Source organism: Pseudomonas sp. FW305-E2, from assembly GCF_058782925.1.
Window position 1 is genome coordinate 55,973 of record NZ_JBYSYE010000003.1, and the last position, 222,476, is coordinate 278,448.

Here is a 222,476-nt window from a genome sequence, read left to right on the forward strand (position 1 = left end):
TCAGGCGCTGGCCGTCACGAACGGCCGAAGCCACCATGCAGTAGCCGGCTTCGTCGGTGTGACCGGTTTTCAGGCCATCGACGGTCTTGTCGCGCCACAGCAGCAGGTTGCGGTTAGGCTGCTTGATGTTGTTCCAGAAAAACTCTTTCTGCGAGTAGATGGCGTAGTGGGCCGGGTCGACATTGATGATCGCACGGGCCAGGGTTGCCATGTCGTGCGCCGACGAGTAGTGCTCGGGGTTCGGCAGGCCGGTCGGGTTCATGAAGTGGCTGTTGGTCATGCCCAGGTCGGCAGCCGTCTTGTTCATCATGTCGGCAAAGGCGTCTTCGCTGCCGGCGATGTGCTCGGCCAAGGCGACCGAGGCGTCGTTACCGGACTGGATGATGATGCCGTGCAGCAGGTCGCTGACCGTGACCTGGCTGCCAACCTTGATGAACATGCGCGAACCGCCGGTACGCCATGCGTTTTCGCTGACAGTAACCGGGTCGCTTTCACCGATCTGGCCGCGGCGGATGTCCAGGGTGGCGATGTAGGCGGTCATCAGCTTGGTCAGGCTGGCTGGCGGCAGGCGCTCGTCACCGTTGTTCTCGACCAGCACGTTGCCGCTGGACGCGTCCATGAGTACGTAGGACTTGGCTGCCAGTTGGGGTGGCGCAGGCGTCATCTGCTCCGCCGCGAAGGCGGCAGGCGTGATCAGCAGCAGTACAGGCAGGCAAAGTCGTTTGGCAAGGTTGGTGATGTTCATCCGTCTCTCGAAAATCGCTAATGGTCTGAGATGTTCCCTGGGCAAGATCATGTGCCCAGCGCCAGTCAGTCTAGTTTTATGGCCGTTGGCCTGGCCCGCGGACGTGCGGCTTTATGTCGCTGCGGGCAAAAGCGGTCATTGTACATGGCCGCGACCGGCAATTCATGACAAAACCGATAGTTTGGTGTTGCCGTCTTCGCAGGCGCGCCCGCCCCCACAGTCAGTCTGCTGTGACCAGCTTTGCCTGCCCCAAGTTCGCCAGGCGAATGCTGTCCTGTGCTTGCTGGATCTCGCCCTGGCTGCCGATCGGCCCCAGGCGCACGCGGTGCAGGGTCTGCTGGTTACGCACGATCGAGCTGATGAACACGGGTGCATTGACCATGGTGCTGAGCTTGGCGCGCAGCAACTCGGCAGCGTCCGGGTTGGCGAACGCGCCTACCTGCAAGAAACTGCCACCGCTACCGCCAGGCACGTTATTGCCACCCACCTGCACCGGTACCACGGGCGCGGCGTGCTGCTGTGGCGGCGGGGTCCATTGCTCGACACGCCCGGTACTGGCCGGTATTGCCTGGGTCTGGGCCACTTGCGGCTCTTTCAGCACCATAGGTGGGGTCTGGCCACGCTGGGCCCACCACTGCTGCGGGTCGATGCCCTCGACGCGCACGTGCGCGGTACCGATCTCGGCATAACCGAGCTTTTTTGCCGCAGCATAGGACAAATCAATGATGCGGTCGGAATAGAACGGGCCACGGTCGTTGACCCGCAGGATCACGCTGCGGTTATTGGCGAGGTTGGTCACCTTGACGTAGGCCGGCAGAGGCAGGGTCTTGTGAGCCGCGCTCATGCCATACAGGTCGTACAGTTCGCCATTGGCGGTGTTCTGCCCATGGAACTTGGTGCCGTACCACGACGCCGTACCCTCGGCGCGGTAGTTGCGCGAGTCCTGCATCGGGTAGTAGGTCTTGCCAAGCACCGTGTACGGGTTGGCCTTGTAGTTACCGGTGTGCACGGTCGGGGTGGCATCGGGGATCTTGTTCACATCCACGTCCCACCACGGTGCGCCGTCCTTGTGCGCCCGGTTGATGTCCAGGCCCGGCTGGCTGCGCACGACGTTACCACTGCTTTTCGGGGCCGGGCGGTTGGAAGAGCAGCTGGCCAGCGCCACACCGACGGCGAGGCAGGTGAGCAGCTTGAAAGCGTTGCCAGAGATGATTGCGCGCATTACTTGACGCCCCGTACTTGAACCAGCTGTTCCGCAAGCTGATGTACCGCCATGGCATACATCACACTGCGGTTGTAGCGAGTGATCGCGTAGAAGTTCTTCAGGCCCATCCAGTACTCGGGGCCGCTCTCGCCCTCGAGACGGAAGGCGGTAACCGGCAGATCATCGCGCAGCGAATCATGAACCGACCAGCCAAGCGTACGCAACTCCCCTACCGTTTTCACCGGCTCGATGCCGGTGGTCAGCCCTTCGTCGGCGCGCATGCCTTCCACCCAGGCGCGGCTGACCACACCCTCGCCGGCCACCCAGCCGTGGCGCTTGAAGTAGCTGGCCACACTGCCGATGGCATCGTCAGGGTTGTTCCAGATATTGATGTGGCCGTCCCCGTCGAAGTCCACCGCGTAGTTGCGGAAGCTGCTTGGCATGAACTGCGGCAGCCCCATGGCGCCAGCGTACGAGCCCTTGAGCGTCAAGGGGTCGAGCTGCTCATCCCGGGCCAGCAGCAGGAACTCACGCAGCTCCTTGCGGAAGAACTCGGCCCGTGGCGGGTAGTCGAAGCCCAGCGTCGACAGGGCGTCGATCACCCGGTAGTTGCCGGTATTGCGGCCAAAAAAGGTTTCCACGCCAATGATTGCGACAATGTACTGCGCAGGTACGCCGTACTCCTGCTCGGCACGTGCCAACACAGCCTCGTGCTGACGCCAGAAATCCACACCGCGAGCGATACGTGCATCGGTGATGAACATCGGCCGATAGTCCTTCCACGGTTTGACCCGCTCGGCCGGGCGCGATATGGCGTCGAGGATCGACTGCTTGCGCTGTACCTCACGGAACACACCCATCAGTTGCTCAGGCGCAAAACCATAGTCGCGGCTCATTTCGCCAACGAACGCGGCTACCTGGGGCGAGCCGTCGTATTCGCCGGCATGGGCCAGCTGTACAGCGCCGAACAGGCCCACCGCACCGATCCAAGGCGCACAACGGGCAGCCCAGTTACGCACTGCTTGCATGAAATTGTTCACCTTATTCAAACCTGCGCGATCCATTTGCGGTGCGTATGGATCGACATCAAAACGCCAAACGCTGACAGCAGCGTCACCAACGATGTTCCGCCATAGCTGATGAAAGGTAGCGGCACGCCCACCACGGGCAGAAGGCCGCTTACCATTCCGATATTGACGAACACGTATACAAAAAAAGTCATGGTCAGGCTGCCCGCAAGCAGCTTGCCGAACAGGGTCTGCGCCTGGGCGGTGATCACCAGACCACGGCCGATCAGCAGCAGGTAGACAATCAGCAGCAGGCAGATGCCAACCAGGCCGAACTCCTCGCCGAGCACGGCGATGATGAAGTCGGTGTGGCTTTCCGGCAAAAAGTCCAGGTGCGACTGCGTGCCAAGCAGCCAGCCTTTGCCAAACACCCCGCCCGAGCCGATCGCCGCCTTGGACTGGATGATGTTCCAACCGGTGCCCAACGGGTCGCTTTCAGGGTCGAGGAAGGTCAATACCCGCTGCTTCTGGTAGTCGTGCATGACGAAGAACCACATGGCCACCGCGACGGGCACGGCTGCCGCCAGCACGCTGAGGATCCAGCGCCAGCGCAAGCCGCCCATGAACAGCACGAAGGCACCGGAGGCCAGGATCAGCAGCGCAGTCCCCAGGTCGGGCTGACGTACGATCAGCATGAACGGCACGCCGATCAGCACCAGGCTGATCGCCACGTGCTTCAAATGGGGCGGCAAGGTGCGCTTGGACAGGTACCAGGCGATGGTCGCCGGCATGATGATCTTCATGAATTCCGAGGGCTGGAAGCGGATCACCCCCGGAATGTTGATCCAGCGCGTGGCACCCATGGCGTTGTGGCCCATCACATCCACCACTACCAGCAACAGCACCCCGGCCAGGTAGGCCAGCGGCACCCAACGCGCCATGAAGCGCGGCTCCAGCTGGGCGATGACGAACATCGACACCAGACCGATGCCAAACGAGGTGGCTTGCTTGAGCAGCAGGTCCCAGTTCTTGCCACTGGCCGAATACAGTACGAACAGGCTGCCGGCCGCAAGGGTCAGCAGAATGATCAGCAAGGGGCCGTCGATATGAATGCGTTGCAGAAAGCTCGCACGCCGACGCATCACATCCTCGCTGGAGAGCATGCGATCGAAATTGTTCATCACAGGGCCGATTCCTGGGTAACGGTGGCGGGCGCGAACTCGGGTTTGAGCCGGCCGTTTTCGTCGAGCAGCCAGGCGTCCATGATCTGGCGAACCACCGGAGCGGCGACACCCGAGCCGGACTCACCGTTCTCGACCATCACCGAAACCACGATTTTCGGGGCTTCGGCTGGGGCAAACGCGACGAACAAGGCATGGTCGCGGTGGCGCTCCTGGAGTTTGTTGCGGTCATACTTCTCGCCCTGCTTGATCGCCACCACCTGGGCGGTGCCGCTCTTGCCGGCAATGCGGTACTGGGCACCGGCTGCTGCCTTGCGCGCGGTACCGCGGGCGTTGTGCATCACCTGTTCCATGCCATGGGTGACCTTGGCCCAGTCGGACTTGTCACGCAGCACGATGTCTTCCATGGGGTTGTCGTCCACCGGCGGCAGGCCTTCGATGGTCTTGGCCAGGTGTGGGCGGTTCCACACACCTTTGTTGGCGATCAGTGCAGTGGCCTGGGCCAGTTGCAGCGGCGTAGCCTGCATATAGCCCTGGCCGATGCCGAGAATCAGGGTTTCGCCAGGGAACCAGGCCTGGCGACGGGTGGCACGCTTCCATTCGCGCGACGGCATCAACCCGGCAGATTCCTCGAACATATCGAGGGAAACCCGCTGGCCGATACCGAACTTGTTCATGTAGCTGGACAACCGATCGATGCCCATCTTGTGCGCAAGGTCATAGAAGTAGGTGTCGTTCGAGCGCATGATGGCGGTGTCCAGGTCGACCCAGCCATCACCGGAACGGTTCCAGTTACGGTATTTATGGTCGTAGTTGGGCAACTGGTAGTAGCCAGGGTCGAACACCCTGCTGCTGGCATTCACGACGCCACTGTCCAGACCGGCAATAGCCACCGCCGGCTTGATGGTCGACCCCGGCGGGTACAGGCCACGCAGCACGCGGTTGAACAGCGGCCGATCGATCGAATCGCGCAATTCGGCATAGGCCTTGAAGCTGATGCCGGTGACGAACAGGTTGGGGTCGAAGCTAGGCTGACTCACCATCGCCAGTACCTCGCCGGTGCGCGGGTCGAGCGCAACCACTGCACCACGCCGGCCTCCCAGGGCGGCTTCAGCGGCCTCCTGCAGCTTGATGTCCAGGCTCAGCACAATGTCCTTGCCCGGCTTCGGGTCGGTGCGCTTGAGCACCCGCAGCACACGGCCACGGGCGTTGGTCTCGACTTCCTCGTAACCCACCTGACCGTGCAGGGCGGCCTCGTAGAAGCGCTCGATGCCGGTCTTGCCGATATGGTGGGTACCGCTGTAGTTCACCGGGTCGAGCGTTTTCAGCTCTTTCTCGTTGATCCGCCCTACATAACCCACCGAATGGGCAAAATGCGCACCCTGCGGGTAATGCCGCACCAGCTGGGCCACCACCTCGACACCCGGCAGGCGGAACTGGTTTACCGCCACGCGGGCAATCTGCTCTTCGTTGAGCTCGAACAGAATCGGCACCGGCTCGAATGGCCGGCGGCCTTGGCGCATGCGCTTCTCGAACAGGGCACGGTCGTCAGCGGTGAGCTCAAGCACTTCGACGATGGTATCCAGCACTTCCTGCCAGTTACCCGCACGTTCGCGGGTCATCGACAGGCTGAAGCTGGGCCGGTTGTCGGCAACGATCACCCCGTTGCGGTCGAAGATCAACCCGCGGGTCGGCGGGATCGGCTGCACATGCACCCGGTTGTTCTCCGACAGCGTGGAGTGGTAGTCGTACTGGATGATCTGCAGGTAGTACAGCCGTGCGATCAACACGCAGACAAGCAGCATGATCGCCACTGCGCCGACCACGACGCGGTTGCGCACCAGGCGGGCGTCTTTCTCGTGGTCCTTGAGACGGATCGGCTGCGACATCGGACTGCTTACAGGCTCATTTGTGGTAAGGGTGCCCGGACAACACGGTCCAGGCGCGGTAGATCTGCTCGCCGATGAGTATCCTTACCAACGGGTGCGGCAACGTCAGCGGCGACAGCGACCAACGTTGCTCGGCGCGCGCGCAAACCTCAGGCGCCAGGCCCTCCGGGCCGCCCACCATCAAATTCACCGTGCGCGCATCCAGGCGCCAGCGGTCCAGCTCGGTGGCCAGCTGCTCGGTACTCCAGGGCTTGCCATGGACCTCGAGGGTGACAATGCGTTCCCCAGGCTGCACCTTGCTCAGCATGGCTTCGCCCTCCTGACGGATCAGGCGGGCGACGTCGGCATTCTTGCCACGGGTATTCAGCGGGATTTCCACCAGCTCCAGCGACAGCTCGGCGGGCAGGCGCTTGGCATATTCATGCCAGCCTTCCTCGACCCACTTCGGCATGCGCGAGCCGACCGCAATCAGGCGCAGACGCACAGCGCTTTCCTTATTCGCGGTCTTTGAGCTTGTCGGAGTACTCGTGGGCATGGTCCGGGCTGTGGTGCTTGCCATCGGCGGCACGGCTTTGCTCGGCACCCTGCCACAGGCGCTCAAGGTCGTAGAACTGGCGGGCAGCGGCGGTCATCATGTGCACGATGACGTCGTTCAGGTCCAGCAGCACCCAGTCGCTGTCGCCCTTGCCTTCTTCACCCAGTGGCTGGGCGCCCTTGGCCTTGACGGCTTCACGGACCTTTTCGGCCATCGCGTTGATCTGGCGGTTGGAGGTACCGGTGGCAATGATCATGTAGTCGGTCAGGCTGTGCTTCTCGCGCACGTCGATGACCTGGATGTCCTGGGCCTTGACGTCTTCCAGCGCTGCCTTGGTCACTGCGACCAGTTCTTCGCCGTAAATTTTCTGCTTGGTCATATAAAACTCGTTCAACTCGTTGGATGAGGCGCCAGAGGCACCGTCAGTTGGGCGCACGATACAGTTCGTGCGCCTCGATATAGGCCAGTACGGCGTCCGGCACCAGGAACCTCACCGATTTGCCGCTGGCCAGCAGCTGTCGGATCTGTGTAGCCGACACCGCAAGCGGCGTCTGCCAGACGAACGAAATATTTCCCGCCGGGCCGGACATGGCGGTGGGATCGCTCTCCGAGCGCGCAGCCAACAGGTTGCGCAACTCGTCAGGGGGTTCTACGTCGGCATCCGGACGTTGCAGTACCAGGATGTGACAGTGTTGCAGCAATTCTTCCCAGCGATGCCAGGCGGGCAGACCACAAAAGGCATCCCAACCCAGCACCAGGAACAACTGGTCGTTGCCGGACAGTTCGGCGCGGATCGATTCCAGCGTATCGATGGTGTACGACGGCTTGTCACGTTCCAGCTCGCGGGCATCGACGCTCAGGCAAGCGACGCCCTGCACCGCTTCACGGACCATGGCCAGGCGATCCTGCGCGGCCACCTGTGGCGTGTCGCGGTGCGGCGGCCGGGCATTGGGCAACAGGCGTAGCTCATCCAGCCCCATGAACTCGGCCACTTCCAGCGCGCTGCGCAAGTGGCCGATATGCACGGGGTCGAAGGTACCACCTAGAATGCCGATACGCCGGACTGCCTGGGCCTTGCTCAACTCAGCAGGACCCCTGGCCGCGCAACTGGCCATCGCCGATCACCACGTACTTCTCGCAGGTCAGGCCTTCCAGACCGACAGGGCCGCGGGCATGCAGCTTGTCGGTGGAAATACCGATTTCCGCACCCAGGCCGTACTCGAAGCCATCGGCAAAGCAGGTCGGGGTGTTGAGCATGACCGACGCCGAATCGACCTCAGCCATGAACTGACGGGCTTCACCCTGGTGTTCGCTGATGATCGAGTCGGTGTGGTGCGAGCCATAGTGATTGATGTGCTCGATGGCCTGGTTCAGGCCGTCGACCACGCGAATCGACAGGATCGCATCGAGGTATTCCGTGTGCCAGTCGGCTTCGGTGGCCGGTTTGGCGCTGATGATAGCCTGGGTACGCTCGCAACCGCGCAGCTCCACGCCCTTCTCCACGAAGCGGCGGGCCATTTCTGGCAAAAAGCGCTCAGCCACTTGCTGGTCGACCAGCAGCGTTTCCATGGCACCGCAGATGCCGTAGCGGTAGGTCTTGGCGTTGAAAGCCACATTCCAGGCCTTGTCCAGGTCGGCATGCTGGCTGACATAGATGTGGCAGATGCCGTCCAGGTGCTTGATCACCGGCACGCGGGCATCGCGGCTGATGCGCTCGATCAGGCCACGGCCTCCGCGCGGTACGATGACATCGACGAATTCCGGCATGCTGATCAGCGCGCCCACGGCTTCGCGGTCGGTGGTTTCGACCACCTGCACCACCGCCGCCGGCAGGCCGGCTTCGGCCAGGCCACGCTGAATGCAGGTGGCAATGGCGCGGTTGGAGTGTATGGCTTCGGAACCGCCCCGCAGGATGGTTGCATTGCCCGACTTGAGGCACAGGCTGGCGGCATCAATGGTCACGTTCGGACGCGATTCATAGATGATCCCGATCACCCCCAGCGGGGTACGCATCTTGCCTACCTGAATGCCCGATGGACGGTAGCTCATGTCGCGGATGGCACCGACCGGGTCCGGCAGGCTGGCCACCTGGCGCAAGCCGGTGATCATGCCGTCGATACGCGCCGGGGTCAGTGCCAGACGGTCGAGCAGTGCGGGCTCCAGGCCACTGGCGCGGCCGGCGGCCAGGTCCAGTTCGTTGGCAGCGGCGAGTTCGGCACGGGCAGCGTCCAACGCGTCGGCGGCGGCTTGCAGGGCGCGGTTCTTCTGCGCGGTGCTGGCACGGCCAATCACCCGGGAAGCCTCACGGGCAGCGCGACCCAGGCGGGTCATATAGTCAAGAACGGACTCAGTCATGGGTTCGGTGTCTTGGCGAAGGGGAAATCGGCTGATTATAACTGCCGCGCAGGTGTACGCCCAGCGGCGGGTGGCGGATGGTAGAAAATGGATGGGTCAATGTGTAGGAAAGATGTAACCGGGGTTATCGAGATTTCCATCGCCTGTTGCGGCCCTTTCGCGGCCGCGCCCGCTCCCACAGGGATTTTACAAGGCCTGGACCTATGCACCACCAGTGGGAGCGGGCATGCCCGCGAAAGGGCCGGCATTGCCAACATCACCCTCCAATTCAGCCTCGATTAAGCCATTCATTGCTATCATCCCCGCCTCTCCAGCCACGAACTGCCCGCATGCCAGCCCTGCCCGACAGCTTTTTCGACCGCGACGCCCAGACCCTGGCCAAGGCCCTGCTGGGCAAGGTCATCCGTCACCGCCACGGCGACCTGTGGCTGGCCGCGCGGATCATCGAGACCGAGGCCTACTACCTTTCCGACAAAGGTAGCCACGCTTCGCTCGGCTACACCGAAAAACGCAAGGCGCTATTCCTGGATGGGGGGCATATCTACATGTACTACGCCCGCGGCGGCGACTCGCTGAACTTCAGCGCCCACGGGCCGGGCAACGCGGTGCTGATCAAGTCTGCCTATCCTTGGCAGGACATCCTCTCGGGGCCCGACAGCCTGGCGCAGATGCAACTGAACAACCCCGATGCAAGCGGCAATATCCGCCCGCAAGAGCGTCTGTGCGCCGGCCAGACCCTGCTTTGCCGGGCCCTGGGCCTGAAAGTGCCGCATTGGGACGCCCAGCGTTTCGACGCCGAACGCCTGTACGTCGAGGACTGCGGCAACGCCGTGCCCCGGGTGATCCAGGCCGCTCGCCTGGGCATTCCGCACGGGCGCGACGAGCACCTGCCGTACCGCTTCGTCGATGCCGGGTACGCCCGTTTCTGCACACGGAACCCGTTACGCCGCGGCCAAGTCGAAGGCCGTGATTTCTTCATTCTCGAACAAGGAAGCTGAACATGGGCCAATGGCTCGACAGCCTGACCGGCTGGCTCAGCGCCAACCCGCAGTGGCTTGGCCTGGCGATTTTCCTGGTGGCCTGCATCGAATGCCTGGCCATCGCCGGCATTATCGTGCCGGGCACCGTACTGCTGTTCGCCGTTGCGGTACTGGCCGGCAGTGGCACGTTCAGCCTGGGCGAAACGCTGCTCCTCGGCTTTCTCGGCGGCCTGCTGGGCGACGCCTTGTCTTACGCAGTGGGCAAGTACTTCCACCAGAACATTCGCCGGCTGCCGCTGCTACGTCACCATCCGGAATGGATCGGCAGCGCCGAAAGCTACTTCCAGCGTTATGGCATCGCCAGCCTGCTGGTAGGCCGTTTCATCGGCCCGCTGCGGCCGATGCTGCCAATGGTCGCCGGCATGTTCGACATGCCCCTGCCGCGCTTCATCGCCGTCAGCCTGCTGGCGGGTGCCGGCTGGTCGGTCGCCTACCTACTGCCCGGCTGGGCCACCGGCGCCGCCATGCGCCTGCCCCTGCCGGAAGGCTTCTGGCTGGACGCCGGGATCATCGCCGGCGCCCTCGCGGTGCTGATCGGCCTGAGCCTGAATACCAGCCTGCGTGACCAGCGCCACGGCACCCGGCTGGTTGCCGCGCTCAGCTTCATCACCCTGGCCGGTGTATTCCTCGGCTGGCCCTACCTCCATGAGTTCGACCAAGGCGTGATGACACTGGTCCAGGAGCATCGCAGCCAGGCCATCGACAGCACCGTGGTGCTGGTGACACGGCTAGGCGATTTCCGCACCCAGTTGTTCCTCGGCGGCCTGCTGACCGGCCTGCTGCTGCTTGCCCGTCAGTGGCGACACGCATTTTTCGCGGCGGGCGCGTTGATGGGCACGGCGATCGCCAACGGCACACTGAAATGGCTATTTGCCCGGGCCAGGCCGGAAGTACTGACCGACCCACTGACCAGCTACAGCATGCCCAGCGGGCACAGCTCGGCATCGTTCGCGTTCTTCCTGGTCATGGCCGTGCTGGCAGGGCGTGGCCAGCCACCACGGATGCGCCTGACCTGGGTGATGCTGGGGTGCATTCCGGCACTGGCGATTGCCCTGTCGAGGGTGTACCTGGGGGCGCACTGGCCAACCGATATCCTGGCTGGGGCCCTGCTGGCCTGTTGCGTATGCGCACTCAGCCTGACATTGGTGCAACGCCAGCAGACCCTGCCAGCCCTGCCGCTGCGGGTGTGGTGGCTGGTGTTGCCGGCATGCGTGGCGCTGCTGGCGTTCTTCGCCATGCATGCGTTGCCGCAGGCGTTGGTCAGGTATCAGTATTGATGTTGCCTGTGCCGGCCTATTCGCGGGTGAGCCCGCTCCTACACTGGGTATCGCGCTTGTTGTAGGAGAGGGTTTACCCGCGAATAGGCCGGCACAGGCAATGCAGAACCATCAGGCGAACAACTCACCCTGAATCCGCTCCAGCAGCTTCTGGATTTCCCCCAGCCGCTGCTGCGGCGAATCGAGGGTCAGCAGGTCCAGCTTGTCCTCTTCCATGAACGGCAACAGATACGCCAGCTGATTGGCCAGCGCCTGACGCCCGTCCACCGGGCGCGGCATGCCCAGCGCTTCGACCATGGGGTGCTCACCCAGGGCCACCAGCAGCGCCAATAGGTCGTCATCGGCTTCCAGCAATGGGCTGTCTGCCTGCTCCGGCAGCCATTGCACCTGGCCCACCAGCAGCTGGTCCTTCTGCACCTCGGAGCTTTCCAGATTGAAGCGCCGCACGCCCTCGACGCGAATGCCCAGCAAGCCGTTATCCTGCTGCACGAAGTCGCGGATCACCGCTTCACAGCCGATCGAGGCGACCACCGGCGGCGCCTTGCCGACTTGTTCGCCCTCAAGGATGCACACCACCCCAAATCCTTCGCCCTGCTTCATGCAGCGCCCGATCATGTCCAGGTAGCGCGCCTCGAAAATCTGCAAATCGAGAAAGCAGCCAGGAAACAGCACGGTATTGAGCGGAAACAGCGGTAGCGTCATCACAATTCCTCAAGCCACCAGGCTGACTGCCAGCGGCAGGAACACCGCTGTAGCCACTCCCATCAGGCTCATCGCCAGCGCGGCAAAGGCGCCGCATTCGTCACTTTCCTGCAGGGCCACCGAAGTGCCGACTGCGTGTGCGGTCACGCCCAGCGACATGCCGCGCGCCTCAGGGCTGTGCACGCCGAAGCGGCTCAGCAATGCCGGGCCGAAGATCGCCCCAATCACCCCGGTAATCAACACGAACACTGCCGCCAGGGCCGCCACGCCGCCAATCTGCTCAGCCACCAGCATGGCGATCGGCGAGGTGACGGACTTCGGCGCCATGGTCATCAGGATCATGTGCTCGGCACCGAACCACCAGCCCAGCACCAGGCAGCAGAGCGTGGCGAACAGGCCTCCGACTACCAGCGTAGTAAATGTAGGCCAGAACAGCTGACGGATACGCCGCAGGTTGAGGTAGAGCGGCACAGCCAGGGCCACCGTAGCGGGCCCCAGCAGGATGTTCATGATTTCGGTGCTTTTGCGGTATTCGCTGTAATCGATACCGCACAGCAGCAACACACCGATCACCAGCAGCATCGACACCAGTACAGGTTGCAGGAAGATCCAGCGGGTTTTCTCGTAGGCTGCCAGCACTACCTGATAGGCCCCCAGCGTGATGCCAATACCGAACAATGGGTGGTGAATGACCGCATCGAGTGCGCCCTGCCAGTCGAGCATCATGGCTGCTCCTCACGCTTGCCCTGGCGCTGGATGAGCTTTTGCATCAGCACACCGACGAACACCAGGGTCAACAGACAGGAGATCAGCAAGGCCCCGACAATCGCCCAGAAGTCGGCGGCAATGTCCTTGGCATATACCATCACCCCGACTGCCGGCGGTACCAGCAGCAGCGGGAGATAGCGCAGCAAGCTGCTGGCGGCCTCGTTCAGCGGCTTGCCGACCTCACCGCGAGCCATGAGAAAGAGCAGCAACAACAACAGGCCGATGATCGGCCCGGGCAAAAACGGCACAAACAGGTGATTGATCGCCGTCCCCAGCAGCTGGAACAGCACCAGCCAGGTCAAACCACGCAACAGCATAAGCATCTCCCTCGGGCATGGCCGCCATTATAAGCACGCACAGCTTCAGACCGATATTCGCCGAAAAGCGGGCAACTTGACTGAAACGGTTCGCCGTGCTGATCTTGTACTTTCGTACCAACTGACAACCCGGAGAGTCCGCGATGCCCCATGTACCGGTTACAGAGCTTTCGCAGTACGTTGGCAAGGAGCTGGGCCACTCGGAGTGGTTGAAGATCGACCAGCAGCGCATCAACCTGTTCGCCGAGGCGACCGGCGACTTCCAGTTCATCCATGTCGACCCTGAGAAGGCAGCAAAAACCCCGTTTGGCGGCACGATTGCCCATGGGTTCCTGACCTTGTCGCTGATCCCCAAGCTGATCGAGGACATCCTCGTTCTGCCGCAAGGGCTGAAGATGGTGGTGAACTACGGGCTGGACAGCGTGCGCTTCATTCAGCCGGTAAAGGTCGACAGCCGGGTTCGGCTGAAGGTAAAGCTGGGCGAGGTGACCGAGAAAAAACCGGGGCAGTGGCTACTCAAGGCGATTGCCACGCTGGAGATCGAGGGTGAAGAGAAGCCTGCTTATATAGCCGAGTCGCTGTCGCTCTGTTTTGTCTGATACATGCCCGGGGGCTGCAGTGCAGCCCCCGATCCACAAATCCCCCGCACTCGCGTAAACTGCCAGCCTTCGCGCAGCCTAGGGCTGCCCCTGTCGATTTATCAAAGGTGCCCGCCATGCCCTGGCTGCAAGTACGCCTGGCCATCAGCCCGGAACAAGCCGAAACCTATGAAGATGCGCTGCTTGAAGTAGGCGCCGTCTCGGTCACGTTCATGGATGCCGAAGATCAACCGATCTTCGAACCAGACCTCAACACCACTCCGCTGTGGTCGCACACTCACCTGCTGGCGCTGTTCGAGGCCGATGCCGACCCTGAACAGGTGTTCGCCCACCTGCGCCTGCTGACCGGCGCCGAGCTGCCCGAGCACCAGGCCGAGGTGATCGAGGACCAGGACTGGGAGCGCAGCTGGATGGACAACTTCCAGCCGATGCGCTTCGGCCGACGCCTGTGGATCGTGCCCAGCTGGCACGATGCCCCGGAAAAGGACGCCGTGAACCTGCTGCTCGACCCGGGCCTGGCCTTTGGCACCGGCACCCACCCCACCACGGCCCTGTGCCTGGAATGGCTCGACGGCCAGCAGCTTGAAGGCACCCAGGTGCTGGACTTTGGCTGCGGTTCGGGCATCCTGGCCATCGCTGCGCTGCTGCTGGGCGCCCGCGAAGCGGTAGGCACCGACATCGACGTGCAGGCCATCGAGGCTTCGCGCGACAACGCCCAACGCAACGGCATTGCCGACGAGAAACTGGCGCTGTACCTGCCCGAACACATGCCGGCGATGCAGGCCGACGTGCTGGTTGCCAACATCCTCGCCGGCCCGCTGGTGTCGCTGGCGCCACAGTTGTCCGGCCTGGTTCGCCCAGGTGGCCTGCTGGCGCTGTCTGGCATCCTCGCCGAGCAAGGTGAAGACGTGGCCGCCGCTTATGCCGCCGACTTTGAACTGGACCCGATCGTCGTGCGCGACGGCTGGGTGCGCATCAGTGGTCGGCGTCGCTAAGCGGGCCTAGAATACTTTTCTGCACAGCTCCCGGATTGCCGCATGACCGACAGTTTCGTCACCCAGTGCCCGCATTGCCAGACCAGCTTTCGCGTCACCCACCACCAGTTGGGCGTGGCGCGTGGCGTGGTGCGCTGCGGTCACTGCCTGCAGGTATTCAATGCCGCCAAGCAGCTGCTGGAGCAAAACCGCGCCGCTACCACCAGCGCCCCCGTGGTGCCGGCACCGGTACCTGCAGTGCCTGCCGCGCCGCTGGCCGAGCCGGCGCAAGAGCCCGCCGACAGCGTACGCGGCACCCCTCCTGACCAGGACTGGGCGCTGACTGCCCAGGCGCTGGACGAGCTCGACCTCGACAAGGAACTGGAGCGCCTGGAGCGTCGCGGCCAACCGGCCCCGGCCCACCCGGCCAGCAAGGATGAGAAGCTGCAGGCACGGCGCGATGAACTTCACCCGGACGAACACGCAGAAGACCTTTTCGGTACGGCTACCGATGAGCCCTACGCGCCGCAGGAACCGGCAGAGCCTACCCCGGTGCTACTGGAACCGGAACCTTTGGAGCTGGACCTGGAGCCTGCCCCCGGCGAGCGTACCGAGCCTACCCTGGGCAGCAACCTTGACCTGGACATCGATGGCGAGCCGCCTGTGCACCGAGCGGCCGAACGCGATGACCAGCCCGCATTCAGCGAACCGCTGCGCATCAGCGATGACGAAACCCCGGAAAAAGGCCTGAGCGCCCGCGACGACGAACCACTGGCGCTGCGCCTGTCGGCGCACGACGACGAGCCCGTCGAGCCACTGCCCGGAGAGCGCCTGGAACCAGGCTTTGCTGGCAAGCCCGAGCGCCCCTCGCGCAAGGAGCCGCTGGTCGATGTGGTCGATGACCCGCTGCAGCTAGGCTGGGAAAAACCCGCACCCAACTGGGGCAAGCGCCTGCTGTGGGGCTTTCTGACCCTGCTGGCTGCCGGCCTGCTGGCGTTCCAGTACGTGTGGTTCCATTTCGACGAAATGGCCCGACAGGACCAGTATCGGCCGATTTTCCAGCAAATCTGCCCGATGATCGGTTGCCAAGTGCCTACCCGCGTCGATATTGCACGCATCAAGAGCAGCAATCTGGTGGTGCGCAGCCATCCGGACTTCAAGGGCGCACTCATTGTCGACGCGATCATCTACAACCGCGCACCGTTCGCCCAGCCATTCCCATTGCTGGAGCTGCGCTTCGCCGATCTCAATGGCCAACTGATCGCCAGCCGTCGCTTCAAGCCCAGCGAGTACCTGTCGGGGGAACTGGCAGGGCGCGGCGAAATGCCCAGCCAGACGCCAATCCACATTGCCCTGGACATCCTCGACCCTGGGCCGAAGGCCGTGAATTACAGCCTGAGCTTCCGTTCGCCGGAGTAGGCGACAAGCGGCCAGCAGCAAACGACAAGACAAGAAGCCCCAACCGCGACCGCTTTTCGTCCTGTCGCTTGCTGCTTGAAGCGCAAAGGCATAAGCCGACAACTGTTCAGATTTTATCCAAATCCATCTTTATCCAGTCATCGAGAGCGGGTATCATGCCAACCCTTTTTCGAACTCCAAGATTCGGCCCCACAACAGGGATCACCTATGTCGGCGGTACGCATCGGCCAATACACACTACGTAACAACCTGATCCTCGCGCCCATGGCCGGGGTCACGGACCAGCCTTTCCGTACACTTTGCCAGCGCCTGGGCGCCGGCATGGTGGTGTCGGAAATGGTAAGCAGCGACATGAGCCTGTGGAACAGCCGCAAGTCGAGCCTGCGCCGCATCCATGAAGGTGATCCCGAGCCACGCTCGGTGCAGATCGCCGGCGGTGATGCGCAGATGATGGCAGCGGCGGCAAAGGCCAATGTCGAAGCGGGTGCCCAGATCATCGACATCAACATGGGCTGCCCGGCAAAAAAAGTCTGCAACAAAGCCGCAGGCTCTGCTTTATTGAGAGATGAAGCCTTGGTCAGCGAGATCCTCCACGCCGTGGTCAGCGCTGTGGACGTACCGGTGACCCTGAAAATCCGCACCGGCTGGGACCGGGCGAACAAGAACGGCCTGAACGTGGCGAAGATTGCCGAACAGGCTGGCATCCAGGCGCTGGCGGTGCATGGCCGCACACGTGCCGACCTGTACACCGGCGAAGCCGAATACGACACCATCGCTGCCATCAAGCAGGCGGTGTCAATCCCGGTTTTTGCCAACGGCGATATCACCTCGCCAGAAAAGGCCCGGGCGGTGCTGGAAACCACCGGGGTCGATGGCCTGTTGATTGGCCGGGCTGCCCAAGGGCGGCCATGGATCTTTCGCGAGATCGAGCATTACCTGCGCACTGGCGAACATCTGCCAGCGCCGCAACTGGACGAAGTGGAACGCATCCTGCTGGAGCATCTGGCCGCGCTGCATGCCTTCTATGGCGATGTGATGGGCGTACGTATCGCCCGCAAGCACGTTGGCTGGTACCTGGCAACACGACCCGGCGGCAAGGAGTTTCGCGCCCGGTTCAACGCTTTGGAAGACACACAAGCGCAGTGCGCCAACGTTCGCGCGTTTTTCAGCGAACGTCGACAGAGCCTTGAGACAGAGGACGGACAAGGGGTGGCCGCATGACGATGATGACCGAGAATTTTGTGAGTGGAACAACGCCCGTGAGCGACAACGCCAACCTGAAACAGCACCTCAACACGCCGAGCGAAGAGGGCCAGACCCTTCGCGACAGCGTCGAGAAGGCGCTGCACAACTACTTCGCCCACCTGGAAGGCGCGACCGTGACGGACGTGTACAACCTGGTGCTCTCCGAAGTCGAGGCGCCCCTGCTCGAAAGCGTGATGAACTACGTGAAGGGCAACCAGACCAAGGCCAGCGAGATGCTCGGGCTGAACCGAGGCACCCTGCGCAAGAAGCTCAAGCAGTACGACTTGTTGTAAGCCAGAATCCCATCCAGAAAAGGCGACTCCCTGAACAGAGGCGCCTTTTTTGCTGACTCCACCGCGTTATTGGAACCCGAAATGACCGACCAGACTACCCGCCTGCCAGTCCGCCGCGCCCTGATCAGCGTCTCCGACAAGACCGGTATCCTCGAATTCGCCCGTGAGCTGCAGCAGCTCGGTGTCGAGATCCTGTCCACCGGCGGCACCTACAAGCTGCTCAAGGACAACGGCGTAAACGCGGTGGAAGTGGCCGACTACACCGGCTTCGCCGAAATGATGGATGGCCGGGTCAAAACCCTGCACCCGAAAATCCACGGCGGTATCCTCGGCCGTCGTGGCACCGACGACGCCATCATGAACGAGCACGGCATCAAGCCGATCGACCTGGTTGCGGTCAACCTGTACCCGTTCGAAGCCACCATTTCCAAGCCTGGCTGTGACCTGCCGACCGCCATCGAGAACATCGACATCGGCGGCCCGACCATGGTCCGTTCGGCAGCCAAGAACCACAAGGACGTGGCCATCGTGGTCAACGCCAGCGACTACGCCGGCATCGTCGAAGGCCTCAAGGCCGGTGGCCTGACCTATGCCCAGCGCTTCGACCTGATGCTCAAGGCGTTCGAGCACACTGCCGCCTACGACGGCATGATCGCCAATTACATGGGCACCATCGACCAAGCCAAGGACACCCTGAGCACCGAGGCGCGCAGCGAATTCCCGCGCACCTTCAACAGCCAGTTCGTCAAGGCACAGGAAATGCGTTATGGCGAGAACCCGCACCAGAGCGCGGCGTTCTATGTAGAAGCCAAGAAAGGCGAAGCCAGCATTTCCACCGCTGTCCAGCTGCAAGGCAAGGAACTGTCATTCAACAACGTGGCCGACACTGACGCCGCACTGGAATGCGTAAAGAGCTTCGTCAAGCCGGCCTGCGTCATCGTCAAGCACGCCAACCCGTGCGGCGTGGCGGTAGTACCGGAAGACGAAGGCGGCATCCGCAAAGCCTACGACCTGGCCTACGCGACCGACACCGAATCGGCGTTCGGCGGCATCATCGCATTCAACCGTGAACTGGACGGCGAAACCGCCAAGGCCATTGTCGACCGCCAGTTCGTCGAAGTGATCATCGCCCCGAAAATCTCCCAGGCCGCCCGCGACGTGGTGGCTGCCAAACAGAACGTACGCCTGCTGGAGTGCGGCGAGTGGCCAGCCGAGCGCGCTGCCGGTTGGGACTTCAAGCGCGTCAACGGTGGCCTGCTGGTGCAAAGCCGCGATATCGGCATGATCACCGCCGATGACCTGAAGATCGTCACCAAGCGTGCCCCGACCGAGCAAGAGATCCACGACCTGGTATTCGCCTGGAAAGTGGCCAAGTTCGTCAAGTCCAACGCCATTGTCTACGCCAAGCAGCGCCAGACCATCGGCGTCGGCGCCGGCCAGATGAGCCGCGTCAACTCCGCCCGCATCGCTGCAATCAAGGCCGAGCACGCTGGCCTGCAGGTGCAGGGCGCGGTCATGGCGTCGGATGCATTCTTCCCGTTCCGTGACGGTATCGACAATGCAGCTAAAGTGGGTATCAGCGCCGTGATCCAGCCGGGTGGTTCGATGCGTGATGCTGAAGTCATCGCTGCTGCCGACGAGGCCGGCATCGCGATGGTCTTCACTGGCATGCGCCACTTCCGCCACTAATTACGCGGGTCCCGAGGCGAGTCGAGATCCTGTGGGAGCGGGCTTGTCCGCGAATACGATGGTGGATTCACCGCCGCATTCGCGGGCAAGCCCGCTCCCACAGCGTTCGGCGCAAGCCACGGGATCACTTGAATCGAGGTTTTGACATGAAAGTTTTGATCATCGGCAGCGGCGGCCGCGAGCACGCCCTGGCCTGGAAAGTCGCCCAGGACCCACGCGTCGAGAAAGTCTTCGTTGCACCGGGCAACGCCGGTACCGCCATTGAAGCCAAGTGCGAGAACGTCGCCATCGACGTGTGTGCCCTGGAGCAACTGGCCGACTTCGCCGAGAAAAACGTCGACCTGACCATCGTCGGCCCGGAAGCACCGCTGGTTATCGGCGTGGTCGACCTGTTCCGCAGCCGCGGCCTGGACTGCTTCGGCCCAACCAAGGGCGCGGCCCAGCTGGAAGGCTCCAAGGCCTTCACCAAGGATTTCCTGGCACGTCACAAGATCCCGACCGCCGACTACCAGAATTTCACCGAGATCGAGCCAGCGCTGGCCTATCTGCAGGAAAAAGGCGCGCCAATCGTGATCAAGGCCGATGGCCTGGCGGCCGGCAAGGGCGTGATCGTCGCCATGACGCTGGAAGAAGCCGAAGCCGCCGTGCGTGACATGCTGGCTGGCAACGCCTTCGGTGAAGCAGGTTCGCGTGTCGTGATCGAAGAGTTTCTCGACGGCGAAGAAGCCAGCTTCATTGTCATGGTCGACGGCCACAATGTGCTGCCCATGGCCACCAGCCAGGACCACAAGCGCGTCGGCGACCAGGATACCGGCCCGAACACGGGCGGCATGGGCGCCTACTCCCCTGCCCCGGTGGTTACCGCCGACGTGCACCAGCGCGTGATGGACCAGGTGATCTGGCCAACCGTGCGCGGCATGGCCGAGGAAGGCAACGTCTACACCGGCTTCCTCTACGCCGGCCTGATGATCGACAAGGCGGGCAACCCCAAGGTCATCGAGTTCAACTGCCGCTTCGGCGACCCGGAAACCCAGCCGGTCATGCTGCGCCTGGAGTCGAGCCTGGTACTGCTGGTGGAAGCTGCGTTCGCCAAGGCACTGGACAAGGTCGAAGCGCAGTGGGACCCGCGCCCGAGCCTGGGCGTGGTCCTGGCAGCGGGCGGTTACCCGGGCGACTACGCCAAGGGCGACGTGATCAACGGCCTGGACGCTGCCGCCAAGATCGAAGGCAAGGTATTCCATGCCGGTACTGCGCTCAAGGATGGCAAGGTAACCACCAACGGCGGGCGCGTGCTGTGTGCCACCGCCATGGGCAGCACCGTTGCCGACGCGCAGCAGCAGGCTTATCGCCTGGCCAAGGAAGTCAGCTGGAACGGCAGCTTCTACCGTTCCGACATCGGCTATCGGGCCATCGCCCGCGAGCGCGGTGAGCACCAGTAGTAAGTACTACCGGTATGCCGTAGCGGTTTCAGCCTGCGGCATCCGGCTCGTCGACAGGGCCCGGAATGGGCCTTGCCTTCGACTTGGCGCGCCGCGCATAGTGAGTACCCGGCACATCGGCCAAGAAGGGATTTCGTAGTGCGTCGGCTTCGGATTGCCTCAGCTCTGATCGTCAGCTTGCTGACCCTGCTCTGCATGATTCCGGCTGCGGCCGAACATGACGGAGGCTGGACCGTTCTGCTCGACGAACAGGCCAACCTGCAACTGAGCGATGTGCGCTCCGAGCGCTATCGCAACCAGTTCAGCCCACTGCCTCTCGCCGACCTTGATGCTGCCCCGGCTGGACAGGCCTTGTGGCTGCACTATCGTCTGGCACCAGGTGACCAGGAGCAGCTGCTGCGGGTATTTGCCCCGGACCTTTCTGGCCTGGACCTCTACGCCCTCGAAGGCGAACAACTTCTGCGTCAGCTGCACCACGGGCGCCAGGCCGGCAATGCCAGCCCGACCCTGCGTGGCAGCGACCATGTATTGCCCCTGCCCAACAGCAGGCAACCGCTGGACATCTACTTGCGCCTGGTCTCAGAGCACCAGCTGCGTCCGGCCATCAGCCTTGAGCCTGCGGCCGAGGCAGCCTCGGATCAACGCCAGCCGCTGCTGTTCGGCATGCTGTTCGGCGGCCTGATCATGCTGATCATGCACAACCTGATCCGCTTCCTCTACACCCGCTCCAGCACCACCCTGATCCTGGCGCTGTACCACGGCCTGATGCTGCTCAGCGGCCTGATCCTGTTGAACCTCAGCGGCCCTTGGTGGCATGTGTGGCACAGTGCGCAAACGCCTGCCGCCTATCTGACGCTGGTCCTGGCCGGCCTGTCCGGGTTGTACTTCACCCAACATTTCTTTTCGCCGTGCAATTCGCCACGGCTTAACCGCCTGCTGCAAGGTGAGATGCTGATTGTCGGGCTCAGTGGCCTGGTGCTGCTGTTCGTCGATACTCTGCCACTGAACCTGATGACCTACGCCCTGATGGCGCTGGGCAGCGTGAGCATGCTGCTGGTCAGCAGCTACCACTGGTTCAAGGGTTATGCACCCGGACGCCTGTTCAGCCTGGCCATGGTGGTGTTCAACCTCGGAGGCCTGGTACTGCTGCCAGCCCTGCTGGGTCTGACACGCACCTCGACACCCTGGCTGCTGTGTATCCTGCTGGGCCTGACCGTGGTCAGTGGCCTGCTGCTCAACCTGGCGGTCAGTGAACGGCTGCGGCGCATAAGCGAGGAGCGTTTCAGCGCCAGCCGTGCACTGGCCGCCAGCGATGCGGAAATCAACGCCAAAGCCGAGTTCCTGGCCAAGATCAGCCACGAAATCCGCACCCCGATGAACGGCGTGCTAGGCATGACTGAACTGCTGCTGGGCACACCGCTGTCGGTGAAGCAACGTGATTATGTGCAGACCATCCACAGCGCCGGCAACGAGCTGCTGACGCTGATCAACGAAATTCTGGACATTTCCAAGCTGGAATCCCGGCAAATCGAGCTGGATGATGTGCAGTTCGACCTTAACGCGCTGATCGAGGATTGCCTGAACATCTTCCGCGCCAAGGCCGAGCAACAGAACATCGAGCTGATCAGCTTCACCCAGCCACAAGTACCGCGGGTTATCAGCGGAGACCCGACGCGCCTGCGCCAGGCCTTGTCGAGCCTGCTGGAAAACGCCCTGAAAAATACCGACCAGGGCGAGATCCTGCTGGTGGTGGCGCTGGATCAACGCGGCGAGGTGCCACGCCTGCGTATCGCCGTGCAGGACAGCGGTGAACCGTTGCCCGCTGCCGACCGTGAAGCCTTGCTGCAGGCCGAGTTGCACAGCCACCACTTCCTTTCCAGCAACAAGCTGGGCGGCCACCTGGGGCTGGTCATCGCCAAACAGTTGATCGGTCTGATGCAGGGCGAGTTCGGCATCAAGAGCAACACCGGCATGGGCAACACCCTGTGGCTGACCTTGCCGCTGGACCCTTCACGCCTGGAACAGCCACCGGCGGACCTCGACAGCCCGCTGCGCGATGCCCGCGTGCTGGTAGTGGACGACAACGACACGTGCCGCAAGGTGCTTGTACAGCAGTGCAGCGCCTGGGGCATGAACGTCAGCGCGGTGCCGTCGGGCAAGGAGGCTCTGGCCCTTTTGCGCACCAAGGCGCACCTGCGCGACTACTTCGACGCGGTGCTGCTGGACCAGAACATGCCCGGCATGACCGGCATGCAGCTGGCCGCCAAGATCAAGGAAGACCCGAGCCTGAACCACGACATTCTGGTGGTGATGCTCACCGGCATCAGCAATGCGCCGAGCAAAGTCATCGCGCGCAACGCCGGGGTCAAGCGAATACTGGCCAAGCCGGTGGCCGGTTATACGTTGAAGACCACCCTGGCCGAGGAGCTGGCCCAGCGCGGCCGCGAACAGGCGATACCTGCCAGCCTGCCTGGCATCCCGCAGGCGCTGGACCTGCCACGTGACTTCCGCGTGCTGGTCGCCGAAGACAACAGCATCTCGACCAAGGTGATCCGCAGCATGCTCGGCAAGCTCAACCTCAAGCCCGATACCGCCTGCAATGGCGAAGAGGCCTTGCAGGCGATGAAAGCGCAGCATTATGACCTGGTGTTGATGGACTGCGAGATGCCGATACTGGACGGTTTCTCGGCCACCCAGCAGTTGCGGGCCTGGGAAGCTGACAACCAGCGCCAGCGCACGCCGGTGGTGGCACTGACAGCGCACATACTGGCCGAACACAAGGAGCGCGCGCGGCTGGCAGGCATGGACGGACACATGGCCAAGCCGGTGGAGTTGTCGCAGTTGCGCGAGCTGATTCAATACTGGGCCAATCACCGGGAAGCCAAGGTGGACCCGGCACATACGTCCTGACCGATACCCAATGCTCTTGCAGGAGCGGCCTCGCGACACAAGGCCGCGCCGGCATAAACCCAAGGAACACTGCTCATGCTCCATGAGTTGTTCAGCGTCTACCTGAAAATGCTCGTGCTCTACAGCCCGTTCTTCGTGCTGTCGTGTTTCATCAGCCTGACCCGCGGCCACTCCAGCAAGGAGCGCAAGCAACTGGCCTGGAAGGTCGCGTTCGCAGCCTTGGTCGCCAGCGTGATGCTGTACCTGTTCGGGCGCGCGATCTTCGGCATTTTCGGCATCACCGCCGATGCCTTCCGCATCGGTGCCGGCAGCGTGCTGTTCATTTCAGCCCTGGGCATGGCCCAGGGCAAGCCGGCGGTACAGGCCGACAACGTGCAGCAGGATGTGACCATCGTACCGCTGACCATTCCGCTGACCGTTGGCCCCGGTACCATCGGTGCCCTGTTGGTGATGGGGGTGAGCCAGCCGCACTGGGATGAAAAACTGCTGGCCATCGTCAGCATTGCCCTGGCCAGCTTTACCGTAGGGCTGGTGCTGTATCTATCGCACGGTATCGAGCGCCTGCTCGGTGACCAGGGTTTGCAAATCGTCAGCCGCCTGATGGGGCTATTCGTCTGTGCCCTGGCAGCACAGATCATCTTTACCGGGATTCGCGGTTACCTGCTGCCCTAGGGTGCAGAGCCTAAGCTGTCCAGGCCTACAACTGCAGCTCAAGGATCGCCTTGCCATTTTGTTTGTCGACACTGGCCTGGGCCCGCTTGCGGTAGTCTTCGCGGAATCCCTGCAAGTTGAAGTGGATCACTTCGACACGCATGTCCAGGAGTTTTACTTCACTGTTCAACTGCATGAACAGGAAGTCCTTGGAGGTCTTTTTCATCGACATTTCCATATGCACCAACACCATGTCGATGAAGCCGCTCGACTGCTGTGAGCAAGGCAGCAACTGAAAGCGCCCGACCGCTTTGGAGACTGCCCTGGATTCAAACGCGGTCAATGCCTGGCTGTCATTGCGCAGTGCCTGAAGCGACGACTGGGCAGATTGATAATGACCGGCGGAGCCTTTCTGACGAATCTGGGCAAGCGCCTGCTCGGCAAGGCTGGCCCTGTCCGGCCCCGGTCGAGTCGCCGTGGGCGCGAGCTTGCCATCAAAGCCCAGAAACGCAAGGTTACGCCAGTAGTTTCTGAACCAGTCCGGCTCCAGGCCTTCGTTGAAGTCCCCCCAGGCAACTTGCTGGGCAAACGCATTGGCCAGCAGGATGTCGTCACGGGCTTCGCGGCTAACACCTGGCAAGAATGACAGCAGGCTGCTGTGGACGAGTTTGCCACTGGCGGCACCTTGATTGAACTCACTCATCTTCGACTCCTGATGTTGTCGCACGTTTGACCTGGCTGCGGTACTGCAATTGCTTGACCTTGATAGCGTCATGCAAGCCCGTACTTATCGAACTGATCACTTTTTCATGGGTGAAATAATTGGCATCGAACTGCTGAGCGGCATGGGCACTCGCAAGATTCAGCGGCTGCCACAGCCAATCCATCCCCAGATGCTCTGTTGTGCTAAAGCCCAACTCGGTACTGATGACCCCTGAATCGGCCAGTATCAGGCGCAACTCCATACGTACATGGCTCATGCCTTTATCGTCCGGGGGCCGAACACATTCGGCCCATAACAACTGTTCTATGGCACCGTCGGGTTGGGCGGAATAGGCGTCGAGGCATGTGGCTACCGGCCCCTGCAGGGCGCTGGGCACACCTGCCAAGAGCTTGGCCCGCAACATGCTCCACGGTTCACAGGCCACTGCGGGTGCAGCAGGCACGGCGCCGGAATGCAAGGTCGCGACAGTGCAGCCGAAGTTACCCTGAATTCGCAGATACTCCTTGTGCCACTCAGCGTCCTGAAGGGCGTGACCCTTGCTAGCGGTCAGGTAGGCTGCCAGCTGAACATCCAACAGTGCTTCTGCTCGTGAAGCACTGACATTGTTGTCGATCAATACCAAGCTATTGCCGTTCAACCATAACGTGTAATTGGCGTGCATCAGTATGCCCTCCAGGCCCGTCGACGCCGTGTCGACAGGCCAACTTCATCGTCAGAGTTCCAGTGCCAGCAGGACCTGCAGGGCATTGTCGTCAAGTTTGGTTTCTACAATGGCGCGAACTTTGTCGTATTGGCGCTTATCGAAATTCAACACCGCACCACAAGCAAAGTTGGAAGTACCGTTGCTTTCCCACTTGACCAGCAGATAGTTGGCAGCCTTGTCAGGCTTGGCGTCGGTCTGGATCGCACTGACCAGCATCGCCACTTGGCCGCCGTCCGTTTGCTCGCACTTGGCAAGGCTCAGCCCGGTTCGGTCATCTTCGACCGACTTGCGGTCGAGCAACTCGACGTTTTTGGTGCTGGCGGCCAAGGCTGAAACAACCGTTTTGCCGAGATTGTCCAGGGCGGTTGCCACATCGCCAGTGAAAACGCCATATGCCGCCTGCAGGCCCTTGCCCAGCAAGTTGCTGACCTCAAGGCGCATATTGCGTTCAGTGACCTGCTGTACATCGACATTGGTCGGCGCCCAGCCCATCTTGGACATCAGGTAGATGTAGTGTTTGAACCAGAGTTGCGTTTCACGGATAGGGTCATGCTGCTTGTTGGCACCTTGCGTGGCCAGGGCATGACAAGCCTTTGCAGCATCGCGGTTTTGCTCACCCATCAGGTCGGGGAACACGAACAGATTCTTGTCCGGCAGAACCTGAAGCTGAAGCTTCTCTTTATCGGTCGTCATGGGAAAGGTCTCCAGGAAGGGTACGGTTGGAGCCAAATAGCTCCAGCCGCAAACCTACCTGTGACCTTTACCTCAATCTGCCACGAAGCAGTTCCTCATCTGCCCACGCTGCCGCCGCTTACGGCTTTGCGCCATACCAGCGCGGGGTATAGACCCAAACCCCACCCGCTGCGCGGTCGAAAGTGCAGGTAGTGGAAGACCCAACCAGCACCATGGTGCGCATGTCGACCATTTCTGGCAGCAGTTCGGCCAAGGTGACTACCTTCAGCGTCTGCCCCGGCCTACCGATGTCACGGCCAAGGACTACAGGCGTGTTCCCGTCACGGTGGCGGCGCACAACCTCCAGGGCGACACCGAGCTGGTGCGGCCTGGCCTTGGAGATCGGGTTGTAGAAGGCCAGCACCAGGTCGGCCTGGGCAGCCAGGTCCAGGCGCTTTTCAATGATCGACCAGGGCTTGAGGTTGTCCGACAGCGACATCACGCAGAAGTCATGCCCCAGCGGTGCACCTGCTTGGGCGGCGGTTGCCAGCGAGGCTGAAACCCCCGGCAAGATCTGCAGGTCAACGCGGTGCCAGGTGGGGTCGCTGGATTCGTGCAATGCTTCGAGCACCGCAGCGGCCATGGCGAAAACGCCCGGGTCACCTGACGACACCACCACCACCGAACGGCCTTGGGCCGCCAGTTCGAAGGCATGTCGGGCGCGTTGCATCTCTTCGCGGTTGTCGGTGCAGTGCAGCACCTGGTCGTCGCGGAACGGGCCAGCCATGCGCACGTAGGTTTCGTAACCGAGCACATCTTCGGCCTGCGCCAGTTCGGCCTTGACCGCCGGCACCATCAGTTCCGCCGCACCTGGGCCAAGGCCGATGACCGCCAGGCGACCGCGACGGCGGCCGACCTGCGCCACGTCGACCGGGGCAGGCGCCACCGCGACCACGACTTCTTCAAGCGCTATCAACTCGGCATCGGGCACCGCCGCAGCGACCATGCTGGCCACATCGCCAGAGCGGGGGGCGAAGCGCAAAGGGACACCCAGGGCCTGCGCAGCTTCGTGCAACGCGCTGTCGGCCATGGTTCGCTCGTCTGCCAGCACGCAGGCTACCGAGGGCTCGGCGATGCCGGCCTGCTGCAGTGCTGCGCGAATACTGTGCAGATTGCCACCTGCAACGCCCACGACCACCTGGCGCGGGTGGATCAGCAGCTCGTCGCGGTTGGCCGGGCGCGCCTGATGCCCCACATGGATGGTGCGCTGCGCCGCTTCGCTGGCGGGCAACTGCGCCAGCTGCAGCCACGGTGCGTTACCTTCGATACGCACGGACTCACCCGCCAGCAGGTCGGATACAAAGCGCTTGCCTTGCTCGATATCGGCCAATGCATAGCCCTGCGGCGGGTTCAGCAGGCAAGTACCGAAGCGCAGCTCGCCACTGGTGGTGATGGCCGCGGAAACGCCCAGCACATCAGCGATTTCCCGCGCCATCACGTTCACCCCACCGAGGCCTCCGAGCAACGGCACTACCGCGCTACCATCCTCGGCCACGGCCAGTACCGGCGGCTCGCTGCCCTTCTCGCTGAGCAGAGCGGCCAGGCTACGGATAACGATACCCGCGGCGCACAACGCAATGATCGGCGTGTCTTGCTGATACAACCCGCGCAGGGTATCGCCGAACGACACGTACGACTGGTCCGCACCCTCGACACGCCCCTCGAGGCCATGGATCGTGGCCTGCGGATAACAGGCCTGGATACGCTGCGCCGTCGTCAGGCTGCCCGGGCCGAGAATGACGATGGCCGGGGCCCTGTGCATGTTCAGCCCTGCCATTTTTCCCCCGGCACGATGATCAGCGAGAAGTACGGCGACGACTGCGGGTCGACCTGGTCCAGCGGCACGATCTTCTGGTTGGCCATGGTTGCCCGCTCCACATACAGCGCACGCCCATCCAGGCCCAGGTCGGCCAGCACTTCGCGCACCTTGGGGAAGTTACGCCCAAGTTTCATGATCACCGCTGCATCGGCGTCGGCCAGACGGCGCTTGAGCTCTTCAGCGGGCAACACGCCAGACAACACCGACAGGCTCTGGTTGCGGTACACCAGCGGCGCGCCCAGCACCGAAGCGCCACCGAGCATGGAGCAGACACCGGGAATCACTTCTGCCTCGTAGCGCTGCGCCAGGCGGTCATGCAAGTACATGTAGGAGCCATAGAAGAACGGGTCGCCTTCGCAAATCACCGCCACGTCGCGGCCGGCATCCAGGTGCTCGGCCACCTGTACGCTGGCTTCGTCGTAGAAGTCGCTGATCACTTGCTCATAGGACAGCGGCGCCGGCAGCACTTCGGTGGTGACCGGGTAGACCAGCGGCAGCAGGGTCTGCTCGGGCTGCAGGTGCGCCTCGATAATGCCGAAGGCATTGCCACGCTTGCCCTTGGCCACGAAGTAGCCGACCACCGGCGCCTCACGCAACAGGCGCAGGGCTTTGAGGGTAATCAGTTCAGGATCGCCAGGGCCCACGCCCAGGCCAAGCAGTCGTCCGCGCGGGCCCATCATTCCACCTCCGTGGCCAGGGCGTTGACCGCCGCGGCGGCCATCGCGCTGCCGCCCAGGCGGCCTTGCATGATCACGAACGGCACGCCACGGCTGTCGGCGGCGAGCATGGCCTTGGACTCGGCAGCGCCGACGAAACCGACCGGGAAACCGAGGATCAGCGCCGGCTTGGGCGCACCGGCGTCGAGCATTTCCAACAGGTAGAACAGCGCAGTCGGGGCATTGCCGATGACCACCACGCTGCCCTCCAGGTAAGGGCGCCACAGTTCCAGTGCTACGGCGGAGCGGGTGTTGCCGGCGTCTTTGGCCAGGCCCGGCACGCTGGGGTCACGCAGGGTGCAGATGACTTTGTTGTCAGCTGGCAAGCGGGCCCGGGTGATCCCTTCGGCCACCATGTGCGCATCGCAAAGGATCGGCGCGCCGTTGAGCAGCGCCTCACGCCCGGCCCGGCCGGCACCGTCTGAGAACTGCAGGCCATCGATGGCGTCGACCATGCCACAGGCGTGGATCACGCGCACGGCGAGCTTTTCAAGGTCTGCGGGGATCCGCTCGAGTCGGGCTTCCTCACGGATGATCCGGAAGGAGTTGCGATAGATCTCCTGACCATCGCGGATGTAGTCAATCATCAAGGTGCTCCGTCGGCAGGTCGAGCATGGCGCCTGCTTCATTCAAGGTAAGGTCGGTGGCGCGCAGGGCACCGAAACCCGGCTGGCGCGCATCACGCAGATACAAGTCGTAACGGCCCGGCGAACGGGCCAGCAAGGTGGCCGGGGCAACATGGGCCACAGCACAGGAACGGGGGCAGCCGGACAGGTGCACGCTGGCCGGCACGCCAGGGCCCAGCAGCGCGGCCAGGACAACGGCGTCAGCCTTGGTCTCGGCAAGGGCCTTGGCGCAGCCGCTGGCACCGGTGCAGGCGCTGATACGCGCCAGGGGTTCACGGTCGTGGCACAGCAACCCCAGCGCAGACAGTTCGGCCAGGGCCTGATCGATGTGCTGCGCTTGCAGGTTGGTCAGCACCAGGCTTTGCCAGGGGCTAAGGCGCATGCTGGCATCGCCCTTTTCACGGGCAATACGTGCAGCGCCACGCAGCATCGCGGGGGTCAGGCGGCCTTGCGGCGGGGCAACGCCAAGGGCAACACCCTGCGCCTGGGGCAACCTGCCCAACCACGAGGCGCGGTGCTGTTCACGCCGCCACGTGAGCACGGTGGCATCGCGGCGGATGTCCAGGCCGAGCCCAGCGACAAAATCAGCTGGCGGGTACACCTCAAGCAGCTGGCGCATGCGCGTCTGCGTCGGGGATGCCAGATCGAGGAAGCGCTCCAGCACGGCGCGCACCAGCATCAGGCCCTGCGCCAGTGGCACCGCACCGAGCGCCTGGCCCTCTGCCGGGCAACCTGCCAGGCCAAACGCCAGCCAGGTCTGCTGATCCAGGTGCAGGGGCGACAGCCACAGGTCATGAGGGTGCTCGAGCATCGCCAGGCGCTCGCCTGCATCCAGCTGCACAGCGAACTTGGCCGACAGCTGGTGAAAGCGCGGGGTGCCTTCCAACAGGTCGAGGATCTGCCCGGCCAGCGGCCTGGCGTCCAGCAGCATGAGCGGGTCATGCCCGGCCAGCGGGCTGAGCATCACGTTGCGCACATCGTCACCCGCGGCATCGCGTGGTCCCAGGCCGGCTGCGAGCAGTGCCTCGACCAAAGCGCGATGCTCGCTGCCAATGCCGCGAATCTGCAGGTTGCCACGGTTGGTGGCCTCGATCACGCCGCCAGCAAAACGCTCCGCCGCCGCCGCCACGGCTTCAGCCTGCTCGGCCAGCAGCAGGCCACCCGGCAGCTTGATGCGGCAGATACCGCCATCACGGGCACTGACAATGCGCCACAACCCCGGGCAGGCCGAGGGGCGGGGCGATACGTGGGGGGCATGGGCCTGCGTCAAAGGGGCATCCGGCAGTCTGTGAAAATGCGCTTGAGTGTAGAAGGCGCGGTATTATGCCTGCTTTGTCCGGCGGCATGAAAAGCCGGTGGTCGAGCATCCTCGGCGATTAAGTAGAAATTCAGGACCGCGTCGCCTTCTTCGCGGGCTCGCCCGCTTCCACAGGATCACTGCAGGCTGCACAGGCTGCCCTGTATCTGTAGGAGCGGGCTTGCCCGCGAAGGGGCGCGAAGCGGCCCCAAAAATGGCGGATCGAAATACATGACACCCTGGCTGACAGTAGTAGGCATCGGCGAAGACGGCTTCAGCGGCCTGGGCAAACAGGCCCGGCGCGCCCTGCTGGGCGCTGGGCGGGTCTTCGGCAGCCCACGCCAGCTGGCCTTGCTGCCACGTTGCGTGACCGCGGAACAGCTGGCCTGGCCCAGCCCGTTCTCGTTGGCCCCGGTGTTGAACCTGCGCGGCGAGCCGGTGTGCGTGCTGGCCAGCGGTGACCCTATGTTCTACGGCGTCGGTGCCAGCCTGGCGCGCCAGGTGCCTGCTGCAGAAATGCGCGTGCTGTCGATGCCCTCTTCCTGCGCCCTGGCCGCTGCCCGCCTGGGCTGGCCGCTGCAGGACCTGCAGGTGGTGTCGCTGGTGGCCCGCCCCCTGGCAGCGCTCAATGCCCACTTGCACAGCGGCATGCGCCTGCTGGTGCTGAGCAACGATGGCGACAGCCCGGCGGCAATTGCCGCGCAGCTGCGCGGGCAAGGCTTCGGCCCAAGCCGCCTGCAGGTGTTCGAGCACTTGGGGGGCGTGGACGAACGTGCACTGGCCGGCACCGCCCAGGACTGGCCGCACACCGGTATCGCGGCGCTCAACCTGGTCGCCGTCGAATGCCTGGCTACGCCCGATGCGCCCCGCCTGCACCGACTGGCCGGGCTGCCAGACGCCGCATACCGGCACGATGGCCAGTTGACCAAGCGCGATGTCCGCGCCATCACCCTGGCGCGCCTGGCACCGCAACCCGGCGAACTTTTGTGGGATGTCGGTGCGGGCTGCGGCTCGATCGGCATCGAATGGATGCGTGCCCACCCGGCATGCCGCGCGCTGGCCATCGAGGCCGACGAAGGCCGCCAGGGTTTGATCGAGCATAACCGCGATGCATTGGGTGTACCCGGTCTGCAACTGGTTCGCGGCAAAGCGCCAGCGGCGCTGCAAGGCCTGGAGCAACCGGATGCAATCTTCATCGGAGGCGGCGTTACCCGCGCAGGTGTACTGGACCTGTGCTGGGCAAGCCTGCGCCCCGGCGGCCGCCTGGTGGCCAACGCCGTCACCCTGCAAAGCGAACTGGCCCTGGCGCACTTTCGCGAACAGCACGGTGGTGAGCTGACCCGTATCCATGTCGCTCATGCCCAGCCCTTGGGTGCGTTCGACACCTGGCGCCAGGCGCTGCCGATCACCCTTCTGGAAGTACTGAAACCCGCCGATGCGTGAAGAAACCCGCGAACAGCCCGCGCCTCTGCGCAGCGGCCTTACCACCGGCAGCTGCGCCACCGCCACCAGCCTGGCAGCGGCCAAGCTGCTGCTCACCGGGCAGCGTGATGATGCGGTGGACATCACCCTACCCAAAGGCAAGGTCGTGCAGATGCGCCTGGAATTCTGCCGCCTGATCGGCGAGTGCGCCGAAGCCGGTACCCTCAAGGATGCGGGTGACGACCCGGACGTGACCCACGGTGCCCTGCTCTATAGCCAGGTGCGCCTGCTGGCGGAACCTGGCATTGGTTTTGTCGCTGGCAGCGGCGTGGGCACGGTGACACGCCCGGGGCTGGTGCTGGCGGTGGGTGAGCCGGCCATCAACCCGGTGCCTCGGCGCATGATCAGTGAACACCTGCAACGCCTGGCCGACGCGTGCGGCTACCTTGGCGGCTTCGAGGTCACGGTCAATGTGCAAGGTGGTGAGCAACTGGCCCTGAAAACCATGAACCCGCGCCTGGGCATCCTCGGCGGGCTGTCGATCCTCGGCACCAGCGGCATCGTCCGGCCGTTCTCTTGCGCGGCCTACATTGCCTCGATCCACCAAGGCATCGACGTGGCCCACACCAACGGCTACACGCACATAGCCGCGTGCACCGGCAATGCCAGCGAAGACACCATGCGCCGCGTCTACGGCCTGCCGGAAATCGCCCTGATCGAAATGGGCGATTTCGTCGGCGCGGTGCTCAAGCACCTGCGCAAGGTACCGGTGCCGCGCCTGACCCTGTGCGGCGGCTTCGGCAAGATCAGCAAACTGGCCGCCGGGCACATGGACCTGCACAGTCGTCACTCCAGCATCGATTTGCCGCAACTGGCAGGTTGGGCCGCAGACATTGGCGCTGACGAGGCGTTGCAGGCTGCCATCAGCGGCGCCAACACCAGCCAGCAAGCGCTCGCCCTGGCTCATGCGGCCGGCATTGCCCTGGGTGACGCGGTGTGTGCCCACGCCCTGGCCTTCGCCCGTAGCGTCGTGCCGGCGCAGGTGCACGTGGAGGTGTTCGCCATCGACCGCCAAGGCGGCATCGTCGGCCAGGCGGGTGTGCAATGACTGCGCGCATCCTGTTGCTGGGAGGGGTCACTGAAGCCCTGGCGATGGCCCGCCAACTCGGGCCTCGACATGTCTACAGCCTGGCCGGTATCGGCCGCGTGCCGCAGGGCTTGCAGTGCCAGGTGCGGGTCGGGGGCTATGGCGGTGTCGAGGGCTTGACCCGTTACCTGCGCGAGGCGGGTATCACCCTGCTGATCGACGCCACCCATCCCTATGCCGCGCAAATCAGCCGCAATGCCGCCAGCGCCGCACGCAACGCCGGCATCCCGTGCTGGGCCTTGCGTCGTCCCGCCTGGCAGGCGCAAGCAGGGGACGACTGGCGAGAAGTCGAGGATTGGGCAGGGTTGATCGAAGCACTGAAGCCGTTCCGCAGGCCACTGTTCACGCTAGGACGCGAGCCGCTGCAGCACCTGGACGAGATTCCGCCAGAGCAGTTCTGGACCTTGCGTGCGCTGGAGGCGTGCCCTGGCAACGAGCGCTGTGAAGTGATTGGCGCACGTGGGCCGTTCCATATCGAAGATGAACGGGCGTTGTTCCAGCGCCGCCACATCGATGTGCTGATCAGCAAGAACAGCGGCAGTGTGGCGACCGAGCCGAAGCTGGAGGTAGCACGGGAGCTTGGCGTGCCGGTGCTTGTCCTGAAACGTCCGACACTGCCGGAGGTGGACCGGACATTCGACTCACTGGCGGACCTGGCAACAGCGCTCGCCCTCTAGGCGCTGCCTTTTCGCGACACACAGGCACTCCTACAAAGATTTCAGACTTTTCTTCCAACTAACCCAGTGGCCCGTTGCCGCTCTGCTGCCTTAAACTCGACGCCCCTCCCCCGGAAGGTTTCACCCATATGGAAATGCAATGGTGGATCTGGCTGGTCTTCGGCATCGCGCTGATCCTGCTTGAACTGGTCCTCCCAACGTTCTTCATACTCTGGTTCGGCATCGGCGCCGTGCTGGTCTCGCTTATCTCGCTCGCCGCACCCAGCCTGCAACTGGACATGCAGGTCCTGCTGTGGGTACTGCTGTCGTCGGCCACCACTGTGCTGTGGTTCAAAGTGTTTCGGCGTAAGCAGCCGGATGTGCGCTGGACCGCCGACAGCGTGATCGGCGAAGTGGGCCTGCTGACCGCTCCCGTGTCGGAGTTCCAGAAAGGCCGCGTACGCTTCCAGAAGCCGATCCTCGGCAACGAAGAATGGACCTGCATCGCCGATGGCCAGATCGCTGCCGGCGAGCGGGTACGCCTGACCGCCATCGAGGGGAACACCGCCCGCGTTATCCGGGCCTGAATCCGCATTAAAAGGAATTTTGCAGCATGACCAGCCTCATCGTCGTCGGCGCCATTGCCCTGTTCGTCCTGATCACCGTGTTCAAGGGGGTACGCATCGTGCCCCAGGGCGAGGAATGGATCGTCGAGCGCCTGGGCCGCTACCACAGCACCCTCAAGCCGGGCCTGAACATTGTCATCCCCTACATGGACGTGGTCGCCTACCGCCTGCCGACCAAGGACATCATCCTCGATGTGCAGCAGCAGGAAATCATCACCAAGGACAACGCGGTAATCGTCGCCAACGCCCTGTGTTTCGCCAAGGTAGTCGACCCGCAGAAAGCCTCGTATGGCGTGCAGGACTTCTCGTTCGCCGTCACCAGCCTGACCATGACCTCGCTGCGCGCCATCGTCGGTGCAATGGACCTCGACGAGGCGCTGTCCAGCCGCGAGCAGATCAAGGCCCGTCTGCGCGATGCAATGTCCGAGCAGACCGAAGACTGGGGCGTGACCGTGCGCTCGGTGGAAATTCAAGACATCAAACCTTCGGAAAACATGCAGTTGGCCATGGAACGCCAGGCCGCAGCCGAGCGTGAGCGCAAGGCCGACGTCACCCGCGCCGAAGGGGCCAAACAGGCGGCGATCCTCGAAGCAGAGGCGCGCCTGCAGGCGGCCAGGCTGGATGCCGAGGCGCAGATCAGCCTGGCCGAGGCCTCGGCGCGGTCGATTTCGCTGGTGAAGGAAGCGGTGGGCAACGAGACCGTACCGGCGATGTACCTATTGGGCGAACGCTATGTGGGCGCGATGGAGAACCTGGCGGGCAGCAGCAATGCCAAGGTGGTGGTGTTGCCGGCTGACCTGCAAGAGACCGTGCGCGGGTTGATGGGCCGCAACAAGGTTTGAGAGTGTCGGGGGCGCTTTGCGCCCCTATCGCGACACAAGGCCGCTCCCACAGGGATCGCGCCAGCTTTTAGAAATTGAGCAAGACAGTTGCTCCCACAGGACAGCGCAGTATTCGAGGCTGACGCAATTCTGTGGGAGCGGCCTTGTGTCGCGATGGGCTGCACAGCAGCCCCCCCATTACCAGGCCACCTGCGTCACTTCACCGCACCCCGGCATTTTTACCTATACTCCGCCTTACAATAGCCACCACGATTCCTGACCGGATCTCTCCATGCCCCCACGTCGGCACATTGCCTGGATAGCCTGCCTTGCAGTGCTATTCAACTTGCTGGCCATGCCGCTGTCTTCTGCTGCGCCCAAGGGCCCGGCCGAGCAGCTGCTGTGGGGGGCTTTCTGTTCCAGCATGGCCAACAAGGCCAACGTCGACGTTCAGGCCCTGGCCAAGATCGACCTCGGCCCGCAAGGTGACGACAGCGCCGGCATGATGAACTGCTGGTGCTGTTCTGGTGCCGTGCCGTTGCTGGCCCTGCCCGGCTACCCGCCACAGTTGCACAACCCGCCGACACTGCTCAGCGGGCTGCTGCCGCCACCTGCCAAGTACACACCCACGCCCCGCCAGCTCTGGCCTGGGCTGAATCCTCGTGCCTCTCCGCTAGCCTGAGTTCATCACGCTGTCTGCCTGAACCAGAACGGAAACGGAGATTCACCATGCTCAAGCACGCCCTCGTCATGGCCGCCCTGCTGCTGCCTGGCGCCTTTGCCAATGCCCACGAATACAGCGTGGGTGACCTGCACATTGCTCACCCGTGGTCGCTGCAGTTGCCACCCAACGCGCCTAACGTCGCCGCGTATTTCGTGGTGCACAACAAAGGCCAGGCCGATGACCGCCTGCTCAGCGTCGACAGCCCCATCAGCGATGACGCGCAACTGCACGAGCATGCCATGAGCGCCACTGGCGCCATGAAGATGCAACAGGTGCCCAGTGTGGTAGTACCTGCCGGCAAGGACCTGACCTTTGCCCCTGGCGCCTACCACGTGATGCTGATGCAGCCCAAGGACCGTAGCCTGCTCAGCGACGGCAAACGCTTCCCGTTGACCCTGCACTTCGAGAAGGCCGGCGACATCACCGTCGAAGTGGCCGTGCAGAAGCAGGCGCCAGCGGACCAGCCGCAAGCCCACGAACACGCGCACTGATACCTGCTGACAGGCACGCGCCATGAGCCTGCCGCGCCACAGCATCGGCCGTACCACCCGCCCTGACCTCAGGCGCGCCGGTGGCGGATGGCTGAGCCTGTTCGCCATGTGGATGATCTTCATCGGCCCGCTGATTTCCCAGTCGATGCCGATGGACCACCACGCGGGCATGAACATGCCGATGGACATGCCGATGGCGGCTGCCCATCAGCACGGCGGCGACGCCCACCACGGTCACGGCGGCGATGGTCAGCTGCATGTGATGTGGGAAAAGTGCGGTTACTGCAGCCTGTTGTTCAACTGCCCGGCCCTGCCCCAGGCCCTCAGCCCGCTCAGCGCCGGCAGCATCGTCCCCACCAGCCACCTGCTTGCGCCAACGCACCAGGGCCATGCCCGGCAGGCTGTATTCCCTGGTGCGCGCAGCCGCGCCCCGCCTTCTTCGATCAACGTCTGAAACCACATTTTGCGCACGAAGCCAGGAGGCTTCGCGCTAACTCATGACTGATCGACTGGAATCATTATGTCCGGCTGCACCCCTGTTTTTGCCTTGTCCCTGCGTGGGACCATCGCCGCCCTGTGCGGTTCGCTGCTCGCACCCATGGCCCTGGCCGCCGACCCTGGCCATGAAGGCCATGTGCACGACGCACCCGAGCTGAGCCCGACGGTGATCACCGCCGTGGCCCCGAGTTCACCGCTGACCGTGGTCACCAACCCGAAAGACCCGCGCCAGCCAGTGCCGGCCAGCGACGGCGCCGACTACCTGAAGACCATCCCCGGCTTCTCGGCAATCCGTGCCGGCGGTACCAACGGCGACCCGGTACTGCGCGGCATGTTCGGCTCGCGCCTGAACATCCTCACCAACGGTGGCTTGATGCTTGGCGCCTGCCCCAATCGCATGGACGCGCCCACGTCCTATATTTCGCCAGAAACCTACGACCGCCTGACCGTGATCAAAGGCCCGCAGAGCGTCATCTGGGGCCCCGGCGGCTCGGCGGGCACCATCCTCTTCGAGCGCGAACCGGAGAAATTCGGCACCCTCGGCAGCCGCGTCAACGCAAGCCTGCTGGCCGGCTCCAACGGCCGCTTCGACAAGGTGCTGGATGCCGCGGCTGGCAACAGTCAGGCCTATGCCCGCTTCGTCGGTAACCAGTCACGTTCGGACGACTACCACGACGGCAACAACGACACCGTGCCGTCGCGCTGGGACAAGTGGAACGGCGATGTCGCCCTCGGCTGGACACCCGACCAGGACACCTTGCTGGAACTGACGGCCGGCAAGGGTGATGGCGAAGCCCGCTACGCCGGGCGCGGCATGGACGGCTCGCAGTTCAAGCGCGAAAGCCTGGGCCTGCGCTTTGAAAAGTCCAACCTCGGCGAGGTGCTCGACAAAGTCGAGGCGCAGGTCTACTACAACTACGCCGACCATGTGATGGACAACTACAGCCTGCGCACGCCGTCGGGTAGCGGCATGATGGGCATGCCGATGGTCAGCAACGTCGACCGCCGCACCATGGGTGCACGCATCAAGGCCACCTGGCGCTGGGCCGACGTGCAGCTGATCAGCGGCATCGACGCGCAAACCAACGAACATCGCAAGCGTGGCGGTATGGGTGTGGACGCACACAAGGGCCAGGCCTGGACCAAGGACGCCGACTTCCACAACTACGGCGCCTTCAGCGAACTGACCTGGTACGTCAGCGGCGAGGACCGCTTGATTACCGGCGCCCGTCTGGACCGCGCCTCGGCGCGCGACTTCCGCAAAACCAGCGCCACCGAAGGCGACACCCGTGCCGACACCTTGCCGAGTGGTTTCATCCGCTACGAGCACGACCTTGCAGCCATTCCAGCCACCACCTACATCGGCCTCGGCCACGCCCAGCGCTTCCCCGACTACTGGGAGCTGTTCTCACCCAAGCTGGCACCCGCCGGGGCAGCCAACGCCTTCGACGGCATCAAGCCAGAGAAAACCACCCAGCTCGACTTCGGCATCCAGTACCGCACCGAGCGCCTGGAGGCCTGGGCTTCGGGCTATGTCGGGCAGATTCGCGACTACATCCTGTTCGACTACCGCACCGGCATGATGGGCATGAGCACCTCGCAGGCGCAGAACATCGACGCCCGCATCATGGGTGGCGAACTGGGCGCCGCCTACCAGCTGACTGACAACTGGAAGGCCGACGCCACGCTTGCCTACGCTTGGGGCAAGAACAGCAGTGACGGCAAGGCGCTACCTCAAATGCCTCCCCTGGAAAGCCGCCTGGGCCTGACCTACAGCCGCGATGTGTGGAGCGTCGGCGCACTGTGGCGGCTGGTGGCGGCGCAAAACCGCATTGCCGAAAACCAAGGGAACGTCGTTGGCAAGGACTATGACAAGAGCGCCGGCTTCGGCGTGTTCTCCCTGAACGGCGCCTACAAGGTGAACAACAACCTCAAGCTCAGCGCAGGGGTCGACAACCTGTTCGACAAAACCTACGCCGAGCACTTGAACCTGGCCGGGAACGCCGGGTTCGGCTACCCGGCTACAGATCCACAGCCGGTCAACGAGCCAGGCAGGACCTTCTGGACCAAGGTCGATTTCAGCTTCTGACAACAACGGGCGCAGCTTCGGTTGCGCCTTTCAGCTGGTCAAAAAAGGAGGTTCCCATGAGAGGAACACGCGTCTCTTTCTATAACCTGGCCTGGCGTTGGCATTTTTATGCGGGGCTGTTCGTGGCCCCGTTCATGATCCTGTTGGCAATCACCGGGATCATCTACTTGTTCAAGCCCCAGCTCGACCCGCTGCTGTACCGCGAGCTGATGGTGGTCGAGGCCGGCCAGCACCGGCAGGGCGCAGACACGATGCTGGCTGAAGTGCGCCAAGCCTACCCAAAGGGCCACATCGCCCAGTACTTGCCGCCACTGAACGCCGCGCGCAGTGCGCAGTTCGTGGTGCATAACGGCGGGCGCGAACTGAACGTGTTCGTCGACCCATACAGCGGCAAGGTCCTCGGCGAACAGGACGGCAAGCAGAACCTGCAGGCCATCGCCCGCGCCCTGCATGGCGAGCTGATGATCGGCACGGTCGGTGACCGGCTGGTGGAACTGGCGGCGGGCTGGGGCATCGTGCTGGTGGTATCGGGCCTGTACCTGTGGTGGCCGCGCGGGCGCAGTGGCGCTGGCGTGCTTTGGCCGCGGCTGACGGCACGCGGCCGGCTGCTCTGGCGTGACCTGCACGCGGTAACCAGTTTCTGGGGTTCGGCCTTGCTGTTGTTGATGCTGATCAGCGGCATGACCTGGACCGGCTTGTGGGGCAAGCAGTACGCTGATTTGTGGAACCGCTTCCCGGCAGCCATGTGGAACGACGTGCCCAAGTCGGACCAGCAGGCGCGTGAGCTGAACAGCGCACACCGCCAGACCGTACCCTGGGCCATGGAAAACACGCCGATGCCACAGTCCGGTGCACACGCCGAGCACGGCGGGCACCACATGATGTCGGACCTGCCCGCAGCGCCCCAGGTGAGCGTGCAGCAAGTCGAAGACATTGCCACTTCGCGTCAGGTCGAGCCGGGCTACAGCATTACCCTGCCCACCACTGCCGACGGGGTGTTCACCATTGCCGTGTTCGCCGACGACCCGCGCAACGACGCCACCCTGCATGTCGACCAATACACCGGCAAGGTTCTGGCCGATGTGCGCTGGCAGGACTACAGCCCGGTTGCCCGCGCCACCGAGCTGGGCGTGATGCTGCACGAAGGCAAGATGTTCGGGGCGCTGAACCAGATCATCATCCTGCTGGTGTGCCTGATGATCCTGCTGGGTTCGATGAGCGGGCTGGTGATGTGGTGGAAGCGCCGGCCGGACGGCGGCCTGGGCGTACCGCCTTTGCGTCATGACCTGCCACGCTGGAAGGCGGCGGTGGCAGTGATGCTGGTGCTGGGGGTGATGTTCCCGCTGGTAGGGGTGTCGATGGTGGTGATGTGGGGGGTGGATAGTTTGGTGGTGAGGCGCCGCAGGGTCTTGGCCAGCGCTTGAGCCTTGTGTTGCCTGTGCTGGCCTCTTCGCGGGTAAACCCGCTCCTACAGGGGACCGCGTTGCCTTTGTAGGGGCGGGTTTACCCGCGAAGAGGCCGGTACAGGCCAAATGCTGAGCTGCAAATGGAGAGTCGATCTGTCGCGCCCCGAACTGGAACGCGCGTGTTAGCCTAGCCGGCTACCTCTGACAAGAAGACTGGCCTTTACAAGGGAATGCAGCCTATGACGCAAACCTCACCCATAGCGACAGATGAACCGCACCTGCAACGCAACCTGACCAACCGCCACATCCAGCTGATCGCCATCGGCGGCGCGATCGGTACCGGTCTGTTCATGGGCTCAGGCAAGACCATCAGCCTGGCCGGGCCATCGATCATCTTCGTCTACATGATTATCGGCTTCATGCTGTTCTTCGTCATGCGCGCCATGGGCGAACTGCTGCTGTCGAACCTGAACTACAAATCGTTCATCGACTTTTCCGCCGACCTGCTCGGCCCCTGGGCCGGCTACTTTACTGGCTGGACCTACTGGTTCTGCTGGGTGGTCACCGGCATTGCCGACGTGGTCGCCATCGCCGCCTACACGCAGTTCTGGTTCCCTGACTTGCCGCAGTGGATACCGGCGCTGACCTGCGTAGGGCTGCTGCTGTCGCTGAACCTGGTCACCGTAAAAATGTTCGGCGAAATGGAGTTCTGGTTCGCCCTGGTCAAGATCGTTGCCATCCTCGGTCTGGTCGCGACCGGCCTGTACATGGTCATCACCGGCTTCACCTCGCCCAGCGGGCGCACCGCCCAGCTGGCCAACCTGTGGAATGACGGCGGCATGTTCCCCCATGGCCTGATGGGCTTCTTCGCCGGTTTCCAGATCGCCGTGTTCGCCTTCGTCGGCATCGAGCTGGTGGGTACCACCGCCGCCGAAGCGAAGAACCCGGAACGCACCCTGCCGCGGGCGATCAATTCGATCCCGATCCGCATCATCGTGTTCTATGTGCTGGCGCTGATCGCGATCATGGCCGTGACCCCGTGGCGCGACGTGGTGCCAGGCAAGAGCCCATTCGTTGAGTTGTTCGTGCTGGCAGGCCTGCCGGCGGCAGCGAGCATCATCAACTTCGTGGTGCTGACCTCGGCGGCCTCCTCGGCCAACAGCGGCGTATTCTCCACCAGCCGCATGCTCTACGGCCTGTCGCAGGAAGGTGACGCGCCCAAGGCCTTTGAAAAACTGTCGAGCCGTTCGGTGCCGGCCAACGGCCTGTACTTCTCGTGCACCTGCCTGTTGCTCGGTGCGGTGCTGATCTACCTGGTGCCGAACGTGGTCGAGGCATTCACCCTGGTCACCACCGTGTCGGCGGTACTGTTCATGTTCGTGTGGACGCTGATTCTGCTGTCATACCTGAAGTACCGCAAAGACCGCGCGGCGCTGCACCAGGCATCGAACTACAAGATGCCGGGCGGGCGCTTCATGTGCTACGTGTGCCTGTCGTTCTTCGCTTTCATCCTGGTGTTGCTGAGCCTGGAAGCGGATACCCGTTCAGCGCTGGTGGTGACGCCGATCTGGTTTGTGGTGCTGGCGGTGACCTACCAGCTCGTACGCAGCAGGCGCCATCCCCGCACGGCCGTGCGTAACGGCTGATGGCCTCGGGGGCTGCGTCGCAGCCCTTTCGCGACACGAGGCCGCTCCCACGAAGGCACGGTGTACGCCGTCCGATGTGGGAGCAACTGTCTTGCTTAATTTCTAAAAGCTGGCGCCTGTGGGAGCGGCCTTGTGTCGCGATGGGCCGCACCGCGGCCCCAATCCTGTGCACACAATTCCATCAGGCACCAACCTGGATCCAACCAACGCCCCAACACCTCGCACAGCCCCTCTAAACCGTACCTTTTGCCACTAGGCACACCCCTTGCAACGCCCTCCCCGCTTGCCCAACACCATAAAAAACTCAGCGGAGAGAGCACATGAAGCGTCGCAGTCTGATCAAGGCCCTTACCCTCAGCGCATCGATTGCGGCGATGGGCCTGAGCTGGAGTATCCAGGCCGCCGAGACCATCAAGGTCGGTATCCTGCATTCGCTTTCCGGGACCATGGCCATTTCCGAGACATCGCTCAAGGACATGGCGCTGATGACCATCGAGCAGATCAACGCCAAGGGTGGCGTGAACGGCAAGATGCTGGAACCGGTGGTGGTCGACCCGGCGTCCAACTGGCCGCTGTTCGCTGAAAAGAGCCGCCAACTGCTGACCCAGGACAAAGTGGCCGTGGTGTTCGGCTGCTGGACCTCCGTGTCGCGCAAGTCCGTTCTGCCGGTGTTCGAAGAACTCAACGGCCTGCTGTTCTACCCGGTGCAGTATGAGGGCGAAGAGATGTCGCCGAACGTGTTCTACACGGGCGCCGCCCCGAACCAGCAGGCCATCCCGGCCGTGGAATACCTGATGAGCGAGGACGGCGGCAGCGCCAAGCGCTTCTTCCTGTTGGGCACCGATTACGTCTACCCGCGCACCACCAACAAGATCCTGCGCGCATTCCTGCACAGCAAAGGCGTGGCCGACAAGGACATCGAAGAGGTTTACACGCCCTTTGGCCACGCTGATTACCAGACCATTGTCGCCAGCATCAAAAAGTTCTCCGCCGGCGGCAAGACCGCTGTCATATCCACAGTCAACGGTGACTCCAACGTGCCGTTCTACAAGGAACTGGCCAACCAGGGCCTGAAGGCCACCGACGTGCCGGTGGTGGCCTTCTCGGTGGGCGAGGAGGAACTGCGCGGCATCGACACCAAACCGCTGGTGGGCCACCTGGCGGCATGGAACTACTTCGAATCGGTGGATAACCCGGTCAACCAGAAATTCGTCGCCGACTGGAAGGCCTACGCCAAGGCCAAGGGCCTGCCGGGTGCCGACAAGGCCGTGACCAACGACCCCATGGAAGCCACCTACGTGGGCATCCACATGTGGGCCCAGGCTGTCGAGAAAGCCAAGTCCACTGACGTTGACAAGGTCCGCGAAGCACTGGCCGGGCAGAGCTTCGAGGCGCCGTCGGGCTTCACCCTGACCATGGACAAGACCAACCACCACCTGCACAAGCCGGTGATGATCGGCGAGATTCAGGATGACGGCCAGTTCAGCGTGGTGTGGGAAACCGAGCAGCCGCTAAGGGCGCAGCCATGGAGCCCGTTCATTCCGGGCAATGACAAGCGGCCAGATTACGCCGTGAAAGGTAACTGAGTGCATGGGGCTGCTTTGCAGCCCATTCGCGGGTGAACCCGCTCCTACAAGGACCGCGCAGGTTTCAAACCTTGCACCATCTCTGTGTAGGAGCGGGTTTACCCGCGAAGAATCCAACACCGATTTTCAGGATTGCCCGCATGCTCAGACTCCTGCTCACCCTTCTCCTGCTAATGCCCCTGGCAACCCACGCCAGCGAGGGCGAATTCTTTCTCACCGCCAAGCCCGCCGAGCAAGGCCGCCTGCTCGAAGGTTGGGCAGCACAACCCGATGCTGCGCGCCTGCCGCTGCTGGAAAACCTGCGCCAAGGCCGCATCGCTGCCGACGACACCCGCAAGGTGCGCCTGAACAACCGCCTGCGCGGCCTGATCGACAACGCCCTGGCCAGCCATCAGTTGCTCAGCGACAACAGCGACACCCGCCTGGCCGCGGCCCAGCAATTACAGAAAAGCGCACAGCCCGCGCAAATGGCCTTCCTCGACCGGCGCTTCGCCGCCGAGCCGGACGCCGCTGTACAGGCCGCCCTCGGCCTGGCCCTTGCCAACCTGCAACTGGGCGCCAGCGAGCCAGCAGTGCGCCTGGCCGCCGTGCGCCTGCTGGGTGAAACCGGCGACCCGCTGGCCCGCACGCGCCTCGAAGCCCTGCTGCAGCCCGATGCGGAACGCGACCCGGGCGTGCGCACAGCCGCCGAAACGAGCCTGGCCCAGGTCAAGCGCAAACTGCTGGTAGGCGAACTGCTCGGCCAGGCCTTCAGCGGCCTGTCGCTGGGTTCGGTCCTGCTGCTGGCAGCGCTGGGCCTTGCGATCACCTTCGGCCTGCTTGGGGTGATCAACATGGCCCATGGCGAGATGTTGATGCTCGGCGCCTACAGCACCTACATGGTCCAGGTACTGCTGCAGCGCTTCGCCCCAGGCGCCATCGAGTTCTACCCGCTGATTGCCCTGCCGGTGGCGTTCGCCGTCAGTGCCGGGGTAGGCATGGCGCTGGAGCGCACGGTGATCCGCCACCTGTACGGCCGGCCACTGGAAACCCTGCTGGCCACCTGGGGCATCAGCCTGATCCTGATCCAGGCCATCCGCCTGCTGTTCGGCGCGCAGAACGTCGAGGTGAGCAACCCAGCCTGGCTGTCTGGCGGCATCCAGCTGCTGCCCAACCTGGTGCTGCCATACAACCGCCTGGTCATCATCGGCTTCGCCCTGGCCGTGGTGCTGCTCACCTGGCTGCTGCTCAACCGTACCCGGTTGGGCCTGAACGTGCGCGCAGTCACCCAGAACCGCAACATGGCCGCCTGCTGCGGCGTGTCCACCGGGCGCGTCGACATGCTCGCCTTTGGCCTTGGCTCGGGCATCGCCGGGCTCGGTGGCGTGGCCTTGAGCCAGGTGGGCAATGTCGGCCCGGACCTGGGCCAAAGCTACATCATCGATTCATTCCTGGTGGTGGTGCTCGGCGGCGTCGGGCAACTGGCCGGTAGCCTCTGGGCCGCGTTCGGCCTGGGCATCGCCAACAAGCTGCTGGAGCCGCAGATCGGTGCCGTACTCGGCAAGATCCTCATCCTTGCGTTGATCATTCTGTTCATCCAGAAACGCCCGCAAGGCCTGTTCGCCCTCAAGGGACGGGTAATCGACTGATGAACCAGCCACTGCTTGTCACTGCTACGCAAAAGGCCGGCCCACGCCTGACCCTTACCCTCGGTGCCGTCGTCGTCCTGCTGCTGGTGGCTTTGCCACTGTGCTCACTGCTGCCGGCAGACCATGCTCTACAGGTGTCGGCCTACACCCTGACCCTGGTCGGCAAGATTCTTTGTTACGCCATCGTCGCCTTGGCCCTGGACCTGGTCTGGGGCTATGCCGGGCTGCTGTCACTGGGCCATGGCTTGTTCTTCGCCCTGGGCGGCTATGCCATGGGCATGTACCTGATGCGGCAGGCCGCCGGCGACGGCCTGCCCGGGTTCATGACATTCCTGTCGTGGACCGAGCTGCCCTGGTACTGGGCTGGTACCCAGTATTTCGCCTGGGCCCTGTGCCTGGTGGTGCTGGCGCCCGGGCTGCTGGCGCTGGTGTTCGGCTGGTTCGCTTTCCGCTCGCGGATCAAAGGCGTGTACTTCTCGATCATGACCCAGGCCCTGACCTTTGCCGGCATGCTGCTGTTCTTCCGCAACGAAACCGGCTTCGGCGGCAACAACGGCTTCACCAGCTTCCGCACCATCCTCGGCTTCGACATTGCAGCCCAGGGCACCCGCGCGGTGTTGTTCCTGCTGACCGTGGGCCTGCTGCTGGCCAGCCTGTACCTGTGCTGGCGCCTGACCCGCAGCAAGTTCGGCCGCCTGCTCACCGCGGTGCGTGACGCTGAAAACCGCATGATGTTCTGTGGCTACGACCCGCGCGGCTTCAAGCTGCTGGTGTGGGTACTGAGCGCCGTGCTGTGCGGCCTGGCCGGTGCGCTGTACGTGCCGCAGGTAGGCATCATCAACCCCAGCGAGATGTCGCCGACCAACTCGATCGAAGCCGCCGTCTGGGTAGCCTTGGGCGGGCGCGGCACGCTGATCGGCCCGCTGCTCGGTGCCGGCCTGGTCAACGGTATGAAAAGCTGGTTCACCGTGGCCTTCCCCGAGTTCTGGCTGTTCTTCCTCGGCGCGTTGTTCATCCTCGTTACCCTGTACCTGCCCAAGGGCGTGGTCGGCCTGTTGAAGAAAAGGAGCCAGCCATGAGAGGCGTGCCCCCAGTCCACCCGGAGTTCATGCTGGAACCGGTATTCGACAACCTCGGCGCCGGGCGCGATGCCATCGGCCTGGGCCACAGCCGCAAGGCCGGCCTGGATACCCGCCACGGTACGGTGCTGAGCCTGGAAGACATCAGCGTCAGCTTCGATGGTTTCAAGGCGCTCAACGCGCTGAACCTGTACATCGGGGTGGGCGAGCTGCGCTGCATCATCGGCCCCAACGGCGCCGGCAAGACCACGATGATGGACGTAATCACCGGCAAGACCCGCCCCGACAGCGGCACGGCTTACTTCGGCGATACCCTCGACCTGACCCGCATGAGCGAATACCAGATCGCCCAGGCCGGCATTGGCCGCAAGTTCCAGAAGCCCACAGTGTTCGAAGCGCTGACCGTGTTCGAGAACCTGGAACTGGCGCTGAAGACCGACAAGTCGGTGTGGGCCAGCCTGGCCGCGCGCCTGAGCGGTGACCAGCGCCAGCGTATCGAGGACGTGCTGACCACCTTGCGCCTGCTGCCGCTGGCGCAGCGCCAGGCCGGCTTGCTGTCGCATGGGCAGAAGCAGTTTCTGGAGATCGGCATGCTGCTGGTGCAGGAGCCGCAACTGCTGCTGCTCGATGAACCGGTGGCCGGCATGACCGATGCCGAGACCGAATTTACCGCCGAGCTGTTCAAGGGCCTGGCTGGCAAGCATTCGCTGATGGTGGTGGAGCATGACATGGGCTTCGTCGGCAGCATTGCCGACCATGTGACCGTGCTGCACCAGGGGAGCGTGCTGGCGGAAGGCTCGCTGGAGCAGGTGCAGGCAGATGAGCGGGTGGTCGAGGTGTATCTGGGCCGGTGACCGGATTTGAAATTTTTGGCGCCTGTGCCGGCCTCTTCGCGGGTAAACCCGCTCCTACAGGGGGCGTAATGCCATGGGGCGGTTCCCGTCGTAGGAGCGGGCTTGCCCGCGAAAAGGCCGGCTTAGGCACAGCATCCCTTTCAGGAACTCTCACATGCTCAAGATCGACACCCTGCACCAGTACTACGGCGGCAGCCACATCCTGCGCGGCCTGTCCTTCGAAGCCAAGGTCGGCGAAGTGACCTGCCTGCTGGGCCGCAACGGCGTGGGCAAGACCACCTTGCTGCGCTGCCTGATGGGCCTGGTGCCCGCCCGCGACGGCAGCATCGAATGGGAAGGCAAGCCGATCACCGCGTTCAAACCACAGCAACGGGTGCAGGCCGGCATCGCCTACGTGCCCCAGGGCCGCGAGATCTTCCCGCGCCTGACCGTCGAGGAAAACCTGCTGATGGGCCTGTCGCGCTTCCCCGCCCGCGAAGCCCGCGAGGTCCCGGCCTTCATCTACGAGCTGTTCCCTGTGCTGGAGCAGATGAAACAACGCCGCGGTGGCGACCTGTCTGGCGGCCAGCAGCAACAGCTGGCCATCGGCCGCGCCCTGGCCAGCCGCCCACGCTTGCTGATTCTCGACGAGCCGACCGAAGGCATCCAGCCGTCGGTGATCAAGGAGATCGGCGCGGTCATCCGCCGCTTGGCCGAGCGTGGCGACATGGCAATTTTGCTGGTGGAGCAGTTCTACGACTTTGCCGAAGCGCTGGCTGACCAGTACCTGGTCATGGCCCGCGGCGAAATCATCCAGCGCGGCCGCGGCGAAAACATGCAAGCCGAAGGTGTACGCGGGCTGGTAACCATTTAATCTGCGAACAACGACTTTGCGAGACGCTGTCATGAGCTACGAAATTCGCGATGCCCGGCCCACCGATGTGCCGGGCATACTGGACATCTACAACGACGCGGTGCTCAACACCACAGCGATCTGGAACGAAACCCCAGTGGACCTCGGCAACCGCCAGGCCTGGTTTGAAGCGCGGGCGCAGCAGGGCTACCCGATTTTGGTAGCTACAGATGAGACGGGCGTGCTGGGGTATGCCTCGTTTGGCGACTGGCGGCCGTTCGAGGGCTTTCGCCTGACTGTGGAGCACTCGGTGTATGTCCGTGGCGACCAACGGGGCAAGGGAGTGGGGCCGGTGTTGATGGCCGCGCTGATCGAGCGTGCGAAGGGGTGCGGCAAGCATGTGATGGTGGCGGCCATCGAGAGTGGCAATGCGGCGTCGGTTCGCCTGCATGAGCGGCTGGGCTTCGTGGTGACCGGCCAGATGCCGCAGGTGGGGGTAAAGTTTGGCCGCTGGCTTGATCTGACCTTCATGCAACTGGTGCTGAACCCGGGCGCCGAACCGACCTGAAATACGGTCCATTGCGGGCGCAACCTTGGGTCGCGAACGGGCTGCAAAGCAGCCCTGGCAATTTTTCGGTGAAACAAAGATCTGGGGCTGCTGCACAGCCCATCGCGACACAAGGCCCCCCACAGATACCGGCAAGGCCTGATCGTCAAACAGCCAGTCCTCCGGCGTTCGCCCGGAAGGTTGAACCCGGGCGCCGGACCGACCTGAAATGCGGTCCATTGTGGGAGCGGCCTTGTGTCGCGAACGGGCTGCAAAGCAGCCCTGGCAATGTTGCGGTGGAGCAAAGATCTGGGGCTGCTGCACAGCCCATCGCGACACAAGGCCGCTCCCACAGATGCCGGCAAGGGAACCTACATCTGAATAAACCGGCCCAGCCGCTGCTTCAGCATGTTGTTCTCACTGCGCAACTGCTGCACCTCCTGCAGTAGCTCCAGCGCCAGCGCCACCCCTTCCCACTCCAGTTCCAGCTCCTGGTGCAGCTTCACCGCTCGTTTGGTCACCAGCGGCGCCTGATCGTCAAACAGCCAGTCCTCCGGCGTTCGCCCGGAAGGTTCGACAATGCCATGTTCGACGATTTCGATCACGCATTCAGCCGTGACATCGGCTTCCTGACACAGGGTACGCATGTCCAGTTGAACGATCAGGGTGCTGCTCATGATCACTTACTCCATTGTGTCCTCGGGTTGAACGCAGCTTTCTCGGAAAGCTTGGTCCAGAGTTCGCGGGCAGATTCGTCCGACGCAGGCGGCATCACCACCTTGAGCTGCGCATAAAGGTTGCCGCGCTCTCCCTGCTTGTTGACCAGGCCCTTGCCCGGTACACGCAGGCGCTGGCCGCTCTGGCTGTCAGGACGGATGGTCAGGTTGATCTTGCCATCCAGGGTCGGAACCGCCACCTTGGCGCCCAGGGCCGCCTCCCACGGTGCCAACGGCACAGTGATGATCAGGTCATGACCTTCGACATCGAACAGCGGGTGCGGTGCCATGCGGATGGTCAGGAACAGGTCACCGTTGGCCCCGCCACCGCCGCCCGGCGCACCCTGGCCCTTGAGGCGGATGCGCTCGCCGTCGGTCACCCCAGCCGGAATCCTCACGTTCAAGGTCTTGGTGGTGAAGCCGGTGCGCTGGCCCATGGCATTGGTTTGCGGCACCTGGAAGCTGATCTGCTTGGACTCCTTGCTCAGGGTCTCTTCAAGGAACACTGCCAGTTCAAGCTCCACGTCCTGCCCCCGCCTGCCGGCACTGCGTTGCTGCTGCCGGGCGCCACCGAAGGGGTTGCCACCCGCACTGCGCCCACCGAAGATCGAGCTGAAGAAGTCGGAGAAGTCGCCGCCTTCGAAGCCGCCGCCACCGCCACGGTTTTCCCAACCCGGTGGGGCCTGGAACGGCCGGCCATGCTGGCCGCCGTACTTGCGGATTTCGTCGAACTCGGCACGTTTCTGCGCGTCGCCCAGCACCTCATAGGCCTCGTTGGCCTCCTTGAATTTCTCCTCGGCGTCGCGCTCCTTACTGACATCGGGGTGATACTTGCGCGCCAGTTTGCGGTACGCGGCCTTGATCGCCTTTTCGTCCGCAGTGGGCTCTACGCCGAGTATCTTGTAATAGTCTTTGAAGTCCATTTGTGGATCACCAATGTGAATGTGCGTGTTGCAACTGAAGATAGGGGTCAAGCATAGCCTTTCAAGACCAACTTGGGTTTGCCTCAAGGCAGACGACTGGTCTTGATTCTGTAGCCAACTGGCATACACTGCGCGGCCGTTTTGCCTCCGGAAGCCCATTTCCCATGTCTGACGTATCCCCGGCCCGCGCCCTGGGCATCGACTTTGGCACCTCCAACTCCACGGTCGGTTGGCACCGGCCTGGCGTCGAGTCGCTGATTGCCCTGGAAGACGGCAAGATCACCTTGCCCTCGGTGGTGTTCTTCAATATCGAAGAGCGGCGCCCGGTGTATGGCCGCCTGGCGCTGCACGAGTACCTGGAAGGCTACGAAGGCCGCCTGATGCGCTCGCTGAAAAGCCTGCTGGGCTCGAAGCTGATCAAGCACGACACCAGCGTGCTGGGCAGCGCCCTGCCGTTCAAGGACCTGCTGGGCATGTTCATCGGCGAGCTCAAGAAGCGCGCTGAAGCGGCCGCTGGCCGTGAATTCGACCAGGTGGTGCTGGGCCGCCCGGTGTTCTTCGTCGACGAAGACCCGGCTGCCGACCAGGAGGCCGAGGACACCTTGGCCGAAGTGGCGCGCAAAATCGGCTTCAAGGACGTGTCGTTCCAGTACGAACCGATTGCCGCAGCCTTCGACTATGAGTCGAGCATCAGCCGCGAAGAGCTGGTGCTGATCGTCGACATCGGCGGTGGTACCTCGGACTTCACCCTGATCCGCCTGTCGCCCGAGCGCCATCGGGTCGCCGAGCGCCAAAGCGACATCCTCGCCACGGGCGGTGTGCACATTGGCGGTACCGACTTCGACAAGCAACTGAGCCTTCAGGGCGTGATGCCGTTGTTTGGCTACGGCAGCCGCATGAAGAGCGGTGCGCTGATGCCGACCAGCTACCACCTCAACCTGGCCACCTGGCACACCATCAACGCCTTGTATTCGCAGAAATCACAGTTGGCGCTGGGTAGCATGCGCTATGACATCGAGGACAGCTTCGGCATCGATCGCCTGTTCAAACTGATCGAGCAGCGCGCTGGGCACTGGCTGGCGATGGAAGTAGAAGCCAGCAAGATCGAGCTGACCGAGCATGACAGCCGCCACATCGACCTGCGCCGCGTCGAGCCCGAGCTGACTGCGGAACTGACCCGCGCGCTGTTCGAAGAGGCGATCGAAGGCCTGCTGGAGCGCGTGCGCGGTAGCGTGACCGAACTGCTGGCCAAGGCTGGGGTAAGCGAAGACCAGGTCGATACGGTGTTCTTCACCGGTGGTTCAAGCGGCATTCCGGCGCTGCGCAACAGTGTTTCGGCGATGCTGCCGAATGCGCGGCATGTGGAAGGCAACATCTTTGGCAGCATTGGTAGCGGGCTGGCCATCGAGGCGCGCAAGCGTTACGGCGCGGCCTGATTTGTCGTTTAGCTTGTAGCCGCGAACGGGCCGGGCCTGCTGGCCAATCTCCACCAGTCGTTCACCGTTGCTGCCGCTACCGTATTCGCGGGTAAACCCGCTCCTACGCACCGGTCGGGGGTGGACACACATCGGTGATTGGCCACAGGCCGTCGTAGGAGCGGGTTTACCCGCGAAAGGGCCGGTACAGGCCACTGCATGATCAGACCAGTTCCGCCCGCTTCAGCTCACTCTTCAGATAGGCATAGTAGATGGGCCCCGCCACGACACCGGGCAGCCCGAACGCCGCCTCGAATACCAACATCGCCAGCAGCAATTCCCACGCCTTGGCACTGATCTGCCCACCCACGATCCGCGCGTTGAGGAAGTACTCGACCTTGTGGATGACGATCAGGTAACCCAGCGCCGCCGCCGCCACCCAGATCGACAGCGACAGACCGACGATGGTGATCAAGGTGTTGGACATCAAGTTGCCGATCACCGGCAGCAAGCCCAGCAGGAAGGTCAGCACGATCAGCGTCTTGGTCAGCGGCAGGTGCACGTCGAACAGCGGCATCACCACGGCCAGGAAAATGCCGGTGAAGATCGTATTGAGCAGCGAGATCTTGATTTGCGCGAACACGATGTTGCGAAACGCCTTCACCAGCAGGCTAAGACGTTCGAACAGCGCCGCCGCCAAGGGCTTGCGCCGGGAGATATCGGGAATACGCTGCAAAGCGATGATGGCGCCGAGGATCATGCCTATGAGCATCGTCACGAACATGTGCGCCATGCCCTTGCCCACCAACTGCAAATCGCTCAGGTGGCTCTTGATCCAGTCACCGATGGCCACCTTGAACTCTGCGGCACTGGCAGGCAAGTAACCCTCGATGAAGGGTGGCAGCTGGCCGCGAGCACGCTCGACCAAAGCCATGAACTTGTCCAGCGAGGCGCCGGGGTTTTCCGCCTCGTGCAGCAGGAAGCTGAACGCACCGGCAATCAGCAGTGTCAGGGTGCTGACCACCAACGTGCCGAGCAGCGCCACGGCCAGCCAGCGCGCGCGTTGGCCAGCAAGCAGCGGTTGCAGGCGAGGGGTCAGCATGTTGACCAGTTCGAACACCAGCAGACCGGCCAGCAGGCTGGGCAGTAACTTCAGGGGCAAGGCCAGCAGCAGCCCAGCCATGACGATGATCAAGCTGGCCAGGGTGATCTGACGGGGGGTAAAGGTCATACAGCCTCGACGGCAGACAGCGGGAATGCCGCAGTCTGCCAGCCTTGGCGGCGCAGGCATAGGCGCAGGTCATTTCTTCTTCAGGCAATCGCTCATGAAGGCCTTGCGCTCATCCCCCTTGAGGGCTTTGGTGGTGGCGTCAGCATTGCAGGTCTTCATTTTGTCTTGCTGGGTTTGTGGCACATCCTTTTTCAGGCAGGTGCTCATGAACGCTTTGCGTTCATCGCCCTTGAGGGCCTTGGCGGTGGCGTCGGCGTTGCAGGTTTTCATCTTTTCCTGCTGCGCGGTATTGGCAGCGAAACCTTGGGCACTGAACAACACCGCCAGCGCCAGTAACGGAATTTGCAGCACTTTCATGGAGTGGTCTCCTTGGCTCCGCGCCCGATGCACGGGGGTCGAGCTGAGTGTAGCCAAGAATGTTCAGCGCCCCGCCCGCGCCTGCCGGCGGTACTGCTCAGGCGTACACCGGGCCTGACGCTGGAACATGGCGATGAACGCCGAAGCGCTGCTGTAGCCAAGGTCGAAGGCAATGGCCTGAATCGGCAGGCCGGCTTCCAGCGCTTCGATGGCTCGCAGAAAACGCAGGCGCAGGCGCCATTCGCCAAAGCTGATGCCCAGCTCGCGCAGAAACTGGCGGGCCAGGGTGCGTTCGCTGACGTGCACGCGGGCGGCCCAGTCGGCCAGCGGGCGGTTGTCCCCCGGCTCGGCGCTGAGCGCGTCGAGCACCTGGCGCAAGCCATCGCTGTGGCCAAACGGCAGGTAGCAGGCCAGGGTGGGCGCCAGCAGCAACTGGTCAAGCAGTACCTGTACCAGGCGCTGGTCACGCTCGTCCTCGGCCACCTTGAGATTGCGCCGGGCGAAGTCACCGAGGATGGCCTTGAGGATGTCACTGATCATCAGGCTGCACGGGTGCGATGGCAGCGCTGCGCACAGGCTGCGGTCGAGGTAGATAGAACGGTAGACGATGGCCTGGGGGTTGTAGCAGCCATGCTCGGTGTCGGGCGGCACCCAAACGGCGTAGTGCGGCGGCGACAGGAAGCGCTGGCCGGCCACATCCAGATGCATTACGCCGTGGGCGGTGTAGTTCAGTTGGCCCCAGCCGTGTTGGTGCACGGCGCTGTGGGTGTCGGCAACGAACTCGTCGTGGCGGAAGTACACCGAGGCCGGCAGTTGGGTGAACTGGGGGATATCAAGGTATTTGCGCGGCATGCTGTCTGCTTTGCAGGGTCGATTGTCTGGATAGAAGTATAGGCTTGTTAACAGACATTCGATAATACAGGCCTATCGAGGGCCTGCCTTGCAGGCCTTCGCGGGCTCGCCCGCTCCCACAGGATCTGCGCCAGCCTCCAGGCCTGTGTATCCCCATGGGAACGGGCAAGCCCGCGAGGGCGGCAAGGCAGCCCCAATCCAAGCCCCAATGAGTGACCCGCTACATGAATTACCTGTTCCCCCTCACCGCCATCCTCATCTGGGCCGGCAACACCGTGGTCACCAAGATGTCCGCCGGCGCCATCCACCCTGCGGAGATCGGTTTCTACCGCTGGTTGCTGGCCGCCTTGCTGTTCACGCCGTTCATGCTGCCCGCCGTGTGGCGCAACCGCGCAGCCATCCGCCCGCACCTGACCCAGGTGTTCGTGCTCGGCGTGCTGGGCATGGCGATGTACCAGAGCCTGGCCTACTTCGCCGCCGGCATCACCAGTGCCACCAATATGGGCATCATCCTCTCGCTGATGCCGCTGATGTCACTGGCGCTGTCCATCGCCTGGCTGGGCCAGCGCCTGAGCTACGGTGCCCTGCTGGGCGCAGTGGTGTCATTCTTTGGCGTGCTTGAAGTGGTCAGTGCCGGCCACCCCGCCAGCCTGCTGCAGCATGGGCTGAACAGCGGCGACCTGTTGATGCTGGCGGCTACATTGGCCTATGCGCTGTACAGCTTCCTGCTGAAGAAATGGCAGCTGCGCCTGCCGCCGATGCAGCTGCTGTACCTGCAGGTTCTGGTAGCCATCGTCGTGTTGCTACCGCTGTTCTTGCTGTCGGACAAGACCGGCCTGAACAGCCACAACATCGGCCTGGTCCTGTATGCCTGCGTACTGGCCTCGATGATCGCGCCACTGGTGTGGATGCAGGCCGTGCACCGCCTGGGGCCCAGCCGCACCACACTGTTCTTCAACTTGCTGCCGCTGGTCACTGCGCTGATCGCCGCCGTGGTGCTCGACGAGCAACTGGCCAGTTACCACCTGGTCGGCGGCTTGCTGACCCTGGCCGGCGTAGTGCTGGCCGAACGCTGGACCACGCCGATCCGCCGCCAAGGCACTTGAGCTAAAGCCCCGCCGCCTTGAGCCGGGCGGCATGTTCGGTGAACAGCCGCACCGGCTCCGCGCCTTTGCCCACGGCACCGAGCGACTGGTTGACGATGTCCAGGTGATCGAGCGGGTAATCGTCGCCGATCACCTGCCCCAGGTGCGAACTGAAACGCCCGACCATGCCGTCGCAATGGCCCTTTTCCTTGATGAAACTGCGTGCGAACAGGCGGCAGAAGCGGCTGCTGCCGTCAAAGCGGTTGCGCCCCTGGTCTGTCAGGCCGGGTTGCAAGGTGCCGGACCAGGAGTAATAGCGGACGCCATTGACCTCATAGGCCCCTTCCCCACCCCAGGTTTGCGGCAGGCCCTGTGGATAAGCCTGGTTGAACAGTGCCACCCCGGCGCTGGTCAGCGACTGGTGCGAGGCGTGCACATCTACAGGCAGCGGGTCACGACGCCAGCCGGTTTCCAGCCAAACCAGCAGCACGGCAAACCCATGCAGCACGGCCTTGAGGATGCGCCCCTGGGGTGAATCGCCCGGTGCCGTACGTTCCAGGTGGTCGGCCAGCTCGGAGCCATGATTGGGCCCCGCCACCGAGGTGACCGACGCCACCCGCCCCGGCCGTTTGGCCGCAGCGTAACGCGCGCTCAGGGCGCCCTGGCTGTGGCCGATGAGGTTGACCTTGTCGACGCCGGTACGTTGGCAGATATCGTCGATGATCGCCAGCAACTGCTCGCCGCGCACCTCGCTGGAATGCAGCGGCGAAACCTGCACCGGAAACACCTGCGCCCCGCCCTTGCGCAGGGCCGGCACAATGCCGAACCAGTAGGGGTAGAGCACCATCCGGACAAACCCGAGCATGCCTGGCACCAGCACCAGCGGGTATCGCGTGGCCAAATCCTGCTGCATTCCCGCAGCTCCTTTGCTGTACGACGGGCCAACACTACAGCGGCCATCATGACTATCGCAATCGAACTCCCGGCGCGCGTTGTGGTTCAAAACCACACAGACCCTTTGCAAGGAGCGGGACCATGTACAAGCAGACCCTGGCAATCCTTCTGGCAAGCGCCACCCTGGCCGCCTGCGGCAGCCGCCCGGAAAACCCGGTGGATTACGTCACCTACCGCGATGAGCCGCTGGTCAAGCAGGTGGAGAACGGTATGACCATGCAGAAGGTCATCGCCATTGGCGGCAGCCCGTCGAGCGTGATCGACCTGCCGCACGGGGGCACCTGCAACGACTACATCCTCAACCGCGACGGCAAGCAGCAGCCCTATTACGTGCGCTTCGATGCCACCGGCCATGTCGATGCCAAAGGCTTCAAGACCTGCAAGCAACGCCAGGAGGACAGCGACGCCCTGCATGGCGCATAAGCCTGTGTTCCGACCCGACCCTGACCCCTGCTGGAGATAACCATGAGCAATGTTGAACTGACCGATGTGAAAACCCTGCGCGAGCGTGCACGCCAGCATGTGGAGCAAGGCGCAGTGACCGAGGGTTACCACGCCGACCGTGAACAGATCCTGCGCCTGCTTAATGAATCGCTGGCCACCGAGCTGGTCTGTGTGCTGCGCTACAAGCGCCATTACTTCATGGCCAGCGGCATTAAAGCCAGCGTGGCTGCCGCGGAGTTTCTCGAACATGCCAACCAGGAAGCCGAACATGCCGACAAATTGGCCGAGCGCATCGTGCAACTGGGCGGGGAGCCGGACTTCAACCCCGACAACCTCACCAAGCACTCGCATGCCCAGTACGTGGCCGGCAATTCGCTGAAAGAGATGGTGCTGGAAGACCTGGTGGCAGAGCGCATTGCCATCGACAGCTACCGCGAGATCATTCAGTACATCGGGGATAAAGACCCGACTACCCGTCGTATCTTCGAAGACATCCTGGCGCAGGAAGAGGAGCACGCGGACGATATGTCCGACCTGTTGCAAGGCCTTTGATTTCTGACACCCTCAAGGGGCCGCTTTAGCGGCCCCTTGCTATTTCCGCGCTTTCACCGCCGTCGGTGCCTTGCCTGCCTTCATCTGCTGCAACAACGGTGTGCACTGGTTCGGGTCATCGCCGCTGCTGGGCGCAATCAGCGCCAGCAACCCCGCCGCCGGCCCAGCCACCACACCCAGCGCAACCATGCCTGCGCCACGCAACGCCAGCGGCAATGCCTGCACACCGGCGTTCGGTTTGGCAAACGGTCCGCGCACATACAGGGGTGAACGCAGCGAGAACAACCGCAGCCCTTTCGATTCCGGGGTGATGTTCAAATCCAGTTGCTCGGAAGCGAAGTTCGCCGTGCCGTCGATGTAGATGATCGCGTTCTCGGTATCGAAGATGAACAGCCGCGTAGTCGCCAGGCCATCCTTGATGCCCACATCGGCCGCCGCACAGTTGATTTTCACGTCCTCATCACCAAACAGCTTGCCGACCACATAGTTGCCCACGTTCAAGCCGGCAATTTCCATCAGGCTGCGGCTGATGGCGCCATCGTTGATCAGCATGCGCAAGTCGCCATTGGCTGTACCCAGCAAGGCGGCTACCGAGTTGCCACGGCCGCTGATGTCCGCGTCGCCATTGAGCTCACCAAAGCTGGTCTGCATTGGCGCGAAGGTAGGGAACAGTTGCTTGAGCTTGAAGCCACGCGCAGTCAACTTCGCGCGCCCCTGCAAGGGCACGCTGCGCCCGTCCAGGCGGATGTTGGAGGCCAGGCTGCCGCCGGCCACGCCAAAGCGCAGGGGCTCCAGGCGTAACAGGCCGTCTTCGAGCACCACATGGGCCGACAGGTCAGTGAACGGCAGTTGCGCGCTGTGCACGATGCGCTTGCCAGCAAAGGTGACATCAGCGTCCATTGCCCGCCAACGCTCGGTGCGAAACGCCTCCACTGGCAGCACCTTGCCTGCAGGCTGCTTGCTGGCACCGCCGCGGGCCTTCTGTTCGGCATTGGAGTCGGCACCGATCAGCGGCGCCAGGTCCTTGAACAGCAACTGGTTCGATACCAGGTTGCCGGACAGTCTGGGCCGTGGCTGGCTGGCAACGAAGGCCAGGTCCCCATGGATATCGCTGTCGCCGATCTTGCCGTTGAAGCCCTGGTAATTGAACGACGCCCCTTGCGCCGCCTGCAGGTTGGCGCTTAGGCGGCCGTCGGTGGAATAGGCCGGGGTGTCAGGCAAGGTGACGCCGGTCAATGGGTAGAGGTTGCCCAGGCTGGCACCCGACAAACGAAGGCGCAGGTCGAGGGCACCAAGGTTGCGCGGGTCGGTGAGGGTGCCGGCGAGCACCACATGGGTGTCGGCGATGCGCACGTCGGCCTGCAGCGGGAACGGCTGGCTGGCGTCCTGCAGGGCCAGCAGGCCGCCGATCTTGCCGGTGCCGGACACTGGCTGGCCTTTGTAGCGGCCCTGGGCCTTGAGGCCGAAGGCATAGTCCTGCGCACCGCTGGCCTTCTCGGCGCTGGCCTTGCCGACAATCTCACTGAACGGGATTGGCTTGCCAAGCGGGTCGATCTGCACCTTCATGCTGGTTTTGAGGGTCTGGTCGTCGAAGCTGACGTTGCCTTGGTCAAAGCCGATGGCGCCGATGTCCAGCTGCCATTTGGAAGGTTCAGCGTTTTCATCCTTGGGGCCGAAGTCGAAGACCCAGTTGGCGCGGCCATCGGCCAGGCGAGTGAGGCTGGCAGTGGGCTTGGTGAGGTTGATGCGGGGTATGCTGATCTGCTGGAACACCAGCGGCAGCGGCGCCAGGCGGAACTCCACGCGCTCAAGGCCGACCATCTTCGGCTCTTTGAGCCACTCGGGGTTGCCCAGTGTCAGGTCTTCGGCAATGAAGTGCGGCCAAGGCACCCAGGCACGCCAGCCGCCCTCTTCGGGCTCGGTACGCCAGTGCACGGCGAGGTTGCCGTTGATCGCGAAGGGCCGATGCAAGGCTTCGGAGACCTTCTCGTTGAGCAGTGGCTTGACGCGGTTCCAGTCGAAGGTGGCAATCACTACCACCAGGATCGCCAGCACGGTAAGCAGGCTGGCGAGGGTCCAGACGAGGATTCTGGCGGGACGCGTCATTGCGTATTTCTCCTTGCGGCATGACAGAAAACAGGCGCAGCGATGGCCTCAATAACTCCGACTGATGAAAACCCGTGAGGTTTTATCGATGGCGCCATGATAGCGAAGTTTTTCCTGGCCTCTTGCTCAGAAATTTGTCTCACCAGACTGCACATGTTACCCACCGCCAACCGGGCACGGGGATGGTCTGCATGGCTGCAATGGCCGGAATAGACGCCCTGAAAACCTCTATCAATATGGTCGATTGTTACCATTACCCGTATGAACTTCTCTCTGGCGTTACGCGGCGTAGCATTGGCTTCGTACCCACTTTCCAGCCCCCGAGAGGAGCACCGAAATCATGAAACGCCATCTGCTGACCCTGACCCTGTCCCTTCTGGCCGCCAACGCTTTCGCCCTGCCGGCGTCCGAGCAACACCTGACGTCCGAAGCGCGCTCCAGCGCTGCCGAAATCGCCCAGCCGCTGAAAACCGTCGCTGAAGGCGGCTCCGATCGCCTGATCGAACGTTCCGGCCGCGTTGCCGAAGGTGGCGCTGATCGCCTGATCGAACGTTCCGGCCGTGTTGCCGAAGGTGGCTCCGATCGCCTGATCGAACGTTCTGGCCGTGTTGCCGAAGGTGGCTCCGATCGCCTGATCGAACAAGCTGGCCGTGTTGCCGAAGGCGGCTCCGATCGCCTGATCGAACAAGCTGGCCGTGTTGCCGAAGGCGGCTCCGATCGCCTGATCGAACGTTCTGGCCGAGTTGCTGAAGGTGGCTCGGATCGCTTGGTTGAACTCAGCCGTGTGAGCTGATCGCCATGGCCGAAAAGAACAACTTCTGTCACAACGCTTGCTCCCCTCCAGGCCCGGTCCATTGACCGGGCTTTGTTTTTTTATCTAGAGTGCCCAGCCTGACCGTTACAGAAGCCCGCATCATGCTGCCGCGCGCCGAACAGAAGCTACAGACCCGCCAGGCCCTGCTCGATGCCGCCTGCCTGCTCATGGAGAGTGGCCGTGGTTTCGGCAGTATCAGCCTGCGCGAAGTGGCGAAGACAGCTGGCATCGTGCCGACCGGCTTCTATCGGCATTTCTCCGACATGGACGCTCTGGGCCTGGCCCTTGTCGCCGAAATCGACACCACCTTCCGCCAGACCATCCGCCTGGTGCGCCAGAACGAATTCGAACTGGGCGGCATCACCGACGCCTCGGTGCGCATCTTCCTCGACGTGGTAGCCGCCCACCGCGCGCAGTTCCTGTTCCTGGCCCGCGAGCAGTACGGCGGTGCGCAGGCCGTGCGCCAGGCCATTGCCCGCCTGCGCCAGGATATCAGCGACGACCTTGCCACCGACCTTGCACGGATGAAGCGCTGGCAACACCTGGACAGCGCCGCGCTTGCGGTGATGGCCGACCTGGTGGTGAAAACCGTGTTCGCCACCCTGCCCGAGCTTATCGACAACCCGGAAGCGGGTTATCCACAGGCCCTGACGCCCCAGGAAAAGATCACCCAGCAGTTGCGCTTCATCTTTGTCGGGGCGCGGCATTGGCAGGGGCTCGGCAACCCAGGCTACTGAAAACCCCACTTCTGCTACCATGGCGCCCTGCCCGACAGCGACGAGCGCCGAAATGTCCGACCCCCGCCCCACCCTGCCCGAACTGGCCCGCTTCAACCAGCACTTCGCCGAACGCATCGTGCCGCTGTGGCAAGGCCCGGGCTGGAACGCCGACATGGCCCTGCCCTACGAAGCGCTGGACGCCCAGCACCATCCGTTGCCGGTGCAGCGCTACCGGGCCATGGCCTGTGCACGCCAGCTGTATGTGTTCAGCAGCCGTATCGGGCAACCGGGCGCCGCCGAACGCGCCGCAGCCCTGTTTCGCTCGCTGCAAAAGCACTTCCACGATGCCGAGCACGGGGGCTGGTTCTACAGCATCGACGCCCACGGCAAGCCGCTGGACCGGCGCAAGGACCTGTATACCCACGCCTTCATCGTGTTCGCCTGCGCGCACTACTGGGGCAAAGTGCGCGAAAACCTGGTGGAGTCCACGTTGAATGCCGCGCTGGACATCATCGACCAGCAGTTCGCCCGTGACGATGGCCTGTACGAAGCCTGCCTGGGCGAAGACTGGGCCGACCTCGGCAGTGGCCCGCTGCAAAACCCGCAGATGCACCTGGCCGAAGCGTTCCTGCAAGTACTGGCAGTGCGTGGCGACGAACATGTCCGCCAGTCGCTGCTGCAATTGTGTCAGGCGCTCGAGGCGCATTTCATTGAACCGGCCCATGGCCTGATGCTGGAAAAGCCACACGGGGCTGTGGATAACTGGTTCGAGCCTGGGCACCAGTTCGAGTGGTTCTATCTGCTGCATACCTCCCCGCTGCTGCGTGACACGCCGCTGCATGCGTCGATAGACCGGGCCTTCGGCTTTGCCGAGCAATTCGGGGTGAAGGATGCGGCCGTACTGGCCATGCTGAATGTGGATGGCCGGGTGCTTGATGCCTCCCAGCGTATCTGGGCGCAGGCCGAGTACCTGCGGGCGCTTACATTGCGTGAAGGCAGTGAAGCAAAGCTCGCTGGGCAGTTGGGCGCCCTTTCAGCGCGGTTCCTGCGTGACGCCGGCTGGTATGAGTGCCGAGGGGGTGACGGCGCGGTGAGCAGGGATGACATGCCATCGACCACGCCTTATCACTTGGCTACCTGCCTGGAAGGGCTGAATCAGTTGAACACCTAAAGAATCTGTCAGGGGTGAGCGTTTCCCTCTGCCGGAAGCATCTCCCCACGCCTATGTTGGTGCTCCTTTCTCGAACGTTTCAGGAGTAACCAACATGGAAGCAGAAGCCTTCAAGGCATTTGTCGAAGAGCAGATCAACCGAGCGGCACAGAAGATAATCGATCACGGCCACCGCTATGACGAGCACTCCCATGGCAAACTCAGCTACCTGCTAAGCCTGCGCCGTGTCATCAATTGCAAAGCAACGGCCGAGGACATGGGCCGGCATGACGCCATCAACGATGTCCTTCAAGCGTTAGGCATCATTCCTAAAGAAAGAACCAGCTTTTACTACATCAACTGAGCGATGCGTTGCTTCGCGAACCGGATCGTTCCGGTTCGCGCCTCTTGCTTAGCCTTTTGATCGGTCGATCGAGAACCCTGCCCAGTCCTGGCTCACCGGCATCAGTTCCAGGCTGTTGATATTGATGTGCGCCGGCTGGTTGAGGATCCAGAAGATGGTCTCGGCAATATCCTGTGGCTGGATCGGCTCCGCACCCGCGTAGGTAGCATCGTACTTGGCCTGGTCACCCCCGAAGCGCACCAGCGAGAACTCGCTCTCGCACAGACCCGGCTCGATGTTGCTCACACGCACACCGGTACCGCGCAGGTCGCAACGCAGGCTCAGCGAGAACTGGCCGACGAAGGCCTTGGTGCCGCCATACACGTTGCTGCCCGGGTACGGGTAGTTGCCCGCCACCGACCCGACGTTCAGGATCGACGCGCCGCGGCCATGGGCGATGAGCCGTGGCAGCAGCAGGCGAGTGGTGTACATCAGGCCCTTGATGTTGGTGTCGACCATGGTTTCCCAGTCGTCCAGGCTGCAGTTCTGCGCAGCATCCACACCCAGCGCCAAGCCGGCGTTGTTGACCAGACCGCGAATTTTTTCAAAGCCGGCCGGCAGATTGGCAATAGCCTGCTCCATGGCTTTGCGGTCACGCACGTCCAGCACCAGGCCATGCACTTCGGTCTTGGCCGACAGTTCAGCGCACAGGGCGTCCAGGCGCTCTTTGCGGCGCCCAGTGAGTACCAGCTTCCAGCCGGCTTCTGCAAAGCGGCGGGCGGTGGCCTCGCCGAAACCGGAAGTCGCGCCAGTGATGAATACGGTGGACGTCATGCTGTGTTCCTCACGGTAGGTTGTCATGGCAGCTTTGCAGCATGCCCGCGCCTGGCCTTGGCAGCAAGCCGTTCAGGGGCTGTTCATTTTTTGTTCATATTCTGCAAACCCTTGCAGCAGAAGGCTCGCCGCCAGGTATGCGCATGTTATCCACAAGGCTTTCCCCACGGATTGGGGGCAACTTGTCCACTGCACGGAACCCTTTCAGCGGATTGTGGTCGGTGGATATCTTGGCGGTGATGGCGCAAGGCTTTCAAACATGCCGCCTGCAGCGGTCTGTCCAAGGTTTTTACACAGAGTTATCCACAGGATTATCGCAACACTTCAAGTGCATGCAGAGATTTTGAAAGCTTGGGGAAATCATCCACAACGGGGATATGAACAAAAAATGATCAAATCGCTACAGGGCTTGATACTCAAGGGCTTGAGCGATATGCCACCATGTTTTCCACAGGCGGCTCCACACTATCCGTGGAAAAGAGTTGGCCTGTGGAAACAATGGCTTGCGAAGGAATATGGGTGTGTTTCGGGAGAAGGGAACGACAAGTTTTCCACATTGAGAAGGGGGCTGCATTGCAGCCCCTGCATACAACTCAGTGCCCGCCCAGATAAGCGTTACGCACTTCCTCATTGACCAACAGTTCCTGCCCGGTCCCGGTCATGCGAATCTGCCCGTTGACCATCACATAGGCCCGGTCCGACAGTTTCAGCGCATGGTTGGCGTTCTGTTCCACGAGGAAGATGGTCATCCCGGTCTTGGCCAGTTCTCGCAGGGTCGAGAAAATCTGCTTGACCACGATCGGCGCCAGCCCCAGCGAGGGCTCGTCCAGCAACAGCAACTTCGGCCGGCTCATCAGCGCCCGGGCAATCGCCAGCATTTGCTGCTCGCCACCCGACATGGTCATGGCCCGCTGGTTACGCCGCTCCTTCAACCGCGGGAACAGCTCGTACATGCGCTGCATGTCTTCGTCGGCATGCTTGTCGCCGATGGGGATGGTACCCATCATCAGGTTTTCCTCGACGGTCATGTCGGGAAACACCCGGCGCCCCTCCGGCGACTGGGCAATGCCGTTGGAGGCGATGTAGTGCGAGGATTTGCGGGTAATGTCGGTGCCGCGGTACACGATATGCCCGGATGCCGCCCGCGGCTGGCCGAAAATCGACATCAGCAGGGTCGACTTGCCGGCACCGTTGGCGCCGATCAGGCTTACCGTCTCGCCCTCGTTGATGTGCATCGAGACTTTCTTCAGTGCCTGGATCGGCCCATAGAACACGTCCAGGTCTTTCAGCTCGAGAATGGGTGCACTCATACCAGTTCCTCTTCGTCTGCACCCAGGTAGGCGGCAATCACCGTCGGGTTGTGGCGGATGTCCTGCGGCGCACCTTCGGCAATCACATTGCCGTGGTCCAGCACCACGATATGGTCGGAGATGCTCATGACCATGCCCATGTCGTGCTCGATCAGCACCACAGTGATGTCGTGCTCGTCACGCAGCACACGGATCATGCGGCTGAGTGCCTCGGTTTCCTGCGGGTTCAGGCCCGCCGCCGGTTCGTCCAGGCAGATGATCTTCGGCCGCGTGCACATGGCCCGGGCAATTTCCAGGCGGCGCTGCTGGCCGTACGACAGTTCGCCGGCCAAGCGGTTGGCACAATCGACCAGGTCGACCACTTCCAGCCAGTAGAAGGCGTGGTCCAGCGCATCGCTCTCCGCCTTGCGATAGGCCTTGGTGTTGAACACACCTGCCAGCAGGTTTCGGTTGACCCACATGTGCTGCGCCACCAGCAGGTTCTCCACCACCGACATTTCCTTGAACAGCCGGATGTTCTGGAAGGTGCGTGCCAGGCCGGCGCGGTTGACCAAATGGGTACCGCCGAACATCTTGTAGTACATGCGGTTGGCAAAGCGCGCAGGCGAAACGAAGTCGGCCGGCTGGAAGCGCTCACCGAGCAGCTGGATCACGTTGGTATGGCTGCCGCGCACGTTCAGCTCGATGCGTCCGCCACTGGCCTTGTAAAAGCCGGTCAGGCAGTTGAATACCGTGGTCTTGCCGGCGCCGTTGGGGCCGATAAGGGCAAAGATCTGGTTGCGCCGGACCTTCAGGCTGACGTCGCTGAGCGCCTTGATGCCACCGAACTGCATCATCAGGTTATCGACCGAGAGAATGATATCGTCGCTCATGGCGCCACTCCTTTACGCGGGGTCACACCGGTACGGCTGATGCGGATCAGCCCACGCGGTCGCCAGATCATCATCAGCACCATCAGCACGCCGAACAGCAGCACCCGGTACTCGGAGAAGCTGCGCAGCAGTTCCGGCGCCACGGTCAGTACGAACGCCGCGATGACCACACCCACGGTCGAGCCCATGCCACCCAGCACGACGATGGCGAGGATCAGCGCCGACTCGAAGAATGTGAATGACGACGGGTTGACGAAGCCCTGGTAGGTGGCGAAGAACACCCCGGCCAGACCGGCAGTCGAGGCGCCCAGGGTAAAGGCCGACAGCTTGACCAGCACGTGGTTCAGGCCCATCGAACGGCAGGCGATCTCGTCTTCGCGCAGCGCTTCCCAGGCCCGGCCGACCGGCATGCGAGTCAGGCGATGCTTGATGTACAGCACTGCCAGCACGACCATGAAAAGCACCGCGTAGATGAACACGAACTTGAGGTTGGCGTTGTATTCGAAGCCGAAGAACTCATGGATCGGCACCCCACCGTCCTTGGCGCGGCGGCCGAACTCCAGGCCGAAGAAGGTTGGCGATGGCGCCGGCATGCCGTTGGGGCCACCGGTGAACGACAGCCAGTTGTTCAGCACCAGGCGAATGATTTCGCCAAAGCCCAGGGTCACGATCGCCAGGTAGTCACCGTGCATCCGGAGCACCGGGAAGCCTAGGATGCACCCCGCCAACGCCGCCGCGATGGCCGCCAGGGGCAGCACGCTCCAGAAGCCCAGGCCAAGGTACTGGTACCCCAGCGCCAGGCCGTAGGCACCGATGGCGTAGAACGCTACATAACCCAGGTCGAGCAGGCCGGCCAGGCCCACCACGATGTTCAGGCCCAGGCCCAGCAGTACGTAGATCAGGCCAAGAATGACCACAGTCAGCAGGTACTTGTTGGCGAAAATCGGGAAGACGATGGCAATCACCACCAGCGCCGGGATGATGTAGCGTAGCCGCGACACATAGTTCGGCGCGCGCACATGCACGCCCGAGCCGCCACTGTCGAAGCCCTCGAGCATGCGCCGCCCGGCAGCGGTCTGCACGTACAGGCTGAGCAGGAAACGCCCGAGCATCACCCCGCCGACCAGCCAGGCAACCCGACGAGGTTCGGCGTTGAAGGTATAACCGTCGAGCACCACGCCGACGATCGGGCCGAAGACAATCAGCGCCAGCAAGCCGGCAACGATGGTCTCGAGCAGGCTGCGCTTGATATCGAAACCTTTGGTTTCAGAGGCAGAGGCAATTTTGGCAATCGACATGTTCACACCTTAGCCACGAGCGGGCGACCCAGCAGGCCTTGTGGGCGGAAGATAAGGATCATCACCAGCAGCGAGAAGCTGAACACGTCCTTGTAGTCGGAGTTGATCAAGCCGGAGAACAGCGACTCGGAAATACCCAGGATGATCCCGCCGAGCATCGCACCCGGCAGCGAGCCGATGCCACCGAGCACAGCAGCAGTGAACGCCTTGATACCGATGATGAAGCCGGCGTAGAAGTCGAAGGTGCCGTAGTTCATGGTGATGAGCACGCCGGCCAGGGCGGCCATCACTGCACCGATGACGAACACGTAGGAGATTACCCGGTCGGTGTTGATACCCAGGATCGAGGCCATCTTGCGGTCTTGCTGGGTAGCACGGCACATGCGGCCGAGCTTGGTGTACTTGATCACGTAGGTCAGCAGGCCCATGCCGACAAAGGCCGCCACCAGGATGAAGATCTTGGTATAAGTCAGTTGCACGAAGCCGGACCCGACTTCGACACGCATGGCGCCTTCCAGCAGGGTTGGCACGCCTTGCTGGCGGGCGCCCTGGCTGATCTGTGCGTAGTTCTGCAGGATCAGCGAAATGCCGATGGCACTGATCAGCGGTGCCAGGCGGGTGGAGTTACGCAGCGGTTTGTAGGCGATGCGCTCGATGGTGAAACCATAAACGCCGGTGACGACGATGGTGAACAACAAGGTGCCCAGCATCAGCAGGGGGAACGATTCGACACCGAAGTAAGCCAGCAATGCCAGGCTGATCGCCGCGAGGTAAGCGGAGATCATGTACACCTCGCCGTGCGCGAAGTTGATCATGCCGATAATGCCATAGACCATTGTGTAGCCGATGGCGATCAGGCCATAGACCGACCCGAGGGTCAGGCCGTTGACCAGTTGCTGCAGGAAAATACCATCCATAACGCAATCTCACCTGATTGAGATTGCACGAGCGCCGACCACGGCGCGGGCCACCTGTGCGGGGCCCTCGCAGCGCAGAACTGTGCAGATCTACGAATAAAGACAGGTACCGCGGGGCTTGGGCCCGAGCAACCGCCCGGGCCGCGGGCCGTTGTTATTTTTGTTTTTCCAGCTGGTGGTATTTACCGGTCTTGTCCCACTGGTAGACCACGTAGTCGGACACGGTCAGGTCGCCCTTGCTGTCCCACTTCTTCTCACCCATGACGGTCTGCACCGGGTTGGCCTTGAGCCACTTGGCAGCGTCCTCGCCCTTGTTCGACTTCGCGCCATTGAACGCGGCAGCCAGAGCCTGCAGCGAAGCGTAGGCGTACAGGGTGTAGCCCTCAGGTTCGGTGCCGGCCTTGCGGAACTCCTCCACCACCGCCTTGCTGTCTGGCAGCAGGCGCGGGTCGGCACCGAAGGTCATGTACACGCCGTCAACGTATTGCGCGCCGCCGGCGGTAGACACCAGTTCGTCGGTGACGATGCCATCATCGGACATGAACTTGACGTCCTTCAGGCCCTGCTCGCGCAACTGGCGTACCAGCGGGCCGGCTTCCGGGTGCAGGCCGCCGAAATAGACCACGTCGGCACCGGTAGAGCGGATCTTGGTGACCACAGCGCTGAAGTCTTTCTCGCCACGGGTCAGGCCTTCGTACAGCACAGGCTTCACGCCGCGTTTTTCCAGCTGCGCCTTGGTCGCGTCGGCCAGGCCCTGACCGTAGGTGTCCTTGTCGTGCAACACCGCGACCTTCTTGCCCTTGAGCACGTCGACGATGTAGTCGCCAGCGACGATACCCTGCTGGTCGTCACGGCCGCACATGCGGAACATGGCGCTCAGGCCGCGCTCCGTGACCTGTGGGTTGGTGGAGCCTGGGGTGATGGCGATCACGCCCGCCTCGTCATATACCTCGGACGCCGGGATCGTGTTGGAGGAACAGAAGTGGCCCACTACGCCGATCACCTTGTCCTGGTCGACCAGTCGGTTGGCCACGGCCACGGCTTGCTTCGGCTCACAGGCGTCATCGCCTTTGACCAGGACGATTTTCTCGCCATTCACGCCACCGGCGGCATTGATCTTGTCGGCCGCTGCCTGCGCACCTTTCATGTACTGCTCGCCAAACGCTGCGTTGGCACCGGTCATTGGGCCCGCTACACCGATCTTGACGTCGGCCTGAACATACGAAGAAACACCCAGTGCCGTAGCTACGGCCAGAGCCAGGAAACCTTTCTTGTAAAACGTCTGCGACATGAGGTGGTGCTCCTAGAGTTTTTTTGGTTGGCACTACAACTACTCAGCCCTGTGCTCAGAGCAAGGGCCGTGCCATCGGTTTTGTCTTCCGGGAAAACACACTGTGCAGGGTGCCTGTAGGCGACGGGCGGCCTTTTCTTTATTGAGCGTGCAACCGTCTGCCACGCGACAGGCGCCACCACACGTACAGACAAGGAGCAACCGTCGAGTGCCATCATTGCAACCCTGGCAAGTGTTTACGTGCAACCGCCCTGTAACAGCGGACGTCACCGAACTGCACACCGCTGGTGCGCGACTGCTACAGGCGGCACCGTTTCAAGGCTAGCTGGTGCACGGAAAAATACCTCTGTTTTGGCTGTTTCGGCCTCTTCGCGGGCACGCCCGCTCCTAAAATAGGAGCAAGTCCCCGCACCGTGTAGGAGCGGGCTTGCCCGTGAAGAGGCCGGAACAGCCACACAAGGGGTAAAAGGCTGGCACAATGGCCGCCAATCGCCGCTTCCGGAGCCCCCTTGATGAGCGAAAGCGCATTCGCCGAGCGCATCGTGCACAACTTGCTCGACACCGACTTCTACAAACTCACCATGATGCAGGGAGTGCTGCACAACTACCCGGACGCCGACGTCGAATGGGAATTCCGCTGCCGCAACGGTGAGGATCTGCGCCCCTACCTCGGCGAAATTCGCAATCAGCTCGAACGGCTTGGCGACCTCACCCTGGACGATGGCCAGCTGGCCTTCCTCGAACGCATCAGCTTCCTCAAGCCCGACTTTTTACGCTTTCTGCGCCTGTTCCGCTTCAACCTGCGTTACGTGCACGTCGGCATCGAAAATGATCAGCTGTTCCTGCGCCTGAAAGGTCCGTGGCTGCATGTGATCCTGTTCGAAGTGCCGCTGCTGGCCATCATCAGTGAAGTACGCAACCGCAATCTGCACCCGCACATGCGCCTGGCCGAGGCGCGGGATCAGTTGTACCGCAAGTTTGACTGGCTGCGTGCACATGCCAGCGACGACGAGCTGGCCGAACTGCAGGTGGCCGACTTCGGCACCCGCCGGCGCTTTTCCAGCCGCGTGCAGGAGGAAGTGGTAAGGGTGCTGCGCGACGACTTCCCCGGCCGTTTTGTCGGCACCAGCAACGTCGACCTGGCATGGAAACTGGATATCAAACCACTGGGCACCATGGCCCACGAGTGGATCATGGCCCACCAGCAGCTCGGCCCCCGGCTGATCGACAGCCAGATCGCCGCGCTGGACTGCTGGGTACGCGAGTACCGCGGCTTGCTCGGCATCGCCCTGACCGACTGCATCACCATGGATGCCTTCCTCGGCGATTTCGACCTGTACTTCGCCAAGCTGTTCGACGGCCTGCGCCATGATTCGGGCGAGCCGGTAGCCTGGGCGGAAAAGGCCATTGCCCATTACCAGAAACTGGGTATCGACCCGATGACCAAGACCTTGGTATTTTCCGACGGCCTCAACCTGACCCGCTCGCTGGAAATTTTCCGCGCCCTGCGCGGCCGCATCAACGTCAGCTTTGGCATTGGCACCAACCTGACCTGCGACATCCCTGGTGTGGCACCCATGAGCATCGTGCTTAAAATGACCGACTGCAACGGCGCGCCGGTGGCCAAGATCTCTGACGAAGCCGCCAAGACCCAGTGCCGCGACGAGAACTTCGTCGCCTACATGCGTCACGTATTCAAAGTCCCCAGCAAGGAGTAACCCATGCAAGCGGTTCAGCAAGAGATTGCCCAGGCGCTGAAGGTACAGCCGCCGTTCGCCAACGCGGCAGCGCTCGAGGCCGAAGTCGCCCGACGGGTGGCGTTCATCAAGGACTGTCTGGCCAATGCTCGACTCAAGACCTTGGTGCTGGGCATCAGCGGTGGCGTCGACTCACTGACTGCCGCCCTGCTCGCCCAGCGCGCCATCAACGAGCTGCGCGCCGAGACCGGCGACAAGGCCTACACGTTCATTGCCGTGCGCCTGCCGTACCAGGTACAGCATGACGAGCATGACGCCCAGGCATGCCTGGATGTGATCAAGGCAGATGAAGTTCACACGGTGGATATCGCCCCGGCAGTGCGTGCATTGGCAGCTGAAGTGGCGGCGTTGAAGAATGGCTCGCCGACGTTGGTGGACTTCGTGGTTGGCAACGTCAAGGCACGTACCCGAATGGTCGCCCAGTACACCATCGCTGGCGCCCGCGCAGGTCTGGTGATCGGAACCGACCACGCCGCCGAGGCGGTGATGGGCTTCTTTACCAAGTTTGGTGATGGTGCCTGCGACCTGGCGCCGTTGAGTGGGCTGGTGAAGAATCAGGTGCGGGCGATTGCGCGCAGCTTCGGTGCGCCGGAGTCACTGGTGGAAAAGGTGCCAACGGCCGACCTGGAAGACCTGGAGCCGGGCAAGCCGGACGAGGCGTCACATGGCGTGACCTACGCGCAGATCGATGCCTTCCTGCATGGGCAGCCGGTTGACCAGGCAGCGTTCGACATCATCGTCGCCACCTACCGCAAGACCCAGCACAAGCGCGAACTGCCGTTCGCTCCTTGATAAGTGGCCTGCAGGAGCGGGTTCACCCGCGAATACGAGGGTGAACCCACCGACGCATTCGCGGGTGAACCCGCTCCTGCAGGGTTCGCCGTCAGCCTTTGATTACTTGACGATGACCTTGCCTTTCATCATCGAGATGTGGCCCGGGAAGGTGCAGAAGAAGCTGTAGTCACCACCGGCTTCCAGCTTGGAAGTGTCGAACTTCACTTCGGTTTCTTTCTCAGGCGCGCCGATCATCTTGGTGTGGGCGATGATCGCGGCGTTGTCAGCCTTCAGGTAGTCCTTATCCAGACCCTGGCTCATGCCTTCGGTGGCAATGGCCTGCATGTCGGCAGTCTTGCTGATCACCAGGTTGTGGCCCATGACGTTCTTCGGCAGGTTGCCAGAGTGGGTCAGTTTGACGGTGAATTCCTTGCAGCTCTTGTCGACAGTGAATTCCTTGCTGGTGTAGGACATCTGGTCAGTCGAGTCGACAGTGACCGAGCACTCGGCGGCGAAGACAGAAGCGCTGGCGAGGGTCAGCAGGGATACCGCTACAGCTTTCGCAAACATCATGAATCTCCTTGGCAGGGTTTTATCAATTGCGAGACTGCCTGAAACCGTTCAGCCCCTTGCTGATATGGGTCAAGGGGGGTGTCAAGCGGTCAGCCAGTAGAATTGTTCAATGGATTGTATACAACCAATCTAAGGGCACATCATGCCCTTTTATTAGACGATGGGACAACCTCTCATTTAGGAGCAATACCAAATGCCCATCTCCAACTTCCTCAATAGCCTGCTCGCCGCCTACGCCCACGGCGCCACAGGAGCCATCTGCGAATTCTCCCGACCAGAATGAACCCGGCCTTGGAAGCGACGGGCATGCGCCGTACCCTGTGCGCCTGAGTGACAGGAGATGAGCAATGCCCGTACGTTCCGTTTGTGTGTTCTGCGGCGCCAGCATGGGCGCCAACCCTGCCTACCGTGAAGCAGCCGTCGCGCTAGGCCAGGCCATTGCCCGCCGTGGCTTGACCCTGGTGTATGGCGGCGGCGCGGTCGGCTTGATGGGCGTGGTGGCCGACGCGGCCATGGCGGCCGGCGGCGAAGTGGTCGGGATCATTCCACAGAGCCTGCTGGACGCTGAAGTCGGCCACAAAGGCCTGACCCGCCTGGAAGTGGTGGATGGCATGCATGCGCGCAAGGCCCGCATGGCCGAGCTGAGCGATGCCTTCATTGCCTTGCCGGGAGGGCTGGGTACGCTGGAGGAACTGTTCGAAGTGTGGACCTGGGGGCAGCTGGGCTATCACGCCAAGCCACTCGGGCTACTGGATGTGAACGGTTTCTACGACAAGCTGGGCGGGTTCCTCGACCATATCGTCGAAGAAGGCTTCGTGCGCCCGCAACACCGGGCGATGTTACTGCTGGGGCAGCAGCCGGACGAGCTGCTGGACGGGATGGACCGTTTCATCGCGCCGGTGGCGCCGAAGTGGGTCGACAAGCAGCCTGATTGAAGCTGAGACTTTTGGGACCGCTTCGCGGTCCTTTCGCGACACAAGGCCGCTCCCACAAAGGCAATGGGGGAGCGGCCTTGTATCGCGATGGGCTGCAAAGCAGCCCCAATAGTCGATCAGTTAACGCGGAATGACAGGCTGACGCGGCTTCTTGTTGCCCTTGCCGCCCTTGCTCGCCTCTTTGCGCTCCTTGGCCGCCTGCTGGTTACGCGCAAACGCCTCGGCCTTGGCCTTTTCGCGCTTGTCCCACGGCTTGCTGCCATCGCTGCCACGCGGCGGCAGGCCGGTGTGCTGGGTCAGGATCTTCTGGTCCTTGCCCACCTTGTGGCTACCTGCCGGGGTCGAGTTCTTCCGGCGCGCGCTCTGGTAGCTGTCGGTCTGCGGCTGGTGCGCCGGAATCAGCTGGTGCTTGCCCGGCCCGATCAGGTCGGCGCGCCCCATACGCTGCAGCGCTTCACGCAGCATCGGCCAGCCCTTCGGGTCGTGGTAGCGCAAGAACGCCTTGTGCAGACGGCGTTGCTCGTCGCTCTTGACGATCTCCACCCCTTCGCTCTTATAGGTCACCTTGCGCAGCGGGTTCTTGCCTGAGTGGTACATGGCCGTAGCCGAGGCCATTGGCGACGGGTAGAACGCCTGTACCTGGTCGGCACGGAAGCCATTGCCCTTCAGCCACAGGGCCAGGTTCATCATGTCTTCGTCGGTGGTACCGGGGTGCGCGGCAATGAAGTACGGGATCAGGTACTGCTCCTTGCCCGCTTCTTTCGAGAATTTCTCGAACATGCGCTTGAAGCGGTCATAGGTGCCGATACCCGGCTTCATCATCTTGTCCAGCGGGCCGCGCTCGGTGTGCTCCGGGGCAATCTTCAGGTAGCCGCCAACGTGGTGGGTGACCAGTTCCTTGACGTACTCCGGCGATTCCACCGCCAGGTCGTAGCGCAGGCCGGAAGCAATCAGGATCTTTTTCACACCCGGCAAGGCACGGGCCTTGCGGTACAGCTCGATCAGGGAGCTGTGGTCGGTGTTGAGGTTTTCGCAGATGCCCGGGAACACGCACGATGGCTTGCGGCAGTGCTTCTCGATCTCGTGGCTCTTGCAGGCGATGCGATACATGTTGGCGGTCGGCCCGCCAAGGTCGGAGACCACGCCGGTGAAGCCCGGCACCTTGTCACGCATCTCTTCGATTTCGTGCAGGATCGACTCGTGCGAGCGGTTCTGGATGATGCGGCCTTCATGCTCGGTGATCGAGCAGAAGGTACAGCCACCGAAGCAGCCACGCATGATGTTCACCGAGAAGCGGATCATTTCGTAGGCCGGGATGCGCTCCTTACCGTAGGCGGGGTGCGGCACACGGGCGTACGGCATGCCGAACACGTAGTCCATTTCCTCGGTGCTCATCGGGATGGGTGGTGGGTTGAACCACACATCCACTTCGCCGTGCTTCTGTACCAGGGCACGGGCGTTGCCCGGGTTGGTCTCCAGGTGCAGCACGCGGTTGGCGTGGGCATAGAGCACCGGGTCGTTACGCACCTTTTCGAACGATGGCAGGCGGATCACCGACTTTTCCCGGGTCACGGCCGGGCTGTCGAGAATTTGCACCACCTTGGCTTCGTTCGGGTCTTCCTGGTCGCCCTTGGCCTGCTCGATGGCGCAGGCCTGGGTGTCCTGGGTGTTCACGTACGGGTTGATGATCTTGTCGACGCGACCTGGGCGGTCGATACGGGTGGAGTCGATCTCGTACCAGCCCTGCGGGGTATCGCGGCGCACGAAGGCAGTGCCGCGCACGTCGGTGATGGTTTCGATCTTCTCGCCGCTGGACAGGCGCTGCGCCACCTCGACCACCGCACGCTCGGCGTTGCCGAACAGCAGGATGTCGGCGCTGGCGTCGATCAGGATCGAGTGACGAACCTTGTCCTGCCAGTAGTCGTAGTGGGCGATGCGGCGCAGCGAAGCCTCGATGCCGCCGAGCACGATCGGCACATGCTTGTAGGCTTCCTTGCAGCGCTGGCTGTACACCAGGCTGGCACGGTCCGGACGGCTGCCGGCCAGGCCACCAGGGGTGTAGGCATCGTCGGAACGGATCTTCTTGTCCGCGGTGTAGCGGTTGATCATCGAGTCCATGTTGCCGGCGGCCACGCCGAAGAACAGGTTCGGTTCGCCGAGCTTCATGAAGTCGTCTTTCGACTGCCAGTTCGGCTGGGCGATGATGCCCACGCGGAAGCCCTGGGCCTCCAGCAGACGGCCAATGATGGCCATGCCGAACGACGGATGGTCAACGTAGGCATCACCGGTCACGATGATGATGTCGCAGGAATCCCAGCCGAGCAGATCCATCTCCTCCCTGCTCATTGGCAGGAAAGGTGCTGGCCCGAAGCATTCGGCCCAGTACTTGGGATAGTCGTAGAGTGGTTTGGCTGCTTGCATGTCAGTGACCGGTTCTGGTGTGCAGGGAAATCGCGGGCGCGGAATATAGCACAAATTTTGACCAAATCCGACTGTCTTCGTGGGGATTGGTGGGCGGGGCGACGGTTGGGGGATGGACGTGGCAGGTGGTTGGCTTGAGGGGTGTAGTGGGGTTGCCAGGTGTTCGACAGAATCCTTGCAGCGCCTGTGAGATCAAGCGCCGCGCGGGCGGCGCTCGATCTCATAGGCGCTGAAACTGTTGCGGCGAACTCCTGGCGGCCTTCATGCAACCTGAAGCCAACCCCTCACTGCCTCATCCACAGCTCAGCATCATCCATCAGCGCCTTGGCCATCGCACTCAGGTAATGGGCAGCCCAGATCATCATCGGCTTCTCATCCATCAACCCGGTGATGGTCAGTTCGCGCACATAGCCCATCAACTCCGAAGACTGCTCGCGGGCGTCTCTACACTGGATCCCGGGCTCGATGCGGAACAACGGGTGGGGTAAACCCGCTCCCACAGGTACGGTGCAACTCTTGAAGCCTATGGTGAACCTGTAGGAGCGGGTTCACCCGCGAAAGGGCCAGCCCAGGCAATCAACGAAGCCTTACAGCAGGCCCCTGCCCCTGCATCGGGTTGTCTTCAAGAAAAGGGGGATAGTGGGGTGGATCGGGGCAAGGCGATTACTCACAGGAAAACCTGAGCCTGCTTAGACCGATGGCGATCGCGCCCCCTGCTGAGCGATCGCAATTCCTTCAGATTTTTACTGAATGTTTAGCCTATCCAACCCTGAGAAAGTGCTAACCAGCTAATTATTGGTGCTTTTTTCTTTATCTCTTAAGAATTGTAGGAATCAACCTTCTAGCCTTAGTAAAAAATCCTACATTAACTTTCCTCAACAAATCCCGAGAAGATCTTGAACCCCAAAAAAAACAAGTGCTACAACAGTGACGCGCTGAAAGGCGCACTCAAACCAACTCTATAGGAGCATTAGCCATGGGACGTCGTCGTTCTGAAATCCACACTCTGCAGATCCCACGCGTGATGAACTACACATTCACCGAGTCCGAGGTTGAATTTCTCAACCTTCTGTAAGTGACAAACCAGAAGGGGCTTAGCCCCTTCTGGCTTTACCAAGGAGCAGAACATGATCACCGAACGCGAGCTGAACATAGAAGAGGCCTACAACCGCTTGACAAGAATGCATCATCACTTAGGGCTTCAATCGAAAACAGAACTATCAAAAAAGAATAGCCTGGTCGCCACATGCCACTTATACGACAGCGCCTACAAAGAAGTTTCTTGCGGAGCAGGAAAAGGGGAGCATTGCGAACTAGGAGCCCTTGCCGAGAGCCTAGAGCATTACTTCGTCGACAAGAGCACTCCACCACTCATCGAAAGCGACCAAATTTTGCAATCGATAGCCCCATTTGACGATTGGCTTCTAAAATCCATTCCCCCGGATTGCCGAATACCTTATTTCAGTCTTCAGGCATTGAACAGCTACGACGAAATAGCTATTCCCGCGATATTGATAGCACCTTCCTCCAGAAACATTGATGAAATCGAAAAAACTGCAGCGGGCTTTCTTTCCAAATATTCGACCAACTCTGGTACAGCACTTGGCTGCACGGAGAACGAGGCTCTGCTCCACGCCATCAATGAAGCTATCGAACGTCACGCACTTTCTATGTACTACCTATCACTTTGTGGCCTGACTTCCCCACCCAAACTTTACCAACCTTCGATTTCTTTTCTGGAAGAAACATTTGCCCATGATACCGAGCTTCTCCGTCGAGCCAAAAAACTAGAAATATACTTGACGCACGACTTCTACGAAGTTTCATTTTGCATTGCTGTTTCTCGTAGTAAAAAAGAAGGCTCACTCAGCAGCATTGGCTCCGGCAGCTCCATCAACCCCTCCATTGCAATGTACCGCGCCGTAACGGAACAGATTCAGTGCGAGCAGCTTTCTGGGGCCACAGAAAAACAAGAGGATCTCTCTGCTGAAAAAATGCTTACTCATTCAACCCGCCTTTCAGCACTTATACACCCATGCCCCACATATGCTGTACCCGCTTTTCACCCTCCGCATACCGACCTCAGCGTGCGCGGGCAAGTCAAGCGAACACTGATCAACTTGGAAAAACATAATAAGGTCGCATTCTATCGCACACTTTATGAGCACCCGAATCTCGCTACGGTTGTTCAGGTGTTCATACCCGGACTTGAACGCTTCCACCTGATCAGATCAGGTATTCCAGTCGCGCCACAGAGTGCACTCAAAGGCATAAGGCAATGACATGCAAATCTATAGAGGAATTCTCGCCGCCCTCGGCGCGACACTGCTCCTGAAAATCGCGACCGTCGTACCTGCTCTAGTCTTGGCCGACATCATTGACAACCTGGCCACCTCAGCCGCGTCTTCCCAGCTTCTGCTAGGAGCCTTCATATGCCTTGTCGCATTACAAGCCTCAATAACCCCTCTACAAGCCTGGTGCCTGGCGCGGCTTTGCCAGGAACGCGTGAAGCAACTTTCCATCCGCTGGTGCCGCGAATTGCTGGACAAGCGCTTCGAGGCCTATGGACAACTCCATGGCGGAACACTGGTAAAAGTACTGGATAGGGGCATTACCGCACAGGAGCGGTGGTTAGGCTTTCTGATTGGCTCGGCATGGCCGGTGCTAGCCGAAGCTGCAGTGCTGATAACGCTCTTCGCTTACCTGGGGGCTACTTCGGTATTGATCGGCCTCATCCCTTTGAGCCTGGCCTACCTGTGGGCCAACGATCGCCTGGTGCGCTGGCGCCGGCCACATATCGAGGCAGTGAACGCGCGCGAGGATGAACTGGCGGAACAATGGGTCGATACCTTCGCCAGCGCGGCAACGGTCAAACTGGAAAAGGCCGAGGATGCCGCAATGCTCCCGGTCAACCAGACACTTTCGCACTATGCCGACTCAGCAGTGCAGGTAGCTCACAGTGGGGGTTGGATTCAGAGCCTGCGCACCTTGTTCATAGGCCTGGGCAGTGGCGGTTTGCTCATGTGGGGTATCCATGATCAGGCTCTGGCAACACCGCAATTGAGCCTGGGCGAGCTGGTTGCTCTCTTCACCTTGGTGAGCGGATTGCTGGCAGGGGTTGCGCAACTTGCTGAGGCCTGGCGATTGCTAGACCAGTTTCGGCTAGACAAACGCAAACTCGAACACTGGCTCCAGCTCCCCTCGTTCGGCCCAGCATGCACTACTGAGGCGAAGTCCCAAGACAAGGACGCTGGCCTAAGCATCGCCCCGTGCCAGTTGAGCGCTCGAGATACTGTACAACTTCACATCGAAGAACCCTTGGTACTGCACAAAGGAGAACGGGTCGCACTGATCGGGCCCAGCGGATGTGGTAAATCGACACTTCTGCATACGCTGGCGGGAACGATATTCCCGTTGCGCAAGGATGTGCACCTGCACGGCAGGTGCCTGGCGTCGCTCGACGCTAGTGAACAATTCAGTCGATTACGACTCTGCCCTCAGGATGCGCATTTCATTCCCGGCCCCCTGCCCCGCGCGGTGCTGTTCGAGCAAGCTCATGATCGCGCTCAAATCGAACGATGGCTTGAACGGTTGGGCCTGAGCAAAGACTGGTACGAACTTGATCTGGATGCACGCGCAGAATCGATATCGGGCGGCGAAGCACGCAGGCTGACGCTGCTACGCCTTCTTAATCAGCCTGGGGAATTCAATTTCTTTGACGAACCCACAGCCGGGCTCGATGCCGCGTCGGCAGAGCGAACCTGGGACCTGTTGTTCGAAGCATTTAAAGGGCGAGGGCTGATTTGCGTGACGCATGATCAGAGCGCACTGTCGCGGTTTGACCGGGTGATCACCCTGAGCGAGGGGCGGATCATCAGCCAAGGGCAAACGAACATCGCTCAGATTTCAGAGCTAGCAGGCGCACCACAAACCTTGTAGGAGCGGCCTTGCTAGCTCAATGGGTTATTCATCATCATCAAAGTTGTACATCCCCGGCGCCAAGTTCTCGAACCGGGTGTACTTGCCGATAAACGCCAAACGCACGAAGCCGATGGGGCCGTTACGCTGTTTGCCGATGATGATTTCCGCCACGCCCTTGTGCTCGGTCTCGGGGTGGTACACCTCGTCGCGGTACACGAACATGATCACGTCGGCGTCCTGCTCGATTGCACCGGATTCACGCAAGTCGGAGTTCACCGGGCGTTTGTTCGGGCGCTGTTCCAGCGAGCGGTTCAGCTGCGAAAGGGCAATGACCGGGCAGTTGAATTCCTTGGCCAGGGCCTTGAGCGAGCGGGAAATCTCGGAAATTTCGTTGGTACGGTTGTCACCGGCCGACCCCGGAATCTGCATCAGCTGCAGGTAGTCGACCATGATCATGGCGATCTCGCCATGCTCACGGGCCAGGCGGCGGGTACGCGCGCGCATTTCCGAGGGGCTGATACCCGCTGTATCGTCGATGAACAATTTTCGGTCGTTGAGCAGGTTCACTGCCGAGGTCAGGCGCGGCCAGTCGTCGTCATCCAGCTGGCCGGAACGGACCTTGGTCTGGTCGATACGACCCAGAGACGAGAGCATACGCATGATCAGCGACTCACCTGGCATCTCGAGGGAGAACACCAGCACCGCCTTGTCGGTCCGCAGTACGGCGTTTTCCACCAGGTTCATGGCGAAGGTGGTCTTACCCATCGACGGACGGCCGGCGACGATGATCAAGTCTGCCGCCTGCAGGCCGCTGGTCTTCTCGTCCAGGTCGGTGTACCCGGTGGAGATACCGGTGATGTCACTGTCGGAGTTGAACAGCGTATCGATGCGGTCGATGGCCATGGTCAACAGCTCGTTGACGCCCACCGGGCCGCCGGTTTTAGGCCGCGCCTCGGCGATCTGGAAGATCTGCCGTTCGGCATCGTCGAGAATCTCGGCAGCGTTGCGCCCCTGCGGGTTGAACGCGTTGTCGGCGATGTCGGTACTGATGCTGATCAGCTGGCGCAACGTGGCCCGCTCGCGAATGATCGCGGCGTAGGCCTTGATGTTGGCCACCGAAGGGGTGTTCTTGGCCAGCTCGGCCAGGTAAGCCAAACCGCCGATCTGCGAGGACAGGCCTTCCTTGTCCAACTGCTCGTGCAGGGTCACCACGTCGAATGGCTGGTTGGCGTCGGCCAACTTGTGCACAGCGCGGAAGATCAGCCGGTGGTCATGCCGGTAGAAATCGCCGTCCGACACCTGGTCCAGCACCCGCTCCCAGGCATTGTTGTCCAGCATCAGGCCACCGAGCACGGCCTGTTCGGCCTCGATGGAATGCGGCGGTACCTTCAGGGCTGCGGTTTGCAGGTCAAGCTGTTCGGAGGTGGTGATCTCGTTCATGGCCACGAAAGAATTCTGGAGGATGAAAAAGACAAAGGGCACGGCCTGTCGAAAACAGGACCGTGCCCGATGTTAACCGCCTGACTCGCAAGGAGCCAGCCAGTTAGCGCAGCTTAGGCAGCTACGACGACCACGCGTACGGTGGCTTCAACGTCGCTGTGCAGGTGCACGGCTACGTCGTATTCGCCAACCTGACGGATGGTGCCGTTCGGCAGACGAACTTCAGCCTTGGCCACTTCAACGCCGGAGGCGGTCAGGGCGTCAGCGATGTCGTGGGTGCCGATCGAACCGAACAGCTTGCCTTCGTCGCCAGCGGTGGCAGTGATGGTCACTTCCAGCTCGGCCAGTTGGGCAGCGCGGCTTTCAGCCGAAGCTTTCTTGTCAGCGGCTGCTTTTTCCAGCTCGGCACGACGCTCTTCGAACGCAGCCAGGTTGGCGGCGTTGGCAACGGTGGCCTTGCCGAATGGCAGCAGGAAGTTACGGCCGTAACCAGCCTTAACTTTTACTTTGTCGCCCAGGTTGCCCAGGTTAGCGACTTTTTCCAGCAGGATCAGTTCCATTTGGTAAAACCTCTTAACTTTTAACCTTCACCGTTCGCGGAGTCTTTCCCCGGAGGGGACTTGCGACCGCGAAAATCAATCAGGCTGTCGACAATGGCCAAAACCATCAGCAACGGATAAATCAGCTGCATGATCAGCGGTAGCGTCACGTACATCCCCACCAGCCAGAAACCGGCCAGTCGGCCCTGTGCCACCAGCCCGTGCATCAAGGCGATGCCGGCCAGCACCAGTACCAGGCTGGAAGCCGATGCCAGGATGATGAACTGCGGGCCGATAAACGGCGCCACCACCATCACTGCCACCAAGACCGCCATGGTCTGTTTCGGCAACTTCAGTTCGCGAAACTCGCGACCGAAGCCTCCAGGGTTGTACAACGCTGCCTGCCAATAGCGCGCCAGCATCAACGCCAGCACACTGAACAATTGCACCGTCACTGCTGTGGAAGCGACCAGCACAGGGCGGATCAGCTCACCGGAGAGCACCGGTTGCCCTTCGATTTGCGGCATGGCTTCGGCAAACGCCTTGGCCAGCACATCGAAGGTTTGCGCCAGCGCCAGATCAAGCACGAGGCTGAAAGCCACGGCGAACACGGCACTGGCGAGCAACACCCGGCTCCAGGGATGCTCGGCACGCAACATGGCGGCCAGGGCCAAGGCACCCGCAATCACCAGAAAGGTGATGGGATCGCCCATGACCCACACGGCCAGCCCGGCCAGCAAGCCGCCGGCGATGACCGATGTAGCATCCTTGAACCCACGCCGCAGCAGCACAAGGCTGCCGGCAGCGGCACTCAACCAGAACAGCAGCGGCAGTACCGCGCTGATGACCACCACCAGGGTGGCCTGCACACGACCGCGCATGATGAAACTTGCTAACGCTCGCATGCTAATCCCTTACTGCTTGTCGACGACCCGGTCTCAGCGGCCGTGGCTGTCGGTGTAGGGCAGCAGGGCCAGGAAGCGGGCGCGCTTGATAGCGGTAGCCAGCTGACGCTGATAACGAGCTTTGGTACCGGTGATACGGCTTGGAACGATCTTGCCGGTTTCGGATACGTAAGCTTTCAGGGTGTTGAGATCTTTGAAGTCGATCTCTTTCACGTCTTCAGCAGTGAAGCGGCAGAATTTACGACGACGGAAGAAACGTGCCATTTAATAGGCTCCTCTAAAGGTCCGTGGATTACTCGTCAGCGTTATCGCTGGAGTCGCTGTCATTGCTGTCGTCGCCTTCGGCGGAGTCAGCATGCTCAGGACGCTCGCGACGCTCACGGCGCTCGCTGCGGTTCTCTTCAGCCTTCAGCATCTCGGACTGGCCGGTAACGGCTTCGTCGCGACGGATGACCAGGTTACGGATAACGGCATCGTTGTAGCGGAAGTTGTCTTCCAGCTCGGCCAGGGCCTTGCCGGTGCACTCAACGTTCAGCATCACGTAGTGAGCCTTGTGAACATTGTTGATTGCGTAGGCCAGTTGACGACGGCCCCAGTCTTCCAGGCGGTGGATTTTGCCACCATCTTCTTCGATCAGCTTGGTGTAACGCTCAACCATGCCGCCGACTTGTTCGCTCTGGTCCGGGTGAACCAGGAAGATGATTTCGTAATGACGCATGAATGCTCCTTACGGGTTAGTAGTCTGCCAGTGAATCTGGTCAGACAAGGAGTGAATGACACTGTATGTCTTGCACGGAGGGGAGGCACATGAGCGCCTGCCAGCTCGGCAAGGGGCGCAATTGTAGAGAAGCCGGGGCGCACAAGCAAGGTGATTGGTGAATATTTGAACAGCCTGAAACATATTTACAGGCTGCGGGCCCTTTCGCGGGTGAACCCGCTCCTACAGGGGAACGCAATCACCCTGTAGGAGCGGGTTCACCCGCGAAGAGGCCGGAACAGGCCGAGAATCAGCGCTTGGCCCGACGCTGACGCACGGCCTCGAACAGGCAAACCCCGGTCGCCACCGACACGTTAAGGCTGCTGACGCTACCTGCCATCGGCAACTTCACCAGGAAGTCGCAATGCTCACGGGTGAGCCGGCGCATGCCCTTGCCTTCCGCCCCCATGATCATCACCAGTGGCCCGGTCAGGTCTTGCTGGTAGATCTCCTGCTCGGCCTCGCCAGCGGTACCCACTACCCACAGGCCACGCTGCTGCAACTTCTCAAGCGTACGCGCCAGGTTGGTCACAGCCACCAGCGGAATGACTTCTGCTGCACCACAAGCCACCTTTCGCACAACCGGCGTCAACGTTGCGGATTTGTCCTTGGGCACGATCACTGCCGTGGCACCGGCCGCATCCGCGGTACGCAGACAAGCGCCGAGGTTGTGCGGGTCGGTCACGCCGTCCAGCACCAGGATCAGCGGCGGCGTTTCTGTGCGCTCAAGCAGCTCTTCGAGCATCAGCTCGCCCCACACCTGGCTCGGACTGACCTCGGCTACAACGCCTTGGTGCACACCTTCGACCCAGGCATCCATCTCACGGCGCTCGGCCTGGCCGACCGGCACGCGGTTTTCCGCGGCCAGCGCCAGCAAGGTTTCGAGGCGTGGCTCACTGCGCCCTTCCGACAGCCAGATCTGCTTGACCCGCTTTGGATGGTGCTGCAGCAATGCCTGCACGGCGTGTACGCCGTAGATTTTTTCCAGCTGACTCATGAATTGCTCTTGTTTTTGCGTGGTGCGCCGGACTTCGGCGGGCCTTTACGGTGCTTGGTCGGTTTGCCGGACGGCTTGCCACCTTTCTCCGATTTGCTGCCAGCACTGCTGCGCGCGTCGGTCATCAGCGCTTTTTTCATCTCGCGGCTTTTACGCACTTCAGCGTTTCGCTGCACAGCATCCTTGGGGAAGTACGCTTCGGACGCTTCGCTTTTGCGGCTGCGCGGCTTGGGCGTGGCTTTCGCTTCGGTTGCCGGCTGCTGCTCGGCTTTTTCGGCAACCGGCGCGGCGCCACGCTGCTTGCGGCCGATCGGTGCGGCGAGGGTCTTTTCCGACACTTCGAAGTCGATCTTGCGCTCATCCAGATCAACACGCATGACCTTGACTTCGATGGTGTCGCCCAAGCGGAAGCTGCGACCGGTGCGCTCGCCAGCCAGGCGATGGTGCACCGGGTCGAAGTGGTAGTAGTCACCTGGCAACGCACTGACGTGCACCAGGCCCTCTACATAGATATCGGTCAGCTCGACGAACAGGCCGAAACCGGTCACCGCCGTGATCACACCCGGGAAGGTCTCGCCCACGCGATCTTTCATGAACTCGCACTTGAGCCAGTTGACCACGTCACGGGTGGCCTCGTCGGCCCGGCGCTCGGTCATCGAGCACTGCTCGCCAAGTTGCTCCAGGGTGTTTTCGTCGTACGGGTAGATACGCGCCTTGGGGATGCTCATGGCGCCGGCACGCTTGACGTGCGGGGTATCGACCTTGGAGCGGATGATGCTGCGGATGGCGCGATGCACCAGCAGGTCCGGGTAACGACGGATCGGCGAGGTGAAGTGGGTGTACGCCTCGTAGTTCAGGCCGAAGTGGCCGTTGTTCTCGGTGCTGTACACGGCCTGGCTCAGCGAGCGCAGCATCACCGTCTGGATCAGATGGAAGTCCGGGCGACCGGCGATGCTCGCCAGCAGGGCCTGGTAATCTTTCGGTGACGGGTCCTTGCCCTTGTGCAGGCTCAGGCCCAGCTCGCCGAGGAAGGCGCGCAGTTTTTCCAGGCGCTCCGGCGGCGGGCCATCGTGCACGCGGTACAGGGCCGGTACGCCGTGCTTCTGCAGGAACTCGGCCGTGGCCACGTTGGCCGCCAGCATGCATTCCTCGATCAGCTTGTGAGCATCGTTGCGCACGGTCGGGCGAATTTCGGCGATCTTGCGCTCGTCGCCGAAGATGATGCGGGTTTCCTGGGTTTCGAAGTCGATGGCGCCACGTGTGTGACGCGCCTCCACCAGCACCTTGTACAGGTTGTACAGGTTCTTCAGGTCGGGCACGACTTCCTTGTATTCCTCGCGCAGCGCCTTGCCCTCACGGGTACGCGAGTGCTCGAGCATGCTGCTGACCTTGTTGTAGGTCAGGCGGGCATGGGAGTGGATTACGCCTTCGTAGAACTGGTAGTCGACCATCTGGCCGGCTTTGTTCATGGTCATTTCACAGACCATGGCCAACCGGTCGACATGCGGGTTCAGCGAGCACAGGCCGTTGGACAGCTCTTCGGGGAGCATCGGCACCACGCGCTCGGGGAAGTAAACCGAGTTGCCGCGCTGCTGGGCTTCGACATCCAGGGCAGAGCCCAGACGCACGTAGCTGGACACGTCAGCGATGGCCACGTACAGGCGCCAGCCACCGGAGAACAGACGCAGCTTGCCCAGCGGTTCGCAATAAACGGCATCGTCGAAGTCGCGGGCGTCTTCACCGTCGATGGTGACGAACGGCAGATGGCGCAGGTCGACACGCTTCTCTTTGTCCTTCTCCTCGACTTCGGAGCGGAACTTGCGTGCCTCCTTGACCACATCGTTGGGCCAGACGTGCGGAATGTCGTAGCTGCGCAGGGCAACGTCGATTTCCATGCCTGGTGCCATGTAGTTGCCGATGACTTCGACCACATCGCCTTGCGGCTGGAAGCGCGGCGTTGGCCAGTGGGTGATCTTGATCTCGACGAACTGGCCGATCTTGGCACCGCCGTTACGCCCGGCAGTCACCAGCACTTCCTGCTGGATCTTCGGGTTGTCCGGGGTTACGTAACCGATGCCGCCTTCTTCGAAATAGCGGCCGACCACGCTTTCGTGGGCACGGGAGATGACTTCGACCAGCACGCCTTCACGGCGGCCACGGCGGTCGACACCGGAGACGCGGGCCAGGCCACGGTCGCCGTCGAACACCAGTCGCATCTGCGACGGGCTGAGGAACAGGTCTTCGCTGCCGTCATCGGGAATAAGGAAGCCGAAGCCGTCGCGGTGGCCGGAGACGCGACCGCAGATCAGGTCCAGCTTGTCTACCGGGGCATAAGTGCCGCGCCGGGTATAGATAAGCTGGCCATCGCGCTCCATGGCACGCAGGCGGCGGCGCAGGGCTTCGATCTGGTCTTCTTCATACAGACCGAACTCTTTTGCCAGCTCCTCGCGGGCAGCAGGTTCGCCTCGGTCGGCGAGACGCTGCAGGATCAGCTCACGGCTGGGAATGGGGTTGTCGTATTTTTCCGCTTCGCGAGCGGCCTCGGGATCGAGGGATTGCCAATCGGCCATCAGAAGGGGTTCACCTTGGGGTATATAGATATGAATTCTGGCATAGGCGTATTGAAACCGGAAATGTCTGCCTTGGACAGCCCCCGCTGCAGTGCATAAACAGCAGAAATAGGCTTGTGGAATCAACAAGTTGAATTTTTTGAATTTTTTTTCGATTGGGGGCTTTACAGCCTTGGGGAGCGTCCGTATAGTGCGCACCACAACGACGGACAACCCCGAAGTTGTAGTAGAGATGAACGACGCTGTAAAGCATCAAGTAACCTCGAATGTGTGCCCAGGTGGCGGAATTGGTAGACGCGCTGGTTTCAGGTATCAGTGACCGCAAGGTCGTGGAAGTTCGAGTCTTCTCCTGGGCACCATACAAAAACCCACTAGCTTGCTAGTGGGTTTTTTCTTGCCTGCGTTTTTTGTGCCCCCTCCCCCGATACGCGCACGTCGTAGGAGCGGGTTCACCCGCGAAGAGGCCCGTACAGGCAACACACGCCCAGCCCCCCCCTTGCACCATGGTCTGACCATGAATTTCTCGTCACCCGGCCACTTGAGAAACAATTTCGTTTACCATTGTTTCCAAATATGTAGCCGTAAGCGAGGAAGTACCCGCATGACGATCCGCCCGCAACCGCTGATGCGTACCCTGGCCGCCGCAGTGCTGAGCCTGGTCATCGGCGCTCCGGCCGCCATGGCAGACGCACCGGTCACGCTGACCATGTACAACGGTCAGCACAAGGAAATCGGCGAAGCCATTGCCAAGGCCTATGAGGCCAAGACCGGCATTCACATCGACATCCGCAAAGGCAGCAGCAACCAGCTGGCCAGCCAGATCATCGAGGAAGGCGACCGTTCGCCAGCCGACATCATCTATACCGAAGAGTCCCCGCCCCTGAACAATCTGGGCGAGCTGGGCCTGCTGGCCAAGATTGACGACGCCACGTTGAACATGATGCCCAAGGAGTACGTTGGCGCCAACGGCACCTGGATGGGTATCACCGCCCGTACGCGCATCGTGGTGTACAACCCCAAGAAAGTCGACGAGAAAGACCTGCCAACCACGGTGATGGACTTCGCCAACCCTGAGTGGGAAGGCCGCGTCGGCTACGTCCCTACCAGCGGTGCGTTCCAGGAGCAGGCCGTGGCCATTCTGAAGATGCACGGGCGTGAAGCCACCGAGGAATGGTTGACCGGCCTGAAAGCCTTCGGCAAGACCTACACCAACAACATGGTCGCCCTGAAAGCCGTGGAAAAAGGTGAAGTGGCTGCGGTACTGGTGAACAACTACTACTGGTACGCGCTTGAACGCGAACGCGGCAAGCTGGACACCAAGCTCTATTACCTGGCCGACGGCGATGCTGGCAACCTGGTCACTATCTCCGGCGCAGGCGTGGTCAAGGCCAGCAAACACCCGAAAGAAGCCCAGGCCCTGCTCAACTGGATGGCCAGCGAGGAAGGCCAGCGCGTGATCACCCAGACCACCGCCGAGTACCCGCTGCACAAGGGCATGGTTTCTGACCGCGGCCTGAAGCCGTTCGACGAACTGCGCCCGCCGAAGATCTCGCCAGCTGACCTGGGCAATGCCGAGGAAGCCATCGAACTTGAGCGTGAGGTCGGCCTGCTCTGATGACTGCCGCCCTGTCCGAACCGGTGCCGGTACGCTTCGTACCGCGCCGCAAGCGCCCTTCCATCTGGGTAGTGCTGCCTGTGCTGTTCCTTGTGGCAATGAGCTTGCTGCCACTGGCTTATGTCGCCATCAAAGCCTGGGAGGCCGGCTGGCGCGAAGCTTTGCACCTGCTGTGGCGGCCCTTTGTCTGGGGGCTGATGCGCAACACCCTGATGTTGATGGTCGGGGTGACACTGACCTGCATGGTGGTCGGCCTGGCACTGGCCTGGCTGCTGGAGCGCAGCAACCTGGCCGGCCGCCGGTTGTGGGGCGTGGTGCTGTGCCTGCCATTCGCCGTGCCGTCGTTCGTCAGCAGCTTCACCTGGGTGTCGCTAAGTTCGGACTTTGAAGGCCTGGGCGGCGCGATCATGGTCATGGCCCTATCCAAATACCCACTGGTGTTCCTGCCCGTTGCCGCGACCCTGCGCAACCTCGACACGTCGCTGGAGGAGTCGGCACGCACCCTGGGTTGCAGCCGCTGGGGGGTGTTCAGCAAAGTCACCCTGCCGCTGCTGTGGCCGTCGATGCTCGGCGGTGCGCTACTGATTGCCCTGCATATGCTGGTGGAGTTTGGCGCGCTGTCGATACTCGGCCTGCAAACCTTTACCACGGCGATCTACCAGCAGTTCGAACTGGAGTTCAGCAACGCCAACGCGGCCATGCTGTCTGCCGTGCTGCTGGCGATGTGCCTGGCAATGCTGTGGCTGGAACTACGGGTGCGCGGCAAAGCCCGCCATGTACGCATCGGCCAGGGCGTAGCCCGGCGTGCGCAACCGGTGCGGCTGCGCGGCTGGGCGGTGCTGGCGCAACTGTTCTGCGTGGGCCTGGCGGTGCTGGGCAGCGGCATTCCGCTGGCGATGCTCGGTTACTGGCTGAGCGTGGGTTCGTCGGCGGCATTCCCGGTGGCGGCCATCTCGAAGGCGTTGTTCACCTCGCTGTCGGTGTCGCTGGGCGGTGCCGGCTTCTGTGTGCTGCTGGCTCTGCCTATCAGCTTCCTGGTGGTGCGCTACAAAGGCCGCCTGGCGATTTGGGCTGAGCGTCTGCCCTACCTCCTGCACGCCCTGCCCGGCCTGGTGATTGCCCTGACCCTGGTGTTCTTCGCCCTGCACTACGTGCCGGCGCTGTACCAGACCACGGCCTTGCTGCTGTTGGCCTATGCGCTGCTGTTCCTGCCGTTGGCGCAATCACCGGTGCGCACCGCGCTGAACAAGGCTTCGCCGACGCTGGAAGAAGCCGCGCGCACGCTTGGCGCGAGCAGCTTTGCCGCGTTCTGCCGGGTGACCTTGCCGATCATCTTCCCGGCCATGGCGGCAGCCTTTGCGCTGGTGTTCCTGGATGCCATGAAAGAGCTGACGGCTACCCTGCTGCTCAGCCCGACCGGCATGACCACCCTGGCCACCGAGGTGTGGGCACACACAGCCAACGTCGAGTTCGCGGCAGCGGCGCCTTATGCTGCGTTGCTGATCGTGGTGTCGGGGTTGCCGGTTTACTTGCTGACTACGCGGATGTATCTGAACAAGGCATGAACTTCTTCGCGGGTTTGCCCTCAGGTACAGCACCGGTCTCAGGGCCTGCGCTGTACCTGTGGGGGCTCGCCGATGATCAGGCCATCAGATGTTACGCAGCATGCGCCGCACAATTGGCCCATGGGCCTTGCCGACCGGCAACATGTAAAGCCGGCCGAAGGTGTTGAAGCACTGCACCGAGGTGGTCACGCCCAAGCGCTGACACCCCTCCCCCTGATCATCTAGATCCACACTCACCATTACAGCCAGATGCGTATCACGCGAGGTCAGGACCAGTTGCTGGTCGCTGATGGCCTCGACAGTGAAGAAGTCCAGGCGCTCACCGACGGCTGGCACATGCGTTGGATCGCCGCGAGAGAAGCCGTGGATATCGGCGACATTGAAACGGCGTGAGATAAAGTCGCGAATGCGGAAGGCCCGGGCCAGCCAGCCGGGGACGTCCGAGGTCATGGCGCAGTAGGCTTGCAGGGCGGTCATCGGGTCAGTGAGCCGTACGCTGTCACTGTGCAGGAAATTCAGGTCGGCCTGGGCAGCGATTAGTTGGGCGGACATGAGCAACTCCTTTTGTCATGTGTCGCCGACAGCATAACAACACCGCTCAGGTGTGGGAGCGGCCTTGTGTCGCGAAAGGGCCGCATAGCGGCCCCGGCAATTTCCGCGTTTATGCAACAAACCTGGGGCTGCTATGCAGCCCTTTCGCGACACAAGGCCGCTCCCACAAAGGACCGCGCAGGACTCAGGCCCGGAACTGGCCCAGGCTGGCGCGCAGCTGAGCCGCCAGATCATCCAGCACCTTGCTACTGGCCGTGGTCTGCATCACCACCTCAGCCGAACGCTCAGCCTGAGCATGGATAGTCTCCACTCGCCCACGCACTGCCTGCGCGCCATTCGCCTGCTGCTCGGCCGCACGGGTGGCCAAGCCAATGGCCGCATGCACCTGCTCCACCGCCGCCTGCACTGACTGCTGCCGACGCTCGTTGTCACGCAGCACCAGCAAGCCTTCGCTAGCCTTGAGCCCAGCCTGGCTGATGGTGGCCACAGCTTCCTTGGCGCCCTTCTGCAATGCTGCGATGTGCGCCTGGATATCGCCCGTAGAGCTTTGCGTCTTGCTCGCCAGTGCCCGTACCTCATCGGCCACCACGGCAAAACCACGCCCGGTTTCACCCGCACGGGCTGCCTCGATGGCAGCATTTAGGGCCAGCAGGTTGGTCTGTTCGGCAATCCCGTGAATCACCGTCAGCACCACTTCGATCTGCTCGCTCTGCTTGGCCAAGCGCTCGATCACCTGAGAGCCGGCATCCACCTGCCCGGCCAGGTTCTCGATCAAACCCGCCAGTTGGGTCGAAGTGCGGCTGTTTTCATCCGTGGCCTGGCGGATATCCACCACCTGCTGCAACGCCGCCTGCATCGCATGGCTTTCGGCCTGGGCTTCGTCGGCCATGCTCGACAGGTCGCGCAGGCTCGCCGCTACTTCGTCGCGCTGCAACGCGGCGGCAGCATCGGCACCGGCATTACGCTGGGCCATCGCGCCAATCTCGACACCGGTGCGCTGCGCCACTTCACCCGCCTCGCGCACAATCGGCTGCAACTTGTCGACAAAGCGGTTCACTGCTGAGGCCATGTCGCCGATTTCATCCCGGCTGTCGAGCGGCACGCGCTTGGTCAAGTCACCTTCGCCGGCTGCCAGGTCATCGAGGGCGGTAATCAACAGGCGCAGCTTGCTCAGTACCCGTCGACCAAGTACCAGGGCCACCACCAGCAGCACCCCAAGGCCGACCAGCACCAGGCCCAGACCGATACGCCAGCGCAGCTCTGCAGCGGCATCGCGCACAGTTTGCGCGGTATTGGCCTGCATGGCGGCAGCACTGCCCTGCGCCTTCTCCAGGCGCTCACGCAGGGTTTTGCCGCTGTCGGCTGCGGCACCCACCAGGCTGTCGCCAACCAGTTGCTCACCGCTGGCAATCAGCGCCGCGAAGCGCTGGTCCAAGGCCTTGAGCTCCTGGTCGATGCCCGCCGTGGAAACCCCCATCACCACCTTGCCGATTTCTGCGCCATTGGGGTTGATCGAAGCTTCGACAAAGTACACCGCCGGGTCTTGTCGGGCAGCATTGATCACCTTGTCCAGCGCACGCTCGCCCTGGCCCTTGTCCATCAAAGCCTGGTTGATCGGGTTTTGCCGGTTCAGGTAACGGGTCAGGTGCTGGCCCTGTGCATCGTCGTAAACCACGAACAGCACGTTGGGGTTGCGCTGGGCACGCCGGGCAAAGTCGGAGAGCACTGGCACATCGTTGTCCCAGATCGCCCGCGGGGCAACCGAAGCCAGCAGTTCGGCCATGTCGTTGGCGGAGTCCTTGAGGTTCTTTTCCAGGGTGCTGCGCAGTTGCTGCTGTTCGCTTTGCAGGCGCTCCGACAACCCTGCGCTCAGGCGCTGGCGGGTACTGCTGGACAGGCCGTCGAGCCCAGAGCGCACATCTTGCCCGGCTTGCTCCAGATCGCTTGCGAGTTGGCGACTGTCATTACCCAGTCGCTCGCCAAGGTCAGCCTCCAGGGCGGTGACTGTGCTTCGGGTGAGCGCAACGGCAACCAGCACCTGCACCAAAAGAGCGATACCAAGGGCAACAAACACAGGCCGCAAGAGGCGGCTTCGTAACAGTGAGAGGATGGCAGACACGGTGTAACCCTCGTGTTTTCTGGCGCCACTATTTTGATGGCATCTACAGAAACTTCTTACAGCAAGGGTTGTGCCGCAGGCAGCGGGGAAATGCGCCAAGGTCTAGCAGAGGGGTTTCGTGTGCAGGCCCATTCGCGGGTAAACCCGCGCCTACAACGGCCTGCGCCCAACCGCCGGTGTGTGCCCAAACCCAATCAGTGTAGGAGCGGGTTTACCCGCGAATACGGTAGCGGCGGCAACGGTGGATTGCCGGTGGATATTGGCCAACACAGACATGCCCACAAATGAAAACGCCGCGGCCCTTCTCAGGGCCACGGCGTCAGATCAGCCTGAAGGGCAGATCAGGCGAACGGATGACGCAGCACGATGGTCTCGTTGCGGTCCGGGCCGGTCGAAATGATGTCGATCGGCGCGCCAACCAGCTCTTCGATGCGCTTGATGTAGTCACGCGCAGCTTGCGGCAGCTCTTCCAGGGTTTTCACACCCAGAGTCGACTCGCTCCAGCCTGGCATCTCTTCGTACACAGGCTCCAGGCCAATGTAGCTGTCGGCATCGGAAGGCGCGTCGATGACGGCACCGTTCTCGTTCTTGTAGCCAACGCAGATGTTGATGGTTTCCAGGCCGTCCAGTACGTCCAGCTTGGTCAGGCAGATGCCCGAGATGCTGTTGACGTCGATGGCGCGACGCAGGATCACGGCATCGAACCAGCCGCAACGACGGGCACGGCCAGTGGTGGAGCCGAACTCGTGGCCACGCTTGGCCAGGGTAGCACCTGTCTCGTCGAACAGTTCGGTCGGGAACGGACCGGAACCTACGCGAGTGGTGTAGGCCTTGGTGATGCCGAGGATGTAGTCGAGGTACATCGGGCCGACGCCGGAACCGGTGGAAATACCGCCAGCCGTGGTGTTGGAGCTGGTGACGTACGGGTAGGTACCGTGGTCGATGTCCAGCAGCGAGCCTTGGGCGCCTTCGAACATGATGTCCTTGCCGGCGCGGCGCAGGTTGTGCAGCTCGGCGGTGACGTCGAGCATCATCGGCTTGAGCTGTTCGGCGTAAGCCATGCACTCGTCCAGCGTCTGCTGGAAGTCGATGGCTGGCTCTTTGTAGTAGTTCACCAGCTGGAAGTTGTGGTAATCCAGCAGCTCACCCAGCTTGGCGGCGAAACGCTCGCGGTGGAACAGATCACCCACGCGCAGGCCGCGACGTGCCACCTTGTCTTCGTAAGCTGGGCCGATACCACGGCCGGTGGTGCCGATCTTGGCTTCGCCACGGGCTTTTTCGCGGGCCTGATCCAGGGCCACATGGTACGACAGGATCAGCGGCGCGGCCGGGGAAATGCGCAGGCGCTCGCGCACCGGTACGCCTTTCTCTTCCAGCTTGGTGATTTCACGCATCAGCGCATCCGGGGCAACGACCACGCCGTTACCGATCAGGCACTGTACGCCTTCACGCAGGATGCCGGATGGAATCAGGTGCAGAACGGTCTTTTCACCGTTGATCACCAGGGTGTGACCCGCATTGTGGCCACCCTGGTAGCGCACTACGGCGGCAGCATGTTCGGTCAGCAGATCGACGATCTTGCCTTTGCCCTCATCACCCCACTGGGTGCCCAGGACGACGACATTCTTACCCATTACATTGGTCCTCATTCACGCAAACTTGGTTGCCGGCCTGTTGCCGACGCAGAAACTCACTGGGCCAGCGGCAGAACCTGCCAGCGCCCGTCTTGCTGAATCAATTGCCGATCACAATCCGCCTCGAGAGCAGCACTCAACGGCTGGCCAGGCAGAGCCTGAACCACACGCTGGCCCTCGTTGCGCAACTGGCAGACTTGCTGCCAGAGGGCCGCATCGCCACTGTCCGGCATCCAGATGCCGCCAGTTGGCAATACGACCTCCGCTCGCCCCAGTGTGACCAGGGTCTTCAAATCCGTGGAGAAACCAGTGGCCGGGCGCGCCCGGCCAAAGTCGGCGCCGATATCGTCGTAGCGCCCGCCCTGGGCGATCGATTGGCCTTCGCCTGGCACGAACACGGCGAACACCACGCCCGTGTGATAGTGGTAACCACGCAGCTCGCCGAGGTCGAAGTACAGCGGCAGGTCCGGGTAGCGCGACGCCAGGCGATCAGCGATCGCCAGCAGGTCGTCCAGCGCCGCCAGCACGCTGGCCGGGGCGCGACCGAGGCGCACGCGGGCTTCAGCCAGTACTTCACGACCACCGCACAGCTCGACCAGGGCGCGCAGCATGCTGCCCAGGTCTTTCGGCAGGTCGGCGGTCAGCGCCTGCACTTCATCGACAGCCTTGCGTTGCATGGCGTCGAACAGCTGCTGTTCGACCGCGCCAGACAGGCCGGCGGCACGGGCCAGGCCGCGGTAAATACCGACGTGGCCCAGGTCCATGTGCACATCCGGCACATCGGCCAGTTGTAGCGTGGCGAGCATCAGGCTGATGACTTCGACGTCGCTGGTAGGGCTGGCATCGCCGTACAGCTCGGCACCCAGCTGGATCGGGCTGCGCGAGGTGGACAGGGCACGCGGCTGGGCGTGCAGCACGCTGCCGGCATAGCACAGGCGGCTCGGGCCCTCACGGCGCAGTGTGTGCGCATCGATACGCGCTACCTGCGGGGTGAAGTCGGCGCGGAAGCCCATCAGGCGGCCGGACTGCGGGTCCACTACCTTGAAGGTGCGCTGATCCAGGTCCTGGCCGGCGCCGGTAAGCAGCGACTCCAGGTACTCGATATGCGGGGTGACGACCAGTTCGTAGCCCCAACTCTGGAACAGGTCCAACACCTGGCGGCGCGCGATCTCGATGCGCGCAGCCTCAGGTGGCAGTACTTCCTCGATGCCATCTGGCAGCAGCCAGCGGTCTACCGTTGCCATTACGCCATTTCCCCTCTGGTCCGGGCGGCTTGCCAGCAGGCAAACCGTCAGAAAAGCCGGTATCGCGCACAGCAGCGGGCAGCACTGATCCCAGCGCAGCCACCGTACCCGACACCCTCAAATTGCCTTGCGAGCTGACCAAACTGTCAACCGGCGCTGTGCCAATCAACCTTGCAGACGCAAAAAAGCCGGGAAATTTCCCGGCTGCCTCATCATACACCCCTTTTCATTCAGGATGCACCCCGCCTGGTGCATTAGCTGCCAGGCGGGGTGCCGCTGCATGAAAATCAGGGCCTGAGCATCACGGTCTGCTCTTGTCCAGGTAACGGAAGAATTCGTTCTTCGGGTCCAGGACCATCACGTCGCTCTTGCTCGAGAAGCTCTCGCGGTATGCCTGCAGGCTACGGTGGAACGCATAGAAATCAGCGTCCTGGCTGTAAGCCTTGGCATAGATAGCGGCCGCTTGGGCATCGCCATCACCACGGGTTTCTTCTGCTTCGCGATAAGCCTCGGCCAGCAGCACACGGCGCTGACGGTCGGCATCGGCACGGATACCCTCAGCCAGCTCGTTACCCTTGGCACGGTGCTCGCGGGCTTCACGCTCACGCTCGGTGCTCATGCGGTCGAACACGCTGCGGTTGACTTCCTTCGGCAGGTCGATGGCCTTGACGCGCACGTCGACCACCTCGATGCCCAGTTCCTTGCTCGCCATGCGGTTCAGCGATGCAGTGATGTCAGCCATCAGTGCATCACGTTCACCGGAAACCACTTCGTGCAGGGTACGTTTACCGAACTGGTCGCGCAGGCCACTTTCCAGACGACGCGACAGACGCTCGTCGGCGATCTGCTTCATGCCGGACGTGGCGGTGTAGAAGCGTTCAGCGTCCTTGACGCGCCACTTGGCGTAGGCGTCGACCATCACCGCTTTCTTTTCCAGGGTCAGGAACCGCTGGGTAGGCGCGTCGAGTGTCATCAGCCTAGCGTCGAACCTGCGCACCTGGTTCACGTACGGAATCTTCACGTGCAGGCCTGGCTGAACATCCGCCTGGACCACCTTACCGAAACGCAGCAGTACCGCCCGCTCGGTCTGGGACACGATGTAGAAGCTGTTCCAGGCCACAATGGCCAGGACCACGGCGGCGATCAGGGCGATCAGCGATCTATTGCTCATCAGCGGCTCTCCCTAGTACGCAGCGGCTGCTGTTGCTGTTGCATGTCCTGCGCGGCACGAGCGGCCGCATCGTTAGCCGATGGCGACGCGCTGGTGGTTGGCACGGACGGCTTGCGGCTGCCTTCGACCATCTTGTCCAGCGGCAGGTAGAGCAGGTTGCTCTGCCCGTCCTTGGTTGCCACCATGACCTTGCTCGAGTTGCTGTAGACCTCTTGCATGGTCTCCAGATACAGACGCTCACGGGTTACGTCAGGTGCCTTGCGGTACTCGGCAAGCAGCTTGGTGAAGCGATCTGCCTCACCCTTGGCGCGGGCAATGACTTCGTCGCGGTAACCATTGGCATCCTCGATGATGCGCTGGGCCTGACCACGGGCTTCCGGCACCACGCCATTGGCATAGGACTCGGCCTGGTTGCGGGCACGCTGCTCGTCTTCGCGGGCGCGGATCACGTCGTCGAAGGCTTCCTGCACTTCACGCGGGGCTGCCGCGCTCTGTACGTTGACCTGGGTAACGGTGATACCGGTGCGGTAGTTGTCGAGGAAGCGCTGCAGGCGTTCGCGGATATCCACGGCCATCTGCTCACGACCTTCGGTCAACACCTGGTCCATCGAAGTGGAACCCACCACGTGGCGCAGGGCGCTGTCGGTCGCGTGCTGCAAGCTCACCTCAGGCTGGTCGACGTTGAGCACGAAGTCCTGCAGGTTGCTGATCTTGTACTGGACGGTCAGCGGCACCTCGACGATGTTCTCGTCTTCGGTCAGCATCTGGCCCTGCTTGGTGTAGGCACGCTCACGCGTGACGTTTTCCATGTACTTGCGATCAATCGGCGGGAAGTAGATGTTCAGGCCGGGACCGACCGTCTCATAGTACTTGCCGAAGCGCAGCACAACCGCCTGCTCCTGCTCGTCGACCACATACACGGCGCTGTACAGCCAGATTGCAGCCAGCACCGCCAGGCCGATGCCCAGCAGGCCCAGGCCACCGCCCTTGCCGACATTGCGATCACCGCCGCCACGTTTCTTGCTGCCGCCGAACATGCCATTCAGGCTGTCCTGCAGTTTGCGGAAGGCCTCGTCCAGATCCGGTGGACCTTTCTTGTCACCACCGCCGCCACCGCCACCGCGGCGGCCGCCCCAGGGATCCTGATTGTTCGAGTTGCCACCCGGCTCGTTCCAAGCCATAGCGCTCTCCATCTGATAAAGCAAAGACGCGCCCACGGCGCGCCGTCCAATGCTACAGAATGCCTGTCACTGCTGCCCGGCGACCTCGACGAGCATTTATTGCAAAGTGTGTTGCTGGACAAACACTTGCGGCTCCATGCCTTCGCGGCTGACCAGGCGATTCAGTTCGACCATGGGCAGTCGCACGCTCAGCAGGCTGCGCCCTTCTTCATCATGCTCTTCACTCTGCACGGCACCCAAGGCAAAGAATTGCGCGCGCAAGCGGGCAAAACGCTGCTCCAGGCACAGGGTACCGACAAACAGATCATCCCCCAGCAACTCGGCAACCGCCTGGCCAACCAGCTCCAGGCCACGCCCATCGCGTGCCGATACCCAGACCCGTTCCGGCTTGCCATCGGCATTGCGCTGGATCTGTGGCTCGACATCTTCGAGCAAGTCGAGTTTGTTGTACACCTCCAGGATCGGCAACCCCTCGGCACCAATCTCACCCAACACCGCCAGCACCTGCTCGATCTGCTCCATGCGCTCTGGCTCATGGGCGTCGATCACATGCAGCAGCAGGTCGGAGTTGCTCGACTCTTCGAGCGTAGCCCGAAATGCCTCGACCAGCTTGTGCGGCAGGTGGCGAATGAAGCCTACGGTGTCGGCCAGCACGATCGGCCCCAGGTCGTTGAGCTCGAGCCGGCGCAGGGTCGGGTCGAGGGTGGCGAACAACTGGTCCGCGGCATACACCTCGGATTCGGTCAGGGCGTTGAACAGCGTGGACTTGCCGGCGTTGGTATAACCCACCAGCGACACCGAGGGGATATCCGCGCGCTTGCGCCCGCGACGCGCCTGCTCACGCTGGCTGCGCACTTTCTCCAGACGTGACTTGATCTGGCGTATACGCACCCGCAACAGGCGGCGGTCGGTTTCCAGCTGGGTTTCACCCGGGCCGCGCAGGCCGATACCACCTTTTTGTCGCTCAAGGTGAGTCCAGCCGCGCACCAGCCGCGTGCTCATGTGCTCCAGCTGGGCCAGTTCGACCTGCAGCTTGCCTTCATGGGTACGCGCCCGTTGGGCGAAGATATCGAGGATCAGCCCGGTACGGTCGAGCACACGACACTCGAACACACGTTCAAGGTTGCGCTCCTGACTGGGCGTGAGGGTGTGATTGAAAATCACCAGGTCTACCTGTTCGGCATGGACCAGGTCGTGCAACTCTTCGACCTTGCCACTGCCAATCAGGTATTTGGCGGAAGGCTGATGCCTTGTCACCGTGACCAGCGAGACGATGTCGGCACCGGCCGACAATGCCAACTCCTGAAACTCCTGCGGGTCTTCGCGCGCCTCAGGGTTCTGACCTTCCAAGTGAACGAGCAACGCCCGCTCACCACCACCGTGGCGCTCAAAGAACAATGCAGGCTCCTATCAGGCGTTGCCTGGCTCGCTGTCGCCGTGCTCGCTGTCGGTCGGGCTTGGCAGGCGGACCGGACGGGCCGGAACTACGGTCGAGATGGCGTGCTTGTAGACCATCTGGCTGACGGTGTTCTTCAGCAATACCACGAACTGGTCGAACGATTCGATCGAGCCCTGCAGTTTGATACCGTTGACCAGGTAAATGGATACCGGGACCTTTTCTTTTCTCAAGGTGTTCAAGTAAGGGTCTTGTAGCGAATGCCCTTTTGACATATGCCGCACTCCTGTAAGGATAAATAATAGAAAATCAATAAAAACGATAAATTAGGCCGCCCCTTCGCAAGAATAGACGGCAATCAGCAGGGACTCAGCTCAATATGGAGATGGCCCCAAGGTATTTCAAGGTGCGGGACAGATTGTCGCAGGCCAGGCTGTCAAGCCAGTGCACGTCAGGCCAGCCACGCAACCAGGTGAACTGCCGCTTGGCCAGCTGCCGGGTAGCAATGATACCGCGTTCACGCATCTCATTCTCAGTCAGCTTGCCATCCAGGTAATCCCACACTTGCCGATAACCCACTGCCCGTATAGACGGCAGCCCGGCGTGCAAGTCACTTCTGGCTCGCAGCGATCGGACCTCATCAACGAAGCCCTGTTCCAGCATCTGCGAAAATCGTAACGCAATTCGCTGATGCAAAATGTGACGATCTGTAGGAGCAATCGCCAAACTGGCGACAGTATAGGGCAAATGTCCGCCGGCGCCTGCGTCTGCGCCGCGACTTTCCGCGAATTGACGCCGACGATGAGCTGTCATGCTCTCGCCGCTCACCCGGTACACCTCCAAGGCCCGGATCAACCGCTGCGGGTCATTGGGGTGGATACGTGCCGCGGACTCCGGGTCGACTTCGGCCAACTGGCGGTGCAGCTCGGCCAGGCCCAGGGCTTCAGCCTGCGCTTCCAGCTCGGCGCGCACCGTCGCATCGGCGGCCGGCATATCGGCCAGGCCATCGATCAACGCCTTGTAATAGAGCATGGTGCCGCCGACCAGCAGCGGGATCTTGCCGCGCGCGGTGATCTCGGCCATGGCCTCCAGGGCGTCGGTACGGAACTGCGCGGCGGAATAGCTCTGGGCCGGGTCGCGAATGTCGATCAGCCGGTGCGGGTGGGCAGCGAGGACTTCTTTCGACGGCTTGGCCGAACCGATATCCATGCCACGGTACACAAGTGCCGAATCGACGCTGATCAGTTCACACGGCAGCACCGTGGTCAGTTCGATGGCAAGGTCGGTCTTGCCGGCCGCCGTCGGACCCATCAGGAATATTGCAGGGGGCTTGCCGCTCATTTCATCGACCGCGCAGGAAAAGTTTGTCCAGATCGTCCAGGTCCATCTGAGTCCAGGTAGGACGGCCATGGTTGCACTGGCCGCTGCGCTCGGTGTTTTCCATGTCGCGCAGCAGGGCGTTCATCTCGGGAATTGCCAGGCGCCGGTTGGCGCGCACGGCACCGTGGCAGGCCATGGTACCGAGCAGTTCGTTGAGATGCGCCTGAATGCGATCACTGGTGCCGTACTCCATAAGGTCGGCAAGCACGTCCTGCACCAGGCGGTTGGCTTCAGCCTGCTTGAGCAAGGCCGGGATCTGGCGAATCGCCAGGGTCTCAGGGCCCAGGCGCTGCAATTCGAAGCCCAGCCGCTGAAACCACTGTGCATGCTCTTCGGCACAGTCGGCTTCACGCTGGCTAAGGGCCAGGGTCTCCGGCACCAGCAGCGGCTGGCCACTCAGGCCCTCGCTGGCCATGGCCACCTTGAGGCGCTCGTACATTATCCGCTCGTGGGCAGCGTGCATGTCCACCAGCACCAGGCCAACAGCGTTCTCGGCCAGGATGTAGATACCCTTGAGCTGCGCCAGGGCATAGCCTAGCGGGGGAATGTCGCCTTGGCTTTCGGGCAGTGCCGTCGCAGGCGCAGCACCGGTGTCCAGCGGCTTATAGAACTCGCGGTACACCGCCTGTGCCTCTGCGGCCGGCAGCGGCTGTGAGGGACGTGGGGTGTATTGATACTGGTAACCGGCGCCACTGCCACCATTGGAAAACGACTGTTGCGGGGCTCGAGGCTGTTCAAGCACCGGCGAGGCCAGGCGCATTTCACCCTGGGGCCCGAACTCACCGGCCTGCTGGCCCGTGGGACGAACCAGCTCAGGTACGGCAGCAGGCGCGGCCAGCTGGTCTTCCGGACGTACATCGGCCAAGGCACGGTGCAAGGTGCCATACAGGAAGTCATGCACCGAGCGCCCTTCACGGAATCGCACTTCATGCTTGGTAGGGTGCACGTTCACATCGACGCCGTTGGGCTCCAGCTCCAGGAACAGCACGAACGTGGGGTGGCGGCCGTTGAACAGCACGTCCCGGTAGGCCTGACGCACGGCATGGGCGACCAGTTTATCGCGCACTGCCCGGCCATTGACGAAGAAGTACTGCAGGTCTGCCTGGCTGCGCGAGAACGTCGGCAAGCCGACCCAGCCCCAAAGGCGCAGGCCGTTGCGCTCGACGTCGATCGGCAGTGCCTGCTCCATGAAGCCCGGGCCGCAGATGGCACCCACCCGCCGTGCACGGGCGGTTTCGTCGTGGGCCTCGTGCAGACTGAGGATGCTCTTGCCATTGTGGCGCAGGTGGAAGCCGACATCGAAACGGGCCAGCGCCAGCCGCCGGATCACTTCCTGCAAGTGATCGAATTCGGTTTTCTCGGCTTTGAGGAACTTGCGCCTGGCCGGGGTATTGAAGAACAAATCGCGCACTTCCACCGAGGTACCGACCGGGTGCGCCGCCGGCTGCACGCGCGGCGTCATGTCACGGCCTTCGGTTTCGACTTGCCAGGCCTCACTGGCACTGGCGGTACGCGAGGTCAGGGTCAGGCGCGCCACCGAACTGATCGAGGCCAAGGCCTCGCCACGGAAGCCCAGGCTCAATACCCCTTCAAGGTCTTCCAGCTCGCGGATCTTGCTGGTGGCGTGTCGGGCCAGGGCCAGCGGCAGGTCGTCGGCAGAAATACCGCTGCCATCGTCCCGCACCTTCAGCAGTTTGACGCCGCCCTGCTCGACTTCGATATCGATGCGCCGGGCACCGGAGTCCAGGCTGTTTTCCAGCAGTTCCTTGGCTACAGACGCCGGCCGCTCGACAACCTCGCCGGCGGCAATCTGGTTGGCCAGCCGCGGGCTGAGCAGCTGAATTCGCGAACCGCCACTCATCATTGCGCGGCCAAGGTTGTGGCGGGTACATCGAGGCGCTGGCCAACCTTCAGCTCATCGGTCTTCAGGCTGTTGATGCTGCGCAGGCTGGCCACGCTGACCTGGTAACGCACGGCGAGCATTGCCAGGGTTTCGCCAGGGCGCACGGTGTGTTCACGCGGGCCGGCGGCGATCTTGCCGGTGTCACGCAACCAGGCGATGTAGGTGCCAGGTGGCGGGTTCTGCTGGAAGTACTGGTGCACCCCAGTGCGGATCGACCGGGCCAGCGCCTGCTGGTGGCTGGAGGAGGCCAGTTTGGCTGCTTCGTTGTTGTTCGAGATGAACCCGGTTTCAACGAGGATCGACGGAATATCCGGCGACTTCAGCACCATGAACCCGGCCTGCTCCACACGCTGCTTGTGCAACGAAGTGACACGCCCCATGTTGCCCAATACCTTTTGCCCCACGTTGAGGCTGGAGCTGAGCGTAGCGGTCATCGACAGATCAAGCAGCACACCCGCGAGCATGCGGTCCTTGTCGTCGAGGCTGACATTACCCGCACCACCGATCAGGTCAGAACGGTTTTCCGTGTCGGCCAGCCAGCGCGCCGTCTCGGAGGTGGCGCCACGATCGGACAGGGCGAACACCGAGGCGCCAAAGGCTGCGCGCGACGGGGCCGCGTCGGCGTGAATCGAAATGAACAGGTCGGCGCCTTTCTTGCGGGCGATTTCCGTACGCTTGCGCAGCGGGATGAAGTAATCACCGGTGCGGGTCAGCTCTGCACGGAAACCTTTTTCGCTGTTGATCTGACGCTGCAACTCCTTGGCGATCTGCAACACGATGTCTTTTTCGTGCTGGCCACGCGAGCCGGAAGCGCCAGGGTCTTCGCCGCCGTGCCCGGCATCGATGGCAACCACGATGTCACGCTTGCCACTGGGTACCGGTGGCAGCTTGATCGCCGGCTGGGTCGGCGTCACTGGCACCGCGGGCGTTGTCGCAGGCGTTTGTACCGGGGCCGGCGCAGGTGGCGGCGTGCTGGCCGCGATAGCGTCAGCCTCCTGGTCATACAGGTCGACCACCAAGCGGTTGCCGTACTGTGCGTTGGGCGCCAGGGTGAAGCTTTTCGGGGTAACCGACTTTTTCAGGTCGACCACAACCCGAAGGTCGGTTGGCGTACGCTGAGCCGAACGCACACTGCTTATCGGCGTGTTGGAGGTGGCCACATTCAGTGGCGCGGCCAGTGTTGCGCCATTGATGTCGATGACCAGGCGATCGGGTGCGCTCAGGGTGAAGACACTGTGCTGCACGGGGCCAGACAGGTCGAAGACCAGCCGCGTGTTGTCCGGTGCGCGCCACAGGCGCATGCTCTTGACTTGAGTGACGGCCAGAGCCTCAACGGTCACCGTTGTCAGCAGCAGCCCAACGATGGCGACCAGTGCGCGTATGCGCATACCTACCCCACTTACTGTTTATAGTGTTCGGCCAGTGCCACGCACCAGGCCTCGCCGCGAGCCCCCTGCGGCGAAAGGTTCAGCGAGCGTCCACTCGCTTGGGGGCTTATGGTAATGGTCAGGTCAGGCTTTGGCAAAACGCCCGCACCCTTTTGTGGCCATTCGAACAGGCACAGCGGGTCGCCCTCGAAATAGTCACGAATGCCCATGAACTCAAGCTCCTCCGGGTCGACCAGGCGATACAGGTCGAAGTGAAAGGCTCGGACCTCGCCGATTTCATAGGGTTCGACCACGGTGAACGTCGGGCTTTTCACAGCCCCAGTATGGCCCAGACCGCGGATCAGGCCACGCGACAGGGTTGTTTTACCCGCGCCCAGGTCGCCCTCGAGGAAAATCACGCCGCGACCGCCGGTCACCTCGGCCAGCGCTGCACCGAATTTGACCGTGGCCTCTTCATCGGCCAGAAACAGATTTAAGCCAGACACGCAGAATGCTCCTCCAACAACTCACGAATGACCGGCGCCAGATCACTGGCCGCCAGGCCTCTACCTTTTTTCCCAAGGCGCTCGCCGGCACAGGCGTGCAGCCACACCCCCAGACAGGCTGCGCCCCAGGCATCCAGGCCTTGGGCCAACAGGGCTGCCAGCACGCCAGTCAGCACATCGCCCAGGCCGGCGCCGGCCATCGCCGGGTGCCCGCGCTCGCACAACGCCAGCTGCCCGCTCGGGGCTGCCACCAGGGTGCCGGCACCTTTGAGTACACAGACGCTGTTATAACGGCGCGCCAGCTTGCGCGCAGCACCAGGGCGGTCGGCCTGCACGGCCTCAGTGGCAATGCCCAGCAGCCGCGCCGCCTCCCCCGGGTGCGGAGTAAGGATGCTGCCACTGGGCAGGGCCAGCGGGGTTCGCGCCAGCAAATTCAAGGCATCGGCATCCCACACTTGCGGCCGCTCGGCGTTGGCCACCGCCGACAACAGGCTACAGCCCCACGCCGCCTGCCCCAGGCCGGGCCCGACCACCAGGACGGAGGCGCGCTCCAGCACACCCATCAGTTGGTTGGCCGAACGGACACCCAGGCACATGACCTCGGGCAGGCGCGCCAGGCTGGCCGATACGTGCTCGGGCCGGGTTGCCACGCTGACCAGCCCGGCGCCGCAACGCAGGGCGGCTTCGGCACTGAGCAACACAGCGCCTCCGGTACCCAGGTCGCCACCGACCACCAGTACATGGCCAAAGTCGCCTTTGTGGGCATGCGCCTGCCGCGCCGGCAGGCGGGCAACCGTCACGCTGCTGAGCAATTGTGGGGCATTACTGGGGTGTTTGGTCTGCGGCATGGGGTCAAAGGCTCCAATGTCTGGCAGAATTATACGCACCTGAGCCCGTATTGCCTTGCCCATCCATGTCCGCCTCTATACCTGACCTCGCCCAACTGGCCCAATCGATCAAGATTTGGGGCCAGGAACTCGGTTTTGCCCATGTTGGCATCGCCGGGGTCGACCTTGGCGAACACGAACACCACCTGCAGCGTTGGCTCGACGCCGGTTATCAGGGTGAAATGGAATACCTGGGCGCCCACGGCAGCAAAAGGTCACATCCCGACCAGCTGATCCCCGGCACGGTACGCGTGGTCTCGCTACGTATGGACTACCTGCCCGGCGACACGCAGATGGCGCAGCGCCTTGCCCAGCCCGAGAAGGCCTACGTGTCACGCTACGCGCTTGGCCGGGACTACCACAAGCTGGTGCGCAAGCGCGTGCAGTTCCTCGCCGACCGCATCCAGGAAGCCATCGGCCCGTTCGGCTACCGCGCCTTTGTGGACAGCGCCCCGGTACTGGAAAAAGCCCTGGCCGAACAGGCTGGGCTGGGCTGGATCGGCAAGAACACGCTATTGCTCAACCGCAAGGCGGGTAGCTACTTCTTCCTTGCCGAACTGTTCGTCGACCTGCCGTTGCCGGTGGACGAAGCCACCACCAGCGAGCACTGCGGGCGTTGCCAGGCCTGCCTGGACATCTGCCCGACACAAGCGTTTGTCGGGCCCTATGTGCTGGATGCGCGACGCTGCATCTCGTACCTGACCATCGAGCTGAGGGGTGCGATCCCTGTCGAGTTACGCGCAAAGATGGGCAACCGCGTGTTCGGTTGCGACGACTGCCAGATCGTCTGCCCCTGGAACCGCTTTGCCAAGCACAGCCAGGAGCAGGATTTCCAGCCACGGCATGGGCTGGAAAATACTGACCTGGCGGCGATGTTCCTGTGGGATGAACGCACCTTCCTGCGCAAGACCGAGGGCGGGCCTTTGCGGCGTGCGGGGTACGAGCGGTTCTTGCGCAACCTGGCGGTGGGGTTGGGCAATGCGCCCTCCACGATTCCGGTGATCGAGGCGCTGAAGGCCAGACGTGACGATGAATCGGAATTGGTGCGCGAGCATGTGGAGTGGGCGCTGGCCCGACACGGAGCTCAATAGCGACCAGCCTCAGAGCATGCGCCATCCTTGTGGGAGCGGGCGCGCCCGCGAAGCAAGCAACACAGGGAATGGCACCGGCTTCGCCGGTGTTCGCGGGCACGCCCGCTCCCACATGGGCCATGTTGCGCTTGTAAATTGCGTCACTGCTGGTCGTTGTAGTGGAACTTGGGCATTTCCCAGTGGAAGCGTATCGCCAACAGGCGTACCAGGAAGCCGCCAAACAGAGTCAGCAACATTGCCTGCTCCGCCGGCACCTTGAAATACACGCATCCCAGATAGAACCAGGCCGCCGCAAATGACACGCTGGCATACAGCTCACGGCGGAACACCAGCGGGATGTCGTTGCAGAAGATATCCCGCAGGATCCCGCCAAACACCCCGGTGATCACCCCGCTGATCGACGCCACCAGCATGCCCTGCCCCATCTCCAGCGCCGTCATGCAACCTATCAGGGTAAACGCCACCAGCCCCAGGGCATCGAGCACCAGGAACAGCGAGCGAAGGCGGCGCATCATTGGCGCAATGAAAATGGTCAGCAGCGCCGCAAAACTGGTCAGCACCAGGTACTCAGGGTGCTTCACCCAGGTCAGCGGGTAGTGCCCGAGCAGCACATCACGCACCGAGCCACCCCCAAGCGCAGTGACGCAGGCGATCAGCACCACGCCAAACCAGTCCATGCCGCGACGCCCGGCAGACAGCGCGCCAGTCATGGCTTCGGCGGTAATGGCGATAAGGTAGAGCATCAACAACATGGTGCGGGTCCGTGCAGGAAAGGCGCGCAGTCTAACCAGTTGCCCAAGGCACCAAAAGGGGGCGCAGATACAATATCTGCGCCGTTTCGACTCACAGCTTGATGAAGTGCTCGCGATAGTGACGCAGTTCGGCGATCGATTCGCGGATATCGTCCAGCGCCAGGTGGGTATTGCCCTTCTTGAAGCTGTCACGCACGTCCGGCGCCCAGCGCGCGGCCAGCTCCTTGAGGGTGGAGACATCCAGGTTGCGGTAGTGGAAGTAGTTTTCCAGGTTGCGCATGTGGCGGTAGAGGAAACGACGATCCTGGCAGATGCTGTTGCCGCAGATCGGCGACTTGCCTTTAGGCACCCACTGCTCGAGGAAGGCGATGGTCTGTGCCTCGGCTTCGGCCATGCTGACCTTGCTCTCGCGCACGCGCTGGGTCAGCCCCGAAGCGCCATGGGTGCGGGTGTTCCACTCGTCCATGCGCGCCAGCACTTCGTCACTGTGGTGGATGGCGATTACCGGGCCTTCGGCCAAGGTATTGAGCTCGCTGTCGGTAACGATGGTGGCCATTTCGATGATGACGTCGCTGTCCGGATCCAGGCCGGTCATTTCCAGGTCGATCCAGATCAGGTTCTGTGGGTTTTGCATGCAGGGGCTCCTCATATAGGCGGTCATATTAGCCTAGTGGCCAAGGCACGCCCATTCACGGCACAAAGGTGAGCAGAATAGTCCAGCGGCTGGCGTGCTAAACTGCCTGCCGTTTTCAATGCCCCACGCCGGGCCTCTCTTACGGTACCTTCATGGCCAAACGCCAGCTCAATCGCCGCCAAAACTGGCGGATCGAAAAAATCCAGGGCGAGCGCGCCGCTCGCGCGGCCAAACGCGAGCAGCATGCACTGCAGGAACTGGAAGGTGGCGACCTGGGGCCTGAGCAACTGGGCCTAGTGATCGCGCACTTCGGCGTGCAGGTAGAAGTTGAAGCTCAGGATGGCGAAACCGCAGGCCAGGTGTTCCGCTGCCATTTGCGCGCAAACCTGCCAGCACTGGTCACCGGCGACCGTGTCGTGTGGCGTGCGGGTAACCAGGGCATCGGCGTAATCGTGGCGCAGATGCCGCGCAGCACCGAGCTGTGCCGGCCGAACAACCATGGTCAACTCAAGCCGGTGGCAGCCAACGTCGACCTGATCGTGATCGTGTTCGCCCCGGCGCCGGAGCCGCACCCGAACCTGATCGACCGCTATCTGGTAGCGGCCGAGCACGCCGGCCTGCGCCCGCTGCTGCTGCTGAACAAAGCCGACCTGATCAACGACGAGAACGGCCCCGGCCTGCATGCGCTGCTGGAGGTCTACCGCGAACTGGGCTACCCGCTGCTGGAAGTTTCGGCACACCACGGCGATGGCATGCAGCGCCTGCAACAACAACTCGACGGCCATATCAGCGTGTTCGTCGGCCAGTCGGGGGTGGGCAAGTCGTCGCTGGTCAACAGCCTGCTTCCAGACGCGGGCACCCGCGTCGGCGACTTGTCGGAATGGTCAGGCCAGGGTACTCACACCACCACCACGGCGCGGCTTTACCACTTCCCCAATGGCGGGGACCTGATCGACTCGCCGGGTATCCGCGAGTTCGGCCTTGGCCATGTCAGCCGCGACGACGTGGAGGATGGCTTCATCGAGTTCCGCGACCTGTTCGGCACCTGCCGCTTCCGCGACTGCAAGCATGACCGCGAACCGGGCTGCGCGCTGCTCAAGGCACTGGAAGAGGGGCGCATCAAGCCGCAGCGCATGAACAGCTACCGCTCGATCATCGCCAGCCTGGCAGAAGACAGCTACTGAAACGCTCGAAATGAAAGTTGCCGCGCCCCCCTGTAGGAGCGGGTTTACCCGCGAATACGGTGGCGACTGCAACGGTGAACGGCGGGTGGAAATTGGCCAGCAGGTCCGGCCCTTTCGCGGGTGAACCCGCTCCTACGACGGCCTGCGCCCAATCACCGATGCGTATGTAGGAGCGACTTTAGCCGCGAACACCGGCAACGCCGGTGCCATTCACCGCACTGGCGGCTTCGCGGGTAAACCCGCTCCTACAGTGATCGCGCCAGCGTTCAGGTGGTGGGTAGCACAGTTGCCCACCCCAAAAAGCCGCTTACTGATCCTTGGCTTCATCCATCTTCAGCGTGCCATCTTCAAAGATGTTCAGCTTCTGGCGCAGCTCGCGCGGTTGCATCGGTGCCTGTTCAGTTGCCCCTGGGTCAGCCGGTGCCGAAGCCCCTGGCGCAGCACCACTGGCTGGCGCTGCAGGTGCCGTTGGCGCAGCTGGCGGTGTTTCCGGCGCACCCTGCTCACCTTCGATATTGCGCTGGGCTTTCTTGGTCAGCACGATGATGTCGATACGGCGGTTGACCGGGTTGAACGGGTCCTTGCGGTCGAACAGTGACGACGAGGCGTACCCCACGACCCGTGCCACCTGGCCGTCGGGGTAACCACCCGCCACCAGGGCACGCCGCGCGGCGTTGGCGCGGTTGGCCGACAGCTCCCAGTTACCGTACTCGCCAGTGCCAGCATACGGCTTGGCATCGGTATGGCCGCTGATGCTGATCTTGTTCGGCACCGCCTTGATGGTGTCGGCCATGGCCAGCAGGATATCTTCGAAGTAAGGCTGCAGGCGCGCGCTACCGATGTCGAACATCGGTCGGTTCTCAGCATCCATGATCTGGATGCGCAGGCCGTCCTGGGTGATCTCGAACAGGATCTGGTCCTTGAACTTCTGCAGCTGCGGGTTCTCTTCCACCTTGTTCTGCAGTTCCTGCAGCAACAGCTCCAGACGCTCGCGCTCGACCTGCTCGGCCATGGTCTCGACCTGGTCCTTGTTCAGCTGAGTGGGGGACTGCTGCGTCGGCTCGGTCTTCACTTCCGGATTGATGGTTTTATCCGGCGCCATCTCCGGGGAACCCCCCAGGTCGATGACATAAGGCGTGCCACTCTCGGAGAAACCAATAGGGTCCTGGAAGTAGCCGGCAATGGCGATCTTCTGCTCAGGCGTGGCCGTGGACAACAGCCACAGCACCAGGAAGAACGCCATCATCGCCGTGGCGAAGTCGGCAAAGGCGATTTTCCAGGCGCCACCATGGTGGCCGCCGCCAAAGCGCTTGACGCGCTTGACGATGATGGGCTGATTGTTCTCCATGACTCAGCGACCGCGAACCGCTTGTTCCAGTTCGGCGAAGCTTGGGCGGTGCTTGGGGTACAGCACCTTGCGCCCGAACTCGACCGCCAGCGAAGGTGGCATGCCCGACGCCGAGGCCACCAGCGAAGCCTTGATCGATTCGTAGAGGTTCAGTTCTTCCTTGGCATCGTGCTCCAGGCACTTGGCCAAAGGGCCGAAGAACCCGTAAGCCGCCAGAATACCGAAGAAGGTACCCACCAGCGCCGCACCTACGTGCATGCCGATGGCCGCCTGATCGCCATCGCCCAGCGAGGCCATGGTCACCACGATACCCAGTACCGCCGCAACGATACCGAACCCGGGCATACCGTCGGCGATGCCGGTCACCGCGTGGGACGGGTGCTCCAGCTCTTCCTTCATGCTCAGCAGTTCCATGTCGAACAGGCCCTCGAGCTCGTGCGGGGCCATGTTGCCGGTGGACATGATGCGCAGGTAATCGCAGACGAACGCGGTCATGCGCTCATCGGCCAGTACCGTCGGGTACTTGGCGAAGATCGGGCTGGCAGCGGCGTCCTCGATGTCGGCCTCGATGGCCATCATGCCTTCGCGACGGCTCTTGTTGAGGATTTCGTACACAAGGCCCAGCACCTCCAGGTAGAAGGCATGGCTGAAGCGCGAGCCGAACATCTTCATCGACTTCTTGATGACGTGCATGGTCATGTGGCCAGGGTTGGCCTGCAGGAATGCACCAAAGGCCGCACCGCCGATGATCAGTACTTCGAACGGCTGGATCAGCGCTGCGATCTTGCCGTGGGAGAGCACGTAGCCGCCGAGCACGCTCGCGAATACGACGATGATGCCGATAATTTTAGCCATAGGTTCAAAGCACTTGCTGTCGTGGTCAGGGGAAGAGACGGGAGCTTTAAAACTCTTCTTCTACTTATCGGCAGAACTGCGCCAGACTATAGCCACTCAATGCGAAAAGCCAGTTCGGACTGATGTCAAAATGCCAATTGAAACCAAGGTGCCCACTCAGGCCCCGCGTACGCTAGAGGCCTGGGTAAAGCTGCTCGAGAGTGTTCGCATCCCCGTGCCGAAGCACAGCTACGACCGGGTCATGGCTGCCATCCACGATAGCCGTCGCTCGCTGCGCGATATCGCCGAACTGATGCAGGATAGCCCGGCACTGGTGCTGTCAGTGATGCGCGAAGCCAATCACCCCACCAATGCCAGCCTTGCCGAACCCGCCGAAAGCCTGGAAGTCGCCCTCAACCGCCTGGGCCTGGAGCGCAGCGAGCAGCTTCTCAAACGCCTGCCGGCGCTGCCCGTGGAGGAAATTCCGCCGGTACTGTGCCAGTTCCAGATGATCAGCCAGCATGCGGCACAGCAGGCCAGCGGCCTGTTCGCCAGCCGCCTGGCACGGCTGTGGCAAGAGATTCACTGGGGCAGCCTGCTGTTCCTGTCGCCACTCTGGCCACTGGCACTGGCCTACCCCAAGCTGCTCGACACTTGGGAGCTGCGGGTTATCCACAAAGGTGAAGACGCCGCCCACGTCGAGGAAGAACTGTTTGGCGTGCGCATCATGGCGCTGTGCCAGACCATGGCCGAGTATTGGCGCCTGCCCCAATGGGTCACCCAGGGTTATCGCCTGCTACTGGAAGAGCGCGAACAACTGGCCCAGGTGCTGAATATCGCCCGCGACGAAGACCTGCTCAGCCAGCAACACCGCCTGGACGCCGAGCCCGGCCTGCGGCGCTGGTTCAACCAGCCGGCCAATACCGTACTGCTGGCCAACAACCTGGCCCTGGCGGCACAGGTCGGCTGGGACAACCCGCACCTGCTGCGCTGGCAACTGCTGACCGCGCTGTACCTGCAAACCTCGCTGGAAGATGTGCAGCAGCAGGTGCACCAGCAGGCTGCCGCCAGCGCCCGCCGCCACGCCCGGCATGCCCTGTTCCACCCGGCCGAGGCCTTGATCTGGCCGTGGCACCAACGCCGCCCTCACCCGGACATGCTGGCCCCGCCACCGCCCAGCAGCGACGACCTGGCACGCTGGCGCACGCTGTGCCAGCACCTGCTGGCCCAACCCAGCCCGTTCACCAACACCGTGCACCTGGCCACGCAGGCCCGTGAGGCCCTGCTGGCCTGCGGCATGCAACGCATCATGCTGCTTAGCCTGGACAAGGCCAGTGACTACCTGCGCGTGCAGCAAATTGCCGGCCTGCCCAAGGAGGCCGGGGCTCTGGCCCTGCAGGTATCGCAGAACAAGCTGCTGCAAAAGCTGCTGAGTCAGGCCGGGCAGTTGCGCATCACACCGGAAAACCACAGCCAGTTCTCGGCGCTGCTGCCCGCCCCGCTGCGCACCTTGTTCCGCAGCGAACATGTACTGCTTCGCTCGCTGGCTGCGAACGACCAGGTGCTGATGCTGTTGGTGGCCGACCAGGGCTGCCGGCCTTTGGCCGATATCAGCGTGCAAGCCTTCGGCAAGACCGCGCAATGCATCGAGCGGGCCTTGTCGGTGTTTACCAACCGCAAGGGTTGAGCCTTGCGCTACAATCGCCCCTCTTTCCACACTGGAGACCGTGGATGACCGACTTTTCCGGCCTGCCCCTGGTGATCGAAGCTGCAGACCTGCTGCCACGCCTGGATTCGCCGCAGCTGATCCTGGTCGACCTGAGCAGCGCCAACCGCTATGTCAGCGGGCATATCCCCGGCGCGCGCTTTGTCGAAGGCAAGCGCACCCAGCTCGGCCAGCCCCCGGCGCCCGGCCTGCTGCCAGCCCTGGGCGAGCTCGAAAAACTGTTCAGCGAACTCGGCCACCGCGCCGATGCCGTGTATGTGGTGTACGACGATGAAGGCGGCGGCTGGGCCGGGCGCTTCATCTGGCTGCTCGATGTCATCGGCCACGAGCGCTACCACTACCTCAATGGCGGTATCCAGGCCTGGCCGGCAGACAAGCTGTCCACCGCAGTGCCTGCCATTGGCAGCGCCCCGGTGCACCTGCACATAGACAGCGCACCCACTGCCACCCGCGAGTACCTGCAAAGCCGCCTGGGCGCCGATGACCTGGTCATCTGGGACGCACGCGGCCCGCAGGAATTCAGCGGCGAAAAAGTGCTGGCAGCCAAAGGCGGCCACATCCCCGGCGCGATCAACTTCGAGTGGACCGCCGGCATGGATTTCAACGACCACCTGCGCATCCGCCAGGACATCGCTGAAGTCCTCAAGCAACTGGGCATCACCCCTGACAAGGAGGTGATCACCCACTGCCAGACCCACCGCCGCTCCGGTTTCACTTACCTGGTGGCCAAGTCCCTCGGTTACCCACGCGTCAAGGCCTACGCCGGCTCGTGGGGCGAATGGGGCAACCACCCGGACACGCCTGTAGAAGTCTAAGGAACCTGCATGAAATCCCGTCTGTTCATCATCAGCCAGTACCTGCTGCCGCACCACCTGCTGTCGCGGCTGGCCGGCTGCATCGCCGAGTGCCGCGTGCGCTGGTTCAAGAACGCCTTCACCGCATGGTTCGCCAAGCGCTACCAGGTGAACATGAGCGAGGCGCTGGTCGAAGACCTGAGCGCTTACGAGCACTTCAATGCGTTCTTCACCCGCGCCTTGAAACCTGGTGCCCGTCCGCTGGACGAAACCCCGCGCGCCATCCTGTGCCCGGCCGACGGTGCGGTCAGCCAGCTTGGCCCGATCGAGCACGGTCGTATCTTCCAGGCCAAAGGCCACGGTTTCAGCGCGCAAGAGCTGCTGGGCGGTGATCCGGCCATGGCCGCGCCGTTCATGGGCGGCGAGTTTGCCACCATCTACCTGTCGCCCAAGGACTACCACCGCGTGCACATGCCGCTGGCCGGCACCCTGCGCGAAATGGTCTATGTGCCGGGCCGCCTGTTCTCGGTCAACCAGACCACCGCAGAGAATGTCCCCGAGCTGTTCGCTCGCAACGAGCGCGTGGTCTGCCTGTTCGATACAGAGCGTGGGCCAATGGCTGTGGTACTGGTCGGCGCGATGATCGTCGCCTCGATCGAAACGGTATGGGCCGGGCTGGTCACGCCGCCCAAACGTGAGCTGAAGACCTTCCGCTACGACGAAGCCAGCCGCACGCCGATCCACCTGGAGAAAGGTGCCGAACTAGGCCGCTTCAAGCTGGGTTCGACCGCCATCGTGCTGTTCGGGCCGGAGCAGGTGAAGTGGGCTGAGAGCCTGGGTGCGGGTTCTGCAGTGCGCATGGGGCAGCAGCTGGCGGCGCCTGTGCAGGCTTGATTCGAGCCATATGAGAAAGGCCCTGCATATGCAGGGCCTTTTTCGTTGGGCCGCCATGCGGCCCCGGATTTACGGATCAGCCGCGGGCGTCACGATCACGCAGGCCCAGCAGATACAGCACCCCGTCCAGCCCCAAGGTGGAAATCGCCTGCTTGGCCGACTGGCGCACCAGCGGCTTGGCACGAAACGCCACGCCCAAACCGGCCAGCGACAGCATCGGCAGGTCATTGGCACCATCGCCCACGGCGATGGTCTGCTCCAGTTGCAAGCCTTCGTCACTGGCCAGCTTCTTCAACAAATCGGCCTTGCGCTGGGCATCGACAATCGGCTCAACAGCCACGCCCGTCACCTTGCCATCGACCACTTCAAGTTCGTTGGCGAACACATAGTCGATACCCAGGCGCGCCTGCACCTGACGAGCGAAATAGGTAAAGCCACCGGACAGAATCGCGGTCTTGTATCCCAGGCGCTTGAGCTCGGCAAACAGGTTCTCGGCACCCTCGGTCAGGCGCAGCGATGCCCCGATCTCGTCCAGTACCCCCACATCCAGGCCCTTGAGCAGCGCCATGCGCTCTTTGAAGCTGGCGCGGAAGTCCAGTTCACCGCGCATGGCGCGCTCGGTGATCGCCGCCACCTGCTCACCCACACCCGCCGCCTTGGCCAGTTCGTCGATGACTTCGGCCTCGATCAGCGTGGAGTCCATGTCGAACACCGCCAGGCGGCGGTTACGGCGGAACAGATCGTCCTTCTGGAAGGCGATGTCGACGCTCAGCTCTTCAGCCAGGGCAAAGAAGTCGGCACGCAGGGCCTGGGCATCGCTCGGTACACCGCGCACGGAGATCTCGACGGCTGCCTTACCCTTGTCGGTTTCGGCATCCAGTGCCACCCGGGCCGACAGGCGCTCGATACGCTCGATGGTCAGGCCGTACTGGCTGATCACCGCACTCACCCGCTGCAGTTGCTCGGGAGTAATCTTACGGCTGAGCAGGGTAACGATGTGGCGCGCTTCGCCATGCCCATCAGCCCAATGCTGGTAGTCCGCCTCGGAAATCGGCGTGTAACGGGCCTGCAGGTTCAGTTCGTGGGCTTTAGCCTGCACGCTTTGCAACAGCGCGGTAGCCACTTCGTTGTCCGGGATGTCGACCAGGATGCCAAACGACAAGGTGCCGTGCATGACCGCCAGGCCGATGTCGAGGATACTCACACCGCCCTGCAGCAGGACGCCGGTGATAGCCGCAGTGAGACCGGGACGGTCCTCACCGGTGATGTTGATCAGGACGATTTCGCGCACAACCTGGCTCCGACTTCGATGAAAAATGCGCATTCTACCGATTTTCCATGACCATCGGGCGCCAACGATACTTTGCCGACAAAACCCGGCTCGCTATACTCCCCCCACTTTCATGCCATTAAGAGCCGAGCTCTGTGAACCGGCCCACGCCAGTCAAACCAGACAATTTCTTCCTGATGATCTATCGCGCCCTGAGTCAACGTCGCGTGCCGCTGGCACTGCGCATCGCCTGCACCAACATTTTCCTGGTGGCGCTGGCGCTGGTGATCTACGCCTGCGTGATGGGCCTGCAGTTCAAGCAGGCCATGCATGAGCAGGCCGATGCCTTGGGCCAGAGCCTGACCACCCAGACGGCCACATCGGCCACCGAGCTGCTGGTGTCCAATGACATCCTCAGCCTCAACGTGCTATTGGGCAACCTGGTTAAAAACCCGCTGGTGGCCCATGCCGCAATCTACAGCGTGGATAACCGCATCCTCGCCGAAGCGGGCCAGCGCCCGCGCAACAGCCTGCTGGGCGAGGCCGAAGGCCTGTACCAGACCAAAATCACGTTCCAGGACGTGACGGCCGGGCAGTTGCGCATCAGCCTGGACATGAGCCAGTTCCAGCAACCGATGCTGATCAGCCTGCAGAGCATGGGCATTCTGGCCGCTATCCTGCTGGCCCTGGCCTTGGCCCTCAGCTTGCGTCAGGGCCGCTTCATCACCCTGCCACTGCTGCAGCTGCGGGTATGGCTGCGCGACCCGCAGCCCTATACCCCGGCCACCGACCGCCAGGACGAAATTGGCGACATCGCCCGCCAGCTGCATGCACGCCTGGCCCCGCCTCCGCCCCCGGAGCCGGAGCCTGAGGAAGAAGACGACGAGCAGTTCGACGACCTGCCCGCCGCTGCCCCGGCACCCAAGGCCGTACCGCGCGCCAAACCTGCCCTGGAAGACGAGGATGACGACGAGGCCTTCGCCGGCCTGCTGGACGACGACACTGCACCCAAGGCCGCCGCAGAGGTCGAGTCCGACGAGCCGCAGTACAGCGCCGTACTTGCCGTGCAGCTGGGCTCGCAGGAGCAACTGCGTCGCCTGCCACGCACACGCCTGGCCGAGCTGACCGAGCGCTACCGCGATTGCCTGGAGCACGCAGCCTCGCTCTACGACGGTGAAACCCACACGCTGAACGACGGCAGCACCTTGGTGCTGTTCCACAGCCGCGAGTGTGGCGAGGACTACCTGACCAACGCCATTTGCTGTGGCGAACTGTTGCGCGCCCTGGGCCACGCCCTGCAGATCGAGGTAGCCGACAGCGGCATTACCCTGCAACTGCAGCTAGGCCTGGTCTTGGGCAACGACCTGCATGGGCTGGAACTGGTTGACCTGTTGATGGCCGAGAAGGTCCAGGATGCCCTGGCACTGTCGCAGCACAGCCGTAACCTGTTGCTGGTAGAGCGGCAGATCAACGATGACGCCCTCATTCGCCAGCGTGCGCGTATTCGCCCGATCGCCAGCCCCGAAGGCGCCTGCTGTGTGGAGCGACTGATGGAGCCCTACCCGTCAATGCTGGAACGGCAACTGGCACGCATGCATGAGCACCGCGCCTGACAGGCATACGCTGCATCTACAGCGCATGTCTTGAGCCAGGCTGGTTTCCTTGCGATCACGTGCCTGGCGCAAGATCCAGCCAATAGCGCCCCCGGTAGGAGCGGGTTTACCCGCGAATACGGTGGCGGCGGCAACGGTGAACGGCGGGTGGAAATTGGTCAGCAGGGCCGGCCTCTTCGCGGGTAAACCCGCTCCTACAGCGGCCAGTATCAACCCCCGATGTGTGTCCACCCCAATCAGATGTAGGAGCGGGTTTACCCGCGAATACGGTAGCGGCGGCAACGGTGAACGGCGGGTGGAAATTGGTCAGCAGGGCCGGCCTCTTCGCGGGTAAACCCGCTCCTACGAAGACCGGCAGATACAAAAAAGCCCGCAGCGAATGCGGGCTTTGTCGTATCTGGCCGCTTGATCAGAACCGATAAACTTCCATATCGGTGCGAATCGGCGAGGCCATCGGGATTTTGGGTTTCTCCGGCCCCTTCTTCACCTGCGTCGGTGCAGCGGGCTTTTTCGGTGCTTCTTCGGCAATCGCCGGCTGGTTGGCCAGCGGCTTCACCGCCGTGCTCAGCTGTTCGGCCAGCTTCTGCAGCAGTTGGCCCTGAGCCTGCACCTGCGACGACTCACTGCCCTCATGCTGCTGCTCGAGGTGAATGATACGGTTGTCACGCACACGGCCACGGCGGTCAAGCAGACGCCACTGGGCATCCAGGATGGCCGGCTGGTTCTTGCCCGAGTCCAGGCGTGTAATCGACAGCAGCACTTGCACGTCCGGGCTGAAGCCTGCGGTCGCCGGGGCCAGTACTACGCGTTGGCTGTCCAGGCGCCAGGCCAGTTGACGCACCAGCAGCTGGTCGATATCCGATGACAGGCTGCCAGCCCAACGACCGTCGGTCGCCGCGCTCAGGCTGCCATCAGGTTGACGCTGCAGGAACGTCTCACGCTGAAGGTAATCGGCCACCGATACCGGGCCGAGTACCACGGCCATGCCCGCACTCTGCGACGGCTGGCCAGGATCACCACTGTCGAGCTGATACAGGGCAACCGGCTGATGCATGGTGCACCCGCCAAGGCCCAGCAGGCCAGTCATCAACAGCGCAAATGGAAGGCGCAGAAATTTCATCATCCCATCCAGGCGGCTGCCACAAGGCACACCGCAGTGATACATGTAGATTCAAACGGGCACACGGCCACGCCGGCACCGCAAGGGGCATATCATCCGCGAAATAACCGTCCGACTCCAGCATTTCTGCCCGAAACGGCGTTGAAATTGCCGTTCCAGACATTACAACCGGTTATGTCGGCACTTCCACCTGCAACCCATCGACGCGCTGGAACCCGCGTGGCAGCTTGCTGCCGCGCCGACCGCGCTCGCCCTTGTAGTGCTCCAGGTCGTCCGCCTTCAAAGACAGGGTACGCTTGCCGGCCTGCAATACAAGGGTCCCGCCTTCGGGAATCACGGCCAGATCGGTAACAAATTCTTCACGGCTGGCCACCCGGTCACCCGGCACGCCAATGATCTTGTTGCCCTTGCCTTTACCCAGCTGCGGCAAGTCGCTGACCTTGAACACCAGCAAGCGGCCTTCGGTGGTCACGGCCGCCAACCAGTCCTGCTCGCGATCAGCCACTGGGCGCGGGGTCATGACCTTGGCCCCGTTGGGCAAGCTGAGCAGGCCTTTGCCGGCCTTGTTCTTGGCCTGCAGGTCTTCACCCTTGACCACGAAACCGTAACCGGCATCCGAAGCCACCACGTACAGCGCATCGTCGTCAGGCAACAACACACATTCGAAAGTCGCCCCCGGTGGCGGCGTCAGACGGCCAGTCAGCGGCTCGCCCTGGCCACGTGCCGATGGCAGGCTGTGGGCCGCCAGCGAGTAGCTGCGACCGGTGGAATCGATAAGCACGGCAAACTGGTTGGAACGCCCAGCCGCAGCAGCCTTGAAACCGTCGCCGGCCTTGTAGGAAAGGCCAGTGGCGTCAATATCGTGGCCCTTGGCGCAGCGCACCCAGCCCTTCTCCGACAGCACCACGGTGACGGGCTCGGTCGGCATCAGCTCGTTTTCCGACAGGGCCTTGGCTTCGGCACGCGCTACGATCGGCGAGCGACGATCATCGCCATAGGTTTCGGCATCCTTGATCAGCTCGCTGCGCACCAGCTTGCGCAGTTTGGCCTCGCTCCCCAGCAAGGCCTGCAGCTTGGCTTGCTCCTTCAGCAACTCATCCTGCTCACCGCGGATCTTCATCTCTTCCAGGCGCGCCAACTGCCGCAGGCGGGTCTCGAGGATGTAGTCAGCCTGGATCTCGGTCAGCTCGAAACGTTCGATCAGGGCCTGCTTGGGGTATTCCTCAGTACGGATGATGTGGATCACTTCATCCAGGTTGAGGAATGCGGTGAGCAAACCGTCCAACAGGTGCAGGCGCTTCTCGACCTTATCCAAACGGTGCTGCAGGCGGCGACGAACGGTATTGGTGCGGAACTCCAGCCACTCCACCAAGATGGTTCGCAGGTTTTTCAACTGCGGCCGGCCGTCCAGGCCGATGATATTCACGTTGACCCGATAGGTGCTTTCCAGGTCGGTGGTAGCGAACAGGTGCTGCATCAGCTCGTCGACATCGACGCGGTTGGATCGCGGGATGATGACAATACGGCATGGGTTCTCGTGGTCCGACTCGTCGCGCAGGTCGGCGACCATCGGCAGCTTCTTGGCCTGCATCTGCGCGGCAATCTGCTCCAGCACTTTGGCCCCGGAGACCTGGTGCGGCAGCGCAGTGACGACGATGTCGCCATCCTCGACGCGGTACACGGCGCGCATGCGGATCGAGCCGCGGCCGCTTTCGTACATCTTGAGAATTTCAGCCCGCGGCGTGACGATCTCGGCCTCGGTCGGGTAATCCGGCCCCTGGATGTGCTCGCACAACTGCTCAATGGTTGCCTTGGGCTCATCGAGCAGTCGCACACAGGCACTGGCCACCTCTCGCAGGTTGTGCGGCGGTACGTCGGTGGCCATGCCCACGGCGATACCGGTGGTACCGTTGAGCAGGATGTTGGGCAGGCGCGCAGGCAGCACGGCCGGCTCCTGCAACGTGCCGTCGAAGTTCGGCACCCAGTCCACGGTGCCCTGGCCGACTTCGCTGAGCAGCACTTCAGCGTAGCGTGACAGCCGCGCCTCGGTGTAGCGCATGGCGGCGAACGACTTCGGATCATCCGGCGCACCCCAGTTGCCCTGGCCATCGACCAAGGTGTAGCGGTAGCTGAACGGCTGCGCCATCAGCACCATGGCCTCGTAGCAGGCCGAATCGCCATGGGGATGGAACTTGCCAAGCACGTCACCGACGGTACGTGCCGACTTCTTGTGCTTGGCATCGGCATCGAGCCCCAACTCGCTCATGGCGTAGACGATGCGGCGCTGCACCGGCTTCAGGCCGTCGCCGATGTGCGGCAGGGCACGGTCCATGATCACGTACATGGAGTAGTTGAGGTAGGCCTGTTCGGTGAATTCAGCCAGCGAGCGGCGTTCTACGCCGTCCAGGCTGAGTTCCAGTGAGTCGCTCATGCGGGCCTCGTCATTTCAGGTTCTGGCGCAGCAGCATGGTGCCACCGCGCTGGGTAAATTCAAGTTGTTGCAGGGCACTCATACCCAGCAGTACGGTGGACCCATCCAGGCCCGGCACCACGATGGCGCGTACGTTCTGCAGGCGGATATCGCCCAGTTGCAGGCTGGTCAGGCGCGTGCGGTAGCCTTCGGTGCGGCCGTTGGCGGTGCTCAGTAGCACCGGGCTACCGCGCTCCAGGCTCAGTTCATGAGCCAACGCCTCCGGGATCGCCACATCGGTGGCGCCGGTGTCGAGCATGAAATGCACCACCTGGCCGTTGATGGCACCATCCACCACGAAGTGGCCCTGGCCATTACTCAGCAGGCGCACTTCGATAAAGCCTTGACCATGTTCGGATTGCACCTGGCTGTTGGGATTACGCTGGCTGTCTTCCCACTGGCCGAAAAAACGCGTGGCAAGAAACAGCGCCGCCGCCCAAGCGACGATCATCAGCAACTTGCCCGCGCGCTTGCCCGGCGCCTGGCTCATGGTTTGGCGCTCCAGCCGCCTTCCGGTGCGTCGAAGCGCCAGACAACTGGGCGGGTTTCACCGTCGGCACGGGCGCCGTTGTTATTGTCCAGGCCAATCCAGGCGCCCTTGGCATCGATCACCAGTGCTTCGGCCAGGCCAAACGGCTGCGCGTAGCGCCGTGACTCGACCAGCGCATCAGCAGCGAACGACCAGCAACGCTCGACCTTGCCACTGTCGACATCACGTCGGCACACCCGGTAGGCGTTGCGTTCGAGGGTAAACAGCTTGCCCTCGAACCAGGCCAGGTCAGCGAAGTCGCGCGACAGGGCCCTGGCATTGGGCATCTGCGCGGGTTGCATTTCGACCCCCGCCTCGCTCAGCAGCACGCAACCACGCCCGCAGGTCCAGACCGACTGCTGGCGCTCGATGGCCACCAGGCCACGGCGCTCACGCTCCGCAGCCAGCCACAGGCGGTCACCCGCCGGGTTGATCGCCAGGCCTTCGAACAGGGCATTGAAGTTCAGCAGCATGCCGCTTGCCCGGGCCTGGCGCACCATGGCCGAGTCGATCCTCAACCAGTCCGGCTCGCCTTCCAGCGGCAATTGCAGCACCGCGGCATGCGCCTCGCTGACCAGATAGAGGTTACCCGCCTGATCACAGGTGATACCTTCGAAATCCAGCTCGCCACCGCGAATGTACGATGCCGCCCAATTGCGCGACTTCAACCCCCATGGGAGGCCGCTTTCCGGGACAGCCGGCGGGGTGAAGGTAAGCGGCTGCGCGCGCCAGGTGAGGTTCTGCTGATCGAAGCGGTAGATACGGTCGTCGTCACGGTCGGACACGCCCCACAACCCGCCCCGGCATTCCACCAGCCCCGACAGGTTGCCACCGCGCATACCGTCGATCGGGTGCTCGGCTGTCATCTTCAGCTCTGGCCAGTTGCCCGCCAGGCAAGGCAGGGCGACCAGCGCCAGGCAAACGGCAAGTACTTGCCGAATCAAACCATGACCTCGGCCAGGTTGCCCTTGGTTTCCAGCCAACTCTTGCGGTCACCGGCGCGCTTCTTGGCCAGCAGCTTGTCCATCAGCTCGCAGGTGGCTTCTACGTCGTCCAGGGTCAGCTGCACCAGGCGCCGGGTATTCGGGTCCATGGTGGTTTCGCGCAACTGCGGCGGGTTCATCTCGCCCAGGCCCTTGAAGCGTGTTACCTGCGGCTTGCCGCGCTTCTTCTCGGCCACCAGGCGGTCGAGGATGCCGTCACGCTCGGCTTCGTCGAGGGCGTAGTAGATTTCCTTGCCCAGGTCGATGCGGTACAGGGGCGGCATGGCCACATAAACATGCCCAGCTTCGACCAGTGCCCGGAAGTGCTGAACAAACAGCGCACACAGCAGCGTGGCGATGTGCAGACCATCGGAGTCAGCGTCGGCGAGGATGCAAATCTTGCCATAGCGCAGCTGCGCAAGGTCGGTTGCCCCCGGATCGACGCCAATGGCCACGGCTATGTTGTGCACTTCCTGGCTGGCCAGGACTTCGCCACCGTCCACTTCCCAGGTGTTGAGGATCTTGCCGCGCAGCGGCAGGATGGCCTGGAACTCCTTGTCCCGCGCCTGCTTGGCCGAACCACCGGCCGAGTCACCCTCGACCAGGAACAACTCGGCACGCATCGGGTCCTGGCCCGCACAATCGGCCAGCTTGCCGGGCAATGCCGGGCCCTGTGTGATGCGCTTGCGCTCGACCTTCTTGCTGGCCTTGAGGCGGCGCCCGGCGTTGCTGATGGCCAGTTCTGCCAGTTGCATGCCCAGCTCGGGGTGGGCGTTGAGCCACAGGCTGAAAGCATCCTTGACCACACCGGAGACGAACGCGGCGGCCTCGCGCGATGACAGGCGCTCTTTGGTCTGCCCGGAGAACTGCGGGTCCTGCATCTTCATCGACAGTACGAAGGTGATGCGCTCCCAAACGTCTTCCGGCGCCAGCTTCACCCCGCGCGGCAGCAAGTTGCGGAACTCGCAGAACTCACGCATGGCATCCAGCAAGCCTTGGCGCAGGCCGTTGACGTGGGTGCCGCCCTGGGCGGTGGGGATCAGGTTGACGTAGCTTTCCTGAATGCTGTCGCCGCCTTCGGGCAGCCACAGCAAAGCCCAGTCAACCGCTTCCTTGTTACCCGCCAGGCTGCCACAGAACGGCTCGTCGGGCAGGCGCTGGAATTCGTTGACCGAGTCGACCAGGTAGGAGCGCAGGCCATCCTCGTAGTGCCATTCCACCTTTTCGCCGCTGGCCTTGTCCTCGAAGCTGACCAGCAGCCCCGGGCACAATACCGCCTTGGCCTTGAGCACGTGCTTGAGACGGCTGATGGAAAACTTGGGCGAGTCGAAGTACTTCGGGTCTGGGCTGAAGTACACGCTGGTGCCGGTGTTGCGCTTGCCGACCGAGCCGACCACTTCCAGCTCGCTGGCCTTGAAGCCATCGGCAAAGGTCATCTGGTATTCATTGCCGTCACGCTTGACGCGCACGCGCACCTGCGTCGACAAGGCGTTGACCACCGAGATACCCACCCCGTGCAGGCCACCGGAAAACTGATAGTTCTTGTTGGAGAACTTGCCGCCGGCGTGCAGCTTGGTGAGGATCAGCTCGACCCCGGACACGCCCTCTTCCGGATGGATGTCCACCGGCATGCCGCGGCCGTCGTCGCTGACTTCCAGCGAATGGTCGGCATGCAGGATGACCTGCACCGAACGCGCGTGGCCGGCCAGTGCTTCGTCGACACTGTTGTCGATGACTTCCTGGGCCAGGTGGTTGGGGCGGCTGGTATCGGTGTACATGCCCGGCCGCTTGCGGACCGGATCAAGGCCCGAGAGGACTTCGATGGCGTCTGCGTTATAGGCGCTAGCGCTGGGATTGGCCATAGGGTCTCGTCGTCAGTCTGGTGAATGCAAAAAAGTCAAAATACAGAAAAATCGAGCGCCGCATACTGCCCACGGGCAATGCCGGCGAAGGCCAGCAGTGCCGGCAGGCGCTCGGCGAAGCCCTGGAAGCTGTGGTCGCCACCGGCCTGGATACGCAGGGCACAAGCACGGTAATAGCGCTCGGCGTGGCGATAGTCCAGGGTTTCATCGGCGGTCTGCAGCCACACTTGATAGCGGTCGGCATCGGCCGGGGCCGCGACTTCCAGCTCGGCCAGGGCCTGCACGTGATCGTGGGTCAGCTCCCAGGTTTCACCGCTGTAATGGTTGCGCTGGGTGCCCAGGTAACCGTCGAAATGCTTGTGCGGGGTTACCGCCGGGTTGACCAGAAGGGCCTTGAGGCCATGGCGCTCGGCCAGATGGGTGGCATAGTAGCCGCCGAGCGAACTGCCCACCAGCAGTGGCGCACCCAGTTCGGCGATGGCCGCTTCGAGCTGGACCATGGCTTGCCGTGGGTGGTGGTGCAGGGCCGGCACTCGCAGCTGGTCGGCCAGGCCGAGCTGCTGCATGACTGCCTCCAGCTGACGCGCCTTGGTCGAAAGCGGCGAGCTGTTGAAGCCATGGATATAGAGGATGGAACCCGACATGCTGCCCCCGGAATCTGTGGCTTCGCGCCTGATAATGCGGGCGCAGGGACGCGCAGTGTAGCGCGTTCGCCGGGTTTTGGCGCCGCACAGGGGTTTTAGCAACACATTCTTCAACAGCTTTTAGAGTGCCGGGGGCGCTTTGCGCCCCTATCGCGACACAAGGCCGCTCCCACAGGGGTACGCGATCTCCTGTGGGAGCGGCCTTGTGTCGCGATAGGGCTGCGCAGCAGCCCCAAAATCATCAATAGCCAGGGCTATCGAAGTCGAGCTGCACCTCGAAATCCAGCGCCCGCTCCACCCCGGTTTCCAGCCGCCCGTCGGCATGCAGGCGCAACCAGCGGTACCCCGGATGCTCTTCGCTCACCTGAAAGTCTTCGCTGCGCGCCGCGAACTGAATGCAGGTCGACGGCGTGGCCAACAGGCGCCTCCCCTCTCGGACCTCATCCCATTCCTGATGCACATGCCCCCACAGCAAAGCCCGTACCTGTGGATATCCTTCAACGATATCGAACAGCGCCTGGGCATTGCGCAAGCCGATCGGCGCGATCCAGGCGCAGCCGATGTCCACCGGCTGATGGTGGAAGCACACCAGGCAATGCCGCTCGCCAGCCTCTTTCAAGGCGGCTTCCAGCACGGCCAGCTGGTCATCTTGCAGAAACCCGTGGGTAGCACCGTGCACGGCGGTGTTGAGCATGACTACCCGCCATGCGCCAATATCGGTCACCGCCTGCACCAGTTCCGGCGCCACCTGCGCCATCACCTGAGCCTCGTCATGGTTACCCGGCAGCCAGCGCGTGGGTACGGCAAACGGTGCGGTCAGCTCCCGAAACGCTTCATAGGATGCCACGCTGGCATCCTGGGACAGGTCGCCCGTGCACAGCAGCAAGTCGACAAGCGGCTGCTCGCGCCGCACCTGGGCCACCACGTGGCGCAGGCTGTCTCGGGTCTTGAGGCCCAGCATGCTGCCAGCCGGGTCGGCGAACAGGTGGGCATCGGTCAGTTGCACCACATGCACGGGGCGGGATTGGTCTGGCGGCGACAACGGCCATCTCCTCGAATGGATTCAGCGGGAATTATGGCTGTGCGACGGTGACGAGCAAACACCCGCAACCGACTCACGTCACAATTCAGCGAACACTTGCCAGTTCGTGGCCGCAGGCCAGGCAGTGGCTGAGCCATTCCCCCAGGAAAAGGTTGAGCTGAGCCTTTTCGTCCGGCTGGTGCATGGCATCGTTCGGATACGGGTAGATGCTGCGCAGGCGACGGGTGTGTTCGGCGCTGACCACTTCGGCCATGCGCGCATCGTGATACACCTGCACTTCCAGGTGTGGCACTGGCAACCACGGCAGGCTGTGTTCCTGGCGCACATGCAGGGTTGTGGTGTAAGGGCAGGCCAGCACCACGTCGAGCACCAGCACGCCAAGCATCTGGTCACCCTGGGTCATGCCGATGCGGCGCGAGCTCTGGGTGGTGCGCATGTCGGGCAACAAGCGCATCAGCCGGGCGTAGTTGGCCTCGCAGGCTGCCTGCAGCCCGACCAGGTCGACTCGATAGCGCTCGCGCAGCAGGTTCACTTCCACATACCTCTTACTTCGTCACGGTTCAGCGCCAGCCATTGCAGGCCAATGATGGTGGCCGCATTGCAGATGCGCCCGTCGCGCACCGCCTGCAGGGCATCCTCGAACGCCCACACGCGTACGCGAATGTCTTCGCCCTCTTCCTCCAGGCCATGCAGCCCTCCCGCGCCCTCGCTGCTGCAACGGCCTAGGAACAGGTGAACGTATTCGTCACTGCCGCCGGGCGACGGGAAGTAGCGGGTCATCGGCCACAGGGCGCTGAACGTCAGGCCTGCTTCTTCTTCAGCCTCGCGATGGGCGACTTCCTCGGGCTGCTCGTCTTTGTCGATCAGCCCGGCAACCATCTCGATCAGCCAAGGGTTGGCGACCTTGTCCAGTGCACCCACGCGGAACTGCTCGATCAGCACCACTTCGTCGCGCGCAGGGTCGTACGGCAGCACGCATACCGCATCGTGGCGCACAAACAGTTCGCGACTGATCTCGCGCCCCATGCCCCCGGCAAATAGCTCGTGGCGCAGGCGTAACTTGTCGAGCTTGTAAAAGCCCTGGAAGCAATTGGCCCGCTCGATGATTTCGAAGCCCTTGGGCACAGCGTTCAACGCGTCTGACATGGAAATCCTCATTACCTCGAATACTGCTTCGCGCCATCCTACTCCGCACGCCTGTTGGTTTCACCCCTTTCCAGCAACCGCTGGCGCACTCGGGACAGCAGCCCTTCACTCTGTTAGCTTAGTGGCGAACTGAAGGCCGCGCAGACGGTCAAAGGCCGACTTTTCCCTGTTCTGCAAGGATCATCATGACACTTGTCAAACTGACTTCCGTGGCCGTGCTGGCACTCGCTCTGGGCGCCTGCCAGAGCCTGTTCACGCCCAACTACCGGGCCCCGCTCGAGGTCAAGCGCGACGCCTGGGAGCATGTCAAACCCGGCTGCAGCGAGAGCGACTGCCCGCTGGTGAACATCGACATGATCCACTTCCCGGCCCTGCCCAAGCTCGACGGCATCGTCGAAAAACGCCTGCTGCAACTGACCGAAGACAATCAGCATGGCACCGCACCAGCCACCCTGCAGGCCTACGAACAGCAATATCTGGCCAGTGCCGACAAACGTAACAGCAGCTACTTGCAAGCCAAGGTACGCGAGCAGCATGACGGGCTGGTGATCATCGAGTTGTCCAGCTACCTGGACAGCGGTGGCGCCCACGGCATGCCCGGGCGCGGCTTCATCAACTATTCACGCAAACTGGACAAGGTGCTGACCCTGCAGGACATGCTGGTGCCCGGCCAGGAAGACACCTTCTGGAAAACCGTCGAAGAATCGCACCGTGCCTGGCTGATGAGCGTGGGAATGGACAAGGATGCCGAGTTCGTCAAGACCTGGCCGTTCAAGAAATCGCCGCACGTCGCCCTGACGTACGGCGCGGTAGTGGTCAAGTACGAGGTCTATGCCATCGCGCCCTATTCCATGGGCCACGTGGAACTGAAGATCCCCTACCCGCGCCTGAATGGCGTACTCAAGCCTGAACTGTTTCCCGGCCGCGGCTGAGGCTTAGCAGCCCATGCAGCACACCTGCCAGCAGCAATGCGGGCAGGGTAGCGCCCAGTTCCGGCGCCTTGGCGGCAATCAGGTGATAGGCCACCGCCCCGGCAAACCAGGCCACCAACGCCTGCCAGTGCAAGCCATTGACCTGCGCTGGCAGACGGCGTCGACGGACCACGTAGTGGTCCATCAGCACCACGCCGAACAGCGGCGCGAACACCGAGCCGATCAACAACAGGAAGTTTTCGTACTGTGCCAGCGGCGCCAACAGGGCAATCAGGGTGCACAACACGCCGATGGCCAACGCCAGGTGCTCGACCTTCAGCGGTAGCAGCACACCAGTGGAAACCGCCGCCGAGTGAATGTCGGCGAAAGCCTTTTCCGACTCGTCCAGCAGAATAAGCAGCAGCGGAATCCCCATGCCGGCGCCTGCCAGGGCCAGCAGCAGGGCATTGACTTCGCCACTGGCGGCGAACGCCAGCGTGTACGCCACGCCCAGGCTCATCAGCCAGGTGTTGCCGATGAAGTAGCCAACGACCGTGCCGCCGAACACATGCTTGCCATTGCGGGCAAAGCGCGAGTAGTCCGCGATCAGCGGCAGCCAGGACAGCGGCATGGCGATGACGATATCGAAGCCAACCGCCAGCGACATCGAACCATCCCCGGCACGGTTCCACAGCTCCGCCAGATCAGCCTTGGCGAACAGGTTCCAGGTCAGCCACAGGCAAGCGCCCAGCAACAACCAGATGCCCCAGGCGCGCAGCACCTTGCGCACGAAGGCCAGTGGCCCGCTGACGGCCAGCAGGGTGGCCAGGGCACCGAAGCACAACGTCCAGAGCATGGGGCTGTTCCAGGCACTGTCCTCACCGAACGCTCGCGCCCCCAGCAAGCTGGCAGCATCGCGCATGACGATAATCTCGAAAGCGCCCCAACCCACCAGTTGCAGCAAGTTGAGCAGCGCCGGCAAGCGCGCGCCATGGCTGCCCAGGCTGAGTTTCAGGGTGCCCATGGCGGACAGGCCGGTGTCGCTGCCGATAACCCCCGCCGCACCCAGCAACAGCACACCGACACCGGTGCCCAGGGCGATGGCCAGCACGGCGCCAGCAAGGCCCAGGCCTGGCGCCAGCATGGCGCCGACCTGCAGTACCATCAGGCCGATGCCGAGGGAAAACCACAGTGAAAACAGGTCGCGAGCACCGAAAATGCGCTGCTGGATGGGGATTGGATGGTCGGGAGAGAACTGGCTGGGTGATGTCATGGTTGGCGCTCGCCGGCAATATTGTTGGTGTTCCTGGCGAGGACTTCGTCCTCGTATCGCGACGCAAGGCCGCTCCCACAAAAACCACGCAGGCTTCGAGGCTTGCGCGGTCCTTGTGGGAGCGGCCTTGCGTCGCGAAAGGGCCGCAAAGCGGCCCCAGCGTGCTTAGACTTTGTGGTACAGCTGGCTGCCTTCCTGGCGGAACCGCTCGGCCTGCTCACGCATGCCTTGCTCGACCGTCACATCCACGGCCTCGATCTTGGCTGCGTACTCACGCACTTCCTGGGTGATCTTCATCGAGCAGAACTTCGGCCCGCACATCGAGCAGAAGTGCGCGACCTTGGCCGATTCCTTCGGCAGGGTCTCGTCGTGGAAAGCGCGGGCAGTGTCCGGGTCGAGGCCCAGGTTGAACTGGTCTTCCCAACGGAACTCGAAACGCGCCTTAGACAAGGCGTTGTCGCGAATCTGTGCACCCGGGTGGCCCTTGGCAAGGTCGGCGGCATGCGCGGCAATCTTGTAGGTGATGATGCCGGTCTTGACGTCGTCCTTGTTCGGCAGGCCCAAGTGCTCCTTCGGCGTGACGTAGCAGAGCATGGCGCAACCGAACCAGCCGATCATCGCCGCACCAATGCCCGAGGTGATGTGGTCGTAACCCGGCGCGATGTCGGTGGTCAGTGGGCCGAGGGTGTAGAACGGCGCCTCGTCGCAGCACTCCAGCTGCTTGTCCATGTTCTCTTTGATCAACTGCATCGGCACGTGGCCGGGGCCTTCGATCATGCATTGCACGTCGTGCTTCCAGGCAATTTTGGTCAGCTCGCCGAGGGTTTCCAGCTCACCGAATTGCGCGGCGTCGTTGGCGTCGGCAATCGAGCCAGGGCGCAGGCCGTCGCCCAGCGAGAAGCTGACGTCGTAGGCCTTCATGATTTCGCAGATTTCGTCGAAGTGGGTGTACAGGAAGTTTTCCTTGTGGTGCGCCAGGCACCACTTGGCCATGATCGAGCCACCGCGGCTGACGATGCCGGTGACCCGCTTGGCGGTCAGGGGCACATAGCGCAGCAGCACACCGGCGTGAATGGTGAAGTAGTCCACACCCTGTTCGGCCTGCTCGATCAGGGTGTCGCGGAACAGTTCCCAGGTCAGGTCCTCTGCCACGCCGTTGACCTTTTCCAGGGCCTGGTAGATCGGCACGGTACCGATCGGCACCGGCGAGTTGCGAATGATCCACTCGCGGGTTTCGTGGATGTGCTTGCCGGTGGACAAGTCCATGACCGTGTCCGAGCCCCAGCGGATGCCCCAGGTCAGCTTGGCCACCTCTTCCTCGATCGAGGAACCCAGGGCGCTGTTGCCGATGTTGCCGTTGATCTTCACCAGGAAATTGCGGCCGATGATCATCGGCTCTACTTCCGGGTGGTTGATGTTGGCCGGAATGATCGCGCGGCCACGGGCGATTTCCTGGCGGACGAATTCAGGGGTGATTTCTTTCGGGATGTTGGCACCGAAGCTGTGGCCGGCATGTTGCTCATTCAGCAGGCCGGCGGCGCGGGCCTCCTGTAGCTTCATGTTCTCGCGGATGGCCACGTATTCCATTTCGGCGGTGATGATGCCCTGACGGGCATAGTGCATCTGCGAGACGTTGGCGCCGGCCTTGGCCCGGCGCGGGTTGCGCACATGGGCGAAACGCAGCTTGGCCAGCTCCGCATCGTTCAGGCGCTGCTGACCGAAGTCGGAGCTCAGGCCTTCCAGGCGCTCGGTGTCACCGCGGGCTTCGATCCACGCCGAACGCACATCGGCCAGGCCTTTGCGCACGTCGATGATCACGTCGGGGTCGGTGTACGGGCCAGACGTGTCATACACCAGCACCGGGGCGTTGGACTCGCCGCCGAAATCGGTCGGGGTGTCATCCAGGCTGATTTCACGCATGGGGACACGGATGTCCGGGCGCGAGCCTTCGACATACACCTTGCGCGAACGCGGGAACGGTTGCACGGACTGCTGATCGACTTGTGCCGATTCGCTGAGGTTGATCGCTTTTTCTTGTTTGGTCATCACAGGCTCTCCTGACGGCTTCCTAGCAGTGGAATGTCGGGGTGAACCTGAAACGCGCGGACGCACCCTCTTTGGGTGCAGTGCCGGACATGGGGGTGCCTGAAGCTGTATGCAGCTGTGACAATCCCGGACCTGGCACAAGAGGCTCCCCGGGAAGGCGAGCAATCTTGTTCCCTACGCAGGCGCTAACCTGATCAGGTTCAACGGGATCCGCACCTCTGCGATCTCAGCCTTTGCTTCAAGGCACCCCGACAAGAACATGCGCAGTCTAGACTGGAGTGGTCAGCAAAGCCAAGCAGGTAAATGCGCGGATGATGAAAGGCACACCGAGCGATTGTTGCCGGGTGCGCATGGCACTACACTGGCCCATCGCTCGATACTCAACAGTTCAGTAATTAAATTTCGTACAAGGATTGCCTCTATGCTGCGCAAACTCTCACTGGCGATAGCCGTGTCTTGTGCGTCCAACGGAGTGGTCTGGGCAGCGGACGTGCCTTCGACAGTCAAAACCGATCTGGTCAGCGTCTACCAGGAAGCAGTGGACAACAACGCCGACCTGGCTGCAGCCCGCGCCGATTACGGGGCGCGCCGCGAAGTGGTGCCGCAGGCCCGCGCCGGGTTGCTGCCAAACCTGTCGGCCGGTGCCGAGATGATGAACACCCGCACCAAGCTGGACGAGCCGTCCATGACGTCCAATCGCAGCGGCAACGCCTGGAGCGCGACCCTGGCTCAGCCCATCTTCCGCGCTGATCGCTGGTTCCAGTTGCAAGCCGCCGAAGCAGTCAACGAACAGGCAGCACTGGAGCTGTCGGCGACCGAGCAAAACCTGATCCTGCAAACCGCGCAAAACTACTTCGCCGTCCTCCGCGCCCAGGACAATCTGGCCGCCACCAAGGCAGAAGAAGCCGCCTTCAAGCGCCAGCTGGATCAGTCCAACGAGCGTTTCGACGTGGGCCTTTCGGACAAGACCGACGTGCTGCAATCCCAAGCCAGTTATGACACTGCACGGGCCAACCGGATCATCGCCGAACGCCAGGTGCAGGACGCCTTCGAGGCCCTGGTAACCCTGACCAACCGTGAGTACACCGCTATCCAGGGCGTGGTGCATAGCCTGCCGGTACAAGTGCCAACGCCCAACGATGCCAAAGCCTGGGTCGAAACCGCCGGGCGCCAGAACCTCAACCTGCTGGCCACCAACTACGCGGTTTCTGCCGCAGAAGAGACCCTGCGTCAGCGCAAGGCCGGGCATGCACCGACCCTGGACGCCGTGGCCAAGTACCAGAAGGGTGACAACGACAGCCTTGGCTTCACCAACCCATCGCAACTGGGGGTGCGCTACAGCGGCGACGTCGAGCAGACCAGCGTTGGCCTGCAACTGAACATACCGATCTACAGCGGCGGCCTGACCAGCTCGCAGGTACGCGAGGCTTACCAGCGCCTGAGCCAGAGCGAGCAACAGCGTGAAAGCCTGCGCCGCCAGGTCGTGGAGAACACCCGCAACCTGCACCGCGCAGTGAACACCGATGTGGAACAGGTACAGGCGCGCAAGCAGTCGATCATTTCCAACCAGAGCGCGCTGGAAGCCACCGAAATCGGCTACCAGGTCGGTACCCGCAACATCGTCGACGTGCTTGATGCCCAGCGCCAGCTGTACACCTCGGTGCGCGACTACAACAATAGCCGTTACGACTACATCCTCGACAACCTGAGCCTGAAGCAGGCAGCCGGCACCCTGAGCCCGCAAGACCTGCAGGACCTGAAGCGCTACCTGAAACCTGACTACAACCCGGACAAGGACTTCCTGCCGCCGGACCTGGCGGCAGCAGCGGCCAAGAACTTCGAGCGCAGGCCTTGAGGTAGGGGCTGGACCATTCGCGGGCTCGCCCGCTCCCACAGGGATAGCGCAGCCCTCGAGCCATGCATCCATCCTGTGGGAGCGGGCGAGCCCGCGAAGGCGCCAATGCAAAAATCAGCGGATAAGCGCCCCCAGCCCCTCGAGCAATCGCTGCAAAGCCCCCTGATTGGCCCGCATCACCGCCCTGCCCGCCTCGCCCATGCGCTGGGCGTCCTGCGGCAGTTCCACCAGACGGCGCACCGCACCGGCCAGCCCGTCAGCATCATCCACCTGCTGCAACGCACCCGCCTCGCGCAGCATCGCGCTGATTTCGAGGAAGTTGAACACATGCGGCCCCATGAGCACCGGCAAGGCCAGCGCCGCAGGCTCCAACGGATTGTGCCCACCGGTCGGCACCAGGCTGCCACCGACGAAGGCAATGTCGGCCAGGGCATACAGGAACAGCAGTTCGCCCATGGTGTCGCCCAGCAATACCCGCGTTTGCGCATCGACCAGCGTGCCGGCAGAGCGGCGCACGGTGGTGAACTGCTCGCTGCACAGCGCATGCACTGCATTGAAGCGCTCGGGATGGCGCGGCACCAGGATCAGCAAGGCATCGCCATGCACCTGCAACAACTGCCGATGCGCCTGCAGGATCAAGGCATCTTCCCCTTCATGGGTGCTGGCGGCGATCCACACAGGGCGCTGGCCGCCCCCCCACTGTTCACGCAATGCCCTGGCGCGCGGCAGCAGCTGTTCGTCGATCGTCAGGTCGAACTTGATCGAACCGGTGACTTGCACGCGCTCAGGGCGTGCACCCAGGTCACGGAAGCGCTGGGCCTCGGTTTCGGTCTGCACGGCAATCAGGCTCATCTCGGCCAGCATCGGCCGGGTCAGCCTGGCAAAGCGCCCATAGCCACGGGCCGAGCGCTCAGACAAGCGCGCATTGGCCAGCGCCACCGGAATGCCGCGCCTGGCACACTGGTGAATGTGGTTGGGCCAAAGCTCGGTTTCCATGATGATGCCCAGCTTAGGCTGCACATGATCGAGAAAACGCCCCGCCGCCCAAGGCAGGTCGTAGGGCAGGTAGCAATGCTGCACGCGTGGCTCGTTGCCGAACAGGGCGCGAATGCGTTCAGAGCCGGTAGGGGTCATGCAGGTCAGTGTGATCGGCAGCTCCGGGTAAGCCTTGAGCAAGGCACGCACCATGGGTGCGGCAGCAATGCTCTCGCCCACCGATACCGCATGTACCCAGATACCACCCTGGCGCATGGCCGGCAGCTTGAAAGCAAAGCGCTCGCCGATGCGCTGGCCATAGGCCGGCGCCTTGCGCGCGCGCAGGTATAGGCGCAGCGCAACCAGCGGCAGGCCCAGGTGAAACAGCAAGGTATAGAGAGTTCTGTTCATGGCGGCTAAGTCTACCCGATCGCGCGAAGGTGCACTGCAAAGCGCTCGGCCAGCCACTGCGCGGCCGGGCCCAGAGGTTCATCGCGGCGCCAGGCCAGCTCTGCCACCAAGGCCGGCGGCCGCCAATCGCTGTCCAGTTCGACCATGTGCGCCTGGTAGGTCGGGTACTGCACCACATGCCGGGGTAACCAGGCCCAGCCCAAGCCACGCATCAGTAGTTCGGCCATGGCGTAGAAGCTGTCGGCACGCCATACCTGCGGGCTGATCGCCTCGCCGCCAGGGTAACCGCTTTGTTGTGGCGTGATCAGCAACTGCCGGTGGCGGGCCAATTGTTGGCGGGTGACCCGGCCTTCGCCCGCCAGCGGGTGGCCGACCGCGCACACCGTGACCATCTCCACGCTGCCCAAGGCACGGCGTTCCAAGGAAGCCGGGATGCTTTCGTGTAGGAAGAACAGGCCCAGATCGGCGCGCCGCTCCACCAGCTTGCGCGCCACATCGCCCTGGGCCCCGCTGGCCAGTTGCACCTCCAGGAACGGGTAGCGGCTAGCCAGTTCGTCAAGGCTGTCGATCACCGGCTGATACGGCATGGCTTCGTCCTGCGCGACCCGCAGCAAGGCCTCCTGCCCGCGCATCAGGGCCAGGGCGCGGCCATCCAGGCGTTCGCACTGGCGTAACAATTCGCGGGCGTCTTCCAGCAAGGCGCTGCCGTTTTCAGTCAATTTCGGTTGCCGGCCGCTGCTGCGCTCGAACAGGGTGACCCCTAGGTCGGTTTCGAGCAGCGCGATGGCACTGCTGATCGCCGACTGGGCTTTGTGCTGCTCACGTGCCACCGCGGAGAACGAGCGCAGTTCCGCAACGCGCAGAAAGGTACGCAATTGTTCAAGGTTCCACTGCTCGGCCATCAACCTATCTCCCATATTGATAGGTAATGACTTTACCCCATCCAGGCAACGTCTAGAATGCCCGCTCAGTAACGGAGGATCCCACCATGAATGCCTATACCTACCTCGCCATTGCCATCTGCGCCGAAGTCATCGCCACCGCCTCGATGAAAGCGGTGAAAGGCCTGAGCACGCCGTTGCCACTGCTGCTGATGGTGGTTGGCTATGGCATTGCGTTCTGGATGCTGACGCTGGTGGTCCGCAGCATTCCGGTGGGGATTGCCTACGCCATCTGGTCGGGGCTGGGGATTGTGCTGATCAGTGTGGCGGCGCTGGTGATCTATGGGCAGAAGCTGGATATGCCGGCAATGCTTGGCATGGCCATGATCGTGGGTGGCGTGGTGGTGATTCAGCTGTTCTCGAATACCGCTGGGCATTGAGAGCCCGTGTGCGGAGCTCGCCGACGATAGGGCCATCTCAGGTATAGCCTGTATACTTGCCAGCTGTCCCAGTCTTCGAGGTACCGCCATGCCATCTGCCATTTCCACTGACGTGCTGATCGTCGGCGCCGGGGTCGCAGGCCTCTGGCTCAATGCCCGCCTGCGCCGCCTGGGCTACTCGACAGTGCTGGTGGAGCGCGCCAGCCTTGGCGGCGAGCAGACCATCAAGTCGCAGGGCATCATCCACGGCGGCACCAAATACGCCCTGCACGGCGCCCTGACCGGCGCCTCGGAAGCCATCGCCGACATGCCGCGCCGCTGGCGCGAGGCCTTGGCCGGCAACGGCGAACTCGACCTCGGGCGTACCCGTCTGCTCTCCGATGCCCACTACCTGTGGTCGCCGGGCACCTTGGCCGGCAACCTCACAAGCTTCTTCGCCAGCAAGGCCGTGCGCGGCCGGGTCGACCAGGTCAAGGGTGACCAGTTGCCACCGGCACTGCAGGACCGCGCGTTCAAGGGCAAGGTGTATCGCCTGGCGGAACTGGTGATCGATGTCCCGAGCTTGCTGGCCAACCTGGCCGAGCTGGCCGGCGAGTCCTTGCTGGCAGGTGAACGCATCGAACCCTTGCGTGAAGGTAATGCGTTGGTTGGCCTGCGCGTGGACGACCGGGAAATCCGTGCCCAGCGCATCGTATTGAGTGCCGGAGCCGGCACCGAAGGCTTGCTGCAGGCGCTGGGCCTGGATCAGCCGGCCATGCAAACCCGCCCGCTACACATGGTCATGGCCAAGGGCCCGAACCTGAAACCTTTGTACGCCCACTGCCTCGGCGGCGGGCCCAAGCCGCGGGTAACGGTGACCACCCATCCGGCAGCCGATGGCCAGTGGGTCTGGTACCTCGGTGGGGACCTGGCCGAAGCCGATGGCGTGGCGCGCGAGCCTGCAGCGCAGATAGCTGCAGCGCAGAAGGAAATCGCCAACCTGCTGCCCTGGGTCGATCAGAGCCTGGTGCGCTGGGCCACACTGCGCGTCGACCGCGCTGAGCCTGCACAATCTGGCCTGGCACGCCCGGACAACGCCTTCCTTGCCGACCAGCAGCGCCTGCTGGTGGGCTGGCCGACCAAACTGGCACTGGCACCGGACTTCAGCGACCGGGTAATCAGCCACCTGGAGCGCGACGGCATTCGCCCACAAGCACAGGCCGACCTGGCCGACCTCCCACGCCCTCCACTGAGCGTACCGGCCTGGGAGCAGTTGCTGCCATGAGCCTGCCAACCCTGCACGCCTTCCATCGCCCGCTGGGCAGCACCGGCCTCACGGTCTCTCCACTGGGCCTCGGCACGGTCAAGCTGGGCCGCGATCAGGGCGTGAAGTACCCCACGGGCTTCACGATCCCCGGCGATGAGGAAGCCCGCCTGTTACTGGCCCAGGCCCGCGAGCTTGGCATCAACCTGATCGACACCGCCCCGGCCTACGGCCGTAGCGAAGAACGCCTGGGCCCGCTGCTGCGCGGCCAACGCGATGAATGGGTAATCGTCAGCAAGGTCGGTGAAGAGTTCGAGGAAGGCCTGTCGCATTTCGACTTCAGCGCTGCCCACACCCGCCGCTCGGTGGAGCGCAGCCTGCGCCGGCTCGAAACCGACCGCATCGAACTGGTGCTGGTGCATTCCGACGGCAACGACCTGGCCATCCTCGAACAGCAGGAGGTCTACCAGACCCTGGCCGAACTCAAGCAGGAGGGCAAGATCCTCGGTTTCGGGCTGTCCGGCAAGACCGTCGCCGGCGGCCTGAAGGCACTGGAGCAAGGCGACTGCGCCATGGTCACCTACAACCTCAACGAACAGGCAGAACGCCCGGTGCTGGACTACGCTGCCGAACACGGCAAGGCCATCCTGGTAAAGAAGGCCTTGGCGAGCGGGCATATCTGCCTGGCCCCGGGCGTCGACCCGGTGCAGGCCAGCTTCGAGCTGCTGTTCGCCCACCCGGGCGTCAGCAGTGCTATTGTCGGCACCATCAACCCGTTGCACCTGGCCCATAACGTGGCCACCGTCGCCCGTATCCTGGGCCAGCATTGAGTTACCTCAGGCTCCCGACTCAGGGACTGGAGACTGACCCGACGCAAGGAGGAGCCTCGTGGCGCGAACGCTGATCCGCAAGAACCCGAGCAACTTCAAGACACTACCACTGCATGTCGAGGCCACGCCCGAAGGCTTGATCTACCAAAGCATCGGCATGCCGCTGAACTTTGCCCAGACCCAGCAACGGCGCAAGGCCATCCAGTTACCCGACACACAACACTTCGTGGTCGAACTGGCCAACCTAGGCGTGTCAGTGCGCCTCACGCTGCATTGGCAGAACCGCGATTACTGGGTACTGGTGCGTCAGCGCCGACAAGACCGTGGCGATGTGGTACTGAAACTGATTTCCGGTTATGTACCGGCGCAGGAGCTGAACCTGCCGCTGCACACGGCCGTACAGGAAGTGGCCGAGGAGTGCCTGCTGGAAACCCCGGAAGGTTGGCTGGGCGGGCGCTTCAACGACACCTGGCTGCCCATCCCCTACGCCGCCGCCCTGCACTACCGCGAAACACCCCACTTCGTGCTGGCTCCGGAGTCCGGTGCCGCACGCCCGGTGCATTGCGGCAAGCTGATGCTACTGGAGCGCCCACGGGCCTATGTGCACCTGCCCACCGCTTCGCTACAGCTGATCTATGACATGCGCCTGCAAGTGCCCCGGGACGCCAAGAAACTCAGCTTGTTCCACGTTGACGAGCGGCTGGAGGGCGACCAGCTGGTGGCGCGGCTCAACCGCAAACGGCCCGACCTGTACCTGATGCCATTGAAAGACGGCCAGCCACTGGCAGAGCTGTATACGCTGAAAAAGGATGAGCTGGTGCCGGCGAGTACGCGTGGGCTGTACCTGGCAGAAAGTTTTGCCCGGCAGGAAGGCTGGGTGGTGGCAGATGAACGGGTACGCTGGAAGGATTGGGTGAAACAGCAGGGGTTGGTGGAAAGCAAGCCCGTAAGGGCGTCGCACTTGCAACGGTTTGGCGACAAGGCGCGAGCGCTGCTGGAGCGGGCGCGGACCTCGCTGCACAAGTGACATCCCGGGAGCTTTCGCCTGCTTGCTGGGGCGGGTAAACCCGCCCCAGCCGAGGGCCGCCGCAGCGGCCCCAAGGTCAGATCAGTTCTTGCGAATTTTCTCGACAATCGCCGTGGTCGAGCTGTTCTCGACCAGCCCCAGCACTTTCACGGTGCCGCCATAGCCCTTGACGATATCAGCGCCAACCACTTGGTCGATGCCATAGTCTCCGCCCTTGACCAACACATCCGGCTTGACCTGGCTCAGCAGGTTTTCCGGGGTGCCTTCCGGGAAACTGATCACCCAGTCCACCGCGCCCAAACCGGCCAGCACGGCCATACGCCGGTCAACGCTGTTGATCGGCCGGCCCGGCCCTTTCAGGCGGCTGACCGAAGCATCGTCGTTTACCGCAACGATCAGGCGATCACCCTGGGCCCGCGCCTGTTCCAGGTAGGTGACATGCCCGGCATGCAGGATGTCGAAGCAGCCATTGGTAAAGACGATCTTCTCGTTGTGCGCCCGCGCGTCATCAATGGCCAGCAGCAGTTGCTCAAGGCCCAGCACGCCGCGTTCGGAGCCTTCCTCACGCTGGATGGCCCGGCGCAGCTCAGGGGCGCTGATGGCAGCCGTACCCAGCTTGCCGACCACAATGCCCGCCGCCAGATTGGCCAGGGCCACCGCATGGGGCAGGTCCTCACCCGCGGCAATGGCTGCGGCAAGGGTGGAAATGACAGTATCGCCGGCACCGGTCACATCGAACACTTCGCGTGCTCGCGCTGGCAGGTGCAACGCCGGCTGACCAACGCGCAGCAGGGTCATGCCATGCTCGCCACGGGTGACCAGCAGGGCGCCCAGGTCCAGGTCCTGCAGCAACTGCAAGCCCTTGGCAACCAGTTCGGCCTCATCGACGCAACGGCCAACGATGGTCTCGAACTCGCTGAGGTTCGGGGTAATCAGGCTGGCGCCACGGTAGATGGAAAAGTCCTTGCCCTTGGGGTCGGCCAGCACCGGAATGCCCTTGGCCCGCGCCGCCTGGATCAGGTTTTGGTGGTTCTTCAATGCACCTTTGCCGTAGTCGGACAGGACCAGCACCTTGACGCCTTCGAGCAGGCTGTCGACCTCCGCGCCCAGCGACAGTGGGTCGGTGGCGAACGGCTCTTCGAAATCGATACGCAGCAGCTGCTGGTGACGGCTCATGACCCGCAGCTTGACGATAGTCGGCTGGTGCGCGATGCGCTGGAATACCGAACGGACACCGGCAGCCTGCAGGCTGTTGGCCAGGCTGTCGGCAGCCTCATCCTGGCCGGTGACGCCGATCAGCGAAGCCGGCGCGCCCAGCGCAGCAATGTTCAAGGCAACGTTGGCCGCGCCGCCGGGGCGATCCTCGATTTGATCGACCTTGACCACCGGGACTGGCGCTTCAGGCGAAATACGCGAAGTACCGCCATGCCAGTAGCGGTCGAGCATGACATCGCCGACCACCAGTACCGGGGCTTGATCGAAACGCGGCATGGACAACTTCATGGGCAACCCATATGGAAATAATGAACAGGGGCAGGATATTAGCACAGGGTAGTCAATGGCTTTATGGCCAGATCATCCCTGGAAAATTCCCGTGACAATCGGGGCCATAACGGCCCCGATCAAGGAGGGTTCAGGTGATATCGGCCTTGGCCGGCTCATCCAGCCCCATGGCATGCAGACGGGCATAATGGCCATTAGCCGCAAGTAGCTCGGTGTGAGTACCGCGCTCGACCAGGCGGCCCTGGTCCATGACCAGGATCTGGTCGGCCTTCTCGATGGTCGACAGGCGATGGGCAATCACCAGCGTGGTACGACCTTGCATCACGTGGTCCAGGGCGGCCTGGATATGCCGCTCGGACTCTGTATCCAACGCCGACGTCGCTTCGTCGAGGATCAGCAACGGCGCGTTTTTAAGCAGCGCACGGGCAATTGCCAGGCGCTGGCGCTGGCCCCCGGAAAGCAGTACACCGTTCTCACCCACTTCGGTATCGAAGCCCTTTGGCAGCCGGTCGACGAACTCCTTGGCATAGGCATCGGCCGCGGCGGCTTCGATGTCTGCGCGCGGCGCGCCGGCCAGATCGCCATACGCGATGTTGTTGGCCACGGTGTCGTTGAACAAGGTGACATGCTGGGTGACTTGCGAAACATGGCGACGCAGGTTGCGCAGGCGATAGTGCTCGATCTCCACGCCATCGAGCAGGATCTGCCCCTTGTCGTGGTGATAGAAGCGTGGAATAAGGGCCGCCAGGGTCGACTTGCCACTGCCGGAGCGGCCGACCAGGGCGATCATCTGCCCGGGCTCGGCGACAAAACTGATGTCGCTCAACACTTCACGCTCGGTACCCGGGTAAGTGAAGCTCAGGTTGCGCACTTCCAGGCGCCCTTCCACGCGCGCCTTCTCGACCGTACCAGTGTCCACTTCAGGCGCTTCGTCCAGCTGTTCGAAGATGCTCTCGGCACCTGCCAGGCCCTTCTGGATGGTCGAGCTGACTTCCGACAACTGGCGAATCGGCTTGGGCAGCAGGCCGGCAGCAGTGATATAAGCCACCAGGTCACCGGCAGTGGACTCACCGCGCAGGAACAGTACCAGGAACATCAGCGCAGCCATGGCGCTGTAGATCACCAGCTGAAGCATCGGCGTGTACAGCGAGCCGGTCTTGGTCATGCGCAGTTGCTTGTCGGTGTTGCTCTGGCTGGCCTGGCCGAATCGCTGCTGTTCGTAGGCCTCGCCACCGAAGCTACGGACCACGCGGTAACCCTGGATGGTTTCCGAGGCAACGTGGGTGACGTCGCCCATGGCTACCTGGATCTTCTTGCTCTGCTTGCGGAATTTCTTGCTGGCGATGCTGACCATAACCGCGATCACCGGCAAGATGGCAACCATCACCAGGGTCAGGTGCCAGTTCATCCAAAGCAGGTAGGCAAACAGGAACACCACGGTCAGGCCTTCGCGGATTACCACCTTGATGGCGTCGGTAGCGGCGCCAGTGACCATGGTCACATTGAAGGTAATGCGCGAAATCAGGTGCCCGGAGTTGTGGTTGTCGAAGTAGCGGTTGGGCAACACCAACAGCTTGTTGAACAACGCCACCCGCAGGTCATGCACCAGGCTCAGAGAGACCTTGGCCAGGAAGTAGTTGCCGAGGAACGAGCCCAGGCCCTGCCACGCAGCGATCAGGATGATCAGCAGCGGCACCGCCTGCAGCAATTGCAGGTCACGCAGGTAGGGGACGTTGGGGAACAATACCGCTTCGGGGTTGCTCAGCCCATCGACGAAGTACTTGAGAATGCCGGCCAGCATTGGCTGGGTCGAGGCAAAGATCACGAAACCGACAATGCTCAGCAGGAAAATGCCGACATAGGGTTTCACATAGCTCAACAGCCGGAAGTAGATCTTCAGGCTGGAGGTGTGCTCCGCTGGTCGCGGTGTTTCGGCCATTATCGAGCTCGCTGTTCAGGTTGAACCGGCAATTTTACCACAGGCGTCATTTTCGGCACGCCCCCATGGCAGCAACATGGCAAGGCCCACCGGCAGCCAGCTGATGAACCATTCGGCACGTGGCGTACCGGTGAGGCTGGCGGCATCGAACTGCATGGCCAGGGTCGAATAGACCCAGAAGCCCAGCAGGACCTTGCCGAGCAGGGTGCCACGGGCGCGCACGATTTCGCCCAGCGTGAAGAGCCACACCATTACCCACAGCAACATACCGGGCAAGCCCATTTCAACGGCAACATGGGTGAACATGTTGTGGGTGTGATCGAAGTGCATGCCGACGGCGCTCACTTCATAATCAGCCCCCAGGCCAAGACCAGTCCAAGGGTGCGCGGCAATCATCTGGACCACGGCATGGAAAATTTCCGGCCGGTAGGACGAGCCCCGTTGGGCGATAACGTCGTACACGGCCATAAAGGCCAGGCCGGTGGCAAGCAGTGCCAGAACAGAGAACACCCGGCTGTGGCGGTCACGGAACCACAACGGCGCCATCACCACGGTAATCACCAGTGCCAGAACCGCACCACGGCTCTGGCTGAGCATGGCGAAGGCCCCCAGGCAAGCCAGTGCCGCCAGCCACAACACCTGCAAGCCACGCCGCCGAGGTGGCTCGTAGAGCATCAAGAGCACAGCCGAACCAATGACATAGGCCCCCAGGATGGGGTGGGATATTTCGCCGATACCCGCCAGCCTGAACAGCAGAGGCGCACGCTGCACCCCATAGAACTTGATGATGGAGACTAACGCAGCGATGGCCAGCAGCGCGCTGCCAAGCAGCAATAACTGACGAATGCGGGCTTGGCCAAGCTGGGCCAACAGCGGAAACGCCAGCAGGAACACCAGGATGTAGAGCAAGCGCTTGAGCTCGCGCATGGGCTCCTCGGCGGGCGACCATGCCAGGCTCAGGCCGCTCCAGGCCAACAGCAGCAGCACACTCCCCCACAGCGCCGGTTGCCGCCTCCAGGCTTGCACCAGCACACCTCGGGCCGACCAGGCCAATACCAGCGTTGGCAGCCATAAGAGCAACACCAGACCTTGCTGATAAACCTTGTTGCTGGGTGCCAGGGCAATCGCCGCCAGGAACCAGACCAGGCCCAAACCTAACCACGCTTGTGCCCAGTTTTTTTGATACAACATCCTTTCCCCCGATGAATCAGAAACACCATCCATGGTGCTACAGCATTATTTTCGGCATTATTGCCGGTCATTTTGCTCGCCAGACGACAAGGCCCTATTCATGCAATGCTCCCGGCTCACCCAGGTCGACTTCGATCAGCTGACACTCGGCGCACAGGTGCTTGAGGCAGACAGCCATGGCGCCAAAGTCTACCTGCTCACCGATGGAAATTTCCTCAAGGTTTTTCGTAGGAAGCGGCTGATTTCATCTGCACTGCTACGTCCTTACTCGCAGCGTTTCGTCGATAACGCCGCGCGCCTGGCGCAACTGGGCATCCCTACCCTCGAAGTGATCAGCCAGCACAAGCTCGACCTGCCGGGCCGCACTGCGGTGCTGTATCGCCCGCTACCTGGGCGGACGCTGCTGCAGATGTCGCGCGATGACGGCTTCAGCTGGGACATTTACCTGCCACGCCTGATCGAACTGATCCGCCAGTTGCACCGCAGCGGCGTTTATTTCCGCTCGCTGCACTTGGGCAACGTGGTGGTCACCCCCGACCAGCGTCTGGGCTTGATCGACGTGGCCGACATGCGCTTTTTGCGCCCGCCACTGTCAGCCCGCATGATTCGACGCAATGTGCAGCACATGGTGCGCTATATCGAGCGGGAGAACCTGGGCGACCGGTTCCCCCTCGCCGCCTTCGAGGCAGCCTTGCTGACACGCTGAAGGTCAGCTGCGCAACAGGCTCTGCGAGCCGCTGCAGAACGCCTGCCAGGCCTGCTCCGGTGCCAGTGCCTGGCGCTGCTTCGCGGCGATCGTGGAGGCACTGAGCGCCGTACAGCGCTCGATCGCCTCAGCCCAGGCGCTTTCGTCGGCAACCGGCAGGTAGCCACCCGTGTCGCGCAACTGCTCGCGAAACACTTCAAGGTCGCTGCACACCACCGGTACATCGGCCATCACCGCCTCTTGCACCACCAGCCCCAGGCCTTCGGAACGCGAAGGTACCAATAGCCAGTCGAATGCCCGATACAGCTGCTGCAGGTCTTCGCGGTGACCGCGCAGATGAACACGCTCGGCCAGGCCCAACGCGTCGATACGCTGCTGCAGCACGGCATGCTGCGGCCCCTCGCCAATGATCGCCAGCTGCAAGCCGGGTTGCCGTGCACTGGCTCTGGCGAATGCCTCGATCAGCATTTCGAAGCCTTTGCTCTCTACCAGTCGCCCTACCGCACCCAGCATCACCTCGGCGCCCTGAGGCAACTTCAGCGCCTGCCTGGCCTGGTCCCGGCTCAGCAAAGGCTCGACGAATGCAAGCGGATCGAGCGCCATGCGCAGCGTCTGCACCGGCCTGCCCAGGTCACGCTCCAGCGACTCGGCCAACGTCTGTGATACCGCCGCGATACTCAGACGCTCGGACGGAAACATCTGCAACAAGCGGATATCGCTGGCATGCAGACGCGTCTTGCCATGGAACAGTACCTTTGCACGCACGTGCGCGATGCGCTGCAACAACGGCAGCACCAACCGGGCGACACCAATACCGTCGAGCAGCACCACTTCTGCCCCGGCTTCGGCCAAAGCCTTGCGCAAGCGCATGCGCAGCCACGGACGCAGCAAGCGCCACAAGTGCCGCCCTTTGAGCGCACGTGAGGGCATATGCCATTCCCGGGTCGAGCCGAGCCCACAGCAGAGCCCGCTCCCCAGCAGCAGCCAGTTACTGATCCGGGCATCGGCACCCGCGTTCGACAAAACCTGCCGGTGCACCTTGTGGATGGACATGTAAGGCGTTCCACCCGCCCACATCATATTGACGATGTTCATGGGCCCTCTCCCGCTCAAGTCAGGTGGGACAGCGACTTCATTGAACAAAAATGGTGATTCCCATGCCGATCAAGGCACCCGCAACCAGCGTCAATGCCAGCTTCATCCGATCACGTTGACGACGCTTGGCCTTACGCTCCACTTCAATGGGCAAGGTCACGTGATTGCCGAATCCAGTGTGCAATACTGCGTCACCCTCCAAGGTGACCGCTGTCAGATTTAACTCAGCGTAGCGACGGGAAAGCGCCTTTTCTCCAGCATAGGCGGCAAATGGCGCACAGCGCTGGTAATCGCTCAATCGGCGCAGCCCAGGGTTGAGCGAGAACGCCTGCCACTCGGCCTTGTCGGACAGCAGCGGATAACACGGCACCCCGGCGATCACCTGGCGATCGCCCAAATGAATGTACGGGCTGTGGATGGCCAGGTCGTGGGCATGGCTGCGCAACCAGACCTGCAAGAGGTTGGGGCTGACATCCAGGATGGCCTGCGAGTCTTCGACAAAGCCTTGGCGATAGAATTGCCAGTCGTCTTCGCAGTGAAAAATGTACGGCGTCTTGACCTGGCTGTAGGCCAGGTCGATAGACGGCAACTGGCCAAGTTTGGGCCGGTTCACGAACACCTTGCAGTGCGGCTTCCAGTGCGCCGGCACAGCGGCATGCACAGCATCGTCGCCAGAGTCTTCGGTGATGAATACCTCGCGAATGGGCGCGGTGTTGTAGCGATCGAAACTCTCAAGGGTGTCTTTGAGCAGATCGAACCGCCCACAACTGGTCACGACAAGCGTGACGTCACTCTCATTTGAAAAGCGCACCGGATTCCCTCCGCATTACGACTATCGGCCTTCAACAACCCGCTCCTGGGCGTGAAAGCTCTTATTTAGATGCCCAGCTTCAGACGCAGCCGCTGCCATGCAGACAATGGCGGGTGGGGCCTGAGCGCCGGGCGCATGTGGTCGACGATGCTACGTCCAACTGCGCCGAAACTAAAACGGGAAACCGCCAGATGGCGGCCATTTTCTGCAATCTGCCGTGCTAGCTCGGGGTTGGCGCGCAAGCGACGAAGTTTTTCCTGAAGGGTCGGGATGTTGTCATAGAACACCACGTTGTGCATGTCTTGCAGGCCCAGCGCACGGTTCTCTTCCTCGCCCTGGTCGTATGCCAGCAACACACAGCCACAGGCCATGGCTTCGAAGTTCTTGATCATGTATTCGCCCATGCCGACATCGGCACTGACGAAGAAACGAATACGGTTGAGCGTGTTGCAGTAGTCCTCGCCCGACTTGGTACGGGTTACCAGCAGGTTCTCGACCTGCCCCAACTCGTCCAGCAGTGCCTTGCGGCCGCTGTAGGCCACGCTGTTGACGCTGCCGACAAAGGCCAGTTCGATATCACGCTCACGCCCTTGGTCGGCCAGCAACTGCTCGTCATAGCCCTTGGGCACGAACACCGCATCGAAACCTTCCTGGCGCAAGCGCTCGCTGACCATGTAGCCGGAGCTGATCACCCGTGCCCATGGCAACTGACGGTAATGAGCGCTGAACTTGCCGGTGTACTTGCACGGGATGTAGTTCTGGTAGGCGTCGTGCTCGAGAATCACCAGGTTCGGCACAGTGCGGATGAAGGCCACCTGGCGGATCTCCTGCTTGAAACGCAGGAAGAACACGATCCGGTCATAGCGCTCGACCTGCACCTCACGCTTGAAGTAACGGCGCAGGTTGCGCTGATCCTGGCTGGTCAGCCAGCGCAGGTCGCACTCGCAGTTGGCCGCGACGCCATCGTACAGGCGGTCAAGAATCGCCCGCTGTTCCTTCTGCACCAGAAATAGGACTTTCATTGCTTTCCTTGGGCGCTCTGCGCCTTCGCGGTCAACCATGGGGCGTGCTTACAGCTCACGCCGCCAGAACAGTTCGTGCCGGCGCACGGCCTTGCGGAAGAATTCGTTCTCCCCAAAAGGCGATGGCTGTCGCCCGGCAAGCCAGCGTTGCAGCAGACGGCGCAGGCGGCGCTTGAACGGTGCCGCCGGCTGCAGGTCGTGCATCATGCCCAGGGCCATGGCCTTGTCGCACTGGGTCGCGCAGTCCAGCACCAGGCTGCAGGGTGCCCAGGCCTGGGCAGCGCTCAATTGCGGCGGTAAAGCCACGCCATCGCCACTGTCGCCCATCGGCCAGCGGTCGTTATCGTGCAGGTGGTTGGCGTAGCACAGCAAGGTTTGTGGCTGCCAGGCCATACCTTGCAAGGCTTCCAGCACCGCCGCCTGAGCGCAGATATGGTCCGGATGGGGGTCTAGCTGCGGGTGGGGCATCACCAGCACCTCTGGCTTGGCCCGTTCCAGCAAGGCTCGCAGGTCGGCCAGCAGGTTGTGCCAGGTGGGTGCGCCATCACGGTCGCCTGGTAACGGGAACGGGTTGAACTGGCGGAACACGCGGATATCGGCCAGGTCGGCTTCACGTGAGGCGGCCGGCTGGTCGGGAGCGGCCTGCATGGCAGGCAGCTGCAGGCAAAAGTAGCCCAGCTGTATGCAATGCGACTCCGGCACCCCGGCCCAACGCGGCACGGCGATGCTGTCCCAGGCACGCAGGCGCCCCTTCAGGCGCGCGGCCTCAGCCTTTGCCAGGCCCATCTGCTGGTAGTGCTCGGCCTCTATCTCACCAGCGGTCAGGGTCACCACCCAGCTTTCGTCGGCCTGGCTGTACAAACCATACGCCGCCAACTCGGCGTCGTCGGCATGTGGTGCGATCACCATCACTCGGCGCCGCTGCAGCTCGACCGAGGGGGTTATCCACAGGCGCAGCTGCCCCTGCAGCCGGCAATGCCGGCCGCGCAGTCGCAACGTACCGGCCTGCAGTGGCGCAGCAAGGCCGGTCAGGTTAAGGAAGCGCACCCCATCGACGCCACGCTCGAACGTTTGCCGATCGGCCTGTTCGCCAGCCAGCAGCTCGACCCGAGGGTCGAGGAAGCGCCCCAACCAGCTGCTCTTTAGCCGCAGCTCAAGCACCAGGGTTTCGTCGCCCTGCAACGTGCAATCAGCCTTGAGCCAGCCATCGTGCAGGCTGGCAGAAACCTGCTGCACCTGACCGCCGAAGTCGTAGGCATAGTCCTCACCCGGTGCATAGAACAGGTGGTCGGCAAACCAGGCCTCATGGGCAGCCCAGAGCAGCGGCAACAACAGCAGTGGCAACCACCACCAGCTGAATACACCGAGGGCGACCAGCGCAACCAGGCCCGCCAGCAGCCCCAGGCGTTTGTTGCGCCGGTGGCGCTTGAGCAACTGCTGCTTGCGGCTCACGCTTGATACACCGGCACAGGGTTGCACCAGCGGTCCTTGTACTCACGGTCAGCACGGCCGAACGAGAACCGCAGCGGCTTGTTGCGCGCCCGGGCATCTTCCCAGGCGGCCTGGGTATTGAGGAAGCTCAGCACGCTGCCTGGGCTGAAGGCCTTGGTTTCAGGGTCGACGCCGCCATTGATGTACTCGACGCTAATCCATTCCGGCGCTTCGACTCGGTACACCAGCTGAATGGCAATCGGTTTACCGTCCAGCAGCAGCACCGAGCCGATCAGCAGCTCGCGCAAGCGGCCCAGCACATCGGCCATACGCTCGGCACCGGTGGCAGGGAACCCCCAGCGGCGCAGGAACAGGTCGCAGTACATGCTGGCGATTTCCTGAGCACTGAAGTCGCTGATCGGGCGTACCACACCACCCGCCTCTTCCAGCAGGCGAAGTTCACGGCGCTGGTTGTAGCGGAACTTCTTCGACAGGTCTTCAGGCGCCCGGGCCATGGCCAACTGCTCCTTCTGCGCCTTTAGGCCGCTGAAGCGGCCCTGGTTCAGTTCGGACAGGTAACGCATTGTATGGCGCAACGGTGCAGCGGCATCAGACGCCGCCGGCAGAATGATCTCGGCATTACCGAGGTCGAACAGGGCCTTCTTGCCAGCACGCTTCAGCACGTCCTTGGACAGTGCCAGGTGACGCCCCCAGGCCGGGATGGCGGCTTTCAGCTCGCCAGCCTGGTGCCAGCCCAGGTAACGCACCGGGATCTGTGCCAGGTCCGCCAGTTGCTCGACCACCAGCGGATGGGTGGCAACACTGCCGCCAAAGCGCGCCCACGCCTGGGCGTAAGCCTTGGCATCGATAGCTTGCCAACCGCGTTCGCGGAAGGCCTGGATACGATTGAGCATCAGGCCTGCCCCACCAACGCGCGCACCTGCGGGAGTTGCCAGAAGGCCTCGCGCACCGCCTGGTCAGAGAAACGCTCATGCAGGCGCTGCAGCATGTGCCTGGCACAGGCCTGGCGCTGCTCAGCGTCCAGTACAGCCATGTGCTGCAGGCCCTGGGCCAGCTGCGCGGCGTCGCCCAGCGGGAACAGCACGCCAACGCCCTCGACCACTTCGCGGGCACCGCCACAGGCCGTGGCCAACACCGGTACACCGGCAACCATCGCTTCGAGCAGGACCATGCCGAACGGCTCGTGATCGGAACTCAACGCGAACACGTCGAAAGCCTGGAAATAACGGCGCGCATCCGGTACCTGGCCAAGAAAGTCGACTTGCCCGGCAATACCAAGCTCGGCGGCCAACGCCTTGAGCCTGGCCTCCAGACGCCCCTTGCCGAGGATTGCCAGGCGGGCGCCAGCCGGCAGCCCCGGCAAAGCCTGGGCAAAACCGCGCAACAGGGTGGCCTGGTCCTTGTCCGGGTGCAGGCGCCCAACATTGCCGACGATCCACGCCTGAGCATCCAGGCCCAAGGCCTGGCGTGCGTCAGCGCGCGGCACCAGGGCTGCTTGCAGGGCGTCGATGTCGATGCGGTTGTACAGGGTCTGGATGCGTTCGGCCGGCCACTGCGGCAAGCAACGGCGCATATCGTCACGTACCGCGTCCGAAACACCCAGCAGGCTCAGACGCTTGCTGAACAGGTTCGCGAACAGGCGGCGGCCTTTGCGCTGGTAGTCGCCAAAGGCATGGTGCACACCAATCACCGGCAGGCCGGTCCCCAGCAGGGCAACGTAGATCGGCTTGAAGCGATGGGCGATGCAGAAAGCGAAATTGCGCTCGGCCGCAAGGCGCCGCAATGCGCGGATGGCGCCGAGTTTCAGGCCACGCACGGCCTTGGAGCTGAACTCAAGGAACAGCACCTCGTCCGACGCACAGCCAGCCGCCACCTGCGCGTCGGCGGCGCCGGTGAGGAACACCGTAGTCACCCGGTACCCACGCCCCTGAAACAGGCTGGCGTACTGACGGGCGCAGTCCAGGAACGGCCCGTCATAGCCATGGCAGAACTGCAGGATGCGCGGTTCAGAGCGGCTGGTCATACGGGGCCGCGCCGTCCTTCACAACCAGGATGTCTTCCATGATCAGGTACTGCAGGTCCGAGCCGAAGAACATGTTCAGGGCATCGGTCGGCGAGCAGATCATCGGTTCACCACGACGGTTCAGCGAGGTGTTCAGCGACACGCCGTTGCCCGTCAGGTCTTCCAATGCCTTCATCATGTCGTAGTAGCGCGGGTTGTACTCGCGCTTGAGCACCTGGGCACGCGAAGTGCCGTCCTCGTGCACCACTTCCGGCACGCGGGTTTTCCACTCTTCAGCGACTTCGAAGGTGAAGGTCATGAACGGCGCGGGATGGTCGACCTTGATCATCTGCGGGGCGACAGTGTCGAGCATCGACGGGCAGAAAGGTCTCCAGCGTTCACGGAACTTGATCTGGTGGTTGATGCGGTCAGCCACGCCTTCCACGCTTGGGCAGCCGATGATCGATCGGCCACCCAGGGCACGCGGCCCGAACTCCATGCGGCCCTGGAACCAGGCAACCGGGTTGCCATCGACCATGATCTGGGCGATCTGCTGCGGCATGTTCTCGAGTTTGCGCCACTTTGGCTGGTTCGGGTGACGGGCGCAGGCGGCGATCACGTCTTCGTTGGAGTACGACGGGCCGAGGTAGACGTGCTCCATTTTCTCGACCGGAACGCCACGGGCGTGGGAAACATAGGCAGCGGCGCCAACGGCAGTCCCGGCGTCGCCGGAGGCCGGCTGAACGAACAGCTCTTTCACGTCCGGACGGGCGATGATCTTCTGGTTGAGCTTGACGTTCAGCGCGCAGCCGCCGGCGAAGGCCAGCTTGCCGGTTTCACGCAGGGTGTCGCCCAGGTAATGGTCGATCATCTGCAGCGCCAGTTTCTCGAACAGCGCCTGCATGCTGGCGGCGTAATGGATGTACGGCTCGTCGGCGATGTCGCCTTCGCGCTTGGGGCCCAGCCATTCGATCAGCTTTGGCGAGAAGTAGAAGCCCTTGCCCTTCTCTTTGTAACGGCGCAGGCCGATAACGTTGGCGTACTCGGTATTGATGACCAACTCGCCGTTTTCGAAGCTGGCCAGACGCGAGAAATCATACTTGCTGGCGTCGCCATACGGCGCCATGCCCATGACCTTGAACTCGCCATCGAGCATTTCGAAGCCCAGGAACTCGGTGATGGCACCGTAAAGGCCACCCAGCGAGTCCGGGTCGAAGAATTCCTTGATCTTGTGGATCTTGCCGTTTTCGCCGTAGCCAAAGAAGGTGGTGGCGTACTCGCCCTTGCCGTCGATGCCGAGGATTGCGGTTTTTTCCTTGAAACCCGAGCAATGATAAGCACTGGAAGCGTGGGCCAGGTGGTGCTCGACCGGCTCGATCTTGACCTTTTTCGGGTCGAAGCCCAGTTGCTCCAGGCACCAGACGATCTTCTTGCGATAGCGCTTGTAACGACGGTTGCCCATCAGGATGGCATCGAGTGCACGATCCGGGGCGTACCAATAGCGCTTGGCATAGTGCCACCGCGCCTTGCCGAACAGGCTGATCGGGGCGAACGGGATGGCTACCACGTCGACGTCGGACGGCTTGATGCCTGCCTGTTCCAGGCAGAACTTCGCCGACTCGTAGGGCATGCGGTTCTTCGCATGCTTGTCACGCACGAAGCGCTCTTCTTCGGCGGCGGCAATCAGCTTGCCGTCAATGTACAGGGCCGCGGAAGGGTCATGGCTAAGGGCGCCGGACAGGCCAAGAATCGTCAATGCCAAGGGATTAGCCTCTTCATTCGGTAAAAATGCGCCAGCGGCCTCTTGGGCGGATGGCGGCTAAAGGGCGGGATTATAACGCAAACATTGGAGGCACACCGCCCCCTTGTAGGAGCGGGTTCACCCGCGAAGCAGGCAACGCGGTGGATGGCACCGGCGTAGCCGGTGTTCGCGGGAAAACCCGCGCCTACAGGTTTACTCGGCGATCAGCCAGTCCATGCGGTAACTACCGGCGGTCTGTGCCAGCTCTTTGGCCAGCCATGGCAGCAGCTCCTTGAGTTCATCCTCCAGCCCCCACGGCGGGTTGGCGATGGCCAGGCCAGAGCCGTTCAGCCCCTGAGGGCTGTCCTGGTGATGCACATACAGCTCAACCCGCAACAGTTTCGGCGCGCCAGTGCTGGTCAGGTCCTGGTAATAGCGGGTCAGCGAACGCTGGTCTTTGATCGGGTACCAGATGGCCGCAACGGTCTGGCGCATGCGGCCGATCGCCTCTTTCATGGCCGTGGTGCAGCGCTTGAGCTCATCGGCCTGTTCGAACGGCGGGTCGATCAGCATGATCGCGCGCTTTTCCTGCACCGGCAGCAAGGCCCGCGGCACATGCCAGCCTTCACCCAGGTGCACGGTCACGCGCGGGTCTTTTTTCATGTTTTCTTTAAGGAGCGGCCCGTCTTCGGGGTGCTTCTCGTTGAGCAGGGCGCGGTCCTGCTGGCGCATCAGGCGACGGGCCAGCTCGGGCGACCCCGGGTAGTAGCGCAGCTCGCCATCGGCATTCAGGCGCTTGATGATGCGCAGGTAGTCGTCGGCCATGGCCGGCAGGTCATCGCGATTCCACAGGCGGGCTACGCCTTCCAGGTACTCGCCGGTACGGCTTGCCTGGTCGCCCTGCAGGTCGTACAGGCCGAGCCCTGCGTGGGTATCGATATAGGCGAACGGCTGCTCCTTGCGCGACATCAGGGCAATGAGGCGGGTCAGCACGATGTGTTTGAGGACGTCGGCGTGGTTGCCGGCGTGGAAGGCGTGACGATAGTTCATGGCAACTCCTGCGAAGGCGGCAAGTTTACCTTGCCTTGCAGGCGGAGTCAGGCCTGGCTGCTGATTGGCGGCACCCGCAAAGCAGGCGCCGCCAATTCAACGGGTGTTACTTGTCGGCGTGATACGCCGCATCAGCCGCTTCGAAGCGCTTAACCATCGCCTGCGAAGGGCTGCCCAGCTTGCTCACCAGAACAATGGCGATGCTGGCGAACAGGAAGCCCGGGATGATTTCGTACAACCCGAGGGTGTCGAAGTTCTTCCACAGGATCACCGTCAGCGCACCCACCACGATACCGGCCAGCGCACCGTTACGGGTCATGCCTTTCCACAGCACCGAAATCAGCACCACCGGGCCGAAGGCGGCACCGAAGCCAGCCCAGGCATAGGCCACCAGGCCCAGCACGCGGTTTTCCGGGTTGGCGGCCATGGCGATGGCGATCAGGGCCACGGCCAGCACCATCAGACGGCCGACCCACACCAGTTCGACCTGCGAAGCATTCTTGCGCAGGAAGGCTTTGTAGAAGTCTTCGGTCAGGGCGCTGGAGCACACCAGCAGCTGGCAGCTCAGGGTACTCATGACTGCGGCCAGGATGGCCGACAGCAGGACACCCGCAATCCATGGGTTGAACAGGATCTTGGCCAGCTCGATGAACACACGTTCGTGGTTCTCGCTAACCGGGCCTGCCAGTTCAGGATGGGCCGAGAAGTAGGCAATGCCGAAGAAGCCAACGGCACAGGTACCCGCTAAGCACAGGATCATCCAGGTCATGGAAATGCGGCGCGCCTTGGCGATGGACTTCACCGAATCAGCGGCCATGAAGCGCGCCAGGATATGCGGCTGGCCGAAGTAACCCAGGCCCCAGCCCATCAGCGAGATGATGCCGATGAAGGTGGCACCCTTGAGCATGTCGAAGTTCGCCGGGTTCACCGCCTCGATAGCGGCGAAGGTCTGGTCGAAGCCACCGGTGGAGATCAGCACGATTACCGGGGTCAGGATCAGCGCGAAGATCATCAACGACGCCTGTACGGTATCGGTCCAGCTCACCGCCAGGAAGCCACCCACGAAGGTATAGGCGATGGTCGCCGCTGCACCAGCCCACAAAGCGGTTTCGTACGACATGCCGAAGGTGCTCTCGAACAGACGGGCACCGGCCACGATGCCGGAGGCACAGTAGATGGTGAAGAACACCAGGATGACGATGGCGGAAATGATACGCAGCAGCCCGGTATTGTCTTCGAAACGGCTGGAGAAGTAGTCCGGCAGGGTCAGCGCGTCACCGTTGTGCTCGGTCTGCACGCGCAGCCGGCCGGCCACGAACAGCCAGTTCAGGTAGGCACCCACCGTCAGACCGATAGCGATCCAGGCCTCGGACAGGCCCGCGAAGTAGATGGCACCGGGCAGGCCCATCAGCAGCCAGCCACTCATGTCGGAGGCACCGGCAGACAGCGCGGTAACCACGCTACCGAGGCTGCGACCGCCCAGAATGTAATCGGAAAGGTTGTTGGTAGCGCGATAGGCGGCGAAGCCGATCAGCACCATTGCTGCGATGTAGATCACGAAGGTGATCGTTAGTGGATTGCCCATGCGTGTGCCCTGGCGTTTGTTTTTATCATGCGCAACCACAGCGATGGCGGTTGCACCCAGGCGGCGAATGCTATGCAACAACGCAAAGAAGGTGCAACCATTTTTCTTTTGCAAGTTGCACCTGCCCGTGCATTTTCCGACAAAGCCCGTTTCTTGCTCCTTCCGGGAGCAAAAAACCGCTTTTTCAGAATAAATCGCACCGAAAACGCCCCTTTTCAGGGTATGGGAATAGCTGTCGGACGAGTTGCACCTTCCACACGAAAAATTAGGGTTGCACCTGGTTGCACCCGAATTGTCCTACAGATACTCTTGACGCCAGCTTAGGCCACAACCGTGGCAATAACGAGGATAAGAAATGGCGACTACCACCCTTGGGGTCAAACTCGACGACCCGACCCGTGAGCGACTCAAAGCAGCTGCGCAGTCCATTGACCGCACGCCGCACTGGTTGATCAAGCAAGCGATCTTCAACTATCTGGAGAAGCTCGAGGGTGGCGCCACCCTGACCGAACTCAACGGTCATGTCAGCAACCTGGCCGACGATGCCGGTGAAGTCCAGGCCGACCACAGCCACCAGTGCTTCCTCGAATTTGCCGAAAGCATCTTGCCGCAGTCGGTACTGCGCTCGGCGATCACCGCTGCCTACCGCCGACCGGAGCAGGAAGTGGTGCCGATGCTGCTGGAGCAGGCGCGCCTGAGCGCGCCACTGGCCGAAGCCACCAACAAGCTGGCCGCGGGCATTGCCGAAAAGCTGCGCAATCAGAAAAGCGCCGGCGGCCGTGCCGGTATCGTCCAGGGCCTGCTGCAAGAATTCTCGCTGTCGTCTCAGGAAGGCGTGGCGCTGATGTGCCTGGCCGAAGCCCTGCTGCGTATCCCCGACAAAGGTACCCGTGATGCGCTGATCCGCGACAAGATCAGTACCGGCAACTGGCAGCCGCACCTGGGCAACAGCCCGTCACTGTTCGTCAACGCCGCCACCTGGGGGCTGCTGCTGACCGGCAAGCTGGTCAGCACCCATAACGAAACCGGCCTCACCTCCTCGCTCACCCGCATCATCGGCAAGAGCGGCGAACCGATGATCCGCAAGGGCGTCGACATGGCCATGCGCCTGATGGGTGAGCAGTTCGTCACCGGCGAGACCATTGCCGAAGCCCTGGCCAACGCCAGCCGTTTCGAGGCCAAAGGCTTCCGTTACTCCTACGACATGCTCGGCGAAGCCGCACTGACCGAGCACGACGCGCAGAAGTACCTGGCGTCCTACGAGCAAGCCATCCACTCGATCGGCAAGGCCTCGCATGGCCGTGGCATCTATGAAGGCCCAGGTATCTCGATCAAGCTGTCGGCACTGCACCCGCGCTACAGCCGCGCCCAGTACGAGCGCGTGATGGAGGAGCTGTACCCGCGCCTGCTGTCGCTGACCCTGCTGGCCAAGCAGTACGACATCGGCCTTAACATCGACGCCGAAGAAGCCGACCGCCTGGAGCTTTCGCTGGACCTGCTCGAACGCCTGTGCTTCGAGCCATCCCTGGCTGGCTGGAACGGCATCGGCTTCGTTATCCAGGCCTACCAGAAGCGCTGCCCGTACGTGATCGACTACGTCATCGATCTGGCCAAGCGCAGCCGCCACCGCCTGATGATCCGCCTGGTAAAAGGCGCCTACTGGGACAGCGAGATCAAGCGTGCCCAGGTCGAAGGCCTGGAAGGCTACCCGGTCTATACCCGCAAGGTGTACACCGACGTGTCCTACGTCGCCTGCGCCCGCAAGCTGCTGGCCGTGCCAGAAGCCATCTACCCGCAGTTCGCCACCCACAACGCCCACACCCTGTCGGCCATCTACCACATTGCCGGGCAGAACTATTACCCGGGCCAGTACGAGTTCCAGTGCCTGCACGGCATGGGCGAGCCGCTGTACGAGCAAGTGGTCGGCAAGATTGCCGATGGCAAGCTGAACCGCCCGTGCCGCGTGTATGCACCGGTCGGCACCCATGAAACGCTGCTGGCCTACCTGGTGCGCCGCCTGCTGGAAAACGGCGCGAACACCTCGTTCGTCAACCGCATTGCCGACCACTCGATTTCCATCCAGGAACTGGTCGCCGACCCGGTGGCCAGCATCGAGCGCATGGGTACCCAGGAAGGCAGTATCGGCCTGCCGCACCCACGCATTCCCCTGCCGCGCGACCTGTATGGCACCGAACGGGCCAACTCGGCCGGTATCGACATGGCCAACGAACACCGCCTGGCATCGCTGTCCTGCGCCATGCTGGCCACCGCTCACAATGACTGGAAGGCTGCCCCGCTACTGGCCTGCGCCGCCAGCGAGAGCGCAGCCGCACCGGTGCTGAACCCGGCTGACCACCGCGACGTCGTCGGCCATGTGCAGGAGGCCACCGTTGCCGACGTGGACAACGCCATCCAGTGCGCACTGAACGCCGCACCGATCTGGCAGGCCACCCCGCCAGCCGAGCGTGCTGCCATTCTGGAGCGCACCGCCGACCTGATGGAGGCCGAGATCCAGCCGCTGATGGGCCTGCTCATCCGCGAGGCCGGCAAGACCTTCGCCAACGCCATTGCCGAAGTGCGTGAAGCCGTGGACTTCCTGCGCTACTACGCGGTGCAAGCACGTAACGACTTCAGCAACGACGCCCACCGCCCACTGGGCCCTGTGGTGTGCATCAGCCCATGGAACTTCCCGCTGGCGATCTTCACCGGCCAGGTGGCCGCAGCCCTGGCTGCCGGCAACCCGGTACTGGCCAAGCCTGCCGAGCAAACCCCACTGATCGCCGCCCAGGCCGTGCGCCTGCTGCTGGAAGCTGGCATCCCAGAAGGCGTGCTGCAGCTGCTGCCTGGCCGCGGTGAAACCGTCGGAGCCGGCCTGGTCGGGGACGAACGCGTCAAAGGTGTGATGTTCACCGGCTCCACTGAAGTGGCCCGCCTGCTGCAGCGCAACGTCGCTGGCCGTCTGGACAACCAGGGCCGCCCGATCCCGCTGATCGCCGAAACCGGCGGCCAGAACGCGATGATCGTCGACTCCTCGGCACTGACCGAACAGGTCGTGATCGACGTGGTGTCCTCGGCCTTCGACAGTGCCGGCCAGCGTTGCTCGGCCCTGCGCGTACTGTGCTTGCAGGAAGACTCCGCCGACCGCGTAATCGAGATGCTCAAGGGCGCCATGGCTGAAAGCCGCCTGGGCTGCCCGGACCGCCTGGCCGTGGACATCGGCCCGGTGATCGATGCCGAAGCCAAGGCTGGCATCGAGAAGCACATCCAGGGCATGCGCGAGAAAGGCCGCCCGGTCTACCAAGTCGCTATTGCAGATGCTGCCGAGATCAAGCGTGGCACTTTCGTCATGCCAACCCTGATCGAGCTGGACAGCTTCGACGAGCTGAAGCGCGAAATCTTCGGCCCCGTGCTGCACGTGGTGCGCTACAACCGCCGCAATCTGGACCAGCTGATCGAGCAGATCAACAACTCCGGCTACGGCCTGACCCTCGGCGTGCACACCCGTATCGACGAGACCATCGCCAAGGTGGTGGAAACCGCCAACGCCGGCAACATGTACGTCAACCGCAACATTGTGGGTGCAGTGGTGGGCGTGCAGCCGTTCGGTGGTGAAGGCCTGTCGGGCACCGGCCCGAAAGCCGGCGGCCCGCTGTACCTCTACCGCCTGCTGTCGACCCGCCCGGCCGACGCCATCGGCCGCCACTTCCAGCAGCAGGACGGCGAAGGCAAGCCGGACCGCACCCTGCACGAACAGCTGGTCAAGCCGCTGCACGGCCTGAAGGCCTGGGCCGAGAGCAACCAGCTGGCCGACCTGGCCGCGCTGTGCAGCCAGTTCGCCAGCCAGTCGCAGAGCGGCATCGCCCGCCTGCTGCCTGGCCCGACCGGCGAGCGCAACAGCTACACCATCCTGCCGCGTGAGCACGTACTGTGCCTGGCCGACAACGAAACCGACCTGCTGGCGCAGTTCGCCGCAGTCCTGGCCGTTGGCAGCTCGGCGGTGTGGGTTGACGGTGAACCGGGCAAGGCCCTGCGCGCCCGCCTGCCGCGTGAGCTGCAGGCCAAGGTGAAGCTGGTCGCGGACTGGAACAAGGATGAAGTGGCGTTCGATGCCGTGATCCACCATGGCGACTCGGACCAGTTGCGCGGCGTATGCCAGCAGGTGGCCAAGCGTGCCGGGGCGATCGTTGGGGTGCACGGGCTGTCCAGCGGTGATCACCAGATTGCGCTGGAGCGCCTGGTCATCGAGCGCGCGGTGAGCGTGAACACTGCGGCGGCAGGCGGTAACGCCAGCCTGATGACCATTGGCTAATGGCTGAGGGTGGTTGAAGAAGAAGGAGAGCCTCGGCTCTCCTTTTTTATGCGTGCATGTCCTGAAGCAGGGGCTGGTCTAACAGGTGCTCACCAGAACGTGGTCATGCCAACGGTGACTTGGTGTCTTCTGTTGTTACCGTTTATCCCCTGGAGATTCTCGGCTGCCTGGGCCGGTCCTTTCGCGGGTAAACCCGCCCCTATACACATGCACAGGCCGTCGTGTAGGAGCGGGTTCACCCGCGAAGAGGCCGGACCTGCCGGCCAGTTTCTACCCGTCGTTCACCGTTGCCGCCACCACCGTATTCGCGGGTAAACCCGCTCCTACTCCGGATCAGTGCCGGACACACATCGGGGGTTGGACACAGGCCGCTGTAGGGTTTACCCGCGAAAGGCCCCGTCCAGACAGACCTATCAAAAAAGCCTTGCAGCAGGCTTCTACCCAGCATCGTATTGTCTTCAAGGCAAGTGGAAACGCGGGGTGGATCGGGGACTATCCGGAGCTCCCCTCAGACAGAGCTCCGGCCAAAAATTGCTCAAACCATTGGTGAAAGCGCAATCAAAGCAAACAGCTGTGCTGCCATAAGCGCAATACCCAGCAGCATCCAAAGCCAATTGGCCAGCGTGAACCGGCTGTTGGCCTTCCCTTCTTTGTCACCCGCACTGAAATTGATGCCCTTCTGCATGAACACCAGAATGATCAGCCAAGCTGCCTGAATGGCTAAGCCTGCAAAATAGGCCGGCCACAGTTGGCCTTCCAACACGACGCTGGCAGCCACCCAGACAACGCAAAAACCGTAATAGCCCAGCGTGAGCCCCAGGATCGACCACGGATAGGTTTTACCTGAGTCGCGAATATGGTCATTTACCCTTCTCAATAATGGATAGATGAAGAACACTGCAAAAGCGCTTCGCCAGAACGGACTTACGCGCTCTCCCGTTTTCTCTCTATGCAGACTCCAACTTTGATAGAAGCAATAAACCCAGTAGAAGCCCAAGGTAAAGAAAGTCATTACACCAAATTTCATGGGTGAGACTACGAAGAAGGGAACCTGGTTGCCGTTGGCCTCAGCCAAGTCACCGTGGTGGGCATCACTCATCTGAAACGTTTCCTTGTGAACACCAAAACGCACATTCAAGGCCAACTGATATTCGATCCGCAGCAGTCCATTTCCGATCGGGATTGCGGGAAACGTCTCTATATTCTCCCGAGCAGGCATTACACGACCTGACCTTGCGTTGGTTTCACCAATAACCGGCAGGCTCCCGGCGTTCTCAACCCATATCACGCAAACCTATTAACCTGTCCCCAGTCTCACCACGCTCCTAAACTCGCAGCATCCCGCCTCAGGACCGCCACCATGCCCGAGACCTTGCTCAGCCCCCGCAACCTCGCCTTCGAGCTCTACGAAGTCCTCGACGCCGAAGCCCTGACCCAACGCCCGCGCTTCGCCGAGCACAGCCGTGAAACCTTCGATGCGGCACTGACCACCGCCCGCACCATCGCCGAAAAGTATTTCGCCCCGCACAACCGCAAGGCCGACGAAAACGAGCCACGCTACGTGGACGGCCGCGCCGAGCTGATTCCCGAGGTGAAGCCCGCCGTCGATGCCTTCCTCGAAGCCGGCTTCCTCAACGCCAACCGGGACTTCGAGGTCGGCGGCATGCAGCTGCCCAGCCTGGTCTCGCAAGCCTGCTTCGCCCACTTCCAGGCCGCCAACGCCGGCACCACGGCCTACCCGTTCCTGACCATGGGCGCGGCCAACCTGATCGAGAGCTTCGGCTCCGATGAACAGAAGCGCCTGTTCCTGCAACCGATGATCGAGGGCCGCTACTTCGGCACCATGGCGCTGACCGAACCCCACGCCGGCTCGTCGCTGGCCGACATCCGCACCCGCGCCGAACCAGCAGGCGACGGCAGCTACCGGCTCAAAGGCAACAAGATCTTCATTTCCGGCGGCGACCACGAACTGTCGGAAAACATCGTGCACATGGTGCTGGCCAAGCTTCCGGACGCCCCGCCCGGGGTCAAGGGCATTTCGCTGTTCATCGTGCCCAAGTACCACGTAAACCCGGACGGCAGCCGTGGCCCGCGCAACGATGTGCTGCTGGCCGGGCTGTTCCACAAGATGGGCTGGCGCGGCACCACCTCGACCGCGCTGAACTTCGGCGACAATGGCCAGTGCGTCGGCTATCTGGTCGGCCAGCCGCACCAAGGCCTGGCCTGCATGTTCCAGATGATGAACGAGGCGCGGATAGGCGTAGGCATGGGCGCGGTGATGCTGGGTTACGCCGGCTACCTTTACTCCCTGGAATACGCTCGCCAGCGGCCGCAGGGCCGGCGGCCAGACAACAAGGACCCACACAGCCCGGCGGTGCCGATCATCGAGCACACGGATGTGAAGCGCATGCTTCTGGCGCAGAAGGCCTACGTAGAAGGCGCCTTTGACCTGGGCCTGTACGCCGCGCGCCTGTTCGACGACACCCATACGGCCGCTGACGAAAACACCCGCAAGCTGGCGCAGGACCTGCTCGACCTGCTGACCCCGATCGTCAAATCCTGGCCCTCGGCGTTCTGCCTCAAGGCCAACGAATTGGCGATCCAGATTCTTGGCGGCCACGGCTACACCCGCGAATACCCGGTGGAGCAGTACTACCGTGACAACCGTTTGAACCCGATCCACGAAGGTACCGAGGGTATCCAGTCGCTCGATCTGCTCGGTCGCAAGCTGGCACAGCACAATGGTGCCGGCCTCAAGCAGCTGATCCGCCTGATCGCCACCACCTGCGAACGTGCCAGCCATCACCCGAACCTTGACCCACTGCGTCAGCCGCTGGAGCAACTGGCCAACCGCCTGCAGGGGGTCACCCTGGTCCTGCTCGGTGACCTCGCCCACGGCAAAGTCGCTGGTGCCTTGGCCAACTCTGCCTTGTACCTCAAGGCCTTCGGCCACTGCGTGATCGGCTGGCGCTGGTTGGAGCAAGCGGTTCACGCCGAACTTGGTCTGCTCAAGGGAACCGCTGCTGATCGCGACTTCTACCTCGGCAAGCTGCAAGCTGCGCGTTATTTCCTGACCTGGGAAGTACCGGGCTGCCATAATGAGCTGGCATTGCTCGAGGCACACGACGATACCTGCCTCGGCATGCAAGACGGGTGGTTCTAGGGGGAGCCACCGTGTACACGGAGGCATCCGCATGTTCGATTCCAGCGCCCTGCTGCGCCAGCGCTTTGCTGCGCTGCGCAGTACGGCCGAGTTGTTTTCCCTGCGCCATGTGAAACAGTCTCACCAGGCGCTTTCGGTTCGCCGCAACGTCGCCGAACCACCCTTCTTCAGCCAGGATGAGGGCGCCATGCTCACCGTGCGGGTCAATGGCGTGGAGGCCTACGCTGCCACCGCCGACCTGTCCCAGGCTGGCCTGCAGCGCGCGCTTGAGCAAGCCGAGGCGCTGGCGCGGCAGATCGCCCGGCACAGCCTGCTGGACCTGCGCGAACACGCCGTGACCAGTGCACGCCACGACCATGTTTCGCCCAACTTCGACCAACCCGTACCCAGCCTCGCCGACTGCCTTGGCCTGCTCGCCGCCGAATCGGCCAGCGTGCCCAGGGACAGCCGTTTGGTGGACTGGCAGGCCAGCCTGGGGCTGAGCCTGGTCGAGCAAACCTACCTGAACTCGGCCGGCGCCGAACTGCGCCATGCCCAGCGCTTCCTGTTCCCGGGCATGGGGGTGACCGCCAGCGACGGCCAGGACAGCCAAAGCCGCAGCCTGGGCCGCGACAACTTCGGCCAACAGGGTGGTTTCGAGATCATCGAGCGCTGCGGCCTGGTCGGCGCGGCCAGTCGGGTGGCCGACGAAGCACTGCAACTGCTGCTGGCACCGAACACCCCCAGTGGCCCGCGTGACCTGCTATTGATGCCGGACCAGATGATGCTGCAGATTCACGAATCCATCGGCCACCCGCTGGAGATGGACCGCATTCTCGGCGACGAGCGCAACTACGCCGGCACCAGCTTCGTCAAAGCCAGCGACTTCGGCCACCTGCAGTACGGCTCCAGCCTGCTGAACGTGACCTTCGACCCGACCATTGGCGAAGAGCTGGCCAGCTACAGTCATGACGACGACGGCACCCCGGCCAGCAAAGCATTCCTGATACGCGGCGGCCTGCTGCTGCGCCCGCTGGGTGGCGCGCTGTCGCAGTTCCGCTCTGGCCTGGACGGCGTGGCCAACAGCCGTGCCTGCGGCTGGAACCGCGCGCCGATCGACCGCATGGCCAACCTCAACATCGAGCCGGGCGACCAGTCTTTCGAGCAACTGGTCGGAGGCATCGAGCAGGGCATCCTGATGCGTACCAACCGTTCCTGGTCCATCGACGATGCGCGCAACAAGTTCCAGTTCGGCTGCGAATGGGGCCAGTTGATTGAAAATGGCGAGCTCAAGGGCATCGTCAAGAACCCCAACTACCGCGGCATCTCCGCGCAGTTCTGGCGCAACCTGTCGGCGGTTGGCGACCACAGTACCTTCCAGGTGCTGGGCACGCCCAACTGTGGCAAGGGCGAACCCAATCAGGTGGTGCGGGTCGGCCACGCCTCGCCGGCCTGTGTGTTCCGCCAGATCGATGTATTCGGAGGAGACGCCTGATGAAGCACGCTTTCGAAACCCTGGTCGGGGAGGTGCACGCCGCCCTTCAGGCGGGCGAGCAGTTCACCCTCGGTTACAGTGCCGAGCAATCGCAGTTCGTGCGTTTCAACCATGCCAAGGTGCGACAGGCCGGCGAAGTCAGCCAGGCCAGCGCGCAACTGCGGCTGGTGCGCGATGGGCGCCAGGCGGAACAGCAGGTGACCTTGAGTGGCGACGTGCAACTGGATCGCCAGCGCCTGAACGTTGCGCTCGAGCAGCTGCGCCAGACCTTGCCGCTGCTGGCACTCGACCCTTACCTGCGCCTGGACGAAAACGCCTGGCACAGCCATAGCCTGCAGGAACACCCCCTGCCCGCACTGAACGAAGTACTGGCCCTGCTCGAGCGTGAAGCAGGTGACCTGGACCTGGTCGGCATCTACGCCGCCGGCCCGGTCTGCCGCGGCTTCGCCAGCTCGTTCGGCGCCTTCGGCTGGCACCAGGCCAACAGTTTCAACGTCGACTGGAGCCTGTTCCACGATAATGGCCAGGCAGTGAAGGCCAACTATGCCGGCCAGGCCTGGAGTGCCGACGACTTCACCGCACGCCTGCGCCAAGCACGAGAGCAGTTGGGTTTCCTCGGCCGCCCGGCAGTTACCCTCAAGCCCGGCACCTACCGCGCCTACCTTGCACCTGCGGCCATGGACGAAGTCGCCGGCATGTTGTGCTGGGGTGGCTTTTCCGCGCAGGCCCTGGCCACTGGCAACAGCGCTCTGCAGCGCCTGTACAACGGCGATGCACGGCTTAGCCCGCTGGTCAGTTTTACCGAGCAGGTCAGCGGCTCGCTTAGCCCGGCATTTTCCGATGAAGGTGCGCCGCGCCTGGATGTGCCGCTGATCCAGCAAGGCGAGGCCCGGCAGCGGTTGATCAGTGCGCGCAGTGCGGCCGAGTTCGAGCTGCAGGCCAATGGCGCCGACGGCTACGAGTCGCCCTGTGCGCTCAGCCTGGCGCCGGGCAATCTGGCCAGTGCGCAGATCCTTGAGCGTCTAGGCACCGGGCTGTACATCAGCAACCTGTGGTACCTGAACTACTCGGACCTGCCAGCGGCGCGCATGACCGGGCTGACCCGCTTCGCCACTTTCTGGGTAGAAGACGGGCAGATCCAGGGGCCGGTGAGTACCATGCGCTTCGATGACAGCTTGTACAGCTTGCTGGGCAGCCAGCTGGAGGACCTGACCCAGGAGCGCGAGATGATCCTGTCGACCAGTACTTATGGACAGCGCAGTACCGGGTCGAGTCATTTGCCCGGGGCACTGGTCAAAGGCCTGACCCTGACATTGTGACTGGACTTGCCGGCCCTTTCGCGGCTAAAGCCGCGCCTACAAGGAACGCGTAACCCCTGTAGGAGCGGCTTTAGCCGCGAAAGGGCCGGCACTGACAAACGAGGACGTCATGCCCGAACGCACCCCGCTGGACCCCGTCACCGCCCGCTGGATCCCTTGGGTGGTGGCCATCGCCTTCTTCATGCAGTCCCTGGACGGCACCATCCTCAACACGGCGCTGCCGGCCATGGCCCGCTCGTTGGCCGAAGACCCCTTGCGCATGCAGGGTGTGATCATTGCCTACATGCTCACCGTGGCCCTGCTGATCCCCGCCTCAGGCTGGATCGCCGACCGTTTCGGCACCAAGCGCATCTTCTTCAGCGCTATCTTGCTGTTCAGCTTTGGCTCGCTGCTGTGCGCCGCAGCCAACAGCCTTGGCTTCCTGATCTTCGCCCGCGTAGTGCAAGGCCTGGGCGGTGCGCTGATGCTGCCGGTCGGGCGGCTGGTGGTGCTGCGCGCCTACCCACGCAGCGAGCTGGTGCGGATCATGAGTTTCATCACCATCCCCGGCCTGCTCGGGCCATTGCTGGGGCCAACGGTTGGTGGCTGGCTGGTGGAAATCCTCAGCTGGCACTGGATCTTCCTGCTCAACCTGCCTGTCGGCCTGCTTGGCTGCATTGCCGTGTGGAAGTTCATCCCGGACTTGCGCGGCGCCGAGCGCACCACCTTCGACGGCCCTGGTTTCCTGCTGTTCGGCGCAGCGATGGTACTGATCACCATTGCCATGGAAGGCCTGGGCGAGCTGCACCTGCCGCACTTGCGGGTAATGTTGCTGCTGTTCGCCGGCATGGCCTGCCTGGCCGCGTACTGGCTGCGCGCCGGGCGCGACCCGGAGCCGCTGTTCTCGCCAAGCCTGTTCCGCGTGCGCACCTTCGCCATCGGCATCCTCGGCAACCTGTTCGCCCGCCTGGGCAGCGGCGCGCTGCCGTTCCTGGTGCCGTTGCTGCTGCAGGTTGCGCTGGGCTACTCACCCGCCCAGGCAGGCATGAGCATGATCCCGCTGGCGGCGGCGGCCATGCTGGCCAAATCCTTTGCCCGACCGCTGATCGAACGGTTCGGCTATCGCATCATCCTCACCGGCAATACCTTGCTGCTGGGCATCCTGCTGGCAAGCCTGGGCCTGGTGGACGAGCAGACCCCCTATTGGCTGCTGTTGGTGCAACTTGGCCTTCTGGGCGCAGTGAACTCCATGCAGTTCACTGCGATGAACACAGTGACGCTCATCGATCTCGACGACGCCAGCGCCAGTAGCGGTAACAGCCTGCTGTCGGTGGTCGCGCAACTGTCGCTGAGCCTGGGTGTGGCCTGCGCCGGCGCACTGTTGGGCGGCTTTACTGCGGCAGGCAGCGCCGAGGGCGTGGAAACCACCCTGGGCGCGTTCCAGCTGACCTTCGTCACCATCGGCGTAATGGCCATGCTGGCAGCGGCGATCTTCCTGCAGCTGGCGCCGACGGACGGAAGGCGTGCCCGTCGTCCGGAACAACACATGGAGTCGTAGGGCGAATGGCCACGAGGCTGGTAGACTATGCGGCATTTTTCGCTTCGCACCGCAGGCCCGCCTCGTGACCACCGAATCCACCGCCTTTGCCACCTTGCCGCTGTCCACTGCCATGCTGGCCAACCTGGAAGCCCTCGGCTATGCCTCGATGACGCCGATCCAGGCCCAGAGCCTGCCTGTCATCCTCAAAGGCCAGGACCTGATCGCCCAGGCCAAGACCGGTAGCGGCAAGACTGCCGCCTTCGGCATCGGCCTGCTCAACCCGATCAACCCGCGCTACTTCGGCTGCCAGGCGTTGGTGCTCTGCCCTACCCGCGAACTCGCCGACCAGGTGGCCAAGGAGCTGCGCCGCCTGGCCCGTGCCGAGGACAACATCAAGATCCTGACCCTGTGCGGCGGCGTTTCACTGGGCCCACAGATCGCTTCGCTGGAGCACGGTGCGCACATCATCGTCGGCACCCCAGGGCGCATCCAGCAGCACCTGGACAAAGGCACCCTGGTCCTGGACGGGTTGAACACCCTGGTGCTGGACGAAGCCGACCGCATGCTCGACATGGGCTTCTTCGACGCCATCGCCAGCATCATCGGCAAGACCCCTTCGCGCCGCCAGACCCTGCTGTTCTCGGCCACCTACCCGGCCGGCATCAAGCAACTGGCCGCCGACTTCATGCGCAACCCGCAGCAGGTCAAGGTCGAAAGCCTGCACACCGACAACCAGATCGAGCAGCGTTTCATCGAGATTGACCCGCAGCAACGCCTGGAAGCCGTCACCCGCGTGCTCGGCCACTACCGCCCGCAGTCGTGCGTAGCGTTCTGCTTCACCAAGCAGCAATGCGAGGACGTGGTTGCCCACCTGACCGCCAAGGGCATCGTCGCCCAGGCCCTGCACGGCGACCTGGAGCAGCGCGACCGTGACCAGGTGCTGACCATGTTCGCCAACCGCAGCAGCTCGGTGCTGGTGGCTACCGACGTGGCCGCGCGCGGCCTGGACATCGATGGCCTGGACATGGTCATCAACGTGGAGCTGGCGCGTGATGCGGAAATCCACGTGCACCGCGTGGGCCGTACCGGCCGCGCCGGCGAGAAAGGCGTTGCGGTCAGCCTGGTGGCACCGGCCGAAGGCCACCGCGCCCAGGCCATCGAAGCGCTGCAGAAGAGCCCGCTGCGCTGGGACCAGCTGGACAGCCTGAAAAACAAGGGCGGCGAGCCCCTGCTGCCGGTGATGACCACACTGTGCATTGCCGCTGGCCGCAAGGACAAGCTGCGCCCTGGCGACATCCTGGGGGCCCTGACCGGTGATGCCGGCATCCCGGGCAAGCAAGTGGGCAAGATCGCCATCTTCGACTTCCAGGCGTTTGTGGCCGTGGAGCGTGCGCTCGCCAAGCAAGCCATGCAGCGACTGAACAGCGGCAAGATCAAGGGTCGCGCCCTGAAAGTCCGCATTCTCTAAAGCCAGGCAAAGCCCCCTGTAGGAGCGGGTTTACCCGCGAACGCGGCAGTAAATGCATCGTCGCATTCGCGGGTGATCCCACTCCCACAGGGTTCAGCATTTCAATCTGAAGGTTCATACCGTGCACTCCACCGACGTGATCATCCTTGGCGCCGGCGCCGCCGGCCTGATGTGCGCCCAGCTCAGTGCCCGTCGCGGCCGCCGGGTGCTGCTGCTCGACCACGCCAACAAGCCAGGCAAGAAAATCCTCATGTCCGGCGGCGGGCGCTGCAACTTCACCAACCTGTACACCGAGCCGGCCAACTTCCTTTCGCACAACGCGCACTTCTGCAAGTCGGCCCTGGCCCGCTACACCCAGTGGGACTTCATCGAACTGGTGTGCAAGCACGGCGTGGCGTACCACGAGAAGAAGCTCGGCCAGCTGTTCTGTGACAACAAGGCCAGCGACATCCTCGACATGCTGCTGGCCGAGTGCGACGAGGCCGGTGCCGAGATCCGCATGCACACCAGCATCGAACAGATCGAGAAGACCGAAAGCGGCTACCTGCTGCAGACCAGCGGCGGCCAGTTCACCTGCCAGTCGCTGGTCATCGCCACTGGCGGCCTGTCGATCCCGACCCTGGGCGCCACCGGTTTCGGCTACCAGGTGGCCCGTCAGTTCGGCCACACCTTGCTGCCAACCCGCGCCGGGCTGGTGCCATTCACCATCACTGAGCCCCAACTCAAGGCGATGTGCACCGAATTGTCCGGCACCTCACTGGACTGCACCGCCAGCTGCAATGGCACCAGCTTCCGCGAAAACCTGCTGTTCACGCACCGCGGCCTGAGCGGCCCGGCGATCTTGCAGATCTCGTCGTTCTGGGAAGCCGGTGACACGGTCGAGATCAACCTGCTGCCCGACCGGGATGCGCTTTCCTGGCTGCAACAGATGCAGGCCGAGCGCGCCAATGCCGAACTGAAGACCGTGCTGGGCGAGGTGTTCACCCGCAAGCTGGCTAACTTGCTGGCCGAGCAGTGGTTCGAATCGAAGCCGATGAAGCAGTACACACCGGCGGAACTGGCGCACATCGCCGAAAAGCTGGCGAACTGGCAAGTGGTGCCAGCCGGCACCGAAGGCTACCGCACCGCCGAAGTGACCCTGGGCGGCGTGGATACCCGCGAGGTGTCGTCCAAGACCATGGAGTCGCTGAAAAGCCCCGGTTTGTACTTCATCGGTGAAGTGCTGGATGTCACCGGCCACCTGGGCGGTTTCAACTTCCAGTGGGCCTGGGCATCGGCGAACGCCGCCGCGCAGTTCGTGTAGAGTAGAATCCTTTCAGCAGCACGGAACGCTTCTTGCTGGCCCGTGCTTGGCGCCGTTATTGGGGCCGCTGCGCGCCCCTTCGCGGGCACGCCCGCTCCCACAGGGGCCTGTGTCGTACGTGTGGGAGCGGGCGTGCCCGCGAAGGGGCACGCAGCGGCCCCAATAACCGGCCCTGAAAGGTATTCTTCTGATCACCGCCTGGCAGGCCATCATGTCATCGAGCTCGTTCCGTCAGTCACTGCGTCGCCTGTGGGGCCAAGACAAGTTCAGCTACAGCATCCGGGTCACCATTGCCCTCACCGGCAGCCTGGCCCTGTGCTGGTACCAGAACGAGATGGCCCTGCTGATTCCGCTGTTCCTCGGCATCATCGCCAGCGCCCTGGCCGAAACCGACGACAGCTGGCAGGGCCGCCTCAGCGCCCTGGCCGTTACCCTGGTGTGCTTCGCTATCGCTGCACTGGCAGTCGAGTTGCTGTTCCCCTACCCCTGGATCTTCGTCATTGCCCTGGCCCTGGCGGCCTTTGGCCTGACCATGCTCGGGGCGCTGGGCGAGCGCTACGGCGCCATCGCTTCGGCCACCTTGATCACTGCGGTCTACACCATGATCGGCGTGGACCAGCGCGGCGGCCAGGTCACCGACTTCTGGCACGAACCGCTGCTGCTGGTGGCAGGTGCGGCCTGGTACGGGCTGTTGTCGGTGCTGTGGCAGGCGCTGTTTTCCAACCAGCCGGTACAACAGAGCCTGGCCAAACTGTTCTTCGAGCTGGGCAGCTACCTGAAGCTCAAGGCCAGCCTGTTTGAACCGGTCCGCACGCTCGACGTCGAGGCACGGCGCCTGGAACTGGCCCAGCAGAACGGCAAGGTGGTGGCCGCGCTGAACGCAGCCAAGGAGATCATCCTGCACCGGGTGGGCAACAGCCAACCCAACTCGAAGGTAAGCCGCTACCTCAAGCTGTACTTCCTGGCCCAGGACATCCACGAGCGTGTCAGTGCCTCGCACTACCCCTACAACGCACTGACCGAGGCGTTTTTCCACAGCGACGTCATGTTCCGCTGCCAGCGCCTGTTGCGTAAGCAGGGTTCATCCTGCCAGGAACTGGCCCGCTCGATCCGCCTGCGCCAACCATTCGTGCTGGCCAGCGGTTATCCAGAAGCCCTCGAAGACCTCAACGCCTCGCTGGAGCACCTGCGCATCCAGAGCAACCCGGCCTGGCGCGGCCTGTTGCGCTCACTGCGGGCACTCGCCGCCAACCTGGCAACACTGGACCGCCTGCTCAGTGCCGCCAGCAACCCGGACAGCCTGGCCGACGCCAGCGACAGCAGCCTGCTCGACCGCTCGCCGCGCTCGCTGAAGGACGTGTGGACGCGCCTGCGCACCCAGCTCACACCGACCTCGCTGTTGTTCCGCCATGCCTTGCGCCTGCCGCTGGCGCTGTCGATCGGCTATGGCATGGTGCACCTGATTCACCCGACCCAGGGCTACTGGATCATCCTCACCACGCTGTTCGTGTGCCAGCCCAACTACGGGGCCACGCGGCGCAAGCTGGTGCAGCGAATCTTCGGCACTGCCGTTGGCCTGACAGTGGGTTGGGCCTTGTTCGACCTGTTCCCCAACCCGGTCATCCAGTCGTTGTTCGCCGTGGTTGCCGGGGTGGTGTTCTTCGTCAACCGCACCACCCGCTACACCCTGGCCACTGCCGCGATCACCCTGATGGTGCTGTTCTGCTTCAACCAGATCGGCGATGGCTACGGCCTGTTCCTGCCACGCCTGTTCGATACCCTGGTCGGCAGCCTGATTGCCATTCTTGCAGTGTTCCTGTTCCTGCCTGACTGGCAGGGCCGACGGCTGAACAAGGCGCTGGCCAATACCCTGGCCTGCGCCAGCGTTTACCTGCGCCAGATCATGCAGCAGTACGCCCACGGCAAGCGCGACGACCTGGCCTACCGCCTGGCCCGGCGCAATGCCCACAACGCTGACGCGGCGCTGTCCACCACCTTGGCCAACATGCTGATGGAGCCGGGGCATTTCCGTAAGGAGGCCGACGTTGGCTTTCGCTTCCTGGTGCTGTCGCACACGTTGCTCAGCTACCTCTCGGGGTTAGGCGCGCACCGCGACACGGCGTTGCCAGCGGAGGTGCAGGAGCAGTTGATCGAAGGCGCCGGGCAAAGCCTGGCCAGCAGCCTGGACGAAATTGCCAACGGCCTGGCCGCACGGCTGCCGGTGGCGATTCACAGTGATACCGAAGAGGCGTTGGCCAATGCCCTGGAGCAGATGCCGGAAGATCTGGATGAGCATCAGCGGCTGGTGCAGACGCAGCTGGCGTTGATATGCCGGCAGCTGGGGCCACTGCGGACCCTGGCGGCACACCTGATCAAGGAGAATGCCCCGGCCTGATCGTTTTAGTGCCTGTGCTCAAAAGCCGTACTGACGCAGCAGCCGAGCATAGCTGCCATCGGCCTTCATCGCCGCTATCGCCTGCTCGAAGCGCTCGACGATCCGCTCATGCTCCGGGTGCTTCAGGCTGACCAGAATATGCAGGGTGTTCTCCCCCAGCGGCGGATCCACCAGCATCACCCCATCACGCACGTCCTGCGGCTCACGCTGCAGGTTGTAGCGGGCCACGTACTCGTCTTCCACCGCCAGGCTTACCCGCCCTGCCGCCAACATGCGTACCGCAGAAGAGAAGTTGCGCACTGGCACTTTGTGCAGATGGGGATCCCCGTCGAATTCCGGTGAATAGGCGTAATCACGCACTACGGCAATGCTATAGGCATAAAGGTCAGACAGACGCTTGTAGCTAAACGCCTCGCCCTTACGCTGCAGCAGGCGAATACGATTACTCAGGTAGGCGTTGGAAAACTGCCCGATACTGACGCGCGAGTCGTTGTACCAGGCATTGATCAGCACGTCGTAGCGCCCTTCACCTACCCCCAGCAACGCACGCGCCCACGGCACCTCTTCATAGCCGCTGGCGTAGCCGGCACGCGCCAGTGCCGTGGTAACGATGCTGGTCGCAAGGCCGCCGCCCGGCATCTTGGCATCGGTGAACGGTGGCCAGTTATCGGCCACCAGGCGTAGCTTGGCGTGACCCGGGGAAGGTGTTGCCAGCATCGTTGCCAGTAAACCCAGAACACAAAGCAGTGGCCGCATGCTCACGTCCTTTCGCAATGGAGGGCAACACTGCCAGTGAGATTACACAAAGCGGTTGCCGAGGGCAGCGGCCAATAGTGTCATTTAGCCTCTATTTTGGCCGAAGCACATGCAGCATGCGATGATCGAGCCCCATCCAAGGAGTTCGTGCCCATGTCAATCGACTGGATCTGCAAGCACCACACCGACCTCGGCAAGGAGCAGCTCTATGCCATTTTGCAGCTACGCACTGAAGTACTCGTGGTGGAGCAGCGCCACGCCTACCAGGAAGTCGATGGTCAGGACCTGACTGGCGATACCCTGCACCTCATGGCCTGGCAGGAAGACAAGCTGGTGGCCTACCTGCGCCTGCTGGATCCGCAGTCACAAGGTGGGGATGTGGTGATCGGACGAGTGGTGACATCAGCGCAGGCACGAGGTTTGAACCTTGAAGAAAGCTTGCTGCTGAAGGGGCTGGAGGCGGCGGAGCATTGTTGGCCGGGGGTGCCGGTTTTTCTGTCGGCTCAGGCGCACTTGCAGGATTTCTATGCCCGCCATGGGTTTGCGGTGGTGAGCGGCGAGTCGCTGGTGGACGGCATCTCGTCTATCGGCATGCGTAGGGGTTGAGTCAACCGTGTGGTAGCGGGCCTGCCCGCGAGGCAGGCACTGAGGGGGATGGCACGGGCTTCGCCCGTGTTCGCGGGGAAACCCGCTCCTACGGGCGACCGCGCAGGCTTTTCAAATCAGGGGTAGCCCAGCACTTCGCGGATTTGCCGCAAGTGACGGATGATCCACTGCTTGTCGATCGCTCCCCAATCATGAATGCGATAATGCCCGGCGTGGTTGCGTGCGCCTTCCTGCTGTTCGAACTCGCAGACGATGTCCAGGTCGGCCAGCGCGGCGATAGTGTCCTGAGCTGTACGACGGGGCATGCCGGTGGCCTCCATCAGGGCGGGCACGCTGGTCGCGGTCTGGCTATCGATCAGCCAGGCCACGTACAGGCGGCGGTAGAAGCTGCTCTTGGTCTTGCTCACTTCCATGCTGCATGTTCCTTAGAGGTTGCCCGGCAGCTCCCGGTAGGTCAGGTAGACGCGCAGGTCGAATTCCAGTTGGTGATAGTCCGGCTCCATGTGCTGGCAGAGCTGGTAGAACGCTTTGTTGTGATCTCGCTCGCGCAGGTGCGCCAACTCGTGCACAACAATCATGCGCAAGAACTGTGGCGCGGCCTCCTTGAACAGCGAGGCAATGCGGATTTCCTTCTTCGCCTTGAGCTTGCCGCCCTGCACCCGCGACACCGCCGTGTTCAAGCCCAGGGCCCGATGCGTCAGATCGAGGCGGCTGTCGAACAATACCTTGTCCAGGTTTGGCGCACTTCGCAGGTACTGTTGGCGCAGATCCTGGGCATAGCCATACAGCGCCTTGTCGTTTTGCACGTCATGGCGGTCAGGGTAACGGCGCTGCAGGTATTCACCCAGGCGGTCGCTGTCGATCATCTGCCGCACCTGCGCCTGCAGGTGCGGGGGGTAGGCTTGCAAGTAACGTAGTACGGTCATGGCGCTGTATTCGGCGTAACGAATGCCGATTCTAGCCAATCACGGCCCTGGCCAGGAGAAAATTGCCGGGAAGCCGCTAGCGTCAGCAGCGGTCATCGGATAAGCCACCAGGAAACCCTGAACGTATTCGCAACCATTGGCCTTGAGCCAGGCGGCCTGCGCCGGGGTCTCCACACCCTCGGCGATCACCGTGATACGGTAGTCGGCGCACAGGCCGATCACGCTGCGAACCAACGCAGCATCTACCGCCGAATCGGGCAGACGGGCCACCAGATGCCGGTCAAGCTTGAGGGTGTCGATAGGCAGGTCGCGCAGCATGCGCAACGAACAGTCACCCGCACCAAAGTCATCCAGGGCCACCCTCACGCCCAGCTCACGCAAGCGGTGTATCTGTTTGACGGCCGCGTCGATGTTATACATCAGCGACGTTTCCGCCACTTCCACCTCCAACTGCGTCGGGACAAGCTGGTAAAGCTGGATGACCCGTTGCAGTTCCTCGACCAGGCCAGGCATGACGAACTGCGCGCGGCTCAGGCTGATGCCGAGCACAAGGTCCGGCGGAAACCTGTCGTACCAGGCCTGCCGCTGCGCGGCCCCCTGGCGGTAGATCCAGCTGGCCAGGCGATTGATCAGCCGCGCTTCTTCCAGCAACGGGATGAACAGCCCCGGCGGTACATCGCCAACGCTGGGGTGCTGCCAGCGCAGCAAGGCCTCGAAACCACGCAGGCGGCCATCGTGGAAGGCGACCTGTGGCTGATACACCAAGGTAAAGTCCTGCTGCTCGATGGCCATGCGCACGCTGTCCTCGAGCATCAATCGCGAGCGCGCCCGTCCGTTGAGTTCCTGGTCGTAGAAGCGGTATTGCTGGCGCCCCGCTTGCTTGGCTGCGTACATCGCTGCATCGGCCGAACGCAGCAGGCCTTCAACATTGGCGCCACAGTCCGGGTAGGTGGCAATGCCGATGCTGACCCCAAGGCATACATCGAGCCCGTCGACCTCATGGCTGATGGAAACACGCTCGAGCAACCGTTCGGCATAACGCCCGGCCTGCTCCGGGTAGGGCAAGCTGTCGAACAGTGCAGTGAACTCATCCCCGCCCATACGCGCCAGCAAGGCCTCACTGCCCAGGCAGTCCTTGAGCTGCTCGGCCACCCAGCGCAACACCCGGTCGCCCGCGTCGTGGCCGAGCGAGTCGTTGATGCGCTTGAAGCCATCCAGGTCCATGTACATCAGCGCCTGCGCCTTGTCCGAGCGCTCGTTGCGCAACAGAGCACCTTCAGCAGCCTGGTAAAAACCACGGCGGTTGAGCAGGCCGGTGAGCGGGTCGGTAATGGCCTGGTATTCCAGCTGCTGATGCAAGTTACGCACCACCGACATGTCCAGCACGGTCACCACCATGGCCTGTTGGTCGGCCGGCAACGGCGCACAGGACAGCGCCACCGGCACAAGCTCCCCCCCTTGGGTCCGCAGTTGGGCATCATGTACGCGGAAGATTTGCCGCCCCTGGTAGGCCTTGTAGAAGTCCGACTCGCGCCACAGGCTGGTACTGGTCAGTTGCACAACGTCGAGCAATGGGGTGCCCTGCAGTTGTTGCACCGGTGCCGCCAGCAAACGGGAAATGGCCGGATTGGCAAAACTGATGATGCCATGGGCATCAACCACCAGAATGCCTTCGGCGGCATTCTCCAGGATGGACGCATTGAATGCCCTGGCCGCCTCCAGTTCGCGACTGAGCTGCTGCAGCATGCGTCGGTTGCGCTGCTGGTCGAGCAGCGCCTGGACCTTGGGCTTGAGTATTTGCGGGTCGAACGGTTTGAACATGTAGTCCACGGCGCCGCTGGCGTAGCCTTTGAGCACGGCCGCGTCGGACTGTTCGTTGGCGGTGAGGAAAATGATCGGGGTCAGTCGAGTACGCTGATTGCCGCGCATCAGCCGGGCGACTTCGAAGCCGTCCATTTCCGGCATCTGTACATCCATCAACACCAGGTCGACTTCGTACTCAAGCAACGCGCTCAAGGCTTCTATCCCAGAGCTCGCCGTCAATACTTGCCAATCCTGCCGGGCCAGCAAGGCCCGCATGCTGATGAGGTTCTCGGGGTAGTCGTCTACCACCAGAAGAACTGAGCTGCCATCCAGTGGCTGCTGTTGAGGGTAAGCGCCATCCATGCTGCTTCTCTGTTATGTGACCGACTTCAAAATACGGTTGGATCCATTAGTACTCTAGTCCTGAGGCTGCAACACGCAATGCAATCAGAACGCTATCAATGGTTAAACTGTACGGTAGCCGACTAACGGTCGGTCTGCGGAAATTATGTACAGGTTTCCATCGCCCATAAAAAAACCCGCATCACTGCGGGTTTTTCAGGGTTACCTGTCGATCAGTTGACCTTGGCGGCCAGTTCACCTTTCAGGTAGCGCTGGTACATACCTTCCAGAGAGATCGGCTTGATCTTCGAAGCATTGCCCGCGGTGCCGAAGGCCTCATAACGAGCGATGCACACGTCGCGCATGGCCTTGATGGTTTCACCGAAGAACTTGCGTGGGTCGAACTCGCTCGGGTTCTGCGCCATCAGACGGCGCATGGCACCGGTAGAGGCCAGACGCAGGTCGGTATCGATGTTGACCTTGCGCACGCCATGCTTGATGCCTTCAACGATTTCTTCGACCGGTACACCGTAGGTTTCTTTGATGTCGCCGCCGTACTGGTTGATGATCGCCAGCCACTCTTGCGGTACCGAGGACGAACCGTGCATCACCAGGTGGGTGTTGGGGATGCGCTTGTGGATTTCCTTGATACGATCGATGGCCAGCACGTCACCGGTTGGTGGCTTGGTGAACTTGTAGGCACCGTGGCTGGTACCGATGGCGATCGCCAGGGCGTCGACCTGGGTCTTCTTGACGAAGTCGGCGGCTTCTTCCGGGTCGGTCAGCATCTGGCTGTGATCCAGCACGCCTTCGGCGCCGATCCCGTCTTCTTCACCGGCCATGCCGGTTTCCAGGGAACCCAGGCAGCCCAGTTCGCCTTCAACCGAAACGCCGCAGGCGTGAGCCATGGCAACGGTCTGCTGGGTAACGCGGACGTTGTACTCGTAGTCGGTCGGGGTCTTGCCGTCTTCACCCAGCGAACCGTCCATCATGACCGAGCTGAAGCCCAGCTGGATCGAGCGCTGGCAGACGTCAGGGCTGGTACCGTGGTCCTGGTGCATGCACACCGGGATGTGCGGGAACTCTTCGATGGCAGCCAGGATCAGGTGGCGCAGGAATGGCGCACCCGCGTATTTGCGGGCACCGGCCGAAGCCTGAACGATCACCGGGGAGTCGGTCTTGTCGGCCGCTTCCATGATGGCGCGCATCTGCTCGAGGTTGTTGACGTTGAAAGCTGGTACGCCGTAGCCGAACTCGGCGGCGTGGTCCAGCATCTGGCGCATGCTAATGAGTGCCATTGTGTATCTCTCTCCCGACAAGCGTCGTTTGTTTCGTGCAAGCCTGCCGCAGGGGCGGTTGCTGTTCAAGTAGTGTGGGCCACCCTCGCGGCCCGGCCAGTCACGGTGCCTTGCAGCCCCGCCCAATCAGATCGTTGGTTGCCACCCAGTACACCAGGCCTTCTTCGCCCTTGGTGTGGAAGGCCAGCATGCCATCGCTGTACAGCGCACCCGAGGCACCCGGTTCAGCCTTGAGCCGGTACACCTGGTCGCCGCCGCCAAGGCGCACGTCAACCTGGTCACGTTGCGCATCGGCGAAGCGCCAAAGCACCTCAGCCTGGGTGTCGCAGACCCAACGGGTCCAGTTGTCTGCCGGGGCCGGTTGCGCCGGCTGCAGCAGTGAGCATCCTGCCAGTGTCGCCAGGGCCGTCACGGCCAAAAGCGCTTTCATTCAGTTTCCTCGATTTGGGGCTGCTGTGCAGCCCTTCCTCAAGACCACAAATCAACGTTCAGGTTGCCTATTACCCGATCAAGGGCAACCCGGCGCCTTGCGCTGGTGGTCTTCGTCGTACTTTTCCAGGCCTTCCGGGCCCACGCGCTTGCCGATGACCGGCACAGTCTCGGCCTGCCATTCGGACTGATAGCAACCGCCCTTGTGCGACTGCGCCGGGTCGGCATCCGAGGCCGGGCTGCCCGCGCAAGCGCTCAGCAGACCGGCCAGCATCATCACAGGCAATTGTTTGACCACCAGGCCACTCCCTTTGCCAAGCGCCGACGTCATCAGGCCTTGGCCCGCTCTTCCAGGATTGCCACAGCTGGCAGGACCTTGCCCTCGACGAACTCGAGGAAGGCGCCACCACCGGTAGAAATGTAGGAGATTTCCTTGCTGACGCCGTATTTGTCGATGGCTGCCAGGGTGTCACCGCCACCGGCGATGGAGAACGCGGCGCTGTCGGCGATGGCCTTGGCCAGTACCTTGGTGCCGTTGCCGAACTGATCGAATTCGAACACGCCCACCGGGCCGTTCCACAGAATGGTTTTCGACGATTTCAGCAGCTCGGCGAAGTTGGCCGCGGTTTGCGGGCCGATGTCCAGGATCATGTCGTCGGCAGCAACGTCGGCGATGGCCTTGACGGTGGCTTCGGCGGTCTCGGCAAACTCCTTGGCAACCACCACATCAACTGGCAGCGGCACGCTGACCTTGGCAGCAATGGCCTTGGCGGTGTCGACCAGGTCAGGCTCGTACAGCGACTTGCCCACCGGGTGGCCAGCAGCGGCCAGGAAGGTGTTGGCAATACCGCCACCGACGATCAGCTGGTCGCAAACACTGCTCAGGCTGTTCAGCACGTCCAGTTTGGTGGAAACCTTGGAGCCGGCAACGATGGCCGCCATTGGCTTGGCCGGGGCCTTCAGGGCCTTGCCCAGGGCGTCCAGTTCGGCAGCCAGCAGCGGGCCTGCAGCAGCGACTTTGGCAAACTTGGCTACACCGTGAGTGGAACCCTCGGCGCGGTGGGCGGTGCCGAAGGCGTCCATGACGAACACGTCGCACAGGGCAGCGTACTTCTGCGCCAGCTCGTCGGCGTTCTTTTTCTCGCCCTTGTTGAAGCGCACGTTCTCGAACAGCACCAGTTCACCGGCCTGTACCGCGACACCGTCCAGATAGTCGGCAACCAGCGGCACATCACGGCCCAGGGCCTTGCTCAGGTAATCGGCGACCGGCTTGAGGCTGTTCTCGGCAGAGAATTCGCCTTCGGTCGGGCGGCCCAGGTGCGAGCAGACCATTACCGCTGCGCCCTTCTCCAGGGCCAGCTTGATGGTCGGCAGCGCTGCCAGGATACGCGCATCGCTGGCTACCACACCGTCCTTCACAGGCACGTTGAGGTCTTCGCGGATCAGTACGCGCTTACCTTGCAGGTCGAGGTCGGTCATCTTCAACACGGTCATGAATGCAGTCCTTCAGGGCTGTTTGGTGCGGGTTGGGTGAACGACGTGCAGAAAGTGTTCGGCAACGTCGAGCATACGGTTGGCAAAACCCCATTCGTTGTCGAACCAGGCCAGCAGGTTTACCAGGCGAGGCCCGGAAACACGCGTCTGGCTGGCATCGACAATCGCCGAATGTGGGTCATGGTTGAAATCACAACTGGCGTGCGGCAGCTCGGTGTAAGCCAGCAAGCCTTTAAGCGGACCTTCCAGCGCAGCCTCGCGCAGCACTCGGTTGACTTCGGCCGCACTGGTGTCGTGGGCAGTCTGCAGGGTGATGTCCAGGCACGAGACGTTGACGGTCGGTACACGTACCGCTTTGGCCTGGATTCGCCCGGCAAGTTCCGGAAGCAGGCGCTCGATGCCACGCGCCAGGCCAGTGGACACAGGAATCACCGACTGGAAGGCCGAACGCGTGCGGCGCAGGTCTTCGTGGTGATAGGCATCGATCACCGGCTGGTCGTTCATCGCCGAGTGGATGGTGGTGATCTGTACATATTCGATGCCGAACGCCTGGTCCAGCACACGCAGCAGCGGCACGCCGCAGTTGGTGGTGCACGAGGCGTTGGACACCAGGCGCTCGCTGCCGGTAAGGCAGGCCTGGTTGATGCCGTAGACCACCGTGGCGTCAACGTCGGCCTCGCTGGCCATGGGCTGCGAGAACAGCACCCTTGGCGCACCGGCGTCGAGGAAACGCTGGCCATCGGCACGGGTGTTATAGGCACCGGAACACTCCAGCACCAGGTCGATGCCCAGCGCAGCCCAGTCGATGCCTTCGGGGGTGGCACTGCGCATTACCTTCACGCAATCGCCATTGATGTGCAGACAGTCGCCGTCGACCTTGACCTCGCCGGGAAAACGCCCGTGGGTGGAGTCGAAGCGTGTCAGGTATTCCAGGCTGGCCTGATCGGCCAGATCGTTCAGCGCGACGATCTCGAAACCGGCCTTTGCCCCCCGCTCGAACAGCGCGCGCAGGACACAGCGGCCGATACGGCCATAACCGTTGAGTGCAACTTTGTAGGGACGCGGGTGGGGCATTGGTTGGCTCGCTAACGCATGATGGCTTTGAGGCCGCGTTGCGGCCCATCGCGACGCAAGGCCGCTCCCACAGGGACCGCGCCATCCGGAGGACAGCACCGTTTCTGTGGGAGCGGCCTTGCGTCGCGATGGAGGGCAAAGCCCTCCCCTTGCACGACCTGGAGGGCGTCACTGCCCTCCATTTGTTACATCAGTCTTCCAGCAGCTCTTCGGCAGTACCGAGGATGTTCTCCAGGGTGAAGCCGAACGCTTCGAACAATGCCGAAGCCGGCGCCGACTCACCGTAGGTGGTCATGCCGATGATACGACCTTCCAGGCCGACGTACTTGTACCAGAAGTCAGCGTGGGCAGCTTCGATGGCGATGCGCGCACCGACTTCCAGCGGCAGCACGGACTGCTTGTAGGCAGCGTCCTGGGCATCGAACACGCTGGTGCACGGCATGGAAACCACGCGCACCTTGCGGCCTTGCTCGGTCAGCTTGTCGAAGGCCTGAACAGCCAGGCCCACTTCGGAACCGGTGGCGATCAGAATCAGTTCAGGCTCGCCGGCGCAGTCCTTGAGCACATAGCCACCGCGGCTGATGTCGGCGATCTGCTGGGCATCGCGGTCCTGGTGCTGCAGGTTCTGGCGCGAGAAGATCAGCGCCGATGGGCCGTCCTTGCGCTCCAGGGCGTTTTTCCAGGACACGGCGGATTCCACCGCGTCGGCCGGGCGCCAGGTGTCCAGGTTCGGGGTGCTGCGCAGGCTGGTCAGCTGCTCGATCGGCTGGTGCGTCGGGCCGTCTTCGCCCAGACCGATGGAGTCGTGGGTGTACACGTGGATCACGCGCTGCTTCATCAGGGCCGACATGCGCACGGCGTTGCGGGCGTATTCCATGAACATCAGGAAGGTCGCGCCGTAAGGCACCAGGCCACCGTGCAGGGCAACGCCGTTCATGATGGCGGTCATGCCGAACTCGCGCACGCCGTAGAACACGTAGTTGCCGCTGGCGTCATTGGCTTCGACGCCCTTGCAACCTTTCCACAGGGTCAGGTTGGAGCCGGCCAGGTCGGCCGAACCACCGAGGAACTCGGGCAGCAGCGGGCCGAAGGCGTTCAGGGCGTTCTGGCTGGCCTTGCGGCTGGCGATGGTTTCGCCTTTGGCAGCCACTTCATTGATGTAGGCCTGGGCCTTTTCGCTGAAGTCGGCCGGCAGCTCGCCGCTGGCACGGCGCTTGAACTCGGCAGCCAGCTCCGGGTAGGCCTTGGCGTAGGCGTCGAAGCGCTGGTTCCACTCGGCTTCAACCTTGGCACCGGCGGCCTTGGCATCCCACTCGGCGTAGATGTCGGCCGGGATTTCGAACGGGCCGTGGTTCCAGTTCAGGGCCTGGCGGGTCAGGGCGATTTCGTCGTTGCCCAGCGGGGCACCGTGGCAGTCTTCCTTGCCCTGCTTGTTCGGCGAACCGAAACCGATGGTGGTCTTGCAGCAGATCAGGGTCGGGCGATCGCTCTTGCGGGCGGTCTCGATGGCCATCTTGATTTCTTCGGCATCGTGGCCGTCGACGTTGCGGATCACCTGCCAGTTGTAGGCCTCGAAGCGCGCGGGGGTGTTGTCGGTGAACCAGCCGTGCACTTCGCCATCGATGGAGATGCCGTTGTCGTCATAGAAGGCGATCAGCTTGTTCAGGCCCAGGGTGCCGGCCAGCGAGGCGACTTCATGGGAGATACCTTCCATCATGCAGCCGTCGCCGAGGAACACGTAGGTGTTGTGGTCGACGATGGTGTGGCCGTCACGGTTGAACTGGGCAGCCAGTACTTTTTCTGCCAGGGCGAAGCCCACGGCGTTGGCGATACCCTGGCCGAGCGGGCCGGTGGTGGTTTCAACGCCTGGGGTGTAGCCGTACTCCGGGTGGCCCGGGGTGCGGCTGTGCAGCTGGCGGAAGCCTTTGATGTCATCGATGGTGACGTCGTAGCCGGTCAGGTGCAGCAGCGAGTAGATCAGCATCGAACCGTGGCCGTTGGACAGCACGAAGCGGTCACGGTCGGCGAAGCTCGGGTTGCTCGGGTTGTGCTTCAGGTAGTCGCGCCAAAGCACTTCGGCGATATCCGCCATGCCCATGGGGGCACCTGGGTGGCCGCTGTTGGCCTTTTGCACGGCATCCATGCTGAGGGCACGAATGGCGTTGGCACGTTCACGACGGCTGGGCATCGCTGATCTCCTAGGGGGCTTGAATAGGTGGTGTCACGAAAAAGGCGGCCATTTTCGCCCACTGGGGGCGCTTGGGGCAAACATTTAAGCGCCAAGCGCCAGCTTTAAGCCGCAACTGAAGAAGCAGAGCGCGACTCGGGGCGCCCCAAAGCGTGTCACTTGAGGCTTTCGGCTTGCAGCTCATCGCCAATATCAAAACTTTTTGATATTGGCCTTGCTAGGGCATCGATGCCTGTCTAGACTGCCGCCCCATGAATCTGCGTGCGCAATCGATCCCCGAGCAACGCGAAACATTGGCCGCCCTGTGCAAAGCCAGTGGCGATGCGTTGCGCCTGAACGTATTGCGCGCACTGGCCAACGACTCGTTCGGCGTGCTGGAACTGGCGCAGATCTTCGACATCGGCCAGTCAGGCATGAGCCATCATCTCAAGGTGCTGGCTCAGGCCGACCTCGTGGCAACCCGCCGCGAAGGCAACGCCATCTTCTACCGCCGTGCCCTGCCCGATGGCCTGCGCCTGGGGGGGCGGCTGCACGCGGCGCTGCTCGAAGAAGTCGACGACCTGGCCCTGCCGCCCGATGTGCAGGCGCGCATAGCCCATGTCCAGCAGCGCCGGGCGGCCACCAGCCAGGACTTCTTCCTGCGCGTGGAAGAGAAATTCCGTGCCCAGCAGGACCTGATCGCCGGCCTTCCGCAGTACCGCGACAGCCTGCTGGCGCTGCTCGACAAACTGCATTTCGACCCGGCCGCCAGCGCGCTGGAAGTCGGGCCCGGCGACGGTGGCTTCCTGCCCGACCTGGCCCGGCGCTTCGCCCAGGTCACCGCCCTGGACAACAGCCCTACCATGCTCGAGCTTGCGCGCCAGGTGTGCCAGCGCGAAGGGCTCGACAACGTGAACCTGCAGTTGGCCGACGCACTGGGTGCAACGGATGTGGCCGCCGACTGCGTTGTGCTGAACATGGTGCTGCACCATTTCAGCGACCCGGCCCTGGCCTTGCGCCAGCTGGCCAAACGGGTGAAGGCAGGCGGCAGCCTGCTGGTCACCGAACTGTGCAGCCATGACCAGGGGTGGGCGCGCGAAGCCTGCGGCGACCTCTGGCTGGGCTTCGAACAGGATGACCTGGCGCGCTGGGCCAACGCTGCCGGGCTGGCCCATGCGGACAGCCTGTACGTGGGCTTGCGTAACGGTTTCCAGATCCAGGTCCGCCATTTTCAGCGGACGGCTGGCGACATACACCATCGGTAAATTTCAGGAACCTTCGAGATGAGCGAATACTCCCTTTTCACCTCCGAGTCCGTGTCCGAAGGGCATCCGGACAAGATCGCCGACCAGATTTCGGACGCTGTCCTTGATGCCATCATCGCCCAGGACAAATACGCCCGCGTAGCCTGCGAAACCCTGGTCAAGACCGGTGTCGCCATCATCGCCGGCGAAGTCACCACGTCGGCCTGGGTCGACCTGGAAGACCTGGTGCGCAAAGTCATCATCGACATCGGCTACAACAGCTCCGACGTCGGCTTCGACGGCGCCACCTGCGCCGTGATGAACATCATCGGCAAACAGTCGGTAGACATCGCCCAGGGCGTGGACCGCTCCAAGCCGGAAGACCAAGGCGCCGGTGACCAGGGCCTGATGTTCGGCTATGCCAGCAACGAAACCGAAGTCCTGATGCCTGCACCGATCTGCTTCTCGCACCGTCTGGTAGAACGCCAGGCCGAGGCACGCAAGTCCGGCCTGCTGCCATGGCTGCGCCCGGATGCCAAGTCGCAGGTCACCTGCCGCTACGAGAACGGCAAAGTGGTCGGTATCGACGCCGTGGTGCTGTCGACCCAGCACAACCCGGAGGTTTCGCAGAAAGACCTGCAAGAAGCCGTGATGGAGCTGATCGTCAAGCACACCCTGCCTGCCGAACTGCTGCACAAGGGCACCCAGTACCACATCAACCCGACCGGCAACTTCATCATCGGTGGCCCGGTGGGTGACTGTGGCCTGACCGGCCGCAAGATCATCGTCGACTCCTACGGCGGCATGGCCCGCCACGGTGGTGGTGCGTTCTCCGGCAAGGATCCGTCCAAGGTCGACCGCTCCGCCGCCTACGCCGGCCGCTACGTGGCCAAGAACATCGTCGCCGCCGGCCTGGCAGAGCGTTGCGAGATCCAGGTGTCGTACGCCATTGGCGTAGCCCAGCCGACGTCCATCTCGATCAACACCTTCGGTACCGGCAAGGTCTCCGACGACAAGATCATCCAGCTGGTGCGCGAATGCTTCGACCTGCGTCCGTACGCCATCACCACCATGCTCGACCTGCTGCACCCGATGTATCAGGAAACCGCTGCCTACGGCCACTTCGGCCGCACCCCGCAGCAGAAGACTGTCGGCGACGACACCTTCACCACCTTCACCTGGGAGCGCACCGACCGCGCCCAGTCGCTGCGTGACGCTGCCGGCCTGTAAATTTTCCTGCAGCGCTGGACGAAAGCCCCTGCCGAGCGATCGGCAGGGGCTTTTTTGTGCCTGTCACGGCATTTTCATCGCCTGTGAGATCGAGCGCCGCGCTGGTTTTTTGCGCAACCTCGGGATGGGAGACGAGCACCCGCGAAATATCACCTGACAACTGCACGCACCGTCCGCCCCGCTACCTGCCTACGCTAAGCGCTTCCCCGCCATGCAAGGATGCCAGGCCATGCCGTACCTGTTGTTGTTCGCCCTGCTATTTGCACTGAACGCCCCATTGGCCAGGGCTGCCTCATGCCCACAGTGGAGCCCGCAACAGGCCAAGGCCGAAGTTGCGCAACTCCGCGCCACGCTTGCCCGATGGGACGAGCACTACCATCGCCAGGGCATAGCCCTGGTGGCCGACGAACTGTACGACCAGAGCCGCGAGCGCCTGAACCACCTGCAGCAGTGCTTCGCGGTTGGCACCAGCCCCTCCCCTCTGGCCAGCGCTCGCGGCCCGGTCCCCCACCCCGTGCCGCATACCGGCGTCGACAAGCTGGCAGACCGCCAGGCCGTGGCGCGATGGATGGCCGGCAAGAGCGGCGTGTGGGTACAGCCCAAGGTCGACGGCGTAGCCGTTTCCCTCACCTACCAACAGGGCCGATTGGTGCAGCTGACCAGCCGGGGGGACGGCGTAAACGGCCATGACTGGAGCCGACACATCCCGCAACTCGACGCTGTCACTCGGCAGTTGCCTGAGGCGCTCGACCTGCACTTGCAAGGTGAGCTGTATCTGCGCCTGAGCGATCATGTGCAAGCCAAGGCAGGCAGCGCCAACGCCCGGGGTACCGTGGCCGGGCTGCTCGCACGCAAGCAACTGACTGGCGCACAAGGCAACGCTATCGGCCTGTTCGTGTGGGGCTGGCCGCACGGCCCCGAGCAACAGGCCGAACGCCTCGCCCAGCTGGCACGGCTGGGGTTTCCGGACAGCCAGCTTTACAGCATCGCCATCGACACGCTGGAGGATGCAGCACACTGGCGCGAGCACTGGTATCGCTCTGCTCTGCCCTTCGCCACCGACGGTGTAATCCTGCGCCAGAGCAGTCGGCCACCTGCCGAGCGCTGGCAGGCCAAGGCGCCCTACTGGATCGCGGCCTGGAAGTATCCCTATGCACAAGCCTTGGCCGAAGTACGCGACGTGCGCTTTCGGGTTGGCCGCACCGGCAGGGTCACGCCCGTGTTGCACTTGCTGCCGGTCACCCTGGACGACCGACGGATTACCCAGGTAAGCCTGGGTTCGCTGGCGCGCTGGCACACCCTCGACATCCGCCCCGGCGACCAGGTGGCCATCAGCCTGGCCGGGCTGACCATTCCACGCCTGGAGCAAGTGGTGCATCGCACGGTCGAACGCCAGGCGGTCGCCGCGCCTGCGCCCGACCGCTATCATGCCCACAGCTGCTGGCAAGCCAGCGAGGGCTGTGATGAGCAATTCATTGCCCGCCTCACCTGGCTTGGCGGTAAACAGGGCCTGGCCTTGCCCCGCACCGGGCCCGGCACATGGCGTCGGCTGGTCGAAGCGGGCTTGGTAACGTCCATGACCGATTGGCTGCAGCTCGATGCCGAGCGCCTGCAGCAGGCCCCCGGCATCAGCAGACTCACCGCGGCACACCTGCTGGGCAGTTTCGACGAAGCCCGCTCACGCCCCTTCGATCAATGGCTGCGCGCCCTTGGCGTGCCCATTGGCAAGCATTTGCCACTGACTGGCGACTGGCAGGCGCTGGCTTCACGCAGCGCCGGGCAATGGCAAACTGTGCCCGGCATCGGCGCAAAACGCTCGCGCCAACTTGTGGAATTTTTCGCGGCCTCTGAGGTGCAAGCCATCGCCGCACAGTTGGCCGAAACCGGCATAGAAGGTTTCCGGCCCCCACCCCAGCGCATTGAGCAATGATTTTTTACCAAATAGTGCGTAGGAAAAACCTGAGACTCGAGCAGAAAACCTCACCAAGGGTTTCTAAATGGGCAAAACCAAGGCAGGATTTCCCCCAACTTTTGCTGCCCCGCCCCGTTCAGGAGGCTTTTCATGAAACGTATTTCGACTCTTTTCCTGCTCGCAACACTGGGCCTGGCTGCGGGTACTGCTCAGGCTGCCCAGCCGGACGCCGGGCTGACCGGTTGCGCCGCCAAGCGCAGCGCCATCGAAAACCAGCTGAAAATTGCCCGTGACCACGGCAACAGCGGCCAGGTTGCAGGGCTGGAAGAAGCTCTGCGCGGTGTGGACAACTGCACCGACGCCAGCCTGCGCAAGGAACGTGAGCAGAAGGTGCTCGATGCACGTCACGAAGTGGCGCAGCGGGAAAAGGACTTGAAGAAGGCCGAGAAGAAAGGCGACGCCGAGAAGATCAACAAGCGCAAGGACAAACTGGCCGATTCGCGTAAAGAGCTGCAGGAAGCGGTCGACGATCTCGACCGTTAAGGCATCTGGCCAGCAAGCCTGGTCTTTGTGGGAGCGGCTTTGTGTCGCGATAGGGCCGCGCGGCGGCTCCAGCTATGCATGCATTTTTGCTGAAATACTGGGGCCGCTGAGCGGCCCTATCGCGACACAAGGCCGCTCCCACAGGAATTTGTACAAGCCCCGAAGGTTTGCGCGAACAGCACAGCCATTCAATGATTACGAAATTCGTTATGACAGGCCTTGCACGCAGACTCGACCTTGTCCATCGGTGCCTTCAGTTGCGCAGCATCCAGTGGCTGATTGCGGGTGACATCGACCAGTTCGCCGGTGACGCCCTCAAGCTGCCGGGCCAGGTCATGAAACCGCGCCTGGCGCTCCCACACTTCGGCGCGGGCGGCGCTGTCACCACCATCGCGCACCTGTGGAAAATGCTGCCACGGCTGATGCGACAGGCTGTCCAGCTTCAGCGCACCGTCGGCAAACTTCACCCCGTCGAACGGCAACCGGCCACGCAGCATGCCACCCAGGTCTTCGCTGGTCTTGAGCATGTCCTTGAAGATCACCTTGCGTTTACCCAGCGGCGAGTTCGGGTCAACCCGGTCACACCCCGTCAAAGCCCCTACCAGGGCAAGTGCAGCCAGCAGAACAACGGTCAATCGCTTCAACATCACGCTCACTTCGGCCTACGCAAATGGGCGGCCAGTATCGCTGCCACTGGGCCAAACACCAATAGCCACATAAAAGACAGGGGCGAACCTTCATGTTCGCTCATGACAGGAATGCACACATGAAATCTGCCCTGCGCCACCTGGCCTGGACACTGCCGGTGCTGGCTTTGCTGGCCGGCTGCAACGGCGGCGAGAGCGCCAAGCCCGAGCCCCACGCTGTCGCCACCTATGCCCCGGCCACTTGGAAAGACTTGCCGGCCGTCAGCGATGAAGACCTGCTGGCCGGCTTTTATGCATGGCGCAACGGCTGCGAAAAACTCAAGCGCGACCCGGTGTGGGCCGCCACCTGCGAAGCGGCCGGCAGCGCCACAGCCAGCGCCGCCCAAGTGCGAACCTTCCTTGAACAGAACCTGCAGGTGTACGGCCTGCGCTCTGCAGAAAACAATGCCAACGGCCTGATTACCGGCTACTACGAGCCGGTCTACCCTGGCAGCCTGAGCCAATCGGCAACCAACCATGTGGCGGTCTACGGCATCCCTGATGACATGATCGTGGTCGACCTGGCCAGCGTGTACCCCGAACTGAAGGGCAAACGCCTGCGCGGCCGTCTGGAGGGTCGGGTGCTCAAGCCCTATGACACGGCCGAGGTCATCAACCGTAACGGCGTCCAGGCACCGGTGCTGGCCTGGCTGACCGACCCGATGGACCTGCAGTTCCTGCAGATCCAGGGTTCTGGCCGGGTGCAACTGGAAGACGGTCGTCAACTGCGCCTGGGCTACGCCGACCAGAACGGCCACCCCTATCGGCCGATCGGCCGCTGGCTGGTGGAGCAGGGTCAGCTGAAAAAAGAAGACGTGAGCATGGGCGCCATTCACGCCTGGGCCCAGGCCAACCCGCAGCGCGTACCAGAGCTGCTGGCCAGCAACCCCAGCTATGTATTCTTCAGCACCCGCCCGGACAGCAACGAAGGCCCGCGAGGCTCGCTGAACGTACCGCTTACCGCCGGCTACAGCGTGGCCATCGACCGCAAGGTGATTCCCCTGGGCAGCTTGTTGTGGCTGTCTACCACACGCCCGGACGGCTCGCCGGTGGTACGACCGGTTGGCGCGCAAGACACCGGCGGGGCGATTACCGGCGAAGTGCGCGCTGACCTGTTCTGGGGCACAGGGCCAGAAGCCGGCGAACTGGCCGGGAACATGAAGCAGCAAGGGCAGATCTGGATGCTGTGGCCCAAGGGCCAGCCACTGCCTGAGGTGCCCAAGGTACCTTGACCGTTGCTGCCTTCTTCGCGGGAGCTGCCCGCGAAGAAGGCCACTCGGTTTCAGATGGAAACCACGAAGAACGACACGATAAGTGCCAAGCCGGCAAGCCACACCAGCGACCGCAAGGCAGCCCAGTCGGCCAGGTAGCAGATGATGTAAAGCAAGCGGCTGGTGATATACATCACCCCCAGTACATCCTGGGTCACCTGCTCGGCATTGCCGACGATATCCGCCACAAGCACCGCCGCAGCAAATGCCGGAAACGCTTCGTAGCCATTCTGCTGCGCAGCATGGGCACGCCGTGGCAGGCCCGACAAGGTATCGAGGAAGGCTCGCGGATCGTGATTGTCCTTGAGGCCGAAGCGGCCACTGCTCGCCTTGGCGATCAAGGCACAAAGCGGGTTCAACAGCAGGGCAATCAGGATGCACCACAGGGCAACAGTCATGGACAGGACTCCTTGTTCAGTCTTCAGGTCAAAGCTTCATTACCAGCATGCCGGCCAATACCAGCCCGCAAGCTAGGAGTCTCGGCCCGCCAAAAGGTTCTTTGAGGTAGCGCATACCCAGCAGCACCACCAGGATCACGCTCAATTCCCGCAGTGCCGCCGCTTCGGCCACAGACCCCAGGTGCATGGCCCACAGCACCAGGGCATAGCTGAACAATACGCAGAACCCTACCGCCAACCCAAGGCGCCATTGGGTTCGCCAGAACAGTACGAATGGCGCCCGCCGCGCTACGCTCGCCAACAACGGGAATTGCCAGGCGCTGAGCAGGGTCAGCCAGACCAGGTAATCCCACGGTTTGCCCCACAGGCGCACGGCCTGGCCGTCGAACCAGGTGTAGCAACCAATGCACAGGCCAATCAAGGCAACCACCGGCAGCATCGACCATGGTAGCCGGTCACCGCCGCCGCCCTGCCACAACAGACAGGCCATGCCACAGGGGATCAACAGGATACCGATGATCTGCTGCTGGCTCAGCGATTCCCCGGCAAAGGCCAGGGTCAGCCCCAGCACCACCAACGGTGACAGCCCGCGCATCAGAGGATAGACCAGCCCCAGGTCGCCCACGCGGTAGGCCTGGATCAGCAAATAACGGTACAACTGCTCAGCCAGTGCCGAAGCAACCAACCAAGGCCAGATTTCAGCAGGCGGAACATCCATGAAGGGCACCGCCAGCACCGCGAAGGCCAGCGCCACCGTGTCCATGCTGGCGATGACCAGCAAGCGCTCGCCGCTGAATTTGATCAGGGTATTCCAGGTTGCATGCAGCAGGGCGGCAACCAGCACCAGAGATGTTGCCAACACGCCTTCTTGTCCTTATGGCTTTTCATGGCTGTGAATATATAGCGTTCAGGGGGGCTTTGTGGGAGCGGGCATGCCCGCGAAGAATGCAACTCGGTGTATGGCACCGGCTTTGCCGGTGTTCGCGGGCACGCCCGCTCCCACAGGGTAACCAGTGCAGACTGTCACGGGAACGATTTGGACTAATTCGGTCAAACCCTGTGCCCCGAACCCCGTGCCAGGTCATCAAAGAACTGCCCGAGTCACTCGGGTAACGACTTGGAAGCCACTGTTACAGGATTCGGGATGCTTGAATTAGTTGCCGCGTTTATCTGCCTCACCACACTTCTGACCTATGTGAACTACCGTTTCATCGGCCTGCCCCCCGCCATCGGCGTGATGGTCACGGCGCTGCTGTTTTCCCTGATGTTGCAGGGCCTGAGCCTTATCGGCTTCCCTGGCCTGGAAGAACGCGTCGAAGGGCTGATGAACCAGATCGACTTCAACGACCTGCTCATGCACTGGATGCTGGCGTTCCTGCTGTTTGCCGGCGCCCTGCACGTCAACCTCAGCGACCTGCGCAGCTACCGCTGGCCGATCGGCCTGCTGGCCACCTTAGGCGTGCTGATCGCCACCGTGGTCATCGGCTACCTGGCGCATTGGGTGTTTGCCCTGTTCGGCTGGCAGGTCCCCCTGATCTACTGCCTGCTGTTCGGTGCACTGATCTCACCAACCGACCCGATTGCCGTGCTTGGCGCGCTGCGTACTGCCAATGCGCCCAAACCGCTTAAAACCACCATCGTCGGCGAGTCACTGTTCAACGACGGCACGGCAGTCGTGGTATTCACCGTGTTGCTGGGCATCATCCAGCTGGGTGAAACACCGAGCATGACCGACACGGCGATCCTGTTCGCCCGCGAGGCCATTGGCGGCGTGGTGTTCGGTGGCCTGATCGGCTACGCCACCTACCGGATGATCAAGAGTGTCGAGCAGTACCAGGTGGAAGTCATGCTGACCCTGGCGTTGGTAATCGGTGGTTCGGCGATGTGCTACGAACTGCATGTGTCGGCACCGATCGCCATGGTGGTGGCAGGCCTGATCATCGGCAACCTGGGGCGCAACCTGGCGATGAATGACATGACCCGCCGTTACATGGACGGTTTCTGGGAGCTGATCGACGACATGTTCAATGCCCTGCTGTTCGCATTGATCGGCCTGGAGCTGTTGCTGCTGCCGTTCAACTGGATGCACCTGGCGGCCGGCGGCGTGCTGGCGCTGGCAGTGCTGCTGTCGCGCCTGCTGACGGTGGCCCCGGCGATCGTGCTGCTGCGGCGCTGGCGCCCGGTGCCCAAAGGCACGGTGCGGGTGCTGACCTGGGGCGGCCTGCGCGGTGGCGTGTCGGTGGCACTTGCACTGTCGCTACCGCTGGGCGAGGAACGGGACCTGCTGCTGTCGATCACCTACATCGTGGTGTTGTCGTCGATTCTGGTGCAGGGGTTGAGCATTGGGCGGGTGGTGCGCAAGGTCAGCGCCCAGCCCTGAGAATGCCGGGGCCGCTTTGCGGCCCATTCGCGGGTAAACCCGCTCCTACGGGTCGCGTACGCCTGTAGGAGCGGGTTCACCCGCGAAGAGGCCGGCACAGGCAACCAGAATCTATTCGACTGCCGAATCCGGGAACTGGTCCTGCACATACTTGATCTCGGTGCGCCCATGGGCTGCCGGCAAGCCATCCTCACCCAGGTTGACGAACACCATCTTGTCGACAGTCAGAATGCTCTTGCGGGTGATCTTGTTACGCACTTCGCACTTGAGGGTGATCGAGGTGCGGCCGAACGCGGTAGCGGTGATGCCTAGCTCGATGATGTCACCCTGACGCGAAGCACTGACGAAGTTGATTTCCGACATGTACTTGGTCACCACACGCTGGTTGCCCAGCTGGACGATGGCGTAGATCGCCGCCTCTTCATCGATCCAGCGCAACAGGCTGCCACCGAACAGGGTGCCATTGGGGTTGAGGTCTTCGGGTTTAACCCACTTGCGGGTGTGAAAGTTCATCTGTACTCCTGACCTGCTTGGCTAACGTGTAGCAATGATGGCAGAGCGGCTGCCTTCGCTCCATTGAACATCGACTATCGTCGCGATTAATCGACGGAAAACCTTGGGCAAGCCGGCGGGGGCAGCTATAATCTGCGCCGTTTTACATGGTTGCCCACAGCGGTGCCATGCCCGCCACCTGTCCGAGGGGCGCTGCAGCAGGCTAGGCCTGTCAGGCTCGGATGGGGCGTTGCTCGCTCCCGCGAGCGCTTAACGCACAACGGCGCCCATTCGCACATTACGAATGGAGGCTCTCATGAGCGCTGCAAACATGCCTGCTGGTTTTACCGATTACAAAGTCGCCGACATCTCCCTGGCCGCCTGGGGCCGTCGCGAAACCATCATTGCCGAATCGGAAATGCCTGCGCTGATGGGCCTGCGTCGCAAGTACCTGGCCGAGCAACCGCTCAAGGGTGCGAAGATCCTGGGCTGCATCCACATGACCATCCAGACCGCCGTGCTGATCGAAACCCTGGTTGCCCTGGGTGCCGAAGTGCGCTGGTCGTCCTGCAACATCTTCTCGACTCAAGACCAGGCCGCCGCCTCGATCGCCGCCGCCGGTATCCCGGTATTTGCTTGGAAAGGTGAAACCGAAGAAGAGTACGAGTGGTGCCTGGAGCAGACCATCCTGAAAGATGGCCAGCCATGGGACGCCAACATGATCCTCGACGACGGTGGTGACCTGACCGAACTGCTGCACAAGAAGTACCCGCAGGTACTGGACCGTGTGCACGGCGTGACCGAAGAGACCACCACCGGCGTACACCGCCTGCTGGACATGCTGGCCAAGGGCGAGCTGAAAGTCCCGGCGATCAACGTCAACGACTCGGTCACCAAGAGCAAGAACGACAACAAGTACGGCTGCCGTCACAGCCTGAACGATGCCATCAAGCGTGGTACCGACCACCTGCTGTCGGGCAAGCAGGCCCTGGTGATCGGCTACGGTGACGTGGGCAAGGGCTCGGCCCAGTCCCTGCGTCAGGAAGGCATGATCGTCAAGGTCTCCGAAGTTGATCCAATCTGCGCCATGCAGGCCTGCATGGACGGCTTCGAGCTGGTCTCGCCGTTCATCGACGGTATCAACGACGGCACCGAAGCCAGCATCGACAAGGCTCTGCTGGGCAAGATCGACCTGATCGTGACCACCACCGGTAACGTCAACGTCTGCGACGCCAACATGCTCAAGGCCCTGAAAAAGCGTGCCGTAGTCTGCAACATCGGCCACTTCGACAACGAGATCGACACCGCCTTCATGCGCAAGAACTGGGCCTGGGAAGAGGTCAAGCCGCAGGTTCACAAGGTCCACCGTACCGGCGCTGGCAGCTTCGACCCGCAGAACGACGACTACCTGATCCTGCTGGCCGAAGGCCGCCTGGTCAACCTGGGCAACGCCACTGGCCACCCAAGCCGCATCATGGACGGCTCGTTCGCCAACCAGGTTCTGGCACAGATCTTCCTGTTCGAGCAGAAGTTCGCTGACCTGCCGGCCGAAAAGAAAGCCGAGCGCCTGACCGTTGAAGTGCTGCCGAAGAAACTCGACGAAGAAGTGGCCCTGGAAATGGTCCGCGGCTTCGGCGGCGTGGTCACCCAGCTGACCAAACAGCAAGCCGACTACATCGGCGTGACCGTCGAAGGCCCGTTCAAGCCGCACGCCTACCGCTACTAAGCGGCAAGCTTGAAGCTGCAAGTGGCAAGCAAAGGCATACCGTGCCGTTGCCACTTGCAGCTCCAGAAACACAGATCTTGAACGACGCCCAAGCCAGACCGGCCATCACCGATCTGGCTTTTACTTGCAGCTTGCCGTTAGACGCTTGTTGCCAGAGGAACGCCTGATGTCACAAGAACGCCGCTACAGTTTCGAGTTCTTCCCAACCAAGACCGACGCCGGTCACGAAAAGCTGATGGGCGTCGCCCGCCAGCTGGCCACCTATAACCCGGACTTCTTCTCCTGCACCTACGGTGCCGGTGGCTCGACCCGCGACCGCACGCTCAATACCGTGCTGCAGCTGGAAAGCGAAGTGAAGATACCTGCCGCGCCGCACCTGTCGTGCGTGGGCGACACCAAGGCCGAGTTGCGCGCCCTGCTGGCCGAGTACAAGGCCGCCGGCATCAAACGCATTGTCGCTTTGCGTGGTGACCTGCCGTCGGGCATGGGCATGGCCAGTGGTGAACTGCGCTATGCCAGTGACCTGGTCGAGTTCATCCGCCAGGAAACCGCTGATCACTTCCACCTGGAAGTGGCTGCCTACCCGGAAATGCACCCGCAGGCGCGCAACTTCGAGGCGGATCTGGCCAACTTTGTGCACAAGGTCAAGGCCGGTGCCGACAGCGCCATCACCCAGTACTTCTTCAACGCCGACAGCTACTTCTACTTCGTCGAGCGTGCACAGAAGCTGGGCGTGGACATTCCGGTGGTACCGGGCATCATGCCGATCACCAACTACAGCAAGCTGGCCCGCTTCTCCGATGCCTGTGGCGCCGAGATCCCGCGCTGGATCCGCAAGCAGCTGGAAGCCTATGCCGACGACACCGCCAGCATCCAGGCCTTTGGCGAAGAAGTGATTACCCGCATGTGCGAACAGCTGTTGCAAGGCGGCGCGCCGGGCCTGCACTTCTATACCTTGAACCAGGCTGAACCGAGCCTGGCGATCTGGAACAACCTGAAGCTGCCGCGCTGAAATCTTTTGGCAAAGTCTGCTTAAGAAATGATTAAGGCTTTGGTCATAGACTAAAGCCTTATTCATTTTCGGGTTAAACAGGTCTTGCCTGCCATGCAGCACACCCAACCTTCGCGCCCACAGCTTGTATACCTGGCTTTTGGCCCGGCAACCTACCATCAGGAAGCCTGCTTCAGCATCGTCAGCGCCCTCGCCCAGTTGGGCAGCGCAGCCGGCGAGGCCATGGACATCCAGGTTTACACCGACAATGCGCAGCCCTACGCCAAGCTGCCCGTCACCGTCCACCTGCTGGACGAGGCCACGCGCCAGGCATGGAATGCCCCGCACGGTTATCACTTTCGCAGCAAGCATGTGCTGTTGCGCCAGGTACTGCAGCAACACCCGCTGGCAGTGCTGATCGACACAGACACCTTCTTCCGCACTTCGCCGTTGCACCTGTTCGCCCGTGTAGCGCCCAACCGCCTGCTGTGCAACGCTATCGGCACACGCTACGGCGCTAACCAGAAGTGCCTGTTGTACAAGAACCTGCTGACCCTTCTCGAGTCCCGGGGACTGGCCGACTGCCAGATGCCGCTCATCAATTCCGGCGTTATCGGCCTCACTGCCGAGGACTGCGGCACCCTGGACCGCTCCATCGCCATGATGGACGAATTCTACCCCTTGGCTCGCGAGGCCTATACCCTTGAGGAGTTCTGCCTGGCAGTAGCGGCCTACCGCAACCTGGAGCTGGCCGAGTGTACCGATGTCATCCATCACTACTGGAGCCGGAAGGCGCAGTTCCGCGCCAAGATCCAGGCCTGGCTGCGCAAGCACGACCACGACCCACTCAGCCCCTCGGCCCTGGCCGACGTTGCGCGGGTCAACGACCAACTGCCGCGGCCACCCACCCTCCACCGTTTGGGTTACAAGGCGCTGAGCCTGACCCTGCCCAGCCACGAGCGCCAGTTCGCCCGCGAATTGCTCTATGGCTGCTACCCCTACCCCAATGAGTTTGACCGCGCCTGCGCGTCCGCCTGGTGGGACAAGGCCCTGGAAAACCTCAATGACCGCTACGGCTACATGGAGCCCGAGCGGCTGCGTCAGTGCCTGCGCCATCCGGGGCTACGGCTATCGCTGGGCGAGCGGCGCAAGGATATCGAGGCGCATCTGCTGCGAACCACTCACGCCTGATGTGCCCGCAAAATTCATTGTCTTGCGCGGCTTTATGGGAGCGGGCGCGCCCGCGAAGAGAGCAACCCGATCGTTGGCACCGGCTTCGCCGGTGTTCGCGGGCACGCCCGCTCCTACATCGTGCATGCCTTTACCGTATACCGGCCGAGCGCGTAATCTCCGGCCATGCCACATATCGCCCGTCTGTTCTGGATCCTCCTGCTCGTTTGCCTGAGCCCGTTGGCTCTGGGCGAACGCTTGCGCCTGGTAACCGACGACTGGGCACCTTATGTGTTTCAGCACAACGGCCAACCGCGCGGCATCGACTACGAAGTCGCCAGCCAGGTCTTCGCACGCCTCGGCGTCGAGGTGGAGTGGCAATTCCTGCCTTGGAAGCGCTGCTTGGCGATGGCTGAGCAGGGCCTTGCCGATGGCATTCTCGACATTTTCCAGACGGACGCGCGCCAACCCTACATGGTGTACGGCTCCGAACCCATGTCGGAGGTCGAATTCGTCCTGTTCCAAAGCCGCACGCGCCGCCATGCCGTCACCCACCTGGACGACCTCGCCGGCCTCACCGTCGGCACATCGCCCGGCTACGCCTACGGTCAAGCGTTCACCGAGGCCCCGCACTTCAAGCGCGAAGCCGCACCCACCCACGAAGCCAACTTCGGCAAGCTGGTGCTGGGCCGTATCGACCTGGCGATCACCGACCGCAGGGTCGGGCATTACCTGCTCCGCCAGCTCGGCCTGCAACAGCAAGTCGAAGAACTGCCGCTGGTAGTCAGCCGCCAGGCACAGTATTTGGGCCTGGTGCGCAAGCCTGGGCGCGAAGCACTGGCCGTGGCCTTTGCCGAAGAGCTGCAGCGGTTCAAGCAGGAACCGGCCTACGCAGCGATCAGCAACCGCTATACAAGCGACACTGGAAACATTCTCAACGCCGTTGAGCAGCAGGAAAGCAGCACAGCGCGATAGCTCTGTTATACTCGGGCCTTCCCGCCCGGCTCACGCCCGGACGCTCGGCCTCGCAACAGGCATCCCGATCGGTACCGACGCCCCTTCGCGTCCAGCCTCCGTTTCCCGGATGTGCAGTGAAAGCCCAGCTGGACCGGACGCGATCGCATTTCACCGATGCCCGTCGCGCCAGGCAGAACATCCCAACGGGCCCAGCCCACACGAGAACAGGATCGCCCATGTCCTTTGCTTCCCTCGGTCTCTCCGAGGCTCTTGTCCGCGCTATCGAGGCTGCGGGCTACACCCAGCCGACCCCCGTGCAACAGCGGGCCATTCCCGCCGTGTTGCAAGGCCGCGACCTGATGGTTGCCGCACAGACAGGTACGGGTAAAACCGGCGGCTTCGCCCTGCCGATTCTCGAGCGCCTGTTCCCGGCCGGCCATCCCGACAAATCGCAGCGCCATGGCCCGCGCCAGCCTCGCGTACTGGTCCTGACACCGACCCGCGAACTGGCAGCCCAGGTGCATGACAGTTTCAAAGTCTATGCCCGTGACCTGCCACTGGTCAGCGCCTGCATCTTCGGCGGCGTTGGCATGAACCCGCAGATCCAGGCCATTGCCAAAGGCGTTGATGTACTGGTCGCCTGCCCAGGCCGCCTGCTCGACCTGGCCGGCCAAGGCAAGGTCGACCTCGCCCACGTGGAAATCCTGGTACTTGATGAAGCCGATCGCATGCTCGACATGGGCTTCATCCACGACGTCAAGAAGGTGCTCGCCCGCCTGCCGGCCAAGCGGCAGAACCTGCTTTTCTCGGCCACCTTCTCCAAGGACATCACCGACCTCGCCGACAAGCTCCTGCACAACCCGGAGCGTATCGAGGTCACCCCGCCGAACACCACCGTCGAGCGTATCGAGCAGCGGGTGTACCGGCTGCCTGCCAGCCACAAGCGTGCCCTGCTGGCGCACCTGATCACCTTGGGCGCCTGGGAACAGGTGTTGGTGTTCACCCGAACCAAGCACGGTGCCAACCGCCTGGCCGAGTACCTGGAAAAGCAAGGCCTGACCGCCGCCGCGATCCACGGCAACAAGAGCCAGAACGCCCGCACCAAGGCTTTGGCCGACTTCAAGGCCAACAGCGTGCGCGTACTGGTCGCCACCGACATCGCTGCCCGCGGCCTGGACATCGACCAGTTGCCCCACGTTGTCAACTTCGAGCTGCCGAATGTCGAGGAGGACTACGTCCACCGCATTGGCCGTACCGGCCGTGCCGGTCGTTCGGGCGAAGCTATTTCCCTGGTCGCGCCAGATGAAGAGAAGCTGCTCAAGAGCATCGAGCGGGTGACCAAGCAGCGCATCGCGGATGGCGACCTGATGGGCTTCGACGCCAGCCAGGTCGAAGCCGAGAAGCCTGAAACACGCGAGCGCCCGCAAAACAACGGCCGCGGAGGCCGCAACCAGCAAGCCCGCGGCGAAGGTGCCAAAGACAGCAACGGCGGCCGCAAGGACAAAGGCAAGGACAAAGGCAAAGCCAGGCAGCAAGCTGCGGCCAAGCCGGACGACAAGGAAAAGAGCGGCGACAAGCAGCAGCAGCCGCGCAAGCCGCGTGACAAGAAGCCACGCCCACAGCAGGCCAGCAATAACGGCGTGCCGAAACCGCCAGCAGACCGCGACCCGGAAGAGTTCCTGGACGACGAGGTCGATAACTTCGGTAACCGCGCCGACTATGTCAGTCCGTACCAGGGCAAAAACCAGGGCCGCAACCGTCGCCCAGGTGGTGCTGGCCAAGGTCAGGGGCAAGGCAATGGTCAACGCAGCAACGCTGGCGGCCAAGGCCAAGCCCGCAATGGCGGCCAGCCACGCAGTGGTGGCGGAGAAAAACGCCCGCCCCGCGCCAACAACGGTGGCGGTGCCCGTCGTGATGGCGGCGGTGGCCGTGGTCGCCCTGCGCGTGACGATGCTGCCCGGCAAGAGCCGGCCGTGCGCAACCCGCGTCAGCCGGAAAAACAGCCAGTGATCATTCGCAAGGAGTCCAAACTGGACCGCTTCCCGACGCCTGAGCAACTGGATGACCTGCCAAGCCGCCCACGCGGTGAGCGCCCGGCGCTGCTGACCCGCAAGGGCTGATAGAAGTACCGAGGGGGCTGCTTGGCAGCCCTATCACGACACAAGGCCGCTCCTGCAGAGATCAAGAAATTCTCTGCGGGAGCGGCCTTGTGTCGTGATAGGGCCGCAAAGCGGCCCCCTCGGTCTTCAGCCAGCAGAAATTACTTCTGCTTCACACCTTCAACACTGATATCCAGGTCCAGGGTCTGCGAAGTAGCGCCTGGGCCTTTGATGCCGAAGTCGTTCAGGTTCAGCGTTGTGGTGGCGTTGAAGCCTGCGCGCTCACCACCCCATGGGTCCTTGCCTTCACCGTTGAAGGTAGCTTTGAACGTCACCGGTTTGGTGACACCGTGCATGGTCAGGTCGCCAGTCACGTCAGCAGTCTTGTCGCCAGTCGACTTGACGCTGGTGGAAACGAATTTGGCGTCCGGGTACTTCTTCACGTCGAGGAAGTCGGCGCTGGCGATGTGCTTGTCACGCTCGGCGTGATTCGACCACAGGCTGGCAGTTTTCAAGTCGACGCTAATCTTGCTGGCTTCAGGCTTGGCACTGTCCCAGCTGAAGTTGCCGTCGAAATCCTTGAAAGTACCGTGGATGAAGCTGTAGCCCAGGTGGCTGATTTTCCAGTCAACGAACGCGTGCTGGCCTTCCTTGTCGATCTTGTACTCGGCAGCCATGGCCTGGCCAGCAGAGAGCAGAGCGGTACCGAGCGCCAGAGCGGCAAAAGTCTTTTTCAACATCCTGTTCCTTCCTGTGTAATTGAGGTTGAGAGTCAAGCTTTACGGCCCAGCATGCGAGTCAGGGTCGCGTCACGGTCGATGAAATGATGCTTGAGCGCGGCAAGGGCATGCAGCACGGCAAAAATCACCAGCCCCCAAGCCAGCCACAAATGAACCACACCCGCCACATCTGCCTGGTCAGGCAGGTCGCTGATCAGTGCCGGCACTTCGAACAGGTCGAACACCGGAATGCCGACGCCGTCGGCGGTGGAAATCAGGTAACCGGCAACCATCACCGCAAACAGCCCAAGGTACAGGGCCAGGTGGCCCAGCTTGGCCGCCAGGCGTGTGATTGCGCCGTGGTTGGTGGGTGCCGGTGGTGGCGGGCTGATGAAACGCCAGACTACCCGCAGCAGCATCACCGCCAGCAGCACCAGGCCGATGCTCTTGTGCAGGTCCGGGCCAGCTTTGCGCCAAGGGCTGTAGTAGTCGAGGCCGACCATCCACAGGCCCAGGCCGAACAGGCCGAAAACTGCCAGCGCCACGCCCCAGTGCAGGATGATGCTGACCACGCCGTAGCGAGAAGGTGAATTGCGCAGTTGCATGTTGCGTGTTTCCCCGTGAAAGCTATGCACAGACTAACGCGTAACGTATCGAAGAAAAGCGGAAAAAATTGCTTTGGATTATCGAGGAATCCGATATTTATTCTGTTAGCTGACCATTAAGAAAACATTAACGATAGTAGGAGAGTTCGGGTTGCAGTGTCGGCCCTTAGGCTGCGAACAGGCCGACACTGTCGATCGATCAGCCCGCCTTGGCCTGGGTATTGGTTACAGCCTTCTTCGCAGGCTCCGACTTGGCTGTCGCCTTCTTCGTCTCGGCAGGCTTGTGGGCTGGCTTGTGCGCGGGCGCATGCTTGGCGGGAGCGGCTTTGGTTGCCGCAGGCTTGGCAGCCGTTTCCTTGGCCACAGGCGCAGGTGCTGCAGGAGCCGGAGCTGCCTGTGGAGCGGGCGCAGGTGCAGGCGCCACTTCCTCAGCCTTGGCAATTGGCTCAGCCTTCGCCTCTGGCGTTTGCGCCCCGCCAAACAGGCGCTTGAAGAAGCCTGGCTTGTCCTGCTTGGCCTCTTCGGCCTGCTTAGGCTCAGCTTTGGCCGGCGCCTTGTCAGCTTTGTCGCCCTTGTCGGACGAACCGCCGAACATATTGGAGAAGAATCCGCCCTTGCTCTCCTTGGCGGCCACCGCACCTGCCGCCGCCGCAACCGGCAGCGCCTTGGCCGGGTCGAACGACTTGCCGGCCAACAGGTCCTGTGCCTGGCTGGCCGCACGCTGGCCACTGCGCAGGGCGCCTTCCAGAGTGCCCGGATACAGGGCATCCGTGTGCTCACCGGCAAAGGTCATGCGCTGCACCGGACGTTCCCACAGGCGCCAGTATTTGCTGATCTGCCCCGGGCCGTAGGCCAGGTAGGCACCACCCGTGCCAGCGTCCGCGCTGTATCGCTTGACCTCGTAACCGGTGAAAGCACCACGGGCCTGTGGGTAGAACGCATGCAGACGGATCAGCACCTGGTCGACCATCTGCTTTTCACCAAAGGCCTGCAGCAGGCGAGCGTTATCGCCGGACAGGTTGATCACCACATTGGCACCACCCTTGAGCGCCGGCTCGACCCACAGCATGCCGAGGCCGGCGTTACTGAAGATTTCGCCCGACATGCGTGCGCGGCTTTCCCATACGGGTTTCTTGAACTTGAGCATGATCTGGTCGCGCCAACCATAATTGGTGCCCTTGAGCGCCGCCAGGTGTTGGCTGTCCAGGCCAGGGGTCATCTGAATCTTGGCCAGCGCGCGCAGGGGCACAGCCATGACCAGATAATCCGCCTTGTAGCCGACGCTGCCGACTTTTACCGTGACACCATCCTTGTCCTGGACAATGGCGGTAACCGGCGAGCTGGTCTTGATGGTTTTCAACTGCTTGACGAAAGCCTGGGCCAGCACCGGGCTGCCACCGGGCAGGCGCGCGGCGCGCAGGTCGCGGTCGCTGACGCCGCGGTACACGCGGTTCTGCTGGGCGAAGTACAGCAGCGACAGGCGCGACGGTTCATCGTAGCGGGTGCGGATCTGCTGATTGATCAACTGACGGGCGGTGGCCGGCAGTTGCAGTTTGTCCAGCCAGGTGGAGACGTTGATCTGGTCAAGGGCGAACAGCGTGCTGGTTGCCTGCGGGTTCAGCGGGTCATCGATCGAACGGGCCAGGTCATCAAGGGTTTTCTCGTAACGTTTGAGCGCCTCAGCAGTGGCCGGTTGCTTGGTGGCCAGATCGCTGGCGCTGAAGTATTCGCCGTCAATCAAGTAACCCGGGGTACGCACGAACTCGGGCGCCGGCAGTGTTTCAAGCTTGAAACGGTCGAGGTACTGGTTGAGCACCGGCTGTGCCTTGGCGTTGCCGATCCACTCGCTGGTGGCCAGGCCCGAACGCCCGCCCATGCCCGCCTTGGCCTCCAGCAGGGTCACCTGCCAGCCTTTGTTCTGCAGCTCGTAGGCTGCCGTCAGGCCTGCCAGGCCACCCCCCACGACAATCGCCGTGGGCGTCTTGTCTTTTGCCAGCGCAGCGCCGCTGGAGACACCAATCAATACCAACGCGCACAGGCGCACCCAAGCAGCAGCCATGTCGGCGAACTCCGAGTCAGAGGTTACAGAAACGGGGAGAGGCAGGAATGCCCCGGGAAGATGCGTTAAGAATACGTCAGGTCCGGTCACCCTGCCAGCGCAGTGACATCAAGTCCTTTTGGCAACTGACATTTTTGCCAGTAGCCATGTCACAGGGTGGTAGACGAAGCTGGCGAAGATGGCCAAAAGCCCGCCAGGGGGGGCTGCGCATGATCTTCGAGGAGCGTTTCAACCAAGTGGAGCGGCAGCTTCTGTTACACAGGCAGACACTTCGCACAGCCTCAGGCCTGAGCTTCCACGCCAGCAGCACGTCCTGGATCGGCTTTCACGAAGCCTTCAAGGGCGAGGACGGTACCGAGCTGGTCATTGGTGAACACAGCGAAATTTCGATTGCGTTCGCTCAAGAGGTCGAGTCCCTGCGGCTGGAATACTACGTAGTCAGCGACTTTCTGAGCGAAGACCTGCACATGTTGTTCGATGCCGAGAACATCGACTATGACCTGGTTGCGCCATCCCCTCGCATTTTTTACTGGCTCACCCTCGAAGGTAGCGGCTTCCGGGACGCTCGCCCGGGCCCGATCGCTACACACCCCTACTACCAGGTGATTGACGGCCCCTTTCGGCGCCTGACCATCTCCACCTCGCACGCCGGCACCGTGCATATCCGCAAGCTGGAATGGACCGGCACCCACCGCCATTGAACGGCAGCGGTTGTTCTGCCCTGCGGCATTGCTTAGGCTTACGCGGTCGAACCACGCCGCAAAGCCAGGAGAAGTGCCCATGGGCCTCAATGATCAGTGGATGCAACGCGACCTCAAGGTCCTGTGGCACCCCTGTACCCAGATGAAAGACCACGAGCAGCTGCCGCTGATCCCGATCAAGCGCGGCGAAGGCGTGTGGCTGGAAGACTTCGAGGGCAAACGCTATCTGGATGCGGTGAGCAGTTGGTGGGTCAACGTCTTCGGCCATGCCAACCCGCGCATCAACCAGCGCATCAAGGACCAGGTCGACCAGCTCGAGCACGTGATCCTGGCCGGTTTCAGTCATCAGCCAGTGATCGAGCTGTCCGAGCGCCTGGTCGCCATGACCCCGGCCGGTCTCGACCGGGTATTCTATGCCGACAATGGCTCGTCGTGCATCGAGGTGGCGCTGAAGATGAGCTTCCACTACTGGCAGAACATCGGCAAACCGGACAAGAAGCGCTTCGTCACCCTGACCAACAGCTACCATGGCGAAACCATTGCCGCCATGTCGGTGGGTGATGTGCCGCTGTTCACCGAAACCTACAAGGCGCTGCTGCTCGACACCCTCAAGGTGCCAAGCCCTGACTGCTACCTGCGCCCCGAGGGCATGAGCTGGGAAGAGCACTCGCGCAACATGTTCCAGGCCATGGAGCAGACCCTGGCCGAACACCACACCTCGATCAGCGCCGTGATCGTCGAGCCGCTGATACAGGGTGCCGGTGGCATGCGCATGTACCACCCGGTGTACCTCAAGTTGTTGCGCGAGGCCTGCGACCGCTACGACGTGCATCTGATCCATGACGAGATCGCCGTGGGCTTCGGCCGCACCGGCACGATGTTCGCCTGCGAGCAAGCCGGCATCCGCCCGGATTTCCTGTGCCTGTCCAAGGCCCTGACCGGCGGCTACCTGCCGCTGGCCGCCTGCCTGACCACCGACAAGGTGTACCAGGCGTTCTACGACGACTACCCGACACTGCGCGCGTTCCTGCACTCGCACAGCTACACCGGCAACCCGCTGGCGTGCGCTGCAGCGCTGGCGACCCTGGATATCTTCGAGCAGGACAACGTGATCGAGGCCAACAAGGCCCTGGCCACGCGCATGGCCACAGCCACTGCACATTTGGCCGATCATGCTCATGTTGCCGAAATACGCCAGACTGGCATGGCCCTGGCCATCGAAATGGTTCAAGACAAGGCAGGCAAGGTTGCCTACCCCTGGCAGGAGCGCCGTGGCCTGAAGGTGTTCGAGCACGCCCTGACCCGCGGCGCCCTGCTGCGACCGCTGGGCAGCGTGGTGTATTTCCTGCCGCCGTACGTGATCACCCCGGAGCAGATCGACTTCCTTGCCGAAGTGGCCAGCGAAGGCATTGATATCGCCACCCGCGATAGCATCAGTGTCGCAGTGCCGGCCAACTTCCACCCCGACTTCCGCGACCCGGGCTAGGCCCGGCAATTCGCCACACCACTTTTCCTGTGGGAGCGGGCGAGCCCGCGAACAAGGGCGAAGCCCTTGCCAGGCACCGCGGCGCCTGATTCGCGGGCACGCCCGCTCCCACAGGGGATCTGCGTCTCTCTATTTACCGAGCAAACCCATGAGACTGTCCCGCTTCTTCATCGACGCCCCCCTGAGCCTTGGCGAGCACGACCTGCCCGAGGCCCAGGCCCATTACATTGGCCGCGTGCTGCGCATGGCACCCGGCGACGCCGTGCAGCTGTTCGATGGCAGCGGCCAGGAATACCGTGGTCAGTTGCTCGAGGTGGGCAAGAAAACTGTCCGCGTCAGCCTTGACCAGGCCTTTGCCGGCCAGGCCGATTCACCGCTGCATGTGCACCTGGGCCAGGGCCTCTCCCGTGGCGAGCGCATGGACTGGGCGATCCAGAAGGCCACTGAGCTTGGTGCCAACGAAATCACCCCGATCGTCAGCGAACGCTGCGAAGTGCGCCTGAAAGACGAACGCGCCGACAAGCGCCTGGCCCACTGGCGCCAAGTGGCGATCAGCGCCTGTGAACAATGCGGGCGTTCTACCTTGCCAGTCATTCACCCACCCGTGCCTCTGGCCGAATGGTTGAGCAGCACCAAGGCTGACCTGAAACTGGTCCTGCACCCGGTGGCCGAGCCGCTCACCAGCCATGAAAAGCCCGCAACACTGGCCTTCGTGATCGGCCCCGAAGGCGGCCTTAGCGAGGCCGAAGTCGAGCAGGCCAAAGCCGCCGGCTTCCACGCAGCACGCCTTGGCCCGCGCGTGCTGCGCACCGAGACCGCGCCGGTGGTGGCGCTGTCGGTGGCACAGCAGTTGTGGGGCGATTTTTAACTAGCGCACGTAGAACGACACCGCCACGAAGTGCATCAGGCTGCCAGCGATCACGAACAGGTGCCAGATGCCATGCCAGTGGCGGAAGCGGCTGTCGAAGGCGAAGAAGATGATGCCGACGGTGTAGAACACGCCGCCGGCAGCCAGCCAGGCGAAGCCGGCAGTGCCCAGCGAGTTCAGCAGTGGCTTGACTGCCACCAGCACGATCCAGCCCATCACCGCGTAGATGATGATCGAGAGGATCCGCGCCTCGGAGCGCGGCTTGATCTCTTGCAACATGCCGATGATCGCCAGCCCCCAGACCACGCCGAACAGGCTCCATCCCCACGGGCCGCGCAGGCTGACCAGGCAAAACGGCGTGTAGCTGCCGGCAATCAGCAGATAGATCGAGAGGTGGTCGAGCTTGCGCATGATCACTTTCGCCCGCCCACGGGTGCTGTGGTACAGGGTGGAGATGCTGTACAGCAACAGCAGCGTGCCGCCGTAGATGGAGAAGCTGACGATCTTCCACGGGTCGCCTTGCAGGCCCGCGGCCACGATCAGCCAGATGGCACCAATAGCAGCGAGGACGGCACCGACCAGGTGGGTCCAGGCGTTGAAGCGTTCACCGTAATACATGCAAACACAGACCTCCTGAGGTGGGCAGGGTTCCTGTTGTGATGCTGATGGCTTCGTTCTTTGTGGGAGCGGCCTTGTGTCGCGAAGGGGGCGCGAAGCGGCCCCAGGCTGTCATTGCCACTGCATGAACCGCCGGGGCTGCTGCGCAGCCCTATCGCGACACAAGTCCCCACCCCAGACGACCAGGCCCTGCGCCTCACATCCTAACCAAGATCAGGTTGCAGATCCGCGTCACGCACCAGCCTTTCCAAGGCGACCAGGTCCGGCACCCGCGCCACCTGCTCACCCACCTGCACCGCCGCCAGCTCCAACCTGCCCAACGCCACATCCACGTAGTTCAGCTGGCTGTCGAGCTTGCACGAGCGCGGAATGTCCTGCAGCAACAGCGCCAGGTACCGCAAACCGGTATCGCCCAACGCATTGAGCACCACCACGCGAGCCCGCTCGCCGCACGGTGTCTCACCACCGCATGCGGCCTCGAAACCGATCAACGGCAGGCGTTGCTGACGCCAGTTGATCCACCCCAGGTGCCAGGCGGGGTCGCCATGCTGGCACACCAGGTTACGCTGCCCGCTCAACTCGGCCACCGCCACGTTGGGCAACACCAGCGTGCGGTCCCCCAACGGTAGCAACAGCCCGGTCAGGCTGCTGCGTTGGCCGGAAATCAGTTCAAGCATGGGCCTGGCTCCAATGGGCGATGCTCTGCAACAGCAGCGACTCCTGGTACGGCTTGCCCAGGTATTCGTTGACACCGATGACCATGGCGCGGTCCCGGTGCTTCTGCCCAGTACGCGAGGTGATCATGATGATCGGCAAGTCTTTCAACCGTGCGTCACGGCGGATGCGTGTGGCCACCTCGAAGCCGTCCATGCGCGGCATTTCAATGTCCAGCAACAACACGTCGGGCCGGTGCTCTTCCAGCAGGGCCATGGCATCGACGCCATCCTTGGCTGTGAGCACGCTCATGCCGTGGCGCTCCAGCAGGCGGCTGGTAACCTTGCGTACGGTTACCGAATCGTCCACCACCATCACCAGCAAGGCACGGCGCGGTGCCGGGCCAAGCAACTGGCGTTGGCTACCGCCACCGGGCAAGCGGGCCAGCCGTCGCTGCTGGCCGCGCAGCTGGCCCAGCAGGTCAAGAATCAGCACCACCCGGCCATCGCCCAGCAGTGTCGCCCCCGATAACCCGGCAACCGCGGCAAACTGCGGCCCCAGGCTTTTCACCACGATCTCGCGGCTGGGCGACAGGCTGTCGGCCTGGATGGCAAACGACTGCTCCTTGGAATGCACCAGCAGCACCGGCAACGGCACACTTTGCCCAAGCAGCGCCGGGCGCGGCAGGCCTTGCAGCAACTCGCCCAGGTAGCGCAGCTCGTATTCGTGGCCGGCATAGACATAGCGCGGCGAGTCCAGCTGGTAGCACGCCGCAAGCTCGGCAGGTGGCACGCGGACAATGCCCTCGATGGTATTGAGCGGAATGGCGTACTGCTCATCGCCCAGGTGCACCATCAGCGCACGGTTGATCGACACGGTGAACGGCAGGCGGATCAGGAAACGCGCCCCCTTGCCCTGCGCCGACTCGATACTCATCGAGCCACCCAGTTGCTTGACCTCCTCGTGCACCACATCCATGCCCAGCCCGCGCCCGGAAATCTGGGTAATCTTTTCGGCGGTGGAAAAGCCTGGCCGCAGGATGAACTGCAGGATTTCGTGGTCACTCAACTGCGCCTGCGGGTCCAATAGGCCGCGCTTGATGGCCTTGCGCCGCACTGCTTCCAGAGGCACGCCAGCACCATCATCCGTCATTTCGATGACGATATCGGCGCCCTCATGCAGCAAATTCAGGTGAATGGTGCCCTGCTCCGGCTTGCCGGCGGCCAGGCGCATTGCGCGGCTTTCCAGGCCGTGGTCAACGGCGTTGCGCAGCATATGCTCCAGCGGCGCCACCATACGTTCCAGCACACTGCGGTCCAGTTCGCCCTCGGCATTGCCAACCACCAGTTCCACCTGCTTGCCCAGCTCGCTGGCCACCTGCCGCACCACGCGCTGCAAGCGCGGCACCAGGCGCTCGAACGGCACCATCAGGGTGGCAGTCAGGCCCTCCTGCAACTGGCTGTTCACCCGCGCCTGCTGCTGCAGCAGGCTGTAGGCCTCCTGAGCGCGCTGAGCCAGGGTCTCCTTCAGGTCGAGCAGGTCCGAGGCAGACTCGAAGAGGGCCCGTGACAGCTGCTGCAGCTGGGAGTGGCGGTCCATTTCCAGCGGGTCGAAGTCGTCATAGGCATCGCCTTCGAACTGCTGCCGGCTGGAGATTCGCCCCTGGGTCTCGACATCCAGACGCAGCAACTGATCACGCATGCGCTCGAGTGTGGTCTCCATCTCGTTGAGGGCGAACTGCGCGTCGTTGACCTGCTGCTCGATGCGCCCACGGATGATCGAGTGCTCGCCGGCCAGGTTACCCAGGTCGTCGAGCAGCTCGGCGTCGACCTTGACCATGTCACCCGGTGCCCGCTCTGGTGCTGCTGCCGGAACTTCGGCGGTTGCAGCTTCTGGCGGCCCCTGGCCTGCGGCAGTGTCTGTCAGTGCGGCGCTGCTGAAGTTGCGAATGTAGTCGATCAGCGCCGTGGCGGCATGCAGCGGCTGCCCCAGGCGCACAGCGTCAAGCATATGCGCCAGCCGGTCGTGGCAGTTCTGCAGCAGTGCGAACAGTGGCGCGCTTGGCGGCAATCTACCCGCAGCCAACAACTCGTAGAGGAACTCCAGTTCGTGGGCCAGGTCGCCGATCGGGGTGATTTCGACCATGCGCGCCACGCCTTTGAGGGTGTGCAGGTCGCGCATCAGGTTGTCCACCTCGACGCTGCTGCGCGGGTCGGCCTGCCAGCGCGCCAGAGCCGCCGCGGCGCTCTCGACGATGTCCGAGCTTTCTTCCAGGAACACTTCCAGCAGCTCTTCGCCGGGGCTTTCCGGCGCCTCGGCAAGCGGCTCTGCCACCTGCGGCTGCAACGGCGGGTGCGGCAGCCCCAAGGTATCGGCCAGGTCCATGTCCGGGTGCAGCGGTGTGACCGTATCGATGCCCACCAGGCCGGTGGCATCCGGCGCCAGGGCCTGGTCCAGCAGGTTGCGCAGGCTGTCGACCAGCTCCGGGCGGGGTGGAATATCCTGCCCGGCCGCCACTTCGTCCAGCATGTCCAGCAAGGCCTCATGGGCCCGCTGGGCCTGGCTGAAGAAGCGGGAATCGGCAGGCAGGCTGCCCTCCTCCACCGCGCCATACAGGTCCAGCAACGCCTCGCACACCTCATCCATCTGCCACAGGTCGGCCAGGTGCGCAGCGTGCCCTAGGGTGGTCATCTGGTCGAGCAGGTTATCCAGTGCGTCGCGCTGGGCGGGCTGTTGCTGCCAGCGCGACAACAACGTCTCTGCATCGAGCAGAATGTCCATGGCCTGCGCCAGGAAGCTGGCGACCAACTGCGGATCACGCTTGCTGCGGCCGGCAGGGTGCGAGTCTTCATGCAGACTGGCCAGGCGGCCGTCCACGGCCTGGCCCACCTGCTCGATCAGTTCCGCGGCGCCGGGAATGGCGGCCAGCGGTGTGCTATCGAGTTGCGCCAAGCCCAGATGGAACAACGACCGCGCAGCTTCCAGCCACTCCATCTCGGCCATTTGCAGTGGCAGTTGATGACCCTTGTATTCACGGGCCAGGCGGTCGAAGGCGGTGGCCAGTTCGGCGACCGGCATCACCCCGGCCATGGCGGCACTGCCTTTGAGCGTGTGCAAGGCACGCTGCAAGTCATCACTGACCGGCGTGTCTTGGCCGCCGGCGCTTTGCAGATAAACCTCAAGGCTGGCCAGATGGCCCTGCGCCTCGGTACGAAAAATGCCCAGCAACTGCGGATCGAGGCCATCGACACCGGCAGCCGCCGGGGCATCGTTTTCGGCCAGGCTGTGCAGGTGCCCGGCCAATTGCTCGATTTCAGTCAGTTGCGGCAACTGGCCGGCGGCAAAGTCGGCCAGCAAGTCAGGCAGGTGAACGAACACCTGCTGCAGCGCTACAACCCCTTCCGGGGTGAGCACGCTGCGGCCCTCGAGCACCCGGTTCAGCAGGTGCTCGGCGCCCCAGGCCAGTTCAGCCACCGCCTCGGCATGCACCATGCGGCCACTGCCTTTGAGTGTATGCAGCGCGCGACGCACTTCGCCCAGCGCCTCGCGCTGCTGGTTGTCGGCACGCCAGCGCAGCCAGTGGCGCTCGATTTCCGGCAGCAGCTCGCCCGCTTCATCAAGGAACACCTCGCGAAGCTCGTCATCGATGCCGTCGCCACTGCCGTCCAGGTCTGCGCTGGCCCCAACCACCGCGCACTGCACACCCAGCGCCGCCAAGCTGGCCCGCGCCATCTCGATAAAGGGTTGGCCATCGGCCAGCGGGTCGGCTGCCCGCCATTGCAGGTAGCATTCGGCAGCGCTCAGCGCCTCAGCCAAGTGCGTCAGCTCATCAACCGGCGGCTCTTCCTCCAGGTGCTGCAACCAACGCTGCACATAGCTTGCGCAGCCGACAAACAGCTCGGCCACGGCGGGCAGCATCAACATGGCCAGTGCCCCGCGAATCTGCTGCAACAGCCCCGGCAAGGGCTGCAGACGTTGCCGCGGCCAGTCGGACTCCAGGTAATCGCCGATCAGATCCTTGGCCTGCTGCAACACGTTCAGCGATTCATTCAGCACCAGCTGGCGTATCTCGGCCAGGTCCGAGCCCGGCAGGCTGCCTTGGCCGTTTTCCTCCAAAGGGCCGACCATGCCGTTCAGGGAGGCCTCCACGTACAGCAGGGCCCCCGCCACGTCCATCAACACCGCGTCGTCCACCGCCCGCTCGCCCTGAGCCAATGCCTGCAACGCCAGCACCTGGTCGATGATCACCCGCCGCGGTTGCTGAAAGCCCAGTACCGCCAGGGTGTCAGCCACGTGGCGCAACGGCGCCAGCAGCGCATCGAGCTGTTCGCGGTGCTGACGGTCGCCGCGCCCGAACTGGTCCAGCCGCTCCTTGATGCGCATCAAGTCATCGCACAGTGCAGTCACCACCGAACGCAGCGCATCGCGCCCCGACCCGGCCTGCAGTTGGTCACGCCAGTTGCCCAGCGACAGGTCGAGGTTGGCAAGATCATCGTCACCCGCGAAGCGTTGGGCGGCGCCGGTCATCAGGCTGGCCTGGGCCAGCGGTTCCTCCCCACGGCAGGCACGCAGCTGGTTGAGCAACGGCAGCATGACCAGTGGCAGGTCGTGGCGGGCACCGCGCAACCGCTCCAGGTACGAGGGCAACTGCTCCAGGCCGCGGAACAATGCGCCCAGGCAATCACCCCGGGGGCTGACCTGGCCGTCGGCCAACGCCTTGGCAAACAGCTCCAGCTCCTCGGCCAGGCGCGTGGCGCCGCGCAGTTCGAGCATGCGCAGGCAGCCGTGCACCTGGTGCAGGTTGTCGACCACGAAAGCCATCATCGACAGGTCGCCCGTCTCGCCGGCAAAGCGCTCCAGCGCCTGCCGTGCCTGGCCCAGGCAATCGAGGATGGCGGCCTTGGTCCAGGCCAGCGCCACTGTTTCGTGACGCTCGGGGCTTACTGCAGAAGCCATGGTCACTATTCCTTAACGCGGCTCGGTCGGTGGTGGCAGGGTGAAACCGGACACCGAACGGCGCATCTCGCTGGCCATGCGGGCCAAGTGGCGGATGCTGTCGGCGGTGGCACCGGAGCCGGCAGAGGTTTGCGCGGTAATCTGCTGGATCACCGCCATGGTGTGGGAGATCTGCCCGGCCGACGAGGTCTGCAACTGGGCAGCGTCGGAGATGCTGTGGATAAGGTCGGCGAGGTTCTGCGATACCCCTTCGATCTCGGCCAGCGCCACCCCGGCATCCTGGGCCAGGCGTGCGCCACGCACCACTTCGGCGGTGGTCTGCTCCATGGAGATCACCGCTTCGTTGGTATCGGCCTGGATGGTACGCACCAGCGCCTCGATCTGGCGGGTGGCAGACGATGAGCGCTCAGCCAGGCGCTGCACCTCGTCGGCAACCACGGCAAATCCGCGGCCGGCCTCACCGGCCAGCGAGGCCTGGATAGCGGCGTTCAGGGCAAGAATGTTGGTCTGGTCGGCAATGTCGTCGATCAGGCTGACGATGTCGCCGATTTCCTGGGAGGACTCGCCCAGACGCTTGATCCGCTTGGCGGTGTCCTGGATTTGCTCGCGAATGTTGTCCATGCCGTTGATGGTGTTGTGCACCACCTCGTTGCCCTTGTTGGCGATGGCCACCGAACGCTCGGCCACCTTGGCCGATTCGTAAGCATGCGCCGAAACCCGATCGATCGACTCGACCATGTCGCCCACCGCCTCGGACGCCTCGCTGATCTGTGCAGCCTGGTGCTCGGAGGCCTTGGCCAGTTGCCGCGCAGTGTTCTGCGTGTCCTGCACAGCGGCAGCGACCTGCATTGCACTGTGGTTGATGGTGGCGACCAGGTCGCGCAACTGGTCCACGGAATAGTTGATCGAGTCGGCAATGGCGCCGGTAAAATCTTCAGTCACCGATACGGTCACCGTCAGGTCGCCATCTGCCAGCTCTTCGATTTCGTCGAGCAGGCGCATGATGGCCTGCTGGTTGCGTTCGTTCTTTTCTGCAGTCTCGCGCAGTTGGCGGTTGGTGGTGCGCACCATGACCAGGCCGATGAGGATGATCGAGGCCAGCGCCAGCAGCCCCAGGGCATAGCCGCCAACGGTGTCGAGGGTGCGCCCGCCAGCCAGGTTCTCGAAACCGTTCGCCAGGTGCGACGCTTCGTCGAGCAGGGTTTGCGAAAGGCTGAAGATGTTGCCCGCAGCCTCCCGCACACGGAACAGTTCGGGCGAGGTTTCGAGGATTTCATCCACCGAACCGGCAACGAACTGGAACAACTCGGCGATTTCGGCCAGCCGCGCACGCGCATCGGCGTCCTCGACGCGGGTTATCTGGATTGTCGCATTGCCATTGAGCATGCCCTCCAGCACCTGGCCAAAGCGCCCGGCGTCACGGCCGAAGGCATCGGCCGCCTGGGCGGCGCTGTCGTCACCGGCCAGCACGGTGTTGACCGAGCCAAGGATGCGTTCGGCCAGCAACAACTGGCGCTGGGCCACTGCAACCTGATTGGCCGGGGCACCGCTCTGCAGCAGGATCTCGACCACTTTTTCGTATTCCACCTGCAACTGCGGCACGGTCTCGGCCAGGGTCGCTGCCACCTGGTGCAGCGACAGCACGGTCTGCTCGCTGGCCAGGATGATGTCGGTGTTCTTGCGCAGGTTTTCCCAGTCGCGGCGTACCGATTCCATCTCGTCACGCACCGAAGGTGGCGCAGGCGGCAGGCCAGTGGACTTGTCACCCTGGCGCAGGTAGCCCCAGCGCCGTTCGAAATCATTGCGTGCATCCGACAGCAGCTTGAAAGCCAGGGCCTTGCCGGTGGCCGCCTCGGTGGCGTTCTTGGCGATACGCTGCGACAGCACGCGCAGCTCGCCGGCATGGCCGATGTACTGCTTGTCGTAGTTGGATTGGGTATTCAGGTAAGCAAAGTTGGCGAACAGCAAGATGATCGAAAGGATCAGGATCAGGAACAGCACGGTGATCTGCGCGATGCTGCGGGTACGTGGGCTCACGGTGGTGGCAGTGACGGGGGTGGCAGGCTTGTTCACGTTCGCAGGTCCTATAACGCCACATCGAGAAAGCCTGGCGCCTGGGCCAAGGCAAAGGGGCTGAAGATCGCCCAGTTACGTTCACGCGGAAAATGCCCCTGCACAAAGCGTGCAGCGGCAGGGATCAGCGGCTGCGGCGGCGACAGCTGCAGGCTGTCGAGGGCAAAGTGCTGAAGGCCCAGCACCTCGTCGACCAGCAAGCCGACGAACAGGTCGTCGTGATCCAGCACCAGCACTCGCCGCTGCTTGCCCGGTGCGGCGTGGCCCAGGCCGAAGAAGCAGCTCAGGTCCATCACCGGCAACAGCCGGCCACGCAGGTTGGCCACCCCGCACACCCACGGCTGCACGCCGGGGACGCGGCTACTGCGCGGCTCGCGCAGCACCTCGGCCACTTCGCCCATGGGCGCGACGAACCACTGCCCGGCAATGCGAAAGCCAATGCCGCTCCACTGCTGCACGCGGTTGTCCTGCGGCGGCTGGTCGGCGACCAGCAGGCGGCAGCGCCGGTCGATGTCCAGCAACAACTCAAAGGCGGTCAGCGACGCGCCTTGCGGGCGGGTGGTCAAGCCCCCAGCACTTCTTTGAGCTTGGCGATCAGCGCCTCCTCTTCCACCGGTTTGGTCAGGAAGTCACGGGCACCCTGGCGCGTGGCCCAGATACGGTCGGTTTCCTGGTCCTTGGTGGTTACCACGATCACTGGAATAGCGCTGGTTTCCGGGTCCTTGCTGAGCTGGCGGGTGGCCTGGAAGCCGTTCATGCCAGGCATGACAATGTCCATCAGCACCGCGTCGGGCTTGTCCTGCCGGGCCAGGGCCACGCCGTCGGCACCGTTGCTGGCCTTGAGCACCTGGTAGCCGTGCTTTTCCAGCCATTCGGTCAATCTGTACATCTCTGTCGGCGAGTCGTCGACAATCAGAACTCGGGCCATGCTGTTTCCCCATCAGGAAAGTAGGACCGCGCCATGGCGGGGCTCGGTCAGGGTGCGTGTTGTTGAGGTGTGGCGAACCCGGGCACATGGGCGCGGATCGCATCGAGCAGTTCTTCCTTGCTGAACGGTTTGGTCAGGAACTGATCGGAACCGACCACCCGGCCGCGGGCCTTGTCGAACAGCCCATCGCGGGACGACAGCAGGATAACCGGGGTGTCCTTGAAGGCACTGTTGTGCTTGATTACCGCGCAGGTCTGGTAGCCGTCCAGGCGTGGCATCAGCACATCGACAAAAATGATGCTGGGCTGATGGTCGACGATCTTGGCCAGGGCATCGAAGCCATCGCTGGCGGTGATTACCTCGCAGCCCGCTTCACCGAGCAACATCTGCGCGGTGCGGCGGATCGTGCGGGAATCGTCGATCACCATCACCTTCAGGGGTTGTTCCATAGACGCCTACCAGTAGGATTGAAGCCGCAAGTTGCTAGCGGCAAGCTGCAAGAAAGCAGCTCGGCGCATGGATGCTCTTTTCTTGAGGCTTGTAGCTCAAGGCTTGCAGCTGCATTTTTAGCACACTCCGGGTGGCCATTCCATCTGCCGCGCCCCTTGACCGGCGGCGTTCCCGGCGCCACCCTGAGCCACTTTTCTTTCGATCCACCGCGGCCACCTGCCGCCAAGAGGACCCCCCATGAGCGTTCGCCTCGGCATTGTAATGGACCCCATCGCGTCCATCTCCTACAAGAAGGACAGCTCGCTGGCCATGCTGCTGGCCGCCCAGGCACGCGGCTGGAGCTTGTTCTACATGGAACAGCAAGACCTGTACCAGGGCGAAGGCAAGGCACGCGCCCGCATGCGCCCGCTGACGGTGTTTGCCGACCCTGCACGCTGGTTCGAACTGGGCGAGGAGCAGGACAGCCCGCTGGCCGAGCTGGACGTGATCCTGATGCGCAAGGACCCGCCCTTCGACATGGAGTTCGTCTATAGCACTTACCTGCTGGAACAAGCCGAGAACGACGGCGTACTGGTGGTAAACCGCCCGCAAAGCCTGCGCGACTGCAACGAGAAGATGTTCGCCACGCTGTTCCCGCAATGCACCACCCCGACCCTGGTCAGCCGCCGCCCGGACATCCTTCGCGAATTCACCGCCAAGCATGCCGACGTGATCCTAAAGCCACTGGATGGCATGGGCGGTACGTCGATCTTCCGTCACCGGGCGGGCGACCCCAACCTGTCGGTGATCCTGGAAACCCTGACCGCACTGGGCACCCAGCAGATCATGGCCCAAGCCTACCTGCCGGCAATCAAGGACGGCGACAAGCGCATCCTGATGATCGATGGCGAGCCAGTGGAGTATTGCCTGGCACGCATCCCGGCCAGCGGCGAAACCCGTGGCAACCTGGCCGCGGGCGGGCGTGGCGAAGCCCGCCCACTGACCGAGCGCGACCGCTGGATCGCCGCCCAGGTCGGCCCGACGCTGCGCGAGAAGGGCCTGCTGTTCGTTGGCCTGGACGTGATCGGCGACTACCTCACCGAAATCAACGTCACCAGCCCCACCTGTATCCGCGAGATCGATGCCGCCTACAACACCGATATCGGTGGCAAACTGATGGATGCCATTGATCGCAAGCTCAAGGCACGCTGACAGCCAACGCGAAGTAAAGCCGTAGAGTGGGGTATGATGCCGGTCCTATTCGACTGAGCTGCTGCCCCGCCCTGCGGTTGCTGGATACCTGATGACGCTGCCCGCTGACGTCCCTGCCGACCTGCTGCCTCCCCGTGTTCGCCCTGCGGACCGGCTTGGCTTCACCCTGTTCCTGGCTGCGCTGGTGCACCTGGCGCTGATCCTTGGCGTCGGTTTCACCGTGGTCAAGCCTGCCGAAATCCGCCACACCATGGACATCACCCTGGCCACCTTCAAGAGCGAGAAACCGCCCGAGAAGGCTGACTTCCAGGCCCAGGACAACCAGCAAGGCAGCGGCACCCTGGACAAGAAAGCGGTGCCCAAGACCACCGAGCTGGCGCCGTTCCAGGACAGCAAGATCAACAAAATCACCCCACCGCCTGCGGCCAGGCCCGAGGTGGTACCACCCCCTACCCCGAAAAAGTCGGCGGTGGTGACTACTGCGCCCAAGCCGCACAAGGTCGAACCCAAACCCAAGGAAAGCAAAGCACAGCCCAAGCCAGCCACACCGGCGCCGGACTTCGACAGCTCGCAGTTGTCCAGCCAGATCGCCAGCCTGGAGGCGGAGCTGTCCAACGAGCAGCAAATGTACGCCAAGCGCCCACGCATCCATCGCCTGAACGCCGCGTCGACCATGCGCGACAAGGGCGCCTGGTACAAGGAAGAGTGGCGCAAGAAGGTCGAGCGCGTGGGTAACCTGAACTACCCCGATGAAGCACGCCGACAGCAGATCTACGGCAACTTGCGCATGATGGTGTCGATCAACCGCGATGGCTCGCTGTACGAGGTACTGGTGCTGGAATCGTCCGGGCAGCCCGTGCTGGATCAGGCGGCGCAGCGCATCGTGCGGCTGGCCGCGCCGTTTGCACCGTTTACCGGTGATCTGGCCGAGTTCGACCGGCTGGAGATCATCCGCACCTGGCGCTTTGCCCGTGGGGACCGTTTGTCCAGTAACTGATTTCCTGCCTGTTCCGGCCTCTTCGCGGGCACGCCCGCTCCCACAGGTTGCTCACCGGCGCTGAAGCCTGTGGAGTACCGGCGGGAGCGGACATGCCCGCGAAGGGGGACCGGCACAAGCGACACAAAGCCCACCTTGTCAGTCTCGCCACCTGGCGCCACACTATCCCCCATGAAAACCCTCGCACCCAGCTACCTCAAGCACCAGTTCCTGATCGCCATGCCGCACATGGCCGATCCGAACTTCGCCCAGACCCTCACGTATATCGTCGAGCACAATGAGCATGGCGCCATGGGCCTGGTGGTCAACCGACCACAGGAACTGAGCCTGGCCGACATCCTCGAGCAGCTGCGCCCGGACGAAACGCCGCCGGCCAGCACCTTGCAGGTGCCGATCTACCAGGGTGGCCCGGTACAAACCGACCGCGGCTTCGTGCTGCACAGCAGCGAGTGCAGTTTCCAGGCCAGCGTGGCGCTGGAAGGGCTGTCGCTGACCACGTCACAGGACATATTGCTGGCTATCGCCGCCGGTGTGGGCCCGAAACAGAGCCTGATCACCTTGGGCTATGCCGGTTGGGAAGCGGGCCAACTGGAAGCGGAACTGGCCGACAACGCCTGGCTGAACTGCCCGTTCGACCCGGAAATCGTCTTCGGTATGGCCAGCGACCTGCGCCTTGAGGCTGCGGCCGCCAGCCTGGGGATCAACCTGCACCTGCTGACCAGCCAGGCGGGCCACGCCTGATGGCTGAGCTACGCCTGCTGCTGGGCTTCGACTATGGCAGCAAACAGATCGGCGTGGCCGTCGGCCAGGTGATTACCGGCCAGGCCCGCGAACTGTGCACCCTGAAGGCGCAGAACGGCGTACCGGACTGGGCCCAGGTGGAAAAGCTGATTGCCGAATGGAAGCCAGATGCCATTGTCGTCGGCCTGCCGCTGAACATGGACGGTACGCCCAGCGAGATGAGCGCCCGCGCCGAAAAGTTCGCCCGCCGCCTGAACGGCCGCTTCAACCTGCCCGTGCACACGCACGACGAGCGCCTGACCACCTTCGAGGCCAAAGGCGAGCGCATGGCCCGTGGCGGCCAGCGTGGCAGCTACCGCGACAATCCGGTCGATGCCATTGCCGCTGCCTTGCTGCTGCAAGGCTGGCTGGAGGCCAATACCTGATCATCTTTGCCGCCGGGTCCACCCGGCGCACCCTTCCGAGGAGCCCGCAATGAGCCTACCCAATCCCGCCGAGCTGATCCGGCAGATGGCTGTCGACCTTCGTGCCCACCTGGCGCGCCGGGCAATCACCGAGCCCCGTTACATCGGTATCCGCACCGGCGGCGTCTGGGTTGCCCAGGCCCTGCAGGATGCCATGGGCGACACCAGCCCAATGGGCACCCTGGACGTGTCGTTCTACCGTGACGACTTCAGCCAGAACGGTCTGCACCCACAAGTGCGCCCGTCCGAGTTGCCGTTCGAAGTCGAAGGCCAGCACCTGGTGCTGGTGGATGACGTGCTGATGAGCGGTCGCACCATCCGCGCGGCGCTCAACGAACTGTTCGATTACGGCCGCCCGGCCAGCGTCACCCTGGTCTGCCTGCTGGACCTGGATGCCGGCGAACTGCCGATTCGCCCGAACGTGCTCGGCGCCACCCTGTCGCTGGGTGCCCATGAACGGGTAAAATTGACCGGACCCGCACCGCTCGCCCTCGAGCGCCAGGACCTCGCCTCCGCTTCCGCCCTTTAAGAGTCCCCCGCGATGACGCCAATCGACGCCAAGCGCCCGCTGCAGCTCAATGATCAGGGCCAGCTGCGCCACTTTCTCTCGCTTGACGGTTTGCCTCGCGAACTGCTCACCGAGATCCTCGACACCGCCGACTCCTTCCTGGAAGTCGGTGCCCGGGCTGTGAAAAAAGTCCCGTTGCTGCGCGGCAAGACTGTGTGCAACGTGTTCTTCGAGAACTCGACCCGTACCCGTACCACCTTCGAACTGGCAGCCCAGCGCCTGTCGGCCGACGTGATCAGCCTGAACGTGTCGACCTCCTCGACCAGCAAGGGCGAAACCCTGTTCGACACCCTGCGCAACCTCGAAGCCATGGCCGCCGACATGTTCGTCGTACGCCACTCCGACTCCGGCGCCGCGCACTTCATCGCCGAGCACGTGTGCCCGGAAGTGGCCGTGATCAACGGCGGTGACGGCCGCCACGCGCACCCGACCCAGGGCATGCTCGACATGCTCACCATCCGCCGTCACAAAGGCAGCTTCGAAAACCTGTCCGTGGCGATCGTCGGCGACATCCTGCACTCGCGTGTGGCCCGTTCCGACATGCTCGCGCTCAAAGCGCTGGGTTGCCCGGACATCCGTGTGATCGGGCCGAAAACCCTGATCCCGATCGGTATCGAGCAGTACGGCGTGAAGGTCTACACCGACCTCGCCGAAGGCCTGAAAGACGTCGACGTGGTGATCATGCTGCGCCTGCAGCGTGAGCGCATGGCCGGTGGCCTGCTGCCCAGTGAAGGCGAGTTCTACCGCCTGTTCGGCCTGACGACCGCGCGCCTGGCCGGGGCCAAGCCTGACGCCATCGTCATGCACCCGGGCCCGATCAACCGTGGCGTAGAAATCGAGTCGGCGGTTGCCGATGGCAAGCACTCGGTGATCCTCAACCAGGTCACCTACGGTATCGCCGTGCGCATGGCCGTGCTGTCCATGGCCATGAGCGGGCAGAACGCGCAACGTCAATTGGACCAGGAGAATGCCCAGTGACCATCAGTATTCTTGGCGTCCGGGTGATCGACCCCAACAGTGGCCTGGACCAGGTCACCGACCTGCACCTGGACGGCGGCCGCATTGTCGCCATCGGCGCCGCACCGGCTGGTTTCAGCGCCAGCCGCACGATCCAGGCTGATGGCCTGGTCGCTGCGCCCGGCCTGGTCGACCTGGGCGTGTCCCTGCGCGAGCCGGGTTACAGCCGCAAAGGCAACATCGCCAGTGAAACCCGCGCTGCCGTTGCCGGCGGTGTTACCAGCCTGTGCTGCCCGCCGCAGACCAAGCCGGTGCTGGACACCTCGGCGGTAGCCGAACTTATCCTTGACCGCGCCCGCGAAGCCGCCAACAGCAAGGTCTACCCGGTCGGCGCCCTGACCAAGGGCCTGGAGGGTGAGCAACTGGCCGAACTGGTGGCCCTGCGTGACACCGGTTGCGTAGCGTTTGGCAACGGCCTGAAGGAAATCCCCAACAACCGTACCCTGGCCCGCGCCCTGGAGTATGCCGCCACCTTCGACCTGACGGTGGTGTTCCACTCCCAGGACCGCGATCTGGCCCAGGGCGGCCTGGCCCACGAAGGTGCCATGGCCAGCTTCCTCGGGCTGCCGGGCATCCCGGAAAGCGCCGAAACCGTGGCCCTGGCGCGCAACCTGCTGCTGGTGGAACAGAGCGGCGTGCGTGCGCACTTCAGCCAGATCACCAGCGCCCGTGGCGCGCGGCTGATCGCCCAGGCCCAGGCCTTGGGCCTGCCTGTGACCGCCGATGTAGCGCTGTACCAGCTGATCCTCACGGACGAGTCGCTGCGCGAGTTCTCCAGCCTGTACCACGTGCAGCCGCCGCTGCGCACCGCTGCCGACCGTGACGGATTGCGCGAGGCGGTGAAGTCGGGGGTGATCCAGGCCATCTCCAGCCACCACCAGCCGCACGAGCGCGACGCCAAGCTGGCCCCGTTCGGCGCCACCGAGCCGGGTATCAGCAGCGTCGAGTTGCTGCTGCCACTGGCCATGACCCTGGTGCAAGACGGCCTGCTCGACCTGCCGACCTTGCTGGCCCGCCTGAGCAGCGGCCCGGCTGCCGCCCTGCGCCTGCCGGCTGGGGAGCTGAAAGTGGGTGGCGCGGCCGACCTGGTGCTGTTCGACCCGCAAGCGTCCACCGTTGCTGGCGAACAATGGTTCTCCCGTGGCGAGAACTGCCCGTTCATCGGCCACTGCCTGCCAGGTGCAGTGCGTTATACCTTGGTCGATGGGCACATCTGCCACGAGGCCTGAGCAACCCCTGTGGGAGCAACTGTCTTGCTCAATTTCTAAAAGCTGGCGCCTTCCCTGTGGGAGCGGGCTTGCCCGCGAACACG

At 62.8% G+C, this 222,476-nt stretch carries 196 protein-coding genes, 1 tRNA gene and 2 riboswitches (1 of these 199 cut by a window edge); of the genes, 87 read left to right on the forward strand and 110 right to left on the reverse strand.

Features of this window, described 5'->3' with window-relative positions; genetic code table 11:
* The 9 genes from AC3WLP_RS04165 to AC3WLP_RS04205 all read right to left on the reverse strand — a co-directional run.
* Positions 1-745, reverse strand: the 5' portion of a protein-coding gene (locus AC3WLP_RS04165; RefSeq protein WP_003249733.1) for a D-alanyl-D-alanine carboxypeptidase family protein. Its footprint begins 416 nt before the window's first position; only the first 745 of its 1,161 coding nucleotides appear in the window; it begins with the start codon at positions 743-745; its stop codon lies off the left edge, out of view.
* A 220-nt stretch (positions 746-965) separates the two neighbouring features.
* The gene (locus AC3WLP_RS04170) at positions 966-1,967 is read right to left on the reverse strand and encodes a septal ring lytic transglycosylase RlpA family protein (protein ID WP_003249731.1); all 1,002 of its coding nucleotides are present in this window, start codon (positions 1,965-1,967) and stop codon (positions 966-968) included.
* Complete coding sequence (gene mltB, locus AC3WLP_RS04175; RefSeq protein ID WP_003249729.1) at positions 1,967-2,977, reverse strand: lytic murein transglycosylase B; 1,011 nt, start codon at positions 2,975-2,977, stop codon at positions 1,967-1,969. The genes AC3WLP_RS04170 and mltB overlap by 1 nt, the downstream gene beginning before the upstream one ends.
* Before the next feature lie 17 nt (positions 2,978-2,994).
* Positions 2,995-4,098 (reverse strand): rod shape-determining protein RodA, encoded by a 1,104-nt coding sequence (gene rodA, locus AC3WLP_RS04180; protein ID WP_003249727.1) that lies wholly within the window; start codon positions 4,096-4,098, stop codon positions 2,995-2,997.
* 38 nt (positions 4,099-4,136) lie between these two features.
* A complete protein-coding gene (gene mrdA, locus AC3WLP_RS04185) occupies positions 4,137-6,026 on the reverse strand; it encodes a penicillin-binding protein 2 (protein WP_003249725.1) in 1,890 nt (629 codons plus the stop codon).
* Positions 6,027-6,042: 16 nt separating this feature from the next.
* Positions 6,043-6,510 (reverse strand): 23S rRNA (pseudouridine(1915)-N(3))-methyltransferase RlmH, encoded by a 468-nt coding sequence (gene rlmH / locus AC3WLP_RS04190; RefSeq protein ID WP_003249722.1) that lies wholly within the window; start codon positions 6,508-6,510, stop codon positions 6,043-6,045.
* Positions 6,511-6,520: 10 nt separating this feature from the next.
* A complete protein-coding gene (rsfS, locus tag AC3WLP_RS04195; RefSeq protein WP_009685825.1) occupies positions 6,521-6,940 on the reverse strand; it encodes a ribosome silencing factor in 420 nt (139 codons plus the stop codon).
* Positions 6,941-6,983: 43 nt separating this feature from the next.
* Positions 6,984-7,676 carry a nicotinate-nucleotide adenylyltransferase gene (gene nadD / locus AC3WLP_RS04200; protein ID WP_014592538.1) on the reverse strand — a complete coding sequence of 231 codons (693 nt, stop codon included), beginning with the start codon at positions 7,674-7,676 and terminating at the stop codon, positions 6,984-6,986.
* Entirely contained in the window at positions 7,645-8,916 is a 1,272-nt protein-coding gene (locus AC3WLP_RS04205) for a glutamate-5-semialdehyde dehydrogenase (protein ID WP_014754574.1), read from the reverse strand. The genes nadD and AC3WLP_RS04205 overlap by 32 nt, the downstream gene beginning before the upstream one ends.
* A 329-nt stretch (positions 8,917-9,245) precedes the next feature.
* Here AC3WLP_RS04205 and AC3WLP_RS04210 point away from each other — a divergent pair, with 329 nt between their 5' ends.
* The gene (locus tag AC3WLP_RS04210; RefSeq protein ID WP_088513261.1) at positions 9,246-9,914 is read left to right on the forward strand and encodes a DNA-3-methyladenine glycosylase; all 669 of its coding nucleotides are present in this window, start codon (positions 9,246-9,248) and stop codon (positions 9,912-9,914) included.
* A 2-nt stretch (positions 9,915-9,916) separates the two neighbouring features.
* A complete protein-coding gene (locus tag AC3WLP_RS04215; protein WP_088513262.1) occupies positions 9,917-11,233 on the forward strand; it encodes a bifunctional DedA family/phosphatase PAP2 family protein in 1,317 nt (438 codons plus the stop codon).
* A gap of 111 nt (positions 11,234-11,344) precedes the next feature.
* Here AC3WLP_RS04215 and AC3WLP_RS04220 read toward each other — a convergent pair whose 3' ends face one another.
* The 3 genes from AC3WLP_RS04220 to AC3WLP_RS04230 are packed head-to-tail and all read right to left on the reverse strand — an operon-like array spanning position 11,345 to position 13,020.
* Positions 11,345-11,935 carry an LON peptidase substrate-binding domain-containing protein gene (locus AC3WLP_RS04220; RefSeq protein ID WP_003249708.1) on the reverse strand — a complete coding sequence of 197 codons (591 nt, stop codon included), beginning with the start codon at positions 11,933-11,935 and terminating at the stop codon, positions 11,345-11,347.
* Between the two features lie 9 nt (positions 11,936-11,944).
* Positions 11,945-12,661 carry an LrgB family protein gene (locus AC3WLP_RS04225; protein WP_004576852.1) on the reverse strand — a complete coding sequence of 239 codons (717 nt, stop codon included), beginning with the start codon at positions 12,659-12,661 and terminating at the stop codon, positions 11,945-11,947.
* Complete coding sequence (locus AC3WLP_RS04230; RefSeq protein ID WP_014861016.1) at positions 12,658-13,020, reverse strand: CidA/LrgA family protein; 363 nt, start codon at positions 13,018-13,020, stop codon at positions 12,658-12,660. Before AC3WLP_RS04230 ends, AC3WLP_RS04225 begins: the two co-directional genes overlap by 4 nt.
* A 143-nt stretch (positions 13,021-13,163) precedes the next feature.
* Here AC3WLP_RS04230 and AC3WLP_RS04235 point away from each other — a divergent pair, with 143 nt between their 5' ends.
* The 9 genes from AC3WLP_RS04235 to AC3WLP_RS04275 all read left to right on the forward strand — a co-directional run bounded on the left by AC3WLP_RS04235 (position 13,164) and on the right by AC3WLP_RS04275 (position 24,260).
* On the forward strand, positions 13,164-13,619 hold the full coding sequence (locus tag AC3WLP_RS04235; RefSeq protein WP_088513263.1) for a MaoC family dehydratase: 456 nt from the start codon (positions 13,164-13,166) through the stop codon (positions 13,617-13,619).
* Positions 13,620-13,735: 116 nt separating this feature from the next.
* Positions 13,736-14,614, forward strand: a complete 879-nt coding sequence (gene prmA, locus AC3WLP_RS04240; protein WP_003249700.1) for a 50S ribosomal protein L11 methyltransferase — start codon at positions 13,736-13,738, stop codon at positions 14,612-14,614.
* Positions 14,615-14,656: 42 nt separating this feature from the next.
* Positions 14,657-16,012 carry a DUF3426 domain-containing protein gene (locus AC3WLP_RS04245; RefSeq protein WP_088513264.1) on the forward strand — a complete coding sequence of 452 codons (1,356 nt, stop codon included), beginning with the start codon at positions 14,657-14,659 and terminating at the stop codon, positions 16,010-16,012.
* Between the two features lie 207 nt (positions 16,013-16,219).
* Positions 16,220-17,233 carry a tRNA dihydrouridine synthase DusB gene (gene dusB / locus AC3WLP_RS04250; protein ID WP_003249695.1) on the forward strand — a complete coding sequence of 338 codons (1,014 nt, stop codon included), beginning with the start codon at positions 16,220-16,222 and terminating at the stop codon, positions 17,231-17,233.
* Positions 17,230-17,550, forward strand: a complete 321-nt coding sequence (gene fis, locus AC3WLP_RS04255; RefSeq protein ID WP_003249693.1) for a DNA-binding transcriptional regulator Fis — start codon at positions 17,230-17,232, stop codon at positions 17,548-17,550. The genes dusB and fis overlap by 4 nt, the downstream gene beginning before the upstream one ends.
* A gap of 81 nt (positions 17,551-17,631) precedes the next feature.
* On the forward strand, positions 17,632-19,239 hold the full coding sequence (gene purH, locus AC3WLP_RS04260; RefSeq protein WP_003249687.1) for a bifunctional phosphoribosylaminoimidazolecarboxamide formyltransferase/IMP cyclohydrolase: 1,608 nt from the start codon (positions 17,632-17,634) through the stop codon (positions 19,237-19,239).
* A 146-nt stretch (positions 19,240-19,385) separates the two neighbouring features.
* Positions 19,386-20,678 carry a phosphoribosylamine--glycine ligase gene (purD, locus tag AC3WLP_RS04265; protein WP_012053818.1) on the forward strand — a complete coding sequence of 431 codons (1,293 nt, stop codon included), beginning with the start codon at positions 19,386-19,388 and terminating at the stop codon, positions 20,676-20,678.
* A gap of 138 nt (positions 20,679-20,816) precedes the next feature.
* Positions 20,817-23,588, forward strand: a complete 2,772-nt coding sequence (locus AC3WLP_RS04270; RefSeq protein WP_088513266.1) for a hybrid sensor histidine kinase/response regulator — start codon at positions 20,817-20,819, stop codon at positions 23,586-23,588.
* A gap of 75 nt (positions 23,589-23,663) precedes the next feature.
* Entirely contained in the window at positions 23,664-24,260 is a 597-nt protein-coding gene (locus AC3WLP_RS04275; protein WP_014592545.1) for a MarC family protein, read from the forward strand.
* A 25-nt stretch (positions 24,261-24,285) separates the two neighbouring features.
* On the opposite strand, the gene AC3WLP_RS04280 is transcribed toward AC3WLP_RS04275, so the two are convergent.
* From AC3WLP_RS04280 to cobG, 7 genes are all read right to left on the reverse strand, one after another.
* Positions 24,286-24,942, reverse strand: coding sequence for a hypothetical protein (locus AC3WLP_RS04280; protein ID WP_088513267.1), 657 nt, complete (start codon positions 24,940-24,942; stop codon positions 24,286-24,288).
* On the reverse strand, positions 24,935-25,624 hold the full coding sequence (locus tag AC3WLP_RS04285) for a hypothetical protein (protein WP_088513268.1): 690 nt from the start codon (positions 25,622-25,624) through the stop codon (positions 24,935-24,937). Before AC3WLP_RS04285 ends, AC3WLP_RS04280 begins: the two co-directional genes overlap by 8 nt.
* Positions 25,625-25,675: 51 nt before the next feature.
* Positions 25,676-26,359, reverse strand: coding sequence for a hypothetical protein (locus AC3WLP_RS04290; protein WP_014861023.1), 684 nt, complete (start codon positions 26,357-26,359; stop codon positions 25,676-25,678).
* A gap of 118 nt (positions 26,360-26,477) precedes the next feature.
* On the reverse strand, positions 26,478-28,175 hold the full coding sequence (gene cobJ, locus AC3WLP_RS04295; RefSeq protein ID WP_014754585.1) for a precorrin-3B C(17)-methyltransferase: 1,698 nt from the start codon (positions 28,173-28,175) through the stop codon (positions 26,478-26,480).
* Positions 28,163-28,894 carry a precorrin-2 C(20)-methyltransferase gene (locus AC3WLP_RS04300; RefSeq protein ID WP_088513269.1) on the reverse strand — a complete coding sequence of 244 codons (732 nt, stop codon included), beginning with the start codon at positions 28,892-28,894 and terminating at the stop codon, positions 28,163-28,165. The genes cobJ and AC3WLP_RS04300 overlap by 13 nt, the downstream gene beginning before the upstream one ends.
* On the reverse strand, positions 28,894-29,520 hold the full coding sequence (locus AC3WLP_RS04305; RefSeq protein ID WP_003249670.1) for a precorrin-8X methylmutase: 627 nt from the start codon (positions 29,518-29,520) through the stop codon (positions 28,894-28,896). The genes AC3WLP_RS04300 and AC3WLP_RS04305 overlap by 1 nt, the downstream gene beginning before the upstream one ends.
* Positions 29,513-30,844 (reverse strand): precorrin-3B synthase, encoded by a 1,332-nt coding sequence (cobG, locus tag AC3WLP_RS04310; RefSeq protein WP_041168537.1) that lies wholly within the window; start codon positions 30,842-30,844, stop codon positions 29,513-29,515. Before cobG ends, AC3WLP_RS04305 begins: the two co-directional genes overlap by 8 nt.
* 243 nt (positions 30,845-31,087) lie before the next feature.
* Here cobG and cbiE point away from each other — a divergent pair, with 243 nt between their 5' ends.
* The 17 genes from cbiE (at position 31,088) to AC3WLP_RS04395 (ending at position 48,929) form a co-directional block, all read left to right on the forward strand.
* Entirely contained in the window at positions 31,088-32,299 is a 1,212-nt protein-coding gene (gene cbiE / locus AC3WLP_RS04315; protein ID WP_088513270.1) for a precorrin-6y C5,15-methyltransferase (decarboxylating) subunit CbiE, read from the forward strand.
* A complete protein-coding gene (locus AC3WLP_RS04320; protein ID WP_004577047.1) occupies positions 32,292-33,386 on the forward strand; it encodes a cobalt-precorrin-5B (C(1))-methyltransferase in 1,095 nt (364 codons plus the stop codon). Before cbiE ends, AC3WLP_RS04320 begins: the two co-directional genes overlap by 8 nt.
* Positions 33,383-34,102 carry a cobalt-precorrin-6A reductase gene (locus AC3WLP_RS04325; protein ID WP_088513271.1) on the forward strand — a complete coding sequence of 240 codons (720 nt, stop codon included), beginning with the start codon at positions 33,383-33,385 and terminating at the stop codon, positions 34,100-34,102. The genes AC3WLP_RS04320 and AC3WLP_RS04325 overlap by 4 nt, the downstream gene beginning before the upstream one ends.
* Positions 34,103-34,230: 128 nt before the next feature.
* Positions 34,231-34,668 carry an NfeD family protein gene (locus AC3WLP_RS04330; RefSeq protein ID WP_012053829.1) on the forward strand — a complete coding sequence of 146 codons (438 nt, stop codon included), beginning with the start codon at positions 34,231-34,233 and terminating at the stop codon, positions 34,666-34,668.
* 26 nt (positions 34,669-34,694) lie between these two features.
* Complete coding sequence (locus AC3WLP_RS04335) at positions 34,695-35,549, forward strand: SPFH domain-containing protein (protein ID WP_012053830.1); 855 nt, start codon at positions 34,695-34,697, stop codon at positions 35,547-35,549.
* Positions 35,550-35,820: 271 nt separating this feature from the next.
* Positions 35,821-36,210 (forward strand): DUF2946 domain-containing protein, encoded by a 390-nt coding sequence (locus AC3WLP_RS04340; protein WP_012053831.1) that lies wholly within the window; start codon positions 35,821-35,823, stop codon positions 36,208-36,210.
* Positions 36,211-36,257: 47 nt separating this feature from the next.
* Complete coding sequence (locus AC3WLP_RS04345; protein WP_004577044.1) at positions 36,258-36,743, forward strand: copper chaperone PCu(A)C; 486 nt, start codon at positions 36,258-36,260, stop codon at positions 36,741-36,743.
* A gap of 22 nt (positions 36,744-36,765) precedes the next feature.
* Positions 36,766-37,197 carry a DUF2946 domain-containing protein gene (locus tag AC3WLP_RS04350; RefSeq protein ID WP_003249651.1) on the forward strand — a complete coding sequence of 144 codons (432 nt, stop codon included), beginning with the start codon at positions 36,766-36,768 and terminating at the stop codon, positions 37,195-37,197.
* A 66-nt stretch (positions 37,198-37,263) separates the two neighbouring features.
* Positions 37,264-39,330 carry a TonB-dependent copper receptor gene (locus AC3WLP_RS04355; protein WP_004577042.1) on the forward strand — a complete coding sequence of 689 codons (2,067 nt, stop codon included), beginning with the start codon at positions 37,264-37,266 and terminating at the stop codon, positions 39,328-39,330.
* Between the two features lie 56 nt (positions 39,331-39,386).
* The gene (locus AC3WLP_RS04360; protein WP_088513272.1) at positions 39,387-40,754 is read left to right on the forward strand and encodes a PepSY-associated TM helix domain-containing protein; all 1,368 of its coding nucleotides are present in this window, start codon (positions 39,387-39,389) and stop codon (positions 40,752-40,754) included.
* Between the two features lie 221 nt (positions 40,755-40,975).
* Positions 40,976-42,382 carry a D-serine/D-alanine/glycine transporter gene (cycA, locus tag AC3WLP_RS04365; protein ID WP_003249645.1) on the forward strand — a complete coding sequence of 469 codons (1,407 nt, stop codon included), beginning with the start codon at positions 40,976-40,978 and terminating at the stop codon, positions 42,380-42,382.
* Between the two features lie 320 nt (positions 42,383-42,702).
* Entirely contained in the window at positions 42,703-43,968 is a 1,266-nt protein-coding gene (urtA, locus tag AC3WLP_RS04370) for an urea ABC transporter substrate-binding protein (RefSeq protein WP_003249642.1), read from the forward strand.
* Between the two features lie 140 nt (positions 43,969-44,108).
* On the forward strand, positions 44,109-45,596 hold the full coding sequence (gene urtB, locus AC3WLP_RS04375) for an urea ABC transporter permease subunit UrtB (RefSeq protein WP_004576469.1): 1,488 nt from the start codon (positions 44,109-44,111) through the stop codon (positions 45,594-45,596).
* Positions 45,596-46,675 carry an urea ABC transporter permease subunit UrtC gene (gene urtC, locus AC3WLP_RS04380; protein WP_088513273.1) on the forward strand — a complete coding sequence of 360 codons (1,080 nt, stop codon included), beginning with the start codon at positions 45,596-45,598 and terminating at the stop codon, positions 46,673-46,675. The genes urtB and urtC overlap by 1 nt, the downstream gene beginning before the upstream one ends.
* Positions 46,672-47,529 (forward strand): urea ABC transporter ATP-binding protein UrtD, encoded by an 858-nt coding sequence (gene urtD, locus AC3WLP_RS04385; protein ID WP_003249637.1) that lies wholly within the window; start codon positions 46,672-46,674, stop codon positions 47,527-47,529. Before urtC ends, urtD begins: the two co-directional genes overlap by 4 nt.
* Before the next feature lie 154 nt (positions 47,530-47,683).
* On the forward strand, positions 47,684-48,382 hold the full coding sequence (gene urtE, locus AC3WLP_RS04390; RefSeq protein ID WP_003249634.1) for an urea ABC transporter ATP-binding subunit UrtE: 699 nt from the start codon (positions 47,684-47,686) through the stop codon (positions 48,380-48,382).
* 31 nt (positions 48,383-48,413) lie between these two features.
* Positions 48,414-48,929: a GNAT family N-acetyltransferase gene (locus AC3WLP_RS04395; protein WP_088513274.1), complete on the forward strand. Its 516-nt coding sequence runs from the start codon at positions 48,414-48,416 to the stop codon at positions 48,927-48,929.
* Between the two features lie 350 nt (positions 48,930-49,279).
* Here AC3WLP_RS04395 and AC3WLP_RS04400 read toward each other — a convergent pair whose 3' ends face one another.
* Positions 49,280-49,585, reverse strand: coding sequence for a chaperone modulator CbpM (locus tag AC3WLP_RS04400; RefSeq protein WP_003249630.1), 306 nt, complete (start codon positions 49,583-49,585; stop codon positions 49,280-49,282).
* Positions 49,586-49,587: 2 nt separating this feature from the next.
* A complete protein-coding gene (gene cbpA, locus AC3WLP_RS04405) occupies positions 49,588-50,547 on the reverse strand; it encodes a curved DNA-binding protein (RefSeq protein WP_088513275.1) in 960 nt (319 codons plus the stop codon).
* 164 nt (positions 50,548-50,711) lie between these two features.
* Between cbpA and AC3WLP_RS04410 the strand changes: the two genes are divergently transcribed.
* A complete protein-coding gene (locus AC3WLP_RS04410; protein ID WP_003249625.1) occupies positions 50,712-51,983 on the forward strand; it encodes an Hsp70 family protein in 1,272 nt (423 codons plus the stop codon).
* Positions 51,984-52,185: 202 nt separating this feature from the next.
* Here AC3WLP_RS04410 and AC3WLP_RS04415 read toward each other — a convergent pair whose 3' ends face one another.
* The 3 genes from AC3WLP_RS04415 to AC3WLP_RS04425 all read right to left on the reverse strand — a co-directional run bounded on the left by AC3WLP_RS04415 (position 52,186) and on the right by AC3WLP_RS04425 (position 54,402).
* Entirely contained in the window at positions 52,186-53,193 is a 1,008-nt protein-coding gene (locus tag AC3WLP_RS04415) for an AI-2E family transporter (RefSeq protein ID WP_003249623.1), read from the reverse strand.
* Positions 53,194-53,262: 69 nt separating this feature from the next.
* Complete coding sequence (locus AC3WLP_RS04420; RefSeq protein ID WP_003249621.1) at positions 53,263-53,550, reverse strand: PsiF family protein; 288 nt, start codon at positions 53,548-53,550, stop codon at positions 53,263-53,265.
* Between the two features lie 63 nt (positions 53,551-53,613).
* A complete protein-coding gene (locus AC3WLP_RS04425) occupies positions 53,614-54,402 on the reverse strand; it encodes an AraC family transcriptional regulator (RefSeq protein ID WP_088513276.1) in 789 nt (262 codons plus the stop codon).
* Positions 54,403-54,626: 224 nt separating this feature from the next.
* Between AC3WLP_RS04425 and AC3WLP_RS04430 the strand changes: the two genes are divergently transcribed.
* Entirely contained in the window at positions 54,627-55,508 is an 882-nt protein-coding gene (locus AC3WLP_RS04430) for a DMT family transporter (protein WP_088513277.1), read from the forward strand.
* Between the two features lies 1 nt (position 55,509).
* On the opposite strand, the gene AC3WLP_RS04435 is transcribed toward AC3WLP_RS04430, so the two are convergent.
* The gene (locus AC3WLP_RS04435) at positions 55,510-56,400 is read right to left on the reverse strand and encodes an esterase/lipase family protein (protein ID WP_012053841.1); all 891 of its coding nucleotides are present in this window, start codon (positions 56,398-56,400) and stop codon (positions 55,510-55,512) included.
* Between the two features lie 122 nt (positions 56,401-56,522).
* Here AC3WLP_RS04435 and osmE point away from each other — a divergent pair, with 122 nt between their 5' ends.
* Together osmE and AC3WLP_RS04445 are read left to right on the forward strand one after the other, a co-directional pair.
* A complete protein-coding gene (osmE, locus tag AC3WLP_RS04440) occupies positions 56,523-56,864 on the forward strand; it encodes an osmotically-inducible lipoprotein OsmE (protein ID WP_014592574.1) in 342 nt (113 codons plus the stop codon).
* A gap of 42 nt (positions 56,865-56,906) precedes the next feature.
* Positions 56,907-57,437, forward strand: coding sequence for a ferritin-like domain-containing protein (locus tag AC3WLP_RS04445; RefSeq protein ID WP_014754602.1), 531 nt, complete (start codon positions 56,907-56,909; stop codon positions 57,435-57,437).
* A gap of 39 nt (positions 57,438-57,476) precedes the next feature.
* On the opposite strand, the gene AC3WLP_RS04450 is transcribed toward AC3WLP_RS04445, so the two are convergent.
* Positions 57,477-59,543, reverse strand: a complete 2,067-nt coding sequence (locus AC3WLP_RS04450) for an AsmA family protein (protein ID WP_088513278.1) — start codon at positions 59,541-59,543, stop codon at positions 57,477-57,479.
* Positions 59,544-59,883: 340 nt separating this feature from the next.
* Here AC3WLP_RS04450 and AC3WLP_RS04455 point away from each other — a divergent pair, with 340 nt between their 5' ends.
* The 4 genes from AC3WLP_RS04455 (at position 59,884) to AC3WLP_RS04470 (ending at position 62,590) form a co-directional block, all read left to right on the forward strand.
* On the forward strand, positions 59,884-60,336 hold the full coding sequence (locus tag AC3WLP_RS04455; RefSeq protein WP_492576063.1) for a phage infection protein: 453 nt from the start codon (positions 59,884-59,886) through the stop codon (positions 60,334-60,336).
* Between the two features lie 122 nt (positions 60,337-60,458).
* The gene (locus AC3WLP_RS04460) at positions 60,459-61,094 is read left to right on the forward strand and encodes a TetR family transcriptional regulator (protein WP_003249603.1); all 636 of its coding nucleotides are present in this window, start codon (positions 60,459-60,461) and stop codon (positions 61,092-61,094) included.
* Between the two features lie 52 nt (positions 61,095-61,146).
* Positions 61,147-62,247, forward strand: coding sequence for an AGE family epimerase/isomerase (locus AC3WLP_RS04465; protein WP_088513280.1), 1,101 nt, complete (start codon positions 61,147-61,149; stop codon positions 62,245-62,247).
* A gap of 94 nt (positions 62,248-62,341) precedes the next feature.
* Positions 62,342-62,590: a hypothetical protein gene (locus tag AC3WLP_RS04470; protein WP_012053847.1), complete on the forward strand. Its 249-nt coding sequence runs from the start codon at positions 62,342-62,344 to the stop codon at positions 62,588-62,590.
* A 48-nt stretch (positions 62,591-62,638) separates the two neighbouring features.
* On the opposite strand, the gene AC3WLP_RS04475 is transcribed toward AC3WLP_RS04470, so the two are convergent.
* The 6 genes from AC3WLP_RS04475 to AC3WLP_RS04500 all read right to left on the reverse strand — a co-directional run bounded on the left by AC3WLP_RS04475 (position 62,639) and on the right by AC3WLP_RS04500 (position 69,091).
* On the reverse strand, positions 62,639-63,403 hold the full coding sequence (locus AC3WLP_RS04475; RefSeq protein WP_003249597.1) for an SDR family oxidoreductase: 765 nt from the start codon (positions 63,401-63,403) through the stop codon (positions 62,639-62,641).
* 593 nt (positions 63,404-63,996) lie between these two features.
* Positions 63,997-64,713 carry an ABC transporter ATP-binding protein gene (locus tag AC3WLP_RS04480; RefSeq protein ID WP_004576969.1) on the reverse strand — a complete coding sequence of 239 codons (717 nt, stop codon included), beginning with the start codon at positions 64,711-64,713 and terminating at the stop codon, positions 63,997-63,999.
* Positions 64,710-65,585 (reverse strand): ATP-binding cassette domain-containing protein, encoded by an 876-nt coding sequence (locus AC3WLP_RS04485; protein WP_003249594.1) that lies wholly within the window; start codon positions 65,583-65,585, stop codon positions 64,710-64,712. The genes AC3WLP_RS04480 and AC3WLP_RS04485 overlap by 4 nt, the downstream gene beginning before the upstream one ends.
* A complete protein-coding gene (livM, locus tag AC3WLP_RS04490) occupies positions 65,582-66,883 on the reverse strand; it encodes a high-affinity branched-chain amino acid ABC transporter permease LivM (protein WP_003249592.1) in 1,302 nt (433 codons plus the stop codon). The genes AC3WLP_RS04485 and livM overlap by 4 nt, the downstream gene beginning before the upstream one ends.
* A 2-nt stretch (positions 66,884-66,885) precedes the next feature.
* A complete protein-coding gene (locus tag AC3WLP_RS04495; RefSeq protein WP_003249590.1) occupies positions 66,886-67,800 on the reverse strand; it encodes an ABC transporter permease subunit in 915 nt (304 codons plus the stop codon).
* Between the two features lie 154 nt (positions 67,801-67,954).
* On the reverse strand, positions 67,955-69,091 hold the full coding sequence (locus AC3WLP_RS04500; protein ID WP_003249588.1) for a branched-chain amino acid ABC transporter substrate-binding protein: 1,137 nt from the start codon (positions 69,089-69,091) through the stop codon (positions 67,955-67,957).
* A gap of 512 nt (positions 69,092-69,603) precedes the next feature.
* On the opposite strand from AC3WLP_RS04500, the gene pncB reads away from it, so the two are divergent.
* Positions 69,604-70,809: a nicotinate phosphoribosyltransferase gene (pncB, locus tag AC3WLP_RS04505; protein ID WP_012053848.1), complete on the forward strand. Its 1,206-nt coding sequence runs from the start codon at positions 69,604-69,606 to the stop codon at positions 70,807-70,809.
* 3 nt (positions 70,810-70,812) lie between these two features.
* A complete protein-coding gene (nadE, locus tag AC3WLP_RS04510; protein WP_012053849.1) occupies positions 70,813-71,640 on the forward strand; it encodes an NAD(+) synthase in 828 nt (275 codons plus the stop codon).
* A 102-nt stretch (positions 71,641-71,742) separates the two neighbouring features.
* Here nadE and azu read toward each other — a convergent pair whose 3' ends face one another.
* Positions 71,743-72,192, reverse strand: a complete 450-nt coding sequence (gene azu / locus AC3WLP_RS04515; RefSeq protein WP_003249580.1) for an azurin — start codon at positions 72,190-72,192, stop codon at positions 71,743-71,745.
* A gap of 350 nt (positions 72,193-72,542) precedes the next feature.
* Between azu and AC3WLP_RS04520 the strand changes: the two genes are divergently transcribed.
* Positions 72,543-73,130: a cytokinin riboside 5'-monophosphate phosphoribohydrolase gene (locus AC3WLP_RS04520; RefSeq protein ID WP_012053851.1), complete on the forward strand. Its 588-nt coding sequence runs from the start codon at positions 72,543-72,545 to the stop codon at positions 73,128-73,130.
* A 120-nt stretch (positions 73,131-73,250) separates the two neighbouring features.
* Here the strand turns inward: AC3WLP_RS04520 and AC3WLP_RS04525 are convergent, their stop codons facing one another.
* Both AC3WLP_RS04525 and AC3WLP_RS04530 read right to left on the reverse strand, forming a co-directional pair.
* The gene (locus AC3WLP_RS04525) at positions 73,251-75,551 is read right to left on the reverse strand and encodes a YgiQ family radical SAM protein (RefSeq protein ID WP_088513281.1); all 2,301 of its coding nucleotides are present in this window, start codon (positions 75,549-75,551) and stop codon (positions 73,251-73,253) included.
* A 284-nt stretch (positions 75,552-75,835) separates the two neighbouring features.
* Positions 75,836-76,051 carry a DUF3077 domain-containing protein gene (locus AC3WLP_RS04530; RefSeq protein WP_019438726.1) on the reverse strand — a complete coding sequence of 72 codons (216 nt, stop codon included), beginning with the start codon at positions 76,049-76,051 and terminating at the stop codon, positions 75,836-75,838.
* Positions 76,052-76,678: 627 nt separating this feature from the next.
* Here AC3WLP_RS04530 and AC3WLP_RS04535 point away from each other — a divergent pair.
* Together AC3WLP_RS04535 and AC3WLP_RS04540 are read left to right on the forward strand one after the other, a co-directional pair.
* Positions 76,679-77,833, forward strand: coding sequence for a YcaO-like family protein (locus AC3WLP_RS04535; RefSeq protein WP_012053854.1), 1,155 nt, complete (start codon positions 76,679-76,681; stop codon positions 77,831-77,833).
* Position 77,834: 1 nt separating this feature from the next.
* The gene (locus AC3WLP_RS04540) at positions 77,835-79,490 is read left to right on the forward strand and encodes an ATP-binding cassette domain-containing protein (RefSeq protein WP_012053855.1); all 1,656 of its coding nucleotides are present in this window, start codon (positions 77,835-77,837) and stop codon (positions 79,488-79,490) included.
* Between the two features lie 24 nt (positions 79,491-79,514).
* Here AC3WLP_RS04540 and dnaB read toward each other — a convergent pair whose 3' ends face one another.
* The 7 genes from dnaB to rnr all read right to left on the reverse strand — a co-directional run bounded on the left by dnaB (position 79,515) and on the right by rnr (position 86,680).
* On the reverse strand, positions 79,515-80,912 hold the full coding sequence (gene dnaB, locus AC3WLP_RS04545) for a replicative DNA helicase (protein ID WP_003249571.1): 1,398 nt from the start codon (positions 80,910-80,912) through the stop codon (positions 79,515-79,517).
* Between the two features lie 113 nt (positions 80,913-81,025).
* Positions 81,026-81,472 carry a 50S ribosomal protein L9 gene (gene rplI, locus AC3WLP_RS04550; protein ID WP_003249568.1) on the reverse strand — a complete coding sequence of 149 codons (447 nt, stop codon included), beginning with the start codon at positions 81,470-81,472 and terminating at the stop codon, positions 81,026-81,028.
* 20 nt (positions 81,473-81,492) lie between these two features.
* Positions 81,493-82,356, reverse strand: coding sequence for a hypothetical protein (locus AC3WLP_RS04555; RefSeq protein ID WP_012053856.1), 864 nt, complete (start codon positions 82,354-82,356; stop codon positions 81,493-81,495).
* Positions 82,357-82,389: 33 nt separating this feature from the next.
* Positions 82,390-82,620, reverse strand: a complete 231-nt coding sequence (gene rpsR, locus AC3WLP_RS04560) for a 30S ribosomal protein S18 (RefSeq protein ID WP_003249563.1) — start codon at positions 82,618-82,620, stop codon at positions 82,390-82,392.
* Between the two features lie 28 nt (positions 82,621-82,648).
* Complete coding sequence (gene rpsF, locus AC3WLP_RS04565) at positions 82,649-83,074, reverse strand: 30S ribosomal protein S6 (RefSeq protein ID WP_003249557.1); 426 nt, start codon at positions 83,072-83,074, stop codon at positions 82,649-82,651.
* A 289-nt stretch (positions 83,075-83,363) separates the two neighbouring features.
* Entirely contained in the window at positions 83,364-84,110 is a 747-nt protein-coding gene (gene rlmB, locus AC3WLP_RS04570) for a 23S rRNA (guanosine(2251)-2'-O)-methyltransferase RlmB (protein WP_012053857.1), read from the reverse strand.
* Positions 84,107-86,680 (reverse strand): ribonuclease R, encoded by a 2,574-nt coding sequence (gene rnr / locus AC3WLP_RS04575; RefSeq protein WP_003249552.1) that lies wholly within the window; start codon positions 86,678-86,680, stop codon positions 84,107-84,109. Before rnr ends, rlmB begins: the two co-directional genes overlap by 4 nt.
* Before the next feature lie 272 nt (positions 86,681-86,952).
* On the opposite strand from rnr, the gene AC3WLP_RS04580 reads away from it, so the two are divergent.
* From AC3WLP_RS04580 to AC3WLP_RS04590, 3 genes are all read left to right on the forward strand, one after another.
* Positions 86,953-87,039, forward strand: a tRNA-Leu gene (locus AC3WLP_RS04580).
* Between the two features lie 242 nt (positions 87,040-87,281).
* Complete coding sequence (locus AC3WLP_RS04585) at positions 87,282-88,295, forward strand: extracellular solute-binding protein (RefSeq protein WP_003249550.1); 1,014 nt, start codon at positions 87,282-87,284, stop codon at positions 88,293-88,295.
* Complete coding sequence (locus AC3WLP_RS04590) at positions 88,295-89,860, forward strand: ABC transporter permease (protein ID WP_003249548.1); 1,566 nt, start codon at positions 88,295-88,297, stop codon at positions 89,858-89,860. Before AC3WLP_RS04585 ends, AC3WLP_RS04590 begins: the two co-directional genes overlap by 1 nt.
* 84 nt (positions 89,861-89,944) lie before the next feature.
* Here the strand turns inward: AC3WLP_RS04590 and AC3WLP_RS04595 are convergent, their stop codons facing one another.
* From AC3WLP_RS04595 to AC3WLP_RS04655, 13 genes are all read right to left on the reverse strand, one after another.
* On the reverse strand, positions 89,945-90,412 hold the full coding sequence (locus tag AC3WLP_RS04595; RefSeq protein WP_012053859.1) for a DUF2867 domain-containing protein: 468 nt from the start codon (positions 90,410-90,412) through the stop codon (positions 89,945-89,947).
* Positions 90,413-90,596: 184 nt separating this feature from the next.
* On the reverse strand, positions 90,597-92,531 hold the full coding sequence (locus AC3WLP_RS04600; RefSeq protein WP_012053860.1) for a methyl-accepting chemotaxis protein: 1,935 nt from the start codon (positions 92,529-92,531) through the stop codon (positions 90,597-90,599).
* A gap of 341 nt (positions 92,532-92,872) precedes the next feature.
* Positions 92,873-94,165 carry an adenylosuccinate synthase gene (locus AC3WLP_RS04605; RefSeq protein WP_003249542.1) on the reverse strand — a complete coding sequence of 431 codons (1,293 nt, stop codon included), beginning with the start codon at positions 94,163-94,165 and terminating at the stop codon, positions 92,873-92,875.
* 56 nt (positions 94,166-94,221) lie between these two features.
* Positions 94,222-95,409, reverse strand: a complete 1,188-nt coding sequence (locus tag AC3WLP_RS04610; protein WP_010955481.1) for an ATP phosphoribosyltransferase regulatory subunit — start codon at positions 95,407-95,409, stop codon at positions 94,222-94,224.
* Between the two features lie 301 nt (positions 95,410-95,710).
* Positions 95,711-96,580: a protease modulator HflC gene (gene hflC, locus AC3WLP_RS04615; protein ID WP_003249538.1), complete on the reverse strand. Its 870-nt coding sequence runs from the start codon at positions 96,578-96,580 to the stop codon at positions 95,711-95,713.
* Positions 96,580-97,761 (reverse strand): FtsH protease activity modulator HflK, encoded by a 1,182-nt coding sequence (hflK, locus tag AC3WLP_RS04620; RefSeq protein ID WP_003249536.1) that lies wholly within the window; start codon positions 97,759-97,761, stop codon positions 96,580-96,582. The genes hflC and hflK overlap by 1 nt, the downstream gene beginning before the upstream one ends.
* Before the next feature lie 96 nt (positions 97,762-97,857).
* The gene (hflX, locus tag AC3WLP_RS04625) at positions 97,858-99,159 is read right to left on the reverse strand and encodes a ribosome rescue GTPase HflX (protein ID WP_003249534.1); all 1,302 of its coding nucleotides are present in this window, start codon (positions 99,157-99,159) and stop codon (positions 97,858-97,860) included.
* 12 nt (positions 99,160-99,171) lie between these two features.
* A complete protein-coding gene (gene hfq, locus AC3WLP_RS04630) occupies positions 99,172-99,432 on the reverse strand; it encodes an RNA chaperone Hfq (protein WP_003249532.1) in 261 nt (86 codons plus the stop codon).
* 94 nt (positions 99,433-99,526) lie between these two features.
* Positions 99,527-100,498 (reverse strand): tRNA (adenosine(37)-N6)-dimethylallyltransferase MiaA, encoded by a 972-nt coding sequence (gene miaA, locus AC3WLP_RS04635; RefSeq protein WP_003249530.1) that lies wholly within the window; start codon positions 100,496-100,498, stop codon positions 99,527-99,529.
* A 1-nt stretch (position 100,499) separates the two neighbouring features.
* On the reverse strand, positions 100,500-102,398 hold the full coding sequence (gene mutL, locus AC3WLP_RS04640; RefSeq protein ID WP_088513282.1) for a DNA mismatch repair endonuclease MutL: 1,899 nt from the start codon (positions 102,396-102,398) through the stop codon (positions 100,500-100,502).
* The gene (locus AC3WLP_RS04645; RefSeq protein WP_003249525.1) at positions 102,398-103,828 is read right to left on the reverse strand and encodes an N-acetylmuramoyl-L-alanine amidase; all 1,431 of its coding nucleotides are present in this window, start codon (positions 103,826-103,828) and stop codon (positions 102,398-102,400) included. Before AC3WLP_RS04645 ends, mutL begins: the two co-directional genes overlap by 1 nt.
* A gap of 11 nt (positions 103,829-103,839) precedes the next feature.
* Positions 103,840-104,313: a tRNA (adenosine(37)-N6)-threonylcarbamoyltransferase complex ATPase subunit type 1 TsaE gene (gene tsaE, locus AC3WLP_RS04650; protein WP_003249523.1), complete on the reverse strand. Its 474-nt coding sequence runs from the start codon at positions 104,311-104,313 to the stop codon at positions 103,840-103,842.
* Positions 104,301-105,161, reverse strand: coding sequence for an NAD(P)H-hydrate dehydratase (locus tag AC3WLP_RS04655; RefSeq protein WP_003249520.1), 861 nt, complete (start codon positions 105,159-105,161; stop codon positions 104,301-104,303). The genes tsaE and AC3WLP_RS04655 overlap by 13 nt, the downstream gene beginning before the upstream one ends.
* 65 nt (positions 105,162-105,226) lie before the next feature.
* Here AC3WLP_RS04655 and queG point away from each other — a divergent pair, with 65 nt between their 5' ends.
* The gene (queG, locus tag AC3WLP_RS04660) at positions 105,227-106,291 is read left to right on the forward strand and encodes a tRNA epoxyqueuosine(34) reductase QueG (protein ID WP_004577534.1); all 1,065 of its coding nucleotides are present in this window, start codon (positions 105,227-105,229) and stop codon (positions 106,289-106,291) included.
* A 140-nt stretch (positions 106,292-106,431) separates the two neighbouring features.
* Here the strand turns inward: queG and AC3WLP_RS04665 are convergent, their stop codons facing one another.
* Positions 106,432-107,043 carry a trimeric intracellular cation channel family protein gene (locus AC3WLP_RS04665; protein WP_003249516.1) on the reverse strand — a complete coding sequence of 204 codons (612 nt, stop codon included), beginning with the start codon at positions 107,041-107,043 and terminating at the stop codon, positions 106,432-106,434.
* A gap of 91 nt (positions 107,044-107,134) precedes the next feature.
* Positions 107,135-107,677, reverse strand: a complete 543-nt coding sequence (orn, locus tag AC3WLP_RS04670) for an oligoribonuclease (protein ID WP_003249514.1) — start codon at positions 107,675-107,677, stop codon at positions 107,135-107,137.
* Positions 107,678-107,829: 152 nt separating this feature from the next.
* On the opposite strand from orn, the gene rsgA reads away from it, so the two are divergent.
* Positions 107,830-108,861, forward strand: coding sequence for a small ribosomal subunit biogenesis GTPase RsgA (gene rsgA / locus AC3WLP_RS04675; RefSeq protein ID WP_003249512.1), 1,032 nt, complete (start codon positions 107,830-107,832; stop codon positions 108,859-108,861).
* A gap of 307 nt (positions 108,862-109,168) precedes the next feature.
* Here rsgA and motB read toward each other — a convergent pair whose 3' ends face one another.
* On the reverse strand, positions 109,169-110,209 hold the full coding sequence (gene motB, locus AC3WLP_RS04680; RefSeq protein WP_003249509.1) for a flagellar motor protein MotB: 1,041 nt from the start codon (positions 110,207-110,209) through the stop codon (positions 109,169-109,171).
* Between the two features lie 3 nt (positions 110,210-110,212).
* Positions 110,213-111,064 carry a flagellar motor stator protein MotA gene (gene motA / locus AC3WLP_RS04685; RefSeq protein WP_003249507.1) on the reverse strand — a complete coding sequence of 284 codons (852 nt, stop codon included), beginning with the start codon at positions 111,062-111,064 and terminating at the stop codon, positions 110,213-110,215.
* Positions 111,065-111,194: 130 nt separating this feature from the next.
* On the opposite strand from motA, the gene AC3WLP_RS04690 reads away from it, so the two are divergent.
* Genes AC3WLP_RS04690 through asd form a run of 3 tightly spaced genes read left to right on the forward strand, consistent with a single transcriptional unit; the run spans position 111,195 to position 114,457 of the window.
* Positions 111,195-112,730, forward strand: a complete 1,536-nt coding sequence (locus AC3WLP_RS04690; RefSeq protein ID WP_003249505.1) for an HDOD domain-containing protein — start codon at positions 111,195-111,197, stop codon at positions 112,728-112,730.
* Positions 112,731-112,774: 44 nt separating this feature from the next.
* Complete coding sequence (locus AC3WLP_RS04695) at positions 112,775-113,584, forward strand: rhodanese-like domain-containing protein (RefSeq protein ID WP_003249503.1); 810 nt, start codon at positions 112,775-112,777, stop codon at positions 113,582-113,584.
* 9 nt (positions 113,585-113,593) lie between these two features.
* Positions 113,594-114,457 (forward strand): archaetidylserine decarboxylase, encoded by an 864-nt coding sequence (gene asd, locus AC3WLP_RS04700; RefSeq protein WP_088513283.1) that lies wholly within the window; start codon positions 113,594-113,596, stop codon positions 114,455-114,457.
* A gap of 76 nt (positions 114,458-114,533) precedes the next feature.
* On the opposite strand, the gene serB is transcribed toward asd, so the two are convergent.
* Positions 114,534-115,748, reverse strand: coding sequence for a phosphoserine phosphatase SerB (serB, locus tag AC3WLP_RS04705; RefSeq protein WP_003249498.1), 1,215 nt, complete (start codon positions 115,746-115,748; stop codon positions 114,534-114,536).
* Between the two features lie 134 nt (positions 115,749-115,882).
* Here serB and AC3WLP_RS04710 point away from each other — a divergent pair, with 134 nt between their 5' ends.
* On the forward strand, positions 115,883-117,340 hold the full coding sequence (locus tag AC3WLP_RS04710; RefSeq protein ID WP_003249496.1) for an AhpA/YtjB family protein: 1,458 nt from the start codon (positions 115,883-115,885) through the stop codon (positions 117,338-117,340).
* A gap of 409 nt (positions 117,341-117,749) precedes the next feature.
* Here AC3WLP_RS04710 and AC3WLP_RS04715 read toward each other — a convergent pair whose 3' ends face one another.
* From AC3WLP_RS04715 to AC3WLP_RS04755, 9 genes are all read right to left on the reverse strand, one after another.
* Positions 117,750-118,460: a PqiC family protein gene (locus tag AC3WLP_RS04715; RefSeq protein ID WP_003249494.1), complete on the reverse strand. Its 711-nt coding sequence runs from the start codon at positions 118,458-118,460 to the stop codon at positions 117,750-117,752.
* 172 nt (positions 118,461-118,632) lie between these two features.
* The gene (gene parC, locus AC3WLP_RS04720) at positions 118,633-120,891 is read right to left on the reverse strand and encodes a DNA topoisomerase IV subunit A (RefSeq protein ID WP_012053864.1); all 2,259 of its coding nucleotides are present in this window, start codon (positions 120,889-120,891) and stop codon (positions 118,633-118,635) included.
* A gap of 10 nt (positions 120,892-120,901) precedes the next feature.
* Positions 120,902-121,420 (reverse strand): retropepsin-like aspartic protease family protein, encoded by a 519-nt coding sequence (locus AC3WLP_RS04725; protein WP_004577399.1) that lies wholly within the window; start codon positions 121,418-121,420, stop codon positions 120,902-120,904.
* Complete coding sequence (locus AC3WLP_RS04730; RefSeq protein WP_012053865.1) at positions 121,417-122,403, reverse strand: esterase-like activity of phytase family protein; 987 nt, start codon at positions 122,401-122,403, stop codon at positions 121,417-121,419. Before AC3WLP_RS04730 ends, AC3WLP_RS04725 begins: the two co-directional genes overlap by 4 nt.
* Positions 122,400-124,304, reverse strand: coding sequence for a DNA topoisomerase IV subunit B (parE, locus tag AC3WLP_RS04735; protein WP_003249486.1), 1,905 nt, complete (start codon positions 124,302-124,304; stop codon positions 122,400-122,402). Before parE ends, AC3WLP_RS04730 begins: the two co-directional genes overlap by 4 nt.
* Before the next feature lie 35 nt (positions 124,305-124,339).
* Positions 124,340-124,948, reverse strand: coding sequence for a YqiA/YcfP family alpha/beta fold hydrolase (locus tag AC3WLP_RS04740; RefSeq protein ID WP_003249484.1), 609 nt, complete (start codon positions 124,946-124,948; stop codon positions 124,340-124,342).
* Positions 124,949-125,189: 241 nt separating this feature from the next.
* Positions 125,190-125,990: a 3',5'-cyclic-AMP phosphodiesterase gene (cpdA, locus tag AC3WLP_RS04745; RefSeq protein ID WP_029611792.1), complete on the reverse strand. Its 801-nt coding sequence runs from the start codon at positions 125,988-125,990 to the stop codon at positions 125,190-125,192.
* An 85-nt stretch (positions 125,991-126,075) separates the two neighbouring features.
* Positions 126,076-126,528, reverse strand: a complete 453-nt coding sequence (locus AC3WLP_RS04750) for a DUF1249 domain-containing protein (protein WP_003249480.1) — start codon at positions 126,526-126,528, stop codon at positions 126,076-126,078.
* Positions 126,519-127,136, reverse strand: a complete 618-nt coding sequence (locus AC3WLP_RS04755; protein ID WP_003249478.1) for an NUDIX domain-containing protein — start codon at positions 127,134-127,136, stop codon at positions 126,519-126,521. The genes AC3WLP_RS04750 and AC3WLP_RS04755 overlap by 10 nt, the downstream gene beginning before the upstream one ends.
* Before the next feature lie 185 nt (positions 127,137-127,321).
* Here AC3WLP_RS04755 and AC3WLP_RS04760 point away from each other — a divergent pair, with 185 nt between their 5' ends.
* Positions 127,322-128,068 carry an RsiV family protein gene (locus tag AC3WLP_RS04760; protein WP_003249476.1) on the forward strand — a complete coding sequence of 249 codons (747 nt, stop codon included), beginning with the start codon at positions 127,322-127,324 and terminating at the stop codon, positions 128,066-128,068.
* Here the strand turns inward: AC3WLP_RS04760 and cytX are convergent.
* Both cytX and thiC read right to left on the reverse strand, forming a co-directional pair.
* A complete protein-coding gene (gene cytX, locus AC3WLP_RS04765) occupies positions 128,037-129,320 on the reverse strand; it encodes a putative hydroxymethylpyrimidine transporter CytX (protein WP_003249474.1) in 1,284 nt (427 codons plus the stop codon). The two genes, AC3WLP_RS04760 and cytX, sit on opposite strands and share 32 nt — an antisense overlap.
* Before the next feature lie 165 nt (positions 129,321-129,485).
* Complete coding sequence (gene thiC, locus AC3WLP_RS04770) at positions 129,486-131,366, reverse strand: phosphomethylpyrimidine synthase ThiC (RefSeq protein WP_003249473.1); 1,881 nt, start codon at positions 131,364-131,366, stop codon at positions 129,486-129,488.
* 154 nt (positions 131,367-131,520) lie between these two features.
* A riboswitch (TPP riboswitch) is annotated at positions 131,521-131,627 on the reverse strand.
* Positions 131,628-131,787: 160 nt separating this feature from the next.
* Here thiC and AC3WLP_RS04775 point away from each other — a divergent pair.
* Positions 131,788-133,221, forward strand: coding sequence for a TolC family outer membrane protein (locus AC3WLP_RS04775; protein WP_012053869.1), 1,434 nt, complete (start codon positions 131,788-131,790; stop codon positions 133,219-133,221).
* Between the two features lie 114 nt (positions 133,222-133,335).
* Here the strand turns inward: AC3WLP_RS04775 and waaA are convergent, their stop codons facing one another.
* Together waaA and AC3WLP_RS04785 are read right to left on the reverse strand one after the other, a co-directional pair.
* Positions 133,336-134,607 (reverse strand): lipid IV(A) 3-deoxy-D-manno-octulosonic acid transferase, encoded by a 1,272-nt coding sequence (gene waaA / locus AC3WLP_RS04780; RefSeq protein ID WP_088513285.1) that lies wholly within the window; start codon positions 134,605-134,607, stop codon positions 133,336-133,338.
* An 11-nt stretch (positions 134,608-134,618) separates the two neighbouring features.
* The gene (locus AC3WLP_RS04785) at positions 134,619-135,509 is read right to left on the reverse strand and encodes a LysR family transcriptional regulator (RefSeq protein WP_003249460.1); all 891 of its coding nucleotides are present in this window, start codon (positions 135,507-135,509) and stop codon (positions 134,619-134,621) included.
* Between the two features lie 86 nt (positions 135,510-135,595).
* On the opposite strand from AC3WLP_RS04785, the gene AC3WLP_RS04790 reads away from it, so the two are divergent.
* The 4 genes from AC3WLP_RS04790 (at position 135,596) to AC3WLP_RS04805 (ending at position 139,028) form a co-directional block, all read left to right on the forward strand.
* Positions 135,596-135,928 (forward strand): DMT family transporter, encoded by a 333-nt coding sequence (locus AC3WLP_RS04790; RefSeq protein ID WP_012053871.1) that lies wholly within the window; start codon positions 135,596-135,598, stop codon positions 135,926-135,928.
* 88 nt (positions 135,929-136,016) lie between these two features.
* Entirely contained in the window at positions 136,017-137,192 is a 1,176-nt protein-coding gene (locus AC3WLP_RS04795; protein ID WP_003249456.1) for an NAD(P)/FAD-dependent oxidoreductase, read from the forward strand.
* Positions 137,189-138,001 carry an aldo/keto reductase gene (locus tag AC3WLP_RS04800; RefSeq protein ID WP_003249454.1) on the forward strand — a complete coding sequence of 271 codons (813 nt, stop codon included), beginning with the start codon at positions 137,189-137,191 and terminating at the stop codon, positions 137,999-138,001. Before AC3WLP_RS04795 ends, AC3WLP_RS04800 begins: the two co-directional genes overlap by 4 nt.
* Before the next feature lie 58 nt (positions 138,002-138,059).
* Positions 138,060-139,028: a metal ABC transporter ATPase gene (locus AC3WLP_RS04805; protein ID WP_088513286.1), complete on the forward strand. Its 969-nt coding sequence runs from the start codon at positions 138,060-138,062 to the stop codon at positions 139,026-139,028.
* 81 nt (positions 139,029-139,109) lie between these two features.
* Here AC3WLP_RS04805 and hldE read toward each other — a convergent pair whose 3' ends face one another.
* The 3 genes from hldE to AC3WLP_RS04820 all read right to left on the reverse strand — a co-directional run bounded on the left by hldE (position 139,110) and on the right by AC3WLP_RS04820 (position 143,661).
* On the reverse strand, positions 139,110-140,531 hold the full coding sequence (gene hldE, locus AC3WLP_RS04810; protein ID WP_003249449.1) for a bifunctional D-glycero-beta-D-manno-heptose-7-phosphate kinase/D-glycero-beta-D-manno-heptose 1-phosphate adenylyltransferase HldE: 1,422 nt from the start codon (positions 140,529-140,531) through the stop codon (positions 139,110-139,112).
* 130 nt (positions 140,532-140,661) lie between these two features.
* Positions 140,662-142,470 (reverse strand): lipid A export permease/ATP-binding protein MsbA, encoded by a 1,809-nt coding sequence (gene msbA, locus AC3WLP_RS04815; protein WP_012053874.1) that lies wholly within the window; start codon positions 142,468-142,470, stop codon positions 140,662-140,664.
* A gap of 15 nt (positions 142,471-142,485) precedes the next feature.
* The gene (locus tag AC3WLP_RS04820) at positions 142,486-143,661 is read right to left on the reverse strand and encodes an O-antigen ligase family protein (protein WP_012053875.1); all 1,176 of its coding nucleotides are present in this window, start codon (positions 143,659-143,661) and stop codon (positions 142,486-142,488) included.
* 100 nt (positions 143,662-143,761) lie between these two features.
* Here AC3WLP_RS04820 and AC3WLP_RS04825 point away from each other — a divergent pair, with 100 nt between their 5' ends.
* Positions 143,762-144,367, forward strand: a complete 606-nt coding sequence (locus AC3WLP_RS04825) for a serine/threonine-protein kinase (RefSeq protein ID WP_014754635.1) — start codon at positions 143,762-143,764, stop codon at positions 144,365-144,367.
* Between the two features lie 3 nt (positions 144,368-144,370).
* On the opposite strand, the gene AC3WLP_RS04830 is transcribed toward AC3WLP_RS04825, so the two are convergent.
* The 9 genes from AC3WLP_RS04830 to putP form a co-directional block, all read right to left on the reverse strand.
* The gene (locus tag AC3WLP_RS04830) at positions 144,371-145,462 is read right to left on the reverse strand and encodes a glycosyltransferase (protein WP_088513287.1); all 1,092 of its coding nucleotides are present in this window, start codon (positions 145,460-145,462) and stop codon (positions 144,371-144,373) included.
* 37 nt (positions 145,463-145,499) lie between these two features.
* Positions 145,500-146,273 carry a glycosyltransferase family 2 protein gene (locus AC3WLP_RS04835; protein ID WP_012053878.1) on the reverse strand — a complete coding sequence of 258 codons (774 nt, stop codon included), beginning with the start codon at positions 146,271-146,273 and terminating at the stop codon, positions 145,500-145,502.
* A gap of 65 nt (positions 146,274-146,338) precedes the next feature.
* Positions 146,339-147,295, reverse strand: a complete 957-nt coding sequence (locus tag AC3WLP_RS04840; RefSeq protein ID WP_003249439.1) for a glycosyltransferase family protein — start codon at positions 147,293-147,295, stop codon at positions 146,339-146,341.
* A 48-nt stretch (positions 147,296-147,343) separates the two neighbouring features.
* Positions 147,344-148,747 (reverse strand): PIG-L deacetylase family protein, encoded by a 1,404-nt coding sequence (locus tag AC3WLP_RS04845; RefSeq protein ID WP_088513288.1) that lies wholly within the window; start codon positions 148,745-148,747, stop codon positions 147,344-147,346.
* On the reverse strand, positions 148,744-149,640 hold the full coding sequence (locus tag AC3WLP_RS04850; RefSeq protein WP_012053880.1) for an antimicrobial resistance protein Mig-14: 897 nt from the start codon (positions 149,638-149,640) through the stop codon (positions 148,744-148,746). Before AC3WLP_RS04850 ends, AC3WLP_RS04845 begins: the two co-directional genes overlap by 4 nt.
* On the reverse strand, positions 149,640-150,770 hold the full coding sequence (locus AC3WLP_RS04855) for a glycosyltransferase (RefSeq protein WP_088513289.1): 1,131 nt from the start codon (positions 150,768-150,770) through the stop codon (positions 149,640-149,642). Before AC3WLP_RS04855 ends, AC3WLP_RS04850 begins: the two co-directional genes overlap by 1 nt.
* Positions 150,754-152,511: a carbamoyltransferase family protein gene (locus tag AC3WLP_RS04860; RefSeq protein WP_003249431.1), complete on the reverse strand. Its 1,758-nt coding sequence runs from the start codon at positions 152,509-152,511 to the stop codon at positions 150,754-150,756. The genes AC3WLP_RS04855 and AC3WLP_RS04860 overlap by 17 nt, the downstream gene beginning before the upstream one ends.
* A 192-nt stretch (positions 152,512-152,703) precedes the next feature.
* Entirely contained in the window at positions 152,704-153,540 is an 837-nt protein-coding gene (locus AC3WLP_RS04865; RefSeq protein WP_010955521.1) for a 23S rRNA (adenine(2030)-N(6))-methyltransferase RlmJ, read from the reverse strand.
* A gap of 106 nt (positions 153,541-153,646) precedes the next feature.
* Positions 153,647-155,125, reverse strand: a complete 1,479-nt coding sequence (gene putP, locus AC3WLP_RS04870) for a sodium/proline symporter PutP (RefSeq protein ID WP_088513307.1) — start codon at positions 155,123-155,125, stop codon at positions 153,647-153,649.
* A 355-nt stretch (positions 155,126-155,480) separates the two neighbouring features.
* On the opposite strand from putP, the gene putA reads away from it, so the two are divergent.
* Positions 155,481-159,434, forward strand: a complete 3,954-nt coding sequence (gene putA / locus AC3WLP_RS04875) for a trifunctional transcriptional regulator/proline dehydrogenase/L-glutamate gamma-semialdehyde dehydrogenase (protein ID WP_012053883.1) — start codon at positions 155,481-155,483, stop codon at positions 159,432-159,434.
* Between the two features lie 535 nt (positions 159,435-159,969).
* Here putA and AC3WLP_RS04880 read toward each other — a convergent pair.
* A complete protein-coding gene (locus AC3WLP_RS04880; RefSeq protein ID WP_017147988.1) occupies positions 159,970-160,653 on the reverse strand; it encodes a hypothetical protein in 684 nt (227 codons plus the stop codon).
* Positions 160,654-160,794: 141 nt separating this feature from the next.
* On the opposite strand from AC3WLP_RS04880, the gene AC3WLP_RS04885 reads away from it, so the two are divergent.
* From AC3WLP_RS04885 to yccS, 7 genes are all read left to right on the forward strand, one after another.
* Positions 160,795-162,597 (forward strand): acyl-CoA dehydrogenase, encoded by a 1,803-nt coding sequence (locus AC3WLP_RS04885; protein WP_088513290.1) that lies wholly within the window; start codon positions 160,795-160,797, stop codon positions 162,595-162,597.
* 31 nt (positions 162,598-162,628) lie between these two features.
* Positions 162,629-164,071 carry a TldD/PmbA family protein gene (locus AC3WLP_RS04890; protein ID WP_088513291.1) on the forward strand — a complete coding sequence of 481 codons (1,443 nt, stop codon included), beginning with the start codon at positions 162,629-162,631 and terminating at the stop codon, positions 164,069-164,071.
* Positions 164,071-165,390 (forward strand): TldD/PmbA family protein, encoded by a 1,320-nt coding sequence (locus AC3WLP_RS04895; RefSeq protein WP_014754642.1) that lies wholly within the window; start codon positions 164,071-164,073, stop codon positions 165,388-165,390. The genes AC3WLP_RS04890 and AC3WLP_RS04895 overlap by 1 nt, the downstream gene beginning before the upstream one ends.
* A gap of 109 nt (positions 165,391-165,499) precedes the next feature.
* Positions 165,500-166,927, forward strand: coding sequence for a multidrug transporter subunit MdtD (gene mdtD, locus AC3WLP_RS04900; RefSeq protein WP_088513292.1), 1,428 nt, complete (start codon positions 165,500-165,502; stop codon positions 166,925-166,927).
* A 112-nt stretch (positions 166,928-167,039) separates the two neighbouring features.
* Positions 167,040-168,377, forward strand: a complete 1,338-nt coding sequence (gene dbpA / locus AC3WLP_RS04905; protein WP_230623076.1) for an ATP-dependent RNA helicase DbpA — start codon at positions 167,040-167,042, stop codon at positions 168,375-168,377.
* A gap of 121 nt (positions 168,378-168,498) precedes the next feature.
* Positions 168,499-169,680 (forward strand): BaiN/RdsA family NAD(P)/FAD-dependent oxidoreductase, encoded by a 1,182-nt coding sequence (locus tag AC3WLP_RS04910; RefSeq protein WP_012053889.1) that lies wholly within the window; start codon positions 168,499-168,501, stop codon positions 169,678-169,680.
* Positions 169,681-169,891: 211 nt separating this feature from the next.
* Positions 169,892-172,075 carry a YccS family putative transporter gene (yccS, locus tag AC3WLP_RS04915; protein WP_088513293.1) on the forward strand — a complete coding sequence of 728 codons (2,184 nt, stop codon included), beginning with the start codon at positions 169,892-169,894 and terminating at the stop codon, positions 172,073-172,075.
* An 18-nt stretch (positions 172,076-172,093) separates the two neighbouring features.
* Here the strand turns inward: yccS and AC3WLP_RS04920 are convergent, their stop codons facing one another.
* Positions 172,094-172,831 carry a substrate-binding periplasmic protein gene (locus AC3WLP_RS04920; protein WP_088513294.1) on the reverse strand — a complete coding sequence of 246 codons (738 nt, stop codon included), beginning with the start codon at positions 172,829-172,831 and terminating at the stop codon, positions 172,094-172,096.
* Positions 172,832-172,984: 153 nt separating this feature from the next.
* On the opposite strand from AC3WLP_RS04920, the gene AC3WLP_RS04925 reads away from it, so the two are divergent.
* Positions 172,985-173,437 (forward strand): GNAT family N-acetyltransferase, encoded by a 453-nt coding sequence (locus AC3WLP_RS04925; RefSeq protein ID WP_088513295.1) that lies wholly within the window; start codon positions 172,985-172,987, stop codon positions 173,435-173,437.
* 116 nt (positions 173,438-173,553) lie between these two features.
* Here AC3WLP_RS04925 and AC3WLP_RS04930 read toward each other — a convergent pair whose 3' ends face one another.
* The 9 genes from AC3WLP_RS04930 to tkt form a co-directional block, all read right to left on the reverse strand.
* Entirely contained in the window at positions 173,554-173,850 is a 297-nt protein-coding gene (locus AC3WLP_RS04930) for a winged helix-turn-helix domain-containing protein (protein ID WP_003249396.1), read from the reverse strand.
* 12 nt (positions 173,851-173,862) lie between these two features.
* A complete protein-coding gene (locus tag AC3WLP_RS04935; protein WP_004576612.1) occupies positions 173,863-174,363 on the reverse strand; it encodes a M48 metallopeptidase family protein in 501 nt (166 codons plus the stop codon).
* Positions 174,364-174,402: 39 nt separating this feature from the next.
* Positions 174,403-176,529 (reverse strand): putative bifunctional diguanylate cyclase/phosphodiesterase, encoded by a 2,127-nt coding sequence (locus AC3WLP_RS04940; RefSeq protein WP_088513296.1) that lies wholly within the window; start codon positions 176,527-176,529, stop codon positions 174,403-174,405.
* Between the two features lie 212 nt (positions 176,530-176,741).
* Entirely contained in the window at positions 176,742-177,806 is a 1,065-nt protein-coding gene (fba, locus tag AC3WLP_RS04945) for a class II fructose-bisphosphate aldolase (protein WP_010955535.1), read from the reverse strand.
* Between the two features lie 100 nt (positions 177,807-177,906).
* The gene (locus AC3WLP_RS04950) at positions 177,907-178,236 is read right to left on the reverse strand and encodes an MliC family protein (RefSeq protein WP_004576614.1); all 330 of its coding nucleotides are present in this window, start codon (positions 178,234-178,236) and stop codon (positions 177,907-177,909) included.
* A 78-nt stretch (positions 178,237-178,314) separates the two neighbouring features.
* Entirely contained in the window at positions 178,315-178,566 is a 252-nt protein-coding gene (locus AC3WLP_RS04955) for a hypothetical protein (protein WP_014754651.1), read from the reverse strand.
* Complete coding sequence (locus tag AC3WLP_RS04960) at positions 178,566-179,729, reverse strand: phosphoglycerate kinase (protein ID WP_003249382.1); 1,164 nt, start codon at positions 179,727-179,729, stop codon at positions 178,566-178,568. The genes AC3WLP_RS04955 and AC3WLP_RS04960 overlap by 1 nt, the downstream gene beginning before the upstream one ends.
* A gap of 12 nt (positions 179,730-179,741) precedes the next feature.
* Positions 179,742-180,803 carry an erythrose-4-phosphate dehydrogenase gene (gene epd / locus AC3WLP_RS04965; protein WP_088513297.1) on the reverse strand — a complete coding sequence of 354 codons (1,062 nt, stop codon included), beginning with the start codon at positions 180,801-180,803 and terminating at the stop codon, positions 179,742-179,744.
* Between the two features lie 190 nt (positions 180,804-180,993).
* A complete protein-coding gene (tkt, locus tag AC3WLP_RS04970) occupies positions 180,994-182,991 on the reverse strand; it encodes a transketolase (RefSeq protein WP_012053896.1) in 1,998 nt (665 codons plus the stop codon).
* Between the two features lie 251 nt (positions 182,992-183,242).
* On the opposite strand from tkt, the gene AC3WLP_RS04975 reads away from it, so the two are divergent.
* From AC3WLP_RS04975 to AC3WLP_RS04990, 4 genes are all read left to right on the forward strand, one after another.
* Positions 183,243-184,235, forward strand: coding sequence for an ArsR/SmtB family transcription factor (locus tag AC3WLP_RS04975; protein WP_003249377.1), 993 nt, complete (start codon positions 183,243-183,245; stop codon positions 184,233-184,235).
* A gap of 18 nt (positions 184,236-184,253) precedes the next feature.
* Positions 184,254-185,444 (forward strand): methionine adenosyltransferase, encoded by a 1,191-nt coding sequence (gene metK / locus AC3WLP_RS04980; RefSeq protein WP_003249375.1) that lies wholly within the window; start codon positions 184,254-184,256, stop codon positions 185,442-185,444.
* Between the two features lie 229 nt (positions 185,445-185,673).
* Positions 185,674-187,374, forward strand: a complete 1,701-nt coding sequence (ligB, locus tag AC3WLP_RS04985; protein ID WP_088513298.1) for an NAD-dependent DNA ligase LigB — start codon at positions 185,674-185,676, stop codon at positions 187,372-187,374.
* A gap of 132 nt (positions 187,375-187,506) precedes the next feature.
* Positions 187,507-187,899 carry a DUF1090 domain-containing protein gene (locus tag AC3WLP_RS04990; protein WP_012053898.1) on the forward strand — a complete coding sequence of 131 codons (393 nt, stop codon included), beginning with the start codon at positions 187,507-187,509 and terminating at the stop codon, positions 187,897-187,899.
* Between the two features lie 188 nt (positions 187,900-188,087).
* On the opposite strand, the gene AC3WLP_RS04995 is transcribed toward AC3WLP_RS04990, so the two are convergent.
* Entirely contained in the window at positions 188,088-188,546 is a 459-nt protein-coding gene (locus AC3WLP_RS04995; RefSeq protein ID WP_012053899.1) for a c-type cytochrome, read from the reverse strand.
* A 119-nt stretch (positions 188,547-188,665) separates the two neighbouring features.
* Between AC3WLP_RS04995 and mltA the strand changes: the two genes are divergently transcribed.
* On the forward strand, positions 188,666-189,817 hold the full coding sequence (gene mltA / locus AC3WLP_RS05000) for a murein transglycosylase A (RefSeq protein WP_004576621.1): 1,152 nt from the start codon (positions 188,666-188,668) through the stop codon (positions 189,815-189,817).
* A 50-nt stretch (positions 189,818-189,867) separates the two neighbouring features.
* Here mltA and AC3WLP_RS05005 read toward each other — a convergent pair whose 3' ends face one another.
* Both AC3WLP_RS05005 and AC3WLP_RS05010 read right to left on the reverse strand, forming a co-directional pair.
* Positions 189,868-190,254 carry an MAPEG family protein gene (locus AC3WLP_RS05005; RefSeq protein ID WP_003249368.1) on the reverse strand — a complete coding sequence of 129 codons (387 nt, stop codon included), beginning with the start codon at positions 190,252-190,254 and terminating at the stop codon, positions 189,868-189,870.
* 28 nt (positions 190,255-190,282) lie between these two features.
* Positions 190,283-191,116, reverse strand: coding sequence for an EamA family transporter (locus AC3WLP_RS05010; protein ID WP_088513299.1), 834 nt, complete (start codon positions 191,114-191,116; stop codon positions 190,283-190,285).
* Positions 191,117-191,398: 282 nt separating this feature from the next.
* Here AC3WLP_RS05010 and AC3WLP_RS05015 point away from each other — a divergent pair, with 282 nt between their 5' ends.
* A complete protein-coding gene (locus AC3WLP_RS05015; RefSeq protein WP_088513300.1) occupies positions 191,399-192,634 on the forward strand; it encodes a cation:proton antiporter in 1,236 nt (411 codons plus the stop codon).
* A gap of 111 nt (positions 192,635-192,745) precedes the next feature.
* On the opposite strand, the gene AC3WLP_RS05020 is transcribed toward AC3WLP_RS05015, so the two are convergent.
* The gene (locus tag AC3WLP_RS05020) at positions 192,746-193,147 is read right to left on the reverse strand and encodes an acyl-CoA thioesterase (protein ID WP_003249362.1); all 402 of its coding nucleotides are present in this window, start codon (positions 193,145-193,147) and stop codon (positions 192,746-192,748) included.
* Positions 193,148-193,325: 178 nt separating this feature from the next.
* Positions 193,326-193,422, forward strand: a riboswitch (S-adenosyl-L-homocysteine riboswitch).
* Between the two features lie 20 nt (positions 193,423-193,442).
* Here AC3WLP_RS05020 and ahcY point away from each other — a divergent pair.
* The 5 genes from ahcY to rhlE2 all read left to right on the forward strand — a co-directional run bounded on the left by ahcY (position 193,443) and on the right by rhlE2 (position 200,090).
* Positions 193,443-194,852, forward strand: coding sequence for an adenosylhomocysteinase (gene ahcY / locus AC3WLP_RS05025; protein WP_012053902.1), 1,410 nt, complete (start codon positions 193,443-193,445; stop codon positions 194,850-194,852).
* 166 nt (positions 194,853-195,018) lie between these two features.
* The gene (gene metF / locus AC3WLP_RS05030; protein ID WP_003249357.1) at positions 195,019-195,864 is read left to right on the forward strand and encodes a methylenetetrahydrofolate reductase [NAD(P)H]; all 846 of its coding nucleotides are present in this window, start codon (positions 195,019-195,021) and stop codon (positions 195,862-195,864) included.
* A gap of 93 nt (positions 195,865-195,957) precedes the next feature.
* Complete coding sequence (locus tag AC3WLP_RS05035; protein WP_012053903.1) at positions 195,958-197,034, forward strand: hypothetical protein; 1,077 nt, start codon at positions 195,958-195,960, stop codon at positions 197,032-197,034.
* Between the two features lie 165 nt (positions 197,035-197,199).
* Positions 197,200-197,988 (forward strand): substrate-binding periplasmic protein, encoded by a 789-nt coding sequence (locus tag AC3WLP_RS05040; RefSeq protein ID WP_014754660.1) that lies wholly within the window; start codon positions 197,200-197,202, stop codon positions 197,986-197,988.
* Between the two features lie 218 nt (positions 197,989-198,206).
* A complete protein-coding gene (gene rhlE2 / locus AC3WLP_RS05045; protein WP_012053905.1) occupies positions 198,207-200,090 on the forward strand; it encodes an RNA helicase RhlE2 in 1,884 nt (627 codons plus the stop codon).
* Between the two features lie 140 nt (positions 200,091-200,230).
* On the opposite strand, the gene AC3WLP_RS05050 is transcribed toward rhlE2, so the two are convergent.
* The 3 genes from AC3WLP_RS05050 to AC3WLP_RS05060 form a co-directional block, all read right to left on the reverse strand.
* Positions 200,231-200,809 carry a YceI family protein gene (locus AC3WLP_RS05050; protein WP_003249350.1) on the reverse strand — a complete coding sequence of 193 codons (579 nt, stop codon included), beginning with the start codon at positions 200,807-200,809 and terminating at the stop codon, positions 200,231-200,233.
* A gap of 32 nt (positions 200,810-200,841) precedes the next feature.
* Positions 200,842-201,393: a cytochrome b gene (locus AC3WLP_RS05055; protein WP_088513301.1), complete on the reverse strand. Its 552-nt coding sequence runs from the start codon at positions 201,391-201,393 to the stop codon at positions 200,842-200,844.
* 199 nt (positions 201,394-201,592) lie between these two features.
* Positions 201,593-203,452, reverse strand: a complete 1,860-nt coding sequence (locus AC3WLP_RS05060) for a flavin monoamine oxidase family protein (RefSeq protein WP_012053907.1) — start codon at positions 203,450-203,452, stop codon at positions 201,593-201,595.
* 209 nt (positions 203,453-203,661) lie between these two features.
* Between AC3WLP_RS05060 and AC3WLP_RS05065 the strand changes: the two genes are divergently transcribed.
* The 3 genes from AC3WLP_RS05065 (at position 203,662) to AC3WLP_RS05075 (ending at position 206,507) form a co-directional block, all read left to right on the forward strand.
* Entirely contained in the window at positions 203,662-204,153 is a 492-nt protein-coding gene (locus tag AC3WLP_RS05065) for a hypothetical protein (protein WP_003249344.1), read from the forward strand.
* A gap of 79 nt (positions 204,154-204,232) precedes the next feature.
* Positions 204,233-205,639: an adenosylmethionine--8-amino-7-oxononanoate transaminase gene (locus AC3WLP_RS05070; RefSeq protein ID WP_088513302.1), complete on the forward strand. Its 1,407-nt coding sequence runs from the start codon at positions 204,233-204,235 to the stop codon at positions 205,637-205,639.
* Between the two features lie 148 nt (positions 205,640-205,787).
* A complete protein-coding gene (locus tag AC3WLP_RS05075) occupies positions 205,788-206,507 on the forward strand; it encodes a 16S rRNA (uracil(1498)-N(3))-methyltransferase (RefSeq protein ID WP_012053909.1) in 720 nt (239 codons plus the stop codon).
* Here the strand turns inward: AC3WLP_RS05075 and trhA are convergent, their stop codons facing one another.
* The 7 genes from trhA to AC3WLP_RS05110 all read right to left on the reverse strand — a co-directional run bounded on the left by trhA (position 206,508) and on the right by AC3WLP_RS05110 (position 216,185).
* Positions 206,508-207,125, reverse strand: coding sequence for a PAQR family membrane homeostasis protein TrhA (trhA, locus tag AC3WLP_RS05080; protein WP_014754668.1), 618 nt, complete (start codon positions 207,123-207,125; stop codon positions 206,508-206,510). It abuts the gene before it with no gap.
* A 203-nt stretch (positions 207,126-207,328) separates the two neighbouring features.
* The gene (locus AC3WLP_RS05085) at positions 207,329-207,802 is read right to left on the reverse strand and encodes a chemotaxis protein CheW (RefSeq protein ID WP_014754670.1); all 474 of its coding nucleotides are present in this window, start codon (positions 207,800-207,802) and stop codon (positions 207,329-207,331) included.
* Entirely contained in the window at positions 207,795-212,735 is a 4,941-nt protein-coding gene (locus tag AC3WLP_RS05090) for a hybrid sensor histidine kinase/response regulator (protein WP_088513303.1), read from the reverse strand. Before AC3WLP_RS05090 ends, AC3WLP_RS05085 begins: the two co-directional genes overlap by 8 nt.
* A gap of 12 nt (positions 212,736-212,747) precedes the next feature.
* Positions 212,748-214,772 (reverse strand): methyl-accepting chemotaxis protein, encoded by a 2,025-nt coding sequence (locus tag AC3WLP_RS05095; protein WP_223817433.1) that lies wholly within the window; start codon positions 214,770-214,772, stop codon positions 212,748-212,750.
* A gap of 47 nt (positions 214,773-214,819) precedes the next feature.
* Positions 214,820-215,374: a chemotaxis protein CheW gene (locus tag AC3WLP_RS05100; protein ID WP_014754673.1), complete on the reverse strand. Its 555-nt coding sequence runs from the start codon at positions 215,372-215,374 to the stop codon at positions 214,820-214,822.
* Complete coding sequence (pilH, locus tag AC3WLP_RS05105) at positions 215,371-215,736, reverse strand: twitching motility response regulator PilH (protein WP_014592657.1); 366 nt, start codon at positions 215,734-215,736, stop codon at positions 215,371-215,373. The genes AC3WLP_RS05100 and pilH overlap by 4 nt, the downstream gene beginning before the upstream one ends.
* Before the next feature lie 47 nt (positions 215,737-215,783).
* A complete protein-coding gene (locus AC3WLP_RS05110; RefSeq protein WP_003249324.1) occupies positions 215,784-216,185 on the reverse strand; it encodes a response regulator in 402 nt (133 codons plus the stop codon).
* A 238-nt stretch (positions 216,186-216,423) separates the two neighbouring features.
* Here AC3WLP_RS05110 and gshB point away from each other — a divergent pair, with 238 nt between their 5' ends.
* From gshB to AC3WLP_RS05145, 7 genes are all read left to right on the forward strand, one after another.
* On the forward strand, positions 216,424-217,377 hold the full coding sequence (gene gshB, locus AC3WLP_RS05115) for a glutathione synthase (protein ID WP_088513304.1): 954 nt from the start codon (positions 216,424-216,426) through the stop codon (positions 217,375-217,377).
* Positions 217,378-217,468: 91 nt separating this feature from the next.
* Positions 217,469-218,374 carry an energy transducer TonB gene (locus tag AC3WLP_RS05120; protein WP_014754675.1) on the forward strand — a complete coding sequence of 302 codons (906 nt, stop codon included), beginning with the start codon at positions 217,469-217,471 and terminating at the stop codon, positions 218,372-218,374.
* 171 nt (positions 218,375-218,545) lie between these two features.
* A complete protein-coding gene (locus AC3WLP_RS05125; protein WP_003249318.1) occupies positions 218,546-219,115 on the forward strand; it encodes a YqgE/AlgH family protein in 570 nt (189 codons plus the stop codon).
* On the forward strand, positions 219,115-219,540 hold the full coding sequence (ruvX, locus tag AC3WLP_RS05130) for a Holliday junction resolvase RuvX (protein WP_003249316.1): 426 nt from the start codon (positions 219,115-219,117) through the stop codon (positions 219,538-219,540). The genes AC3WLP_RS05125 and ruvX overlap by 1 nt, the downstream gene beginning before the upstream one ends.
* A gap of 49 nt (positions 219,541-219,589) precedes the next feature.
* On the forward strand, positions 219,590-220,108 hold the full coding sequence (gene pyrR, locus AC3WLP_RS05135; RefSeq protein ID WP_003249313.1) for a bifunctional pyr operon transcriptional regulator/uracil phosphoribosyltransferase PyrR: 519 nt from the start codon (positions 219,590-219,592) through the stop codon (positions 220,106-220,108).
* A gap of 12 nt (positions 220,109-220,120) precedes the next feature.
* Positions 220,121-221,125 carry an aspartate carbamoyltransferase catalytic subunit gene (locus AC3WLP_RS05140; RefSeq protein ID WP_003249311.1) on the forward strand — a complete coding sequence of 335 codons (1,005 nt, stop codon included), beginning with the start codon at positions 220,121-220,123 and terminating at the stop codon, positions 221,123-221,125.
* Positions 221,122-222,393 carry a dihydroorotase gene (locus AC3WLP_RS05145; protein WP_088513305.1) on the forward strand — a complete coding sequence of 424 codons (1,272 nt, stop codon included), beginning with the start codon at positions 221,122-221,124 and terminating at the stop codon, positions 222,391-222,393. The genes AC3WLP_RS05140 and AC3WLP_RS05145 overlap by 4 nt, the downstream gene beginning before the upstream one ends.
* Positions 222,394-222,476 lie beyond the last annotated feature (83 nt).

Coding starts and splice junctions, on each gene's coding strand:
- AC3WLP_RS04430 (WP_088513277.1), top strand. CDS start 54,627: ATGAATTACCTGTTCCCCCTCACCGCCATCCTCATCTGGGCCGGCAAC.
- AC3WLP_RS04820 (WP_012053875.1), bottom strand. CDS start 143,661: ATGTTGTATCAAAAAAACTGGGCACAAGCGTGGTTAGGTTTGGGCCTG.
- AC3WLP_RS04605 (WP_003249542.1), bottom strand. CDS start 94,165: ATGGGTAAGAATGTCGTCGTCCTGGGCACCCAGTGGGGTGATGAGGGC.
- hflK (WP_003249536.1), bottom strand. CDS start 97,761: ATGGCTTGGAACGAGCCGGGTGGCAACTCGAACAATCAGGATCCCTGG.
- nadD (WP_014592538.1), bottom strand. CDS start 7,676: ATGGCCAGTTGCGCGGCCAGGGGTCCTGCTGAGTTGAGCAAGGCCCAG.
- mutL (WP_088513282.1), bottom strand. CDS start 102,398: ATGAGTGGCGGTTCGCGAATTCAGCTGCTCAGCCCGCGGCTGGCCAAC.
- mltB (WP_003249729.1), bottom strand. CDS start 2,977: ATGCAAGCAGTGCGTAACTGGGCTGCCCGTTGTGCGCCTTGGATCGGT.
- motB (WP_003249509.1), bottom strand. CDS start 110,209: ATGGAGAACAATCAGCCCATCATCGTCAAGCGCGTCAAGCGCTTTGGC.
- AC3WLP_RS04610 (WP_010955481.1), bottom strand. CDS start 95,409: ATGGCAACGGTAGACCGCTGGCTGCTGCCAGATGGCATCGAGGAAGTA.
- AC3WLP_RS04340 (WP_012053831.1), top strand. CDS start 35,821: ATGCCCCCACGTCGGCACATTGCCTGGATAGCCTGCCTTGCAGTGCTA.
- putP (WP_088513307.1), bottom strand. CDS start 155,125: ATGGGCAATCCACTAACGATCACCTTCGTGATCTACATCGCAGCAATG.
- AC3WLP_RS04455 (WP_492576063.1), top strand. CDS start 59,884: ATGAAACGCCATCTGCTGACCCTGACCCTGTCCCTTCTGGCCGCCAAC.
- AC3WLP_RS04925 (WP_088513295.1), top strand. CDS start 172,985: ATGTCAATCGACTGGATCTGCAAGCACCACACCGACCTCGGCAAGGAG.
- AC3WLP_RS04940 (WP_088513296.1), bottom strand. CDS start 176,529: ATGGATGGCGCTTACCCTCAACAGCAGCCACTGGATGGCAGCTCAGTT.
- AC3WLP_RS04690 (WP_003249505.1), top strand. CDS start 111,195: ATGCCAATTGAAACCAAGGTGCCCACTCAGGCCCCGCGTACGCTAGAG.
- osmE (WP_014592574.1), top strand. CDS start 56,523: ATGTACAAGCAGACCCTGGCAATCCTTCTGGCAAGCGCCACCCTGGCC.
- tkt (WP_012053896.1), bottom strand. CDS start 182,991: ATGCCCAGCCGTCGTGAACGTGCCAACGCCATTCGTGCCCTCAGCATG.
- ruvX (WP_003249316.1), top strand. CDS start 219,115: ATGGCTGAGCTACGCCTGCTGCTGGGCTTCGACTATGGCAGCAAACAG.
- msbA (WP_012053874.1), bottom strand. CDS start 142,470: ATGGCCGAAACACCGCGACCAGCGGAGCACACCTCCAGCCTGAAGATC.
- rnr (WP_003249552.1), bottom strand. CDS start 86,680: ATGGCCGATTGGCAATCCCTCGATCCCGAGGCCGCTCGCGAAGCGGAA.
- urtC (WP_088513273.1), top strand. CDS start 45,596: ATGAACCAGCCACTGCTTGTCACTGCTACGCAAAAGGCCGGCCCACGC.
- AC3WLP_RS04955 (WP_014754651.1), bottom strand. CDS start 178,566: ATGACGTCGGCGCTTGGCAAAGGGAGTGGCCTGGTGGTCAAACAATTG.
- AC3WLP_RS04330 (WP_012053829.1), top strand. CDS start 34,231: ATGGAAATGCAATGGTGGATCTGGCTGGTCTTCGGCATCGCGCTGATC.
- prmA (WP_003249700.1), top strand. CDS start 13,736: ATGCCCTGGCTGCAAGTACGCCTGGCCATCAGCCCGGAACAAGCCGAA.
- AC3WLP_RS04335 (WP_012053830.1), top strand. CDS start 34,695: ATGACCAGCCTCATCGTCGTCGGCGCCATTGCCCTGTTCGTCCTGATC.
- AC3WLP_RS04450 (WP_088513278.1), bottom strand. CDS start 59,543: ATGACGCGTCCCGCCAGAATCCTCGTCTGGACCCTCGCCAGCCTGCTT.
- AC3WLP_RS04960 (WP_003249382.1), bottom strand. CDS start 179,729: ATGACCGTGTTGAAGATGACCGACCTCGACCTGCAAGGTAAGCGCGTA.
- metK (WP_003249375.1), top strand. CDS start 184,254: ATGAGCGAATACTCCCTTTTCACCTCCGAGTCCGTGTCCGAAGGGCAT.
- waaA (WP_088513285.1), bottom strand. CDS start 134,607: ATGAACAGAACTCTCTATACCTTGCTGTTTCACCTGGGCCTGCCGCTG.
- dnaB (WP_003249571.1), bottom strand. CDS start 80,912: ATGAACGAGATCACCACCTCCGAACAGCTTGACCTGCAAACCGCAGCC.
- AC3WLP_RS04920 (WP_088513294.1), bottom strand. CDS start 172,831: ATGCGGCCACTGCTTTGTGTTCTGGGTTTACTGGCAACGATGCTGGCA.
- AC3WLP_RS04755 (WP_003249478.1), bottom strand. CDS start 127,136: ATGTCAGACGCGTTGAACGCTGTGCCCAAGGGCTTCGAAATCATCGAG.
- AC3WLP_RS04935 (WP_004576612.1), bottom strand. CDS start 174,363: ATGACCGTACTACGTTACTTGCAAGCCTACCCCCCGCACCTGCAGGCG.
- AC3WLP_RS04345 (WP_004577044.1), top strand. CDS start 36,258: ATGCTCAAGCACGCCCTCGTCATGGCCGCCCTGCTGCTGCCTGGCGCC.
- parC (WP_012053864.1), bottom strand. CDS start 120,891: ATGAGCGACTCACTGGAACTCAGCCTGGACGGCGTAGAACGCCGCTCG.
- ahcY (WP_012053902.1), top strand. CDS start 193,443: ATGAGCGCTGCAAACATGCCTGCTGGTTTTACCGATTACAAAGTCGCC.
- AC3WLP_RS04420 (WP_003249621.1), bottom strand. CDS start 53,550: ATGAAAGTGCTGCAAATTCCGTTACTGGCGCTGGCGGTGTTGTTCAGT.
- rplI (WP_003249568.1), bottom strand. CDS start 81,472: ATGGAACTGATCCTGCTGGAAAAAGTCGCTAACCTGGGCAACCTGGGC.
- AC3WLP_RS04840 (WP_003249439.1), bottom strand. CDS start 147,295: ATGAAAGTCCTATTTCTGGTGCAGAAGGAACAGCGGGCGATTCTTGAC.
- hfq (WP_003249532.1), bottom strand. CDS start 99,432: ATGTCAAAAGGGCATTCGCTACAAGACCCTTACTTGAACACCTTGAGA.
- AC3WLP_RS04800 (WP_003249454.1), top strand. CDS start 137,189: ATGAGCCTGCCAACCCTGCACGCCTTCCATCGCCCGCTGGGCAGCACC.
- AC3WLP_RS04215 (WP_088513262.1), top strand. CDS start 9,917: ATGGGCCAATGGCTCGACAGCCTGACCGGCTGGCTCAGCGCCAACCCG.
- AC3WLP_RS04245 (WP_088513264.1), top strand. CDS start 14,657: ATGACCGACAGTTTCGTCACCCAGTGCCCGCATTGCCAGACCAGCTTT.
- trhA (WP_014754668.1), bottom strand. CDS start 207,125: ATGTATTACGGTGAACGCTTCAACGCCTGGACCCACCTGGTCGGTGCC.
- AC3WLP_RS04880 (WP_017147988.1), bottom strand. CDS start 160,653: ATGCCTGCTCGGGAGAATATAGAGACGTTTCCCGCAATCCCGATCGGA.
- ligB (WP_088513298.1), top strand. CDS start 185,674: ATGCCGTACCTGTTGTTGTTCGCCCTGCTATTTGCACTGAACGCCCCA.
- AC3WLP_RS04760 (WP_003249476.1), top strand. CDS start 127,322: ATGACACTTGTCAAACTGACTTCCGTGGCCGTGCTGGCACTCGCTCTG.
- AC3WLP_RS04535 (WP_012053854.1), top strand. CDS start 76,679: ATGATCACCGAACGCGAGCTGAACATAGAAGAGGCCTACAACCGCTTG.
- AC3WLP_RS04695 (WP_003249503.1), top strand. CDS start 112,775: ATGACCGACTTTTCCGGCCTGCCCCTGGTGATCGAAGCTGCAGACCTG.
- AC3WLP_RS04395 (WP_088513274.1), top strand. CDS start 48,414: ATGAGCTACGAAATTCGCGATGCCCGGCCCACCGATGTGCCGGGCATA.
- AC3WLP_RS04725 (WP_004577399.1), bottom strand. CDS start 121,420: ATGAGCCAGGCGCCGGGCAAGCGCGCGGGCAAGTTGCTGATGATCGTC.
- rhlE2 (WP_012053905.1), top strand. CDS start 198,207: ATGTCCTTTGCTTCCCTCGGTCTCTCCGAGGCTCTTGTCCGCGCTATC.
- rpsF (WP_003249557.1), bottom strand. CDS start 83,074: ATGCGTCATTACGAAATCATCTTCCTGGTTCACCCGGACCAGAGCGAA.
- AC3WLP_RS04525 (WP_088513281.1), bottom strand. CDS start 75,551: ATGCAAGCAGCCAAACCACTCTACGACTATCCCAAGTACTGGGCCGAA.
- AC3WLP_RS04785 (WP_003249460.1), bottom strand. CDS start 135,509: ATGGCCGAGCAGTGGAACCTTGAACAATTGCGTACCTTTCTGCGCGTT.
- AC3WLP_RS04410 (WP_003249625.1), top strand. CDS start 50,712: ATGTCTGACGTATCCCCGGCCCGCGCCCTGGGCATCGACTTTGGCACC.
- AC3WLP_RS05055 (WP_088513301.1), bottom strand. CDS start 201,393: ATGCAACTGCGCAATTCACCTTCTCGCTACGGCGTGGTCAGCATCATC.
- AC3WLP_RS04830 (WP_088513287.1), bottom strand. CDS start 145,462: ATGAACATCGTCAATATGATGTGGGCGGGTGGAACGCCTTACATGTCC.
- AC3WLP_RS04485 (WP_003249594.1), bottom strand. CDS start 65,585: ATGAGCGACGATATCATTCTCTCGGTCGATAACCTGATGATGCAGTTC.
- AC3WLP_RS04360 (WP_088513272.1), top strand. CDS start 39,387: ATGAGAGGAACACGCGTCTCTTTCTATAACCTGGCCTGGCGTTGGCAT.
- AC3WLP_RS04320 (WP_004577047.1), top strand. CDS start 32,292: ATGCGTGAAGAAACCCGCGAACAGCCCGCGCCTCTGCGCAGCGGCCTT.
- rodA (WP_003249727.1), bottom strand. CDS start 4,098: ATGCGTCGGCGTGCGAGCTTTCTGCAACGCATTCATATCGACGGCCCC.
- AC3WLP_RS05090 (WP_088513303.1), bottom strand. CDS start 212,735: ATGGCTTCTGCAGTAAGCCCCGAGCGTCACGAAACAGTGGCGCTGGCC.
- AC3WLP_RS05015 (WP_088513300.1), top strand. CDS start 191,399: ATGCTTGAATTAGTTGCCGCGTTTATCTGCCTCACCACACTTCTGACC.
- nadE (WP_012053849.1), top strand. CDS start 70,813: ATGCAAGCGGTTCAGCAAGAGATTGCCCAGGCGCTGAAGGTACAGCCG.
- fba (WP_010955535.1), bottom strand. CDS start 177,806: ATGGCACTCATTAGCATGCGCCAGATGCTGGACCACGCCGCCGAGTTC.
- rsgA (WP_003249512.1), top strand. CDS start 107,830: ATGGCCAAACGCCAGCTCAATCGCCGCCAAAACTGGCGGATCGAAAAA.
- AC3WLP_RS05050 (WP_003249350.1), bottom strand. CDS start 200,809: ATGTTGAAAAAGACTTTTGCCGCTCTGGCGCTCGGTACCGCTCTGCTC.
- AC3WLP_RS04855 (WP_088513289.1), bottom strand. CDS start 150,770: ATGACCAGCCGCTCTGAACCGCGCATCCTGCAGTTCTGCCATGGCTAT.
- livM (WP_003249592.1), bottom strand. CDS start 66,883: ATGTCGATTGCCAAAATTGCCTCTGCCTCTGAAACCAAAGGTTTCGAT.
- AC3WLP_RS04950 (WP_004576614.1), bottom strand. CDS start 178,236: ATGAAAGCGCTTTTGGCCGTGACGGCCCTGGCGACACTGGCAGGATGC.
- AC3WLP_RS04740 (WP_003249484.1), bottom strand. CDS start 124,948: ATGTCGGGTTCCATCCTCTATATCCATGGCTTCAACAGCTCGCCGCTT.
- AC3WLP_RS04865 (WP_010955521.1), bottom strand. CDS start 153,540: ATGAACTATCGTCACGCCTTCCACGCCGGCAACCACGCCGACGTCCTC.
- cobJ (WP_014754585.1), bottom strand. CDS start 28,175: ATGGCAGGGCTGAACATGCACAGGGCCCCGGCCATCGTCATTCTCGGC.
- AC3WLP_RS05125 (WP_003249318.1), top strand. CDS start 218,546: ATGAAAACCCTCGCACCCAGCTACCTCAAGCACCAGTTCCTGATCGCC.
- AC3WLP_RS04790 (WP_012053871.1), top strand. CDS start 135,596: ATGAATGCCTATACCTACCTCGCCATTGCCATCTGCGCCGAAGTCATC.
- gshB (WP_088513304.1), top strand. CDS start 216,424: ATGAGCGTTCGCCTCGGCATTGTAATGGACCCCATCGCGTCCATCTCC.
- cytX (WP_003249474.1), bottom strand. CDS start 129,320: ATGACATCACCCAGCCAGTTCTCTCCCGACCATCCAATCCCCATCCAG.
- AC3WLP_RS04520 (WP_012053851.1), top strand. CDS start 72,543: ATGCCCGTACGTTCCGTTTGTGTGTTCTGCGGCGCCAGCATGGGCGCC.
- mdtD (WP_088513292.1), top strand. CDS start 165,500: ATGCCCGAACGCACCCCGCTGGACCCCGTCACCGCCCGCTGGATCCCT.
- AC3WLP_RS05070 (WP_088513302.1), top strand. CDS start 204,233: ATGGGCCTCAATGATCAGTGGATGCAACGCGACCTCAAGGTCCTGTGG.
- pyrR (WP_003249313.1), top strand. CDS start 219,590: ATGAGCCTACCCAATCCCGCCGAGCTGATCCGGCAGATGGCTGTCGAC.
- AC3WLP_RS04475 (WP_003249597.1), bottom strand. CDS start 63,403: ATGACGTCCACCGTATTCATCACTGGCGCGACTTCCGGTTTCGGCGAG.
- AC3WLP_RS04890 (WP_088513291.1), top strand. CDS start 162,629: ATGTTCGATTCCAGCGCCCTGCTGCGCCAGCGCTTTGCTGCGCTGCGC.
- AC3WLP_RS04585 (WP_003249550.1), top strand. CDS start 87,282: ATGACGATCCGCCCGCAACCGCTGATGCGTACCCTGGCCGCCGCAGTG.
- AC3WLP_RS05040 (WP_014754660.1), top strand. CDS start 197,200: ATGCCACATATCGCCCGTCTGTTCTGGATCCTCCTGCTCGTTTGCCTG.
- AC3WLP_RS04350 (WP_003249651.1), top strand. CDS start 36,766: ATGAGCCTGCCGCGCCACAGCATCGGCCGTACCACCCGCCCTGACCTC.
- orn (WP_003249514.1), bottom strand. CDS start 107,677: ATGCAAAACCCACAGAACCTGATCTGGATCGACCTGGAAATGACCGGC.
- AC3WLP_RS04645 (WP_003249525.1), bottom strand. CDS start 103,828: ATGCGCATACGCGCACTGGTCGCCATCGTTGGGCTGCTGCTGACAACG.
- cycA (WP_003249645.1), top strand. CDS start 40,976: ATGACGCAAACCTCACCCATAGCGACAGATGAACCGCACCTGCAACGC.
- parE (WP_003249486.1), bottom strand. CDS start 124,304: ATGGCCAATCCCAGCGCTAGCGCCTATAACGCAGACGCCATCGAAGTC.
- AC3WLP_RS04930 (WP_003249396.1), bottom strand. CDS start 173,850: ATGGAAGTGAGCAAGACCAAGAGCAGCTTCTACCGCCGCCTGTACGTG.
- AC3WLP_RS04445 (WP_014754602.1), top strand. CDS start 56,907: ATGAGCAATGTTGAACTGACCGATGTGAAAACCCTGCGCGAGCGTGCA.
- dbpA (WP_230623076.1), top strand. CDS start 167,040: ATGCTGGCCAACCTGGAAGCCCTCGGCTATGCCTCGATGACGCCGATC.
- rsfS (WP_009685825.1), bottom strand. CDS start 6,940: ATGACCAAGCAGAAAATTTACGGCGAAGAACTGGTCGCAGTGACCAAG.
- AC3WLP_RS04470 (WP_012053847.1), top strand. CDS start 62,342: ATGGAAGCAGAAGCCTTCAAGGCATTTGTCGAAGAGCAGATCAACCGA.
- AC3WLP_RS04400 (WP_003249630.1), bottom strand. CDS start 49,585: ATGAGCAGCACCCTGATCGTTCAACTGGACATGCGTACCCTGTGTCAG.
- AC3WLP_RS04355 (WP_004577042.1), top strand. CDS start 37,264: ATGTCCGGCTGCACCCCTGTTTTTGCCTTGTCCCTGCGTGGGACCATC.
- AC3WLP_RS04435 (WP_012053841.1), bottom strand. CDS start 56,400: ATGCAGCAGGATTTGGCCACGCGATACCCGCTGGTGCTGGTGCCAGGC.
- hflC (WP_003249538.1), bottom strand. CDS start 96,580: ATGAGCAATAGATCGCTGATCGCCCTGATCGCCGCCGTGGTCCTGGCC.
- yccS (WP_088513293.1), top strand. CDS start 169,892: ATGTCATCGAGCTCGTTCCGTCAGTCACTGCGTCGCCTGTGGGGCCAA.
- AC3WLP_RS05005 (WP_003249368.1), bottom strand. CDS start 190,254: ATGACTGTTGCCCTGTGGTGCATCCTGATTGCCCTGCTGTTGAACCCG.
- putA (WP_012053883.1), top strand. CDS start 155,481: ATGGCGACTACCACCCTTGGGGTCAAACTCGACGACCCGACCCGTGAG.
- cbiE (WP_088513270.1), top strand. CDS start 31,088: ATGACACCCTGGCTGACAGTAGTAGGCATCGGCGAAGACGGCTTCAGC.
- AC3WLP_RS04655 (WP_003249520.1), bottom strand. CDS start 105,161: ATGCCGCAGACCAAACACCCCAGTAATGCCCCACAATTGCTCAGCAGC.
- thiC (WP_003249473.1), bottom strand. CDS start 131,366: ATGACCAAACAAGAAAAAGCGATCAACCTCAGCGAATCGGCACAAGTC.
- AC3WLP_RS05120 (WP_014754675.1), top strand. CDS start 217,469: ATGACGCTGCCCGCTGACGTCCCTGCCGACCTGCTGCCTCCCCGTGTT.
- AC3WLP_RS04235 (WP_088513263.1), top strand. CDS start 13,164: ATGCCCCATGTACCGGTTACAGAGCTTTCGCAGTACGTTGGCAAGGAG.
- AC3WLP_RS04275 (WP_014592545.1), top strand. CDS start 23,664: ATGCTCCATGAGTTGTTCAGCGTCTACCTGAAAATGCTCGTGCTCTAC.
- mltA (WP_004576621.1), top strand. CDS start 188,666: ATGAAATCTGCCCTGCGCCACCTGGCCTGGACACTGCCGGTGCTGGCT.
- pilH (WP_014592657.1), bottom strand. CDS start 215,736: ATGGCCCGAGTTCTGATTGTCGACGACTCGCCGACAGAGATGTACAGA.
- motA (WP_003249507.1), bottom strand. CDS start 111,064: ATGGCTAAAATTATCGGCATCATCGTCGTATTCGCGAGCGTGCTCGGC.
- AC3WLP_RS04885 (WP_088513290.1), top strand. CDS start 160,795: ATGCCCGAGACCTTGCTCAGCCCCCGCAACCTCGCCTTCGAGCTCTAC.
- AC3WLP_RS04715 (WP_003249494.1), bottom strand. CDS start 118,460: ATGAAATTTCTGCGCCTTCCATTTGCGCTGTTGATGACTGGCCTGCTG.
- urtE (WP_003249634.1), top strand. CDS start 47,684: ATGCTCAAGATCGACACCCTGCACCAGTACTACGGCGGCAGCCACATC.
- queG (WP_004577534.1), top strand. CDS start 105,227: ATGTCCGCCTCTATACCTGACCTCGCCCAACTGGCCCAATCGATCAAG.
- AC3WLP_RS05065 (WP_003249344.1), top strand. CDS start 203,662: ATGATCTTCGAGGAGCGTTTCAACCAAGTGGAGCGGCAGCTTCTGTTA.
- AC3WLP_RS05035 (WP_012053903.1), top strand. CDS start 195,958: ATGCAGCACACCCAACCTTCGCGCCCACAGCTTGTATACCTGGCTTTT.
- dusB (WP_003249695.1), top strand. CDS start 16,220: ATGTCGGCGGTACGCATCGGCCAATACACACTACGTAACAACCTGATC.
- AC3WLP_RS05075 (WP_012053909.1), top strand. CDS start 205,788: ATGAGACTGTCCCGCTTCTTCATCGACGCCCCCCTGAGCCTTGGCGAG.
- AC3WLP_RS04850 (WP_012053880.1), bottom strand. CDS start 149,640: ATGCTCAATCGTATCCAGGCCTTCCGCGAACGCGGTTGGCAAGCTATC.
- AC3WLP_RS04540 (WP_012053855.1), top strand. CDS start 77,835: ATGCAAATCTATAGAGGAATTCTCGCCGCCCTCGGCGCGACACTGCTC.
- purH (WP_003249687.1), top strand. CDS start 17,632: ATGACCGACCAGACTACCCGCCTGCCAGTCCGCCGCGCCCTGATCAGC.
- AC3WLP_RS04205 (WP_014754574.1), bottom strand. CDS start 8,916: ATGACTGAGTCCGTTCTTGACTATATGACCCGCCTGGGTCGCGCTGCC.
- AC3WLP_RS04775 (WP_012053869.1), top strand. CDS start 131,788: ATGCTGCGCAAACTCTCACTGGCGATAGCCGTGTCTTGTGCGTCCAAC.
- rpsR (WP_003249563.1), bottom strand. CDS start 82,620: ATGGCACGTTTCTTCCGTCGTCGTAAATTCTGCCGCTTCACTGCTGAA.
- AC3WLP_RS04465 (WP_088513280.1), top strand. CDS start 61,147: ATGTCCGACCCCCGCCCCACCCTGCCCGAACTGGCCCGCTTCAACCAG.
- AC3WLP_RS04825 (WP_014754635.1), top strand. CDS start 143,762: ATGCAATGCTCCCGGCTCACCCAGGTCGACTTCGATCAGCTGACACTC.
- urtB (WP_004576469.1), top strand. CDS start 44,109: ATGCTCAGACTCCTGCTCACCCTTCTCCTGCTAATGCCCCTGGCAACC.
- AC3WLP_RS04460 (WP_003249603.1), top strand. CDS start 60,459: ATGCTGCCGCGCGCCGAACAGAAGCTACAGACCCGCCAGGCCCTGCTC.
- AC3WLP_RS04210 (WP_088513261.1), top strand. CDS start 9,246: ATGCCAGCCCTGCCCGACAGCTTTTTCGACCGCGACGCCCAGACCCTG.
- AC3WLP_RS04280 (WP_088513267.1), bottom strand. CDS start 24,942: ATGAGTGAGTTCAATCAAGGTGCCGCCAGTGGCAAACTCGTCCACAGC.
- AC3WLP_RS05020 (WP_003249362.1), bottom strand. CDS start 193,147: ATGAACTTTCACACCCGCAAGTGGGTTAAACCCGAAGACCTCAACCCC.
- purD (WP_012053818.1), top strand. CDS start 19,386: ATGAAAGTTTTGATCATCGGCAGCGGCGGCCGCGAGCACGCCCTGGCC.
- urtD (WP_003249637.1), top strand. CDS start 46,672: ATGAGAGGCGTGCCCCCAGTCCACCCGGAGTTCATGCTGGAACCGGTA.
- AC3WLP_RS04170 (WP_003249731.1), bottom strand. CDS start 1,967: ATGCGCGCAATCATCTCTGGCAACGCTTTCAAGCTGCTCACCTGCCTC.
- AC3WLP_RS04795 (WP_003249456.1), top strand. CDS start 136,017: ATGCCATCTGCCATTTCCACTGACGTGCTGATCGTCGGCGCCGGGGTC.
- hldE (WP_003249449.1), bottom strand. CDS start 140,531: ATGAAGTTGTCCATGCCGCGTTTCGATCAAGCCCCGGTACTGGTGGTC.
- mrdA (WP_003249725.1), bottom strand. CDS start 6,026: ATGTCGCAGCCGATCCGTCTCAAGGACCACGAGAAAGACGCCCGCCTG.
- AC3WLP_RS04665 (WP_003249516.1), bottom strand. CDS start 107,043: ATGTTGTTGATGCTCTACCTTATCGCCATTACCGCCGAAGCCATGACT.
- AC3WLP_RS04995 (WP_012053899.1), bottom strand. CDS start 188,546: ATGTTGAAGCGATTGACCGTTGTTCTGCTGGCTGCACTTGCCCTGGTA.
- AC3WLP_RS04425 (WP_088513276.1), bottom strand. CDS start 54,402: ATGCCGCGCAAATACCTTGATATCCCCCAGTTCACCCAACTGCCGGCC.
- AC3WLP_RS04285 (WP_088513268.1), bottom strand. CDS start 25,624: ATGCACGCCAATTACACGTTATGGTTGAACGGCAATAGCTTGGTATTG.
- AC3WLP_RS04230 (WP_014861016.1), bottom strand. CDS start 13,020: ATGCTGTTGCGTGGTTTGACCTGGCTGGTGCTGTTCCAGCTGCTGGGG.
- metF (WP_003249357.1), top strand. CDS start 195,019: ATGTCACAAGAACGCCGCTACAGTTTCGAGTTCTTCCCAACCAAGACC.
- rlmB (WP_012053857.1), bottom strand. CDS start 84,110: ATGAGTCAGCTGGAAAAAATCTACGGCGTACACGCCGTGCAGGCATTG.
- urtA (WP_003249642.1), top strand. CDS start 42,703: ATGAAGCGTCGCAGTCTGATCAAGGCCCTTACCCTCAGCGCATCGATT.
- AC3WLP_RS04220 (WP_003249708.1), bottom strand. CDS start 11,935: ATGACGCTACCGCTGTTTCCGCTCAATACCGTGCTGTTTCCTGGCTGC.
- AC3WLP_RS04290 (WP_014861023.1), bottom strand. CDS start 26,359: ATGACGACCGATAAAGAGAAGCTTCAGCTTCAGGTTCTGCCGGACAAG.
- AC3WLP_RS04555 (WP_012053856.1), bottom strand. CDS start 82,356: ATGCGAGCGTTAGCAAGTTTCATCATGCGCGGTCGTGTGCAGGCCACC.
- asd (WP_088513283.1), top strand. CDS start 113,594: ATGAAATCCCGTCTGTTCATCATCAGCCAGTACCTGCTGCCGCACCAC.
- AC3WLP_RS05060 (WP_012053907.1), bottom strand. CDS start 203,452: ATGGCTGCTGCTTGGGTGCGCCTGTGCGCGTTGGTATTGATTGGTGTC.
- AC3WLP_RS04595 (WP_012053859.1), bottom strand. CDS start 90,412: ATGTCCGCCCAACTAATCGCTGCCCAGGCCGACCTGAATTTCCTGCAC.
- AC3WLP_RS04480 (WP_004576969.1), bottom strand. CDS start 64,713: ATGAGTGCACCCATTCTCGAGCTGAAAGACCTGGACGTGTTCTATGGG.
- fis (WP_003249693.1), top strand. CDS start 17,230: ATGACGATGATGACCGAGAATTTTGTGAGTGGAACAACGCCCGTGAGC.
- AC3WLP_RS04415 (WP_003249623.1), bottom strand. CDS start 53,193: ATGACCTTTACCCCCCGTCAGATCACCCTGGCCAGCTTGATCATCGTC.
- AC3WLP_RS04590 (WP_003249548.1), top strand. CDS start 88,295: ATGACTGCCGCCCTGTCCGAACCGGTGCCGGTACGCTTCGTACCGCGC.
- AC3WLP_RS04895 (WP_014754642.1), top strand. CDS start 164,071: ATGAAGCACGCTTTCGAAACCCTGGTCGGGGAGGTGCACGCCGCCCTT.
- AC3WLP_RS05085 (WP_014754670.1), bottom strand. CDS start 207,802: ATGCTTGAACTGATTTCCGGCCAACGCAGCAGCCTGACCGGGCTGTTG.
- azu (WP_003249580.1), bottom strand. CDS start 72,192: ATGTTTGCGAAAGCTGTAGCGGTATCCCTGCTGACCCTCGCCAGCGCT.
- AC3WLP_RS05140 (WP_003249311.1), top strand. CDS start 220,121: ATGACGCCAATCGACGCCAAGCGCCCGCTGCAGCTCAATGATCAGGGC.
- AC3WLP_RS04495 (WP_003249590.1), bottom strand. CDS start 67,800: ATGGATGGTATTTTCCTGCAGCAACTGGTCAACGGCCTGACCCTCGGG.
- epd (WP_088513297.1), bottom strand. CDS start 180,803: ATGCCCCACCCGCGTCCCTACAAAGTTGCACTCAACGGTTATGGCCGT.
- AC3WLP_RS05110 (WP_003249324.1), bottom strand. CDS start 216,185: ATGGAACAACCCCTGAAGGTGATGGTGATCGACGATTCCCGCACGATC.
- AC3WLP_RS04300 (WP_088513269.1), bottom strand. CDS start 28,894: ATGGGCCCGCGCGGACGACTGCTTGGCCTGGGCGTGGGCCCTGGCGAT.
- AC3WLP_RS04990 (WP_012053898.1), top strand. CDS start 187,507: ATGAAACGTATTTCGACTCTTTTCCTGCTCGCAACACTGGGCCTGGCT.
- AC3WLP_RS04325 (WP_088513271.1), top strand. CDS start 33,383: ATGACTGCGCGCATCCTGTTGCTGGGAGGGGTCACTGAAGCCCTGGCG.
- AC3WLP_RS04225 (WP_004576852.1), bottom strand. CDS start 12,661: ATGATGCTCGACTGGCAGGGCGCACTCGATGCGGTCATTCACCACCCA.
- AC3WLP_RS04500 (WP_003249588.1), bottom strand. CDS start 69,091: ATGTCGCAGACGTTTTACAAGAAAGGTTTCCTGGCTCTGGCCGTAGCT.
- pncB (WP_012053848.1), top strand. CDS start 69,604: ATGAGCGAAAGCGCATTCGCCGAGCGCATCGTGCACAACTTGCTCGAC.
- AC3WLP_RS04975 (WP_003249377.1), top strand. CDS start 183,243: ATGAATCTGCGTGCGCAATCGATCCCCGAGCAACGCGAAACATTGGCC.
- AC3WLP_RS04305 (WP_003249670.1), bottom strand. CDS start 29,520: ATGATTGACTACATCCGCGATGGTCAGGAGATCTATCGCAACTCCTTC.
- miaA (WP_003249530.1), bottom strand. CDS start 100,498: ATGAGCGGCAAGCCCCCTGCAATATTCCTGATGGGTCCGACGGCGGCC.
- cbpA (WP_088513275.1), bottom strand. CDS start 50,547: ATGGACTTCAAAGACTATTACAAGATACTCGGCGTAGAGCCCACTGCG.